The sequence below is a fragment of the Pseudoalteromonas sp. AS84 genome, from assembly GCF_038900255.1.
In the GTDB taxonomy this organism is placed as follows: domain Bacteria; phylum Pseudomonadota; class Gammaproteobacteria; order Enterobacterales; family Alteromonadaceae; genus Pseudoalteromonas.
On the sequence record NZ_JBBMQY010000001.1, the window covers coordinates 1 to 230,686 of the forward strand.

General features: G+C 38.3%; 196 protein-coding genes and 2 pseudogenes (1 of these 198 cut by a window edge). 67 read left to right on the forward strand and 131 right to left on the reverse strand.

Annotated features, from left to right (window positions below; genetic code table 11):
• Positions 1-457: 457 nt before the first annotated feature.
• The 3 genes from WNY79_RS00005 to WNY79_RS00015 form a co-directional block, all read right to left on the reverse strand.
• Positions 458-3,604: a DEAD/DEAH box helicase gene (locus WNY79_RS00005; protein ID WP_342874753.1), complete on the reverse strand. Its 3,147-nt coding sequence runs from the start codon at positions 3,602-3,604 to the stop codon at positions 458-460.
• A gap of 406 nt (positions 3,605-4,010) precedes the next feature.
• The gene (locus WNY79_RS00010; RefSeq protein WP_342874754.1) at positions 4,011-4,973 is read right to left on the reverse strand and encodes a transcriptional regulator; all 963 of its coding nucleotides are present in this window, start codon (positions 4,971-4,973) and stop codon (positions 4,011-4,013) included.
• Positions 4,974-4,988: 15 nt separating this feature from the next.
• On the reverse strand, positions 4,989-6,227 hold the full coding sequence (locus tag WNY79_RS00015; protein ID WP_024597882.1) for an AAA family ATPase: 1,239 nt from the start codon (positions 6,225-6,227) through the stop codon (positions 4,989-4,991).
• Between the two features lie 773 nt (positions 6,228-7,000).
• Between WNY79_RS00015 and WNY79_RS00020 the strand changes: the two genes are divergently transcribed.
• The gene (locus WNY79_RS00020) at positions 7,001-8,215 is read left to right on the forward strand and encodes a hypothetical protein (RefSeq protein WP_024591590.1); all 1,215 of its coding nucleotides are present in this window, start codon (positions 7,001-7,003) and stop codon (positions 8,213-8,215) included.
• Positions 8,216-8,284: 69 nt separating this feature from the next.
• Here WNY79_RS00020 and WNY79_RS00025 read toward each other — a convergent pair whose 3' ends face one another.
• Positions 8,285-9,160, reverse strand: a complete 876-nt coding sequence (locus WNY79_RS00025) for a DNA replication terminus site-binding protein (RefSeq protein ID WP_342874755.1) — start codon at positions 9,158-9,160, stop codon at positions 8,285-8,287.
• Between the two features lie 762 nt (positions 9,161-9,922).
• Between WNY79_RS00025 and WNY79_RS00030 the strand changes: the two genes are divergently transcribed.
• Positions 9,923-11,272 (forward strand): 3-deoxy-7-phosphoheptulonate synthase class II, encoded by a 1,350-nt coding sequence (locus tag WNY79_RS00030; protein WP_024597884.1) that lies wholly within the window; start codon positions 9,923-9,925, stop codon positions 11,270-11,272.
• A 64-nt stretch (positions 11,273-11,336) separates the two neighbouring features.
• Here the strand turns inward: WNY79_RS00030 and WNY79_RS00035 are convergent, their stop codons facing one another.
• Positions 11,337-12,146: a pyruvate, water dikinase regulatory protein gene (locus WNY79_RS00035; RefSeq protein WP_024597885.1), complete on the reverse strand. Its 810-nt coding sequence runs from the start codon at positions 12,144-12,146 to the stop codon at positions 11,337-11,339.
• 157 nt (positions 12,147-12,303) lie between these two features.
• Here WNY79_RS00035 and ppsA point away from each other — a divergent pair, with 157 nt between their 5' ends.
• Positions 12,304-14,679: a phosphoenolpyruvate synthase gene (ppsA, locus tag WNY79_RS00040; protein ID WP_342874756.1), complete on the forward strand. Its 2,376-nt coding sequence runs from the start codon at positions 12,304-12,306 to the stop codon at positions 14,677-14,679.
• A gap of 70 nt (positions 14,680-14,749) precedes the next feature.
• On the opposite strand, the gene WNY79_RS00045 is transcribed toward ppsA, so the two are convergent.
• The gene (locus WNY79_RS00045) at positions 14,750-14,959 is read right to left on the reverse strand and encodes a PGPGW domain-containing protein (RefSeq protein WP_342874757.1); all 210 of its coding nucleotides are present in this window, start codon (positions 14,957-14,959) and stop codon (positions 14,750-14,752) included.
• 145 nt (positions 14,960-15,104) lie between these two features.
• Between WNY79_RS00045 and WNY79_RS00050 the strand changes: the two genes are divergently transcribed.
• Complete coding sequence (locus tag WNY79_RS00050; RefSeq protein ID WP_342874758.1) at positions 15,105-18,152, forward strand: FAD-binding and (Fe-S)-binding domain-containing protein; 3,048 nt, start codon at positions 15,105-15,107, stop codon at positions 18,150-18,152.
• A 152-nt stretch (positions 18,153-18,304) separates the two neighbouring features.
• On the opposite strand, the gene WNY79_RS00055 is transcribed toward WNY79_RS00050, so the two are convergent.
• Together WNY79_RS00055 and WNY79_RS00060 are read right to left on the reverse strand one after the other, a co-directional pair.
• Positions 18,305-19,498 (reverse strand): cation:proton antiporter, encoded by a 1,194-nt coding sequence (locus WNY79_RS00055; protein WP_342874759.1) that lies wholly within the window; start codon positions 19,496-19,498, stop codon positions 18,305-18,307.
• A complete protein-coding gene (locus tag WNY79_RS00060; RefSeq protein WP_170071492.1) occupies positions 19,498-20,709 on the reverse strand; it encodes a tyrosine-type recombinase/integrase in 1,212 nt (403 codons plus the stop codon). The genes WNY79_RS00055 and WNY79_RS00060 overlap by 1 nt, the downstream gene beginning before the upstream one ends.
• Before the next feature lie 148 nt (positions 20,710-20,857).
• On the opposite strand from WNY79_RS00060, the gene WNY79_RS00065 reads away from it, so the two are divergent.
• Positions 20,858-21,421, forward strand: coding sequence for a YSC84-related protein (locus WNY79_RS00065; RefSeq protein ID WP_024597891.1), 564 nt, complete (start codon positions 20,858-20,860; stop codon positions 21,419-21,421).
• Positions 21,422-21,543: 122 nt separating this feature from the next.
• Here WNY79_RS00065 and WNY79_RS00070 read toward each other — a convergent pair whose 3' ends face one another.
• From WNY79_RS00070 to WNY79_RS00090, 5 genes are all read right to left on the reverse strand, one after another.
• Positions 21,544-22,479 carry a DUF2971 domain-containing protein gene (locus WNY79_RS00070; protein ID WP_182768672.1) on the reverse strand — a complete coding sequence of 312 codons (936 nt, stop codon included), beginning with the start codon at positions 22,477-22,479 and terminating at the stop codon, positions 21,544-21,546.
• A gap of 51 nt (positions 22,480-22,530) precedes the next feature.
• The gene (locus WNY79_RS00075; RefSeq protein ID WP_342874760.1) at positions 22,531-23,580 is read right to left on the reverse strand and encodes a patatin-like phospholipase family protein; all 1,050 of its coding nucleotides are present in this window, start codon (positions 23,578-23,580) and stop codon (positions 22,531-22,533) included.
• Between the two features lie 128 nt (positions 23,581-23,708).
• Positions 23,709-25,115 carry an alanine/glycine:cation symporter family protein gene (locus WNY79_RS00080; protein ID WP_342874761.1) on the reverse strand — a complete coding sequence of 469 codons (1,407 nt, stop codon included), beginning with the start codon at positions 25,113-25,115 and terminating at the stop codon, positions 23,709-23,711.
• 126 nt (positions 25,116-25,241) lie between these two features.
• Positions 25,242-26,153, reverse strand: a complete 912-nt coding sequence (locus tag WNY79_RS00085; protein ID WP_342874762.1) for an arginine deiminase-related protein — start codon at positions 26,151-26,153, stop codon at positions 25,242-25,244.
• Positions 26,150-27,223 (reverse strand): ornithine cyclodeaminase, encoded by a 1,074-nt coding sequence (locus WNY79_RS00090; RefSeq protein ID WP_342874763.1) that lies wholly within the window; start codon positions 27,221-27,223, stop codon positions 26,150-26,152. The genes WNY79_RS00085 and WNY79_RS00090 overlap by 4 nt, the downstream gene beginning before the upstream one ends.
• 171 nt (positions 27,224-27,394) lie before the next feature.
• On the opposite strand from WNY79_RS00090, the gene WNY79_RS00095 reads away from it, so the two are divergent.
• The gene (locus WNY79_RS00095; RefSeq protein ID WP_004334897.1) at positions 27,395-27,826 is read left to right on the forward strand and encodes an Lrp/AsnC family transcriptional regulator; all 432 of its coding nucleotides are present in this window, start codon (positions 27,395-27,397) and stop codon (positions 27,824-27,826) included.
• A 282-nt stretch (positions 27,827-28,108) separates the two neighbouring features.
• Here the strand turns inward: WNY79_RS00095 and WNY79_RS00100 are convergent, their stop codons facing one another.
• From WNY79_RS00100 to WNY79_RS00115, 4 genes are all read right to left on the reverse strand, one after another.
• Positions 28,109-29,083: a transposase gene (locus WNY79_RS00100; RefSeq protein ID WP_342875014.1), complete on the reverse strand. Its 975-nt coding sequence runs from the start codon at positions 29,081-29,083 to the stop codon at positions 28,109-28,111.
• Positions 29,084-29,226: 143 nt separating this feature from the next.
• Positions 29,227-30,240, reverse strand: coding sequence for a patatin family protein (locus WNY79_RS00105; protein ID WP_076924663.1), 1,014 nt, complete (start codon positions 30,238-30,240; stop codon positions 29,227-29,229).
• 285 nt (positions 30,241-30,525) lie between these two features.
• Complete coding sequence (locus tag WNY79_RS00110) at positions 30,526-31,515, reverse strand: LLM class flavin-dependent oxidoreductase (protein WP_342874764.1); 990 nt, start codon at positions 31,513-31,515, stop codon at positions 30,526-30,528.
• 142 nt (positions 31,516-31,657) lie between these two features.
• Positions 31,658-32,401: a siderophore-interacting protein gene (locus WNY79_RS00115; RefSeq protein ID WP_342874765.1), complete on the reverse strand. Its 744-nt coding sequence runs from the start codon at positions 32,399-32,401 to the stop codon at positions 31,658-31,660.
• 122 nt (positions 32,402-32,523) lie between these two features.
• On the opposite strand from WNY79_RS00115, the gene WNY79_RS00120 reads away from it, so the two are divergent.
• The 3 genes from WNY79_RS00120 (at position 32,524) to WNY79_RS00130 (ending at position 34,685) form a co-directional block, all read left to right on the forward strand.
• Positions 32,524-32,943, forward strand: a complete 420-nt coding sequence (locus tag WNY79_RS00120; RefSeq protein WP_076924666.1) for a MarR family winged helix-turn-helix transcriptional regulator — start codon at positions 32,524-32,526, stop codon at positions 32,941-32,943.
• Between the two features lie 81 nt (positions 32,944-33,024).
• Positions 33,025-33,438, forward strand: a complete 414-nt coding sequence (locus tag WNY79_RS00125) for a S24 family peptidase (RefSeq protein WP_076924667.1) — start codon at positions 33,025-33,027, stop codon at positions 33,436-33,438.
• Positions 33,426-34,685 carry a Y-family DNA polymerase gene (locus WNY79_RS00130; protein WP_342874766.1) on the forward strand — a complete coding sequence of 420 codons (1,260 nt, stop codon included), beginning with the start codon at positions 33,426-33,428 and terminating at the stop codon, positions 34,683-34,685. The genes WNY79_RS00125 and WNY79_RS00130 overlap by 13 nt, the downstream gene beginning before the upstream one ends.
• A 20-nt stretch (positions 34,686-34,705) precedes the next feature.
• On the opposite strand, the gene WNY79_RS00135 is transcribed toward WNY79_RS00130, so the two are convergent.
• The 6 genes from WNY79_RS00135 to WNY79_RS00160 all read right to left on the reverse strand — a co-directional run bounded on the left by WNY79_RS00135 (position 34,706) and on the right by WNY79_RS00160 (position 43,105).
• On the reverse strand, positions 34,706-35,179 hold the full coding sequence (locus WNY79_RS00135) for a hypothetical protein (protein WP_342874767.1): 474 nt from the start codon (positions 35,177-35,179) through the stop codon (positions 34,706-34,708).
• 146 nt (positions 35,180-35,325) lie between these two features.
• Positions 35,326-41,628, reverse strand: a complete 6,303-nt coding sequence (locus WNY79_RS00140; protein ID WP_342874768.1) for a M4 family metallopeptidase — start codon at positions 41,626-41,628, stop codon at positions 35,326-35,328.
• A 190-nt stretch (positions 41,629-41,818) separates the two neighbouring features.
• Entirely contained in the window at positions 41,819-42,337 is a 519-nt protein-coding gene (locus WNY79_RS00145; RefSeq protein WP_342874769.1) for a DUF4240 domain-containing protein, read from the reverse strand.
• On the reverse strand, positions 42,337-42,528 hold the full coding sequence (locus WNY79_RS00150; RefSeq protein ID WP_007583223.1) for a YwbE family protein: 192 nt from the start codon (positions 42,526-42,528) through the stop codon (positions 42,337-42,339). Before WNY79_RS00150 ends, WNY79_RS00145 begins: the two co-directional genes overlap by 1 nt.
• 68 nt (positions 42,529-42,596) lie before the next feature.
• Positions 42,597-42,878 (reverse strand): hypothetical protein, encoded by a 282-nt coding sequence (locus WNY79_RS00155; RefSeq protein ID WP_294119930.1) that lies wholly within the window; start codon positions 42,876-42,878, stop codon positions 42,597-42,599.
• 14 nt (positions 42,879-42,892) lie between these two features.
• Positions 42,893-43,105 (reverse strand): hypothetical protein, encoded by a 213-nt coding sequence (locus WNY79_RS00160; protein ID WP_342874770.1) that lies wholly within the window; start codon positions 43,103-43,105, stop codon positions 42,893-42,895.
• A gap of 100 nt (positions 43,106-43,205) precedes the next feature.
• Between WNY79_RS00160 and WNY79_RS00165 the strand changes: the two genes are divergently transcribed.
• On the forward strand, positions 43,206-44,015 hold the full coding sequence (locus WNY79_RS00165; RefSeq protein WP_007583228.1) for an ion transporter: 810 nt from the start codon (positions 43,206-43,208) through the stop codon (positions 44,013-44,015).
• A gap of 87 nt (positions 44,016-44,102) precedes the next feature.
• On the opposite strand, the gene WNY79_RS00170 is transcribed toward WNY79_RS00165, so the two are convergent.
• Positions 44,103-45,227, reverse strand: a complete 1,125-nt coding sequence (locus tag WNY79_RS00170) for a DUF748 domain-containing protein (RefSeq protein WP_342874771.1) — start codon at positions 45,225-45,227, stop codon at positions 44,103-44,105.
• Positions 45,228-45,704: 477 nt separating this feature from the next.
• Here WNY79_RS00170 and WNY79_RS00175 point away from each other — a divergent pair, with 477 nt between their 5' ends.
• Positions 45,705-46,865, forward strand: a complete 1,161-nt coding sequence (locus tag WNY79_RS00175) for a GGDEF domain-containing protein (protein WP_076924674.1) — start codon at positions 45,705-45,707, stop codon at positions 46,863-46,865.
• Between the two features lie 154 nt (positions 46,866-47,019).
• Here WNY79_RS00175 and WNY79_RS00180 read toward each other — a convergent pair whose 3' ends face one another.
• From WNY79_RS00180 to WNY79_RS00265, 18 genes are all read right to left on the reverse strand, one after another.
• Positions 47,020-48,909, reverse strand: a complete 1,890-nt coding sequence (locus WNY79_RS00180) for a bifunctional diguanylate cyclase/phosphodiesterase (protein ID WP_342874772.1) — start codon at positions 48,907-48,909, stop codon at positions 47,020-47,022.
• 405 nt (positions 48,910-49,314) lie between these two features.
• Positions 49,315-50,454: an aspartate-semialdehyde dehydrogenase gene (gene asd / locus WNY79_RS00185; RefSeq protein ID WP_342874773.1), complete on the reverse strand. Its 1,140-nt coding sequence runs from the start codon at positions 50,452-50,454 to the stop codon at positions 49,315-49,317.
• Between the two features lie 220 nt (positions 50,455-50,674).
• Positions 50,675-53,377: a TonB-dependent receptor gene (locus WNY79_RS00190; protein WP_342874774.1), complete on the reverse strand. Its 2,703-nt coding sequence runs from the start codon at positions 53,375-53,377 to the stop codon at positions 50,675-50,677.
• A gap of 64 nt (positions 53,378-53,441) precedes the next feature.
• The gene (locus WNY79_RS00195) at positions 53,442-57,530 is read right to left on the reverse strand and encodes a hypothetical protein (RefSeq protein ID WP_342874775.1); all 4,089 of its coding nucleotides are present in this window, start codon (positions 57,528-57,530) and stop codon (positions 53,442-53,444) included.
• 284 nt (positions 57,531-57,814) lie between these two features.
• A complete protein-coding gene (locus tag WNY79_RS00200; protein WP_342874776.1) occupies positions 57,815-59,143 on the reverse strand; it encodes a tetratricopeptide repeat protein in 1,329 nt (442 codons plus the stop codon).
• A 45-nt stretch (positions 59,144-59,188) separates the two neighbouring features.
• Positions 59,189-59,794, reverse strand: a complete 606-nt coding sequence (locus WNY79_RS00205; RefSeq protein WP_024591041.1) for an energy transducer TonB — start codon at positions 59,792-59,794, stop codon at positions 59,189-59,191.
• Between the two features lie 9 nt (positions 59,795-59,803).
• Positions 59,804-60,214 carry a biopolymer transporter ExbD gene (locus tag WNY79_RS00210; RefSeq protein ID WP_024591042.1) on the reverse strand — a complete coding sequence of 137 codons (411 nt, stop codon included), beginning with the start codon at positions 60,212-60,214 and terminating at the stop codon, positions 59,804-59,806.
• A gap of 54 nt (positions 60,215-60,268) precedes the next feature.
• Positions 60,269-60,796 (reverse strand): MotA/TolQ/ExbB proton channel family protein, encoded by a 528-nt coding sequence (locus WNY79_RS00215; RefSeq protein ID WP_024591043.1) that lies wholly within the window; start codon positions 60,794-60,796, stop codon positions 60,269-60,271.
• Between the two features lie 3 nt (positions 60,797-60,799).
• The gene (locus WNY79_RS00220) at positions 60,800-62,179 is read right to left on the reverse strand and encodes a MotA/TolQ/ExbB proton channel family protein (protein WP_121955347.1); all 1,380 of its coding nucleotides are present in this window, start codon (positions 62,177-62,179) and stop codon (positions 60,800-60,802) included.
• Between the two features lie 10 nt (positions 62,180-62,189).
• A complete protein-coding gene (locus WNY79_RS00225; protein ID WP_076924682.1) occupies positions 62,190-62,942 on the reverse strand; it encodes a DUF3450 domain-containing protein in 753 nt (250 codons plus the stop codon).
• Positions 62,943-63,182: 240 nt separating this feature from the next.
• The gene (locus WNY79_RS00230; RefSeq protein WP_342874777.1) at positions 63,183-63,797 is read right to left on the reverse strand and encodes a DsbA family protein; all 615 of its coding nucleotides are present in this window, start codon (positions 63,795-63,797) and stop codon (positions 63,183-63,185) included.
• Positions 63,798-63,810: 13 nt separating this feature from the next.
• Positions 63,811-64,893: a GGDEF domain-containing protein gene (locus WNY79_RS00235; RefSeq protein WP_342874778.1), complete on the reverse strand. Its 1,083-nt coding sequence runs from the start codon at positions 64,891-64,893 to the stop codon at positions 63,811-63,813.
• Positions 64,894-64,898: 5 nt separating this feature from the next.
• Complete coding sequence (locus WNY79_RS00240; protein ID WP_342874779.1) at positions 64,899-66,788, reverse strand: methyl-accepting chemotaxis protein; 1,890 nt, start codon at positions 66,786-66,788, stop codon at positions 64,899-64,901.
• 255 nt (positions 66,789-67,043) lie between these two features.
• The gene (locus WNY79_RS00245; protein ID WP_170071476.1) at positions 67,044-68,300 is read right to left on the reverse strand and encodes a sugar MFS transporter; all 1,257 of its coding nucleotides are present in this window, start codon (positions 68,298-68,300) and stop codon (positions 67,044-67,046) included.
• Between the two features lie 85 nt (positions 68,301-68,385).
• Positions 68,386-69,279 carry a transporter substrate-binding domain-containing protein gene (locus WNY79_RS00250; RefSeq protein ID WP_197185204.1) on the reverse strand — a complete coding sequence of 298 codons (894 nt, stop codon included), beginning with the start codon at positions 69,277-69,279 and terminating at the stop codon, positions 68,386-68,388.
• 70 nt (positions 69,280-69,349) lie between these two features.
• A complete protein-coding gene (locus WNY79_RS00255; protein ID WP_024598161.1) occupies positions 69,350-69,868 on the reverse strand; it encodes an RNA methyltransferase in 519 nt (172 codons plus the stop codon).
• Positions 69,868-70,380 (reverse strand): YcgN family cysteine cluster protein, encoded by a 513-nt coding sequence (locus tag WNY79_RS00260; RefSeq protein WP_024598160.1) that lies wholly within the window; start codon positions 70,378-70,380, stop codon positions 69,868-69,870. Before WNY79_RS00260 ends, WNY79_RS00255 begins: the two co-directional genes overlap by 1 nt.
• A 97-nt stretch (positions 70,381-70,477) precedes the next feature.
• Positions 70,478-72,319 (reverse strand): DUF885 domain-containing protein, encoded by a 1,842-nt coding sequence (locus WNY79_RS00265; RefSeq protein WP_342874780.1) that lies wholly within the window; start codon positions 72,317-72,319, stop codon positions 70,478-70,480.
• A 154-nt stretch (positions 72,320-72,473) separates the two neighbouring features.
• On the opposite strand from WNY79_RS00265, the gene WNY79_RS00270 reads away from it, so the two are divergent.
• Entirely contained in the window at positions 72,474-73,745 is a 1,272-nt protein-coding gene (locus WNY79_RS00270; RefSeq protein WP_197185202.1) for an amidohydrolase family protein, read from the forward strand.
• Between the two features lie 247 nt (positions 73,746-73,992).
• Entirely contained in the window at positions 73,993-76,413 is a 2,421-nt protein-coding gene (locus tag WNY79_RS00275) for a TonB-dependent receptor (RefSeq protein WP_342874781.1), read from the forward strand.
• A 68-nt stretch (positions 76,414-76,481) separates the two neighbouring features.
• Here the strand turns inward: WNY79_RS00275 and adhP are convergent, their stop codons facing one another.
• Entirely contained in the window at positions 76,482-77,492 is a 1,011-nt protein-coding gene (adhP, locus tag WNY79_RS00280) for an alcohol dehydrogenase AdhP (RefSeq protein WP_076924691.1), read from the reverse strand.
• A 202-nt stretch (positions 77,493-77,694) separates the two neighbouring features.
• Here adhP and WNY79_RS00285 point away from each other — a divergent pair, with 202 nt between their 5' ends.
• Positions 77,695-78,240: a MarR family transcriptional regulator gene (locus WNY79_RS00285; protein WP_024598155.1), complete on the forward strand. Its 546-nt coding sequence runs from the start codon at positions 77,695-77,697 to the stop codon at positions 78,238-78,240.
• Between the two features lie 40 nt (positions 78,241-78,280).
• Here WNY79_RS00285 and WNY79_RS00290 read toward each other — a convergent pair whose 3' ends face one another.
• The gene (locus WNY79_RS00290; protein WP_024598154.1) at positions 78,281-79,297 is read right to left on the reverse strand and encodes a lytic murein transglycosylase; all 1,017 of its coding nucleotides are present in this window, start codon (positions 79,295-79,297) and stop codon (positions 78,281-78,283) included.
• On the reverse strand, positions 79,290-79,577 hold the full coding sequence (locus WNY79_RS00295; RefSeq protein WP_024598153.1) for a YcgL domain-containing protein: 288 nt from the start codon (positions 79,575-79,577) through the stop codon (positions 79,290-79,292). Before WNY79_RS00295 ends, WNY79_RS00290 begins: the two co-directional genes overlap by 8 nt.
• A gap of 155 nt (positions 79,578-79,732) precedes the next feature.
• On the opposite strand from WNY79_RS00295, the gene minC reads away from it, so the two are divergent.
• From minC to minE, 3 genes are read left to right on the forward strand one after another with little or no spacing between them, the layout of a single operon-like run.
• Positions 79,733-80,437, forward strand: coding sequence for a septum site-determining protein MinC (gene minC, locus WNY79_RS00300; protein WP_342874782.1), 705 nt, complete (start codon positions 79,733-79,735; stop codon positions 80,435-80,437).
• A 5-nt stretch (positions 80,438-80,442) separates the two neighbouring features.
• Positions 80,443-81,252, forward strand: a complete 810-nt coding sequence (gene minD, locus WNY79_RS00305) for a septum site-determining protein MinD (protein ID WP_007583272.1) — start codon at positions 80,443-80,445, stop codon at positions 81,250-81,252.
• A gap of 1 nt (position 81,253) precedes the next feature.
• Positions 81,254-81,517 (forward strand): cell division topological specificity factor MinE, encoded by a 264-nt coding sequence (minE, locus tag WNY79_RS00310; protein ID WP_004334706.1) that lies wholly within the window; start codon positions 81,254-81,256, stop codon positions 81,515-81,517.
• 316 nt (positions 81,518-81,833) lie between these two features.
• Here minE and rnd read toward each other — a convergent pair whose 3' ends face one another.
• The 3 genes from rnd to WNY79_RS00325 all read right to left on the reverse strand — a co-directional run bounded on the left by rnd (position 81,834) and on the right by WNY79_RS00325 (position 85,635).
• Positions 81,834-82,964, reverse strand: a complete 1,131-nt coding sequence (gene rnd, locus WNY79_RS00315) for a ribonuclease D (RefSeq protein ID WP_076924693.1) — start codon at positions 82,962-82,964, stop codon at positions 81,834-81,836.
• Between the two features lie 51 nt (positions 82,965-83,015).
• On the reverse strand, positions 83,016-84,668 hold the full coding sequence (gene fadD / locus WNY79_RS00320; protein WP_342874783.1) for a long-chain-fatty-acid--CoA ligase FadD: 1,653 nt from the start codon (positions 84,666-84,668) through the stop codon (positions 83,016-83,018).
• Between the two features lie 115 nt (positions 84,669-84,783).
• A complete protein-coding gene (locus WNY79_RS00325; protein ID WP_342874784.1) occupies positions 84,784-85,635 on the reverse strand; it encodes an alpha/beta hydrolase in 852 nt (283 codons plus the stop codon).
• A 414-nt stretch (positions 85,636-86,049) separates the two neighbouring features.
• Here WNY79_RS00325 and WNY79_RS00330 point away from each other — a divergent pair, with 414 nt between their 5' ends.
• On the forward strand, positions 86,050-87,339 hold the full coding sequence (locus WNY79_RS00330; protein ID WP_294118278.1) for an alkaline phosphatase: 1,290 nt from the start codon (positions 86,050-86,052) through the stop codon (positions 87,337-87,339).
• Positions 87,340-87,434: 95 nt separating this feature from the next.
• On the opposite strand, the gene WNY79_RS00335 is transcribed toward WNY79_RS00330, so the two are convergent.
• The 3 genes from WNY79_RS00335 to WNY79_RS00345 all read right to left on the reverse strand — a co-directional run bounded on the left by WNY79_RS00335 (position 87,435) and on the right by WNY79_RS00345 (position 90,460).
• The gene (locus tag WNY79_RS00335) at positions 87,435-87,764 is read right to left on the reverse strand and encodes a hypothetical protein (RefSeq protein WP_342874785.1); all 330 of its coding nucleotides are present in this window, start codon (positions 87,762-87,764) and stop codon (positions 87,435-87,437) included.
• 68 nt (positions 87,765-87,832) lie between these two features.
• Complete coding sequence (tsaB, locus tag WNY79_RS00340; protein ID WP_024598147.1) at positions 87,833-88,534, reverse strand: tRNA (adenosine(37)-N6)-threonylcarbamoyltransferase complex dimerization subunit type 1 TsaB; 702 nt, start codon at positions 88,532-88,534, stop codon at positions 87,833-87,835.
• A gap of 9 nt (positions 88,535-88,543) precedes the next feature.
• Positions 88,544-90,460, reverse strand: coding sequence for an ATP-dependent DNA helicase (locus tag WNY79_RS00345; protein WP_002960248.1), 1,917 nt, complete (start codon positions 90,458-90,460; stop codon positions 88,544-88,546).
• Between the two features lie 343 nt (positions 90,461-90,803).
• On the opposite strand from WNY79_RS00345, the gene WNY79_RS00350 reads away from it, so the two are divergent.
• Together WNY79_RS00350 and WNY79_RS00355 are read left to right on the forward strand one after the other, a co-directional pair.
• Positions 90,804-92,087 (forward strand): sodium:proton antiporter, encoded by a 1,284-nt coding sequence (locus tag WNY79_RS00350; protein WP_342874786.1) that lies wholly within the window; start codon positions 90,804-90,806, stop codon positions 92,085-92,087.
• Between the two features lie 283 nt (positions 92,088-92,370).
• A complete protein-coding gene (locus WNY79_RS00355; protein WP_342875015.1) occupies positions 92,371-94,227 on the forward strand; it encodes a cytochrome c/FTR1 family iron permease in 1,857 nt (618 codons plus the stop codon).
• Positions 94,228-94,339: 112 nt separating this feature from the next.
• On the opposite strand, the gene WNY79_RS00360 is transcribed toward WNY79_RS00355, so the two are convergent.
• Entirely contained in the window at positions 94,340-94,576 is a 237-nt protein-coding gene (locus tag WNY79_RS00360) for a hypothetical protein (RefSeq protein WP_024604831.1), read from the reverse strand.
• Positions 94,577-94,995: 419 nt separating this feature from the next.
• Between WNY79_RS00360 and hisG the strand changes: the two genes are divergently transcribed.
• The 10 genes from hisG (at position 94,996) to WNY79_RS00410 (ending at position 102,934) form a co-directional block, all read left to right on the forward strand.
• Positions 94,996-95,895 (forward strand): ATP phosphoribosyltransferase, encoded by a 900-nt coding sequence (hisG, locus tag WNY79_RS00365; RefSeq protein WP_007580644.1) that lies wholly within the window; start codon positions 94,996-94,998, stop codon positions 95,893-95,895.
• Between the two features lie 5 nt (positions 95,896-95,900).
• Positions 95,901-97,202: a histidinol dehydrogenase gene (gene hisD / locus WNY79_RS00370; protein ID WP_342874787.1), complete on the forward strand. Its 1,302-nt coding sequence runs from the start codon at positions 95,901-95,903 to the stop codon at positions 97,200-97,202.
• Positions 97,192-98,301 carry a histidinol-phosphate transaminase gene (gene hisC / locus WNY79_RS00375; protein WP_342874788.1) on the forward strand — a complete coding sequence of 370 codons (1,110 nt, stop codon included), beginning with the start codon at positions 97,192-97,194 and terminating at the stop codon, positions 98,299-98,301. Before hisD ends, hisC begins: the two co-directional genes overlap by 11 nt.
• Positions 98,298-99,359 (forward strand): bifunctional histidinol-phosphatase/imidazoleglycerol-phosphate dehydratase HisB, encoded by a 1,062-nt coding sequence (gene hisB, locus WNY79_RS00380; protein WP_007580650.1) that lies wholly within the window; start codon positions 98,298-98,300, stop codon positions 99,357-99,359. Before hisC ends, hisB begins: the two co-directional genes overlap by 4 nt.
• Complete coding sequence (gene hisH / locus WNY79_RS00385) at positions 99,356-99,946, forward strand: imidazole glycerol phosphate synthase subunit HisH (RefSeq protein WP_294118306.1); 591 nt, start codon at positions 99,356-99,358, stop codon at positions 99,944-99,946. The genes hisB and hisH overlap by 4 nt, the downstream gene beginning before the upstream one ends.
• A gap of 33 nt (positions 99,947-99,979) precedes the next feature.
• Positions 99,980-100,714, forward strand: coding sequence for a 1-(5-phosphoribosyl)-5-[(5-phosphoribosylamino)methylideneamino] imidazole-4-carboxamide isomerase (locus WNY79_RS00390; protein ID WP_010552951.1), 735 nt, complete (start codon positions 99,980-99,982; stop codon positions 100,712-100,714).
• Positions 100,696-101,475, forward strand: a complete 780-nt coding sequence (gene hisF, locus WNY79_RS00395; RefSeq protein ID WP_169043991.1) for an imidazole glycerol phosphate synthase subunit HisF — start codon at positions 100,696-100,698, stop codon at positions 101,473-101,475. The genes WNY79_RS00390 and hisF overlap by 19 nt, the downstream gene beginning before the upstream one ends.
• Entirely contained in the window at positions 101,466-102,080 is a 615-nt protein-coding gene (gene hisIE / locus WNY79_RS00400; RefSeq protein WP_008138598.1) for a bifunctional phosphoribosyl-AMP cyclohydrolase/phosphoribosyl-ATP diphosphatase HisIE, read from the forward strand. Before hisF ends, hisIE begins: the two co-directional genes overlap by 10 nt.
• Before the next feature lie 108 nt (positions 102,081-102,188).
• Entirely contained in the window at positions 102,189-102,743 is a 555-nt protein-coding gene (locus tag WNY79_RS00405; RefSeq protein WP_342874789.1) for a hypothetical protein, read from the forward strand.
• 2 nt (positions 102,744-102,745) lie between these two features.
• Entirely contained in the window at positions 102,746-102,934 is a 189-nt protein-coding gene (locus WNY79_RS00410) for a DUF1289 domain-containing protein (protein ID WP_002960277.1), read from the forward strand.
• A 39-nt stretch (positions 102,935-102,973) separates the two neighbouring features.
• Here the strand turns inward: WNY79_RS00410 and WNY79_RS00415 are convergent, their stop codons facing one another.
• Entirely contained in the window at positions 102,974-103,522 is a 549-nt protein-coding gene (locus tag WNY79_RS00415; protein WP_024598090.1) for a gluconokinase, read from the reverse strand.
• A gap of 149 nt (positions 103,523-103,671) precedes the next feature.
• On the opposite strand from WNY79_RS00415, the gene gntU reads away from it, so the two are divergent.
• On the forward strand, positions 103,672-105,015 hold the full coding sequence (gene gntU / locus WNY79_RS00420; RefSeq protein ID WP_165723886.1) for a gluconate transporter: 1,344 nt from the start codon (positions 103,672-103,674) through the stop codon (positions 105,013-105,015).
• A 95-nt stretch (positions 105,016-105,110) separates the two neighbouring features.
• Here the strand turns inward: gntU and gntR are convergent, their stop codons facing one another.
• From gntR to WNY79_RS00440, 4 genes are all read right to left on the reverse strand, one after another.
• The gene (gene gntR / locus WNY79_RS00425) at positions 105,111-106,121 is read right to left on the reverse strand and encodes a gluconate operon transcriptional repressor GntR (protein ID WP_342874790.1); all 1,011 of its coding nucleotides are present in this window, start codon (positions 106,119-106,121) and stop codon (positions 105,111-105,113) included.
• A 204-nt stretch (positions 106,122-106,325) separates the two neighbouring features.
• Positions 106,326-107,942: a M56 family metallopeptidase gene (locus WNY79_RS00430; RefSeq protein ID WP_342874791.1), complete on the reverse strand. Its 1,617-nt coding sequence runs from the start codon at positions 107,940-107,942 to the stop codon at positions 106,326-106,328.
• An 11-nt stretch (positions 107,943-107,953) separates the two neighbouring features.
• A complete protein-coding gene (locus WNY79_RS00435; RefSeq protein ID WP_002960288.1) occupies positions 107,954-108,334 on the reverse strand; it encodes a BlaI/MecI/CopY family transcriptional regulator in 381 nt (126 codons plus the stop codon).
• Between the two features lie 258 nt (positions 108,335-108,592).
• A complete protein-coding gene (locus tag WNY79_RS00440; protein ID WP_058550287.1) occupies positions 108,593-109,864 on the reverse strand; it encodes an aminotransferase class I/II-fold pyridoxal phosphate-dependent enzyme in 1,272 nt (423 codons plus the stop codon).
• 243 nt (positions 109,865-110,107) lie between these two features.
• On the opposite strand from WNY79_RS00440, the pseudogene WNY79_RS00445 reads away from it, so the two are divergent.
• A pseudogene (locus WNY79_RS00445) lies at positions 110,108-110,326 on the forward strand (IS30 family transposase); the annotation flags it as partial.
• Between the two features lie 120 nt (positions 110,327-110,446).
• On the opposite strand, the gene WNY79_RS00450 reads toward WNY79_RS00445, so the two are convergent.
• Both WNY79_RS00450 and WNY79_RS00455 read right to left on the reverse strand, forming a co-directional pair.
• Positions 110,447-111,322, reverse strand: a complete 876-nt coding sequence (locus tag WNY79_RS00450) for a hypothetical protein (protein WP_342874792.1) — start codon at positions 111,320-111,322, stop codon at positions 110,447-110,449.
• A 415-nt stretch (positions 111,323-111,737) separates the two neighbouring features.
• Positions 111,738-113,495 (reverse strand): hypothetical protein, encoded by a 1,758-nt coding sequence (locus WNY79_RS00455; RefSeq protein ID WP_342874793.1) that lies wholly within the window; start codon positions 113,493-113,495, stop codon positions 111,738-111,740.
• Between the two features lie 368 nt (positions 113,496-113,863).
• On the opposite strand from WNY79_RS00455, the gene WNY79_RS00460 reads away from it, so the two are divergent.
• Positions 113,864-114,487 carry a tyrosine-type recombinase/integrase gene (locus tag WNY79_RS00460; protein WP_010388419.1) on the forward strand — a complete coding sequence of 208 codons (624 nt, stop codon included), beginning with the start codon at positions 113,864-113,866 and terminating at the stop codon, positions 114,485-114,487.
• An 85-nt stretch (positions 114,488-114,572) separates the two neighbouring features.
• On the opposite strand, the gene WNY79_RS00465 is transcribed toward WNY79_RS00460, so the two are convergent.
• The 5 genes from WNY79_RS00465 to WNY79_RS00485 all read right to left on the reverse strand — a co-directional run bounded on the left by WNY79_RS00465 (position 114,573) and on the right by WNY79_RS00485 (position 122,452).
• On the reverse strand, positions 114,573-115,055 hold the full coding sequence (locus WNY79_RS00465; protein WP_010388418.1) for a hypothetical protein: 483 nt from the start codon (positions 115,053-115,055) through the stop codon (positions 114,573-114,575).
• A complete protein-coding gene (locus WNY79_RS00470; protein WP_342874794.1) occupies positions 115,055-115,777 on the reverse strand; it encodes a hypothetical protein in 723 nt (240 codons plus the stop codon). Before WNY79_RS00470 ends, WNY79_RS00465 begins: the two co-directional genes overlap by 1 nt.
• A gap of 346 nt (positions 115,778-116,123) precedes the next feature.
• Positions 116,124-118,295: a S46 family peptidase gene (locus WNY79_RS00475; RefSeq protein ID WP_342874795.1), complete on the reverse strand. Its 2,172-nt coding sequence runs from the start codon at positions 118,293-118,295 to the stop codon at positions 116,124-116,126.
• A gap of 98 nt (positions 118,296-118,393) precedes the next feature.
• A complete protein-coding gene (locus WNY79_RS00480; RefSeq protein ID WP_342874796.1) occupies positions 118,394-120,484 on the reverse strand; it encodes an EAL domain-containing protein in 2,091 nt (696 codons plus the stop codon).
• Between the two features lie 180 nt (positions 120,485-120,664).
• Positions 120,665-122,452 (reverse strand): PDZ domain-containing protein, encoded by a 1,788-nt coding sequence (locus WNY79_RS00485; protein WP_342874797.1) that lies wholly within the window; start codon positions 122,450-122,452, stop codon positions 120,665-120,667.
• A 204-nt stretch (positions 122,453-122,656) separates the two neighbouring features.
• Here WNY79_RS00485 and WNY79_RS00490 point away from each other — a divergent pair, with 204 nt between their 5' ends.
• From WNY79_RS00490 to WNY79_RS00515, 6 genes are all read left to right on the forward strand, one after another.
• A complete protein-coding gene (locus tag WNY79_RS00490; protein ID WP_342874798.1) occupies positions 122,657-124,192 on the forward strand; it encodes a diguanylate cyclase in 1,536 nt (511 codons plus the stop codon).
• Positions 124,193-124,257: 65 nt separating this feature from the next.
• Complete coding sequence (gene ppnN, locus WNY79_RS00495) at positions 124,258-125,601, forward strand: nucleotide 5'-monophosphate nucleosidase PpnN (RefSeq protein ID WP_024598100.1); 1,344 nt, start codon at positions 124,258-124,260, stop codon at positions 125,599-125,601.
• Between the two features lie 10 nt (positions 125,602-125,611).
• Entirely contained in the window at positions 125,612-126,385 is a 774-nt protein-coding gene (xni, locus tag WNY79_RS00500; RefSeq protein WP_342874799.1) for a flap endonuclease Xni, read from the forward strand.
• A gap of 69 nt (positions 126,386-126,454) precedes the next feature.
• Positions 126,455-126,838 (forward strand): DUF3192 domain-containing protein, encoded by a 384-nt coding sequence (locus tag WNY79_RS00505; protein WP_024598101.1) that lies wholly within the window; start codon positions 126,455-126,457, stop codon positions 126,836-126,838.
• A gap of 11 nt (positions 126,839-126,849) precedes the next feature.
• Positions 126,850-128,538 carry a hypothetical protein gene (locus WNY79_RS00510; protein ID WP_342874800.1) on the forward strand — a complete coding sequence of 563 codons (1,689 nt, stop codon included), beginning with the start codon at positions 126,850-126,852 and terminating at the stop codon, positions 128,536-128,538.
• 206 nt (positions 128,539-128,744) lie between these two features.
• Entirely contained in the window at positions 128,745-129,752 is a 1,008-nt protein-coding gene (locus WNY79_RS00515) for an isocitrate dehydrogenase (protein ID WP_024598103.1), read from the forward strand.
• A gap of 57 nt (positions 129,753-129,809) precedes the next feature.
• Here WNY79_RS00515 and WNY79_RS00520 read toward each other — a convergent pair whose 3' ends face one another.
• Positions 129,810-132,806, reverse strand: coding sequence for an immune inhibitor A domain-containing protein (locus tag WNY79_RS00520; protein WP_342874801.1), 2,997 nt, complete (start codon positions 132,804-132,806; stop codon positions 129,810-129,812).
• A gap of 488 nt (positions 132,807-133,294) precedes the next feature.
• Here WNY79_RS00520 and WNY79_RS00525 point away from each other — a divergent pair, with 488 nt between their 5' ends.
• Together WNY79_RS00525 and ilvN are read left to right on the forward strand one after the other, a co-directional pair.
• A complete protein-coding gene (locus WNY79_RS00525; RefSeq protein ID WP_024598105.1) occupies positions 133,295-135,019 on the forward strand; it encodes an acetolactate synthase 3 large subunit in 1,725 nt (574 codons plus the stop codon).
• Positions 135,019-135,516, forward strand: coding sequence for an acetolactate synthase small subunit (ilvN, locus tag WNY79_RS00530; RefSeq protein WP_007580691.1), 498 nt, complete (start codon positions 135,019-135,021; stop codon positions 135,514-135,516). Before WNY79_RS00525 ends, ilvN begins: the two co-directional genes overlap by 1 nt.
• A 92-nt stretch (positions 135,517-135,608) precedes the next feature.
• Here ilvN and WNY79_RS00535 read toward each other — a convergent pair whose 3' ends face one another.
• The 15 genes from WNY79_RS00535 to WNY79_RS00605 form a co-directional block, all read right to left on the reverse strand.
• Positions 135,609-135,884, reverse strand: coding sequence for an HU family DNA-binding protein (locus WNY79_RS00535; protein ID WP_002962474.1), 276 nt, complete (start codon positions 135,882-135,884; stop codon positions 135,609-135,611).
• Positions 135,885-136,094: 210 nt separating this feature from the next.
• Positions 136,095-136,634: a DUF3833 domain-containing protein gene (locus WNY79_RS00540; protein WP_024598106.1), complete on the reverse strand. Its 540-nt coding sequence runs from the start codon at positions 136,632-136,634 to the stop codon at positions 136,095-136,097.
• 1 nt (position 136,635) lies between these two features.
• Positions 136,636-137,124 (reverse strand): chalcone isomerase family protein, encoded by a 489-nt coding sequence (locus WNY79_RS00545; protein ID WP_170071453.1) that lies wholly within the window; start codon positions 137,122-137,124, stop codon positions 136,636-136,638.
• Positions 137,125-137,179: 55 nt separating this feature from the next.
• A complete protein-coding gene (locus WNY79_RS00550; protein ID WP_342874802.1) occupies positions 137,180-137,680 on the reverse strand; it encodes a DUF2878 domain-containing protein in 501 nt (166 codons plus the stop codon).
• Positions 137,658-138,920 (reverse strand): cyclopropane-fatty-acyl-phospholipid synthase family protein, encoded by a 1,263-nt coding sequence (locus WNY79_RS00555; RefSeq protein ID WP_342874803.1) that lies wholly within the window; start codon positions 138,918-138,920, stop codon positions 137,658-137,660. Before WNY79_RS00555 ends, WNY79_RS00550 begins: the two co-directional genes overlap by 23 nt.
• Positions 138,921-138,957: 37 nt before the next feature.
• Positions 138,958-139,695, reverse strand: coding sequence for a DUF1365 domain-containing protein (locus WNY79_RS00560; protein WP_342874804.1), 738 nt, complete (start codon positions 139,693-139,695; stop codon positions 138,958-138,960).
• Positions 139,688-140,944 (reverse strand): FAD-dependent oxidoreductase, encoded by a 1,257-nt coding sequence (locus WNY79_RS00565; RefSeq protein ID WP_342874805.1) that lies wholly within the window; start codon positions 140,942-140,944, stop codon positions 139,688-139,690. The genes WNY79_RS00560 and WNY79_RS00565 overlap by 8 nt, the downstream gene beginning before the upstream one ends.
• On the reverse strand, positions 140,941-141,651 hold the full coding sequence (locus tag WNY79_RS00570; protein ID WP_024598112.1) for an SDR family NAD(P)-dependent oxidoreductase: 711 nt from the start codon (positions 141,649-141,651) through the stop codon (positions 140,941-140,943). Before WNY79_RS00570 ends, WNY79_RS00565 begins: the two co-directional genes overlap by 4 nt.
• A gap of 2 nt (positions 141,652-141,653) precedes the next feature.
• Positions 141,654-142,082 (reverse strand): nuclear transport factor 2 family protein, encoded by a 429-nt coding sequence (locus tag WNY79_RS00575; protein ID WP_007580706.1) that lies wholly within the window; start codon positions 142,080-142,082, stop codon positions 141,654-141,656.
• Between the two features lies 1 nt (position 142,083).
• Positions 142,084-143,478 carry a deoxyribodipyrimidine photo-lyase gene (gene phrB, locus WNY79_RS00580; RefSeq protein ID WP_342874806.1) on the reverse strand — a complete coding sequence of 465 codons (1,395 nt, stop codon included), beginning with the start codon at positions 143,476-143,478 and terminating at the stop codon, positions 142,084-142,086.
• Positions 143,478-144,431: a DUF523 and DUF1722 domain-containing protein gene (locus WNY79_RS00585; RefSeq protein ID WP_076924725.1), complete on the reverse strand. Its 954-nt coding sequence runs from the start codon at positions 144,429-144,431 to the stop codon at positions 143,478-143,480. The genes phrB and WNY79_RS00585 overlap by 1 nt, the downstream gene beginning before the upstream one ends.
• 8 nt (positions 144,432-144,439) lie before the next feature.
• Entirely contained in the window at positions 144,440-145,120 is a 681-nt protein-coding gene (locus WNY79_RS00590; RefSeq protein WP_197185174.1) for a ChrR family anti-sigma-E factor, read from the reverse strand.
• Positions 145,113-145,736: a sigma-70 family RNA polymerase sigma factor gene (locus WNY79_RS00595; protein ID WP_342874807.1), complete on the reverse strand. Its 624-nt coding sequence runs from the start codon at positions 145,734-145,736 to the stop codon at positions 145,113-145,115. The genes WNY79_RS00590 and WNY79_RS00595 overlap by 8 nt, the downstream gene beginning before the upstream one ends.
• 68 nt (positions 145,737-145,804) lie before the next feature.
• Positions 145,805-146,383, reverse strand: a complete 579-nt coding sequence (locus tag WNY79_RS00600) for an LON peptidase substrate-binding domain-containing protein (RefSeq protein ID WP_024591092.1) — start codon at positions 146,381-146,383, stop codon at positions 145,805-145,807.
• A 235-nt stretch (positions 146,384-146,618) separates the two neighbouring features.
• Entirely contained in the window at positions 146,619-146,891 is a 273-nt protein-coding gene (locus WNY79_RS00605) for a hypothetical protein (protein WP_101216958.1), read from the reverse strand.
• 298 nt (positions 146,892-147,189) lie between these two features.
• Between WNY79_RS00605 and WNY79_RS00610 the strand changes: the two genes are divergently transcribed.
• Entirely contained in the window at positions 147,190-148,881 is a 1,692-nt protein-coding gene (locus WNY79_RS00610) for an alkaline phosphatase D family protein (RefSeq protein WP_342874808.1), read from the forward strand.
• 60 nt (positions 148,882-148,941) lie between these two features.
• Here the strand turns inward: WNY79_RS00610 and WNY79_RS00615 are convergent, their stop codons facing one another.
• On the reverse strand, positions 148,942-150,420 hold the full coding sequence (locus WNY79_RS00615) for a cellulase family glycosylhydrolase (RefSeq protein WP_342874809.1): 1,479 nt from the start codon (positions 150,418-150,420) through the stop codon (positions 148,942-148,944).
• A 399-nt stretch (positions 150,421-150,819) separates the two neighbouring features.
• Positions 150,820-151,170 carry a hypothetical protein gene (locus WNY79_RS00620; RefSeq protein ID WP_342874810.1) on the reverse strand — a complete coding sequence of 117 codons (351 nt, stop codon included), beginning with the start codon at positions 151,168-151,170 and terminating at the stop codon, positions 150,820-150,822.
• 185 nt (positions 151,171-151,355) lie between these two features.
• Between WNY79_RS00620 and WNY79_RS00625 the strand changes: the two genes are divergently transcribed.
• Complete coding sequence (locus WNY79_RS00625; RefSeq protein WP_342874811.1) at positions 151,356-151,985, forward strand: hemolysin III family protein; 630 nt, start codon at positions 151,356-151,358, stop codon at positions 151,983-151,985.
• 219 nt (positions 151,986-152,204) lie between these two features.
• On the opposite strand, the pseudogene WNY79_RS00630 reads toward WNY79_RS00625, so the two are convergent.
• Both WNY79_RS00630 and WNY79_RS00635 read right to left on the reverse strand, forming a co-directional pair.
• Positions 152,205-152,531: pseudogene (locus WNY79_RS00630) on the reverse strand (SDR family NAD(P)-dependent oxidoreductase); the annotation flags it as partial.
• Positions 152,532-152,645: 114 nt separating this feature from the next.
• On the reverse strand, positions 152,646-153,551 hold the full coding sequence (locus tag WNY79_RS00635; protein ID WP_342874812.1) for a haloalkane dehalogenase: 906 nt from the start codon (positions 153,549-153,551) through the stop codon (positions 152,646-152,648).
• 196 nt (positions 153,552-153,747) lie between these two features.
• Between WNY79_RS00635 and WNY79_RS00640 the strand changes: the two genes are divergently transcribed.
• The 3 genes from WNY79_RS00640 to WNY79_RS00650 all read left to right on the forward strand — a co-directional run bounded on the left by WNY79_RS00640 (position 153,748) and on the right by WNY79_RS00650 (position 155,626).
• Positions 153,748-154,350: a TetR/AcrR family transcriptional regulator gene (locus tag WNY79_RS00640; protein ID WP_294121949.1), complete on the forward strand. Its 603-nt coding sequence runs from the start codon at positions 153,748-153,750 to the stop codon at positions 154,348-154,350.
• Between the two features lie 444 nt (positions 154,351-154,794).
• Positions 154,795-155,178 carry a hypothetical protein gene (locus tag WNY79_RS00645; RefSeq protein WP_248518971.1) on the forward strand — a complete coding sequence of 128 codons (384 nt, stop codon included), beginning with the start codon at positions 154,795-154,797 and terminating at the stop codon, positions 155,176-155,178.
• 85 nt (positions 155,179-155,263) lie between these two features.
• Positions 155,264-155,626 (forward strand): MmcQ/YjbR family DNA-binding protein, encoded by a 363-nt coding sequence (locus WNY79_RS00650; RefSeq protein WP_342874813.1) that lies wholly within the window; start codon positions 155,264-155,266, stop codon positions 155,624-155,626.
• 375 nt (positions 155,627-156,001) lie between these two features.
• On the opposite strand, the gene WNY79_RS00655 is transcribed toward WNY79_RS00650, so the two are convergent.
• Both WNY79_RS00655 and WNY79_RS00660 read right to left on the reverse strand, forming a co-directional pair.
• Positions 156,002-156,313, reverse strand: coding sequence for an MGMT family protein (locus WNY79_RS00655; RefSeq protein WP_342874814.1), 312 nt, complete (start codon positions 156,311-156,313; stop codon positions 156,002-156,004).
• Complete coding sequence (locus WNY79_RS00660; RefSeq protein ID WP_342874815.1) at positions 156,303-157,199, reverse strand: LysR family transcriptional regulator; 897 nt, start codon at positions 157,197-157,199, stop codon at positions 156,303-156,305. The genes WNY79_RS00655 and WNY79_RS00660 overlap by 11 nt, the downstream gene beginning before the upstream one ends.
• Before the next feature lie 122 nt (positions 157,200-157,321).
• Here WNY79_RS00660 and WNY79_RS00665 point away from each other — a divergent pair, with 122 nt between their 5' ends.
• Positions 157,322-158,404, forward strand: a complete 1,083-nt coding sequence (locus tag WNY79_RS00665; RefSeq protein WP_342874816.1) for an efflux RND transporter periplasmic adaptor subunit — start codon at positions 157,322-157,324, stop codon at positions 158,402-158,404.
• A gap of 2 nt (positions 158,405-158,406) precedes the next feature.
• Positions 158,407-161,475, forward strand: a complete 3,069-nt coding sequence (locus WNY79_RS00670) for an efflux RND transporter permease subunit (RefSeq protein WP_342874817.1) — start codon at positions 158,407-158,409, stop codon at positions 161,473-161,475.
• Positions 161,476-161,584: 109 nt separating this feature from the next.
• Here WNY79_RS00670 and WNY79_RS00675 read toward each other — a convergent pair whose 3' ends face one another.
• A complete protein-coding gene (locus WNY79_RS00675; RefSeq protein ID WP_010552992.1) occupies positions 161,585-161,917 on the reverse strand; it encodes a PBPRA1643 family SWIM/SEC-C metal-binding motif protein in 333 nt (110 codons plus the stop codon).
• A 242-nt stretch (positions 161,918-162,159) separates the two neighbouring features.
• Here WNY79_RS00675 and WNY79_RS00680 point away from each other — a divergent pair, with 242 nt between their 5' ends.
• Together WNY79_RS00680 and WNY79_RS00685 are read left to right on the forward strand one after the other, a co-directional pair.
• Positions 162,160-162,414 (forward strand): MetJ regulator of methionine regulon, encoded by a 255-nt coding sequence (locus WNY79_RS00680; protein ID WP_165724056.1) that lies wholly within the window; start codon positions 162,160-162,162, stop codon positions 162,412-162,414.
• Positions 162,415-162,463: 49 nt separating this feature from the next.
• Positions 162,464-163,048 carry a hypothetical protein gene (locus WNY79_RS00685; protein WP_294121888.1) on the forward strand — a complete coding sequence of 195 codons (585 nt, stop codon included), beginning with the start codon at positions 162,464-162,466 and terminating at the stop codon, positions 163,046-163,048.
• 190 nt (positions 163,049-163,238) lie between these two features.
• Here WNY79_RS00685 and rluF read toward each other — a convergent pair whose 3' ends face one another.
• From rluF to WNY79_RS00735, 10 genes are all read right to left on the reverse strand, one after another.
• Positions 163,239-164,276 (reverse strand): 23S rRNA pseudouridine(2604) synthase RluF, encoded by a 1,038-nt coding sequence (rluF, locus tag WNY79_RS00690; protein WP_076924787.1) that lies wholly within the window; start codon positions 164,274-164,276, stop codon positions 163,239-163,241.
• Positions 164,277-164,362: 86 nt separating this feature from the next.
• Complete coding sequence (locus WNY79_RS00695; protein WP_342875016.1) at positions 164,363-165,433, reverse strand: DUF418 domain-containing protein; 1,071 nt, start codon at positions 165,431-165,433, stop codon at positions 164,363-164,365.
• 30 nt (positions 165,434-165,463) lie between these two features.
• The gene (locus WNY79_RS00700) at positions 165,464-166,678 is read right to left on the reverse strand and encodes an HDOD domain-containing protein (protein ID WP_290193000.1); all 1,215 of its coding nucleotides are present in this window, start codon (positions 166,676-166,678) and stop codon (positions 165,464-165,466) included.
• Between the two features lie 89 nt (positions 166,679-166,767).
• Positions 166,768-168,303 carry a glycogen/starch synthase gene (locus WNY79_RS00705; protein WP_342874818.1) on the reverse strand — a complete coding sequence of 512 codons (1,536 nt, stop codon included), beginning with the start codon at positions 168,301-168,303 and terminating at the stop codon, positions 166,768-166,770.
• Between the two features lie 82 nt (positions 168,304-168,385).
• A complete protein-coding gene (glgC, locus tag WNY79_RS00710; RefSeq protein WP_024598134.1) occupies positions 168,386-169,687 on the reverse strand; it encodes a glucose-1-phosphate adenylyltransferase in 1,302 nt (433 codons plus the stop codon).
• Positions 169,688-169,701: 14 nt separating this feature from the next.
• A complete protein-coding gene (locus tag WNY79_RS00715) occupies positions 169,702-172,239 on the reverse strand; it encodes a glycogen/starch/alpha-glucan phosphorylase (RefSeq protein WP_342874819.1) in 2,538 nt (845 codons plus the stop codon).
• On the reverse strand, positions 172,232-174,295 hold the full coding sequence (gene glgX / locus WNY79_RS00720) for a glycogen debranching protein GlgX (protein WP_342874820.1): 2,064 nt from the start codon (positions 174,293-174,295) through the stop codon (positions 172,232-172,234). Before glgX ends, WNY79_RS00715 begins: the two co-directional genes overlap by 8 nt.
• Positions 174,288-176,528, reverse strand: a complete 2,241-nt coding sequence (glgB, locus tag WNY79_RS00725) for a 1,4-alpha-glucan branching protein GlgB (RefSeq protein ID WP_342874821.1) — start codon at positions 176,526-176,528, stop codon at positions 174,288-174,290. The genes glgX and glgB overlap by 8 nt, the downstream gene beginning before the upstream one ends.
• Positions 176,529-178,523 (reverse strand): 4-alpha-glucanotransferase, encoded by a 1,995-nt coding sequence (gene malQ / locus WNY79_RS00730; protein ID WP_342874822.1) that lies wholly within the window; start codon positions 178,521-178,523, stop codon positions 176,529-176,531.
• A gap of 9 nt (positions 178,524-178,532) precedes the next feature.
• Positions 178,533-178,835: an isoamylase early set domain-containing protein gene (locus WNY79_RS00735; RefSeq protein WP_007580752.1), complete on the reverse strand. Its 303-nt coding sequence runs from the start codon at positions 178,833-178,835 to the stop codon at positions 178,533-178,535.
• 383 nt (positions 178,836-179,218) lie between these two features.
• Here WNY79_RS00735 and WNY79_RS00740 point away from each other — a divergent pair, with 383 nt between their 5' ends.
• The gene (locus WNY79_RS00740; RefSeq protein ID WP_342874823.1) at positions 179,219-180,163 is read left to right on the forward strand and encodes a hypothetical protein; all 945 of its coding nucleotides are present in this window, start codon (positions 179,219-179,221) and stop codon (positions 180,161-180,163) included.
• Between the two features lie 29 nt (positions 180,164-180,192).
• Here the strand turns inward: WNY79_RS00740 and WNY79_RS00745 are convergent, their stop codons facing one another.
• Positions 180,193-180,621 carry an Lrp/AsnC family transcriptional regulator gene (locus tag WNY79_RS00745; protein WP_024598140.1) on the reverse strand — a complete coding sequence of 143 codons (429 nt, stop codon included), beginning with the start codon at positions 180,619-180,621 and terminating at the stop codon, positions 180,193-180,195.
• 195 nt (positions 180,622-180,816) lie between these two features.
• Here WNY79_RS00745 and WNY79_RS00750 point away from each other — a divergent pair, with 195 nt between their 5' ends.
• The 4 genes from WNY79_RS00750 to WNY79_RS00765 are packed head-to-tail and all read left to right on the forward strand — an operon-like array spanning position 180,817 to position 185,421.
• On the forward strand, positions 180,817-182,022 hold the full coding sequence (locus WNY79_RS00750; RefSeq protein ID WP_342874824.1) for an aspartate aminotransferase family protein: 1,206 nt from the start codon (positions 180,817-180,819) through the stop codon (positions 182,020-182,022).
• A gap of 50 nt (positions 182,023-182,072) precedes the next feature.
• The gene (gene astA, locus WNY79_RS00755; RefSeq protein ID WP_024598142.1) at positions 182,073-183,107 is read left to right on the forward strand and encodes an arginine N-succinyltransferase; all 1,035 of its coding nucleotides are present in this window, start codon (positions 182,073-182,075) and stop codon (positions 183,105-183,107) included.
• Between the two features lie 7 nt (positions 183,108-183,114).
• Positions 183,115-184,581, forward strand: coding sequence for a succinylglutamate-semialdehyde dehydrogenase (gene astD, locus WNY79_RS00760; protein WP_342874825.1), 1,467 nt, complete (start codon positions 183,115-183,117; stop codon positions 184,579-184,581).
• A 36-nt stretch (positions 184,582-184,617) separates the two neighbouring features.
• On the forward strand, positions 184,618-185,421 hold the full coding sequence (locus WNY79_RS00765) for a DUF1338 domain-containing protein (protein ID WP_121954576.1): 804 nt from the start codon (positions 184,618-184,620) through the stop codon (positions 185,419-185,421).
• Positions 185,422-185,492: 71 nt separating this feature from the next.
• Here WNY79_RS00765 and WNY79_RS00770 read toward each other — a convergent pair whose 3' ends face one another.
• Positions 185,493-186,773, reverse strand: coding sequence for a flavohemoglobin expression-modulating QEGLA motif protein (locus tag WNY79_RS00770; protein WP_008169642.1), 1,281 nt, complete (start codon positions 186,771-186,773; stop codon positions 185,493-185,495).
• 146 nt (positions 186,774-186,919) lie between these two features.
• On the opposite strand from WNY79_RS00770, the gene WNY79_RS00775 reads away from it, so the two are divergent.
• The 7 genes from WNY79_RS00775 to WNY79_RS00805 all read left to right on the forward strand — a co-directional run bounded on the left by WNY79_RS00775 (position 186,920) and on the right by WNY79_RS00805 (position 193,701).
• Positions 186,920-187,177 carry a DUF3081 domain-containing protein gene (locus WNY79_RS00775; protein ID WP_008169639.1) on the forward strand — a complete coding sequence of 86 codons (258 nt, stop codon included), beginning with the start codon at positions 186,920-186,922 and terminating at the stop codon, positions 187,175-187,177.
• The gene (locus WNY79_RS00780; protein WP_182712443.1) at positions 187,177-187,482 is read left to right on the forward strand and encodes a hypothetical protein; all 306 of its coding nucleotides are present in this window, start codon (positions 187,177-187,179) and stop codon (positions 187,480-187,482) included. The genes WNY79_RS00775 and WNY79_RS00780 overlap by 1 nt, the downstream gene beginning before the upstream one ends.
• Positions 187,483-187,891: 409 nt before the next feature.
• A complete protein-coding gene (gene betI, locus WNY79_RS00785) occupies positions 187,892-188,467 on the forward strand; it encodes a transcriptional regulator BetI (RefSeq protein WP_024603276.1) in 576 nt (191 codons plus the stop codon).
• Between the two features lies 1 nt (position 188,468).
• Positions 188,469-189,932, forward strand: coding sequence for a betaine-aldehyde dehydrogenase (betB, locus tag WNY79_RS00790; protein ID WP_024604518.1), 1,464 nt, complete (start codon positions 188,469-188,471; stop codon positions 189,930-189,932).
• An 11-nt stretch (positions 189,933-189,943) separates the two neighbouring features.
• On the forward strand, positions 189,944-191,611 hold the full coding sequence (betA, locus tag WNY79_RS00795; RefSeq protein WP_024608401.1) for a choline dehydrogenase: 1,668 nt from the start codon (positions 189,944-189,946) through the stop codon (positions 191,609-191,611).
• A 158-nt stretch (positions 191,612-191,769) separates the two neighbouring features.
• The gene (locus WNY79_RS00800; protein ID WP_342874826.1) at positions 191,770-192,987 is read left to right on the forward strand and encodes a BCCT family transporter; all 1,218 of its coding nucleotides are present in this window, start codon (positions 191,770-191,772) and stop codon (positions 192,985-192,987) included.
• Positions 192,988-192,996: 9 nt separating this feature from the next.
• A complete protein-coding gene (locus tag WNY79_RS00805) occupies positions 192,997-193,701 on the forward strand; it encodes a TorF family putative porin (protein ID WP_024599927.1) in 705 nt (234 codons plus the stop codon).
• Positions 193,702-193,795: 94 nt separating this feature from the next.
• On the opposite strand, the gene WNY79_RS00810 is transcribed toward WNY79_RS00805, so the two are convergent.
• The 3 genes from WNY79_RS00810 to fdxA all read right to left on the reverse strand — a co-directional run bounded on the left by WNY79_RS00810 (position 193,796) and on the right by fdxA (position 198,829).
• The gene (locus WNY79_RS00810; RefSeq protein WP_076924763.1) at positions 193,796-195,706 is read right to left on the reverse strand and encodes a bifunctional diguanylate cyclase/phosphodiesterase; all 1,911 of its coding nucleotides are present in this window, start codon (positions 195,704-195,706) and stop codon (positions 193,796-193,798) included.
• Between the two features lie 420 nt (positions 195,707-196,126).
• Entirely contained in the window at positions 196,127-198,370 is a 2,244-nt protein-coding gene (locus WNY79_RS00815) for a DUF5916 domain-containing protein (protein ID WP_342874827.1), read from the reverse strand.
• Between the two features lie 135 nt (positions 198,371-198,505).
• Positions 198,506-198,829, reverse strand: a complete 324-nt coding sequence (gene fdxA / locus WNY79_RS00820) for a ferredoxin FdxA (RefSeq protein WP_342874828.1) — start codon at positions 198,827-198,829, stop codon at positions 198,506-198,508.
• A 194-nt stretch (positions 198,830-199,023) separates the two neighbouring features.
• Between fdxA and WNY79_RS00825 the strand changes: the two genes are divergently transcribed.
• Both WNY79_RS00825 and WNY79_RS00830 read left to right on the forward strand, forming a co-directional pair.
• Positions 199,024-200,631 carry an NAD(P)/FAD-dependent oxidoreductase gene (locus WNY79_RS00825; protein ID WP_076924765.1) on the forward strand — a complete coding sequence of 536 codons (1,608 nt, stop codon included), beginning with the start codon at positions 199,024-199,026 and terminating at the stop codon, positions 200,629-200,631.
• A 95-nt stretch (positions 200,632-200,726) separates the two neighbouring features.
• On the forward strand, positions 200,727-202,226 hold the full coding sequence (locus WNY79_RS00830; protein ID WP_342874829.1) for an amidase family protein: 1,500 nt from the start codon (positions 200,727-200,729) through the stop codon (positions 202,224-202,226).
• A 30-nt stretch (positions 202,227-202,256) separates the two neighbouring features.
• On the opposite strand, the gene WNY79_RS00835 is transcribed toward WNY79_RS00830, so the two are convergent.
• The 21 genes from WNY79_RS00835 to dapA form a co-directional block, all read right to left on the reverse strand.
• Entirely contained in the window at positions 202,257-203,561 is a 1,305-nt protein-coding gene (locus tag WNY79_RS00835) for a DEAD/DEAH box helicase (RefSeq protein ID WP_002958629.1), read from the reverse strand.
• Between the two features lie 90 nt (positions 203,562-203,651).
• Entirely contained in the window at positions 203,652-204,881 is a 1,230-nt protein-coding gene (locus WNY79_RS00840; RefSeq protein ID WP_342875017.1) for a beta-ketoacyl-ACP synthase, read from the reverse strand.
• Entirely contained in the window at positions 204,881-205,606 is a 726-nt protein-coding gene (fabG, locus tag WNY79_RS00845; protein WP_342874830.1) for a 3-oxoacyl-ACP reductase FabG, read from the reverse strand. The genes WNY79_RS00840 and fabG overlap by 1 nt, the downstream gene beginning before the upstream one ends.
• Entirely contained in the window at positions 205,603-206,058 is a 456-nt protein-coding gene (locus WNY79_RS00850; RefSeq protein WP_024606155.1) for a hotdog family protein, read from the reverse strand. The genes fabG and WNY79_RS00850 overlap by 4 nt, the downstream gene beginning before the upstream one ends.
• The gene (locus WNY79_RS00855) at positions 206,051-207,220 is read right to left on the reverse strand and encodes a beta-ketoacyl-ACP synthase (RefSeq protein WP_342874831.1); all 1,170 of its coding nucleotides are present in this window, start codon (positions 207,218-207,220) and stop codon (positions 206,051-206,053) included. The genes WNY79_RS00850 and WNY79_RS00855 overlap by 8 nt, the downstream gene beginning before the upstream one ends.
• On the reverse strand, positions 207,217-207,777 hold the full coding sequence (locus WNY79_RS00860) for a DUF3261 domain-containing protein (protein ID WP_076924768.1): 561 nt from the start codon (positions 207,775-207,777) through the stop codon (positions 207,217-207,219). The genes WNY79_RS00855 and WNY79_RS00860 overlap by 4 nt, the downstream gene beginning before the upstream one ends.
• Positions 207,765-209,003, reverse strand: coding sequence for an NAD(P)/FAD-dependent oxidoreductase (locus WNY79_RS00865; protein WP_342874832.1), 1,239 nt, complete (start codon positions 209,001-209,003; stop codon positions 207,765-207,767). The genes WNY79_RS00860 and WNY79_RS00865 overlap by 13 nt, the downstream gene beginning before the upstream one ends.
• Before the next feature lies 1 nt (position 209,004).
• Complete coding sequence (locus WNY79_RS00870; protein ID WP_342874833.1) at positions 209,005-211,245, reverse strand: transporter; 2,241 nt, start codon at positions 211,243-211,245, stop codon at positions 209,005-209,007.
• 46 nt (positions 211,246-211,291) lie between these two features.
• The gene (locus WNY79_RS00875; RefSeq protein ID WP_342874834.1) at positions 211,292-211,801 is read right to left on the reverse strand and encodes an outer membrane lipoprotein carrier protein LolA; all 510 of its coding nucleotides are present in this window, start codon (positions 211,799-211,801) and stop codon (positions 211,292-211,294) included.
• A gap of 24 nt (positions 211,802-211,825) precedes the next feature.
• Complete coding sequence (locus tag WNY79_RS00880) at positions 211,826-212,254, reverse strand: acyl-CoA thioesterase (RefSeq protein ID WP_197113076.1); 429 nt, start codon at positions 212,252-212,254, stop codon at positions 211,826-211,828.
• Positions 212,247-213,791: an aromatic amino acid ammonia-lyase gene (locus WNY79_RS00885; RefSeq protein ID WP_008137191.1), complete on the reverse strand. Its 1,545-nt coding sequence runs from the start codon at positions 213,789-213,791 to the stop codon at positions 212,247-212,249. Before WNY79_RS00885 ends, WNY79_RS00880 begins: the two co-directional genes overlap by 8 nt.
• Positions 213,784-214,752: an acyltransferase gene (locus WNY79_RS00890; RefSeq protein ID WP_342874835.1), complete on the reverse strand. Its 969-nt coding sequence runs from the start codon at positions 214,750-214,752 to the stop codon at positions 213,784-213,786. The genes WNY79_RS00885 and WNY79_RS00890 overlap by 8 nt, the downstream gene beginning before the upstream one ends.
• Positions 214,742-215,491, reverse strand: coding sequence for a glycosyltransferase family 2 protein (locus tag WNY79_RS00895; protein ID WP_342874836.1), 750 nt, complete (start codon positions 215,489-215,491; stop codon positions 214,742-214,744). Before WNY79_RS00895 ends, WNY79_RS00890 begins: the two co-directional genes overlap by 11 nt.
• Positions 215,484-215,849 (reverse strand): thioester dehydrase, encoded by a 366-nt coding sequence (locus WNY79_RS00900; protein WP_342874837.1) that lies wholly within the window; start codon positions 215,847-215,849, stop codon positions 215,484-215,486. Before WNY79_RS00900 ends, WNY79_RS00895 begins: the two co-directional genes overlap by 8 nt.
• The gene (locus WNY79_RS00905) at positions 215,833-217,197 is read right to left on the reverse strand and encodes an AMP-binding protein (protein ID WP_342874838.1); all 1,365 of its coding nucleotides are present in this window, start codon (positions 217,195-217,197) and stop codon (positions 215,833-215,835) included. Before WNY79_RS00905 ends, WNY79_RS00900 begins: the two co-directional genes overlap by 17 nt.
• The gene (locus WNY79_RS00910; RefSeq protein WP_342874839.1) at positions 217,190-217,756 is read right to left on the reverse strand and encodes a hypothetical protein; all 567 of its coding nucleotides are present in this window, start codon (positions 217,754-217,756) and stop codon (positions 217,190-217,192) included. Before WNY79_RS00910 ends, WNY79_RS00905 begins: the two co-directional genes overlap by 8 nt.
• A 4-nt stretch (positions 217,757-217,760) precedes the next feature.
• Positions 217,761-218,006 carry an acyl carrier protein gene (locus WNY79_RS00915; protein WP_002958648.1) on the reverse strand — a complete coding sequence of 82 codons (246 nt, stop codon included), beginning with the start codon at positions 218,004-218,006 and terminating at the stop codon, positions 217,761-217,763.
• Positions 218,007-218,027: 21 nt separating this feature from the next.
• Entirely contained in the window at positions 218,028-218,285 is a 258-nt protein-coding gene (locus WNY79_RS00920; protein WP_002958649.1) for a phosphopantetheine-binding protein, read from the reverse strand.
• Positions 218,282-219,064: a lysophospholipid acyltransferase family protein gene (locus WNY79_RS00925; protein ID WP_342875018.1), complete on the reverse strand. Its 783-nt coding sequence runs from the start codon at positions 219,062-219,064 to the stop codon at positions 218,282-218,284. The genes WNY79_RS00920 and WNY79_RS00925 overlap by 4 nt, the downstream gene beginning before the upstream one ends.
• Positions 219,057-219,770 (reverse strand): beta-ketoacyl synthase chain length factor, encoded by a 714-nt coding sequence (locus tag WNY79_RS00930; RefSeq protein WP_171972323.1) that lies wholly within the window; start codon positions 219,768-219,770, stop codon positions 219,057-219,059. The genes WNY79_RS00925 and WNY79_RS00930 overlap by 8 nt, the downstream gene beginning before the upstream one ends.
• A gap of 118 nt (positions 219,771-219,888) precedes the next feature.
• On the reverse strand, positions 219,889-220,806 hold the full coding sequence (gene dapA / locus WNY79_RS00935) for a 4-hydroxy-tetrahydrodipicolinate synthase (protein WP_182196525.1): 918 nt from the start codon (positions 220,804-220,806) through the stop codon (positions 219,889-219,891).
• 171 nt (positions 220,807-220,977) lie between these two features.
• Between dapA and WNY79_RS00940 the strand changes: the two genes are divergently transcribed.
• A complete protein-coding gene (locus tag WNY79_RS00940) occupies positions 220,978-221,631 on the forward strand; it encodes a DUF6058 family natural product biosynthesis protein (protein WP_024606143.1) in 654 nt (217 codons plus the stop codon).
• 8 nt (positions 221,632-221,639) lie between these two features.
• On the opposite strand, the gene WNY79_RS00945 is transcribed toward WNY79_RS00940, so the two are convergent.
• The 6 genes from WNY79_RS00945 to WNY79_RS00970 all read right to left on the reverse strand — a co-directional run bounded on the left by WNY79_RS00945 (position 221,640) and on the right by WNY79_RS00970 (position 227,031).
• Positions 221,640-222,404 (reverse strand): 2-keto-4-pentenoate hydratase, encoded by a 765-nt coding sequence (locus WNY79_RS00945; RefSeq protein WP_342874840.1) that lies wholly within the window; start codon positions 222,402-222,404, stop codon positions 221,640-221,642.
• Positions 222,405-222,542: 138 nt separating this feature from the next.
• On the reverse strand, positions 222,543-222,947 hold the full coding sequence (locus tag WNY79_RS00950) for a hypothetical protein (protein ID WP_076924779.1): 405 nt from the start codon (positions 222,945-222,947) through the stop codon (positions 222,543-222,545).
• 456 nt (positions 222,948-223,403) lie between these two features.
• Complete coding sequence (locus tag WNY79_RS00955; protein WP_342874841.1) at positions 223,404-223,748, reverse strand: hypothetical protein; 345 nt, start codon at positions 223,746-223,748, stop codon at positions 223,404-223,406.
• A 770-nt stretch (positions 223,749-224,518) separates the two neighbouring features.
• On the reverse strand, positions 224,519-224,806 hold the full coding sequence (locus WNY79_RS00960) for a putative quinol monooxygenase (RefSeq protein WP_002958660.1): 288 nt from the start codon (positions 224,804-224,806) through the stop codon (positions 224,519-224,521).
• A gap of 79 nt (positions 224,807-224,885) precedes the next feature.
• The gene (dkgB, locus tag WNY79_RS00965; RefSeq protein WP_342874842.1) at positions 224,886-225,701 is read right to left on the reverse strand and encodes a 2,5-didehydrogluconate reductase DkgB; all 816 of its coding nucleotides are present in this window, start codon (positions 225,699-225,701) and stop codon (positions 224,886-224,888) included.
• A gap of 157 nt (positions 225,702-225,858) precedes the next feature.
• On the reverse strand, positions 225,859-227,031 hold the full coding sequence (locus tag WNY79_RS00970) for an MFS transporter (RefSeq protein ID WP_342875019.1): 1,173 nt from the start codon (positions 227,029-227,031) through the stop codon (positions 225,859-225,861).
• A gap of 116 nt (positions 227,032-227,147) precedes the next feature.
• Here WNY79_RS00970 and WNY79_RS00975 point away from each other — a divergent pair, with 116 nt between their 5' ends.
• Complete coding sequence (locus tag WNY79_RS00975) at positions 227,148-228,035, forward strand: LysR family transcriptional regulator (protein ID WP_342874843.1); 888 nt, start codon at positions 227,148-227,150, stop codon at positions 228,033-228,035.
• A 107-nt stretch (positions 228,036-228,142) separates the two neighbouring features.
• Entirely contained in the window at positions 228,143-229,183 is a 1,041-nt protein-coding gene (locus WNY79_RS00980; RefSeq protein ID WP_342874844.1) for a metal-dependent hydrolase, read from the forward strand.
• Between the two features lie 74 nt (positions 229,184-229,257).
• On the opposite strand, the gene WNY79_RS00985 is transcribed toward WNY79_RS00980, so the two are convergent.
• A complete protein-coding gene (locus WNY79_RS00985) occupies positions 229,258-230,220 on the reverse strand; it encodes a sensor domain-containing diguanylate cyclase (RefSeq protein WP_342874845.1) in 963 nt (320 codons plus the stop codon).
• A 324-nt stretch (positions 230,221-230,544) separates the two neighbouring features.
• Positions 230,545-230,686, reverse strand: partial view of a hypothetical protein gene (locus tag WNY79_RS00990; RefSeq protein WP_007580861.1) — the 3' portion only. It continues 128 nt past the right edge of the window; the window shows 142 of its 270 coding nt (coding positions 129-270); its start codon lies off the right edge, out of view; it ends in the stop codon at positions 230,545-230,547.

Below are 230,686 nucleotides of genomic sequence, written 5' to 3' on the forward strand. Positions count from 1 at the left end.
TTAATCAACAAGCATAATAGTAGACGCCACTTTTTGGATTAAGTTCATAAAAAGATCAAAACTTTTTAAATAAGTGCTGCACGCTAAATTTTGGGCATAAAAAAAGCCAACTCAAAATGGGCTGGCTCAATCATTACTAAAATTAGTAACTAAATGGGGGGAATCAACATGAAAACTTGTATTAACTGCAATTAATCAACAAGCATAATAGTAGACGCCACTTTTTGGATTAAGTTCATAAAAAGATCAAAACTTTTTAAATAAGTGCAGCACACTAAATTTTAGGCATAAAAAAAGCCAACTCAAAATGGGCTGGCTCAATCATTACTAAAATTAGTAATTAAATGGGGGGAATCAACATGAAAACTTGTATTAACTGCAATTAATCAACAAGCATAATAGTAGACGCCACTTTTTAAATTAAGTTCATAAAAAGATCAAAACTTTTTAGAGCAATTTAACTTTTAATTAGCGATAACATTTGTTGTTCATCAAATTTAGTAAAGCTCATTGATTTATCAGTAAATAACGCATCTACAAGAGCTTGTTTGTCTTGTTGCATTTTAAATACTTTTTGCTCTATTGAATTATTCATTATGAGCTTATAAACAAATACCGGGTTAGTTTGGCCAATACGGTAAGCTCTATCAGTCGCTTGCTTTTCTACGGCAGGGTTCCACCATGGATCAAAGTGAATAACGGTATCGGCTTGTGTTAGGTTAAGGCCTGTACCGCCGGCTTTTAAGCTAATTAAAAACACAGATGTTTTACCACTGGTAAACTCGTCGATTACTTTATCTCTGTGGCGCGTTTGGCCTGTAAGCATACTAAAGTTAATATTTGTTTCTTCAAGGCGTTGGGCTATTAAATCGAGTGCCGATGTAAACTGACTAAATATAATAATTTTACGACCGAGACTTAACATAAGCGGTAAGTGTGTTGTTAACCATTCAAGCTTAGCAGAACCAGCCTGAGTATCTGGATCTATTAATTTAGGGTGACAGCAAATTTGCCTAAGTTTTAATAACGCCTCTAAAAATGCAAGCTTACTTTTTTGTGCACCTTGCTCAGCAAATAAGTCTATTAGCTTTTCTTCTAAAGAACGTGTAATGCCCTGATACATTTCTTTTTGCTTAGGCTCAAACTCAAATTCTTTAGTTAGCTCTGTTTTTTCGGGAAGCTCTTGCGCTACTTGTGCTTTAGTGCGGCGCATTATAAAGGGCATAATTAACGCTTTTAACTGCTCAGCTCTCTCCATATCAGCTTCACGCTCAATAGGCGTTTGAAAATGCAGCTTAAAGTGAGCTTGAGAACCAAGTAAAGATGGCATAGCAAAATCGAGTAACGATTTAAGCTCAAGTAAGTTATTCTCGATTGGAGTACCACTTAAACAAAGTTTAAAGTCGGCATTTAAACGTTTCACTAATCGCGACACCTGTGCGGTATCGTTTTTAATGTATTGAGCTTCATCGAGAATTATATTTTCAAAATATAATGGCGAGTAATAAGCTATATCACGTTTTAACAATGGGTATGTAGTGAGTATGCATTGGGCTTGTGCTAAGTGTTGTAAAGGTTCGTTACGGTTTGATCCAAATATAGTGGTAACTTTTAAACTTTTAGCAAACTTAGTAATTTCATTTTCCCAATTACTCACCAAGCTAGTTGGACATACAATTAGTGTAGGACCCGCTTGCGGACGATTAAACGTGCTCGCTAAAAACGCAATAACTTGCAGTGTTTTCCCAAGCCCCATGTCATCAGCTAAAATACCACCTAATTTATGACGCTTTAAAAAACTAAGCCAGTCAACACCTTGCTGTTGGTACTCACGAAGCGTTACCGAGTCATTCAAGCCATGTAAAGAAACCTTTGGCATTGCGGTATCGGTATTGTTTAGCTCTTGTAAGTATCGCTCAAGCGAGTCGTCATGCAACTCTACGTTTATGGCTGTGTGCTTTACAAGCTCTGGCAAGTACGAAAGCGGAATATTAAATTCGTCCCGTGTTTTTACAAACTCAAAACGCTCTTTAAATTCATCTAATAAGTTAATTGCAGACTTATTAATAACTCCAAATTCACGACCAAGCGGATAGTAGTAAAATAACTCACTTTGTCGGTTTAACGACTGATATAGCGGATCTGTATTAGTAAATAAAAGAGCTGCTTTTGCATCACATAGCAGTACTTTACAGTGCATTTGATGCCCTGCAGCACGGTGCACATGTAAGCTAACTTCACACTGCGGATTAGGACTCGTTACTTTACTTACACTTACCTGCCAACCACGTTGTTTAAAACCAGGAAATACTTCGTATATAAGCCAATGCAAATGGATAGGAGATTGCTTTGTAAATACAAGTTCACTTTGTAAACCCCCTTTACAAAATTCAAATCCTAGGTTTATTAGCTCATTCGTTACTGTATTTTCAAAAGCACTATTAATAGTACTTGCAGGTGCAGAACCCGCTAAATAATTTTTATTTTTATACTTAAATAATAACGAAAGTGATAAACCTTGATCGCCCATCGTTACTTTTAAAACAGCATTACTAGAGATTTTAGGTAACGTTGGCTGCAAGTTAGTAGGATGAGGTATTACACCTGCGCCAAAATTATCGGCAAGTTGTTTGTAAATTCGATCAAAATTAGCATCGTGCAAAGCAGGCATAGTTTGTAAATGTGCTATTTCGTCTGCACTTAATGGTGTGCGAAGACGACCCGCTTTTAAATGATCCAAATCGAGGTAAGTAGGTGGTGTTGTTTTTAATAAAGCCCAGTTTTGAGTTTGCTCAAGCTTAATAACTAATTGAGAAAGGTCTTTATCTTGCTCCCAACTAAAACTTAATGCTTGGCCCGATTGTGCTTTTATTGGTACTCGAGAGCGCTGAAAAAACAAGCGTTCTGTAGCTATAAGTTGTTGTAAGGCACTAAAGCCCCATTGACCTTTTAGCTCAATACTTCCCACTGCATTTTGTGAGCGTATCCAACTAAATAATCTAAAGTCACTTTCGAGTAAATCACTCGGCGTTACAAAACTATTTAACTGCTGCTCGGTTAAGTTTCGGCCTAATGTATAATTCTTTTTAGTCTCAACATTCGCTATTTTAGGCGTTAAAAATACTTTGTTATTTTCAATATCTAATACAAACAATAACACTTGCGAAGGTATATTTTGCTCACCACTTTTAAGTGCGCTTAATTCGCTAAACCAGTCATTAATAAAGTAATCTTCACCGTACTCGCCAGAATGCTCAATTTTAAGCTTAAATAAAATAGCGGCCAAGTGTCGACATTTGGTTTTTGCATTACATGTACAGTGCGTATCAACAGAATAACCAGTTGGTACTTTACTGATCTCAATACGTTGGTTAAACGATGATCCGTTATCCACTTGAACAGTAGAGTCAACAACAGAAAAATTAGGCGTGTGTTCTAACCAAGTGATCTGGCCTTTTTTATAATATTCTTTTCCTTTATCTAGGACATTTTGACGGAAAAGTTTTTTAATAAAGCGTTCAGACAGAGGAAACTGGGTAGCCTGCTCATTCTTAATTTCTTCAAAAATAGCCATTAAATCATTTTTTGATAAGTTAGCAGACATGTCACTCTAAGCATTAAATTTTAAAAATAATTCTGCCAGTATATGCCTTATGTGCTCTGAGCTAAAGCACTATTAACAAGTTATAAACTGGTTGGAGCTGATAGCTTAGTAAAAAACCGGTTTATAGGTAAAAATTAGTATAAAATTTAGCTAAATGATAGACCCTGCATACAAGTACAAAGAATAATCTAGGTATTACAGATCACGATTTTACTAACCATAATAATAAATCAAGAAAGTGATGCTAAAAAGAGGGGGGCAGTTAGTAAAAAAGTGATCTTGAAGAGATAATATGGTTGTTTGAAGAGGAATTTCGCTAGTAAAGATCAGATTTTTACTAACAAAACAATCTGTCAGATCACTATTTAACTAAGTAAACAAGTCTGACAGATCATTATTTAACTAACTAATTAAAAGCACTTAATAACTTAGTTAATTGCTCTAAGCGTTTGTCTGTCATCACTTTATTGTCAATTTTGATAGACACATCGCCGCTTTTTAAATTGCGTTGTACTGATATAAATTTATTTTCTAGTACAGCTTCACGTTTAACGGCCACTTGTGGCTCAGCTGTTAAGCATTTAGTGATTGCCATTGCACGCTTGTCGTCGCTTGTAATCGCATTTAGCTCTTCATCGCTAGATAGGGCTAAAACTAGTTGCTTAAACGCCTCTTGGTCGCGCTCCTTTGCGCTCACAAGCTTTTTAGCTACTTCACGACCTACATGATTTGCAGTAGGGTAAAGCGCAATAACATCGGCAGGTATTTGCTCATACGCCTTGATGGCATCTGCAATTGCAGTGTGCGATACACCTTCAATGGCGGCTATTTCTCTGTAAGAGCCTTTTTTACCTTGTTCAATTAACTCATTTTTTGTTTGTTGGTAAGCTTGTCCTAGCTCCCATAAGCTCGGGGCAATGTACTGATCTGAAGATACGGCTAAAATTTTAGCATCTTGATCAGTAAAATCGCTTGAACTAAGTACCAAATAATCTGCGTTACCTAAAATACACGCCATACGACGGCGAGAGCCCGCTAAAACTAAGCTTGTTTCACCTTGATCCCAAAGTAGAGCAGGATGCTGATTACGGCCATCATCACGAATCGCAGGAAGAATATCTGATACTGACTTTTCGTTTAGCAGTGACTGTACACGGCGGTTTTTACCATATACACCTGTAGTAGATTCAATATCAGCGTGTGAGATCACTTTACAAACAAGCGTTATCTGGCGCCCAGGATCGCTCGGTGCCGGCATTCTAATTACATCGCCAGCATTGGCCTGTTCTAATAATGCGTCAAGGCTACTGCTACCTACAGCGGTTGCAAAAGGATCTAAGCGGGTGTCATTTTTACGTTTTTTAGCCATTTTTATTTAACATCCTTACTTAGGGGAATTGAGTGTTGACTGAGTTGACTGCCAATTTGAACGAATAAGCATCTCTAGTTCATCGACCACATCTTTAATATTTTCTTGGGCGCGCATTAATGATTCACGACTTGCTAAGCTGTCTGACGCTTTTTGATCAAAAATAGTATTAAAAGATGATGAACTTGCTGTAATTGCCGAGCTGTGATTAATTGGGTAGCTCATAACTTGGCGACCAAATGCACTACGGACATCTTTAACAATATCGCGCTGTGAGTGATTACCCTTTACATAGTTAGTAACTAAAAACTGCATAAAGTCCCAACCTTCGTGGCCTAGTGCCGCTACGGTATGGTAAATCTCACCTAATCGTTTTAAATATTTATTGTTAGCGTCGAAATCTACAGCTTCTGGGTGAACAGGGATCAACATTGCTGTAGATGCCATTAATGCATTATAAAACATAAAGTTAAGGGTAGGTGCTGTATCGATTAAGATAATATCAAATTCATCTTTAACAGGGTCAATAACTTTTTCTAGTAACTTATGGTAGTGACGAGTTTGCTCATAATTTGAGGTATCTTTGAGCAATGTTGCCGTTTCGTGCTCAAAGTAAAAATCATCCATACCTGAAGGCAAAACACGAATATTTGGGATATGTGTTGGTAAAAATGAATTAGATACAAATTCAGGCCATGTTTCGCCCTCATCTAAATCTATACAATCTCGCATTAAATCACCAACAGTAATAGGGTCATGCTCACTTGAAGGAAAAAAGCTTGAAGAAGAGCCTTGAGGGTCTAAATCTATTATACCAATGCGATAGCGCTTAATATTAGTCGTCGCAAGTGCTGCTGCGATATTAACCATACTAGTTGTTTTACCACAGCCGCCTTTGAGGGAGTTAATAACAATAACTTGAAGTTTGTCATCACCAGTACGATGATCTGGTTTAATATCCATAATATCGGCCATGGCAAAAATGTTTACTAACGTGTAAGCATAATGTCCATTAGCACCGCGTTTAATGTTTAAATCATCAAAGTCGCCATTGTCATGACGCCTTTTTAAAGTACGATTATTACAACCTAATAAATCTGCAGCTGCTTTTTGCGTATAGGTTCTTAATTCTTTTTCTTCTGATTTAAGATGCGCACGATAGTGCTGAATACGACCTTCTAATGATTTTTCAGCTACTTCGGCAGTTGCTTTTAAAAGCCGGTAGGTACTTAACGCGTTATTATTGATAGACATACTTTCTTCCTCAAAGTTAGGGAGTTAGTATAATGTCCATTCAATTTGCTGTAAACAACTATTTAAGACGACATGCATTTTAAAAACAAGACATTTAAAAATACTTTTACACCATTAATATTGCTTAGTATAAATAAAGAAGTTTAAAGGTGGTTAAATATATAAGGTAATAAAGGTTAAGGGCTTTAAATTGACACATAACATAATGATTTATATAAACAATGTCTAAAAAATCAGATCAGCTTTATACTTGGTTAAGATCAGATCTTTATCTACCTGCAGATCAGCTTTTTACTAAGGCCTATTTTTAAAATAGAGTTATGCACAGGTTGCGCATAAAGTTATGAACAAAAAGAGCTTCGTAGATCAGCTTTTTACTAAGTAAATTATAAAGTTATGCACTTGTGCCACCATCAAAATGTACGTTTAATTAGTATAGATCTGATCTGTACTTGGTACAGATCAGATCTATGCTAACTCGATAAGGCTTTATCCACAGGGGTATTTATTTTTACATGAATTTGTCGTGCTAAATTTTAAAATAAAGCGATTGTAATGGACAAAATAACAGCTGAGTTAGTAAAAAAGAGATTTGTAATAGCTCAGTTAGTATAAATATGATCTGAAATAAGAAGTTATGGACTCCACTTAGTAAAATAGTGATCTAAGCCTTTTATTTAAAGTCAGATCACTTTTATACTAACTTAAACATTTAACTTTTGCTGCTTAATGTGTTGTTATGAGCTGTCGCAATAAAAATGGAAATAAGAACAATGAGCCGAAAGGTCAACATCTCGGTAGATAACTTGCCCGATACACTTAGGGGCCAAATCCACGGGGTGGAAAGTGCAATAGATAACGAAAGTTTAGCACTATTTACAGATAACAAAGACGTGCGAATTTCTATTGAAAATGCAGCTCATGGATTACGTGCATATTCAAACACGTTTAATCATTATGATTTGTGGGGACGTTTTGTACGTTCTGGCTATAAAAAATTACCACTTGAAGAAGCACCTAAAAAAACAATTATCACGCGTAAAATATCTGAAAAAGTAGATGGTATTTTATACGATGGCGAAATAAAAATAACTCCCGCTGTTGTAAGTACGCGCAAAGATGGCGAAGACGTAGAATACCTTGTCTGGCCATCAGATAGAGAAGAAAAAGTTGAACGCGCACTTATTCGTTTGGCCTCTAAAGGCAAAATAGTTAAAATTAATTTTAAGTCCGGTATTCAATACGCGGTTGTTTTTTCTATGAACGAATTAGCCCAAGAGCTTAAAGCGGTAGGGCAGTCTATGCCATATCCTGCAATTAAAGAATCTCTTGAAGCATTGCAAGGTTCTAAACTTTCGTTTAAATATTCTGCAACAGATACTAAAAATTCTGATATAGATGATTCGTTTTACGAGTCAAATATGAACTTTTTATCGTCACTTCATTTTAGCGGCAAGAAGGGTCAGGGTGGCAATGTAAAATGTGTCGCCTGTTTAAATGCATTTGTTCATAACATGATTGATAACCTTGAATACAAAGGTTATTACTTTAATAGTGCACAAGAATTAAAACGTGGATTATCGCGTTGGATGATGCTGCGTTTGTACCATCTTTGGCGTTATGCTGCGCCAGGTAAAACTTATCATTTTAGATTGCTGTCTATCATGGAAAAATATGGCTCTATTTATTCAACGGATGATATTACCGAAAATAAATTAAAAGCGCTGCGTCGTGATATGACCACTACTATGAAAGACTTAATTGAAAAAGGCGCAATATCAGAATACAGCATTACTAATGTAAAAGATGATAAAACAGGCAATATTATTGATTACACCTACGAAATGCATCCATCTGATCAGTTTTGTGATGAAATACTTACACTGAATAAACACAACAAACGCATTGAAATTCAAGGTGGTAAACGAATTGTAGAAAATGCAGTGCTGATTGATGAAGATAAAATCGAAGAGATAGTAGAAAAGTAATAAACACTATTTAAATACTTAAACACATTACCAAAAAGGCCACATATTGTGGCCTTTTTAACATAATCACTACCGGTCTACCTGCTCTAAATATAGCCTATCGACTAAAAAATCGTACTCGCGTTTACGCGGGTGAGCTTCTGGTTTTTGATAGTCAGGTAATATACCTAATTTTACGTCTGGCTCTGGATTAATCAAAATAAAGGGCAATGCGGCACTAACATGATAGCGGTTTTGTGCAGTATATCTCACATTAACTTGTGGGCTTACACGAGTGGGGCGACGAATCCTTAGTTTTTCTTTTTCACCTAAGCTGGCAACTCGTAACTGTTCTTGAGCTACAAGTGATTGCCATTTTTGTTGATCAATCATTCTTGGATTTTTATAACCGGCCGATTTATCGAGCATCTCGAGAGCCATTTTTTTTGTTAGCGTTTTTGTTGCGTGTTTGTGCATCCAAGTAAATCTAACTGAAAATGGAGAGTCACTTTCACAATGAATTTTGCGATATGCAGCAAGTGTAATTAAATTCGGCATTGCATTATGAACAGCTTCAAAACGAGCATCGTTATTATCTATTGCAACTATGCATGCTTTAAAGTCTGCTTTAGCTTTATTTACTTGAGCAATTCGGTTATTTAATGCTTCTTTATTAGCATTTTTTATAACTAACAAACCGGGATGGCGCTTTAATACACGACTACTTAAGCCTTCTTTTTTATAAATATCGGTAAACGAATTGAGAATAGCCCTATGAGCTATGTCACCAGATATTTTTTCGGTGATAATTGACTCTGGAACAATATTCTCATCAAGACTACTAATATCTGGAAGTCGATAATATTCAGCTTTCGAATAGTCACATTCTTTAAGCTCTTCAACTAACCTTACCGTCAGTTCATTCATTAAATCGAACTGACTTCTAATTTGAACCTTACTTACCATAACCCACCAAGAACACATCTTACTTAAAAGGATTATCGCATATTTCTTAGCTATTTGATTATTTAATTACTGAGTACTACTCAGTGCTAAGATTTAAATCTTAGCATCAATAAGTATGATGTGTTCTTTTAGCTATGTTTTTAATATAGTTAAGCAGCGCGTATTCGATGGCATCCAGTCAGGAGCATACCTAAAACATAGTAGGGGAATGCAAGAGGCGGCAAACCAACAAAACATGTACAACATCTTAATTAAACTATTACTTAAAAGGTGAAACACTCTGCTGATATATTATTTAAATAGTGGAACAGTATTGAAAACGCCATACGCATAAGCAATCGCATACCTTGAAAATACTCATCTCTTATTATATGTAGCTATGTAACGCCTTATCACACAATTTAACAAGATCCTACTTGATAGATATAATGTTTTATTTAACCTGTAAAGTTAAGATTACAATAGATTGAATTTAAGTATGATGTGTTCTCAATCAAACTGTTCACTAATGTTACTTTGCTACATTCTATCTCCAAGTAGCTAAAATATAACCAATTGTATTTTATCTCATTGTTTTATAATGTTTTAAATTAAATTAAAAACAAACTTATCAAGTGGCAATAATTCAATTTTTGGCTATAAACCTCATAAATACTTACCTCATAACTAAATAATTAGTAAATAGTGAATTTAGTCCTTGAACTTAGGTGCCTGCATACGTTAATTTCTTCTTATCAGGTAATGTAGGAATGAGGAAAGAACATGCAATCGTGGAACCCAAATAGCTGGAGAGAGCTGCCAATACTGCAGCAACCACAGTACCCAGATCAAGAAATACTAAAATCAGTTGAAGGCCAATTAAAGACGGCTCCACCTTTAGTTTTTGCTGAAGAAACTAGAAGTTTATTTAAACAACTTGAAGACGTGTGCGAAGGTCGTGCATTTTTACTTCAAGGCGGTGACTGTGCAGAATCATTTAGTGACTTTAATGCCGCTAATATTCGCGATACGTTCAAAACAATCTTACAAATGGCTGTTGTACTAACTTACGGCGGTAAATGCCCTGTAGTTAAAATTGCGCGTATGGCGGGTCAATATGCTAAACCACGTTCAGCAGACTTAGAAACAATTAATGGTGTGTCTTTACCATCTTATCGTGGCGACATCATTAATAATATTGAGTTTACGGAAGAAGCGCGTATCCCAGATCCACAACGTTTAATGACTGCATATCACCATAGCGCGGCAACATTAAACTTATTACGTGCATTTGCACAAGGTGGCCTTGCCGATCTTCACCAGGTTAACCGTTGGAACATGGGATTTGTAGCTGCAAACCCACTTAAAGAAAAATACCAACAACTTGCAGACAAAATTCAAGACGCACTCGAATTTATGGAAGTGTGCGGAATTAACTCTACAATTGCGCCAAGCTTAAAAGAAACTGATTTATATACCTCTCACGAAGCATTACTACTTGGCTACGAAGAAGCCCTTACTCGTCGCGACCACTTATCAGGTGACTGGTACGATTGTTCTGCTCATTTTGTATGGATTGGTGAGCGTACACGTCAACTTGACCATGCACATATTGAGTTTTTCAAAGGTATTAAAAATCCAATCGGTGTTAAAGTTGGCCCAGGTATGGAACCTGATGACCTAATTCGTTTAATTGATGCATTAAACCCAGATAACATTCCTGGTCGCTTAACGCTAATTACACGCATGGGTGCAGACGTACTACCAGAAAAACTTCCAGCCCTCGTAAGGAAAGTTCAGCAAGAAGGTCGTAAAGTAATTTGGAGCTCTGATCCAATGCACGGCAATACTGAAAAAGCGACGTCAGGATACAAAACGCGTAACTTCGACAATATCATGCGCGAAATCAGCCAATTCTTCGCTGTTCATAAAGCTGAAGGTTCATACGCAGGTGGTGTTCATCTAGAAATGACAGGCCAGCACGTAACAGAGTGTACTGGTGGTGCTTACGGTTTATCAGACGATGACTTAGCACAGCGTTATAAAACGCAGTGTGACCCACGTCTTAATGCCGACCAAGTATTAGAGTTAGGCTTTTTAGTAGCTGACTTACTAAAAGACGCACGTAAATAATATTTGTTAATATTAAAAAAACCGCTTAAATGCGGTTTTTTTTGTTTTTAGTCTCATCAATTAGTTAGTACTTACGTCGCTCTAGGTCTGTCTCTGTCAGTATCTTTGCAGATATCTCTTCTACCGAATGATGCGTAGAATTAAAGTAAGCAATTTTATGGCGCTTATAAAGCATTTCTACTTCACGCACCTCAATACGACACTGTTTAATAGATGCATACTTAGAATTAGCCATACGTCTATGCCTTATAGCCGCAAGTCTTTCAGGGTCAATCGTAAGCCCAAATAACTTATGTTTATAAGGTATTAAGCACTTAGGTAAACCCTCATTATCTAAGTCTTCTTCTGTAATAGGATAGTTAGCCGCTTTAATGCCATATTGTAGCGCTAAGTATAAGCTGGTTGGTGTTTTACCACTTCGGCTAACACCAATTAAAATAATGTCAGCTTCAGAAAAGTTTTTAATATTGCCGCCATCATCATTCATAAGTGCATAGTTAACTGCATCAATTCTAAAATCATAACTTTTTTCATGAATAGAATGCGTGCGGTGCATTTTTGGAACAGGGGCTACATCTAGTTCTTTTTCTATTTTTTCGCTGTATGTAGTTAAAAAGTCATAGGTCACTGCATCAGCCGATTTTATAATTTCACTCAAACTATGATTTACAAAAGTAAAAAACACGAAAGGCTTTTCGCCGGTTTTTGCAGCTGTCGCATTAATTAATGCTTTAATTTCGCGGGCTTTTTCTTCAGTTTCTACAAATGGAATTGTTTTATGATTAAAATCGATAGGGAACAACGACAAAGTAGCATGCCCAAACACTTCTGAAGTAATAGCTGTTCCATCTGATATATAAAAAGCAGTTCTCATAATTAACCTTTTTATTGCGTTTAAATCCCTAAAATGGGTTTCTCACGGTTTACGTGAGGACTATTGCCAGTGTAGAATGATGGTGACCTTTATAAAAGGTTTTCTTTCTTAACTCTCACAGTTAGACCTACAATTAGTTTTTTTTGGAGAAAGATCCGTGCAAGAATACGTTCTCTGGTATCAAGAGCTTGGTATGCAAGATGTTCCTCGAGTTGGCGGTAAAAACGCATCACTTGGCGAAATGATTTCAAACCTAGCAAACGCTGGTGTACAAGTACCGGGTGGTTTCGCAACTACCGCAGATGCTTTTAATGAGTTTTTAGATCAATCAGGACTCACAGCAAAAATTCACGACATTCTAGATACACTTGATGTTGATGATGTAAATACACTCGCTAAAGTCGGTGCAGACATCCGCCAATGGATAATCGACACACCATTCCAACCAAACCTAGATCAAGCCATTCGCGACGCATATAGCCAACTCCACGGCGACACTACAGCAGATGTTTCATTTGCAGTGCGTTCATCAGCTACCGCTGAAGATATGCCAGATGCATCATTCGCAGGCCAGCAAGAAACTTTCCTAAACGTAGTTGGTATCGATTCAGTAATGGTCGCTATTAAACACGTATTTGCTTCATTATTTAACGACCGTGCAATCTCGTATCGTGTTCACCAAGGTTACGATCACCGTGGTGTAGCATTATCAGCGGGTATTCAACGTATGGTACGTTCAGATAAATCAGCATCTGGCGTAATGTTTAGTATTGATACAGAGTCTGGTTTTGAAGACGTTGTATTTATTACATCAAGCTACGGCTTAGGTGAAATGGTTGTACAGGGCGCAGTTAACCCTGATGAGTTTTATGTTCATAAACCAACACTCCTAAAAAACAAACCTTCAGTAGTACGTCGTAACATTGGCTCTAAAGCCATTCAAATGATTTACTCAGAAGACAAAGCACATGGTAAGCAAGTAGACATCGTTGATGTTGCCCCTGAGCTTTCAAATAAATTTTCGATTACAGATGAAGAAGTGCAAGACCTTGCCAAGCAAGCTGTAATCATTGAAAAACATTACGGTCGTCCAATGGACATCGAATGGGCAAAAGACGGTAACGACGGCAAACTATATATAGTTCAAGCTCGTCCAGAAACTGTTCGCTCAAACGAAGACGCTAACGTTATGGAACGTTTTCAATTAAACGGTACTAGCAACGTTGTTGTTGAAGGCCGTGCAATTGGTCATAAAATTGGTAGCGGTGTTGTTCGTGTTCTTGATTCAATCAAAGAAATGGATCAGGTACAAGTAGGCGACATTTTAGTAACCGATATGACCGACCCAGATTGGGAACCAATAATGAAACGTGCAGCAGCGATTGTTACAAATCGTGGTGGACGTACGTGTCATGCGGCAATCATTGCACGCGAACTTGGTATTCCAGCAGTTGTTGGTTGTGGTAACGCAACTGATTTAATTAAAGCGGGTCAAGAAGTAACCGTATCGTGCGCTGAAGGCGATACCGGCTTTATTTACGAAGGTATTTTAGATTTTGAAATACTAACGTCACGCGTTGATAAAATGCCAGAACTACCAATGAAAGTTATGATGAACGTGGGTAACCCCGATCGTGCATTTGACTTTGCACGCTTACCGCATGCAGGTGTTGGCCTTGCGCGAGTTGAATTTATTATCAACCGTATGATTGGCGTTCATCCAAAAGCATTATTAAATTTTGATGCTCAAACAGATGCATTAAAAGCAGAAATCACAGACATGATTGCCGGTTACGAATCACCAGTAGAGTTTTATATAACAAAACTGGTTGAAGGTATTTCTACTCTAGGTTGTGCATTTGCACCAGAGCGTGTAATTGTTCGTATGTCTGATTTTAAATCAAACGAATACGCAAACCTAGTTGGCGGCCAGCAATACGAGCCGGAAGAAGAAAACCCAATGATTGGTTTTCGTGGTGCCGCACGTTATATCTCAGAAGATTTCCGCGATTGTTTTGCACTAGAGTGTGAAGCTATTAAACGCGTTAGAAATACAATGGATATGCAAAACATAGAAATTATGATCCCATTCGTACGTACCCTTGAAGAAGGCAAACGCGTAATTGAACTACTAGAAGAGCATGGCCTTAAACGTGGCGAAAATGGTCTTAAAGTAATCATGATGTGTGAACTTCCTTCAAATGCATTACTTGCTGATGAATTTTTAGAAATGTTTGATGGTTTTTCTATCGGCTCTAACGATTTAACACAGCTAACGCTTGGTCTTGATCGCGACTCTGGTTTAATTGCACATTTATTTGATGAACGTAATCCAGCAATTAAAAAGCTACTTTCTATGGCTATTAAAACAGCTAAAGAAAAAGGAAAGTACGTTGGTATTTGTGGACAAGGTCCTTCAGATCACGAAGACTTTGCAGCATGGTTAGTAGAGCAGGGCATTGACTCTGTTTCATTAAACCCAGATACAGTAATAGAAACATGGTTGTACCTAGCTAAAAAATTAGTAAAGTAACAAGTATGTAAGCTATAAAAAATGCCAGCAATTTATTGCTGGCATTTTTATTTATTCATTTAAAAGTAAATTAGCGGGCTAATTTTTTATCCAAATAGGCACACGACTTAGTTAATGTCTTTTGGCACAGTGATAAGTAATGTCGTGCTTTAGGATAGTAATGCGAAAAACATAATAAACCCGCCATAAAAAATATGAGTGATGGACCAGGTACAATCGCAAAAAATAATCCTAGCAAAATAAATAACACACCAATGATCTGTAATAGTAATTTTTTCATATAACACGCCTCGCTAATGGTTAACTTGAGTATAATTTAAGCTGGATTAAAATCGACTAAAAGAGTGTTACAAACTGTAAAATCTTCAATTTCTATTCGCCATCACCATGATATAATTAGGCAAATGCCCTAAAATATCGCCGTCATGATAGCAACAATTACACAGCAAGATGCCGCGACAGAACTTGTCGCTAATTACCTAAGTACCATTAAAAATAAAGGTTTTACCGGAGATACCGATGCAAGTTATGCAACGCGTATTACTGCTTCAACCGATAACAGTGTGTATCAGCAAATACCGCAAGGTGTTATTTTTCCAAAAAACGAAAAAGATATTCAGCTCGCATTGCAAACAGCATCTCGTGACCCGTATTTATCACTAACGTTTGGCCCTCGTGGCGGTGGAACAGGTACTAACGGTCAATCGCTAACACCTGGTATTGTTGTAGATTTGTCACGCTATATGCGCGAAATTCTTGAAATTAATGTAGAAGAAGGCTGGGTACGGGTTCAAACAGGCGTCATAAAAGATCAGCTTAATGATTTTTTGAAACCTTATGGCTTTTTCTTCTCACCCGATTTATCTACCAGTAACAGGGCAACTATTGGTGGCATGATAAGTACTGACGCATCGGGGCAAGGTTCGTTAGTTTACGGCAAAACAAGCGACCATGTTTTAGGGTTGACAACTTATTTAGTTGACGGCACACCTATGTGCACTTCACCAATCGACATCGATAAAGCAAAAATTATAGCCGACCAAGACTCACTTATTGGCAATTTATATAAAACAGTTTTAGATATTTCGATTAATGAACGCGCTGCTATTTTAGCTAAGTTTCCTCGGTTAAATCGTTTTTTAACCGGGTACGACCTAGAGCATGTACTAAGTGATGACTTACTTACTTTTGACATGAGCCGACTAATCACCGGGTCAGAAGGGTCATTAGGTATAGTAACTGAAGCTAAATTAAACCTGACGCCTATTGCCGAGTTTAAAACGCTTATTAATATTAAGTACGATAGTTTTGACTCAGCGCTGCGCCATTCTCCATTTTTAGTCGATGCACGCGCAACATCTGTAGAAACAGTTGATAGCAAAGTTTTAAACTTAGCGCGCGAAGATATCATTTGGAATTTAGTATCGGACTTAATAACCGACGTACCAAATAAAGATATGCAAGGCCTTAACATGGTCGAGTTTAATGCAGTATCGAACGATGATATAAAAGACAAAGTAGACACGCTTTGTAAGCTTCTAGATGAATGCGTAAAAAATCAAACTAATGGCGTTATTGGTTATCAGTTAACCAGTGACAAAAGCGACATACTAAAAATTTACGCAATGCGTAAAAAGTCAGTGGGTTTATTAGGTAATGTTAAAGGCAGTCAAAAACCGCTCGCTTTTGCAGAAGATACCGCCGTACCACCAGAAAACTTAGCAGATTATATTGTCGAATTTAGAGCACTGCTCGACAGCCACAATTTACAATATGGTATGTTTGGTCATGTTGATGCAGGGGTTTTACACGTACGCCCGGCACTTGATATGTGCGACCCAGAACAAGAAAAACTACTTAGAACTATTTCAGATCAAGTAGTAAAACTCACCGCTAAATACGGCGGTTTAATGTGGGGCGAACACGGTAAAGGTTATCGTAGTGAATATAGTCCTGAATTTTTTGGCGAGCATTTATATACTCAACTTCGTAAAATAAAAACAGCATTCGATCCTGACAACCGAATTAACCCCGGTAAAATATGCACTCCTATTGATAGTGAAGACTCACTAGTCAGTGTGGATGGGCAAAAGAGATCGCACTTCGATAAGCAAATATCAATAGAAGTTAAAACTAGTTTTAACAATGCAATGACCTGTAATGGTAATGGCATATGCTTTAATTACGATGAAAACTCACCTATGTGCCCATCGTATAAAGTGACTGGTGATCGTCGTAATTCACCAAAAGGACGTGCTAGTTTAATGCGCGAATGGCTTCGTCTGCAAGAGTCAAAAAATGTAGATTTGCTCGAAGTAGAAAAACAGCTTAATAAAGGTGAAGTGATTACCTGGTGGGAACGTTTTGTTCATAGCCGAGAAAAACGAAAAGGTATTTACGACTTTTCACACGAAGTAAAAGCGTCAATGGATGAGTGTTTAGCATGTAAAGCATGTACAACTGCCTGCCCAATAAAAGTAGATGTTCCTACTTTTCGTTCACGCTTTTTAAATTATTATCATAGTTATTATGCGCGCCCGTTAAAAGATTACCTTGTTGGCAATATAGAAAATAGCGCGCCATTAATGGCAAAATTTGCAAAAGTTATAAACCCAATTGTTAAAACATCATTAGTTAGTAATGTTATTAAAAAAACCGTTGGTTATGTTGATACACCACAGTTAAGTATTCCAGCACTTTCAAAGCGTGTTACTAAAGTACAACAATTTGATTTTGATTTATTAAATAAATTAAATGCAGAACAACAAAGCGAATACGTATTAATAGTACAAGACCCATTTACGAGTTTTTACGAAGCAGAACTAGTGGAAAGCTTTATTACTTTAATAACCCAGCTTGGTAAAAAACCAATGCTATTACCATTTAAACCAAATGGTAAGCCTCAACACGTAAAAGGTTTTTTGCATGAGTTTAAAGTAACTGCAAAAAATGCCGCCGAGTTTTTAAATAAACTAAATGACATTAATGCACCGTTAGTCGGTTTAGATGCGTCACTTGTTATGTGTTATCGCGATGAATATAATACAATTTTAGAAAATAACCGTGGCGAATTTAACGTGCAGCTTGCACATGAATGGTTAGAGTCGCAATCATTCAAAGGGTTAACTGCCAAACAAAATACAGATACCGAATTTACATTATTAAGTCACTGTACTGAAACAACCGCATTGCCAAAAGCCGCAATTGTATGGCAAACAATTTTTAATGATATTGGTTTAACATTAAAAACAACAAATACGGGTTGTTGTGGAATGGCGGGAACTTATGGCCACGAAGATCAAAATCAAGATAACTCACGTGCACTTTACGAAATGAGCTGGAAACCAATTGTAGATAAAAATAAAGCAGAGCAACTTTTATCTACCGGCTTTTCGTGTCGTAGCCAAGTTAAACGTTTTGAAAAGTTTAAACCAAAACACCCAATTGAATTACTAGCTCAAGCTCTAAAATAACTTTATAAAATAAGAGTACTTAAATAGATTTATTAAATTAGTTCTTAAGTAAAAAAGGCATAACGATTACTTTCATTATTGATGAAGTTAATTGTTACGCCTTTTTTAAATCTATTATTTTAATTATCTAATTTAAATAACTGTTTTAAAAACTACTTTTTAGCAAAGCTATCTGCAATAGGTTTAGTGCTAATGCCGTGTATAAATACACTAAATAAAATAGTCGTCATTGCTATAGTCGCAATTTGATATTTGTTTTCTATTTGCGTATCTATAACCATCAATGTAAAAACAATTGATGCTAAACCTCTTGGTCCAAACCACGCAAATGTAAAACGCTCTTTAATATTCAATGCCGTAAACTGTAGTGACAACATAACTGGAATTATTCTAATTAATGTTGTACTTAACAAAGCGTAAATTATAATTTCAGCATTTAATTTAGGAATGACTAAGTAAGCGCAAACAAACCCGAACAAGCACCAAATCATTAGCGATGTAAAATCTGCTATGTGTTCTGAGTCTTCAATTAATTCTGTTCTTACTTCATCTGTTGAGAATTTATCAAACAATAAGCCTGCAATAAATACCGCAATAAACCCACTGCTGTGAAAATACTGAGTGACAGAAAACACAGCCATAGCAAAACCGAGTAATAAAAACGGACTCGTATTTTGTGCAAAGTAATGGCGCTTCATTGCAAAATTTAAACATGGTATAAAAATAGCGATACTCGTAATTGCTATTAATAAAGCCAAACCAAGCTCTCGGCTAAATACGCTTAGTGTTTGCGTCGCAGTAATAGCTGAATCAGGATTTTTAGCGAGTAATATAAATATTAAAAATACAGGTACACACAAACCATCGTTCAAACCACTTTCTGTATTTATCCCTTCACGAATTTTTTCGGGCACTTGTGTACTTGCTAATAGCCCTTTGCTTAATGCGGCATCGGTAGGTGTTAAAATAATAGCGAGCAATGCTGCTTGAATAAGTGAAAGCTCAGCAAATAAAAATAAAGCAACGGCAATGCCTAGCAATAAAGTTAAGGGCAGGGCAATAAACAATAATAAACTAGGATACTGAAAACTATGCCTTAAAACACTTAACTTTGACTTAGCTGCATCTGAAAATAAAAATATACTCAGCGTGAGTTCTATAAAAGGTAGTAAGAGATCGACACCTTCTTTTATTTTATGCCCTTCATTGGGTAGTAACATAGCTAAACATATTCCGCCGACAACAAAAAACATTGGACCTGTTACTTCTGTTTTTTCTAACTGGCGAAGTGTTAAAGAATAAATTAAAAATAGTCCGCCTATAAATGCTATTACTAAGTACTCCATTAAATTTTCCTTTTAAGTCCTGATTTTGCTCGCTCTTTAATATTTGTTTGAATATAAATTTGATCGGTAGTAGCAATTTTAGAATGGCCTAAATCTTCTGATAAATGTTTAAGCGGTCTAGTTTGCGCATCATGTGTGGCACCAGTATGACGAAGCCAATGTGCAGTTGCAGCACCGAGTTGTTCAGCATCATCTTTAAAACCATCATCAAGTAATGACTGCTGCGCATAATCAAAACTTTGTTGAACTAAACGCCTGATTTGCCTTACGGTCATTCCACCCTGGCCACGAATTTTATGCACCAGTGGATCTGACTCATCAACACGGGGAAGGGCAGACAAACCTCTATATAATCTATAGCGTTTTAAATATTCAACAAAATCATCACTTAAGGTTACATCTCGTAATTTATTACCTTTGCCCATAATGCGTAAAAACCAAAATCCATCATTATCTTGCCAAAAATGAGACATTACCGGCGACCACTGCGGGCGCTCAGATAATTCTGAAATTCGTAAATAAAGACCTTTTAAGCAGGCAAGCGTAAATAAGTTTCGCTCTAAATCAGGGTTATGTTCGCATAAATCACGTGTTACACCAAAAACGTATTCCCATTGTATATCGCTTAATGTGTCTGGAATTTGAATTTGAGATTGAACAACTAAATAAGGACTATTTTTTTTAACAACAGGGACAAAGTTCGCGAATGTTTTTTCTTCTAGTAAAGCAAACTTATAAAATACATTTAAAGCAGTAAACATAGACGATAGAGTTTGTTGGCTAGCAATAGATTCTTTAAGCATAAAAGGGCGCCAATTTTGGTTTAATCGACGAATTCCTTGCTCATCTTTATAACGCCATTGCACTGAAGTGGCAGCCCAGGCTTTGTCGGGTTCGACCATAAAATCAACGTAGGCTTCAATGTCTTCACGCTTTAAATCGAATACTGATTTTTTTGCTATTAACCACGACCATAAATAAAAGCGTTCGAGTTCATTTCGAAAACGACTATAAGTGGCTTCTGATTTTCGGCCATAAACATACAAAAACTGATATAAGAATATCAGATCGGCCTTTGATTCAGTTACAGTCAAGCCAACTTCCTGTATAAAGGATGCAAGTTCTGGGTACTCTGAATTTAGAGTACCGTCATCTAGATGGGCAATTTGATATCTTAATTGTTTTAATGTATCAACCAAAGCAACAAGCATAATGTATAAATATTCAATTAAATAATAGACTTACAGAATAACGTTAAAGTCCGATACTGTCTAGTATTGGACATAGTAAAGCTCTAATTATTTTAATACTGTAATTATTCTATGGTTGTTGGTTGCTATATCTTATTAAGGAAAAGTTATGAAAAAACTAATTATACTAAGCGTACTTGCTTTAACTGTTGCGTTAACTGGTTGTGCGACTACGGGTAGTGCATCACCAAGTGAAAAACGTTCACTTGTACAAAGTATGAAAGCAAACACGTTAGATAAATTATACGCTGAAAAACCTGATGTTAAAAAACAAATTGCTAATTCTGCTGGTTTCGCCGTTTTTGATAACGCTAACGTAAATGTTGTTTTAGCTAGTTTTGGTGGCGGTTACGGCGTAGTTAAAAATAACCTTACGGGTAAATCGACTTACATGAATATGGGCGAAGCCGGTTTAGGGCTTGGCTTAGGTGTAAAAGATTTTAACGTTGTAATGGTTTTTCATAACCAAGCTGCATTAAACAGATTTATTGAACATGGTTGGGCATTTGGCGGAAACGCTGATGCAGCAGCAAAATATGAAGATAAAGGCGGTGCACTGGTTGCTGAAGCAATTGCAGATCAAGTTACTGTATATTCTGTAACCGAAAATGGCCTTGCATTACAAGCCGTATTAAAAGGAACTAAGTTTTGGGTAGATTCAGAGCTTAATTAACCACCAAGTTACTCTCCTAAAAGCGAGCTGGTTTGTATAATCACGCTCGCTTTATTAAAACCCATGCAATTTAACATAACGTAATTTATGGGTTGTGTTCTATATTTCTATGCTGAAGTATTCTACGTAAGTTTTTCATATTTCAATTCAAATAAATTGCTGTCAAGTTTACATTTATAGACATTTCTAAAATTTTCATAGCTATTATAAAACCTTCCTCTATTTCCAGATGCTAACTTAGTCCCCTCTATTATTGCTTCTTTCATTTTCTTTACATCTGAATTTACTCCTAAGTAAATTTTAGATATTTTACTTGGATTAACTTTAATTAAGAACATCACTTGATAAGCTTCATAATTTCTCCAAACTGAATTCCATCTTGAAAGGTCATTTTCACAAAACCCTGCTAGAAAAAACACATTAGATAGATCATTAATTTTTTCTCTTAAATCACCTTTATAACCCAGTGAGCTCAGTTTATTTTTGGTTTCATCTGAATTACCAAGTGTTATGACTTTATTGCAGTTCGTAAATGGTAGTGCAAATCTATATTCTTCCTCGTGCTTCCAAGATTCATGTTTACTAAAGAAATAATGTTTCGAAAAATTATTAACCTCTTCATCTGATAAAGTAGTGATATTTTTGCTATAGCTTCGCTCTCTATTATAAATAACATTGTCACTCAGGTAGGCTTCAATATCATTAGTTTTATCTATATCAAAAATAGAAAATGGATCTTCTTCATCAACTTCAAATTCAACTAATATACCTTTACTGTTAGTTGCATAGTTACCCCACATTGGCATACTTTCTTTATTTTTGCTTAAAGACACATAACCATATAAATCTAAATATGGATTTATATCTCTGTGCGAATTAAATTCTCTCCCACAAATTTTTATAGTCTCTTGGCTGACATCTTTTATTTTATTTATATCTATTCCTGTTGGTAAAACTTCAAAAGGATCATTCTGACTATTGTTCTGACTTAGCCTAAGTGTAGGCTCTGTTAAAAATGCCGTAGCAGCATCAGCAGATAAATATTTGTATAGTTTCATAAAATCTCCTTTTTAATTTCTTATTTATAACAAGTAACTAAATAAATAATCCTATCCCATTATATCTATGGTACTAAATAATTTATTTTCTAAATTTTTATCTAACGCTTCAGCCAACTTTTCTGTTTCACTAAAAACAGTATTCCAATATTTAATGCGTGTATCTGCATCAAGATCGGTAAAGTCGTTTCTGTCTGGAATTTTTCCGTACGGTAAGCTTGCTACAAATTCTTTTGATGGGGTGATCATTACTACTTTGTCGTAATTAAGTGGTGATACTTTACGTTTTAAATTTTTATCGAACCACCCTGCTTTTGGCTCTGAATTAAAATGCGGATATAAAATTAAGCCTGGGTTATTAATTTTTAAATCAAAGTGGTAATCGATAATTCCGCCGTCGCGATATATTCCTTGCGGCGAGCCTGCAATATTTTTTATGCCTTGCATAACAAGTGGTATAGAGCCCGATGCAAGTAACGCGTCTTTTAAATTATTTTGAGTAAACGCTATGTTTTGCGTTTTAAAATTGTAACTGTCGGTAATTGATAAGTCACTTGTTGCTGGGCCAAATATAAAACGCTCATACTGTGAGCCTAATAATTTTCGGTTAACGCGGTTTAGCATATAACTTTTTGATAAACCCAGTAGTTGTATTAATTTATTTTCGCTGGCAATAAAGCCATTCGATTTTGCTACTATAAAGTGCGCTTTAAATATTGGGTTATTTATAATTTCGGTTACGCCGTTATCGCCAAAAACATCTTCAAGTAATGCGCGCGCTTTTATTGTGATTTCACTTGGTGTTGGTTTATTACTTGAGTACCTAGTTTGCGAATACGATTTTGCTAATCGCTCAATGGCAGCAACGGGATCGTTTTGTGCAAAACACGCAGAACGAAAAGCGCCGGCAGATGAGCCAATTAAATTAAGTGGTTGGGTACGATTTTTAAAAAATTCACCAAAAATATATTTATCTAAGCCAAATAATGTAAACCATTTAGGGCCGCCACTTGCACCTAAAAAAGAGGTAAAAAGTTCAGGTTTAAAGCCCTGTTCGTTAATAATTTTAGCCGCTGTTTTCCCTGCGTATATCTCGATCATCTAAAAAATTGTGCCTTTTATTTTGGTTGTTATAGTTTATTTACGATACTGAAAGTGAATGTTTATGCAAAATAAAAAGCGGCTTTATGTTGCCATAAAACCGCTTTTTATAGTTAAGTTTGCTTGAGTTAGTCCCAAATGCCGTCTTCGCATTTGCCCTGTACCTTTACATCTTTTACTTTAAATTCGGGCTCTAAGCCTTTGTCTCTTTGTGCGTGGTAATCGCTCGTAACAGACAAAATAGTCGGCGTTAACAGTATAATAGCGATAACGTTAACCACTGTCATTAACCCTAAGGCAATATCGGCTAAATCCCATACTTCTTTTAAAGTGGCCGACGCGCCCCACAACATCATTGATAAATAAAGCAAAGTGTAAATGCCGCGCCCTACTTTGTTGTCGAGTTTAAATAAGTGCAAGTTGCTCTCTGCATAGGCGTAGTTTGCCACTACCGATGTAAAAGCAAATAAGGTAATAGCGGCTGCTACAAAGTAAACACCACCTTGTGCTAAGTGAGCAGTCATCGCGCTTTGTGTTAAACGAATGCCTTCCATTTCGCCGCTTATGTCTATATCGGCTAATAAAATGATCACCGCGGTACAGCTACACAGTACTATTGTATCGAAAAATACGCCTAGCATTTGTATGTAACCTTGCGTTACAGGGTGATTAGGAATTGGGCTGGCACTTGCTGAAGCATGCGGAACACTACCTGCACCGGCCTCATTAGAATATAAACCACGTTGTATACCGTTTTTAATGGCTGCGCCCATCGCCCCAGCCCCAGCTTCTTGTAAACCAAACGCCGATAAAAATATATCTTTAAGCATGGCAGGTACTTGCGTGAAATTTATAATAGTAATAATTACGGCAGCAAGTACAAACACAATGCCCATTATTGGCACAACACGCTCTGCAAACCGGGCAATTGCTTTAAAGCCACCGAGTATAATTGAGCCGGCTAGTACGGTAATAACCAGGCCTGAATAAAATGTAGGAACTTCAAACGCGTAATTAAGTGCGTCGGTAATTGTGTTAGTTTGCATTGCGCTAAACGTAAAGCCGTAACCTAAAAACAAACACGCGGCAAACACAATTGCAAATGCTCGGCTACCCAAACCTTGTTGAATATAATATGCAGGGCCGCCTCTAAACTCGCCGTCACTATCTCGCACTTTATATACTTGCCCAAGTACGCTTTCAGCAAAGCCTGTAGCCATACCCAATATGGCTATTACCCACATCCAAAATATTGCACCGCTGCCGCCAAGTGAAATTGCCACAGCCACACCGGCTAAATTACCAGTGCCTACTCGTGCGCAAAGCCCTGTACACAATGCTTGGAATGATGAAATGTCATCTTTTTTACATTTGCTACTGCCTTTTAAAAGGCTAAACATATGTTTAAACTTAAGTATTTGAATTGCTTTTAGTCGTACTGAAAACCATATCCCTGTAAACAAGAGTATATAAATAAGTACCTGACCTTCTCCCCACAAGAGGTTGTTTACGCTTTTGACGACGGTATCGAACATTGCTAATTCCTTCTTATATTTTTATATTAGTATCCTGTTGCGGATATAACGGCTTTTGCTTACGACATCGACTTAAATTTTGTACTAATATGGCAGCCATACTTTTTTCTGCCTTAAAACTATACATTATTTGTTTTGCAAATGAACTTCTGCAATCATGCATCTAACTGATCCACCAGCCGACTCAATGGTAGGAATCGGTAACGGTACAAGCTTAGCCGTTTTTTGTATGGCTGCTATTTGTGCTGTTGTGAGCGCATTAAATGCTGTTTGCGATAACGCTAAAATACGGCCATTGTTACCTTGTAACTCTATGGCGTTACCACAAAATTGATTAATTTGATCGAGTGATAAATCAATTACTTCGTGGTGGCTTTGTAAAAAATGAGTAACTAGCGCTTTACGCTCCTTACTTGGCACCATGTTTAAGCCAACCATTACAAACTCAGTTGCAACGCACATTAATACATTAGTGTGATATACCGCTGTGCCTTTTTCATCATATGCATTAAATATAACGGGTTTTAATGCGAGCAAATTACAAACTGTATTAACAACCGATTGAGTTGTTCTTTTAGATTTTGCTGCATAAGCCAGTTTATATTGATGATCGAGAACCAGTGAGCCCGTACCTTCCAGGAATGAATTTTCTTTCGCTAAATGCGCATAATCAGTCACAACCGTCACTTTATAGTGATCCGTTAAAAAATCAATAATATCTTTTCGATATTCTAACCTTCTGTTTTCTACAAACATTGGGTAGATTATTAATTCCCCACTTTGATGAGTAGAAAACCAGTTATTTGGAAACACAGAGTCGGGAGTCTGTGTTTGCTCATCTTCAAAAAGGTGAACTTTTACCCCTTCATTTTTTAATAATTTTACTGCATTTGTGACTTCGTTATATGCTTGTTCACTTTGATTTGGTGCTAAGCATTCACTTTGAAATGCATTGTCGAGCATTGTTTGTGGGTTAGACGTAAAGTGATGCGGACGTACCATAACAACCGCACTCGGAGCTTGATTTACGTGGCTCATGCTACGTGCTCTTGTGCTGATGTTTGCTCTGTATTAAGTACCGCAAACAAGTTGCGCGGATCGGCTTGCTGTGTAATTAAATCGAGCAATGTAAATTCACCGCTTTTAATAAGTTGATCGCGTATAAATACAAGCGCTGTAAAGTCTTCGCTCGCAAAGCCTACACCATCAAAAATAGTTAATTCGTCTTGGCTAGTACGGCCAAGCGATTGCTTATTAACGACTTTATGAAACTCAGTTACAACAAAGCTTTCACTCATTTGTTGTATTTCGCCCTCTATTCGAGTTTGTGGCTCGTACTCTACAAATACATTAGCGCGCTCGAGTAATTTAGCATCTAACTCTGTTTTACCTGGGCAATCGCCACCTATGGCATTAATGTGCACACCTTGTGGGATCATGTCGTTTGTTAAAATTGTAGCATTGGTTTTATCGGCGGTGCAGGTTGTAATAATGTGCGCACCTTGCACAGCTTCCTGTGCGCTATTACAAATAGTTACGTTTAACCCATAAGCACTTAAATTAGTAAATGCTTTTTTAGACGCGTTTGCATCTATATCGTATAAACGAATATGGGTTATGCCCAATACAGCTTTAAATGCCAGTGCCTGAAACTCAGACTGTGCCCCATTACCAATTAATGTAAGTGTTGTTGAGTTTTTTGGTGCTAAATACTTAGCCACCAGCGCCGATGTAGCCGCTGTACGTAGCGCTGTTAGTAGGCACATTTCGCTGATCATTACCGGATAACCACTATCTACATCGGCTAAAATACCAAATGCAGCGACTGTTTGAAGTTCTCGAAAGGTGTTTTTTGGGTGACCGTTTACATATTTACAGCTGAACATTTGGCCATCACTCACAGGCATTAGCTCTATTACACCCTCTGGTGAGTGTGCTGCATAACGAGGTGATTTATCAAACTCTTTCCAACGGGCAAAGTCGGTTTCTAATTTATGTGTTAGCTCTAACAAAACGTTTTCGATACCTAAGCTATTTATAAGCTTAGCCATTGCCTGAACGCTAACAAACGGAACGCCTTGTTTTGGCTGTGCTATAAAATGACTCATGTTGAAACCTCTTAAATAAATGTATTAGTTAATTTAAAACAAGTTTAGCGAGGCCGCATGCTATTTAATATGGCAATTAGTTATACAAATTTTATTAATTTTTATCACTTTGCTATGCAGGTATATACAAATTGTGTATTTTAGTAGGCTATGCTCTAAAAGGTTTAATTTATGACTCCTTATATTTACGATTCCCTTGATAACGCTTTAATTGCTGAATTACGAAAAGACGGTCGCGCCTCTATCTCTGCTTTAGCAAGTTCTTTAAATGTGTCACGCGGGACAGTGCAAAATAGATTAGATCGATTAGTGAGTTCAGGCGCTATTTTAGGGTTTACTATAAGAGTGCATGAACACATAGAAACCGAAGCCGTTCGTGCAATTATGATGGTGGAAGTGATTGGTAAATCAACTTCTCAAGTTATTAAAACTATGCGTGGTATACCCGAACTTACAAAATTGCACACTACCAATGGTGCTTGGGATTTGGTAGCAGAGATACAGGCCGCGAATTTAAGTGAGTTTGATGGAGTACTTAGGCAAGTAAGAGAAATAGACGGTATTTTAAATAGTGAAACGAGCATATTACTCTCATCAACTTAGGTTTATTTTTAGGTTTAAAGTGACACCCATTTATATTATTTAAGTGTTCACAATAATTTTAGCTAATTTAAAAATTTAGAATGACACCCATTTATAGTTTTAAAAAATTGAAGCACTAAATGCTTAAAAATTATTTATCCTGTCTTTTATATGCGGTTAATTACCTTAACTACGACTAATGATTGATTAGAAGCTTCTATTTATCTAAATCGCAGATGAATTGAAACCCTGAGTACACTCAACTCAGTCTAAACTTAGATAACGTGTATTAAATAGTAAACACTAAGCAGTTAAAGCTTGGCTGTTTTTGATATTGGGTCGTCGTTTGAAATGTTGATTATTGCAGTAGATTTCTATATTTTCGGCTTTACCAACAGCACCGTGGAATATTTTAGTAAAGCGGGTTGTTAGTTTAAGCCAGTTTTTGTCAGTTATGTTTAATATTTTTAAAATGGGCGTTGTGTTTTGATTTATGTAACCTGGTTTGTCTGCCCTTATGCACTTTCCTGTTTGTTCTACTAATTCTAGGTAGTTTTTAAAATTAAATGGTAAGCCTTTACTTATCTTTTGTGAAAGCTTCCCTACAAATTTAGCTAAAAACTTTGGCTGATTACCTGCTATTGCATGTTCAATTCGCTTTTTAATACTGGTAAATGATGATGTTTGAATGGTCTGTGAAACTTTTGCCCTTATAGGGTTTAAGTCAACATATGCCATGCATGCTAGTAGTGCGGGCTCATCCAGTAGAGCTTGCGATTTAAAGCGCCCTTCCCAAAAACGGCCTGTGCAATCATCTTCTTTATTGGCTTGCCTTGCTATATTCTCGTTTAACGAACGCATAAACCAGGAAATATCTTTTAAACGATTTCTAAATTTCACTATACTATGCTTTAGTAACATTTTTTCTATGCCTGACAGGGATTCACCTTCTAGGTAACGCTTTGATATATTCGTCCCTTTAAATGCTTTATGCCACCTTATACAAACAGCTTTATCTGTAAGCCTATTTGCTTTTTTATCATCTATATAAAGTACTAAATGTGTATGATTACTCATTACCGCGTAAGCACAAACATCGATACAAAATACCTTTGCCAAAAATAATAAACGCTCCTCCACCCAATCTCTTCGGTGCTCATAACTTTTGCCTGTTTGTGTATCAATTCCGCATAGGTAAGCACGTCTCACACACCGAGAAATACAATGATAGTAACGTGTATTAGAAAGGCTTATTTGTCTTTTTCGTGCAGTAGCCACAGGCATTATGCTCACTTTGAAATTTTATAAAGTATAGACGAGGTTAATAAACATACAATTTTAGGTGGGTGTCATTTAAATGAAGAATAGTACTGCAATTTTAAGTTGCAGTACTATTTGCAATCTAGGTATAAGAATTTGGTTTAATTGTAACTATATTCGCTTTGCGTATAGTTATGCGTGTTGCTGATCTCGAATTGGCTTTGCTGTGCTAAATAAGATCGACCTGCAGCCAAGCCTAATTTATGATCAAAGCGTAAATCGTTATTAGAACTACCTAATAATTTGCTATGCAGTTTTTCGTTTGCAAAAATTTGGATTATTTCTACATCATCTGGTGGATTTGCAATAAACTCAAGCTCATCTAAATAAGCCTTCTCGTGCTGTATTAAGTAGTCTAATGTTTTTGGACAATAACCCGATGCTATAGCAAATGTTCTTAGCTTTTGTACCCATGCAGATTGCGCTTGAAAGTTAGCGTCAACCGTTCTTATTACCACAATTTTACGTGCACCTCGGTTGTAAGCTTCACGTACAGGCAATGGTGCTGCTAAGCCGCCATCGAGATAAAAATCAGCTTGTGTTTTCTCTTCGACCAAGTGAGCTTCGTTCGCTGCTTTTGCATCTAACCAAGGTGTCAATTTTACGCCTTGTTTGTACAAAAATGGCAGTGCGCTTGACGCCTTTAAAAGATCACGCCATTGATTATCTTCACCTGTTGGTGATAAATAATACGGCTTTCTGTCTCGTGCATTTGTTGCTGTAATAAGCAGTTCACGCTCACCTAAACTGGTTTTTGCCGTTTTAAAATCAATGGCTCTTTTTACTTCAGTCGTTTTGTCAAAGTACCAATCTAGGTCAACTATGTGCTTACCCATTAACCCACGACCAAGCTGAAAAAAACGCTTGTTACGCGAAAGCCCTCTAATTAGGCGTTTAGCATAGCCTTTTTGACGAGCTAAGTAGCTAGTTAGGTTTTGCGAACCTGCAGAAGTGCCAATAAATAAATCAAATGGGTCGTAGCTTTGCTCTAACCACGCATCCAGTACACCGGCTGTAAATATCCCTCGCTGTCCGCCACCTTCAGCAATCAGTGCAACTTTTGGCTGCGCTGTTTGATTAACTGAATTAGCTGTTGCGGTGTTTAGAGAGCTCACGGTGTACCTACCTTTAATTTAATGACGTTTGGTTTAATACCTACATTATAAAAAATAAAAGTAATATCTTAAAATGGATTATTTAAATCAGTTCGATTGAAAAAATGGAACGCTATGCAAAGCAAAAAATAGATATTGAAAATAGCAATCAATTTTACTTTGAATATTTAAATAGCAAATACAGACATCACTTAAAGTTAATAAAATGAGTTAAAAGAGTTTAACTTTCGATGATGTCTGTATGTTAACAAGCCCAGAGTGTACGCTTGCTTAACTAACTATATTTTAGTGCTTTATTTCCATTAAAATTTCGAGTGCACGGTGGCGTTTTTCACTATCGTATACATCATTGGTAAATATAAACTCATCAACTTCTAGCTGTTTCGCTATCATCTCTAACTTGTGTTTAATACTTACATGCCCGCCTACTACGCTTAGACTTAAAAAGTTCTCTACATGAGCGCGTTCTTGTTCACTCCACAACCCGTCCATGCTTTCAACAGGTGGTTTTAGCCACAGCTCGTTACCGCGTATGAGTTCGAGCACACGTTGCTTAGAAGTAGTCGACAGGTATTGCGCTTCATCGTCGGTGTCTGCTGCCACTAAAGGTAGTGCAAGCATTACGTAAGGCTTATCAAGTACACTTGATGCTTTAAATTCGCGCTTATACAATGCTATTGCATCGTACACAAACCGCGGTGCAAAGTGCCCTGCAAATACATACGGTAGTCCTTTTTGCGCCGCTAGCTGCGCGCTAAATAAACTCGAGCCTAATAACCAAATAGGAACGTTTGTGTTTTCACCCGGTATAGCACGTATAGGATGCGTACCGTTGTAAGGACCTAACAATGTTTGCAGCTCAGTTACTTCACCCGGGAAATTTTCAGCACGGCTCATATCGTTATTTAGCGCACGACTAGTTACAGGGTCGCTGCCTGGTGCACGCCCTAATCCTAAATCTATTCGTCCAGGATATAAGCTCTCTAATGTACCAAATTGTTCAGCAACAACTAATGGGGAGTGGTTTGGTAACATTATTCCGCCTGAGCCTACACGTATCTTTTTAGTATTACCTGCAATGTGGCCAACCAAAATTGAAGTAGCTGCACAAATAATACCTGGCATATTATGATGCTCAGCAAGCCAAAAGCGATTAAAGCCAAGCTCATCTGCTCGCTGTGCGTATTTAGTACTTTTATGAAGAGTGTTAGCAACACTGTCCCCTTTGATCATGGGGGCAAGTTCTAATAACGAAAAAGGAATGGAATTTAACAAAATAGCAGCTCCTAAAAATGCATGCTAATAATGGGTTTCATCATTAGCATAAAACACTTAAATGGGTCTGCTATTAGGTCAATTCAAGTTACGCAGAGGTATTAGAGCAAAATAGGTATATGTTATTTTGCTCTTAAGGTATTCAGGCAAGCTGTGCATCACGTTGGCGCTGCTTTTTATAGCCTTCTGAGTCTACGCCTTTTTTCCAATAACCAGAGGAAATAATATTACCGCGCGGTATATTGAGTTGCTCTGTTAACAATGCTTTTACTTTGCGAACAAGCCCAGCTTCCAATGCCATAAATATAATGGGCGGCTCTGATGTAATGTGCAAACTTTTAAGTGCGCTTAGCATTGCTGTATCAGCACTATCGGTAATTACCCAGTTTATATCGCGATTTGTTTCTAAATCAATAATATCTTGCTCAGTGGGCGCATGTACAAAAGCATCAATTTTTGAAGTTAAAGGTAATTGCTGCGCATACCCTTTTATTGCATTTACCGATGTTAAATCGCCTAGTAATACATAATGCGAATGCTCATAATTATCTAGCTTTTTAGGGCCAGGGCCTGCAATACCTAGCTCGTCGCCTACTTTTGCAATTTTAGCCCAGTCAGTTGCAGGGCCTTGGTGCATATTTATAACAAAATCAAGCGTTAGCGCGCCTGTTTGTGCATCTACATGCCTTATTGTATATGACCGTATACAGGCTGTTTTTAAGTTAAAATCTACTTCACCACTTTTTGGGATCAGTACTTTTACATAGTTACCAATATACTCTGAGGTTAAGTCTTTAAAATCATCAGAGCCTACAACAATCCGCTGTAGGTGGGGTGTGATTTGCTCTGTACTTAATACGCTGGCTTTACGAACTTGTTTACTCATGTATTACCTCGTTTTACATTAATAATTGGCTGCTATAGAAGCAGGTATTGCACAACGCCCCATTGGTTGATAAAATCAACTATAGCAAACTAATTGACTTTGTCAACCATATTGAGAATCTTATGAATACGCCCTTATCAAATACGTTGTTTGAATTAATGCAAAATTACCGTGTCACAATTCGTGAAGCAATTAACGCAGGCGAACTTGGTATTAATGCTATGCACGTACGCTGCATACATATTATCGCAAACGTAAATAACTGTACGGCTAACGATATTGTTACTAAAACGCAGCGCGACAAAGCGCAAATAGCGAGGCTAATTAAAGATCTTATTGCCTTAAACCTTATTGATAAGCAGGCAAGTGAGCACGATAAGCGCTGTTTTATTTTGTCGCTTACAGAGCAAGGTAAAGTTCTTTTTGATAAGTTATTAGCCTCAGAGCAAAAAATAAATAATCAAATGTGTAAAAACTTAAACCCTCAACAAATCAAAGACTTTTTAGATACCGCGCAACAAATGATCAAAAACATGAATTGATCAGCCATACATTTCTTGGCATAACCTACATAAAACGCATATACTGTACACTTATACAGTATATGCGTTTTAGGTTGTGTTATGTTTGTTATTCCCATTTATATAGAAGCAGGCGTGTGTGGTTTTGAATCCCCCGCAGCGCAGTACACCGAGCTAGGTGTAACCCTTGATGAGCTTTTAATAAAGCATCCAGATGCTACATTTATTGGTATTGCATCGGGTAACTCTATGCAAGAAGTCGGAATTTTTGAAGGTGACTTATTAGTTATCGACCGTGCAGAGCCTGCAGAAAATGGTGACGTTATTGTTGCTAACTTAAATGGTCTTTTTGTATGCAAACTACTTGATAAAACCAATGGACGGCTGCTTTCTGCTTCTTCTTTACATAAGCCTGTACAACTAACCTCTGCAGACGAGTTTCAGCTCGAAGGCGTAGTAACGCTATCAATAAGAATGCACAGGCAAAGCCCAGAGTTACTAAAATGTATGCCTTAGTTGATGCTGTGTCATTTTATGCCAGTGCCGAAAAAGTATTCGACCCTGCTATTCGCTCCAAACCTGTGGTTGTACTTACCAATAACGATGGCTGTGTATGCGCTATTTGCCCTATTGCTCGGCGCTTAAATATTCCTAAATTTGGCCCATACTTTAAAGTTAAGCATTTACTTGAGCAAAACAACGTTGTTATTCGCTCTAGCAATTACGAGCTTTATGCTGATTTAAGCGACAAGATGATGAATACCATTGGCCGCTTTTGCGATACACAACACATATACAGTATTGATGAATCGTTTTTGCACTTTAATGGCTACACATCATTAATTAAAGACTGGCACGAATACGGCCATACAATAAGGCGAACAGTATGGCGCGAAACAAAGCTTCCTGTAGGTGTAGGTTTTGGCCCGACTCCTACTTTAGCAAAAGCCGCTAACCATGCAGCTAAAAAGCTCAGTGGTTTTAATGGTGTAGCTGTAATAAATAACGAGCAAACTCGCCAAGCTATTTTACAAAGAATGAGCTGCGAAGATGTCTGGGGAATAGGTCGGCGGCTAGCTAAAAAGCTTAAAATAATGAATATACACACCGCCTGGGATCTTGCTCAGCAAAACCCTAGAGCAATGCGCCGTGCATTTAGTGTGGTGGTTGAACGTACAGTAAGCGAGCTTAACGGAATAACATGTTTAAACTGGGATGATGTACGACAAGACAAGCGGGAGATTTATTCGACCCGTAGTTTTGGAGAGCGCATATGCGAGCCAACAGCCCTTAAAACGGCGTTAATTAACCATGTAACTACAGTGGCTAATAAACTAAGAGCGCAACGCTCTCTCACTCAGCAGCTTTATATTTTTGCAGCCAGTGGCGCGCACGAAAACAGATATTATAAAAAGTCGTTTGTGTATAAGTTCCCCTCACCCACTAACGACACCTGTGTAATGGCTAATGCTGTATCTGAGGTATTTAATGAGATTTATAAACCGGGGATCCGATTTTATAAGTGTGGTGTGGGTGCTGTAGAGCTAATATCAGAACAGTTTCAGCAAAGTGACTTGTTTAATAAAAGCCCTGATAATCCAAAGCTTATGCAATGCCTAGATACAATAAACAATCGATACGGGAAAGGGATGCTCAGCCTTGCAAGCAGTAAATTAAATGACCGATGGCACATGAACCGTGACTTTTTATCGCCGCAGTACACTACACGTTGGCGCGATATTCCTAAAATATACTGCGAGTGATTTACTACTTAGTAGATGCTTTATTTGCTCTCGTCTGCTTTTTTAAATGTGCACTCTACACTAGGTTCGCTTAACGTGTATTTTAGTGTGTTATCAGCTAAAAATTTGATACTTTGACTGATTGTTTTTTCGTTTGCAGGGTTTTCACAACGGCTCATTCTTAAACCGTTTTCAAGGCCATCACTTTTGTATTTAAGCGTACTGGTTATAAAACAAAAGTTTGGTTTTTTAGTTGTACGTGTGCCGTTATGCAGGCTTTCAAATACAATTTGCGAACCTAATTTAAAACCGGCACCGGGATACACTGGGTTTATTAAACTCAATTGACTATCAACACAAAGCGAAGAGTTTGCTGAAACCACCTTATAATTGCCTAGCTTTGTTTTTAATAAAGGAATAAAACGGCTCTTATTACTTGGCGTAGCAGTTTTAGCAAAAAGTACATTGCTTAGAAATAAACAGCTCAAACATAATAAAACTTTACGATAACTCATTAAAATTCCAACTTATTACTAGTAAAAATAGCATAACACACTCCTAGCTATACTCACTTAAAATACATTTAGTTCATAAAACAAAAAAGCCCCTTGATCAAATCAAGAGGCTTTTGGTTATCTAAAAATATATTTAATCGTTAGCGCTACTTAAAAATAAGTGCTCGTCTGTAAACTACAGCACATGTTAAAAGTAATAACATGAAAGCTAATGAGCCACCACCGCCACTACTATCCTCACTACTTGAAGAAGCTGTACTTGCTGCATTAGTAACGGTAACAGTTAAACTTTGCTCAGTCTCACCTTCACCATCTGATACAACAAGTTTAAAGCCTAACTCTGTAGTTTGAGAAACACTCGGCGCTGTAAACTTAAGGGTGTTAGAGTCAACATCATCAATAGCAACTTCAATTCCCATTGTTTGAACCCACTTAAACGTAAGCTCGGATGACTCTTTATCACTTGCAGAGGCCGTAACAGTAACTTGCTTAGCTTCTTCAACCGAAACAGAAGATGTACTTAGCTCTACACTCGGCAATTGATTTACATGTAAAAAAGTAACTATAAATACTTCAGTAAACTGCTCATACCCATCAGATATTACCAAAGTAACATTTGCATCAACAGTTTGTTCAAACTCACCAACGCTAAGCACGGCTTTACCTTGTGTATCTTCAGCTGCAATAGATAACTGAGGATGATCAACACGCCACTCGTAAGATAACGTATCTCCATCTGGGTCAGTAGAAGCAGACGCGTCAAGCTCAATAGTAGCAAGCTCTTCTATCGTTACTGGCATATCCACATTTAATACAGGCGCCTGATTTAGGCTTTCTTGCGCCAGTTTTGCAACTATTTCAATAACCCCGTTAACCTCTCCGTCAAGGTCAAATGAACTACCGTCTGTAATTGCAAAGCTAAAACAGCGTGAGCACGCTTGCTCATACACATTGCCTGACAATATAGGGGCTGACTGCCAACCTGAGGCGGTTAATAATCTTACTTGCATGTCAGAGCTTAAAATTGAATTCACGTGTTCAGGCAGCGCAATTTCTGCGGTACTTGATGAATTAGAAAGCGTAACATGAAGGTTGATTACATCACTTTTAGCTTGAAAGTGAGGCTCTATAATGGCTAAACCTGAGAAGTAAGTGCTAAGTGCCTGTTCAGAAACAGACATATCAGCAATATAACCCGCTGCTAGTGCTTCTTTGATGCTACCTACAGCTAAGTGATTAAATTCATCAATACTGTGAGCACTATCTCCTGATGCTAAAATAGCTGTACTAATAATAGATGAGCTATCTAGGTAATCAGCAATACCATCTTTATCACTATCACCTACCCCTTCTTCAATATCAGGTATACCGTCGCCATCAGTATCTAACTCAGGATCATCAAATATAACGCTATCAACAACACGTAAACTAGTTTGCTTAGTTGCTAGTAATTCATCACCTTGTTTTACACGTAATGTTAAGTCTATATTATTGGTTTGCTGGGAAAGAATAGCACTAAATGAAACATCCCACTGTGAAGGAGCTGTTTTATAAATGTAAAAATCAACTTCTGAGGGGCCAATAAGCTCAAGTGATACATCACTACTTGTACTAGGTAAATTTACTAACTGAATTGTGGCATTAAAGTCAGTTATAGAACGCTGAATAGTTTTATTGACCGCCTTACCATTTTGATAAAAATCAGTAATAAACTCCGCCTGTGCAACTTCACTTAAGTACACTAGCTGGCTGTTATCATTTTTGCCTATAAAAGCATTGCGATTAGGTACAACACTTATATTTGTAGCATTTACTAAAAACTCGCGCGCTAACTCAACCTTAATAGGTCCATGCTGTTCAGCTCTAATATACTGCGTACTATTATTAGCTTTTAAAGAAAAACCGGTGTAATCATATGGATTAGGGCCACTGATAAATATGTCAACAAGTACATTACCATTTTGGTATACATGCGTAATAGGTTGAAGACTAACTTCAGGATAGATCATCGCTGTTACTTCACCCGATACGCGGTTACCTGCACCATCAACAGCAGAAACAGGAATTGGCACATTACCCGTTCTAAATACAAAGCTATCTTCTATTTCAATAAGCGCTATCCCTGACACGTCGTCAAAAACAACTCTACTATCAATAATTGCATTTTGTATCGCTACTAGCGTATTACCAAAAACTTCAAAACGATACTGCTGTAAAACTGGAGGCGTTGTATCAACTAATGTAACTGTTTGAATAGCCGATGTTTCGTTACCAACATTATCTCGTGCAGTCCATGTGATTTGGTGCTCACCTAGTGGAAAGTAAGACCCTGAACTAGAATATACTTGAGGCTCTAAATGACCATTATCAGTCGCCTGTGGAGTATATAGACGGGTAATATCAGTATTTTGTGAATTCGCTTCAACCGTAATTGGCTCAAGGCTTGATACAAACTCAGGCGGACTATTTTCACCGCGACTTGCATCACCTGGGTGGCTATCTTCACTGTCTTGAACGCCATCGCCATCAGAATCAGTGCTAAGCGGGTTACCCGAAAGTTGATACTCTTGTAGGTTACTTAAACCATCATAGTCGGCATCATAATTAGCATCATAGGCATCTAACGCATTTAAACCATACTCGGCTTCCCAAAAATCAGGGATACCGTCCAAATCATAGTCACTAGTAATGTCAATTTCAGCGCTCCAAGTTATATTATCAACAGATAACGGTTGCTGCTGAAGGTATGCGTCCTCATATTTAACTTTGATGATGTTATAACCATTTTCAATCGGTAATAATAAACGAGACTGGTTACTATGATTTACCTCTACAAGGCTACCATTTAAGCTTATTTGTAACGCTGAAGAGTTATAAACCAAATAGTCTAAATTAATAAAACCGGCTTCAAATAGTCCCGCAATAACAAAACCACCCACATTACTAATAGGCGTTAATTGTGAACTAAGACTTGCATTACCCTCTGTAAACCAATCGGTGTTAGCTTGCCAAACCCAACCGTTAACGGCTAGCTCAGTAAACTTAGTTGGAAGAAGACCATCTTCAAAGCTTTCATTTAATTGCGTGAAAGATTGCACTAATGATGTAGCATCGTTCGCTAGACTTTGAGAGTAAAACTCCTGAATATTTGTATAACCATCCGCATCATAATCTAAATTAGCATCTGTAGCATCTAATGGTAAAAGATCATTACTTACTTCATATCCATCACTGAGTTCATCACCATCTGAATCTGATGAATTTGGGTTTGTTCCTAGGTTAAATTCTTCAAACGCCGTAAGCCCATCAGTATCAGCATCGGAGGCTGCATCACTTGCGTCAAGGCGATTTAATCCATTAACTAATTCCCAGTAATCAGGAAGTTGGTCATTGTCTGTATCTGTTAAATCAGATTGAGAAAATAAAGCAAAGTTATCAAGCCATACAGTATCTGCACCCGATGACACAGAACCGTCTTTATAATATTTAAATTCAATATTATGAAGCCCTTCGCTTATGTTAAGCACAATAGACGCTGCTTCTGAGGTATTTGAATTACGTCGGTCAGCATGGTCAAAAACTGGTTGTCCATCAATAATAATAATTAAGAAGTCACAGCAAAATTCTGATTCAATTTTATAATCGAATGCTAATACACCTTCTTCAAATAAACCTGCTACAGTAAAACCACTAAACTGTGAGTCGTTGATAATGCCTGAACGAATACTTTGCACACCGTCAGTCGAAAAGTCGTCTGTAATAAACCAAGGAGCATTAGAACCTTCTGCTTCAACCATCCAACTAGGTAGTGCAGAGCCTTCAAAAGAGGTCGTAAGATTTAAAGCAACAGGGAAAGAAGTATCTGACTGCGGGTCAGTATTTGCCAAGTACTCTGTCAAGTTTGAAAAGCCATCACTGTCCGCATCTTCCAATGCATCTGAAGAGTTGGTTAAATCTAAACTATTATTATACTCCCAGCCATCAGGGATAGTATCGCCATCGGTGTCTGAGTTGTTTGGTAAGCCGGCATTTAAAAACTCTAAAAGATTAGATAAGCCATCGTTGTCAGCATCAAGTGATGCATCTTCACTGTTAGTCATATCGAGGTTGTGCAGTAATTCCCAAGAATCAGACATACCGTCGTTATCTGTATCAGGAAAATTAGGACCAATATACAAATTATCTATATATATAGCATCTGCAGGCGTTGAGAAAGATGCATCTTTAGTATAGGTAAGCTTAACTGTATTAAGTCCGGCACCAACAGGAAAAGAAGCACTTTTCCACTCGCTAAAACCAGATTCATTTAAAACAACTGAACCATTTATGTAAACAGTAAAATAGTCAAAACCACCTTCTGTGTCTAATGCGTAGTTAAAGTTTACATAATGCTGATCGGCACTTAAAAAGCTAAACTCAACGCTGGTTGATTGATTATCGGTAATATCGTTGTTAGTTAAAACAAAGCCTGAATCATCATTAAATTGAGTTGTAATCCAAGGCGTCTGTGAATTTGACGAAATAAGTAAATCAGGAACCGCTGCATCATCGAAGTTAAAGGTTGTTTCAGGAAAAACACTCGGCTCAGAGCTTGCGTCTGAAGGGTCACTATTACCAAAGAACTCGGTCACATTAGTCCAAGAGTCTGAGTCTAAGTCAAGCTGAGCATCAGCTGCATCAAGTGGGTTTAATGAAAATAAGACTTCCCAGCCATCAGGTATGCGGTCAGAGTCAGAGTCTGCATTATTAGGCTCAGTAAGATATACATTTATTTCATCGTAGTCTGATAAATCATCTGAGTCGGTATCTGCTGAATTCGGTAGAGTATTAGCTGTGTACTCCTCAAGATTAGTTAAACCATCTTGGTCTAAATCAAGTGCAGCATCAGCGGCATCGCTTGGGTCTAATCCGTAAAGTAGTTCCCAGTTATCATCCATTAAATCAGTATCAGCATCTATAAACTGAATGTTATCGCAGGTAACACCTACTTCATTGAATGCTGAGATTACATCGTTTGCACTATATCTTAGGTCAATAGCAGAGTTTATAGCACCACATGCACCATCAATAAAGTCACTAGAGTTAACCCAATAATTTTGATTAGCAAAAAGCATTATTTCAAACGCTTTTTTAGCATCCCATCCAATGGCATTAGAAAGTAAAAAGAAAGCGCGATTAAAAACACCGCTACTAAAATGAACATCCATGCCTGAGTAATAATCGCTCGCTCTGTCAATTGAAAATCCATCTAGTGACGGAGTTTCAAAGTAACGAAGTGCAGGGTCTATTTTAGAAATATCAGCGCCAGATAGCCAATCAGTCTCTCCACGTAAGAAATATTCAGCTGTTTCACCAGCCATATCAGAGAAAGACTCGTTAATACCACCCGATTGTTCTGAATATATTAAATTAGAATTTTGACTGGTAAAACCATGGCTGACTTCATGAGAAACAATATCAAGGGATACCAAAGGATAAAAATTATCGGCACCATCACCAAAAGTCATCGCCTGACCATTCCATGTGGCATTTTCCCAATTGTTACCGCTGTGGACACGCATTAATAATTGGAAAGTAAGTGGCGCCGTGTTGTACCACTGTTGATACATATCAAATACAGCCGTACCAAATGCATGCGCATCATTTAAAGGAGAAAATGCCCCATTTACCTCTTTATGTGTATTGCGATCACAGGCAAAAGAGTACGCTTCACTTGGCTCAAAGCCAGACTCCATCGTAACAGTTTTAACTTTATCGTTTTCTAAAAAACACATCCCATCACGCTGTGTTATATCCAGCGCTTCGGCGTCAGTACTGTATTCGTACTGGCCTATTTTTGTATTACCACCAGGGCCCGTGCCATGCGCACTGTGAATATTATCCCACTGCTTAAATACACGGTAATCAGATTCGCTTACCAAGCCTATTGGTTTTTTTTCAACGCCATTTTCAGTGACATCTAACTCAATTAAGCGAACAAAATGTGCTGCTCCGTTATCAATATAAATATAACGTTGGTTATTGATTACTTTGTAAGAGGTTGAATCAACAAGCTTAGCTTTAATTAAAAGTGCATTAACAGCAGAGTATTCGTCAAACTGGCTATTAGCTGTGTTGTTTAAAGATTTGAGGCTAATATTTTTAGCAAAAAAGCCACTAATATGTTGATTGCTAGACTGGACTGTAATTTGCTGGCCCCAAATAGGCACACCGGCAAAATGCTGCTGCATTTTTTTTGATAAACTAGTTTGCTTAGCAGAAACAGAAGGTTCTACTTCTATAAAGTAAGAACCTGCAGATGCTTTGCTAGCTAATGCTACATTATGATTTAAAAGCGAGTTAATTTCTGATGCGGATGATTTATTAACACGCTGCGAAACCGCCGCATGTGAACTGAGCGAGTTTATAAAGCAAAACGCAATCAATCCTGATGAGAGTGTTTTATACATAACATTCCTATGTCGTATATTGTTATTATTCAGTGCTTATTCATTTAAAAACACGGAAATATAACATATTTATTAACATAGAGTCATTCGAAAAAATGAATAAATGGGTACCATTGTGAACAAATGTGAAGCTAAAAGCCAAGGTGGTATACTCAAAATACAACCACCCTGGCACAAGGAAAGGGCTAAATTACTGCCAATATTTTTGAAATAACTGTGGGTAGCTTTGTTTTAAAAACTTAGGTTTGTCTTTAAAACGTTTACCTTTAGGTTCATCACTGCCAGATGGGATAAACGGTAATTCGTCTTCGCTACGCTCTTCAAATAATAAACCGGCTATTAAATCATACTCATCAATGTACGGATAAGGCTGTTCGTTTAAGTAATAAACAGGTGTACACTGCGCTAACGAATCAGCATTTTCTAAAGCGTTTTCGAATACTGTTTTACCACGAGAAATTAACCAACATCTAAATTCGCTAAAACCGTAATCGTCGTTACATCCCGCCATTACAAAAGCGGCACCAAACAAATCCCAGGTAAAACACTTGCGCATATGTATGCCAAAATGCTTGTCAAAATCAATAAGGTGTTGATCGCTTAAATCATTAAGTTTAGTTTTTAGGTTATCGCTCACACTTTGCGGATCGAGCCCTAAATCAGGCGTTGTTACTAATTCCCAAAAAGCCTGTTCTGTTAACGCTGCCATTATAAAATCTCTTTTACTCGGCCAACTTGACCATCTTCTAAACGTACTTTAATACCGTGTGGGTGATTGGGTGATTTTGTTAAAAGACGCTCAACAACACCCTCAGTTAATGTGCCGCTGCGTTGATCTTCTTTTAATACAATATTTACTGTGGTACCTGGTGAAATTTGCGAACGCGTAGGAACAGCCATAATTTAAACCCTAAAAATAATTTATCTAATTATAACGTCCATGTGCTATCAAACCAACAAAAGCTCTGTTAATTGGCGGAAAATGAAATCTGTGCTGGTTTTGCGTTCAACTTAATACTCGTAAGCTCTTTGAGTATTATATTTGTTAATTCGTTAAGTTGAGGTTTTGCACTTTCAAGGGTTATATCATCATTAAAATAGCATTGTACTTTTAACGTATTGGCCTCATTATTTAAATCAATGGTATGCGTTAGATAATCAAAACCAATTACGCTTTCTTTTATTGCTTCGCATGCATTAGTAAGTGCTAGTCTAATGTGCTTATCGCGCTGCTTTTGAGTTTTAGTCATAATATAAAGGTTACTTATTTAGTTTCTGCTTGTTGCTGTTTTTTAAACTCTTCGTAGTTAGAATCTTGTTTATCTAAGCATTCGTAATATTCTTTGTCAGCTTTATAGTTACACTCATCAAGGCGCGCCGACTGCAATTCATGAAAACGCGCATCAGAGCTGCAACCAGCTAAAACACATAATCCAACAATAAGTAATGCGCTACTTTTTAGTCTATTGATAAACATTAAATTTCCTTACACTTTCTATATCGAAAAAGCGTTAAATTATTACAATATTATTGTATATTAGCGCCATAAAATCTTAATTTTCAAAGGATCTATTTCTATGATGTCGCAGTTACAAAAGTTGTTTCAGCGTATAGACAAAAGCAAGATATTTCAATCATTTGTTATAGCTGTAATTATTGTTTCTGCCCTGACAGTAGGTGCGCACACTTACTCATTACATCCTACCGTAGAGCTTGCTCTAAATTGGATGGACGTTGGCATTACCGCATTCTTTTTAATTGAACTAGTAATCCGCTTTATTGCAAGTAAAGGCATAAAACACTTTTTTTCTAAAGGATGGAACATATTCGACACCATCATAGTATTGGGCAGTTTATATCCTGCTGCTGGCTCTACTATGTTAATTGCTCGATTACTTCGCATATTTAGAGTACTGCGATTGGTATCGATGATCCCAGAGCTGCGCTTATTGGTTAACTCATTGCTTAAAGCAATTCCACAAATGGGTTATATAGCCCTATTGATGTTTGTTATTTTTTATATATACGCTGCAATGGGCAGCATGATGTTTGCTGAAATAAACCCCGTACTTTGGCAGGATGTTTCAATCTCAATGCTTACTCTGTTTAGGGTGGCAACGTTTGAAGATTGGACCGATATAATGTACGAGACAATGGCGGTGTACGAACTAAGCTGGATCTATTACCTTACGTTTATATTTTTAACCGCATTTGTATTTTTAAATATGATGGTAGGTGCCATTTTAGAGGTAATGAGTGAGGAGCACCGCAAAGCGCGAGAAGAGCTCGCAGACGACAGCTCATTACCTGCAACGCAAGGGCAAGTAAACGAACTACAATCCCAAATTGCTGAGCTTAAAGAACTATTGAGTAACCGCAAAAACTAATCTGAGAAGAGTACTAAAGCACCCACTTAAAGTTTAAAAAGTGGGTGCAATTCAAAGATCTAATTGAAATAGAATTACCAAAGAGCTTTAATTTTCCTCGTTATCAGGTTTTTCATCCGTATCTTCAAAAGAAATAACGTTATCCACTTTCATTTTAAACGCATCAAAAAATGCGTTTTCTAATACCGAAATCACAGCTTGAAAAGTCGAAACATCCGTATTATCTAATTGCCCCTCTATAGGAATACGTGCAGCAACAAGTTTAGACTCATCGTTTTCGAGTATAGAGCCCAGTAAATCAACACTGCCTTCAAATATGGCCGTAAATATTCCATCGTCATCTTTTTCTATATCTTCGCGCCACGAGAACACACTCAAGTTTTGAACGCCCGCCTTTACATAACCATTTAAGTTATTATCTTTAGCCACAAGTTCCATAGCACCATCAATGCCACCCGCTTCAATATCAAAAGGCGTGTATACCTTAAATACAGTATCGAGGTTTTTAACAGAGAAACGCTGTACCTCTGCGTTAAAATCAAAATTGGCTTGTTTGCTAAAGGGATCTAATTTGCCATCAAACTTTAATGCGGCCTCCCCCATTAATGCACCTTCTACGTTTAGAGTAGTCACTAGTGTTTTTGATAGGTTTTGCGCGTTGGTTATATTTTCAATTCGAGCGTTGATATTTGATATAAAGGTGGGTTTTTCACCACTATTCGTTGAGTTAACTAAAGTTAACTTGCCTTGCTCAATTGTTAAGGTATCAATAGAAAACAGAACTAAATTATTGGCGAGCCCTACCCAGGTAGTTTCGTCTTTTACTTGTTTATTTTGCTCAGAAGCATTGGGGTCCTTATCGTAAATAACTATTTCAGGACGCGTAAAGGCCATGTTTGTTACTAAATTGCCCTTTAAAAGAGCTGACCACGCGAGTGAAAAATCGAGAGTTTGAATACTCAGTAAAGGCTTAGGAGCTGAAGTTGCATCAACAGCGTAAATTTCAACGTCGTCAATCGCGTAGGCACCCCGATATAAAAACAAATCTACATCACCAACATGCCCCGTAACACCTTGTGTGTGTTTTAGCTGATAATTTACGTAGTGCTGAACTACATAAGGCGCGGCTAATCGCGTTAGTATAAGTAACACAATCAGCGCTATTACACCTTTAAGGTATTTGTCGTGAAATATTTTGGATGAAAAATGCATTGTAATTTCCTTTACTAAAAACGAGGGCCTTTTGACCTTTCAGGGTTAAATTTTTCTATATAAAGGGCTGCGTATGTTTAATATTTATTTTTATAAAGCACTTATGAAGATAGCCACACAACATAAACTCTGCTTTACCTAAAACCTAAACGTACAGCTACAAATTTAACCTAGAAGAATAAATAAGCCCTAGCTGAATTCTTTAATTGAGCAAATAAATAAACGTGTAAAAATTACTAATAATTGTAATTTAAATACCTGTTAGGAATAAAATTATAAACAAAGCAAAGCCATATAAGCTTAAAGCTCTAAACAACAGTTATTACAGCAAGGGATATACCACTATTCAAATACACAACTTAAGAAATGATTGCATACATATCTATTTACAATTTAGCTAACTAATAACCTGCGTTAGGTCGAATAAACCGCTTTCATCTACTAAAGTAAAATTAACGCAAACAAGAATAAAAATACATGAATCCTATTTTTTATATATTAGTTACCCTCTTTTTCACCAGTATTATTTGGTCTGTCATATTTTTAATGTCGTGGTATACGTTAGGTAAAAAGCAATATGCCATGCTTTGGACAATCGCATTTGCATTCTCTGCATGCCAATGGGCAACAATGTTGGCAGAACCATTATTTAACTCACACACATTATATTGGATGTTAGGAAGTAGCTTCTCTGTAGGTTCAGTACTGCTAGGTACGTGGGGGCATTGCATTAGGGTAAACTCGGGTATAAAAATTCGCTATTTAATTATCTCAGCAATAGTTACTCTTGCTGCTGTCTATTATTTTACAGCTATATATGTGCATGTTGGCTTATTTATGTCCTTGTATGTGTATTATGATGTGATTTTACTTGTACTCAATGCAGTTATTATTTTCAGGCATAAACAAAAATCACTTCCTGCCGAAATAGGCGCTAGTATTACTTATACGCTATGTGGATTACTTTTATTTGTTGCAGCAAGCATAGCGTTACTGCAAGGCAGCCAAGTAAATGAAGAATATATAGCGCTGTATACATTAATTAATTTTATTACTGTCCCTACTGCACATGTAGGCATGGCCGTATTCATAATATTTATGATGGCATCAGATTTAGCTGAAAAAATGAACCATCTTGCAATGAGCGACGAACTTACAGGCTGCTTAAATAGGCGTGGATTCTATAATAAAAGCCAAGAGCAACTAAAAGATAAACTTAATAATTATAACTACGTCAGCTTAATTTATTGGGATATAGATAAATTTAAAAAAATAAACGATGAGTTTGGACATGCAGGTGGTGATTTAGTTTTAGTAGAAGCTGCAAAAATAATGCAAAACTGCATAAACCCATGTGATTTATTTGGCCGCATTGGCGGCGAAGAATTTGCTTTATTAATAGCAAGAAACGACGAATCGACAGCTAAAGATCTTCCCGAAAAACTAAGAAGTGCACTGGCCAGTTACCCAATACATTTTAACGATAAAGTAATTAATGTAACGGCAAGTTTTGGCGTAATAAATATTAAATGTAATAAAACGACAATTGAGAGTGCAATAAATGAAGCAGATAAAGCACTCTACCATGCCAAGAATGAAGGGCGTAATCAGGTGGCTCATGTGAATACATTAAGTTAATAAAAGTTCATTATTACTAGGGGTATTGACCTTTAGCGACTGATTTTTCAGTAGCAGGATTATGTACAAAGCATGATGAAAACGCTAAGCCAAAACGCACGGCACTGTTAGAGCATCCCTACATAAACAAACTTTGTGAAAAAAAGTCAGCGCTCTAACAAATAAGTTTAAGCGCGTCGGCAAATCTAACTGGTTTACTGAATATGAAACCTTGATACTTATCAATTTGTAAGCTTTGTAATAACGTTAACTGAGCTGGGCTTTCTACGCCCTCCGCTATTACTTGGCAACCTATCATATGCGACATGTTAGTTACCGCAGATACAATACTTTTATCTTTTGAGCATTCACAAATGTTATCAATATAAGATTTATCTATTTTAATGTAATCAACTGACAGCTCTTTTAAAACTGAAATAGAAGAAAACCCGGTACCAAAATCGTCAATAGAAATACGCACACCGGTATTTTTTATCTCGGTAATCACTTTTGATAAATACGGTAAGTTTTTGATCATTACTGTTTCAGTTATTTCTAAATGAACATTGTTTGGTTGAACAGCGTACGTATTTAGTAAACCGACTAGGAGTTCTAAAAAGTTATGGTTTTCAAGCTGCAATACAGACACATTTATTGATAATCCAATATTACTATTTACTGCATTTAACTTACTTAAACTCGCAATAGCTTGTTCGAGTACAAATTCCCCTAATAAATTAATTTTTCCATATCGCTCTGCAATATCAATAAATTCTGAAGGTGGAATAAATTCGTCGTTAAATTGCCATCGAAGCAGCACTTCAAACGTGGTAATTTCATTTTTGGTTATATCAACAATGGGTTGATAACAAAGATGAAAATCACCTTTTTCTACGCACTCTTTAATTGAGCTACGAAGCACTTCTTCTCGTTTAAGGGATTCATGCATTCGCTCGTCAAATACAGATATTTCATTACGACTTTTTTTACCTTCATACATAGCAACATCAGCGTATTTAATTGCTTGCGATAAATCAAAGTCCTCTCGCGTAAAATACAACCCAACTTTAAAAGAAGGTTTTACTTGGTAATTATCCATAATAACAGGCTGCGTCAGCATATCGACTAACCTGTAAACACATTCAAATAACTCTTTTTGTGTATGATTACGTGAATAAAAGATAAATTCATCTCCGCCCCATCGACACACAATAAAATCATTCTTTTTCTCTGAATTAACTAATCGACGACCGGTTTCTGCAAGTACAAAATCGCCAAACTCATGACCAAATTTATCATTAATGACTTTAAAATCATCCATGTCTAAAAACAAAACGGCTTTTAGATCGTTATTTTTATTGGCTAAATCGAGTTCAACATTAGAAACAAAACTACCACGGTTAAATAACTTAGTGAGGTTATCTTTTTGTTCTAAAAGAATGACTTGCTCTGTACGAAGTTGCACTTCTTTTTCTAGATTTTCAATAAATTCATCTAACTTAAGTTCGTTATTAATTGATGACTTTACGTCTTTTGCGGTACGCGTTGCAGTAACAAAACATAAAATAAACCATAGCACGAGGCCCAAAACGCCTAAAATGTTTTCATCACTAATAGGCTGTAACAACAATAAAATACTAAAAGGGACAAGCAAACACGTTATGTAGGATATGGAAGAGCGAATATCTGATGCTAATACATTAACGCCGCCACCAGCAAGAGAGCTAAATACAACAAGAGATACAAACTTTTCTTGCATCGGCATTTGTTCAAAAAATAAAATAGGAAAAGTAGCCCATGTAATACCAGTGAGCAGTACGCAAAAAAAATAGAGGTGATATTTGATATTGTTGTTATTACTAACATAAACATGGTTTGCTATACGCAGTATCGATATAAACGTTAACGTAAAAAACCAATTAAGCTTCCCCTGAGAAGGGCTGTGGTTTATACCACTAAAAACAACAAAACAAGACACGATAGTATTTATAATAATTGCAGAACTAAAATATGAGCCAACAGAAGCTAAGCGCTTGTTAATAAAGTTATTTGTGTTTATTGTCATTAGTTTTACTTAAATAGCGATTTTAAGGACGATAGTTTACTTAAATTAAATTATTAAAAATAGCTCTGCGAAGATTTAACACTAAATATTCATCTAGTATTACTTCGTATGTATCAATTAACCTATTAAACTGTATGCTTTTAAAGCAAGTTTATTTAAAAATTACAACTTTGAAATAAACCTATAACCATTATAGAAATAAATACCTATAAAGCTAAAAACAAATCAATAAAAGGGCGAGGACGATAATGAAGAAATCCATATATATGATTCTAATAATCGAACTAACTTACTTTATTTAAAAGTTAAATGACCCTTTTGTAAAATAGATAACATAAACAAGTAAAACGAAAAAAGGCTGACAAATTGCCAACCCTTTTTAAAATAATAACTAAATTTGTTTATTTATTTATCATCAACAATTATGCGTAGCATACGACGAAGTGGCTCTGCCGCGCCCCATAAAAGCTGATCGCCTACTGTAAATGCGCTAATGTATTTAGGACCCATCGCTAATTTACGAATACGGCCAACAGGAATACTCAAAGTACCTGTTACTTTAACTGGCGTTAAATCTGTTGCGCTAATTTCGCGCTCGTTCGGAATAACCTTAACCCACTCATTATGAGACGCTAAAATTTCTTCAATTTTTTCTACGCTAATATCTTCACGTAACTTAATGGTCATTGCTTGTGAATGACAACGCATAGCGCCAATACGCACACATAAACCATCAATTGGCACGGGTTGCTTAGAAGAACCTAAAATTTTATTGGCTTCAACCTGTGCTTTCCACTCTTCTTTAGATTGACCGCTTGGCATAGGCACGTCAATCCACGGAATTAAACTACCGGCAAGTGGCACACCAAATTGGTCTTGTGGTAAGCCTTTTGATGCCATTGTTTCACTTACTATTTTATCAATTTCTAAAATAGCAGAGCTTGGGTTATCTAGTTTATCTGCAACACTTGCATGAATAGCGCCCATTTGTGCAATAAGCTCTTTCATATTTCGTGCACCAGCGCCCGACGCCGCTTGGTAAGTCATTGGGCTAACCCATTCAATTAGGTCTTGCTCAAACAAGCCGCCTAAAGCAAGTAGCATTAGTGATACAGTACAGTTACCGCCTACAAAGGTTTTTACGCCTTGCGCTAAACCTTGTTCAATAACGTCTTTGTTTACAGGATCTAGCACTATTATGCTGTCCTCACTCATACGCAGAGCTGAAGCTGCATCAATCCAGTAACCATCCCAACCCGACTCTCGAAGTTTTGGATATACCGCATTGGTGTAATCGCCGCCTTGGCAAGTAACAATAATATCCATTTTAGCAAGTTCGCTAATGTCACTTGCATCTAGTAATGGTTTTGCGTCGCCTGCTATATCTGGGCCTAGTTGACCCGCTTGTGAGGTGGTGAAAAAGGTGGTGTCGATCAGTGCAAAATCACTTTGCTGCTGCATACGTTCTAATAACACAGAGCCAACCATGCCACGCCAACCGACTAATCCTACTTTTTTCATTGTTTGTTCCACTGTTTGATTCATAAAAGATGCCTTAATACATTAAAAATTAAATTCATTGCGTGAGATTTAATTTTCATTAACGCTAAACTAACACTCGTAGACGGCTAAAACTAGCGAATAAAACAGAACTTAAATATTTTTCATACTGAGCATAAACACAAAAAAGCTCTGTATTAAAATACAGAGCTAATAGATAGTGAAGTTTACTATTTCATTCCTTGAGTTTTATTTTAAATAAAGCTTAAAACTCATAGCTATAACTTAAACTAAACTCAGTGCCGGTGTCTTGTCCCCAAAGGGTAAGACCTTCTTGTTCAATTTCTTTTTCTTGGCCAAGCATATTCTTAACCTTAAAATTAACTTTAGAGTTAAAGTTAGGGAAGTAAGAATAAACTAGATCAACTGAGTGAAAGGACTTTTCTTCTGCATCTTCATTACCACGTGTACCAGGTACAATTATACGAGGACCAAACACATTATAAATTAATGAAGTAGAATGAAATCCATCATCCGAGTCATAGCCCATTTGTAAGTTTGCAACCCACTCAGAATGACCAACTAAACGACGCTCATTGTTAGTTACAATATTCGATACCGTATCGGCCTCAAGGGCTTCTTTAAGCTGTGTTTCAAACAGTGAGTCAACACCGTCTGAATCATTAATCCCCAAATTAACACTTGAGTCAGATAGCGTAACGTTGCCTGACAAAAATGCTGAAGACCAATCTTTATTTATAAAGCCAAAGTCAGTTAAAAAATCAACTTCAATACCCGACAATTTACCCGACTGAGCATTTGCTGTTAATAACTGTGGAGATGCACCACCTACGCCCGCAAGCTCAACCATTTCAATTGGGTTTTCAATGTCTTTATAAAACAATGCAACAGAAAGGTTATTACCTGATGGCATATACCATTCAAACCTAAAATCTACATTTTTTAAATTAGAACTTTGTAAACTAGGTGATCCTCTCACCAGAAACTCAGTTAACGGGTCAACAAAGAAAGAAGAGCTTACATCACGTAGATCAGGGCGAATGGTTGTTTCACTTAAATTTAAGCGAAATTGCATTTCTTCATCCATGATGTACGTAACAGCTAAAGAAGGAAAAAAGTTATCTTCATTAATAGCTACATCTTGGATTTCTTGTAGCGTATTTTCAAAGAAATTCGTATGCGTTTCATAACCGACTGATACTTGCGAAAAATCTTCCCATCGAACGCCACCAGTAAAACGCCAAGTGTTTTGATAGAAGTAATCCGCCATAAAATAATAAGCATCTAATTTATGCGCTGCACTGTACTTATCACCATCAGTGGTGCCGTCATCAAAAATACCTGAGCCAGTTACACTTGCATAAAAAGCGTCATTCGCCGTGTTTTCATCAGCAAAAATATCGCTTACGTTAGAACCGAACGAGTACTCATCGCTTATACCACGGTGCGTAATACCAAACTTCACATTACTTGCATCACGTTTTTTCTCTGAAAAATCGCCGCCTATTTTTAACTCAAGCTCATAGCCGTCACCATAAAAAGGCATACCCATATTCCAACCAAATGTTTCAACATCGTCGTGTAATACTTGATACTCACGGGTGATATTTGTTGCAGCTACATCTTGCAGTTGTTCAGATTCAAGCACGCCATCAACTAAGTTTTGCTGATAAACAACATCTAAACCACCAGGTGCATTACGGTTTGCTCGACTTAAACCGCCATACCAATCAAAAAATAAATTATTTAGCTCTGCAAAGTTGTGCGTCCCCTTAAGCTGAGTCGAAAACATTTCGCGCTCTTCGTACGTAATATCTACTCGGCGTAATTCGGTGACACCTTCTTCGGTTTCATTTGCATCAAAGTAATCGCGGTTACGTACGCGGTCACTCATGTCATGAAGTGCAATATTAGTAAGCTCAAACTTATGGTTTGAATTTAACTCATATCCTAAATTTAATGTGCCGCTCCAACGTACATTTTGCTCAGTCGATGTACCATCGTAATACTGGGCAAAACATTTGTCTTCACAGCCTAAGCTACCAAGGCTTGAGCCGCTTTGCTCTTGAACTACTTCCCACTCGTTATCGTAAGATACGGCTGCAAGCACACCAAAAGTACCGACCTCACTTTCAAATCTATCACCTAAGGCAATAGAGAAGTTCATAGCCGGGTCAACATCCTTTTGTGAAATACCTACATCCCAATCAAGCGATTGAATCAGGTTTTTACGCTCAGCTAACGTAGTGTTTATATTGCCCTCAAGACCAGCATCACTGGTAAGCGCAGTAGTAAACACATCCGATAATGCTCGCGAACCATCATCTCGACCCATCCAGTCATCATCACCGCCACTGTAAAAGTAACCGGTATCGCTATTAGAAGTATTGTACGATGTACCCACTTGTACTTTTAATAAAAAGTCAGAAGGAATTGATTTAGTGCGAATATTTACATTACCACCACCAAAATGCGCTGGCATATCCGGTGAAAATGACTTTTGTACACTCAAGCTTTCAATAATTTCAGATGGAAATAAATCCAAAGGAACCACTGAGCGAGTAGGATCAGGACTTGGTACATACATGCTATTTAGCTGAGTACTAGAATAGCGTTCACCTAAACCACGCACATAAATAAATTTGCCATCGACTAACGTTAAACCAGTAACACGACGAAGTGCAGAGGCAGCATCGCCATCACCAGTACGTGATATTTGGTCTGCACCCATAATATCAGCAACAAACGCTTGGTTTTGACGTTCTTGCAGTACAGCACCCGCACTGCCCTTTAATCGTTGCCCTACAGCAACAACTTCTTCTATTTCTTGCTCTTCTACTTGCTGCTCAGCAGCCGTGGCTGTATTTACTGATAAACCAAGTAACGCAGCCATTACAGCGTAGTTTAACTTTGATAAAACAAGTGTAGAGGGTTTAAAAGATTTCATTTTTATACTCCGAAACAAAACAAGACATTAGCCGAGCTTTCGCTCGGCTATAATGTGGTTTGGGTTAAAGGCCTACTTTTACCCAACCTGCTGTCCAGTCTGTTTGTGCATCCATCGCACCAATGTAATCTACAGAATCAAAGTAACTATCTAAGCTTGATGAATCAAAGCCATTACCAAGTAATAACGACTCAGCAGTTGGCATATAGCCATTATCTGCAAGCCCAAGGTCAGCGGCTACTTGAACTGAATTGCCTGTTTGTCCTAAGAACCAAGATTCAACATTACCTGTACCAATTGCTTGCGTACCAAAGTTGTTAGCGGTTTCACACGCAACAATTGAGTGAGTAACAGTTAATGTACCGTCCTCTGCTCGCGGCGCTGAATCAGAGCCTACTCGTAAACAGTTTGAATAGTCTGCACCACCTGTAACCACTACGTTTTTAAGCATACCCGCAGTACCTGCACGTAAGCGGATACCATTTACACCCACATTACCAATAATTGTTACATTAGAGATAGTTGGCATTGTTAGTGGCGTTGCACTTGAATCAAACTCAGAGTTATCAGCTTCAATTGCATTGTCGCCCTCAGAGTCTGATTGTTTAATCAGGACATATTGCGCTTTACCCGTCCAACCGAATGACCAATCAAGTGAATCATCACCTATGCTTGTTAAAACAAGGTGACTAATATTTGCAGTACCACCAAAAAATTCAACACCATCGTCTAGATTTTCATGAACGTGAATGTAATCTAGTTCAGTCTGACGACCAACACCCGCAAGTGTAATACCGTTAAGTTCATCGCCATTACCGAGCGTTTTACCCGCTTGTTTAACTGCAACATACTTTAGCGTACCTGAATTATCCTCAGGGTCATTACCACCGAACTGGCCTGCGTCACCTTCAGCAGACACGCCACAGTTTGCAAGTTCATCTGCGGTAGCTTCGCCTTCTTGGTCGCCACATGAGTTAGCAGGTGCATTACCCAATAATACTAAACCGCCCCATTGACCAATCGTAGTTTCGCCGCCCGTCATATCTTGGATTGACGTCATAGTAATTGGTTGATTTACACTGCCTACCGCTTCAATTTTAGAACCACGGCGAACAACTAAGAAGTCATCACCCGACTCACCAATTAACGTTGTACCAAACTGAACATAAAGTGTTGTGTTGTCAGCGCGGTCATTACCAACGGCTGTACGTCCTTTTAAAATCCAATGCGCATCGTTAGTCAGTGTTACATCAGATGTAAATACAACATCAGAGGTTAATTGATATACAGGTTTATCTGTAATTGTAGGGAAGCTAGCAGAAACATCTGTTGCAAGTCCTTGTGCTAATGCATTAGCAATATCGTCAGGAAAGCTTGGTGTAATAGCAACTGTCCAGCCATCCATCCAATTATTATCGCCATCGAATGCGCCGATGTAATCTGTTTTGGTAAAGAACGAGTCAAGCTCTGATGAATCCCCACCAGCACCTAATAAAGGTGAACCCGATTTTGGTGTAAAGCCGTCTGTCGCTAAATTAAGTGCTGAAGCCGTAAGCGTTAAGTTACCCGTTTGACCTTCAAACCAAGACTGCACATTGCCACTACCAATTGCTTGTGAACCAAAGTTATTGTCTTCACTACATGCAACAGCTGAGTTTTCGATAGACAACTCACCCGATTCTGCATTAGCAGCAGAGTCTGAGCCTACACGTAAACAGTTTGAGTAACCTTCAGGGCCCGTTATAACAACATTTCGTAGCACACCTGCAGTACCAGCACGTAAGCGAACACCGTTAGTACCATCAGCACCAACAATTGTTACGTTAGAAATAAGTGGTTTAGTCAATGGTGTCGCATTTGAATCGAATTCTGAGTTATCAGCTTCTATTGCGTTATCACCCTCAACTGAACTTTGTTGAATATAGATATTTTGTGCACGACCCGACCAACCAAATGACCAATCGAATGCATCGTCGCCAATATCAGTTAGTACAATGTTACGAACATTAACTGTGCCACCAAAAAACTCAACACCATCATCTAGGTTTTGGTGAATTTGAATGTATTCAACTTTCGTTTGTGAACCAACACCTGCAAATGAAATACCGTTAAGTTCATCGCCATTACCCAGCGTTTTACCTGCATGTTTAACAACAATATAACGAAGAACACCTGAGTTATCATCGCTAATATCACCACCAAACTGACCAGCGTCACCTTCAGCTGATACACCACAGTTAGCTAATTCTTCAGCTGTCGTTTCACCGGTTTGATCGCCACACGAGTTAGCGGGTGCATTACCTAATAATACTAAGCCGCCCCATTGACCAATCGTTGTTTCAGCACCTGTTACATCTTGAATAGATGTCATAGTGATTGGCGCAGTTGCATTACCATTGGCATTAATTTGTGAACCACGACGTACAACTAAAAAGTCATCACCTGTTTCACCAATTAGCGTTGTACCCGCTTGAACATATAATATAGTTGCATCTGCACGGTCATTACCAACTGCAGTACGACCATTTAAAATCCAATGTGCATCGTTAGTAAGCGTTACATCTGCTGTGAACGTTGTATCTTCAGTTAAACGGTATACTGGCTTATCTGTAATTGCTGGAAATTCACTAGAAACATCTGATGCTAAACCTTGTGCAAGTGCGTTATCAATATCAGTAGGGAAGCCGCCATTAATACCGACAGTCCAACCTTCTATCCAGTTAGTTGAACCATCAAAAGCACCAATTTGACCATTTGCGATAAGCGGTGAACCAGCAAGTGGCGTGTAACCGTCATCAGCAAGCATAAGCTCTGCCGGCGTAAGTACTTGGTTACCATCTTGTCCTTCAAACCAAGATTGTACATCGCCACCGTTAATTACTTCACTACCAAAATTATTTGCCGTTGTTTGACACGCCACAATAGAGTTTACAATCGTTAGTGTGCCATCTTCAGCGCGAGGAACTGAATCAGACCCTACACGTAAACAGTTTTCGTAAGTAGCAGGACCCGTTACAAATACATTTTTAAGAGCGCCCGCAGTACCAGCGCGTAGACGAATACCATTATTACCTTCTGCACCGACGATTGTTACGTTAGAAATAGTAGGCAGTGTTAATGGCGTGGCGCTTGAATCAAACTCAGAGTTATCCGCTTCAATAGCGTTATCGCCTACGTTAGCGGCTTGTTGAATGTAAACATTAGTAGCCGAACCCGTCCAACCAAAAGACCAATCTAGTGAATCATCACCAATGTTAGTCAGCACTACATTACTTACATTAACCGTACCACCAAAAAACTCGATACCGTCATCCAGGTTTTCATGAACCTGGATATAATCAACTGTAGTTGCAGAGCCAACACCGGCAAATGTAATACCATTTAACTCATCACCATTACCAAGCGTTTTACCTGCTTGCTTTACAAGTACATATTTTAGAGTACCTGAATTATCATCACTGATATTTCCACCGAACTGACCTGCATCACCTTCAGCTGACACACCACAGTTAGCAAGTTCGTCAGCTGTTGCTTCACCTTGTTGGTCTCCACATGAATTTGCAGGTGCATTACCAAGTAATACCAAACCACCCCATTGGCCAATTGCTGTCTCGCTACCCGTAACATCTTGAATTGATGTCATCGTAATTGGCTGGCTTGCAGTGCCTACTGATTCAATTTGTGAACCTCGACGCACAACTAAAAAGTCATCACCTGACTCACCAATAATCGTTGTACCTTGCTGAATATAAAGCGTTGTACTATCTGCGCGGTCATTACCCACAGCAGTACGACCACTCACAATCCAATGTGCATCATTAGTTAATGAAACATCAGCAATCAATGTTGTATCAGCACTTAAGCGATACACTGGTTTATCTGTTATTGCTGGAAATTCACTTGAGACATCCGTTGCTAAGCCTTGAACAAGTGCATTGTCGATATCAGCAGGAAAACCCGTAGTTCCATTTTGAGAATCATCACGCGATGATGTTTCATCTACTGTATCACTGCCACCTTCAACAACATTAGTAACTGTGTCGCCTTCATTTATTGTTGTGTCGCCTTCAGATACTACTAAGTCACCACCACAACCCGCTAAAGATACTGCAGTTGCAATCAAACTAACTTTAAATAAGTCAGATAATTTCATTGTTCACTCCGTTAAAGTATTTAATTATTTTGTTAAGTGCTTTAAATAAACTCAAGTCACCTTAAAACATTAAGTAATGCTTTAAGGTCACTTGAGTTATCAGCAGCGCCTACCTTACGGTAGCTATATGACATTACAGTTACACTTTAATAAACATAAGATGACAAAGTTATTTACATAAAATTCAAGTAGTTAATTTATTAAAAACATAAAAAAACCACACTAAAAATAGTGTGGTTTGGATTTGCGATTATGAAATTATATTTAAAAGTTCTTACTAAAGCTTAAAGCAGTGCCGTTCTTAATGTTTCTGCATGGACTTTCTCGCGCTTTACATATTTAATCCATTGTTGTGCTAAACGCTGTGATTTTTTATGTTTTTCTGCCTGTTCGAACGCTAAAATTGATGCATCAAAATTTTGTAAGTTGTACTGAGCCATACCCAAGGCAACAAATGCATTTGATTCAAAATCAAGTGAGCCTTTATCAAGTGCTTTACGCGCTGCGTCGGCCGCTTCCTCGTATTGCTCAGTGTTAACATACACTTCAGCTAAGCGTTGGTCATACTTACCACTGGATGATAAATCAGCTGCTTTTACAAAGTATTCTATTGATTTTTCGTCTTCTTTTGCTTGGATCATCGCCTCAGCTATAAAGGCATAGTTTTTAGCGTTTTGCTCTGCGACACCTTTTTTAATCGCTTTACTCATTACAACGCCTGCTTTGTAAGCCAAACCGTTATATAAATACACTTGCGCTAATTGGCGTAGATCAGATTTAGACGTTAAAAAACCTTGCTGGTAAGCAGCCTCAATAATTGCTAGCTGCTTTTTTTCTTGTCCGGTTTCGCCATACATACCAGATAACTGTACCCAGTACTCAGGTTTGTTATAAAGCTTTACCATGCGCTCAAGTACTTCAACAACTTTGTCAGTTTGATTAAGCGAGTAGTACATGGCGCGCTGCAGCACTAACCAGTTTTCCTTAGGGATTTTGCCTTCGCTATCACTTAAAGAGATAACTTGAGATATGTACTCAAGCCCTTTTTTATAATCCTTTAACTGATAGTAAGTTTGAGCCCTTAATAAGTAGTAGCCTTCTGTTTTAGGCTTAGTGTTAATACTGTCCCAGTCATCTAAAAATGCGATAACTTTAGTGTAATCACTATTAGCCATAGCTAGTTGCGCCAAACTAAAGGTAGTACTTAAACGAAGCGATTCAGGAATGGCCTCCTCTGCTACGACCTTTTCAAACGAAGCTATCGCTTTTGGTAAATCGTTTTCGTTGTAATAAATAAATCCATAAAAATTATGCATCATTGCAACTTCGTACGAATTCATGCTCGATGCTCGTTCTTTAATGCTATCGAGCGCTTCAAGTCCGCCTTTAACATCGCCATCATCAGCAAGCTTTTGGGCACGAGCCAGTTGACTATAAACCTTTTCACGTAGCGCTGGGACACGTTTTGTTTTTTGCTCTTGCTCTGCATATGCCGTAGCTACATTTAACCCTGGTATTAGGCTTAGGGCACTTGGTGCAACAATACTTGTACTTACTGCAGCAGTACAAAATAGTGTTAATTTTAAAAATTTAGCTGTAGGTAGTAATTTCATAATCGCCTCGCATTTCTGTCCGTTTACTCGTGGTTAATTACTAAATTAACCGCTAATTTGGAAAGATATTTTGTTCTGAACACCCGCAACTTCAACGGCTTCACCATTTACTACGCGCGGTTTATATTTAAATTTAAGGGCTGCATCCATCGCCGCTCTATCAAAGAGAGACTCAGGCTCTGCTTTAATCACTTGTGGGTCTCGCACCGTACCTTGCTTAGTTACTGTAAATTCAACAATAACGTAGCCTTCAATGCCACGTGATAATGCGCGACGAGGATAAACAGGCGCCACTTTAACAATAGGTAAATACTCACCATCACTTGTTTCAAGCGCTAAACCACCGGCTAAATTTACATCTGCATCCACATTGGCGCCAAAGTCGAAGTTATTAGCGTTCGCAGTCGCGTCGCTATTTTGCATTTGCGGCGATTCCATTGGCGGAGGTGGCTCTTTAGGCGTTGGTGGTTTTTGTGGTTTGCGTTCTTTTTTTTGCACGCTTTCTTCTTTTTTAAGCCTTACAAAATCAAGAACATTACCCTTGGCGGGTTCACTCATTACACCTTCGCCACCAGTAATAAGTGCCTGCATGCCTAAAAACAACATAAAGGTCACTACACCGGCTATTACTAATGCTACTAAATAACGCATTGCCTGCCCTTATGCTTCTTGAGCCGCAATCGACACATCAAACACACCTGCTGCGCGTGCTGCATCCATTACTTTTATTAAAGTATCGGTTGTTGATTTTTTGTCAGCTTGAATAACAACACTACCTTGCGGGTTTTCAGCTTTTAAACGCTCAATATTGGCTTGCACTGCACGTATATCAATTTGACGTTTGTTAATCCAAATTTCACCCGTGTCAGAAATCGCCACTAATATGTTTGCACGTTCTTTTTTAACAGCTGTTGCTGCTTCAGGGCGGTTTACGTCAATACCCGATTCTTTTACAAACGACGCTGTAACAATAAAGAAAATAAGCATGATAAATACAACATCTAACATAGGTGTCATGTTTATTTCTTCAGCTTCGTCTTCTTGCATTAAATTACCTAAAGGGGCTCTCATTTTTTATTCTCCTAGGATGAACGGCTTTAAATGGGCCGCTTATCAAAATTTTGCTTAATGGTCTAAAACCATGCTGTCTTGTAGTAGCTCTACTTCTCGCTTGGCTTTGCGTTGTAAATACGTTGATGCAAATACCCCAGATAACGCACCTACCATACCCGCCATTGTTGGAATAGTTGCTTTAGATACACCCGATGCCATTGAGCGCGCACTGCCTGTGCCTGTAATTGCCATCACATCAAATACTTCAATCATTCCTGTTACTGTGCCCAATAAGCCAAGTAACGGGCATAACGCAACCATTACGTTAATAAGCGGTAAATTAGTATTTAGGCGCATACTTGCACGCGAGATCATCGCTTGACGAATTTGCTCTGCATTCCAGCTGTTACGCTCACAGCGAGAACTCCATGTGCTTTTAGCGTCTTTTTTATAACCACGAAAACCATTAAAAAAATAAATAAATCGCTCGAGTATCAATAACCACATCGCGAAGATTAACACCCCAATGACCAAGAGAACTTGGCCACCAGTGTCGAGAAAATCACGGATAGCATTGATTGAGTCAATCAATAGCACCATGGCTTATTCTCCTTTCTCACTTCGCTCTGCAATAATACCGGCGCTTTGCTCTTGTAATATAAGCAGTAAACCTTTTGAGCGAGTATTAAGTAGGGTGTAAATAAATACAGTTGGTATTGCAACAACTAAGCCTAATACGGTTGTTACTAATGCTTGAGAAATACCACCAGCCATTAATTTAGGGTCGCCAGTACCAAATAGTGTAATTGCTTGGAAGGTATTGATCATACCGGTTACCGTACCAAGTAAACCTAATAGCGGTGCAACTACCGATATAATTTTGATAAGTGTTAAGTTACGCGTAATTTTTGGCATTTCGCGTAAAATAGCTTCGCTTAATTTAAGCTCTAATGTGTCGTAGGCAACATTTGGGTAGTCGTCTTTAACTTTCATAACACGACCTAGTGGATTGTCATCTCTCGCTACGCTGTCTTTTAGCTGGCGGCGAATTTTCCCACCAACAAGTAATAGCGATACAAAACGCTCAATTGCAATTAATAATGCAAGTAAACCTACACCTAAGATTACGTAGCCAACAGCACCACCTTGATGTACTTGCTCTGCTGTATCTGGGGCTTGAACGAGTAAACCTAAAATTGAACCACCTGTTGGGTCAAGTGCAAACTGCACAACACCTGTCTTAGCGTCTTGTAAATCGCCCGCTGTCGATGTGTAACGCGATACTGGTTGGCGAGTTAGTTCGCTTAGTGTATTCGTACCTGGGTTGTATTCTAAATATTTACCGCCCGATATAAGGTTAAAAGCACCTACGCGAACAACTTCTTGCTGTGCTTTATTACCACCTTCAACTATAACCGTAGTATTAAAGCGACTTACTTTGCCTTGCTCGGTCATTTCGCGTTGCAGCTCGTACCACACTTTTTCAATATCGTCGATTGAAGCAAGCTTTGATGTTGAACCCATTTTTTGAGCGAGATCGTCCATAAAAGCACTTCGCCCCGGAATTTCTGCCGATACAACCGATGTTGCAAATTTATTGCTTGAATCACCAGCAACTTGCTGAAGAACACCATATAATTCTTTAAGTGATCCCATACGCTTTGATAAAGTATCGGTTAAATTAGCAAGCTTAACTTCGTTTTCTTCAAATTGTGTTTCTAATCGCTCTGATTCACCAAGCATTTGACTGCGTTTTGCTTGTGTATCTTTTAGCATTTGCACTTGTTCGTTTTGACGCGAGGTAAATTCTTGCTCTCGTTGCTTGTTTTGTGCGCTTTGAACCGATTTCCCGTCTTCAATTGATTTAAGTAACGAGTCAAGATTCATTGACTCTGCCGCGATACTATTACCTGTAAAACCTAGGCTTAGTGTAAGGCTTGCAGCAAAAAGAGCCTTTTTTGTCATTTGAGTAAACAATTTCATTTTTAACCTCTTATTCTGCTGCGTGTACTGGCAGAGTTAACATATCTGGGGCAAGTTGCTTACGCGCTATGCGAAGACCTTTGTTAATTTGGCTTATAGTAGAGTCAGGAAGCGCTACAAATGTTTTTGTGTCTGTATCCCAACTACCTGCTTGCTTGCCATCGCGCGTTAAATAAATAAGCTCTAAACGACCAATGCGTAAAAAGTCTACTTCTCGCTCTTTACCACTTACTTCTAATAGAGCGGTATATGCTTCAATGGTACGCCCGTAATCAACTTCCACTTGATAAGCTTCTAAAACACGGCGAAATTTCTCGCTTGAGGTGATATCAGCGCGATCCATCATGGTTTTTAATGAGGCTAAACGTTTTGCACGCTCATCTTGTAAAAATGGCACGTCGAGTGATACAAACTGCTCAAGGCCTGTGATCATACGCATCATTAAAGGTGTAATTTGACGTTCAATAATAGAAACCTGATCCATTGACAGGTTTAAAGATTCCATCTCTTCTATTTGATTATTTAACTGTTTAGTTAGCTGAGCGTTGTAAACAGCTAAACCATCAATTTCTTTATTGAGGGTTTTAAACTGCTGTAAACGCCCTTGCATTGAATCTGCAATCTTGTCTATTTTTGTTTGTGATTGCGCAGCTGATTTATTAATTTCACTGCTTTTATCAATAACCTTATCTAAATCGTTTGCGTGTACTGCTGCACTTGCGGCCACAATACCAGCTAAGATTAATGGTTTAACGCCTTTCATCGCATACACCTTTACTCGTTAGTTAGCGGATTTGCTAGTTTGTTTTTTAAGGTCATAAATTTTGTTATATAAATAATTTATGACTTAATAATTTCAATGAGCAGGAGTTTATAGATGAAACATGACAAGGATGTTGCGCAAAAAAGTCGCTTTTATGACAATGGTAACAATTAAGACTTACGAGGAGGTTTTTAAGATGATAAGAGCATTTGTTAACCAAATGCCCATAAACAAGCTGGGTTATTTTAAAATTGAATTAATTTGATTAAGGGAATAGTGCCAATCGGTATAATTAATTTCTATTGGGTATGCTTTATTGTCTTTTATAAGCACGAGTGAGGGAAACCCTTGAATAGGTAACGTACGAACAAAAGACAACTCTTCTTTAAGTTCATCATTAAGCTCACTTGATGCTAGCTGCGCAGTAAACTCATTTTTATCTAAGCCTATTTGTTCAGCCAAACTAATTAATGTACTTTCATCAGACGGGTTTTGCGCGTTTAAGTAATAAGCATGTTGAATTGCAGCAATCATTTGAGCTTCTTTATCAGTTTTACGCGCTATAAGTGCGGCTCTACATGCGGGATACGTTGAACGTCTTGGCTTGCAATCGCGCCAAAAGTTATAATTAAATTGCGTACCTAACTGCGCTGAAATTTTATGCCAAGTACCCTCAAGCATCTCTTTCATATTTTGTGGCATTGGGTCTTGGCTATCAGGTGCTAATCCACCTACTTTATATTCAATTGCTACTTTACCAGCAAGCTCTGATTTTAGCTTAAGCCAGGTTGGTGAGTAACCCCAACACCAACTACACATAGGGTCATGAATATATATTAATTTACTTTGAGACATATTAATCCTTCAACTAGTTCGAGACGACTCTATTACGACCAACAGCCTTTGCACTATAAAGAGCTTCATCTGCTTGTTTTAATGAATCATCATAATCAGTTACTTTATTTACTTGGGAAATACCAATGCTACAGGTGATTGAAATACGCTGCTTATCATCGGTAAATATAACGTGCCCTGCGACAGCCTCTCGAAATTTGTTTGCAATTACAGTGGCTGTAGGAACAGTAACCTGCGGTAAAATAACAACAAACTCCTCACCGCCATAACGCGCTTTTAACGCAGTTGCCAAAAACTGAGATTCAAGGAGCTTGGTAAATTCAATCAATACCGTATCACCAAAGTCGTGACCATGCGTATCGTTTAAAGATTTGAAGTTATCTAAATCAATTAACAAAATTGAAAAAGGTAAGTACTGATCTGGGCGTGTTTGGGCAAGCTTTAAAAAATGAGAGGTAATAAAACGTCTGTTTGCCATGCCAGTAAGGGGATCTGTGTACGCATGTTGTTTTTGCTCTAGCGTAATATCGGCAATAGCCATGTGGCTTTTATGTCTAAAATACTCACCAATAAATGAGAATAAAAACACCATAGAAAATGACGCTATAAATCGTGTTTTTTCTACATCGCCATAGCTAACTTGGCCAAAGTCAGGGCCGTATAAAATAACAATACAAGAAAACAGTAAAGTAAAACCTAACCAAGCACCTAATCTGACCCCTAAAGATGCAAACGTTACTACTGGATAAAACATTAGCCAATATAGCGCGGTGTTGTCTTTACCACCGGTATAAACAAGTGCAACAAACATCATGCACACAATGCTCATACTTATTAATGCCACTACTTGAAGATTACCCGTTTTTATAAAGTAGATAGAACAGCTTATATTTGTAATGTTAACGATAATTAATGAAGCGGTGAGTATCGGTGAGTAAACCTTATAATTCAAAAACACGAGTACAGCAATCACCACAATTGATATCCCAATCATGGTAAATAAAGAAAACGCTTTGCGTTGCATGTCTGAGCTATAAACACTGTCGATATTTATTAGACTGAGCCAGTTTGCTTTATTCACATTTTTTTTAGTCATTAATTTTATACTTTAAACTTTTGAACCATATTTTCTAAGGCACTAAACTGCTGTTTTAGTTTGGTACATTCGTTAAGTGTGTCATTTAAGTTGGCCTTGCCTTGTATAGAAAGCGCACTAATTGTTTGAATATCAGTATCTAATAACTTAACAACTTGGTTTTGCTCATCTGTTGCACTGGCCACAGAATGATTTGCATCGTTAATTTGCTTAATGGCTTGAATAACATGACTCATTAAATTGCCGACGGCATCTGCTTGTTGTACGCTTTTTTCACTGTCTTGAAGGCTTGTTTTCATAAGCTCTACAGCAAGGTTTGAGCCTTTTTGTAACTGGCTCACCGTGTCTTCAATTTCTTGCGTTGATTGTTGAGTGCGGTGTGCTAATTGGCGTACTTCATCTGCTACAACGGCAAAACCGCGTCCAGCCTCTCCTGCTCTAGCGGCTTCTATTGCTGCATTGAGTGCCAATAGATTAGTTTGCTCGCTTACACCTTTAATAACTTCAAGCACTTGCCCAATACTGGTTGTGTGTGTATTTAAACTGTTTATAGTTTGCTGAGCTTTCTCCATATTAGCTGAAAGCTGGTGGATGGTTGCAACACTGTGGCTTAATGCTTCTTGGTTTTGTGTTGAGTGCTCATCTGCATTTTTAGCAAGCTGCGATGCACTCTCTGCATTACTTGAAATATCCATTGATGTAGCTGAAAACTGATTAATAGCCGCTGCAACGCTATCCGTTCGTTTACTTTGATCATCATACATAGACAGTGATGAATGTGTTTGTGATACCAAGCTCTCAATAGCTGTATCTAATTGCTCAGTGGACTCTTTTACTTGCTCTATTGAATGCTGAATTTTTTCGATAAAAATATTAAATGAATGACTTAAGTCGCCAAACTCGTCATCATTTTCAACGGTTAAACGCCTTGTTAAATCGCCTTCGCCTTGTGCTATATCTTTAATGGCATCATTTAAACGGTTCATAGGCTGCATTAAATAGCGTAATAAAAGCTGCATCATAATAATGATAGCAATGATCCCTATCACCATAAAAACAGCCGCAGTTTGGCCAAAGTTAGAAACGCTGACATACGCTTTATCTTTATCTATAACAACACCTAGGTACCAATCTACATTTTCAATGCCACTAATTTTTGTAAACGAGATAAGTTTAGACTCTCCGTTTATTTCGTATTGGGTAAACTCACTTTGCAAGGGCGTATTAGTACCAAAAATATCTGATGTATTTTTTAAGTTTAACTTAGCATTAGGATGGCTTAACACTTGACCTTTGTTATCGAGTAAAAAACCATAACCAAGACCTAAAAAATCAATATCGTTGATAATTTTAGTTACAGTTTGCATATCAATATCGGCACCTGCAACGCCACTAAACTGCCCATTTTGTAAAATGGGTACTACCGCTGAGATTGTAAGCTCGTTAGTTGTTACATCAATATAGGGAGTTGTAAAAGCGGTATTTGATTTGTTTTCGACTAATTTGTACCAAGGCCGAGAGGTCGCATCAAAATCAGCGGGTAAAACGACAGATTGATCGTTTAATATAAACGTGCCGCTGGATTTACCGATATAGGTATTTTTAAAGCTTCCAGCAAGTTCTGCAGTATTTAATTGTGAAAGGGTGAGTGCTTTAGAATCATTAGCTTTGTGGGTTTTAGCAATTGATATAACAATCGCCAACTTTGCATTTAACCAACTCGCTATATTTTGTGAAACAGATTCTGAGTTTTGTTGTAATACTAGGCTTAACTGCTGCTCTGTTTGCTTGCGCATTGCAATGTAGTTATTAAAAGTAAATAACCCTAGCACCAAAACCAAAATTGAAGAGGCTGCAATAGTCACTTTGGAAGTAAATTTCAACGAGTTAAGCATATACATCCTTTTTATTATTTATCTTTATTATCCATACAGTTTTAGCAAAAATTTAGCAAAATGTCCTAATAAATAAGGCTTGCGACTAGATTATTAGATAAAAATAAGGATAAAGGATTAAAAAAAAAGGCTGTAGGGATTAACTGACTAATATTGAAATAAATTATGACTCGTAATAATTACTTGTGGAACGTTCCTATTAAATATAGCTTTATAAGTGACTGAATACGTATTCAGTCACTTTTGTATAGTCTGTTATTTCCACTTATTTGCTAAGCGAACAACATTTAATCCGTACCATGCTATAAATACATAACACACCAATGGTACAAAAAAGCTTTGTTGTATATTAACTGTGTCAGCTATAAACCCTTGCAGTAATGGCACAAGTGCACCCCCTACAATAGCTAAGCATAACCAACCAGAACCCTTACTAGTCAATGATCCTAGTCGCTCGATAGCAACCGAAAATATAGTCGGGAACATAATTGAGTTAAATAAACCAATTGCCAAAACTGAATATAAAGCGACGTCACCTTGAGTAAAAATTGTGATCAATAATAGCGCAATAATACTAAATGCATTAAATGCGATAGCCTTAGAAGGCGCTATTTTTTGTAATAAAACAGAGCCAATAAAACGCCCTACCATTGCCCCGCCCCAATAATAACTAATAAGTGCGGCCGCGGTATGCTCTTCAAGCCCTGCTATGTGTGCCTCACCAAAGTAATTTACTAAAAAGCTGCCGATGGCAACCTCCCCGCCTACATAACAAAATATAGCAAGTACACCCATAGTTAAGTGCGGTGCTTGAGTTAATGAACGAGATTCTACTGCAGCGTTATTTTCTTCTTTATGGGCTTCAATTTCTGGAAGCTTTATAAAGGCAAATATAATAGCGATAAGCAATAATGCGCCAGCAAGCATTAAGTAAGGAACTTTTACAGACTCAGCAGTTGCAGCAGAAGCGGCTAGACTACCTGCTGTACCAAAAAATAATAAACCACCTACATAAGGCCCAACAGTAGTACCAAGCGCATTAAGTGCTTGTGCCAAATTTAAACGAGAAGAAGCTGTTTTTTCAGGCCCAAGAGCAGCAACATAAGGGTTAGCAGAAACCTGAAGTACCGTTACACCAGCGGCAAGTACGAATAAAGCGCCTAAAAATAGCCAATACTCATGTACTACAACAGCAGGGTAAAACAACATACAGCCAATTGAAGCCACAATTAAACCGGTTAAAATCCCTTTTTTGTAACCAAACTGCTTAACTAAAATACCCGCAGGGATAGAAACAATAAAATAAGCACCAAAAAAGCAAAACTGTACTAGCATCGCTTCAAAAAAGCTTAAATCAAATACACCTTTTAATCGTGGTATTAGTACATCGTTTAAAACAGTAATAAAACCCCATAAAAAAAATAGGGTCGTCATTGCAGTCAGTGGAAACAGGTAATTTTTATTTGGCTGTTCGTTGACCGCGAATGATTGATTTGTATTTATTTCACTCACGTAGTTTTCACTCCATTAACAAGTTGAAAACGATTCTACATGTTTATATATAAATTAGTCAGTGCAACAAAGGAACGTTCCAATTTTATGATTTGCATTGAGTATTGGTCGTATTGATAATACGGTCTATCTCACCACTATTATGGAACTGATAAAGCCCTTCGTTTATGTCATCTAAGACTAAAAGCCATTTAGGTGTAAGCTTACTAATAGCAAAATATAAAGGATTGTATTGCAAAGAAATGCTTTCTTGCTCAATGGAAGAAAGCAAAGATTGCTTTTCAGGTTTAGTTAAAGAAGAGTAAGTCACTGAGAATTTAAGAACTTGAGGGTCGCCTATAATCAAATCAACACGTTTAGCAACCAGAAGCTGAACAAGTTGTAAATCATCAACAGAGGTAATAACTTCAAACTCAGCATTGTCCATCATAGCATCAAACTCAGGCGTATTTTGATACCCTCGAACAACACCAATCTTTTGCCCTTTAAGCGATTTTAAGTTTCCAGTAAAACGGTCTGAATCGCCTTTCCTTTTTAAAAATGCAATTTCGCCACCTTTAAACGAATTTGATAAACCGAGTAATTCTCGACGTGTTTTACCATTAACATAATCGGAGGGGGCTGTATCTTCTATAAAATATTCAGGCATTAATATATCAGCTTTGCCTAGCTCTACATTTCGTACAGCTCTTGCCCAAGGCAAAAATTCTATATATACGCTGTAGCCCTTACTATTTAGTAGAGCTATTGAAAATTGATAAACCCAGCCTTTATTACATAAATTATTACCAATATAAGGAGGCCAATCGAGTGTGGCTAAATGGAGTGTTTGTTTGGGATTTTTCGCTTCATAGAGCACTCCTGATTTGTGGTAATGTCCAGTTAAAACATGTTGAGTACCATTTTGATAATACTCAACTGATGTTTCAGCAAAACAATTACTACTTGTCAGTAATAATATAAAATAAAACCAGCGCATTTTAGAATCTATTTGTGATTAATCATGTTTTTAAGTTTAGTTAGAACTAAACCTTTTGCACTAATAAATCTTAATTAGATGCTTTTTCCCATTTCATTTTATTATTTGTATCGCGCGAGCTTATAATTGTTGTATCGCTGCTCTCAACGCCGCCTAATTTAGCTAATCGATCGTACAAAACAACATTACAGGTAGCCGCTAAGTTCATGCAGCCAATAGTTGGAATATATACCACTTCATCACACCACTTTAAAACGTCTTTTGGTACAGAGCCATCTTCGGGGCCAAATACATAAAATGCATTTTCAGGATGCTTAAACTCAGGAAGTGGCGTTGCCCCTTCAATAAGCTCAATGACAACAACGGTAGCACCCTCTGGTTTTACCGCTTCTAAACTATCAGTTTCGGTTAAAGGGATACGCTCAAGTGCGTTCTTAGTATCGGTATGAAATTTTTTGGCATTTAAGTAACGATTACCGGTAAAAAACACTTGTTTGGCGTCATAACAGCCTGCTGCACGCAATACACCGCCAACATTTGTCGGGCTTTTAGGGTTAATTAAACCAATACTCGCTTTTAACTTATTCATTAATCAGCGTCCTTTGTTGGCCACTCTGCAATGTATAAATCAAAATCATCTAGCTTTACATCACAATCTTTTACTGTTTTGTCTTTTACAGAAATACCTAGCTCATGCATCTTTGTTTTATCGCCACTATTTAATAATGGGTGCCAAGAAGCCAAACCACGACCTTCATGTAAACGACGGTAACTGCAGCTTTGTGGCATAAAAAAGATGTCTTTAAGGTTTTCTTTTGTGAGTTTTACACAAGAAGGAACAAGCGTTTGGCGGTTTTCGTACTCGCTACAACCACAGGTGTTATTATCAAGATACTGGCATACAATATTAGTAAATATTAATTGTTCACCTTCGCGTAACTGATCGGTAGCTGTAAATTCGTCTTCATCTTCGCTATCAATAAACGTATTTAAACAACATTTTCCGCATCCATCACAAATGGCTTCCCATTCGTTTTGACTCATGTCGCTTAAGCTTTTTTTAAGCCAAAATTGTGTATTTGCTAATTGTTGATCAAACATAGTTTACTCGTGCCCCCTAAAGAGCGCGCATTCTACCGTATTGCTGTAAATGGCGCAAAGCCAATACCCTTTCAAAGTACTGGCTTTACGCTACAAATTAACTTTGAGATTTAACCCAACGCTTAATTTTTTCCTCTAAGATTGGCATTGGCAATGCGCCATCAATTAATATTTGCGTATGGAATGCTTTAATATCAAATTTATTACCGAGTTCTTTTTTAGAAAAATCACGTAATTCTTGAATTTTAAATTGCCCTAACTTGTAAGAAAGCGCTTGTCCTGGCCATGCAATATAGCGCTCAACCTCTGCAATTACATCGCTCTTTGCCATAGATGAGTTAGCAAGCATGTAGTCTATACCTTGTTGACGCGTCCACCCTTTTGCATGAAAACCAGTATCAAGCACTAAACGCATTGCGCGTAATTGCTCGTCTGATAAACGCCCGTACCACATATAAGGGTCGGTAAATAAGCCTAGCTCTTTGCCTAAACTTTCTGCGTAAAGCGCCCAACCTTCTGCAAACACAGTGTAACCACCAAATTTACGAAAGTCAGGTAAGCCTTCTATTTCTTGTTGAAGTGCTATTTGAAAGTGATGACCTGGGGCTGCTTCATGAATCGATAAAGTTTCGAGTAAAAATTTAGGCTGCGCTTTTAAGTTATAAGCATTGATATAAAAAATACCAGGGCGAGAACCATCAGGTGCCGGAGATGCGTATGATGCACCTGCTGCCGACTGCGCTCTGTATGCTTCAACTGCTTTTACAACGTAAGGTGCTTTGGGTGCAATGTTAAAAAGTAGAGGCAAACGTGCGTCTATTTTTTTCTTAACGTTTTCATATGCCGCAATTAACTCCTCGGGCGTGTCGTAATAAAATTCATCTGAATCACGTAAATGGTCAAAAAATTCAGAGAGCTCACCTTTAAAGCCTACGGTTTCTTTTACTTTTTTCATTTCGCTTAAAATACGCGACACTTCACTTAATCCAATGTCGTGAATTTCATCTGCAGATAAACTAAGCGTTGTGTTTTTCTTAATTTGGTATTCGTACCAAGCTTTACCGTCTGGTAAGTCACTATAACCAACGCTTTCTCGACTATTAGGAATATACTGATTAGCTAAAAAGTCACTCATGCTTTTATAAGCCGGTACTAAGTGCTGCGTAATCAATTGACGATACTGCGCTGTAATTTTTTGCTTTTGCTGTGCACTAAACGATTCTGGTAATTTTTTAATTGGTCCCCAAAACAGTGAGTCTTCAGCATTTTTAACTACATGAGCCGCAAATTGTGGCTGCAGTTTTTCAGCAAGTGGTTTTGGTAACGTAATACCTAGTTTAATACCTTGTGCCATTGAGCGCTCTACACTGGCAAGCCACTTTACAAAACCTTCGCTGCGCGAGATAAAAGCCGTGTAATCTTCAACTGTATTAAACGGCTGAGCACTTTGACCTGACCCAAAACCTGCAAAGGTGTTATGCGCACCTGCCATTTGGTTAATTGGTAGTAAATAATCAGGAAACAGCATGCCTTCTAATTTAAGTGCAAGGTCGCGCTCTAATATTTCAAAACTTAAAAGCGATTGCCCTGTTAACTGTGCTTTATCTATAAAGTTTAAGCGCTGTTGATATTTTTTATAAAAAGCCGCTTTTTTAGCTCTATTTTCTTTTGAAATCTCAGGCGTAAATTGATCGTTGAACTCGTTACGACCATTATACGTTGCGCTAATGGGGCTATATGTGAGCGATTCATCGTAATACTGTGCAACAAGTACATCGAGTTGTTGCTCTGCCGAAAGCTCTGAAACAATACCTGCCGATGCGTTAACTGTGTTTAGCTGCGCACTGGTATTAGTGTTTGTACTAAGCCCAGTATTCATACAGCCACTTAAAGCAAACATAACGCCACTGGCAACTAATGCTAATTTAATTGATTTCATGATAATCCTTTTTAATATCGTTTTTTGATTATGCGCATTAAACCGTGCTTAATAAAGTAATTACGATAGATTGCGTTCATCGTATTAAATTTGCACTTTTATCTGAGCTTGTTACATTTCTATTAATTCAAATATGACTTAAAAGAAAAATTAAATGAAAAAACAACTACTCAGCACCTCTATTGCCTTACTTTGCTTAACCACTTTTAATACCCATGCCGTAACATACCTATCGGCTAAAGCCATGGTTGATGTTGAAGATGGCAAACTCATTAAATCGCCCTTGATTACTATTGATGATGGCGTGATCACTAATATTGAACAAAATAAAAAACCAACGCTGGTTAAAGGTGATAAACATATTCAACTACCTGATTTAACCCTTATGCCAGGTTTAATGGATATGCATGTGCATTTAACAAGCGACCCTACGGTTCCACGCAGCGAACGTTTAGGCCAGTCAGTACCGCGTATGGCGATTAAAGCCGCTTATTTTGCTAAAAAAACATTAGAAGCCGGATTTACAACAGTACGTAATGTTGGCGCTGAAGGTTACAGCGTTATAGCGGTACGTGACGGTATAAATGCGGGTGACATAGTTGGCCCTCGTATTTGGGCTGCGGGGCCATCACTTGGAATTACTGGTGGGCACTGTGATAACAACCGACTACCTCCTGAGCTTAAATACACTTCAAGCGGTGTTGCCGACGGTCCGTGGGCTGCCCGTATAAAAGTACGCGAAAACATTAAATACGGGGCAAACGCTATTAAGTTTTGTGCCACAGGTGGCGTATTTTCAAAAGGGACTAAAGTAGGTGCACAGCAGTATTCTTTTGAAGAAATGAAAGCCATTGTTGATGAAGCCCATATGCGAGATTTACCAGTTGCAGCTCATGCACACGGTACAAGCGGGATTAAAACAGCAATTAAAGCAGGTGTTGATAGCGTAGAGCACGCCAGCTTTTTAGATGATGAAGCCATTGCTCTTGCCAAAGAGCATGGAACTTGGCTTTCTATGGATATTTACAATACCGAATACACTCTAACTTATGGCGAGCAAAACGGTGTAGATGAAGAAAACCTCGATAAAGAACGCCAAGTATCTAAAAGGCAACGTGATAGCTTTAGCCGTGCTGTAAAAGCAGGTGTTAAAATGGTATTTGGTACGGATGCAGCAATTTACCCGCACGGAGATAATGCAAAACAGTTTAGCCGCATGGTTGAATTTGGCATGACAGAACTGCAAGCCATTCAAGCATCCACAATTAATAGCGCTAAGTTATTAAAAATGGATGCTCAGTTGGGACAAATTAAAACCGGATTTGTAGCTGATATCATTGCTGTAAAAGCAAACCCTCTTAAAAATATTAAAACCTTAGAGTCAGTCCCCTTTGTAATGAAAGCCGGTGTTGTTTATAAAGATTAATTGTAAACGTTAAGGCGTGTTGACCTTTGAAAATTACAATTCTCTTGTTTAGTAAGGCTAGGATTACTTAGTCTTACTAGCCCTTAATTCACATAAAAGGAACAATATAACCTTATAAAACTTCATCGTTGATTATTAATCATCCAAACAGTTCTATTTAATCAAAAAAAGTGAACTTTTTATTCACTTTAAAAACAATAACCATTATCATTCGCGCAAATTCAATAACGCGAATAGTTATCACTCTATGAAACCGTTTAAGTACTCTCTTATTACTCTTGCTTGTTTAAATGCAAATATGGCATTTGCCCAAAATACTACAGCTGACTCTGATATTGAACGCATCAGCGTATACGAAAAACAAAACCGCGTGGTGATGAGCTCTGGTCTTGCTACTAAATCAGACATGTCTTTAATGGAAACACCTGCACCGGTTGTTATTATTGACCGTGAACTTATTGAATCTCAAGGTGTAGATAGCCTGCAAGATTTAGTTAGAAACGTAAGTGGTTTAACACAAGCAGGTAATAACTACGGTATTGGTGATAACTTAGTAATTCGTGGTTTAGATGCAAACTATACCTACGATGGTATGTATGGTGGTGCGGGCCTGGGTAATACATTTAACCCGACTCGTTCACTTACAAATGTTGAATCTGTTGAGGTTTTAAAAGGCCCAGCAACAGGTTTATATGGCATCGGTAGTGCGGGTGGCGTAATTAACCTAATTGAAAAAAAGCCAGAGTTTGAAGAAAAACACAAAGTATCGGCTGAGCTTGGCCAGTGGGATAGCTATTCATTATCGTTTGATAGCACTAACGCTATAACAGATGATTTGGCCTACCGTGTGATGGCTAAAACAGCGTCAAGTGACGGCTTTCGCGATTTAAAAGAAGATCGCGACGAAATTTATACCTCGCTTAAATACGTGCTTAACGACAGACAAAACATAATGCTTTCTGCAGCATATATAAAAGATGAAATAGCGGTTGATTCTATTGGTCACCCTATTCGTATTTACAACGCAGAAACTGCAAACGGTTTAAGCGCGGGTGAAGTAACCGGTGCCGATTTAGTAAACGATCCGACAGGAAGCGGTGTACAGTTAAGTGATGCACAACGCGACCAGCTAGCTAATTCATTATCTGCATCAGATGGCTTAACGCCATATAGCTTTGGCACAAACGGTATAATTTCGCCAATGGCTGATGCTAACGAAGGTGAGGAGCTGCGTTTTAAATTAACGCATAACTATTACATTACTGACGATTTGTTTTTAAACCAGCAACTACAGTACCGTAACTACACATCAAGTTTTGCGCGCCAAACAGGTGCTTATAACTACGTTTACTCTACTCGTGATGGAATTATTAATAACGACCCTCGTGCTCCATTAGTTGAAGACGGTGTACTTTATCCATATGCAGCACGCCGCCAAGAATACCGCCAAGTAGAAGCAGATGAAAAATCGTGGCAGTACTTTTTAGATTTACGTTATGACTTTATGCTAGGCGACGTAGATAACGAATTACTTGTTAACGCCAACTACGAAGATAGAGATATTCGTTTTAAACAATTCTCAATTTGGGATCAAGATTACGTACTCACAAACGATGCTGGTGATGTAACGTACCAAGGATCATTGCCATATATTTACGATATAAGAGAACCAAATTGGCCATCTGGCAACTTTGATGACTTCGATCCACTTAAAACCAGCGACTACAATAAAAAAGTACAAGCATGGGGTTTAGGCATTCAACATGTTGGTTATCTTACTGAAGAGCTTACAACGCGTATTGGTGTAGCATATAACCGCATTGAGCAAACTTACGAGCACTTTGGTGTAGATGAACGCTATAGCTCAAGCCGTGCAGAGCCAACACCTGAAGCGAGTACATCAGATTCTGGCTTAACGTATAACCTAGGTGCAACATACCAGCCATCTGAAGATTTATCTGTATTTGTAAATCATTCAAAAGGTCGTACTGCGTACAGTGTATTAGGCTCTGTTGCGGGTAATGAAGCAGACAGAGAAGATTCTGAATCAATGAGTAACGATTTAGGTTTTAGATTTAAAGCGTTTGATGATCAATTACTGGCTTCTGTTGTTATATTTGAAAGCTCTCGTACTAATTTAGAATACGCAAATCCACTTTATGATGCGTTAACATCTGGCTCAAATGTGCCTGAAAGCTATTATGATGGTAAAGAAGAAACAACAGGTATTGAACTTGATTTAAACGCTTACTTAAATGATAAATGGAAAGTTAACGTAAACGGTATTTATCAAGATGCACGTGACAAAAGTAATCCTAATAGCAGCAGTTATGATACACGCCAAAAAGGTGTGCCTTACGTAACAGCAAGCACATGGGTAACTTACTACGCAGATATGTTTAACTTACCTGAAGCTGTGAATATAAGTGGTGGTATTACCTTTGTAGACAATAGAAGTACTAATTCGAGTTCGTTCTCGATTCCTGATGGCTATGTACCAAGTTACACGACTTACGATACAGCGGTATCGTACACCACTGATAAATGGCATATGCAGTTAAACTTAAATAACTTGTTTAATAAAAAGTATTACTCAAAAGCTATGTTTTTAGGTGGTATGCCAGGCGAAGAGCGTAATGCAAAACTAAGTTTTAATTACACGCTTTAATAGTTTAGATGATTAAAAAGCACGGTTTGTATTTTTACAAGCCGTGCTTTTTTGCTATGGCTATTTAATTAAATAGTAACCACTATGCGACCGTTAATTTCACCTTTGAGCATATCGTCAAAAATTTCGTTAATATCCTCTAAGCGTTTTTCTTCTATGATTGCTTTTACTTTACCTTGAGCGGCAAATTCCAAGCATTCTTGCAAATCTTTACGCGTACCAACGATAGATCCCACTACTGACACGCCATTAAGCACAGTATCAAAAATAGGAAGCGGCATATCCTCTGGAGGTAACCCCACTAATACACATTTACCACCACGGCGTACACTTTTATAAGCTTGTTCAAACCCAGCTTTTGACACCGCAGTACACACAACGCCATGTGCGCCACCTACTTGTTCAAAAATAGCTTCGCTCGGTACAACTTCTTTAAAGTCGAGGGTTATATCTGCGCCAAGCTCTTTAGCAAGCGCTAGCTTTTCTTTACCTGTATCAACAGCTATTACATTAAAGCCCATTGCTTTAGCGTATTGCACGGCTAAATGCCCAAGACCACCCACACCAACAATCGCTACCCATTGCCCAGGTTTAGCACCGGAAACTTTTAATGCTTTATACGTTGTAACACCTGCGCAAAATAACGGAGCAGCTTCTGAAAATCCAAGACCTTCTGGTATTTTTACAACGTAATCGCCATGCGCTAAACAATACTCTGCATAGCTACCATCTATAGAATAGCCAGTATTGTGCTGCGATAAACACAGTGTTTCTTTACCATCTAAGCAAAACTCACAGTGTCCACAAGCGCTGTAAAGCCAAGGCACACCAACTCTGTCGCCAACTTTTAAGTGCTTAATGTTGCTACCAACTTTGTCAATAACACCGACACCTTCATGCCCTGGTACTAATGGCATTTTTGGCTTTACCGGCCAATCACCATGGCATGCATGTAAATCAGTATGACAAACACCACAGGCAGCTATTTTAACTAAAACGTCGTTTATTCCAACCTCGGGAATTGGCAGATCTGTTATTTGTAATTTACCTTTGTATTCATTATTAATTGCAGCTTTCATAGTCATTCCATCGTATTTGAAAAGATAAAAAAAGGATTTATTTACGTATTGTTGTGTACAACATACCCCAATATAGATGTATAAATATTAATCTAAATCATACTTTAGTCGTTAAAAATAATTTATTAACTGGCTAAGAACTTGCTATCCAAAATGAGCGTGCTAGCATTTACTTTCTGAAATTACTGAAAGTTACTAAGCTATGAGTTTATCCGAAAAGAATTTTGCCTTCGTAATGCATTGTGGTGAGATGGGCAGCCGCTGGGGATTCAATCGTACAATTGGGCAAATGTGTGGTTTGCTGATTATTACTAAAAATCCTATGACAGCAAATGAGATTGCAGATGCGCTTAGTATTTCTCGCGGTAATGTAAGCATGGGTATTAAAGAGTTGCAATCGTGGCAATTAATTAAAGTGCAGCATATTCCTGGCGATCGAAAAGAGTACTACGCCCCTGCTGGTGATATTTGGGATATGGCTAATCGCGTATTTGAAGAACGTAAAAAACGTGAGATTGACCCTACCTTAAGCTTGCTGCGTGATAACCTGTTAGATGAAGCTGTGAACGAGGATGAACTTTATGCCCAAAAACAAATGGGTGAAATTCATAACCTACTTGAAACCGTCACTAAATGGTCATCAGAGCTGCAACGTTTAACGCCAGAGCAACTTAATAAACTGATGAAGCTAGGTTCAGGAATTGGTAAAGTTATTGACTTAAAAGATAAGATATTCAAAAAAGAATAAAGCCGCAATTGCGGCTTTATTTATATGCACGTTTTAAAAATTAGATTTTTGGATAACCAATTCTATCCGACAAATAACCTACGCTAGTAGCGAAGTAATACGAGCGATTCCAGTGCATAAACACTTTGTAGTTATCGTACGCTAAGTACATCCGGCCATTTATATCATCAGGCATAACCAGTGCAGCACGTACGTCTACATTAGGTAAATCAGAACCATCAGCTTTACGAACTCCTAGTGCTTGCCAATCAGCTAATGAGCGCTCTGAGTCATTCCAATATTCTAACCACTGCTTACGTGTTTTAGTACCGCGTACTAAAACGTATTTACTGTCAAAGTTTTCAGGTAATTGGACTTGGCGACCCCACGTAAGAGAGTCGTTCCACCCTTCTTGCTTTAGGTAATTAGCAATTGAGGCAAAAGCATCTTCCTTTGTAGTCCAAATATCTTTGCGACCATCATTATTGTAATCAATCGCATAAGCGTTGAACGATGTAGGCATAAATTGTGTTTGCCCCATAGCACCTGCCCACGACCCTTTAAATTTATCTAAGGTAATGTGGCCCGATTTTAAAATATCCAGTGCAGCCCAAAGCTGGCGTTTATAAAGCGCTTCTCGGCGTCCATCAAAAGCAAGTGTAACAAGTGAAGAAATAACATTGTGACCACCTTGAATGGTGCCAAAGTTACTTTCAAGTCCCCAAAGTGCCACTATAAAACGAGCTTGTACACCAAACTCTTTAGCAACTCGTTCAAGCACATCTTTATTTTCTGCATAGAGTTTGCGGGCGCGGTCAATTTTCCATTGTGGTACACGTTTTGGTAAATAAGTTTCAAGCGTTTCTTTTACTTCTGGCTGGTTTTTATCAGCCGACACCACTTTTTCTTTATACGTTGCTGTTGCAAACGCATCATCAATAAGCTTAGCTTCATAACCTTTAGCTATAGCTTCTTGCTTTAAATTAGTTAAATATGTTTGAAACTCGGCTTGTGTTTTAGCCATTACAGAGCCGCTCAAGCAGACTCCACATAATAAAACGGTCAGTTTTTTAATCACTATCAACTCCATTTTCTTTTCGTAATTGGCTTAGCAAGTTTTCCTCTGGCGGTGGAATTTGTAAATAGAAGCCTTTATCAGGATTTGATAATGCTGCTTTTACAGTTTCTAAATCGGCCCCACCTAAACGTTCACGTTTTGCTAAGTTTATGATCATAACGTAATGAGGTTGACCAAACATGGTCATTAAAGGTTCCGGAACTTTACTAAAATCATCTCTTTTTTCAACAAATAAGAAGGTATCCGCTTTTTTCTTACTTTTATATACAGCAGTGAGCATTATGACCCTATAAATTCTTGCTTAACAATGCCGCACACTATAACATGAGAGTAATAATAAGTTAGAAAATTTAGATTAGAAATTTCAATAAAGGCCTTATTCAGCCTACGTTTATCTAACATTGATTTTTAATCAGACAATTCAATTGAGCGTGTATGTCGGACCAAATTTTTGAGTTAAAAGGGAATCTTTTTACGTTATCAGTTTTGCACCTATATAGTACTGATATAGCCCTTTTAGCAGAACAGTTGTATATAAAAATAGCCCAAGCACCTAGATTTTTTGAGGGTGCTCCTATTGTTGTTAACTTACTTGAAGTTAAAAACAGCCCACTCGATTTTGTGCACTTAAAATCGTTGATTGAACGTATGAGCTTTAATGCGGTTGGTGTGTGTAATGGTTCTGATGAACAACATACCCAAGCTAAAGCGGCTGGTTTATCTGTTTTAAACTATTCACAAGACGTTAAGAGCGAACCTGTTAAACAAGAGGCTAATACGTCTATTGTAGAAAAAACAGTGCATTTGCCGGCTCAGATTATTAGCGGCACCGTTCGTTCTGGCCAACAAGTTTATGCAAAAGACCGTGATTTAATAGTACTTGGTGCAGTAAGTCACGGCGCTGAAGTAATTGCCGATGGTAATGTACATATTTATGGCACGTTACGCGGTCGCGCTATTGCAGGCGCAAAAGGTTTTAAAAAAGCACACATTTTTTGCCAAAAACTTGAAGCCGAATTGGTTTCAATAGATGGTAACTACTGGATCAGTGATTCACTACAAGGTGAACATTGGGGAAATGCGGTGCAAATACAACAAAAAGACGAATCATTAGAAATTTCAGCTTTGGTTAAAGGATAAATCTCATGGCAAAAGTAATTGTCGTTACCTCTGGTAAAGGCGGTGTTGGTAAAACAACATCAAGTGCTGCAATTGGCACAGGCTTAGCGTTAAAAGGCTATAAAACAGTTATTATCGACTTTGATATTGGTTTACGTAACTTAGATTTAATTATGGGTTGTGAACGCCGTGTTGTTTATGACTTTGTAAACGTAATAAATGGTGAGGCAAACCTTAACCAAGCGCTTATTAAAGATAAACGTGTAGATAAATTATTTTTACTACCCGCTTCACAAACTCGTGATAAAGACGCATTAACACGTGAAGGTGTTGAACGCGTACTAAACGAATTAAAAGAAGACTTTGATTACATTGTATGTGATTCACCAGCAGGTATAGAAGCTGGCGCTATGATGGCAATGTACTTTGCTGACGAAGCAATTGTGACAACAAATCCAGAAGTGTCGTCAGTTCGAGATTCGGATCGTATTTTAGGTATTTTACACAGCAAATCAAAACGTGCTGAAGAAGGCCTAGAAAACATTAAAGAACACTTACTATTAACACGCTATAATCCTAGTCGTGTTGAAAAAGGTGAAATGCTATCGGTAGAAGATGTGCAAGATATTCTGTCAATCCCACTATTAGGTGTTATTCCTGAATCGCAAGCGGTATTAAGTGCTTCAAACTCAGGCCAACCTGTTATATTGGATACAGAATCTGATGCAGGCCAAGCTTATTCTGATGCAATTAACCGCTTACTAGGTGAAACCGTCGATTTTCGCTTCTTAGACGTTGAGAAAAAAGGCTTATTTAAACGGATTTTTGGAGGTTAACGTGTCTTTACTTGACTACTTCCGCTCAGAAAAGAAAAACAGTGCGTCACTAGCAAAAGAGCGATTGCAGATCATTGTCGCGCACGAGCGTTCTCAACGAGGAACGCCGGATTACTTACCACAATTAAAACAAGACATTTTAGATGTGATCCGTAAATACGTGAACGTAAGTACCGATGCAGTTCAGGTTCAGTTTGATCAGAACGAAGACGATTTAGCCGTACTTGAGCTAAACGTTACACTACCTGATGAAGAAAAGAAGTAATTGAAGAAAGGGCGCTTTATAAGCGCCCTCTTTATTTTCGCAATAACTTTCTAAATACCTACGTTTTAATCCCCTTCGTGCAACTAAAACTTTTTAACTATGTAACACAAAAACTATAGATAATACCAATTCGCTTAATTAAGTGATCTATTTTGAGGTTCGAAAAACGTGTTGATAGCTAGGCAAAAAAATCGCTATTTAGTTGTTCTAAAAGAGATTTTTTTAACACAGGTAACGACACGTTTAACGCCGCAAAATGATTAAGTATTATTGCGGATTGGTATAAGTATTACACAGTTAAAGAAAACATTTAGCCTTAAGTATCCCATTCTTTTAAAGCGTCTTTAACATAGGTATATCGCCAAGAACTAAGTAAATCTGGCTTTATATGACTCTGCTTTTGCTCATTAGTTAGCTTCCAATTCCAACTAATCAATTGATTTACCTGTTTTTTAGAGGCCATAACGTCTTCAGGTATATTGTGCTCTTTAGCTACTTTAGTGATTTTTTGTTTTATATCTTTTGCTACTTTTTTATAAGTAGGAAAATCAATTAAGCGCTTAAGTACATCAGGATGCTGAGCATCAGGAACCGCTTTGGCAACTTCAATACACTTTATTATATCTACACCAGAGCGATTAACTTCAATTGCTTCAACTCCTGGAATTTGACGTAGAGCGTTTAAACTTGAAGGACCACGTTTGGCAATTTCAGTCATGTTATGTTCTTTTAACACAAAATTAAGCGCCAAATTTTTCTTGATAGCTTTATTTCTTCGCCATACAGCAAGCTCTTTTAACACCGCTAATTCGTGCGGTTTAAGTTGCCATGCATTTTTAATATCTTTATATAAAAGCTCGTCAGGTGTTTGAAATGCACGTTTTTTTGCAATCAATTCACTTTCGTTTATTACAATGTCAAAGAAACCAGCCACATTGATACGGTCGATGATCTGCTCAAAACACGGTAATAAGTAAAAAGTATCAGCAGCAGCGTAGTCTAATTGTTTTTTGGTTAACGGACGTTGCAGCCAGTTAGTGCGTGACTCGCTTTTATCTATTTCAATACCTTGCAGTTCTTTTACCATAAGAGCAAAGCCCATACAGTTACCTTCACCGAGTAACTGCAACGCAAATTGTGTATCAAATAATGGAGCTGGAACGAACCCTGCGTACTTTTGAAAAACTTCAATATCTTCAGAAGGAGAATGCAGTACTTTTAAAACAGCAGGATCTTTAAGTATTTCCCAAAAATCAAATAGTGAAAGTTCAGCTAATGGGTCAATAAGCGCTAAATGCTCACCATCAAAAACTTGGATAAGTGCAACTTCTGGATACAAAGTGCGACGACGCATAAACTCAGTATCAATAGCTAAAATAGGCTTATTTTTTATTTGTTCAACAAAAGTATTAAGTTGATTTTGGGTTTCGATCAATTGGTATTGCACTTAATCTCCTACAATAAAAAAGCCGACATATGTCGGCTTTTTTATAGGTTGCTAATCTTTCAAGGCTCTTCGGAGTATCTTACCTACGTTAGTTTTAGGTAACTCATCCCTAAACTCTACCAGTTTGGGGACCTTGTAATTAGTTAAATTATCACGACAGTGACTTATTATATCTTTTTCAGTTAAAGAAGGGTCTTTTTTCACAACAAAAACTTTAACTTGTTCACCACTTACATCGTGAGGAATACCAATAGCTGCTACTTCAAGCACACCTTCGTGCATAGCCACTACTTCTTCAATCTCATTAGGGAAAACATTAAAGCCAGATACAATGATCATGTCTTTTTTACGATCTACAATAAAGAAGAAACCTTCGTCATCATAAGTCGCAATATCACCTGTAGCAAACCAGCCATCTTTTAAACATTCAGCTGTTGCATCTGGTCGTTTGTAATAACCAACCATTACTTGCGGGCCTTTCACACACATTTCACCTGGTTCGCCTTTAGCGGCTTCTTCACCGTTATCAAGTATTAGCTTAATATCAGTATTAGGTGCAGGTAAACCAATAGAACCATTATATGCTTTCAAATCAAAAGGACTAATAGTTACTAAAGGAGAACATTCTGTAAGGCCATAACCTTCCATCAGTTTTGACCCCGTCACTTTTTGCCATTTTTCAGCAACAGGACGTTGAACGGCCATACCGCCACCCAAAGACATTTTTAAATGGCTAAAATCAAGTTCAGCAAAACCTGGTGTGTTTAATAAACCATTAAATAATGTATTAACACCGGTAATAGCTGTGAAATTGTGTTGACCCAGCTCTTTAACAAACCCTGGCATATCTCGTGGGTTTGTAATTAATATGTTTAAACCGCCGTACTTCATAAACGTTAGGCAGTTAGCTGTTAAAGCAAATATATGATAAAGAGGCAGTGCAGTAACAACAACTTCTTCACCACGGTTTAACACTTTGTCTAAACAACCTGAAACTTGCTCAAGGTTACCAACCATATTGCCATGGCTCAGCATTGCCCCTTTAGATACACCTGTTGTACCACCGGTGTACTGTAAAAAAGCAAGATCAGATAAGCTCATTTCAGGACGTGTATATTTAGCTTCATCTGCTGCTAAAACGTCTGAAAATTTAATTGTGTTAGGCAAGTTGAACTTTGGCACCATTTTTTTAATGTGCTTCACAACAAAATTAACTATGTGCTTTTTAAGCCCGCCTACCATGTCGCCTACTTGCGTTACTACAATATGTTTAACATCAGTATGGGCAAGTGACTTTTCAAGTGTGTCAGCAAAGTTTGCTAGGATGAAAATAGCAGTAGTGTCAGAGTCTTTTAGCTGATGCTCTAATTCACGCACAGTGTAGAGAGGGTTAACATTAACAACGACACAACCTGCACGTAAAACACCTAAAATTGTGACTGGTGTTTGTAGTAAGTTAGGCATCATTACGGCAACTTTGTCGCCTTTTTTGAGACCTAAGTCATTTTGAATATAGGAAGCAACTTTTTTTGTTGCTGTATCTATTTCATCGTAAGACATCGTTTTACCCATATTCGTAAATGCAGGTAAATCGGTGTAGTCACTAAAACTTTTTTCGAACACTTCGAGTAACGAGTTGTAATGCTCAGGATCGATTGTTTCAGGCATACCCTTTGGGTAGCGCTTAAGCCAGATTTTTTCCACTCTTAGCCCCTGTTTATAATTATATTTTTATTAACCTTAATCTAAGTAAGGCGCTTTAACAATTGAGCAAATACTCTAATGCAGGAATAATCCCACATTTAACACATATTTACAATTAACATGCACCATTTTGCAGCATAAAGTCTTGAATATGCTCAAAACAGTGTTCACTGCTTTGCATGTGGCAATGATGCCCACCATCTACATTAATGACCTTCAAGCTATTGTAATAACTAATATACTTTGCCAAATTTTGTTTTACAAACGAATAACCTTCGTTACCTAAAATTAATTGACATGGTGCAATTAAATCTTTTATTGCACCAATACATTGCGCTTCATCAAACCTAAAACCTGAGTGATTTTTGAGCTTTGGATCTGTTGTTAGCGCAAAACCATCTGAAACCTGTTTAATATTTCGTTGCATTAAGAGCTTAATAAGCTCGCTATTCAAATCGGTTGTTTGAGCACGAGCTTCATAAATAGGTTCTTTCGACTTATAAATTCTCGACTTTTTATTTTTTAAACTCGCTCTATTTAGTACTGCACTTTGTAACTGTTCACACACACCTTCACTGGGGGTTGTAACACAACCAATTCCCTCAATAAAGGTAACAGACTCTACATAATCGCTAAAGCAGCTAGCAAAAAGTCCTGCAACCATAGCGCCCATGGAATGACCTACTAAATGTACTTTTTTAACACCAAGGGCATTTATAAGTTGGTACACATCATCAATATAATCAACAAAATAATAGTGTGCATCATCACTTCGCCAAGATGATAAACCGTGCCCGACAAAGTCAATACAGTACCACGTATGCTTTGGGTTAACGTTGTTTAACATTGGCATAAAGCTATGGCAGTTGTCTAACCACCCATGCAATGCTATTACTATTTCGTTCCCTGAACCTACTTTTAAACCATGGATATTTAAATTATTGGTTTCAATATTAAATGGCTGCACGGTAAGTCCTTTATTAATTTAGAGCATCATTATTTATAGCATACAAGTTGTCAGACCACTAACTTAGAAAATGGTGCCAAATTCACGATTTAATTATCTTCGTGATGAAAAAAGAAGCAAAGCATAATAATTAAACATAACATTATTAATAACTTAAACTAAAAACAACAAATTAACCGTTTTTAACAAGCTTACTCTGTATGTATTTTGAACAATTTAAAAGTGGCGGCATTGTATATACTTAACTTATAACTAGTATAATTTAAATAAATAGAACTAACAGCGTTAACTATAATTCTATGTATATAAAATCAAAGTATAAATTATAAATATCTCAGATATTCATTTATTTATCATCCTATCTGTATACAATATCAGCGGCTATTAAATAAGGTACACTCATAAGGTACAACCATGAAAAAACAGATCAGCTTATTGGCACTTTTATGCACCGCTTCTGGTGCTTACGCAGAATCAGCACCTAAAAATGTAATTTATATGATTGGTGACGGCATGGGTCCGGCTTACACCACGGCTTATCGCTATTTTAAAGATGACCCTGCAACAAAAGAAGTAGAAGGCACGGTTTTTGACACTATTTTAAAAGGCATGGCTCACACCTACCCTGATGACCATACTTATGTAACAGACAGCGCTGCGGGTGCTACAGCGCTTAGTAGCGGCCATAAAAGTTATAATGGTGCAGTTGCTGTAGATACAGATAAAAAGCCAGTTAAAACCATGCTTGAAATGGCAAAAGAGCGCGGTATGACAACAGCGCTTGTTGTAACGTCACAAATAAACCATGCAACACCTGCTAGCTTTACAGCTCACAATGAATCTCGTTACAACTACGATGATATTGCCAACGATTATATTGATAATAAGATTGCTGGTAAATTACCTGTTGATTTAATGCTAGGTGGCGGTACTAAATATTTTATTCGTGACGACCGTAATTTAGTTGAAGAATTTAAAGCGGCAGGTTACCAATACGGTGACGATATTAATAATCTGGGACAAATTACACAAATACCTGCCATAGGTTTGTATGCAAGCAAAGGCTTACCATTTGCCCTTGATATGAACCCAACTCGCCTTACTCAGTTAACATCTAAAGCGCTTGGTTTACTAGATAACCAGAACGAAGAAGGCTTTTTTGTGATGATTGAGGGCAGCCAAATTGATTGGTGTGGTCACTCTAACGATATAGCGTGTGCGATGGCTGAAATGGACGACTTTGCTAAATCAATCGAAAAAGCAAAAGCGTACGTTGATAAAAATAAAGATACTATACTTGTAGTTACAGCCGATCACTCAACGGGCGGCTTAACTATTGGTTCGCACGGCCAATTTAAATGGGAAACAGACGTAATTAAAGGTGTTAAGGCAACGGCTAGTAAGTTAACAGACAAACTTATGGAGTCTAAAGACTTAAAACCAGTATGGACTGCTAACACCAATATTGAATTTACAACTGAAAACCAAATCAAACTTGAACAAGCTAAAAAAATGGGCGAAAAAGCGCTTAATTTAGCTGTTAAAAGTATTATTAGTGATGCAAGCTTTACTGGCTGGACAACTGGCGGACACACCGCTGTAGACGTTCAAGTATTTGCCTATGGCAAAGGCAGTGAGCAATTTATCGGCTCACAAAATAATACTGATATTGCAGATAAGCTGATTGGCTTTATTGAGCAGTAAGTTTCACCTCGTTTTGAACACAAAAAGCCCGAACACATGTTCGGGCTTTTTATTGAATTTTATCGCTGTATTTATCTAAAACGCTCAATTAGGCTTTAAGCATATATATCAACGCCAATTAAATTTTGTACTTCGGCTCTGCGTTCTAAATTAGCAAATTCAGTATAAGTAGAAATCGCTTTACTTACTTGAGCTGTCGGTTGGTCGTAAATTGTTTGGCTGTATTCATTGCTTTTACCACTACTTTTAAAAAGTTGATTAGCTAGTTCGACGCCCTCGACACTGCTTTTTACATAATCGGTATTCGTTTTTTGAGCAGCCGGCTGGTCTAATAAACTCTGTGGTTTATTAGTAACAACTTTAGTAGGGCTAACCCTACCCGGAATATCTCCGGTAAAAAAACCTGAACCAATAGGCAGCGTCATTACGCGTCTCCAACCTTAATATTGCATAAAATTATGATTTAAAAACAACCAATTTGCAAATAATATGATTACTCACGCCCTGGTAGCTTTTTCCACGTTACCGTATCTCGCACATATTTAGGTTGAGCATCACTCGCTTTTACAACGTCACCCGCTAAAAGCGCGGCTTCAACATGCGCTAACATATAACGCGCATCAGGCAATGTAATATCAGTATTAATTGTCACGTTTTCAAAGTCATTTAGCGCATCAGGATAGGTTTTAAAGCCCGTGCCCACAGCTACAGATGGCTCAGTGGTCGCTATATAGTCATTATTTAGTAAATCAGGTTTTATAACGCACTCTTGGTTAACTAAAAGCATTAGATTATTTTGCACTTGGTAATGTGCAAAGTATATCTCCCCCATGCGGGCATCTATGCTTGGGTAAACACTAAGGCTACCGTTTTGTTCAAACGCTTGTTGCGCCATAATAGCCAAAGTAGACACACCTACAAGCGGCAAATTAGTTGAATACGCTAAACCTTGCGCTATAGCTACACTAATACGTACACCAGTAAAACTGCCCGGGCCTTGCCCAAAACCAATGACATCTAAGTCTTTTAATTTACAGTTTGCTTTAGTTAATAGCTCATCCACAAGTGGAAGTATTTTTTGGCTATGTTGCTGCGGACATTCTTCAAAATGATGAAACGTTTGGCCCTGAAAATGTAAAACAATTGAAAGTGCTTCTGTTGAAGCATCAAGGGCAAGAATATTACTTTTGATCATTTTAGTACTCTAGTTAATTTGTTTTAAAAATGTATTGGCATCTTCTAAGCTTCGCGTGCGGCGCATCGGCGGTAAGCTTTTCAAAAATACTTGGCCATATTGGCGTGTAACTAAGCGATTATCGCATATTACAAGTACGCCTTTGTCTTTACTATCTCGAATTAAACGCCCTACACCTTGTTTTAGCGCAATAACAGCCTGCGGTAATTGTATGTGTGAAAAAGGGTCTTTTCCCTGCATTTGGCAATCTTGCATTTTAGCTTGTAGCAATGGATCGTCAGGAGCTGCAAATGGCAATTTGTCTATAATAACACAGCTTAACGTGCTGCCGCGTACATCAACGCCTTCCCAAAAAGAAGCCGTGCCGAGTAATACCGCATTACCATGGCGGGTAAATTTCTCTAAAATAATACGCTTAGACATTTGCCCCTGCATATAAACTGGGTAGTCTATTTGTGTAGTGAGCCCTTCGGCCACCAAGTGCATCATTCGATAGCTCGTAAATAATACAAAACAACGCCCTTGTGCTGATTTTATAAGCTCAAGCGTGAGTTTTACAATTGCGTGCGGCATATTATCAGCGTGCGATTCGGGTAAGTAACGCGGTAAACACAGCAGCGCCTGATTAGGGTAATCAAACGGACTATCTACCATCATGCTTTGCTTTGGTTTTAAACCAAGGCTTGCATTAAAGTGCTCTAGTTTGTTGTCGACCGAAAGTGTTGCCGATGTAAATACAAAGCCTGCGCCTGTGTCTTGCATCATTTGAGCAAATTTAGCGGATACATTTAATGGTGTTATATTAATAGTTAAATAACGGCGCGTTGTTTCATACCAGTAACTAAAACCAGTTTGAGCCGTATCAAAAACCCGTTCTAACTGCCCTTTAAATGCCAATGCTCGCTCAAACGGGTGCTCTATTTTATCGCTTCTATCCAAACAAAGTTTGAGTACTTGATAGACAAAGTCTAAATCACTAATGACGCGGTGGAGCGCCGCACATATTTGTTTATCGCTTAGCTTTTCTCGCCAATCGCCTCTACTGCCATCAACACCAAACTGCAATCGTAAATCAGCAACGCTCGTCTCAAGCTTATTTAAACTTTTACCAAGTTGTAGCATATCGGGTATTTCGGCTCTATATATAGCACGTAAATCATTGATTAAATCCACCAGCTTTTTAGTGCTTACACTCTCACCAAAATAATCACTGGCAATTTCACTTAACTGATGCGCTTCATCAAATATATAAGCATCTGCTTTTGGCATTAGCTCAGCAAAGCCACTTTCTTTTACAGCCATGTCGGCAAAAAACAAATGATGGTTAATAACAACCACATCGGCATCGGCCGCAGTTAAACGTGCTTTGCGTATATAGCAGCTTTGAAAATCTGGGCATTCTTTGCCTAAGCAGTTATCAGCTGTTGAATTTACATAAGGTAGTACTTTGGCATCATCCTCTATACCAATACAATCGGCCAAATCGCCTGACTGTGTTTCGCTTGCAAACTTAGCTACCATAGCTAGTTGATGCATTACGTCGGAGTCGTCAGTAGGTACATGCGCAACATGCTGATTAAGTCGATAGGTACATAGGTAATTGGCACGCCCTTTTAATAAGGCGGTTTTTTTTGAAGCACTTAAAGCTTTAACTAGTTGAGGTAAATCGCGGTGGTATAACTGTTCTTGTAAGGCTTTTGAGCCTGTCGATATTATCGTTCGGCCTTTTGATTTAAGTGCAGGAGCTAAATAGGCAAACGTTTTACCCGTACCCGTGCCTGCCTCAACGACCAATTGCGAACTGTTTTTTAATGCATCTGCAACAGCTACTGCCATATCAATTTGTGGTTGCCGAGGCGTATATCCATCTAACGATAACGCCAAAGGTCCGGTTGCACTAAACAGCTGTTTGATAATACCAATCACTTTAAAATAAATAATAGCGGGATTTTACGTAAGCAAAGCATTAAGGGCAAGCAATTACAAAACCCACTTTTATTTTGTAGGTTAACACGGCTTTATTTTCCGACTCTAGAGAGTAATTTATTATTCAATTTTACAATATATCCTGTATTTATAACGTACATTTAATTTAATAATGACAATATTTACAAAGCCACATTTCTTATTAACCATTACTGAAAATAATCCTTATTTAAAGCTATATAAAGGCATAAATACTGTGACTCTCAAATATTACAGGAGTACCATACGCGGGTTTATAATCCTCCTTTTTGTGTGTCGTTTAAAAAATAGTTAAGGTTAATCAATGAATGCTTGGTACCTCATTTGTTTTCTCTCTGCAATTGCAATATTTATAGCCTTTGCAAACCAGTACATCCTCAAAATGCAAACTACCATTGCCATTACAACCGGCTCTGTGGTTATTTCTTTATTACTGATCATTGCCGTTAAATTATTAGGCGATCAGAACGCATTAGCAATGACCCAAATTGTTTCCAGTATTAATTTTAACGAGTTGCTACTTAAGGGCATGTTGGGTTTTTTACTCTACGCGGGTGCGCTTGAAATAAACCTACTAGCCCTGCGTAAGCAGCGATGGGAAATTACTGCATTGGTATTATTTTCAACCATCGTGTCCACATTTATAGTGGGTTATTTAAGCTTTTATTTATTCCCCGTTTTTGGTTTTGATGTTCCTTTTATTTATTGTTTATTGTTTGGCGCGCTTATTAGTCCAACCGACCCTATCGCTGTACTTGCTATTATTAAACAAATGCGAGCGCCAGAAGGTATATCGGTTCAAGTAGAAGGTGAGTCGCTATTTAACGACGGTATTGGTTTAGTAATATTTACCACTATATTTTCTGTTGCTTTTTATGGCACAGATGCACAATTTGGTGACATAGCAGAGCTATTCTTTGTTGATGCAATAGGGGGCATTGCGTTTGGTTTAGTCATTGCATTAGTTGGCCACTTTTTAATTATTAATAGCCGCGATGTAAATATTCGCCTATTAATTACCTTAACTATCCCAACTGCAGGTTTTGCTGCAGCAAATATTTGGGAAATATCTGGCGCACTTGCCATGGTAACGAGCGGCATATTAATGGGTAATATTACCCGCACCAAAGCAACCGAGCGCACGGGGCCTGAAGACACTCGTTACGTAAAAGATTTTTGGCATGCAACCGACAGCTTTTTAAATGCCCTACTGTTTTTAATAATTGGTATGTTGATAGTCACTATGCCAATTACCCTTGGCGAAATTGGTTTAGGTTTATTAATGGTGCCGGCTGTATTACTTGCACGCTTTATAAGTGTAGGCGCACCATTTGTAATTTTTAAACACTTTAGAACTTACGATAAACACAGTGTTAAAATTTTGACCTGGGGTGGACTACGTGGTGGCCTTGCTCTGGCAATGGCAGCAGCAATCCCACGCGAGCAAGTTTTTGTAGGCGGCTCTGACCTACATAACCTAATAGTAATTGTTACTTACGTAGTGGTTATATTTTCTATTATCGTACAAGGCTTAACTATTTCGCCGCTTATTCAAAGCAGCATTAAGTCAGCTGAGCAAGCAAAGTAATAAATGCTTTACCTGCAACACATTCAGTAACCAAGTTATTAAAAAAATCACTTGGTTACTGTTACTCACGTGTTACAAAAACACTTTAAAGTTCTACAAATTGTTATCCTTTTTATTTATCTGCTTTGTTTAAATTAATCCGCTTGAAATGCAAATGAAAACAATTATAATTTTGGCTTTTCCTCTACAGGGCTTTTCGATGTCCATAAATAATTCTCACATGTTTCTAAATTTGGTTTCTCTGGGCAAACGACAATTTCAATGTTTTTTTATGCTTTTTATAATGGTCATGGCAAGCTTTAGTGTTTCAGCCTCGCCTAATGAGCAAACAAAAATAAAACAAATTGCACAGCTTGCAGAGTATGTAGGTGTTGATTACGTGGCAGCTGTTGGGAATGGTAAAATACTCGACCCTGACGAATATCAAGAAATGACTGAATTTTCGAACGTCATTATTGACCAAGCTGGACAGCTATCAAGCCAAACAAATGAGTTTGGTACAGTAAAGGCACAAGCTAAAGCCCTGCATTCAGCAATTGCCAATAAAGCAAGTGTTGCCGATGTACGTGCAACAAGCTCAGCGCTTCGTGAGTCGCTACTTACCTTTATGCCGCAACTATCGTTACCTACGTCACTTCTTCCCGTTGAGCAAACCAAAGCGCTTTTTGCTGCTAACTGTTCAATGTGTCACGGCCCAAGTGGTCAAGGCGACGGCCCGCTTGCAAAAGACTTATCGCCAGAGCCTACTAATTTTACCGACGAAGAGCGCGCAACTAACCGCTCATTAATGGGTTTGTTTGACGCTGTTAGTAACGGTATTAACGACACGCCAATGGTTGCTTTTACTCAATTTAATGAACAACAACGTTGGTCTTTAGCTTTTTATGTAGGTAGCTTGGCATTTAAAGATGTTCAAAAACCACAAAATCTAGAGCAAAACATTACCGCTTCGAAGATTGTAAACTTAAACCCTGCACAATTATCGGCAGGTCAAAGTGAAGCACAAGCACATTACGTTAAATGGCTTCGTGGTAATCCAGAGCAACTATTTACCGGTAAAAAGAATCCGATAACGGTTACTCGCACACAGTTGCTTGCAGCGCAAGCCGCGCATGCTAAAGGCAATTACTCACAAGCAAGTGATTTAGCAATTAGCGCTTACCTAGATGGCTTTGAGCTTGTTGAAAACAACTTAAATGCCTACGACGAAACACTGCGTAAAAACATCGAAGTACAACTGATGAACCTGCGCCAAACATTTAAAAACGAGAAAGATACAGCCATCGTTGGCGAAAAAGTAAGTGCAGCGCTAGCTCAACTCGCTAAAGCAGATAGCATGCTAAACGAAACCAAACTAACTGATGGTGCACTCCTCTCAGCGAGTTTAGTTATATTACTACGCGAAGGCCTAGAAGCACTCCTCGTTATTATTGCCCTTATGACCGTACTTATTAAAACGAAACGCCAAGACGCACTTAAATATGTACATGTTGGTTGGGTAACCGCACTTCTTGCAGGTGGCTTAACGTGGGCTGCGGCGCAAACATTAATAGAAATAAGTGGTGCAAGTCGCGAAGTTATGGAAGGTGCTGGTGCATTGTTTGCCGCTGTAATTTTACTGTATGTTGGCGTATGGATGCACAGTAAAACCAGTGCGCAGCAATGGCAAAAATACATCAAAGACAATATAGATAAGCGTCTTGAGTCGGGTACATTATGGGGTTTAGCAGGGCTTTCGTTTATAGCCGTATACCGAGAAGTCTTTGAAACTGTATTGTTCTATCAGTCTTTATTAACGCAAAGCTCGCCTGCCCAATATTCATCTATTGCTTCGGGTTTTGCCGTCGGTGTAGCAATACTGGCTATTATTACGTGGGTATTAATTAAGTACTCAATTAGATTACCGGTTGCTAAGTTTTTTGCCATTACCACTTACCTATTATTTGCACTCTCGTTTGTGCTTATGGGCAAAGCAGTTATTGCACTGCAAGAGGCCGATATAATAGGTATTACTCCGCTACCAATGAGCTTTGATATTGCATGGCTTGGTATAAAGTCAACATGGCAAGGTATTGTGGCTCAAGTATGTGTGTTCGCTATATTTAGCTTTTATATATTTAAAAGCAAAAACCAAGAGTAATGCCTATCTGCTTAAGAGTTTAAGCTAATTGGCATAAGCAAAATACATAGTAAAAAGGCCCGCAAGGGCCTTTTTGAGTTGATTGCTTATGTATTTAGTAAAGTTGGTATTATCAAGCCCAGGTATCTAAATGGGGGTTTTCGTCATCATCTAGGTTAGACTTTTTTTTATTATTTTGATCATCAAGCATATTGAGCTTTTTCTTTTTTTGTAACTCACGCCTTTTTTTATTCTCTAATTCAACTTTTTCAGCGGCAGCCCCACTTTGCACACCCGCAATATGAAAAGCACTTTTTGACTCAACTTCTAGCCTAGTTATTCTTCCTAAATAAGGGATCATAATATCCATAAGTACTTCCTTATTTTTTCATTTTATTCATTAACCACTTGGTTTGAGTGATAAACAACCAATTGTTGGCGAAAATTGCGCTTATTATCTTAATATTATCGACAGTTATAACATATGCTTTAATTAAGCTAAAAAAAACTTGCCATAATATAGCTGTTTATGTTTTTATGAATGCGAAATTTATTTAAACAGATAACAACTTCACGTTAAAAAAATAACGGGCAGTTATATAGGATAAAAAATGCGCTTAAACCTGACAACAGTACATCATCACCACCATTCACCGGAATAACCTGTCAGGTCTTTCGCTGAGAGGTTATTCCTAAAAGGAACCTCTGGCGATTCAAATAACATTGATTCATTTTCGCCCTGAGGTTCCCCTCGGGGTTTTTAGTTTTTAAATTAAAGGAAAATGAATAATGAACAATAGTAATCGTCTACGTATCGCCATCCAAAAAGGCGGCCGCCTATCTAAAGATTGTCAAGATCTGCTTAAACAGTTAGGTGTTAAACTTAACCTTCGTGAACAACGCTTAATTGCACACTCAACTAATATGCCAATTGACGTACTACGTGTGCGCGATGACGACATTCCGGGTTTAGTAATGGACGGTGTATGTGACCTAGGCATAGTTGGCGAAAACGTACTAGTAGAAGTTCAAGCAGAACGTGAACGACAAGGTGTTCCAAGTGAAGTAACCAAACTTTCAAAACTAGACTTTGGTTACTGTCGTCTTGCACTTGCATGGCCACAAGAGCTTGGCGCTCGCGATAAGAGCTGGTTTGAAGGCAAACGTATTGCGACTACCTACCCAGAAATCTTAACTCAGTGGTTAAAGCGCGAAGGCATTAACGCAAGTACTGTAATGCTTACTGGTTCTGTCGAAGTAGCACCGCGTGCGGGTTTATCTGATGCAATTTGTGATTTAGTATCTACTGGCGCAACACTTGAAGCTAACGGCTTGATTCAAGGCGAAACAATTTTAGAATCAAACGCGTGTTTAATTCAAAATAAAGATCTTCAAGATGCTGACAAACTAGCACTAATCAATAAGCTTATGCCGCGCCTACGTGGTGTTAGACAAGCTAAAGAAAGCAAATACATCATGCTACACGCACCAAAAAACAAACTTGATGAAATTTGTGAAATTTTACCTGGTTCTGGTCAACCTACTCTACTTGCCCTTGCTGGTAACGATGAATACGTAGCACTTCACATGGTAAGCAGCGAAACATTATTTTGGGAAACGATGGAGCAGTTAAAAGCCTTAGGCGCTAACTCTATTTTAGTTATGCCAATTGAAAAAATGATGGAGTAAGTGCCATGCTTCGTTGGAATGAGGAATCTTCACAAGTACAAGCAGCGGCGCTAATGCGCCCTGCAGTTTCTGCCAGTGCCAAGGTTGAAGCTATATGCAAAACTATTTTAGCTAACGTAAAAGAGCAAGGCGATGAAGCCTTACTTAGCATGGCTAAAGAGTTTGATAATAGATCTAACCCTCGCTTATGTGTTCCGCTTGATGAAATTAACGCATCAGAGCAAGCACTGAGTGCAGAGCTTAAATACGCAATTGATACCGCTTATGCAAACGTTAAACGTTTTCACGAAGCGCAATTGCCAAAAGATATTAAATTATCGACCCAACCAGGCGTTGTATGTGAACTGAAATATCAAGCCATCGAAGCAGTCGGTATTTATGTACCCGGTGGCAGTGCTCCACTGCCATCGTCGGTTATTATGCAGGGTGTATTAGCGCAGTTAAGCGGCGCAAAAACCGTTGTACTTGCTACACCAGTACAAGGTGATAAAGCGATTAACCCTGCTATTTTATATGCAGCTAAGTTATGTGGCATTACTACTTTAATAGAAAGTGGTGGCGCAGGCGCAATTGCAGCAATGGCTTATGGCACCGAATCGGTTCCTAAAGTGAACAAAATATTTGGCCCAGGTAATAGCTTTGTAACAATGGCTAAACAGCTCGTTGCGCAAACTATTCCAGGTATGGCAATTGATATGCCAGCAGGCCCATCTGAAGTATTAGTTATTGCAGATGAACGTGCAAACCCAGAATTTATAGCCGCCGATTTACTCTCACAAGCAGAGCACGGCGGCGACTCGCAAGTTATTTTATTATGTAACAGCGAGAGTATTATAGAACAAACTCAGCTGGCACTTACACGCCAGTTAGCTAACTTAAGCCGCAAAGAAACAGCCGAGCAAGCGCTCGCTAATTCTTCACTTATTTTGGTTGATTCAGTTGCGCAAGCATTTGATGTATCGGCGCAATACGGCCCAGAGCACTTAATTTTACAACTAGGCGATGCAACACCATACCTAGATAAAGTTAAAAACGCAGGCTCAGTATTTGTAGGTGACTACACGCCAGAATCAGCGGGCGATTACGCATCGGGAACTAACCACGTGTTACCAACATATGGTTACAGTGCAACATACTCGAGCTTAAACTTACTTGATTTTTTTCGTACATACACAGTGCAAACAATTACCAAAAGTGGTTTAACGCAGCTTTCAAAAGCTATTTTACCACTTGCAGATGCAGAAGGCCTTGATGCCCACGCTAATGCGGTTTCAATTCGTTTAGAGGCAATTAAAAATGAGCAATGAGAGCGCACAAGCGTCTAGCTTATTACCTAAAAATATTGCAGCCCTTGCTGCATACAGCTCTGCAAAAAGTGAAAAGCTAACCGGTACTACGTGGCTAAATGCTAACGAAAGCCCGTATGCCAAAAATCTTGAACTAAGTATTGAAGATTTAAATCGCTACCCCGATCCACAACCGCAACTGGTTATTGACAGGTATGCCGCTTATACAGAGCTTGCAAGTGAAAATGTATTAATGACCCGCGGCGCAGATGAAGGCATTGAGCTTTTAGTACGCACATACTGTGAACCAGCTAAAGATAGTATTGCGCTATTTTTACCAACCTACGGTATGTACAAAGTAACCGCCGATACACACAACGTTGGTATTAACGCGCTTACCCAAGAATTATTATTAAGTGGCAGTGCTTGTGAAATAGTCGCAGCTGTTGGCAACTCAAAACTGGTATTTATTTGTAACCCAAATAATCCAACGGGCAGCTTAACGCCACTAGATAAAGTGAAAGCGATTGCAACAGCACTTGCAGGTAAGGCATTAGTTATTGTTGATGAAGCCTATATAGAGTTTTGTCCAGAGCAAAGCGCCACTAAGCTTATTAATGAGTTTAGTAATGTAGTGGTTTTACGTACGCTCTCAAAAGCCTTTGCGCTAGCAGGCCTTAGAACAGGCTTTACGCTTGCACAAGCAAGCGTTCTTGCGCCAATTCGTAAAGTGATTGCGCCGTATCCAGTATCGGGCGTAGTAGCAAGTATTGCAGCGCAAGCAATTGCACCCGATGCAATTACATCGATGCGCCGTCAAGTGACTATTTTAAATAGCTTAAAAGCTAAGTTGGTAGATTGGCTGAACGCCTCCCCTGCCGCATTAAAAATTCTCACTGGTGAAGGTAACTTTGTTACTTTAAAATTAGCCGATAAAAACTACTTTAAAATTGCACTTGAGCAAGGTTTGGTTATGCGCGCTTTTACGCTATACGGTGAAGACGACTGGCTACGAATTTCAATTGGCAGTGAACAAGAACTTGAACAAGTAAAAATTTGGTTAGATGGCTTACAAACGCCGGCTGCCACAGCATCTTTAGCAGGAAACGAAGTATCATGAGTAACCCCTATTTATTTATCGACCGCGACGGCACTATTATTGAAGAGCCAATTACCGACAAACAGGTAGATAGCCTTGAAAAGCTAGCATTTTTACCTGGCGTTATACCTGCGTTATTACAATTACAAGCTGCAGGTTACCGTTTAGTGATGGTATCTAACCAAGATGGTTTGGGCACAGACAGCTTCCCGACTGCTGACTTTGATATAGCACAAGATAAGATGATGGACATAATGCAAAGCCAAGGCATTAGCTTTGACGAAGTATTAATTTGCCCACACTTTAACGAGCAAAACTGTGATTGCCGTAAACCTAAAACTGGTTTACTTACCGAGCTTATGCGCTCAGGCAAAGTAGATTTAGCACGCTCTTTTGTTATTGGCGACCGTGAAACTGATATTGGCCTTGCGCAAAACTTATGTTGTGAAGGTATTTTATACGACGGAGATTGGAGTGCGATAGTGACTAAATTGACCACCGCAAACCGCGAAGGTCGTGTTACACGCAATACTAAAGAAACCCAAATTGATGTGGCAATAAACCTAGATCAAACTAAAAATGGCAGCATAGACACCGGACTTGGCTTTTTTGATCACATGCTTGATCAAATTCGTACGCACGCAAACATTGGCTTAAACATTAAAGCCAAAGGCGATTTACACATAGACGAGCACCACCTTGTTGAAGACATTGGTATTGCTCTTGGTGTCGCACTTAAACAAGCGCTTGGCACTAAATCGCAAATTGCACGCTATGGTTTTGCGCTTCCTATGGATGAGTGTAAAGCTGAAGCACAAATTGATTTATCGGGACGTGCATCATTTGTATTAAACGCTAACTTTAGTCGCGAAAAAGCAGGCGATTTAGACGTACAAATGGTTGAGCACTTTTTCAAAAGCTTAAGTGATAATGCCGCTATTAGCCTTATTTTATCGGTAAGCGACGGTAACTGTCATCACCAAGTTGAAGGCTTATTTAAAGCATTTTCACGTGCTCTTCGTATGGCAGTAGCACAAGACACGACCCAACAAACAGCCAGCTCTAAGGGATGTTTATGATTGCCATAATTAATACCGGTTGTGCCAACATTAATTCAGTACGCTTTGCGTTTGAACGCTTAGGCCAAACGCCAACAGTAATAACATCACCAGAGCAATTAGCCGGATATGAACGCGCTATATTGCCAGGTGTAGGTCATGCGTCGGTTGCTATGAAACGCCTAGTCGATAACGGCTGGCAACAAGCTATAAATGAATACCAGCGCCCGCTTATGGGTATTTGTTTAGGCATGCAGTTACTGTGCGAAAGCACCGAAGAAGGTAACGTACAATGCTTAGGTAAAATACCAGGGCAAGTAAAAGCGCTTGATGTAGGCAATTTAACGTCGCCGCATATGGGTTGGAATAACTTAAGCGTTAATAAAGAGCATGCATTAACTAAAGGGCTAACATTCGATGAGCAAGTCTATTTTGTTCATAGCTTTGCTCACACCGTAAACGACGCCACACTAGTTAGCGGCGAGTACGGTCAAACCTTTTCAGCCATTGTTGCTAAAGACAATTACGCGGGCATGCAATTTCACCCAGAGCGCAGCGCAAAAGTTGGCGCACGTTTATTACAAAATTTTGTTGATTGGCAGTTGTAAGCTGCCCATTAACTAACAAAAAAGAGATTATTTGTGATTATTCCAGCATTAGACGTATTACAAAATCAAATTGTGCGCTTGTACCAAGGTAAATACGACACAGCACAGTTTTACCCTTTCGAACTTGGCGCGCGTTTAAAAGAATACGCCGACAGTGGCGCAGGTAAACTGCACCTTGTTGATTTAGAAGGTGCACGCGATCCAAGTAAAAAACAGTGGAAACATATTCAAGCTGCAACCAAAGCACTTAACGTACCGTATCAAGTGGGCGGCGGTATTCGCTCAGAGCAAGATGTAAGTGATTGGCTGAAAGCCGGTGCAAACCAAGTTGTTATTGGTTCAATGGCAGTAGAAAAACGCGAACAAGTAAAAGCGTGGATTGAACAATTTGGCGCAGAGCACTTTGTAATTGCCCTTGATGTAAATAAAACAGCCACAGGCTGGGCACCTGCAACACACGGTTGGTTAAGTGAATCTGAATTTGGTTTACTCGAACTGGTAGATTTTTATGTTGGCTTAGGTGTTATCGACTTTTTATGCACGGACATCAGTAAAGATGGCACCATGACGGGTCCATCGTTTGAGCTTTACGAAGACCTAACTCGCCACAACAGCACAATTAAAGTGCAAGCCTCAGGGGGCGTAAGCTCACTTGACGACATTAAAAAGCTTAAAGAGCTAGGTGTTGGCGGCGTTATTTTAGGTAAATCATTGCTTGATGGCGCATTTAGCGTTGAGGAGGCACTGGCATGTTATCAAAACGCATAATCCCGTGTTTAGACGTTAAAGACGGCCAAGTAGTTAAAGGCGTTAAATTTAAAGGCCATGAAGTTGTTGGCGATATTTTAACAATGGCTAAAGCCTACAGCGAAGCCGGTGCCGATGAACTGGTTTTTTACGAGATCAGTGCAAGCGTTGAAAAACGCCTACTTGATGTAAATTGGGTAGAGAGCATTGCACGTAATATCGATATTCCATTTTGTGTAGCCGGCGGTATTAAGTCTGTCGCTGATGCAGCGCGAGTACTTGAGCGCGGTGCTGACAAAATAAGTATTAACAGCCCTGCTATTGCGCGCCCTGAACTTATTAAAGAATTACACGATGAGTTTGGTAAGCAATGTGTTGTTGTAGGTATAGATAGCTTTTTTGATGAAACGACCGGTGAGTATTTAGTTTACCAATTAACCGGCGATCCTAATGCATCAAGCCGCACGCGTTATAAAACACAAGAATGGGTTAAACGTGTACAAGACCTAGGCGCAGGCGAAATTGTATTAAACTGTATGAACCAAGATGGCGTTCGTAACGGTTACGACAACGAGCAGTTAAGTAAAATTCGCGAGCTATGTCACATTCCTTTAATCGCCTCTGGCGGTGCAGGTAGCATGCAAGATTTTGTTGATGTATTTAAACAAAGTAAAGTGGATGGTGCATTAGCCGCCAGCGTTTTTCATAAAAATGTGATTAACATTGGCGAACTAAAACAATTTTTAACCGATAACCAAGTGGCAGCAAGATTATGCAAGTAACACAACAAAACCAAGCTCAAGTCGATTTCGCTAAAAGTGACATGATCCCTGCTATTATTCAAGATGCCCGCTCTGGTGTTATTTTAATGCAAGGCTTTATGAACAGCGAAGCACTAAACGTTACGCTTGAGAGCAATAAAGTAACGTTTTACTCGCGTTCAAAATCGCGTTTATGGACTAAAGGTGAGTCATCAGAAAACTACTTAAATGTAGTGTCTGTGCATACCGATTGTGACTACGATTCAATTTTAGTCCTTGCCAACCCAGAAGGCCCAACGTGCCACTTAGGTACACAAAGCTGTTTTGGCGATGAAGCAAAACCAAGTTTAAGCTTTTTAGCACAGTTAGAAGATGTGATTGTTGCGCGTAAAAACGACGACCCTGAAAAAAGCTACACAGCGTCATTATTTGCAAAAGACTTAAGCCGTAGTTGTCAAAAAGTAGGTGAAGAAGGCGTAGAAGTTGCCCTTGCCGCTATGAAACACGATAACGATGAGCTAACAAACGAGTCTGCTGATTTAATTTATCACCTGACTGTATTGCTACAACGCCAAGGCTTAGCCCTTGAAGATGTAGTTAAATGCTTGCAAGGTCGCCATAAATAGCATTAGTTGTGACTAACAAAGAGGCTCATATTTATATGGGCCTTTTTATTTTTACAGTAAATCACGTGTGATATAGTGCGTGGCTAAATTAATCGGTTACTGTGAACTATGAAAAACTATATTATTCCTTCTATTGGCGCATTTACTTTAGTTAGCGCGTTTATTTTAGCGGGCTGTACCAGCAAAACTAATCAGACTACAACTACAGCAACCACTACTACAACGAATCAGTCTGTAAAAACCACAGTAATACCCGATGAATGCAGCACCATTAATAACCTAATAAATGGTTATGAGTCTGGTTTTAATTCAATAAAAACAGATAAAGTAAATAACCAGTTTACTAATCAATGGCGTACTAATACTCATATTATTGGAGCAACCTGTACAGTTACATTAAATAAGTCTGAGCAAGCAAGCTACCAATGCCAAACATCTGTTAAAACACAAACGAAAACAATAAAGTCTCATCAAACACTTGCTAAGCAATTACGCCAATGCTTAACCAAAACAGGTTGGTTTGAAAGCCAAAAAGAAACAGCAAGTTCAATTTACAGTACCTTTGTACTTGATACTAAAAATCCGGTTATTACACTTTCTACAAATCAAGAAGGTAATGGGTTTTCTACTCGCTTTGAAATTGCTCCACCGTTAGGACTTTAATAATGCGCCAATTAAATCAAAACAAAAAACCATCTAAATTTAAAACTGATTGCTTAGGAATATGCGAAAGGCGCAGCGGTTACTGCACCGGGTGTGGGCGTACCAACGAAGAAATTTTTGATTGGATAATATTATCTGAAGATGAAAAAAAAGCGATTTTAGAAACACCACGAGCAGATGCTAACTCATAACAAATAAAATCCTAAATGTTAAAAGTAACAGTTAACTGATTAACTAAAAACTTTTTGCTTGTTGTGGCTATTCATTTTAGTTGCGCTAATACAGCTTTCGACTACTTGCTCAAATGAGTTATTAATATCTATATTTATAACATTGGGCTCATCTTCTTTTGGAACTTCTAGCGCTTCAAATTGGCTTTTGAGTAAATCAACAGGCATAAAATGCCCTTTTCTGTCCTGCATACGGCTTTTAACCAGCTCAAAATCACCAAAAAGATGTAAAAAGGTAATGCCTATATTACCGTCACATATTTGTTCTCGGTATTTCTTTTTTAATGCTGAGCAGACTATTACCGCGACTTCATTTTTCTTTTCAATGCTAAATGCAGCATCACGTATTCTTTCTAGCCAAGGCACACGATCAGCATCATTTAAAGGCTGCCCAGATGACATTTTTAATATATTAGCCTTGGGATGTAAGTCGTCTCCGTCGATAAATTTAGCGCCAATGCGCTTTGCTAATGCATCACCCACACTTGACTTTCCTGTGCTTGAAACCCCCATTACAATATAAACACGACCTACATTTGTGTTACTCATGTATTTATCCTCGCCCTAATTTAATAATTAATTATTTTCAATGTATATATTATATTGAGTTACGGGTAACATGTTACCCGTAACAAATACGAAAGTGAAGTTAAACACACACTAAACATATAATTCACACTGAATATAAGTAGGGAAAAATGTCAGATTTATCATTAATACTAACAGCGGTAGGCTCCATATTTTTATTGCTTTTTTTAGTAATGAAAGTACGACTACATGCTGTAGTCTCTTTGATCCTTGTTTCTATGATTGCAGGATTATTCTCAGGAATGAGCCCTGAAATAATTGCCGCTACAATTCAAAAAGGAATGGCCGGAACACTAGGCTTTGTAGCGGTGGTGGTCGCTTTAGGCGCCATGTTTGGCAAAGTAATGGAAGAAACCGGCGCGCTGGATCGCATTGCCCACACACTTTTACACCGTTTTGGAGAAAAGAACGCTAATTGGGCGCTTACCTTTACGGGCTTTATTTGTGCCCTCCCCCTCTTTTTTGATGTGGCCGTTGTACTTTTAATCGGTATTGTTTTTGCTGTGGTAAGAAAAGGCGGTGGCAGCGTTGTTAAAATTGGTATTGGGCTACTTGCTGGGATAGCGTCTTGTCAGGCGTTTCTTATTCCTGCGCCAGGGCCGATTTTGGTTGCCTCTCAATTAGGCGCTGACTATGGTTATATGATTTTATTTGGCCTTATTGCTGCCATACCAGCGATGATTATAGGAGGTCCAATTTGGGGCTCTATTATTTCTAAATCTATTCATGTAGAACTCCCACAGCACGAACAAATCGACGATAACCAAAGAGTTGGTAAAGGCACACCTAGTTTTGGATTAGCATTAGGTTTGATTGCTTTGCCATTAATTATGATTAGTTTAAATACTATTGGTAGTCGCTTTGTTGAAAAAGACTCTGATTTATATAATTGGTTAGCCTTTATAGGTCATCCATTTACAGCAATTTTAGTTGCCTGCCTAATGGCATTTTATTTACTCGGCGCAAGGCGCGGTGTCCCTAATGCTAGAATCATGGAAATTTGTGGTAGTGCCTTACAACCTGCAGGAATTATTATTCTTGTCACTGGTGCCGGTGGGGTATTTAAACAAGTATTAGTTGATTCAGGAGTAGGTACGGCACTAGGTAATTACTTAGCTGGCTCAGGCTTACCGATTGTAATACTCGCTTTTGTATTATCAGCCGCTGTGCGGGTTATTCAAGGTTCTGCGACAGTAGCTATGCTTACAGCGTGTGGCTTAATTATTCCAATGCTTCAGCCTTTAGGACTTGATGGCGCGCAGCTTGCCGCTGTCACTATCGCTATTGGTGGGGGCTCTATTGTGCTCTCCCATGTAAACGACTCAGGATTTTGGCTAGCGAGTCGCTATCTCGGTTTGAGCGAAATGCAAACTCTTAAAACATGGACGGTAATGGAAACCATTATTGGTACTGTTGGCGCACTTGTCGCTATGATGATTTCTCTGTTTTTATAAAATTACAGGGTATAGAGTTATCATCACACATATAAAAATTACCTGAGCCTTTTGTTGTTTAGGCTCAGGTAATTAGGCTCATATAATTAGAGTATTTAAACACTCTCACCTAGATGAACTATATAACCAGTATCAATTACTTGCTTATAATTCATGCTAGTATCCAAATCGGAATTAATCCGGCTCAACAACTCTCTTCCCGCAACATTACCTATCTGATAACGAGGGGTGATCACACTTGCTAATTGAGGCACCATTGCTTGGCCAATATCATGGCCATGAAAACCCACAATCCCCATTTGGCTAGGCACTAAGATGTTGCTTCGCTGGCACTCAAAAATAGCACCAATTGCTAAATCATCATTAGTACAAAACAAACAGTCAGTATTTGGGTAGTCAGTGCGCGCTTTTTGTAAAAGTTCAGCGCCTAAACTGTAAGATGAAGCTTGATCAGTCATCACACTTTTAGGCGTAAAGCCTTTAGCTAACATAGCATCTGAATAACCTTGAAATTTTAGGCGTGTTCGTACATCGAGCCTTGCACCTATATAAACAATATTTCGATAGCCTTTATTTATAAGTGCTGTCGTCATATCAAAAGCGGCTTTAACGTTATCAAAACCAACCGCTTGCTGCATAGGAGAGTGATGAGTATCCATTATTTCAATCACAGGTACGCCTGACATTTCAATCATTTTTAGCGTTCTGTCTGTGTGTGTGGTTTCTGATAAAATTAAACCATCAACGTGATACGACAATAAATACTCAACCCGTTTTTCTTCAATTTCAGGATTGTAACCATAATGGGCCAACATTGTTTGGTATCCTGCAGGCCCAGTCACATCTTCAATGCCTCTTATAACTTGAGCAAACACGTGATTCGTTAACGATGGAACGAGTACACCAATAGAGTAGCTTTTAGCATTAGAGAGTAAATCAGGGGCTTTATTTGCAATGTAACCTAGCGTATCAATAGCTGCACTAATTTTAGTCCGAGTAGACTCTGATACTTTTTCGGGATTACGTAAATAACGACTCACCGTCATTTTGGTTACACCAACCGCATCGGCAATATCTTGAAGAGAAGAACGTTTGTTTTTTTTCATCACACACAATTAAATAAAATGTTACTTGTAACATACCAACTATTATGAAAAATCACTACTTTTAGCCATTTTTATTTAGGTTATCGCTAAGCGATTACCCAGAGATTTAAATAACCTAGATCTATTTTAATGAATAAATCTGTATTTGTACCAATAACATTAAACAGAGGCTCAGATACTCCGAGCCTCATCGTAATTAAAAACTTATAGCAATCTCAACAATTGCGAACCAGGTACGCCGCTTTGTGGTAATAACGCGGGGGTAACTGCAAATACTTCTGGAATTTTACTTTTAATTTCATCCATTTTTTTACGGTTATTTTGTTTATCATAAACATAATATTTAAGGATATTGCCGTATACATCATCTTTTGCATCAACCTGCTCTAGGGTTTTTAATGCTTTATCGTAATCATCAAGGTAAATGTATGCCAGTGCTAAGTTATCAGCTGAGCCAACATGTAGCTTACCATCAAGCTGTTTTGATAAATCTTCAAGCTCTGCAACAGCAAGCTCATAACGCCCTAGCTGTATATAGGCCGTTGCTAGTGAATTTTTTAAAAAGTAAGGTGGGTTACTGCCCGGCTCGTACCATTTTTCGTAAGCACTCAGTATGTCTTCATATTGCTCAAGTTTAGAGTAAACGTGATTTAGCAGCCTAAAGCTTTGTAGTTTGATTTCAGCTTCTTCAAACCCCGTAAGTTTGTCTCTATTCAAGTGCCAATCTTGAATGCCTTGCGCAGCTTGGTTTAACAGTTCAGGGTTATCACTTTTTGCCCCAGCAGCACTTTTTAGAAGCTGTGCAAGTTGTTGTTTATATTCTTCACTTTTAACAGGAGCCTGAGACGTATTATTACTTTGCTGTTTGTTATCTGAACTACCGTCTACAATTTGCGCTGCAGCTAAAGCACTAAAAGACATTGCCGCCGCAACCATAACCAAATATTTACTTTTCATTGTTTTTTCCTTGTTTAACATTTTGATCCTCTGAATATTAAAACTCTTAGAATGAGCAATATTCAAAAGTGGGGGGGTAAAAAAGTTATGCGAGCTTCTAGCACTTTGCTCTTGTAGCAATAAACTGGCTAAATCCAATTGGTATTTACCTTTTAGCTTTTGCATACACAACTCATCACAGCTAAGTTCGAGTTGCTCTCTTGCTAAACCAGTTAACTTTAAGCAAATAGGATTCCACCAAAAAACGCTTTCTATAAAACAAATAAGCCACGTCCAATAAATATCACCTTGTTGTAAATGAGTTACCTCGTGTTGAATGACTGAATCTAATTCTTTACGGTGTGTCATCGTCGACTCTAACCAAATAACAGGCTTTATTAACCCGGTAGCAAAAGCAAGTTCTGTATGGGTTGTTAGTCTAATTGGATACTGATTGTTAATGTGGTTAAGTTCAGGACTTGGCTTTGAGTTAATGTATAAATTTTTTATAAGCTTTACATATAAGCCCATGCGTAATAAAAACAATCCAAAACCAGCTAAAACTAAAACTATAAAAACAGTACTAAGTGATGGCAATAAGTCCCATATACCCATATCGCTTTGTAATTCGTCCTTAGTTGCTACTTGTTCAGCATTTGGTATTAGTGCTTTAACATCGGGAATCAATTGCGCCACGTTAAATGTGTAACGATTTGCCCCTTCAAATAAGGATAACTGGGAAAAATATTGCCAAGGGACAAACCAACATGCCAAGGCAATCATTAAAATGTAAAAGTTTAATCGTGCTGGGGCATTTTTAAGCCCTTTTACTGTAAGCAAAATACATAAGCTAATAAGTGTGCAAGTTAGTAAATAATCCGTCATTACCCTCTCCTTTAATCTAACTTCTTATTTTTTAAAAGCGTTTGTAAATATTCTATATCTTCATCATTTAGCTTTTCTTCTTTGATAAAGTGGGCAATTAAACTACGAGAATTACCTTTAAAAAATCGTTGCATAAAACTAGGCATAGCTTGCTCCGATAATGTGTCTTGAGTCACGATTGTTCTAAAAACAATAGCTCGCCCTTCATGTCCACAACGCTCAATCGCTCCTTTGTGTTCTAACCTATCTACAATAGTTTTAACTGTTGTATAGGCTACTTTTTTATCTTTTTGCTTATCAGCTAAAAGCACCTTATGTAGTTGACTCGCGGTACAGGGTTCTTCCTGCCAGAGCAGCTGCATAATATCCATTTCAAAATCACTAAGTTTCATTGTCGCTCCTATTACTACACTTGTAGTGGTACTGTTACAAATGTAGTAGTAAGTAATCTTAGTGTCAATACAAAATTGACATGTGAATAAAAAACAAGCGGTAAAAATATAAAAGCCTTAGGAAGGTTTTATAAAAAAGGTAGATAAAATAAAGAGGTATACTTATTAATAGATTTTAGAAAAACATAAAAAACGATAGTTTATTTTCAACTAACGCTTTTTATGCTTTAAAGTTTTTTATGAAAGGTAGTGAGGTAACTATGCTTTATCGAGCGCTTGGCTTACATCGGCAATTATGTCTGCAATGTTCTCAATACCGACTGACAAACGAATTAAATCGCGGCTTACGCCCGCATTAGCAAGCTCTTCATCATTTAATTGGCGGTGTGTGGTTGACGCAGGATGGCACGCAAGCGACTTGGCATCGCCAATATTAACTAAGCGTAAAATCATGTTTAGCGCATCAATAAAACGAGTACCTGCTTCTAGGCCACCAGCAATACCAAAGCTTAAAATACCCGATGCTTTACCACTGGTAATTTTCTGACTCATTTCGTTATACGGGCTTGATTCAAGCCCTGCGTAATTAACCCAAAGCACTTTTGGATGATTTTCTAAATACTCAGCCAAGTGCTGTGCATTTTCGCAGTGGCGATCCATTCTTAAGCCTAAGGTTTCAAGGCCGATTAAAATGTCAGATGCGTTTTTAGGGGCAAGCGCTGCGCCGGTATTTCTAAGTGGCACTACTCTGCAGCGACCGATAAATGCAGCTTCAGCAAAAGCTTCGGTATAAACCACATTGTGGTACGACGGATCGGGCTCGTTCATCATTGCAAAACGTGTAGCATTCGCTTTCCAATCAAATTTTCCTGAGTCGACAATCATGCCGCCAATAGCAGTACCGTGCCCGTTTATATACTTTGTAAGTGAGTGAACCACTATATCGGCGCCTAGCTCAAATGGGCGGCATAAATACGGCGTAGCCACGGTATTATCAACAATAAGCGGCACACCTTTGCTATGTGCAATACGTGCTAAACGTTCAATATCAACAATATTACCTGCAGGATTACCAATAGATTCACAAAAAACAGCGCGGGTGTTGTCGTCAATTGCATTCTCGAACGCGGTAAAGTCATCGGCCTTTATCATGCGTGCTTCAATACCTTGCCTAGGTAAGGTATGTGCAAATAAGTTATACGTGCCACCATATACTTGGCTGGTGCTTACAATATTAGTGCCTACTTCGCACAAGCATTGAATAGCATACGTAATAGCGGCCATCCCAGAGGCAACAGCTAGCCCACCAATACCCCCTTCCATTGCAGCAATACGTTGTTCAAGTACGGCATTAGTTGGGTTCATTATGCGGGTGTAAATATTTCCAGGTACTTTTAAATCGAATAAATCAGCGCCATGCTGCGTATTATCAAATGTATAAGAAGAAGTGTGATAGATAGGCACGGCTGCCGATTTGGTCGTAGGCTCAGATTCGTAACCGTGGTGCAGTGCTAATGACTCTAATTTCATAATTATTTCCTTCAATTAATTTACCACTAACCTAGCACTTCTTGGTTATAAAATGCACATGAAATATATTAAAGGGTGTTGAGGTGGTTTGATTTAAGTTAAAGGCAGCTCAGTGCGAGAAGCAGACAGTCGAGTAAACTCGTTTTTGGACAAAAATGAGTTATGACGAATGCGTGCTTTGTGCCATAAGCAGACATTGAAGATTCTTAATGTGTGAAGTCAAGATTTGACCCCATTCGCTTTCTTTATTTCTGCGATCCACAATCACCTTGGCAACGCGGTTCCAATGAAAATACAAATAGGCTATTAAGACAATACTTTCCAAAAGGAACTAACTTAAATGAGCATTCTCAGATAAGATTAAACCAAGTTGCCAGACAACTTAATGAGAGACCTCGGAAAACACTGGAATACGAAACACCTGCGGAGCGATTTAATCAGTGTGTTGAATCGAGTGGTTGAACTCACAGCCAAAAGGAGACGAACAGTAAAATGAGGTTAATGTCAAAACTCGACCTTTTCGCTTGCTGATAACGAGCATAAAGTTTAGGCTAAAAGCTATCGACTGGAAAAGGGGCTAGGTTAAACTAGTTTGCGCTTTATTAACTCTGATAAAACTTCATCGGAAAGAGAATCACGCCAATAAGTTTCTTTAAGCTGCCTACATGTTAAACCAGCTATTTCTGAGAACACAAGTTCAGAAGCTTCTTTCTCACCCTCATTTGATGTTTTATATAAATAAAAAGCAATTTCTACAAACATTAACCAAGTGAAGACACTTAGCTTGGCAAATAAAGTGATTTCCAAAATACTTCTATAATTAGCACTCTTCACTTCTCTAATAAATAGTGCAATAGTTTTAATTTTATCTATATAAGGGTTGAACGTATCTGTAAAAAAAATATTTTCGTATTGAGATTCTTTGTTTTTATCTTCATAGGCTTTGCCTTTCATATGATAAAAATAATTTTCAATTATTGTTTCCACTTTAGAGGTGTAAACTTTGTCAGAAAGCTCATCGATTAAATATTCTGGCAGTTTAAATTTTGGGCTATCTAGAGTAAATAATTCGTAACTATGTGGCCTGTCAACTACTTTCATTTCAACTTTAAGCTGCTTCTGAACTTGTTCGGCGATTTCAAAAACTGCACTTTTAATAACACTGAAATTTTGTGTATCAGATTGCTCTGTAAGTGCTTTTTTTGTTTCAGCTAACTCTCTCCGATTGTCTTTCCATACAAAATATAATAAAAATGCTGAAATTGCGGCTAAAAAAGGGGTGGTTACACTATTAAAAATTGCTGATGTTTTAACCCAAACATCAAAATCCCTAGAAGGAGAGAGTTCAAAAAAAACACCGAATGTCCCAAAAATTACAAATAGTATAATAAGAAATATACTTCCCATCTTGTGTATCAAGTTACTTTCTTCTTTTTGTAGCTTTTCTTGTTCTGTCATATGGACTTTAAACTTCCTATCGTTTGCTGGGCACTCAATAGAGCAAATACAGTATTAATTTCACTTTACAACTATACTCGATCGATTAACTGCTAATTGATAACGAACAGCGTCGTATTTATTCGCTTGTTTGCCATTTACTAGTTATCTACGCCAGCTAATATCGCTGGATTGGTATAGCTTTCTTCAAAGTGAATATTATGGGTTCTAAATATTTCTTTCTAAATTTCTGCCGAAGGAGTCAAATCTTGATTTCATATATCGCAATTCTTGACCGTCCGCCCCTCGCTCGTTGCCGAAGTACTTTTAAGTGTCATGAGCGGACATTCGTAACGCCGCGCTTTGCGGTAAATTTGGAGCGCAGCAGAAAATTTGTCCGACAGCAGCGCCTTGTTATGCCTTCTTGCGATCCTCATCATTTTTCAGGATCTTCAAACATCATCTTACCAATCCACCAAATTGACTGCCCAACATTGGAAATCAATTGTTGCCCCTGCCTTAGATACGAATTTTCAGTGTCAATTCCGGCAAGCTTTAAGGCTTCTCCGATTTTTGAACTTGTCGGGTGTGCATCACCTAATCGCATATCATAAGCACCTACAATTGGACCAAAGACTTTACGAGCAGCAGCATCTCCAACTTTCTGGGATAGTATGTCTTGCAATAGTTTGTTTGAGCCAAGTTTATCCTTATTCGCATGTATTGATAACGCCCGCAACTCTTTGACATTAAGCCGGTCAGAGAAAACGCGTACAATTTCTTTTGCTAGCCTTAGCAATGACGCCTGACCTTTACTTTCGAACCTGGATATTTTCTGTGAAGCTTCTTTACGGTCAATATCATGTGAGAAAAGAGAAACATTAAACTCTTGCTTAAATCCATTCTCCAGCATGCTCATTACCTCAAAAAGTAACTCCTCTACTGCATGTGTGGATGCGGGTTGAGCCTTAACTTGAGAATCTAACAACTCACTGGAAACCTTACCCTCTGGGACTGTATTATGTGCGGCCCATAAGTGCTGTTCCCATGAAGGGAGACGGGCGATGTCATAAGCATATACAGTAATGAAATCCGCTGAGTTTACTCCAAAGTGAATTCGATAACCGGACGTTGAGTGAATAGAACCTGTTTCGGCTGTATACCATTCAAGTGAGAAGCCTCGAAGCCCCAACAGCTCATTTACAATACTTGAACGAAACCACAGCCACCTTCCAACGTCTTCATTGTTTAGCTCAGATGATGCCATGCGAGTACTATCTGTTTCGACTATGAATTGAGGTAGATTTGTATCAGCGTCCCCTCTAACGCGTTTGCTTATATCTTGGTGCTCAATCCATTCATCCCGCCAAAATTCTCCTTCCACCCTTACACCATCATAACCGGACTTGTTTCCTTCAGACTTTTCATAATCAGTATTTTCGTTTGTTTCTGGCCCCATTACAGGAGCGTCTTCCTCTTCGTCTACATCTGTACGCCAAGTACGAAACATTGCCCAACTACCGCCAAATACATCATTAACATTTCGAATAAGTAGTTCATATCGGCCACCATCCCTTTCTTCTTGGTGGTCTTCCAGGCCTGCATATTCGCTATTTTCAAGTGTCGGTACGTTTTCAATTCTTTGTCGATAGTACGATAGCCTGAGAGATAAATTTCTAGCCGCCAAATAGTCGAGAAGGAACTCTCTTTTTATTTCGACCAGGTGCTGTTCCCCTTTTTCATCGAGAACCTCCCGAGCTACTACTACAAAATTTTCTTCTGGCCTTACCCAATTACTCCCCTCTTTTATAAGACGAAGCGCTACTACTAAGTCAGGATTCAATATCCATAAACTTCCGCCAACTACAGGTTGAGGGTGCTCAAATATAAGATGGATTCCGATTGGTTCTTTATCATTCCATTGGTACTGTTCAATTGTAGAATAATAGCCATCTTCATATGCATAAGGTTGAGGGGTACAACCAATCCCAATGTCACTCCAGCTAGCTTTTTCTGCTATTTCTCTGTGCTCTGGAGGAAATGCTACAGAACCACAACCAAAGTACTCGCCAGCGTGCCCTATATATTTGCAGTTTCCTTTTTCATCGTTAATTGATGCTCTCAAAGGCACCCAAGTAGACTTTGAAAAAGTCCGGCGAGTTTCCTTTTTTTGAAGTATCCAATCTTGATTCATTGATCGTCAGTTCCTTTAGGCATAACGAGCCTGTAGATTAACCCGTTTTTTTATTTATTTTTATTGATAAACAAACCATAGCTGAGTTCCTATTTTGGTTCAATCGATTACTGTATTTTATGCATTTTATGCATTTTATGCAGAATATAAAGTGGAGTTTGATGCTGTTTTAATTGGCGTTTTGGACGGAATTACGGGTACTTGAGAAGACCTAAGGGGTCAAATCTTGACTTCATACATCATAAAGACCTAAGGGGTCAAATCTTGACTTCATACATCATAATTTTTGACAGTCCGCTTATCGCTCATACCCGAATTCTTTTGTAGCGGGCTAAGCTTAAAACTCCATAAACACCGGAGTACAACTAATGCACCAGTTAACAATATATCAGCCTAAAGAGCCTTGGAATAAAAATAAGCTTGTAGGACAAAAGTTACCTCTGAAATTACAGCAAATATGGGCTATCCGAATACGACTAGAACTTTTTCATAAAATAAGAGATCTAGCACTATTTAACCTAGCCATAGATAGCAAACTAAGAGGGTGTGATTTAGTTTCACTAAAAGTTAACGACATCGCACATGGTAAAACAATTCAATCAAGGGCAATAGTCGTTCAAAAAAAGACTGGTATGCCCGTTCAATTTGAAATTACTGGGAATACAAGGAAATCAATTGTGGCGCTCATAGAGCAATTTACTCTCAACTCTTATGATTACTTGTTTAAGTCACGAATTCATTCCTCAGAACACCTTTCAACCCGTCAATATGGACGTATAGTTGATTCTTGGGTCACTTCAATTGGGTTAGATAAGACTCAATATGGCACTCATTCTATGAGACGTACTAAACCATCACTAATTTACAAAAAAACTAAAAATTTAAGAGCCTGTCAGCTTCTACTTGGCCATAGAAAACTAGAGAGCACTGTCAGGTACTTGGGAATAGAAGTTGATGATGCGTTAGAAGTATCAGAACAGATCGATGCTTAAGTTTGAACCAATGCCAGACCTGAAGTAAGCGTCTGGCATTGGTTTCTAAAAAAGTGTTAATCCACGCTACTTTGTTCTAAGAAAATTATAATGAAGCTGTATCAATATTGATTTGATAAGGCTTACTGACAAATTCAGCCATTTTTATACACTCCTTAACTGCAAACCCTCGTCCTTTGTAGTTTGCGAAAGCAATATGAGTATTATCAGTTAACACTGCATATAATCTATAGTCATGTGTGTAGCCTTTTCTAGGTATAGCTTTAAAACCTTTAATATCTGATAATTTATAAACACGTTTAAAAATAGTATATAAACTACTCGACTTTAATTCCAAGGTTTGTTTTGCGAGATCAAAACGACATACATAGCCACCAAACGAACCACTCCACCCTAGCCAGCATATAAACCCAGATACCCATATCGGTAATGATTTTGCTTCATCAGAATTAAACACATTAATTAGCCCGATAAATAAAAAGAAACCACACAACAAAACTAGCAATAATCTAGTTAACCTCGGTTGTCGATAAATAGCTAGCTCACTAGATAGTTCTTTAAAATACATTACAGCACTCCGTATTTAACTAAGCCGGCAATGGCTGTAAAAACAAAAAATGGCAGGGATAGTTTTATTAGCGATTTGCGATCCCATATTTCAATGAAAACAAGATCTTCACTATTAAAATCTTCATCTTCTAGGTGAGAGTTTGAATTAGCTTTTTTAGTATCATGAGTAACTTGAGGTGAGTTATATAATTCACTTTGAGCAAACCTTATCGGTGTTTTATTAGGCCAATCCGATATGGTTTCAACAGCAGTAGTATTATATTTCGTATATAAAAATGAAATGAACATCTTAGCATCTGTATACTGTTTAAATTCATATAACTGATCAACAAACTTAATTTGATAAGGGCCTTGCGCGCCTATACTTCTTAATTCAAATGATAGTGTATCAAACGGTACAACAATTTTACTTCTTTGAAAGTAACCCCATAATGCGGTTTTTAAATTAAGCTGTTTTTCTGTCCCGTTAAACTCTAAGCGGCTCTTTCGACCAAAAAGCAATATTGATATACTTAAAAAGAAGCTTGCAGAAATAGCGAAGAAAATACTTTCCCCTCCTTCGCTCGTTACTGTCATCACAATGCTAGTAATTCCAGGAATAAGCATAATAAACGCAAAAATTTTGCTTGTCATTTCGCGTCTTGAGGGCATTGTTGTATTACCACTTTGATCTGTTTTGAGAACTTTTTTTACAAGCTTGGATAGATTGTTATATTCCATTACTTCAACCTTAAAAATTAATTATTACCTTATTTACATTAACAAAAAGTAGCTAAGTAAACCTTATCTCACGATACTTATATCGCTCCTTATACACGAGCAAAATTACTATTTACAATACAACAGTTAATTCAAGTCAGGAAAATCTTAAATGCATTTGATATAAAAAGATGACCGTCTGCTTATCGCTCTTTTGAGGCATTCGCCTCAACACGTTTTGGGGCAGAAACGAGTTACGCTTGAGTGTCCGCTTCTGGCACTTAGCAGTCATAAATAAGCGAATCAAATACCAACAAAAAAGGCGCTTCCTTTACGGTAAGCGCCCTTCTCTTATCTCACCAATTACTTATTTTACGATTGTCATTTCGTCTAACAAGTTTTGTGCATTATCTACTTTATCCATTACCCACAGCATGTAGCGTGAATCAACGTGGATTGAGCGATTAAGCTCAGGGTTGTAATCCCAGTCACCAATAATACTTTCGTAAACACCGTCGAACAGTAAGCCTACAAGCTCTGCTTTACCGTTAAGTGTTGGCGAACCTGAGTTACCACCGGTAGTGTCTACATTTGATAAAAAGTTAACGGGTACTGTATTCATGCCGCCCGTGTAATCACCATAAAGCTTGGCTTTAATTTGCTCTTGTAACTTTTTAGGTGCATTAAATGGGTCAACATCGGTGTTTTTAGCAAGTAATCCTTCAAGCGATGTAAACGGTGTTGCTACCAAGCCATCTTGAGGTGAATAGCCACCTACAGTGCCATAGGTTACTCGTAATGTGCTGTTAGCATCGGCGTATACAGGTTTGTTTTTAGCTTTGTTAAACGCAATTATTGCGCTCATTAACTCTGGGCGAGCTGCTTGTAATTTACCTGCAAGTGCTTTTGATTTATCTTCCTGTGCTTTCATTACTTTAAATATGGCTTTAGCGTACTGTACAAATGGGTCTTGGCTTTGATTTAGCTGGCTAAACGATTGCTCAAATAATGAATTGCGAACAGTGGCATTATCGAGTCTTGACTGCTCATACATGCTATCAAGTAACGCGCTTTGAGTTGCTTTATCAAACCCATTTTGTACTTTAAATACGTTATCAACGTCGCTAAAACGCTCTTCTTTTGGAAGTGCTGCATATAGCTCTAAAAAGTGCAGTAAAATAGCTTTGTCTACTTTGCTATCATAACGGCGCGTCATGCGCTCAAGCCCTGCTTTAATGCGCGGTAGGTCACGTTCTTGATAACCAGATTCACGTTCGCTATTTGGCTTTTGTTTTTCATAAGCTAAGCGGTATAAGCGTCGTGCTGTGCTGATCATTTGTGAGCGATGTACATAACCTAACATACGGTCGCGTTCGCTGTGCTCTTGTGATTGCGCAATTAGCTCAGAAAGCTCACCTAATACGCTTCCGTATTGCTCTTTACGCTCACTATCGCTATTGATCCATTGTGTTAACTCTTGCTCAAACTGTTTTTTGCGCTCAAGCATAGTGCCTTTTTTGAAGCTTTCGATCATAGAACCAAAGTTTTTAATATAGTTGTTATAACCTGCAATGGTGCTTTCGTAAGCAATACGCGCTTTACTGCCGTCTTCTGAGTTTTCTTCGATAAGCGACACGTATTTTGAATTATGAACACGTGCTTTAGGGTAGCTGTCGTTAAATACGTTATCTACCTCTGTTGCTATACGGTAGCGGTTAGTACGTCCTGGGTAGCCTGTAACCATTACAAAGTCGCCTTCTTGCACGCCTTTGGCACTTACTTTTAGGTAAGAGTCAGGTACATAAGGTACGTTGTCTTCGCTGTACTCTGCAGGTTTTCCATCTTTACCTACATAAGCGCGGTAAAAACCAAAGTCGCCTGTGTGGCGCGGCCACATCCAGTTATCTATATCGCCGCCGTATTTACCTACGCCCATTGCCGGTGCATAAGTTAAGCGTACGTCTTTAATTTCAAGTGACTTAATTAGGTAAAACTCTAAACCACCATGAAACGAATACACGTTACAACGATAGCTTTCGTCGGCTTCACACTGGGCTACTAGCGCTTTTTCATTTTTTTCGAGTGCGTCGTAGCGTGCTTTTGCTGTTAGCTCGTTAGTACCTTTAATTACTTCATCTGTTACGTTGGTAACCGTTTTTGTTACATAGACGCGTGAGCCCGGCGCTGCAGGTAAATCTTCAGTAGGACTTTTAGCTAAAAAGCCATTTTCTAAAATATTGTTTTCAGGCGTTGAGTTGTATTGTACCGAGCCATAAACGCAGTGATGGTTTGACACAACTAAACCCTTAGGCGATACAAACGATGCTGTACAGCCACCTAGGCTAATTACCGCATTCATTGGGAATTCGGTTAATTTAGAAATAGATTCAACATCAATTTCAAGGCCTTTGGCTTTTAAAATTGATTCTAACTCTGGAAGTTGGTGTGGTTGCCACATGCCTTCGTCGGCTATGGCACTACTTGAAAGTGATAAAGAAAATGTGGCTACTAATGTAGCTACAAGAGGTTTTAAACGCATTATAGAATCCTTTTTATTTGTTTCTATAACAGGTTACTCGCGATGGGACAATAAGGTCAATAGCCGTGCAATGAATTGTTACAATCGAGTGTTTAATCTTACTTTTTATCAAAATTCATCGAAAAATCAAGAAACTGCTTTGCTGGTATTGGTTTACTAAAATAGAAGCCTTGCATAAAATCACAACCCAATTCGTTCAATAAAGTATGCTGCTCTTTTGTTTCTACACCTTCGGCTACCACTGTCAGTCCTAAGCTGTGTGACATAGCAATAATTGCCTTTACGAGATTACAATCTTCATTGTTTAGTACAATACCGTCAATAAAACTTCTATCTATTTTGAGTACATTAAAAGGGTATTCTCTCAAATAACTCAATGAAGAATAACCTGTACCAAAGTCATCCATTGATAAGTTAATGCCTAACGCTGTAATTTCGGTCAGTATATCAACAACATTAGTGTGGCAACTCATCAATACTCCCTCAGTTATTTCAAGCTCTAAACTTTCGGGGTTTACGTTTGCTTCACTCAATGAGTTTTGAATAAAACTGAGTAGTCCTACGTCTCTAAATTGGCGAGGAGATAAGTTAACAGCCATGGTGTATTTTTGTTGGCGTTTACAGGTACTTTGCCATGTGTTTAAAAAGTGTAATGCTTGGCTAATTACAAACTTACCAATAGGTACAATTAATCCTGTATTTTCGGCGATAGGTATAAACTCATCGGGTGTTACATTACCTAGCACAGGGTTATGCCAGCGTAATAACGCTTCTGCACCAATGATGTGTTTATTTTTGGCGTCAAATTGGGGCTGGTAGAATAACTCAAATTCATTACGCTCAAGGGCGCCACGCATCTGCTCTTCTATTACTAGTCGGCGCTGAATAATTACGTTCATCTTTTTAGTAAAAAATGAATAAGTATTACGACCATATGATTTTGCTTGATACATTGCAGTGTCAGCATTTCGTAATAAATCAGCAACGGTTGTACCATTTTCTGGGTATATGGCTACACCAATACTCGCTGTTAGTATGTGTTCCCGGCCCTCAATTTTAAAAGGGGCTCTAAAGTTATTGAGCAGTTTTTCAGTAATTTTTAGCGCTGCATGGTGATCAGTTATACCTCGTAGCAATACGATAAACTCATCTCCACCGAGTCGCCCTACCGTGTCGTCTTTTCGCAGTGCCTCTTGCAGCCTTTGCGCTGATTCAATTAAAAGTTTGTCTCCTGTTTCATGGCCTAAAGAGTCATTTATTTTTTTAAAATCATCTAAATCCAAAAACAGTACTGCCGCTTTCTCGTTATTTCTTTGTGCTTCAATAAGTAATTGCGACAAACGATCAAGTGCTAAAAAACGATTTGGGAGTAAAGTTAGACTATCGTAATACGCTTGATGTCTAATTATTTCATCTGATTTATGCTGTTCTGTAATATCTCGAATAATAACCATTAACTGATTATGTTCTGTTATTTTATTTATTCTTGCTTCAAAAAAAACGAGCCCATGGGGCAAAGCTAGCTCGTATTTAAAGCTCATCATCTGCTCTTTTTCTAATACAAGGCTGATATAAGTTTCAAATTTTTTGGCTACTTCCTCAGGTAATACATCTCCCATCTTTTTACCAATAAACTGCTTTGGCTTGGTATAAAGATCGGTTTCATTGCTCGCATGATACTCTAGGATAGTTCCATCATTTTCCATCAAGAAAAATAAATCAGGGATTGCCCCAAAAATGGTTTTTAGCATATCCTCATTAAATGAAGCCTCTGCTTGTGCTTTTTTCACATCCGACAAATCGATATCAATACAGTACATTTGTTTTGTATTATATTGATTTGTAAACATAACATGGCTGGAAAAAACCGATACGTTGTTTCCATCTTTGTCTTGTAAGATAATTTCAGACGCTGGAATTTCTATATCTTTTTTTACCCAATCACTGTGCGCGTCAATAACAAATTCACACATTGGCTCTGGAATTATAAGATCTTCTATTTTTTGCCCTATGGCTTCTTCTTTGGTATAGCCATAAAGTCGCTCACTGCCTTCATTCCAATAAATAACACGACGTTCATTGTCATAACCTTGAACAGAAATAACATTTACCGCATCAAATAACTGATGCAAATAGTCGTTAATTACAAATTGATGGGTTAAATTTGAAGTCGGGTTATCTGATTTCATTTTGAGGCTATATCCATAATAATTTTATTTAATAATAGAGAAATACTAAATAATAATTAAATTTAACTTTAATGTTAAATTTCCATATACATTTTATACGTCATTATGCAAAACAAAAAAAGAGCCGAAGCTCTTTTTTTAATGGTAGTTATTTATATTTAAACACTATAAAAACTGAGTTTAATTTTTTGTCACATCATTTGGATGTTCCACGCCAATCCATGCTTTGAATAGTGCTTTTTGCTCAGGCGTTGCCTCTTTATCAGCAACTACTTTTTTAGGCTTATCAAACTCTTCTGATAATACTAATGTTAAGCTTTCAAGAGCATCGCGACGAAGATAGTCAATGGTTACTTTATCGCCTTTTTTAAACGTTTCTAAGCTGGTTTTTAAATCTTTACCTACGTGATGTTTATTTATAGCGACAATTTTATCATCGGTAGTTAAACCTGCTTTCCACGCACTGCCACCACGGCGAACGTAACTTAACGTAAGTAGCTCACCTGTGTTTTTAGCAGTAGCATCAATACTTGCAAGCGCTTTTGCTTTTTCAGGACGCTCAAATTTCAAGCCTACTTTAGTAAGTAAGTCGTCAAAGTTGATACTTGCAGGTGACTCTACATTGTCTTGCCACCAGCTAGAGTAATCACGCCCGGTTAAATCTTTTAAAATATTAAGCACATCTACGTCTGTAAAGCCTGCTGGTATTTTATGATTGTCATAAAGTGCTGTGTGAACGTCTCGGTAACTTATTTTACCTTGGCTTTTTTCTAGCAAGTCGATATCTAAAGCAAGTGAAATTAACGAACCTTCTGAATAAATATTGGTGCTGTAGTTACGTGCATGATCGCCACCTTGGTTAATCCATTTATCAAAGCTTGTTTCGCTTGCGCTTTGCACTTCACGGCCCGGAGTTTGTAAATGACGATTAATAGTTTTACTCATCACTTTAAAAAATTCATCTGTTGTTTGAATGCCTGAGCGCACTAATAGATGATCTTCAAAGTAACTTGTTGAACCTTCTGCAATCCAAAGCAGTTTTGAGTAGTTCATGTTCGTGTAATCGTAAGGTACCAAACCTTGAGGGCGGTATGCTTTAACATTCCACGTATGAACAAATTCATGTGCAGCGGTACTAATAAACGCTAGGTAATCTTCTCGGCTACCAAATCTATCGCGTGGACGTTGAATAATTGTTGAGTTTAAATGCTCTGTTGCACCACCGGCACCCGATGTAGCATGAACCATAAATACATAACGTTCATATGGGTAGCCATCCCAAATTACATTACCAGTAGCAACCAATTTTTTAAGATCGGTAAGCATTAGTTCTACATCGTAGTTACCATCACCCCATATAACTAAATCGTATTCACGGCCATCTACTTCAAATGTGTGTAGTTGGTTAATACCCGTTTCGATTGGAGAATCAACAAGTACGTCGTAATCTGCTGCTTTAAATGAATTTTTCCCTTTTAAATTATCCATACCCGATACAGAGCGCCACTTTTTAGGCACGTCTAAATTAACGGTTACTGGCTCTTGGCGAAATGATTCACTAAACATAAAAAAGCCTGACGCATCTATAAATGCATGGCTGTCGTCAATGTGACGTGCGCGCTTACCAAGCTCATTTGCATACACTTGATAGTCAACATTAACTTCTGTTGGCTCATTAAGATGTACACGCCACGTACTGTGATCTATTTTTTCCCACTTTAATTCTTTGCCGTCTTCATCTTTAGCTTTGAAATAACGAACACCATTGGCAAGGTTAAGCATTTCATAGCGACCGGTTCGCCATGCAGGAAGTTTTATATCAAGATGTGCTTGCGCTGTTTTTGGAAACTCTACACTTACATCTCCTAAATGGTGTTGAGGTTGTGAGATTTCTAAAGAATAATTTACATCGGCAAATACAGGTGCTGAACACGCAGCTAAAATAGATAGGGCTAATAACTTTTTCATAGAGACTCTTAGTGGAAACTTAATTACCTATAAGACTAACAAGCCCCTATTTAAAAGTGAATTAAATACGACAAATTGCCCTGTATACGAGTTTATACGTAGTAGCTTATTAAAATTTCTAAGTTTTTTACTAGATAACTACACATAATAAAAATTTGTTGTAAACTGAAGATAATAAAATTAATTTGATGGCGGTACGCTTAAGTGTCTGAAAGATCTAATCCAACAGATAAAAAACTCAAACAAGCAATTGATGCTCGTATGGCTGTTGAGAGTGCACGCAAACATCAAGTGGATATTTTGTGCGACTTTGCAGCTAAACTTTCGCTAAGCTGTAAAGGGCTTGATATTGAGTTAGATAATCGCCTTGCTAAATTTAGAAGTGCACTCAATAAAGGTATGAGCTTTGAAGACCTCTCTCCCCTTGTTAGTGAAACTTTGATATTACTTAAAAATCAAGAATCGATTCAGCAAGCTCAGCAACGTGATTTATTCAACAGTGTACAAAATGCAGGTAAACAGTTACAAAAAACCAAAGGTTTACCTGACGATACTCGCAGAGCCCTGAGAAATTTACTCGATCAAGAGATTAATAACGTTCAGTCAACCCATGGTTATATTCCGCTACTTGATCAACTTATTATCTTTTATCATGAAGCATTGCTAACTAAGCAAGACCCTCAAGCCGATAATCAGCGCCCTGTAAAACAAGCTCGTGCAAAAAAACTGCTTGAGCTAGCTAACGAACTTATACTTGAAGAAGAAGCTACACTACAAATTAATAGTATAAAAAATAATATTACAGAAAGTGACACAATCGATGCATTACTCGATGTTGCGATTAACATAATTGAAGTTGTAGTAAAAAACATTAGCAAAGAGCGTAAATCTGCACAAAGCTTTTTAGTTTCATTAAATCAAACCCTCGAAGATCTACATAATTCTATTGTCTCTACTAGCAGGCACTCTGAATCAATGAGTGTTGAATTTGATTCGTTAAATAAAAGCATTGAACTAAAAATAAAAAACCTCAACGAACAAACACAAAAAGCAACGTCAATCTCATCTTTAAAAGAACTTGTAGATAACGAATTAAAATCACTAAGCGAAGACTTTTTAGCAAAAGAAAAGCTAGAACGAAAAGATAGAGAAATGCTTAGCACTAGCTTTAGTGAAATAAACAAACGAATTGTTACTTTAGAAGATAAGTTAACAACGTATAAAAAACGCTTAAACGAACAGCGCTTTAAAAGTTTACTTGATGGGCTTACAAAACTGCCTAACCGAGCTGCATTTGATGAACGTTACAATCACGAAATGCATTTGTTTAATGTGCAGCCCTCTGATGTTACGCTTGCGGTTATTGATGTTGACCACTTTAAATCTATCAATGATAGATTTGGCCATACCGCAGGTGACATTACCTTACAGGTTATATCAAAAGCGTTGCAAAAATCGGTAAGAAAGTCCGATTTTATAGCGCGTTACGGCGGTGAAGAATTTGTATTGTTAATGCCAGGTGTGTCGCTTGAAAACGCAACATTACCTCTGGATAAAGTAAGAAAGGTAATTAAAAATATACCTTTTAAATTTAGAGAAAAACAAATTGAGATCACTATTTCGGTAGGTGCTACTCAGTTTAAAAAAGGCGATACTCTGTTAAAGGCATTTGATAGAGCAGATGATGCTCTTTACGAGGCCAAAAATTCAGGACGAGATAGACTTTGTACCAGTAAATAATGTCATAGCTATTATAAATTTTATGACAAGTAGTTTTTTACGATTTAGCAGTAAGGAGAACGTCTATGTTAATACAGTTAAACCCAACTGGGGTTTTAGATTTACTGTCGCAATTAGAAGTTGATTTATTAGAGCAATCTTCTGCTAGTGAGCGTTATAGGTTATTTAGAAACTGCGTATTAGCAGTACTTAATGTAGGTAGCCATACCGACGAAAGTAGCGATATATACGACAAATACAAAGATTTTGATATTCGTTTAGTAAGCCGCGAACGAGGCATTAAAATTGAGCTTGAAAACCCGCCCGAAACCGCATTTGTTGATGGCGAAATAATTACCGGAATTCACGAGCATATATTTTCTGTTATTCGCGATATTTTGTTTATTTGTCAAAAATACGAAAAAGATTTAAAAGAGCAAAAAGCCATTACTCATATGGTGTTCGATATGCTCAGAAATGCAGGTGCTTTGCGTGTTAATAGCGAGCCAAGTATGGTTGTTTGCTGGGGCGGACACTCAATAAACGAAATTGAATATAAATACACAAAACAAGTAGGTTACGAACTAGGCTTACGTGGATTAAATATTTGTACTGGTTGTGGCCCTGGTGCCATGAAAGGGCCAATGAAAGGTGCCACTATTGGCCATGCAAAACAGCGCAATACCAATAACCGTTACTTAGGCCTAACAGAGCCAAGTATTATTGCTGCAGAGCCACCAAACCCTATTGTTAACGAATTAGTTATTTTACCTGACATTGAAAAGCGCCTTGAAGCTTTTATAAGAACAGCCCACGCTATTATCATTTTTCCTGGTGGCGCAGGGACTGCCGAAGAACTGTTATATTTATTAGGCATATTACTGCATCCAGATAACACCAAACAATGTTTACCTGTTATTTTAACTGGCCCAAAAGAAAGTGAAGCGTACTTTAAAGAGCTGTGTGAATTTATTGAAATGACGCTGGGTAAAGAAGCATTGGATAAGTTTGAAGTTATTATTGATAATCCGCAATTAGTAGGTCAAAAGCTAAGGTCGGCTATGGCCAATGTTCGTGATTACCGTAAAAGTGAAGGCGATGCCTACTACTTTAACTGGACATTAAAAATCGATAACGATTTTCAACAACCTTTTGCACCAACACACGAAAATATGGCAAGTCTTGATTTACATCTTGATCAACCAAAACAGTTATTAGCGGCTAATTTACGCAGAGCTTTTTCAGGTATTGTAGCTGGAAATGTAAAAGACGAAGGCGTAAAAGCCATTAAGCAAAACGGTCCATACATTTTAAGTGGCGAGCCTGCCCTTATGGAAAATATGGATACGTTATTACAAGCATTTGTTGATCAGGGCCGTATGAAACTCCCTGGCAGCAAATACATTCCGTGTTACAAAATAAAAGCATGAGTTTTATAGTTTGAAACCCCATTTACTTCTTATTGATGCGCTTAATTTAATTAGGCGCATTTACGCCGTTGACGCAAATCAAAAACATCACAGCGATGAGCAAATGATACAAACGTGCTGTGCACGTGTAGCTCATGCGTGTAAAAAGCTTTTAGATACAAGTAATGCAACCCATGCGATTGCAGTATTTGATGGTGACAAAAGCTGGCGTTATCATTTTTATAAAGACTACAAACACTCACGTGCGCCAATGCCTCAAGTGCTAAAAGATGCCTTAAAGCACTTTAAAACCGCAATAGAAGAAACTGGTATTGTTGTATTTGAGCCTATTAACGATGAAGCCGATGACATTATTGCAACGCTTGCGTTTAAGGCATCAAATAATCAAATAGCTAATACTGTTGTTTCTACTGATAAAGGCTTTTTACCCTATTTAGGCCCCTACATTACAGTTTATGATTACTTTAAAAAACTCTATTTAGATGAGACAAGTATAAAAGAGCGTTTTGGTGTTGAGCAAAATAAGCTCGTTGATTTTTGGGCTTTAGCTGGTGATAAAACAAATGATATTCCGGGAGTAAAAGGAATTGGTACTAAGTCTGCGCAGCAAATAGTTAATAACTATAATTCAATTGAGCATGCGGCCGAAGATGAGTCTCTAAGCCCAAGTATTAAAGCAAAGTTAGCCGCTAATATGGATATGTACGTAATCTCAAAGCACTTGGTTAGTTTACGCACCGATATAAATTTAGGCTTTAGTTTAAAGCAGTTAAGACTTAATTAGTCGCAAGTTAATAGCCTCTAAACATTACAAAACGTATACTATTATTAGTTACCTGAGTCAGAGTAAACCATATTGAAAAAATTTATCCGATATTTAATCTTAGGTTTAGGGCTATATGCACTGATAGCAACGTTGGTGATCACCTTTTATAAAGACGATCCTCAGGCTATGATCTGGCAAGACCGAGAAGCTTTTAATAAACGTTATATCGAAAAACTATCACTTGAGCAGCCAACAACACTAAATACTGTGCTTGATTATTTAGGCAGCCCTGACCTTACTTATGCCAAACGAGATGGTGAACAGGTATTTCAGATAGTTTTTTATCGTACACAGCATAAAACATCTGACGGTATAACCACTATGGATGAATGTACTGGGTTATTATTTAAAAATGGGCAGCTATTTTTATGGGGTCCTAGTGCATATAATAAATATCAAGAACAAAATTAGGTGAAGGTTTAATGGATGAAGCTGTTTCAACTACTTTAGAGCAGCTGCTTAATAATACGCAGCTCTTTTTAAGCTATTATAACAATAAACAAAAGTGGACAGCCTTATACCCCATGGCAAGTAAGTTAGCTGAGCAATATAGAGTGCTCTATAGCGAACAGCCATTCGCATTACAAGCACGTTTAACACTTTATAATCCTAATTATTCTTATGCTACTAATTTAGTTGTTAGTCAGAGCGTTATAACCGCTGCACTTTGTAAATCTCAACACTACAACAATGCTCTAAGCGAGCTATACATTGCAGCTTCACTTATTGAGCATTTATGTGTTGGAGCACAATTAAACAAGCTCTGTGAGCAGACACCTTTTCAAGACTCTGATAAAAAAACATGGCAAGTGCGTCATCAACTAGCAGCAAAAGTTATGCTATCCGGTGGCGATTCTGCCAAACCCGTTACGCAATTATTAGCTAAATTAAGTAAATATAAACAAGCATTAGTAAGTGCCCCTAAAATTATGCTTTACGATGGGGGCATAACGTTGATTGCTTTAGCAAATATTATTAGCATGAACATCACTAGCAATACGGCTAATAAACATATGAGTTTATTTAAAGCACTTGCTGATTTGTACATTCGCACTCCCAACTTATTTGCACTGCAGCTAATCAAATCACTTATAGCTCATTTAGGGCCACTGTTACCGGGAAGCCGCGTTTTTTATGCCGAGCAAACCATGATTTTTTTAGCGACTGATGCGCAACAAAAACATATTTTAATTAGTACCGCTAATCCAAATAAATTAGCTTGGTTTAGCGTTAAAGCAACGCTTAACGACAACCCAAAACAATGGCATTGCGCTGATAAAACTATTAACTTTAAAGTGTTCAACAGTGAACATGTAAAGTCGAAAAGTGCAGTTGACGTTGATGAAGCACAGTCTTTACTTGAACTAATAAGTAATATTAAGTTGCAGCACGAATATAGCTATAAAGGGTTAAGCCAACTAATGGCGGTTCACCCTCAGGTAGTCGCGAATTTATGTGAGGCAGTAAAACCTTACAATAAGGAGCATCAGGCCGCTAAAGACTTAAAGCATAGCTTATCGATGGTCGGTTATTATAATGCGCCTGCGATAATTCAAAGAGTTGTTTTTGAGCAATTAGTTAATGTTACCCCACACCCTCTGCAAGCATACGTTACTAACAGATTAAATTGTTTAGTGAAAATAATGGCCTTATTAGTCAGTAAAAATAAACACGACCAATTTGAACACATTACATTACCTTTATATGCTTATGCTCATTTTTTATTAACGCAATGCAGTACACAGCTTTCTCGTAAAACGCTGATTGACGACACACCAAATAAAACATTGAGTGCCCCTATTAGCTCATTTTTTGGAGTGGATGCAATTAATAACGAGCAACTAACGCAACAGCTTACTCATTTATTAAGTGACAACCCATGGACAACGGCACTTTTAGAAGCAGAGCAAACACCTAAAAAACATTTAACTGACTCTCATAAACTCTGGATCACGCTTAAAATTGTTGCGCAGAGTGTTTTTAAACCGGAACTTGCGCTTACAGCGTGGCAACTGCAAACATTAAACGAACAACTGAAAATACTAAAGTGGCAAAATCTAACTGATTTCAATCAAAAATTAGAATCGCTTGCGCTATTTAATAGTATTTAATTTATAGAGGACTATTTAACGTTCTTATACCCATTATAACTTTGGTGTATACCCGGTATTTCCTGTATAAACTAGCAAAATGGGCGATAACTTGGTATAAATGCGCCCTTAAATTTTCAAGCACGTTCACATAAATGACCTAACAAGCTATTACTCTCTCAGGGTAATAATTTATGTGCAAATCAAACTCTTTAAAGGAAAAGTCAATGGCCAAACAAACCATCACAGTGATCAAAGGCGACGGCATCGGTCCGAGCATTATCGACTCAGCACTTGAAATATTAAAAGCCGCAGGTTGCGACTTTGATTATGAATTTGTTGATGCTGGCCTAGCTGCACTTGAAAAAACAGGTGAGTTACTTCCACAAGACACGGTTGATACAATAGCTAAAAACAAAATCACTCTTAAAGGCCCATTAACAACGCCTGTAGGTGAAGGTTTTACGTCTATTAACGTAACACTTCGTAAGCAATTTGGTTTATACGCTAACGTACGTCCTGTTAAATCATTTGTTGGTACTAAAGCTCGTTACGACGATATTGATATCATTACTATTCGTGAAAACACGCAAGGTATGTACTCAGGTGCAGGCCAAATAGTAAGTGAAGACGGTAATGAAGCAGAAGCAAAATCAATAATTACGCGTGAAGGCGCAGAAAAAATAGTAACTTTTGCATACGAGCTAGCGGTACGTGAAGGTCGTAAAAAAGTAACAGCTGTTCATAAAGCTAACATTTTAAAATCAACATCTGGTTTGTTTTTAAAAGTTGCGCGTGAAGTAGCTGAACGTTACCCACAAATTGAATCAAACGAAATGATTGTTGATGCAACGTGTATGAAACTGGTAATGACACCTGAAGAGTTTGACGTAATTGTAACGACTAACTTATTTGGTGATATTTTATCTGACCTTTGTGCTGGTTTAGTTGGCGGTTTAGGTATGGCTCCAGGTGCTAACATTGGTGAAGACGCAGCAATTTTTGAAGCTGTACACGGTAGTGCTCCAGATATTGCTGGCAAAAACCTAGCTAACCCAACGTCTGTAATTTTAGCATCTATCCAAATGCTTGAGCATTTAGATATGGGCGACACAGCAGAGCGTATTCGTAGTGCTGTTGCTGATGTAATTAAATCAGGCGACCGTACAACTCGCGATTTAGGCGGCAGCCACGGTACAACTGATTTCACTCAATCAGTAATTGACCGTTTATAATTAATATTTGTTATTAATTTCAAAAGCCCGCTAATTTAGCGGGCTTTTTTGTGTTTGCTAGCTGCGTTTTATCCTAGGTAAGCATAAAAGTAATAACACTAATAAACCTGCCAATGATCCGCCACTTGAACCAGAACTACTTTGCTGCTTTTGCACTGTAAGGGATAGCTCTTTAGTAAAAGTATCATTTGTTTGAGTATCAGTAACACTCAACGTTACATTAAATGCCCCGTCAGCTTGATAAGTATGTATTGGGTTTTGTAAATTTGATAGCGCACTGCCATCACCAAAATCCCAACTGTAAGTATAACTATTAAAGCCACCGGTCACTTGCGCATTAAATTGAGCGCTCAAATCATTTACTGTAACGTTTGCATCTATGCTAAGCGGAACAACTGCAGTTACATCAACCGCTTTAGTTTGCTCCGTGCCTTCGTTATCTGTCACTGTAAGCGTTACTTGGTAATCACCAGAGTATAAATAATTATGGGTGATCGATTGCGTCGTTAAAGTACTTCCATCCCCTAGCTGCCAATTATAAGTATACGGTGCGACTCCACCTGTAAACGAAGCTTGAGCTGTTAATATTCCTTGGTTTATTTCATATTCAATTTCATTTACAGATAATGGTTTAACTAGTGTAACTTCAACTACAGTTACTTGCTGTGAAGTACCATTGCTAGCAGTAAACTTAACATTGTAGGTGCCATAGTTTTGGTATGTATGCGTTGGATTTAACTCTGCGCTTGAGCTGCCATCGTCAAAATTCCACGCAAATTTATTCGCAGGTGTTAGGGCTAAACCTTCTATATTAAAATCAACGATTAAACCTGTTTTGGTAAAATTAATACCCTTAATAACATCGTAATTAAGCTGTACTTCTATGTCTTCACTGTCAGCTGACTGGTTTATAATATTAAACCCAAAACCAACCTGTGGAAGCATAACGCCTGATGGCTGTTGCGCTGAAAAACTATAGTCGGTTTTATCAGTAAACTCTGTGATAGCTGATAAATCATCATCACCTAACCCTGCCCTTTGTTGATATAGGCTAAAAGCAGCATCACGTATTTGAATTGCTGAAGCAGCGGGAGTTTGCGTGCTGCCTTTATTTATTGAATGCTGATCGGCATCTACCACTAATGCAAAACCACTGCCTGGATGCTCTGTCGTGTTGTTATCCGCTTGAGATTTATCGCTATACCACAACAATAATCCTGGTGAGTACTGCTCTGCTTGCAAACTGCTGTCAACACCTGTGTACGAACGCAATTGTAAATAGTAATGTGATGGCGATGCGTACGTATAACTACCAACTTTTGCAAAGCCATTAAATTCAGTGTTAATTTGATCTTGTGCATTATTGTGCCAGATTAAGGTATCACTTTGCTCAATACGCATATCATCAACAACAAAACCATAATAATGTGTGTTCGCATCTGTAATGTATTCAATTTTCAAATCTATTGTTTGCCCAGCATAAGCTGATAAATCAAACTTATGAGTTAAGTATCCATTGGGTTGCTTAGCATCGCTATTTAAAAATGAATCACCTGAAATATACGGACCAATATTGCCATAATATGGGTTAACTGCTTGTGTATAATTACTAGCAATAGGCTCCCCATTTACTTTTACTTGTACTAAATCGTAATCGCGCTCAATACTGTAATAAGCAATAAAGCTTAAAGTAAGTGCCTCAGTTGTGCTTGGTAGCGCTATGGTATTAACTAAGCTGTTGTTAATGTTATCGCCCGTATTTGAATAGTACTGAAAATCACCTTCTACTGGCGTTTTAAATTTTTCGAGCCTTGGAGGCAGTGTCACTTTTATTTGGTTTTGTAGTTGTGAAGTGCTCGCAGTATTAATTAATGTCTGCTGTGAGTTAGCGTCTATCTCATCCATATCAAGCGTTAGCTGATTAACCCAATTTCCTTGGTATCGATTTTGTAAATACTCAAGTGCGTAAGGGCTAAACATAACGGGCTCTGAACCTCTTGGCGAACCTGCCCAACTTCCTGTAGACATAACTGACCAAGACGCGACGGGCTCACCTACCGTGTTAGATTGTAAGTCGTATTCATCCAATAATCCCAAGTCATGCCCAAACTCATGCACTACTACACCAATACCAGCATCAATTGGATTAATTGTGTAACCAAAGAGTTTAATAGTGCTGCCTGCAATCTCGCTCGGGCCGCTATTTTCATCAAATACATAATAACGATGGGACCAAATAGCATCGGTGCTTAGGTAGCCACCACCTGCTTCTTCGCCAATACTTGAATGAAAAATCATTACATGGTCAATAATGCCATTAGGCTCGTTAAGGATTCCATCGCCATCAATATCATCTAAATCAGTTAAATCATAATCAGCTAAATTAATATTAAACTTTGCAACCGTCTTCTCCACAGCCTCTTTGACTAAAGCGGGCGCATTTTTATCTCGTGTTGTACCTTGGCGTTCACCATATACTTTTGCGTTATTATCAGCGCTTACCCAACCATATACTTGCCCGGTAAAGTTTAAACTATTACCAGACGCTGCTTTATAATAATCAGCAGCTGTTGATAAGCTTTGCCCATCAGGACCCGCATAACCTTGAGTATTAAAAAGCATTTGCTGATAGTGCTCAGTTGAATATTCAGCGTAAAACATCTCTGTATCTTGATCTACAAGCTGATTATCGTCATGTTTGAGATCAGGAAAATCAATTAAGATAGCTAACACTTTTACATCATTAATGCTTTGATCTGGCACTAGCGACGTTGAAAAAGCGGCTTGTTGTTTATTTGTGTTTGAAAAATCAGTAGAGGAGGATTTAAATTGCCTAAAGCCATTTTTAATTGAGTGGTTGGCAACCTCAATATTACTCATATACGACTTAAATGAACTATCTAACTCACTTGAAGGTACTTGGTCTCTTTTTTTAAGCCAATATAAAATACGTTCTTCGTTAGTTATACCAACATCGTGTGGGCTTAAATTATTAGCCGCTACGATAGGGCTTAATAGCGTAGATAAAAGCGCAATTAACGTCACTTTTTTCACTGTGTTTTCCTCAAACAGAATTATGTAGTAATCATACCTAATAATAAAAATTTAAACATGCGATAAAAACATATAGTTAACATATGTTCTGATAATTATGGGTTCATAAATACTTTTATATTCTAATTTTATAGTACAGCCAATAAACGCATAATTTCTGCTAGGTAACTCACTTAACGTTAATATTTTTGCAGTTTTAAATTAATAAAAGACGAAAAACGAATTTAAAATGCAAATAAGCACTTTCAAGGTTGACATGAAGGCTCAAAACCCTTAAAAATAAACCCATACAGAATTTTTAATTTAAAAGCAGTGTTTTGCTAATAGGGTAAAAACTATGAACACACATATTAACCTTTTAGTCGTACTCGTACTGGTCTTAGTTATAAGCCCAGCGGGGATGTATTAAAAGGTGATACTGCTTTTTAAAAACCCTCGCACTACGCGGGGGTTTTTTTATGCATAAAAAAGCGCACAGAGGAATGAGGATGAGCAAACAAGAATATAATGGCTCTGAACTAGTAGTTCAGGCATTAAAAGAGTTAAAGGTAAAATACATATTTGGCTACCCCGGTGGTTCGGTTTTAGACCTATATGATGCACTTTTCCAGCAAGATGATATTGAACATATACTAGTTCGTCATGAACAAGCTGCAACGCATATGGCTGATGGTTATGCCCGTGCTACAGGAGACGTTGGTGTTGTACTTGCAACCTCAGGCCCAGGCGCTACAAATTGTATAACGGGTATTGCAACAGCATACATGGATTCAATTCCTATGGTTGTATTATCAGGCCAAGTGCCTACAAATTTAATTGGTGATGATGCATTCCAAGAAACTGATATTGTTGGCTGTTCTCGCCCGGTAGTAAAACACAGCTTTAACTGTCGAAGTGCTAAAGAAATCCCAACAATCTTAGCTAAAGCCTTTTACATAGCCAGCACAGGCCGCCCGGGGCCTGTTGTAGTTGAGCTTCCTAAAGATATGCTTAACCCTGCCATTAAGTTTGAATACGAATTTCCTAAAACAACAGAGCTAAGAACATACAGCCCTAATACTAAAGGGCACTCAAAACAAATTCGTAAAGCGGTAACGACTATTTTAGAGGCCAAAAAACTGGTTATCTATTCTGGCGGTGGTATTGTTATTTCAAATACGTCAGAGCAATTAACGCATTTAGTTGAATCGTTAAATGCACCCATTACAAATACACTAATGGGGCTTGGCGGTATATCAGGTGTACATCCAAACTTTGTAGGTATGCTTGGCATGCACGGCACGCTTGAGGCTAACAAAGCAATGGCCAATGCTGATGTGATATTAGCGCTTGGTGCACGTTTTGATGATCGTGTAACAAATAACGTTAAAAAGTTTTGTCCTAATGCCACAATTGTACATGTAGATGTAGATCCAACTTCAATTTCAAAAACAATCAAAGCGCACATACCGGTTGTAGGTTGCTTAGCAACAGTACTAGAACAACTACAAGCTGGAATTGATAAAAGCCCAATTAAAATAGATCGCAGCGCACAAGAAGATTGGTGGCGTCAAATTATTAGTTGGCGTGAACAAAAATGTTTAAGCTACAACACTGATGGCGACAAAATTAAACCACAAGCCGTAATTGAAGCTGTTTATAAAGCCACTAATGGCGATGCTTATGTAAGTTCTGACGTTGGTCAGCACCAAATGTTTGCAGCGCAATATTACCCATTTAAGCACCCTCGTCAGTGGATAAATTCAGGCGGCCTAGGCACTATGGGCTTTGGCTTACCTGCAGCAATGGGTGTAAAACTAGCCTTTCCAGACAAAGAGTCTGTATGTATTACGGGTGATGGCTCTATTCAAATGAATATTCAAGAGCTATCTACCTGCTTACAGTACAACCTAGCGGTAAAAGTTGTATCACTTAATAACCGCTCTTTAGGTATGGTACGCCAATGGCAAGATATGGTTTACGGCGGACGTCATTCATCATCTTACATGGACTCGCTACCTGATTTTGTTAAGTTAGTTGAAAGCTACGGGCATGTAGGAATACAAGTAAATACACTTGATGAATTGCAACCTGCTATAGATAAAGCAATGTCAATTAACGACCGATTAGTCTTTTTAGATATAAACGTTGATGAGAAAGAACATGTATACCCAATGCAAATCAAGTTAGGTGGCATTGATGAGATGTGGTTACGTAAAGGAGTAAAAGCATAATGCGTCGTATTTTATCTATTCTATTAGAAAACGAACCCGGTGCACTGTCGCGTATTGTTGGGCTTTTTTCACAACGTGCATACAACATTGACAGCCTAACTGTTGGCACAACTGATGATCAATCATTGTCACGTATTACTATTACTACTATGGGTGACGACAGAGTTGTTGAGCAGATCACAAAGCAAGTTAACAAGTTAGTAGATGTGCTTAAAATTATCGATTTAACAGAAATGAGCCACATTGAGCGCGAGCTATTACTTGTTAAAGTATTTGCTCAAGACGAGACGACTCGAGCAGCGGTTACTCGCGTAGTTGATGTATTTCAAGGTGTTATTTTAGATATGGGCCGACAAAGCTATAGCCTGCAACTAGTGAGCAGTACAGACAAAATAGAATCGTTTTTAGACACACTTCGCCATGAAACCGATATTATTGAAGTTGTACGTTCTGGTGCTGTTGGTATTGGGCGAGGCGATAAAGCGCTAAAAGCATAACACTCATCTATTAAAGCCGTTATATAGCGGCTTTTTAAACATAAAAAAAAAGAGCTAAATAGCTCTTTTTTTAATTTAATTCGTTAAACCTATTAAGGGTTTACTTGGTCTTTAAGACCTTTACCTGCTTTAAAGCTTGGGATAGTTGCCGCTGCGATTTGGATCTCAGCACCCGTTTGTGGGTTACGGCCAGTGCGAGCTGCACGTTCTTTTACTGAGAAAGTACCAAAACCAACTAATGCTACTGAATCACCTTCTTTTAAAGAAGAAGTTACAGCACCTGTAAACGCGTCAAGAGCACGAGTAGCAGCGGCTTTAGAGATTTCTGCATCAGTAGCAATTTTTTCAACTAATTGAGCTTTATTCATTGTTAGATTCCTATTCGTTATTATTTTGCCTTCGCAAAACCTATCTTTATGCATTTTTAAAGAGTTAGCAACAGCAAATTGCATTTTTTGCTTAAATTCTTAAAAAATGAGTAAAATTTAAATAATTCTCGGTAAAATACAGCATGTTGGGTTAACAAAGACTTAATTTGAGTACAATTTTGGCGCAAGTTAAGCAACTGGGTAAATAAGCTATATTTTTTCGATAACTAAGGTCACTTCCCCGACCTCGACTCCAAACTTAACAATAGACGTGCGGTTTATCAAGCGCGATTGTGTAACCAAGTACATCCAATCGTCAAAATTCACTTCCAAAGTACTGCCATCGTATGGAAGTTCAACATCATAATTCCAGTGAAATACACTGCCATCACTTTTACCTTTTGCTGTACCTATAACATCAGCTGCCGACCCCGTTAAACTATTGTCTTCATTTAATGTTATTTTCCAGATTCGTTTTTGGGTTTCACCATCATCATAAACAAAGTCCTCTTCAATAACGCCCTGGTTACCGTCCCAGGTCGCATTCATATCTACGACAAGCTTTCGGGTCAGTTCACCTTTAAAGTCTTGTACAACACCATAGGCTTTCAAATTTCCGCTAAAAAACGTTTTAAAGTCGAAATTTGGCGATGTATTTTTATAATGTTCAACATTTGGTGCCGAACAGCTAATTAAAAGTAGAGCCGAGACGGTCATTACAGCTGCTTTCAACGTGTTTAATATGTTCATATTAATTCCCTAATAGTTGCTTTCGTAGTTTTGGCTCAGAGGTTTTTTTATCAAGCCAAATGGCTAAAAAGTCACTCGAAAATTGAGGCTCATTAATTTCACCAATTTTTTCATCATTATGATAAAAAGTGCTCATACCTTGCTCATTTGTGATTAACGTTAGCGAGTCACCCTTTTTTATATCAGGCCAAATAGACAACAATTTACTGTCATATTTGTCAGCTAATTCTGTTTTTCCAAGATGTTCCCACTGCTCATTTGTTGCTTTAACTATTTCTTTAGCTTCAAAGTCGCGTAAATAGGTAAGCTTAAACTTAATAGGATGTGTTCCTGCGCTGTAATTACCTGAAGGGGTAAATAGCACAGCGTCATATACATCCCAAAATAAATACTCCATTCGTGCTTCGCCTACTTTATTGAATTGCGTGTTAGCTAAAACAATTGAAGTTGTAAGCAAATAAAAAGTAACTGCCTTTAGTAAAAATTTCAAAATAAGTTCCCTTTGAATAAGTGAGTAATGTTGCCAAATGAAAATTTGTGGGCGTTCAGCGATTAATAAACAACTTAATTTTTTGGTTTATAAAAAGGATAGCGGTAAACACTGCAGACCATATCGCTCCGTAAACAAGCCAAAATTGCCATAAAGGTAATCCTAGGCTTATTACTTCAAAACGAGCACCTGCCCAATAACTTGCAGGCGAAAAAGCAATACATACCAAAAAGGCCTGCCAAAGTTTTAATCTACTTAAAAAAACCATAGAGGTATTTAAAGAAAGTAATAATGCAGCCCATAAAAAAGCGAGCCATAGTGGGAAGGGATATACTTTAAATTCTAACAAGCCTAGCTTTACCGCTATAAATTCTAATAACAGGGCTAAAGGTAGGGCTTTAATTAATAGTAAGGAGTCTTGTTTTTTCTGCTTTGACAACAAAAACATTAAGATAATAATTAAACCGCTAAAAAGTAGCGAATCAGCTTCAAGCAGTAATGATAAAAACCACACTGCTTGAAACAAAACAAAATTAGTAATTGAGCGCAATATCATCGTTATCGCTAATAAAACGTGGTTTACGCGCCATTAAATGCACTGTACTTGTTGCTCTAGCTCTAAATGCACCTTCACAATAAGCAAAATAGAATAACCATAAACGATAAAAACGTTCATCAAATTTAGAGCGGTCCAAATCAGGCCAGCTTTTTATAAAACGAGTACGCCAATCCGCTAATGTTCGTGCGTAGTGAGCGCCAATATCATTAACAGTGTGAATAACCATATCGGTATTATTCTTGATTTGCTCACTCATTTCGTTAAGTGATGGCAAGCACCCACCTGGGAAAATATACTGTTGGATAAAGTCAGAGTTTTTTAAGTAGTGCTTATAACGCTGATCGCCAATAGTAATTGCTTGTATAAGCATTGCGCCGTCGTCTTTTAAGAGCTCACCACACTGAGTGAAGAAGCTAGGTAAATAGTCATGACCAACCGCTTCTATCATTTCAATAGAAACAAGTTTGTCGTATTTACCTTTTAGTAATCTGTAATCGAGCTTGAGTAATGTTATTTTATTCTCAAGACCAAGTTCAACAATTTTTTTAGCTACAAAATCATGTTGCTCATCAGATATGGTGGTTGTTGTTACATGGCAATCGTAATGTGTGGCTGCGTATATAGCAAAAGCCCCCCACCCTGTACCAATTTCAATTACTGAATCATTTTTTTGAAGCTCAACTTGCTCACAAATGCGTTTAAGCTTGTATTGCTGTGCCTCTTCAAGTGTTGCTTCTTTTGTAGGATATACAGCACTTGAGTAAAGCATTTCTTTACTTAAAAATGATTCGTACAAATCATTACCTAAGTCGTAATGAGCAACAATGTTCTTTTTAGAGCCCGATTCTGAATTTTTATTTTTTATGTGATTAAATCGGTGTGCGATATTACTAAAAAATGCGAATTTTTTTTCAAACTCATCGAGTTGCTTTTCGTTTATAGCAAATATTTCTATAAATGAAGTTAAGTTGTCACAAGACCAGTGACCCAAAATATACGCTTCACCAGCGCCAACGCTCCCAGATAATGCAAACGCTTTATACATAGCTTTATCGTTAACTGTTACTGTTGCTTTTAACGCAGACGATACATCGCCAAAAACTGTACGCTCATTTCCATCAATTAAAACAACTTGACCTGTTTCAATTGACGAAAAGGCTTTAGTCACTAATTTTTTATATATATTAGTTAACCAACTAGTGCTTTGTTCGCAATTTAAGCTCGACACTTTATCCATTAAAATACCTATTAATTGTCCTGACTACCTATGTGCTTTATGGCTTACCTGAGTGACCTAAAAAAGGCACTCGTTTTAAAAACAACTTTAATGCTTGATAATAAATACCTTTGAAAATAGACCATGTCATGGCCGGAAAACGTTTAAACAACTTATTAATCTCTTCGTTAGTGAGTTCTTTACGTTTTAAACGAAGTGTTGCATCAAATAATAACTCTTCATTTCGCTTATTTTCAATGTGTATCAATGTTTTATCAGGCGATTGTTTAACATGCCAATGATAGTTCATATCCAGATTCATAAAAGGTGATACGGAAAAAACCTTCTTAAAGTTCACTTTTTTTTCTAAAGGGACTAAATAATAATGACGTTCGTTCCATGGTGTATTACTCACTTCAGCAATCATATACTTAAAACGAGTATCGTTGTGGCCAAAAAAATAAAAATTAACAGGGCTAAAATACACACCAAAACAACGAAATTGCCCTAGCATGTAAATATGAGAAAAGGTTTCGGTAATACCTAAATTGGCAAGTTGTTCATGCGCACGCTCAATAAGAGGTCGTTTAGCAAGGTGTGAGGTGCCTTTAAGATAATCAGCTTCATTAAATTTTAACGCTTTTAATCCTGACGTACCTATGTGTTTATGCACACCATTTAGTTGTTGAGGATTATTTAAGTCTACCCACATCATATACAATGGATAACTAAAACGATGTTCTTTAACAGCAAAACGGCGATGTTTTACATCGCCTAAATACACTGCACTAGTCAAATTCGACCCCAAGTTGCTTGGCTACATCTACACCACTGTGTACGCCATCTTCATGAAAGCCATTGTACCAATAAGCACCACAAAAATAACTATTGTTTTGTCCATCAATACTGTGTTTAAGTTTTTGAGCAGCAATTGACTCTTGGTTAAATACAGGGTGATGATAAGTAAACTCGCGCAAAATTTTACTTTGGCTTATTCCTTCAAGATGATTAAGCGTTACACAAAACTGTGTATCCGATTGTATACCTTGCAAAATATTCATTTGGTAAGTAACAACAGCTGCTTTATCAGTGTTGTTATTAAGTAGGTAGTTCCAACTTGCCCATGCCGCTTTTCTATCTGGTAAAAGGTTTGTATCGGTGTGCAGCACCACTGAATTCTCAGTGTAAGCTATTGCACCCAATACTGACTCTTCTTGCTCAGTCGCATCACCAAGTAGTGCAAGTGCCTGATCTGAATGACAAGCAAATATTACTTTATCAAACTTACTTTGCTCACCACTGGCAAACTCTATTGTTACTTCATCATTTTGACGCGTAACAGATTTGATGTTTGTATTGAGTTTAATTTTATCGGCAAAGCCTCTTATCAGCGGCTTAATGTATTGACGAGAGCCACCCGGTACTACATACCACTGTGGTCTGTTTGTTACGTCTAACAGGCCATGATTAAAAAAGAACTTAACAAAAAATTCAACGCCTACATTTTCCATTTCTTTAATGCTGGTAGACCAAATAGCCGCGCCCATCGGAAGGATATAATGGTATTTAAAAAAGTCATTAAAGTGATTGTCGCTAAGCAGCTGCCCTAATGATTGATCAGATTGGTAATCATCTTTTTCATGTAGTGCTTTACACAGTTTGTTAAACCTAACAATGTCGTACAATAATCGCCAAAACTTAGGTCTAAAAATATTACGTCGCTGTGCAAACAGGCTCGTAAATGTATGACCATTGTATTCAAAGCCAGTGGCTTCATTATGAACACTAAAGCTCATTTGCGTTGTCTGTTTATCTACACCAATACGCGATAGTAACTTTTCAAAGTATGGGTAAGTTCTGTCGTTAAATACAATAAAGCCAGTATCTATTGCGTATTTTATGCCGCACACATCAACGTCAACCGTTGCAGTGTGGCCACCTATATAATCATTTTTTTCAAATACGGTTACATCGTAATGTTTGTGAAGCAAATGCCCACATGTTAAACCAGATACACCAGTTCCTATTATTGCTATTTTTTTCAACGGGCTAATCCTTTTGCGATTTTAAGCCAAATTGGGAGTGGTAAAATACGTAATGCTTTTAATATAAGTGTAAAACGGTACGGAAAGTGAACATCTTTTCGGCGCTTATGTATTCCCTTAATCATGTAGTCAGCTGCTTTTTCAGCGGTAACAGCCATAGGCATCGGGAAATCATTTTTATTAGTGAGCGGAGTTTTCACAAAGCCTGGATGAACTAAAGTCACATCAACATCATCTAAATCAACAGCTAAGCTTTTTGCTAAATAACTTACACCCGCTTTTGATGCACCATAAGCTTCTGAACGAGGTAGCGCAAGATAAGTAACACTTGAGCTAACTAAAACAAGCTGGCCGCCTGAATTTATTTTAGGAAGTAGCGCTTCAAGGCAATACCCCATAGAGAGTAAATTCACATTAATTACACGCTCAAACAATGCACTATCAAAATTTCGCGCGTCATCTATGTATTCACAGTTACCCGCGTTTAAAATAACACGGTCAAAATGAGGGAAGCCAATAGTAGACTCTTTAATGTCATGTAGATTAGTTGCATCAAATTTACATGCTTGAATATTGTCGTATTTAGCAAGCTCAGCGAGCTTTTCACTATTACGGCCACAAGCTATAACAGTGTCTCCCAACTGCGCATATTTAATTGCTAACTGCTCACCAATACCTGAAGTAGCACCCGTAATTAGTGTGATCATAATTAACCTGCCCTTTTATCAATTAGCTTTATAACACTACCAAGTAAAGGAATGTGTTTGTACAGCAACTCGCCCACATTAAAGTAATCTCTGTGCTTGATAATTTTGCCATTTTCAAAAATCAGCTTACTATGACCTTCTACCGAGATAGTTTTACCTGATGAAAGTTTTGGATGTGCGTAGTGCATAGTCCAATAAATAAAAGCATTGTTTCCGCTATTAAACGAATCACTAATATCAAACTGGCAATGCTTAACATTGCTATATAAGTTAGCAAAGTACCTGCGCAATTCTACAATGCCATTAATTTCATGCATCGGGTCTATAAACTGTATGTTGTCACAGTAAATATCACTCAATAAATCAAGGTTTGTGCTATCAAGCTGTTGGTATATTTCAACAAATTTATCTACTGGTAACTGGTTATCCATATCACACCTTAAATGCAGCAAGTGCACGTTCTCGTGCCGCTTTATGATCAACTATTGCTGGCCAGTAACATTCCTTATCTTTACCTATTGCGGCTAAATAAGTGTGTGGAAAATGAATGTGTTTATCTGGCACGTTTTCAAGCTCTGGCAAATACTTACGGATAAACTTGCCAGTTGGATCAAAGCGCTCGCTTTGTCTGATAGGGTTAAAAACTCTAAAGTAAGGCTGAGCATCACAGCCGGTACTTGCAGCCCACTGCCAACCACCATTATTTGAGGCTAAATCACCATCAATTAGGTGCTGCATAAAAAAACGCTCTCCTTCGCGCCAGTCTATTAATAAATGCTTAGTTAAAAAGCTCGCAACAACCATACGTAAACGATTGTGCATCCAACCGGTTTGCTTTAGTTGTAGCATTGCAGCATCCACTAACGGGTAACCTGTTCGCCCTTCACACCATGCTGTAAATTCATTTTCGCTTTTACGCCACACTACGGCATTATACTTTTCGTTAAAGTTATCACCGCGCGAAAGCTTTGGAAATTCAGCAATTAAATGCCTGTAAAATTCGCGCCAAACAAGCTCGTTAATCCACGTAAACGTTTTACTTTTTGACGTAGTTAAAATATCAGGATAACGCTGCTGAATATTAATAAGCAGCTGTTTTGTGCTTACAATACCCAATGCTAAATACGGGCTTAAACCTGATGTGCCTTTTACGCTGGGTATATCACGCTGATCGTCGTAGCTTGTAAGCTTGTCACATATAAAGTTATCGACCACGGTAGACAGTGTATCGTCGTCAACCGGCCACTTATCTGAGCATCCATCACTTTTTAGTAAGTCGCTTTCATCAAATTTTATTGGATCAGAAGTTAGAGGCCATTGAGGCAAACTAAAATGTGTGTCTTGATACTGCTTTAGCCATGCTCGCTTAAATGGAGTAAACACTTTATACATTTCATTACTTTGATTTTTAACCGTTCCAACAGGTGCAATCAAATCACCTTCGTACAAAGTAAAAGTAATAGAAAGCTCATCGCATTCGTGCAAAATTGCTTTATCGCGGTTTACTTCATTAAGCTCATATTCTGTATTAGCAATTACGTGTTTTACATCGTTTGATTTACAGAAATCAATAAGCTCACGCGTACAATCGACAAAGCTAGGCGCTTCAATAACATGTAAGGTAATGCCATAATCAGCAAGCTGAGATTGAAGATAAGTAACTCGGCGCTTGAGTAAGTCAATCTGAATAGGCGCAGCTTGGTGTTGTTGCCACTGTTTTTCAGACACAAAAAAAATGGCGTGTTTAGCGCCATTATTTAGCGCTTGAATTAACGCTTCGTTATAAAAAAGGCGCAAATCGCGCCTAAACCAAAATAATGTATCCATTAAATACCAAATCGTAGTTTTAAATCGTGAGGGTAAGGGTTAAAAAACACTTGTTTTTCAAGGTACTCATTTGGGTGAACCTTCAAATGATGTTTTAGCAAAGTAAGTGGTACATACAATGGCACTAATCCTTCGCGATATTCATCTATTGCATCACGAAGTTCTTGTTTTTCAACCTTCGATAAAAATGTTTTAAAGTAACCTTGTAAATGCATTAGCGTGTTGCAGTTATTTCTTCGAGAAGCTGGCTTTTTAAGACCCGTCATCAAACCTAAAATATATTCATCAGCAACTGCGCTTATATCGTCACCTACATATGTTCCTAACAGGTTACCCAAATCACGATAAGCTTGATAGTTATGGGCCATCAACAAGTACTTATACTGAGAATGAAATTGAGTAAGCTTATGAACCGTAAGCGGCTCTTGTACTAATTTTTGCCAGTTTTTAAATACGTAAATTCTCATTACAAAGTTTTCACGTAAGTGCATGTCATTTAAACGTCCGTTTTCTTCACATGGCAATAATGGGTTGTGCTTCATTATTTGCTCAGCAAAAAAACCAACACCTTCTGAGGTGTTACCTGTTCCTGCTTCATTGTAAATTTTAATGCGCTCCATGCCGCAACTTGGGCTTTTAGCACAAAATACAAATCCACTTAGTTCTTTAGCTTGTTCAGTTGCAACTTTTTTACCATATTCAGTAAGTTGCTGGCCTACTTCACCGGTGCCATCTGGGCGGCATACTTTAATAGTATCGCCCACTTTAACCTGGCGAATAGTTGGACGGGGTATTGGTAAACCTACCGCTACTTCCGGACAAAACCGCGTGTATTCAACGTGTTTACCTAGCTCATCCATACAAAAATTTGACTTTTTATGTCCTGTGTCAAATCTAACTTTTTCGCCTGCTAAGCAGGCGCTTATACCAATTTTTATTATATCTGTATGCATATATTCTCTTAGTAAATCAAATTACCTATTGGATTTAGTAACTTGCTGAAGCCCTTATTAAAATGTAGCGCACTACTGACAACTGTAAAGCATAAACATCCATCTTTCGTTAAAGGTGTATGTTGATGACTACCATCTTGCCAAATAAAGTCGCCTGGTACGTAATTACCATCTTCATCACTAAACTCACCGTCTAGTAGTAAAGTAACTTCAAATCCGGTATGTGTGTGCTCAGGAATTTCGCCGCCAGCATCAATATGTAGCAAGCTAGAACGCAGCGCACCGTCATCTAATGCAACGCGAGAACGAGCTAACTTACCAACTTGTGTAAACTTACTATGAGAAATACGTGTTAAAGCACGTGGAAGTTGATAGTTATGCTCATTCACTTTAATCGATACAGGCTCTACTTCGTAAACTTCATCAATAGAATCATCAGACATGATCATATCAAGTACATTTAGTTCAAATTCTTCAAGTAAATCAGATTTCTCAGTTTGAGATTTCTCAAATTGAGCAGGCTCTTCACTAAATAATGCATTTGCATTACTTGCTTCAATTTTAGCTACTTTAGCTTGGCACACAGGGCACATATCTACGTGAATAGAAACGGCTAAACTCAATGATGTAGCAAGTGATGCATCGCAATACTGTGTCAGTAAAGTTTCACTCGGGTGATGTTTAATCATGCTGATCTCCCATTTCATTACGTAATTTTTGCAAGGCCAAACGTAACCGTGATTTTACCGTGCCTACTGGAATATTAAGTTGATGTGCAAGTTGCTCTTGCGACATGTCTTGGAAATAAACGCCTCTTACCACTTCGCGTTGAGCAATTGGTAATTTGTTTAAATAGCGCTTAATTTGCTTATCTTCTAAATGATCACTGTATTCGTGATGCGTATCTTGTGAGTCGTTTAGTAACGGCCAAATATCTTCGCTTATATTTTCTTCTTTATTACTTTTCATCTTACGAAGCATATCGAACGACGCGTTACGCATAACGGTATAAACCCACGTAGTCGCTGCACCTTTATCACTGTGATACAAATGTGCTTTACGCCAAACAGAGGTTAGCGTTTCTTGCACAAGCTCCATTGCTTGAGCTTCAACACCAAACTGCTTTATTCCAAAGCGTTTAATTTTTGGCGCAAAGTATTCAAATAAATAAGAAAACGCTTTTTTGTCGCGTGATTGCGCAACATCTATAAGCGCTTGCATGAGCTCTTTACTCGGCGTTTCTGGCATGGCAGTGTACTTACCTGTATTAGGTTCACAACGTGGTGACTGTTGTTGACTTACCATAATAATTTATCCCGTTATTGCTTTTGTATTAAGTAATACGGGCAATAATTAATTTAGGATCATAAAATTTAGGCAAATTCGTTATTAATCACAGTATGGAGGAAATTCAGTAAGTTATCAAAATTCGTTTCAAACGCAAGTTGCTGTTTTTTCTCAATAGAAACAGGTAGGAGTTCAAGCCAACGTGCTGCAATCCAGGGAAGCTTGTCAAAATGAGTTTTCTTGTACAACAAATTAAGTTCCGGATTACCTTGAAACACATTTTTAAGCGCGTCGTGTAATAGGTAATGTTCACCAATTTGGTTGTTAGAATCTTTGTACCAATACGGTGTATTACAAGGCGATACCAAGCCATGACGTAATTCGTCTTCGTCTTGATAAACATCATTAATTTGCACGTTTTGCGATGCAAATACATCAATTAATAATACATCGTTATCGTCTTGGTCAAAATCAATAATATCAACAAGGCAACCTTGCGCGCTTATATTAAAAGGCGTGTCATGCTCAAACGTACAAAGCACAAACCCTGTATTATTTTTTAATGCGGTTTTAACCATATTTAAATAGCGAGGCTCAAATATGCGTAATCGCGTATAACCTTCAGGTAACATAAAAATGGGTAATGGAAAAATCGCACGTTTCATAAAGTCTACTTATTTCAAACACTCTGCCTTTATTTACGTGCGCTTTTGCTAAGTCGATCAGCTTTGTATGAATCGAATTAATTACCAGCTATATAATTGGCTAAAGATTAAACCAACCTCCCATAGCTTTAAACACTTGAACCGAGTAATAAGCGCTAATCATACTGACTACGGGTGCTAACATTAATGCAAATAATCCAAGTTCACTGCTCATCGTTTTAATCCTTTAAGTGGTTTATTTTACGTTTTTAACGCTAGCGTCAGTATTTTTAAGCGCTGTGCTATCTGTTAAAACGGGCTCATCTAATAAACCCTCTAAAACAGATTTAGCATCAAAATAAAGCGTTTCCTTTAGTGATTTTTCAAGCTCGATTGTGGTTTGCTTAACATAGCTTGCTACACTTTGAGTTAATATATCAGTTACATCTAGGTCCACTTCTGTTGCGTGTACTTGCGCAGAACCTAATACTAATAAACTTGCCATAGCGATTTTAATTGAATGTTTCATAATGGTATTCCTTGTTTGTGTATTGTTTAGACGTAGTTATATACTCAAGGGTTGTGCCAACATAAAAATAAATCTTAACCAGTTGTAATTAAAAAACTTTAAACGCATCACTTTAATTTAAAAAATTCATCCCTCGTTAATTTAACCATTTAATTTAATTTTTTGACTACTTTTTAGTTAATAAATAAAAGGGTTTTAATGTATTAATACCGTCACACTAAATACATTTAGCGTTTATAAAAACGTCATATCTAATCGTTAAAGTGCGCACCACTATTAATAATTAAAAAAGTGCAGTATGACTCTTTCATCACGTCGAAATTTTTTAAAAACCTCAGCAGCAAGTATATTTACCGTCGCAGTATCGAGTGCCATTACAGGTTGTGCTCAAACATTAATAAACAAACCTCTATCGGCTATTGAATTTAAACACGGTGTAGCGAGTGGCGACCCGCTTAGTAATGCTTTAATTATTTGGACACGCGCAACCACTGCTCAATCAAATTTTGAAGCTACTGTTGCCTGGGAGTTGGCAAGTGATTCTCAATTTAAAAACATTATTCGCAGCGGGCGAGAACAAACAGATAAAAGCCGCGACTTTACAATAAAAATAGATGTGCAAGACCTTACTCCAAACACAGAGTACTTTTATCGTTTTATGGGGTTGAATACACAAAGCCCAATTGGCCGAGCTAAAACACTACCAATAAACAATGTTGAACAACTAAAAATGGCTGTTGTGTCGTGCTCAAACTACCCTGCTGGGTACTTTAATGCATACACTGATATCGCTAAGCAAGAAGGTTTAGATGTAGTGCTACATTTGGGAGATTATATTTACGAATACCCGATGGGTGGATACGCTACCGAAAATGCTGAAAAGATTGGTCGACAATTAGCAGCCGATAACAGCGGTGAAATTATCACCCTTAACGACTACCGCAAACGTTATGCAATTTACAGAACAGACCAAGGCCTTCAAGCACTTCACGCTGCAGCGCCTTTTATTGCAATATGGGATGATCATGAAATTGCGAATGATACATACAAAGATGGTGCTGAAAATCATACCCCTGATGAAGGTGACTTTTTTAAGCGCCGCGCAGCAGCTATTCAAGCGTATTACGAATGGCTGCCAATTAGACCACCCATGGGCGAGCAAAGCCCGCAAATATACCGTACCTTCGATTTTGGAAATTTAATAAGCTTACACATGCTAGATACTCGCGTAATAGCACGCGATAAACAACTCGCTTACAGCGACTATAAAAACCTAGAGACCAAACAAATGGATGTTGCTCGCTTTGCCAGTGATTTAAATAATCCAAAAAGGCAGTTACTAGGTAACACACAACTTAACTGGCTTACGAGTGCAATAACTAAATCGAATGCAAAGTGGCAAATATTAGGCCAGCAAGTATTGATGACTAAAATGTGGCTACCTACTGAAATATTCTCGCAATCCGATCGCACTAAAATACCCCAGGTATTAAAAGAGCTTGTTGCCATTAAAAAAGCCGTGTTAGCAAATAAAGCGGTAACACCCGCGCAACTTGCACGCGTAAATACTTTAATGCCTTACAATTTAGATGCGTGGGATGGTTACCCAAGCGAGCGCGAAGCATTATACAAAAGCGTTACTGCATTAAATAAAAAGTTAGTAGTGGTTGCAGGTGATACGCACAATGCGTGGCATGGCACATTAAAAAATGCAAAAGGCGAAAGCGTAGGAGTAGAGTTTGCAACACCAGGTGTTACATCCCCGGGTATGGAGCATTATTTAGCGCTTAATACAGCACAAGCAAAGCAAATGGCTGACTCGCTTTCATTGCTAATAAACGACTTAAACTATTGTGACTTATCACACCGTGGATATATGTTACTGACGATTACTAAAGAGCAAATTACAACCGATTGGCGTTATATAGATAACATAAACTCCCCAAGCTATAACATAGTTAACCAGCATCAAAGTGTTTATAAAGGCTAATACTTTTAAAAAGAAGGTAAATGTATTATTTACCTTCTTCGTATATTTTATCAAACGTGCTTAATTACAAGTATAAAGAAGTGTCCACGAAGCATCACTGCCTGGAAGGCTATTTGTATACCAATTTGCGCTGTATGCATTGCCTTGATATTGCATTTTATCGTCGGTGTTATTGTGAGTAAACGGACCACCTGAGTAATCTTTGTTCACCCAATTAGGGTATGTATTAATACCATTACAATCGGTTGAACTTACAACACTGCATCCATTTGTATCAACACTTGTACCAGTGGGTGTATCTGGGCACTGATCAATATCATCATTCACACCATCGTTATCCACATCGCTTTGTGGTTCAACTACTTCAACAACACAACCTACATTATTAACAGTTTCACCTGCAGGTGTATTAGGGCATTGATCAACACTATCGCTAATACCATCACCATCGCTGTCAGTTACTACACAACCAATACTATCAACCGTTGTACCTGCGGGAGTGTTATCGCACTGATCAAGGCTGTCACTTATACCATCGCCATCAGAGTCTAAAGCAACCGTACTACCACTCCAACCTTGAATGATCTCTTTAACTTTAGTGCCTGACGCGGTTAGTGAATTCCAACTACCGCCTGGAGTAAATAACGATGCACCTTCGTTTTTATCGTTTAAAGCCCAGTTAGCGTGGCTAATATTGTTTGTTTTAAAAAATGCCATCCATGCATCGGTTTCATTAATATTAACACCACCATTACCATCAGCATTAACTGTTCCCCACTCTGTGGCGAATAGTGCAATACCGTTATCGAGTGCAGTTTGTGCTTTATTTCGATACGATTGGCCATGCGTGCCAGCATAAAAATGCAGAGTGTAAGCAATATTGGCGCGATCTATCGGGTTTTGTGATGCCACATCCACATCTTGTGACCACGTAGGCGTACCAACCACAATTAAGTTATCAGGGTCGATTGCTCTAATTTTATCAATAACTGTTTCTGCGTAAGGCTTAATATCGTTAACCCACGAAATTTGTAACGGCTCGTTATAAATTTCATAAATAACATTGTCGTACTGCCCATATTTGGTCGCTACGTCTTCAAAAAAGCGAATTGCAGTTGCTTGATCGGTATGTGCTTCATGGCTATGAAAATCAATAATAACGTACATATCTTCGCTAATAGCTGCGTTTACAACAGTATCAAGACGGCTCATATTGCCCTCCCAATCAAAGTTCAAACTACCACCGGTACTCGTACCATGGCCAATAGCTGCACGTATTAATGTTGCATTAAATTCAGTTTTTGCCTTTGCTACTGTTTCTGCGGTGTAAAATTTTTCAGCGCCCCACCCCGTATTACTCCAAAATAGGCTAGGTCCTGCAAAGCTTGTGTTTTCTCCACCCGCAAGAATTTGGTTCCCACTCACCGTTAACTTCTCAACAGCGGCATTGGCCATTGTTGAGCATCCTAATAATAAAGCTAACGATAAGCTCGCCACTTTAAAATCCTTTCTTTTGTGATTATTTGAACTGTTATTCATTGTATTTCCTTAAATTGAAATTATCAGTCGTCATTGCTTGACGTAATAAATTGATACCAAACCAATACTTAATAGCTAAAAAAAGTTAATTTGGCGAGCAGAAAGTACCATTTATTTATTAACATTAAATGAATAAAAAGGTACAAGGAGAAGGATTTTAATTAACTAAATATCAACAAATGAGCAATTTAACGAGGTTTGAGGATTTTACTGGGTATATACAGGCATTTACACGATGTTTACATGATGCAGGCAAAAAATCTCGGTTACAAAAAATATATATAAAAATGAAAAGGCGGTAATAATAATTATTACCGCCATTAATAATAGCTAAATATCAGGAATAAATATTAGGGAGGCAATTAATAAGCCAACCAAACCTAGCTCTAATTAATTGGCTTATTTTTTTGTGGGAAGTACTTTTCTGCCCAAACGGTATGCATCCATCATGCTCAGCACCCAAATTATAATCATTAAAGGTACATACTTATATTCAGCGAGTTTAGCGCAGGCGTCGGAAGGTTGTTGCGCGGCTTTTAAAATGGCCGTAACCGACATGGGGATTTTTCCATGTACAATTTCATTTGCAGTACACTGTGCAATCGCAAATATATCTTGAAAGGTTAAAATTAAAAAAACAGTAAACGCACCCGCAAAAATAGCGCCTATTAGGTGTTTTTTTAAAGAGAAATGCCCCGCTCCAGGATAAACAATGGCGGTAAGTAAAGCAGCTTTTAGATCTTGTTTCATGGTTATTTCAGCTCGTAATATGTATTACACTAGACACCAACATAGTGAATTAATTCTCTTTAAAATCAAGTAAAAGCTAAAGTAGCGTATCAAATAAAGTTATTTAGTATTACTCACAGCTAAGATTGAAAATTTCAGCGTACAGTTGTACACTGAAATTAATTCCAATAGTGGTAGGAACAGTTATGTCGTTAGAAGCACCTTATTCCCGTAAAGAAGAGAAATTAAACGTAATCAGCCATGCACTCGGTATTATATTTGCCGCGTTAGTTATGTGGGATTTATTTAGCCAAGCCACTAGCACTAAAGCGTATGTTAGTACTGCAATTTATGGCAGCAGCCTATTTGTGCTGTTTTTGTCGTCCACTTTGTACCACGCCAGTATTCAACCGCGCTTAAGAGCCTTTTATAAAAAGTGCGATCACTGCGCCATATACTTATTAATTGCTGGCACCTACACTCCCTTTTTATTAATCTCATTATCCGGTGCTTGGTCATGGGCAACACTTACATTTATTTGGGCGGTAGCACTAGCAGGCGTTGCGTACAAAGTATTTGTAAAAAACGGTAATAAAAAAATATCACTCGCCACCTACTTGCTCATGGGTTGGTTTGCACTGGCTATTGTATATCCGCTTTATTCAAGTGTTGATGTAAAAGCACTTTACTGGCTACTTGCCGGCGGTATTTTTTATAGTTTAGGTACATTATTTTACAGCGCTAAAAGCACCCAATTTAGCCACGCTATCTGGCACTTATTTGTTATTGCTGGGTGTGTTTGCCATTATATTTCAATTAGTAATTATGTTTATTAGGCAGGTAAAGCCAATTAGAATGGTCTGGTTTGAGCGAGAAGCAGACGGTCAGATAAACTCATTCTTGGACAGAACTGCGTCAGTACTTCTTCTAAATTAGCAGCCCATGGATTACCTAAGGTATTGCAAACCTCTAATCAGGTGTCCAAAATTACTCATCCATTACAACAGATCATGGTCGACACACGTCATATCGACCGCACATACTGTTAGTGCCAGTTAAAATTCTTGTACTGTAGGGCGCAATACAATCTCGTTAACATCAACATCGTTAGGCTGTTCAATCACATAAGTGACAGCATTAGCGATAGACGTCGCTGAAATGGCATCGTTATACACCTCATTCACAAATTGAGAGCTCGTTGCTTCTGAGGTGCCATGTTTAAGTTCAGAATCAATGAGTCCAGGTGAGATGACAGTTGTGCGAATATTACGACCCACCTCCATACGTAGCCCCTGACTAATTGCACGAACGGCAAATTTAGTATCTGCATACACACTGCTCGCTGGCGAAACTTTATGATCTGCAACAGAGGAAATGCTTATGATCAAGACTTTATTCATTGGGGATAGGATAAATATATAGAGGTTGGTTTTCAGATATCACCTGACAGATGCCGAGTCGAGTTATAGACAACTGTCAGGTTTGAATGAGTACAACTAACTCATAGTAAATGAAGCAAGAGCTTGCTCTGCTATTTCAACTCCATACTCTTGAACAAAGTGACCCGCTTCTTCAATTTTCATTGGTTCAGGGCAACCTTTGATCACCGTTTTTAGTTGCATCATGGCGGCCTCACCTAAGACAGCATCTTTCATTCCTATCGCCATAAAGCTTTCACCGCTCCATTCATTTGACCAGAACTCAATCGCACGAAGTCCATACTTCACCGCATCATCATCTGCATTCGTTGGGATCATTTGTGGGAATCGTTTCACGCCAACTTTGTAGTTTTTGTCAGGGAATGGCGCGTCATACGCAATTGCATCCATCACATTGACAGCTGCGCCAGCATCACATGCGACTAGCCCTGCTACTGGTAATTCTGAAATTGTTTCATTAAAAGCCATCCACTGTACTGCGGCTTCGGCCAGCGGTTCACCATTTGAGATAGTAGTGTTCATCACAATAAGTTTTTTGAAACGATCTTGCATATCCATTGGTATCGTCAAACCAAGGCACCCGCCCCAATCCTGACAAACCAGCACAATATTTTTAAGATCTAAGTGTTCAATTAATTGAATTAGACTGTTTCTGTGGAACTCAAAGTTGTACACAGAGTCTTCAATAGGCTTATCTGAGCGGCCAAAGCCGAATAAATCAGGGGCAACAACACGATGACCTGCATCAGTAAAAACTGGGATCATTTTACGATATAGATAACTCCATGTTGGTTCACCGTGCAAACAAAGAAACGTGTATTCCGAGTCTTTATCACCTTCATCAATATACGCCATTCGCAGCGATTCATATCCGCCGAGATCATCAACATAATTAGGTTGATAAGGAAACGCAGGGAGTACTGAAAAACGTTCTTCTGGTGTTCTTAATGCTTTAATCGTCATTATTTTTTCCTACAGATTGGTTAGTATTCATAAAATCGTCTGCACGGTCATTAATGTTTTGTAGTGATCGATACATATTGTATGGATGCATTCTGTACCGATCGATAAAGCAAGTCAACAACGAAATTGACATTTTTTAGTGAATACTACAAAATAGTTATCGATCAATATACTTTAGGTAGGAGCACCATCGGTAATGGCCGGAAGAAAAAGAGCGTTTGACAGAGAGATCGCACTCGATAAGGCAATGCGCATATTTTGGAACAACGGTTATGCAGCTACATCTGTGGCGCATCTAACCTCAGAGCTTGGGATCAATACGCCTAGCTTGTATGCCGCTTTTGGCAACAAAGAGAAGCTATTCAAAGAAGTGATCGTGCATTACATCACGCAATATAGTGACCCGTGTTATCGCCATATCACAGAGCCTTCAGACGCGCCTTTCATAGAAAGGTTACGAGCGTGTTTCTATGAGTTGATTCAAGAGTTTTCAGATGCTGATACCCCGCTGGGGTGTTTATTAGTAAAAAGCGTCAATGAGTCTGACAGCGTTGCCTTTCCTGAAGAAGCGACGGTGTACATCAATCAATTTGGATTGAAAACCCAAAACTTGATCACTACCTTGATCGAGTCTGAGGGTGTAATAACTGAGTCTGAGACCGCAGAACTGCAGACAAAATACCTGCTATCGGTTCTTTATGGGCTTTCTACTCAGATTCGAGCGGGTGAGTCACAGCAAGTTGCAGAATCGGTCATGGACTACGCACTCAATTCGATACAGACTAGCAGCGGTCAGTAATACTATTGTGGTGACGATGCCATTTCACTTAAACCAGTAATATCCGCCATATCTGTTGCAACCACGCCAGGGTGAACATTCCGTATCGATCACTAAGTAATGTCAACGCTATAACTAAATATTTTTTAGTGAACGATGCAGAATTACTTCGAACAACCCTTTCATTTGATTGGGGAGAGAAAGGGTAAAGGAGTTTGTGCCGCTTATTGTGATGGTGAGTATCGCCGTTTGAGTCTTGTTGTAAGTGGGCAAACTCTTTTTTTGTTGTTCTGGTAAATGACAGAGCATAAGCGAATTCTTCATGCAGTCTGTGTGATTGATTTGCAACGAGGATAAGGGGTGAAACCTATTTTGTAGTAATCGCTAAAAAATATTGACATTACTTACTGATCACTACAAAATAAATCCTAGTCAACCGATACATTCAAATGATTGAGTAGAGATATGTTTAAGAAGTTTGTACAAATTACCGCCATTTTTAATTTTCCTATCGCGATTGGGATAATGATCCCTGAGCTTCTTTCTCCTAAGCCAAGTTCATTCATTGTTACTCTTGTGCTCGCTTCGTTCTTAATATGTATCGGGGCAGCATTACTTTGGGCTGTCTCAGATTTACCTAGACGTGCTCCAATTATTGTCTGGAATGGCCTTGTTCGACTTTTCGGCTTCTTCGTTGTCAGCTATGCCGCTCTGCTTGGTATCGCGCCAATGGCATTTATTCCTATTTCATTAATGGATCTGCTCGCTGCCACAATCTACATAATCGGAAGTTCAAAAATAACGGGGATCCCAGTTATGTCTCTGATTTTAGGAAAGTCCGCTTCTTAAAAGCTTTCGCCTTTTCACTTATAAAGCCAATGTAGCTAAAGTGAGCTAAGTAGCTTAAAAAGCATCAGATAAGGAATACAGGGGTATGAAACACGATGAATTCAATCAATTTTGTGAAGCTTTAAAATCCTCAACCTATGTCATGCAATGGGACAACTCACATGTGTGGAAGGTGGGAGGAAAGGTGTATGCGATTGGCTTTACTTTAAAAGGAGGCACGGCAGCATACACATTCAAAGCATCGAACCTGAATTATGAGTTTTTGTGTAACCATGATGGCTACCGCCCTGCTCCATACTTTGCTAGTCGAGGGATGAAATGGATCCAGCAAACCGATACCGACGGAACGCTTGATGAAGAGCTGAAGTATTACCTGTCTGAATCCTATCGAATAGTTTCCTCAGCGCTAAGCAAGCGAAAGCAAGCAGAGCTTGGTTTACCTCAATGATAAAAATGCACTTGGACGATCTAACCATAATAGCTCGCTAAAGTTGCTTGCGGATTAAGTGTGTACATCAACTGTTAAACTATGCGTGTAACACTTCTGTCATTGGTCGTATTTCAAGAAGAAGCCGAACCATGAAGCTGGATCGGTATATCTACTTTTACCCGCTTATACTTGCAATTTCACGAGAGTCGTATGGTTAAGAGCTTGATGTGAACACATCAATCAGAAAGCTGTTTTACAAGCTCACTCATTAGTAATTGTAGGCGTATTCCTGAATGAAAAACACACTATTCTGTTGCGCAAACTCATAATGGGGCAGAAACGAGTTACATCTTAATGTCCTCAATTGGCAATTACCTGCCCATAATAGTTATATCACTCCCACCGGCACTCGCGCATATTCACTTTGTCGTTTTTAAACAATACGCCTTCTGATAATAGCTTTTCGCGTTGTTCTTGGTATTTTTCGCTACCTGCAGGGAATGATATTTTACCTTGGCTATTCACTACCCTGTGCCAAGGTATAACTGAGTCGTTTGGCATCACTTTTAATAAGCGCCCCACCAAGCGTGAGTTTTGCGGATAGCCCGCAAGCGCAGCAACTTGCCCATAGCTTGCTACTTTGCCTATTGGTATGCCTGCGATAACAGTATAAATAAGTGTTTCTTTATCAATATCAGCGTTCATTTAAATACGCCTCACTAAGTACTTTAAATTGCTCCCAAATAGTACGCGCTACAGGGCCGTGGTGCATTGCATGTTGCCTAAAGGCTCTAATTTGCGCGCTAAACTTATGCTCTCGGTCAGTTATGTGTATTTCTTGAAGTAAGCCTGCTTTTATTTCAGAGTCGCAGTGCTCTAGGCTCATCATTGCCCAACCAGCACCTGAGAGTAAAAACGATTTTAAGGTCGATACATCATCAATTTTCATCATGGCGGAGCCTTTTGAGTACGATAGCCTGTCGCTGTCGATACTCAAGTCACTTTCAAACATGGCTAAACACGGATACGTTTGCAGTTCGCTATAGGTGAGCCTTTGAGGAAGTACGCCTTTAGCGCTTACAATGCCAATAGCAAGCTTGCCAATTGGTACACTTTCTAAGTCGCCTGTTGCATGAAATAAGTCAAACCACGGGCCAATGCCTAATTCGGCTTGCCCACTGTTTACTTGCTCTAATGAAATAAAGCGTTTTCCGCTTGTTAAGCTAAATTCGGTACTAGTAAACAACCTAAAAGTATTACTTATGATCTCATTGTAACTTTGCATATGGCACAGTTGTTCGTAACAAATTCTAAATTGAGGCTCATTGCCTAATGCTAATTCTTCAGCAAGTTGTGCCAGCTCGTCGTTGGCATGCAGGAGCTGCTTCGCTTCGCGGTGAAAAATACGCCCTTTTTCAGTGAGCTGTAATCGGTATTTACTTCTGTCTAGTAACTCAAATCCTATTTTGGCTTCTAAATTTTTAATGGCGAGAGTAAGCGCGGGCTGCGTTTTATGTAGCTTTAGTGCTGCTCCGCTTAAGCTTGCGCTTTGCACTATGGCATCTAAAATTATTAATTGATTCAGCTTCATATACCGCTCTGCAACATTATAAGTAAAACTTATTGAGTTTCTAAAATTTAATGATTTTTATTTTATATGTTTGCAGCGTATGCTGCACTTAATTATTTTGCCATCATTGCAACGGAGAAGACATGAAACTCTTTCGTCTATGTTTATTAACAACGACCTTACTTAGCTTAATAGCCTGTTCTGAGCCAGAACAACAAGTTAAAGAAGAGCCTATTCGCCCTGTTAAATTATTCAACATAGGTCATGATACGCAAATTAACATTCGTAGTTTTCCTGCTGAAGTTGTTGCAAACCAAGGCTCTTACCTTGCATTTAGGGTAAACGGCGAACTTGTTAAGTTTCCTGTGCTTGCTGGTGAACACGTTGAAAAAGGTGATTTATTAGCAAAACTAGACCCAGAAGATTTTCAGTTACAGTTTGACGAACGTAAAGCACGCTTTGAGCTGGCAAAATCACAACTTGGCCGAATTGAGCAATTGTTTGAGAAAAAAATCACCAGCCAATCAGAATTAGATGAAGCCACTGCCAATATGCAAATTGCTGAGTCTGCATTTAAAATTGCACAAACAAACCTTGAGTACAGCGAGCTACGCGCGCCATTTTCAGGCACTGTCGCTAAGGTGTTTGTTAAAAACTTTGAAAATATTCAAGCAAAGCAAAATATATTACGCTTAGAAACACGCGATTTAATGGACGTAGAAATTCAGGTTCCTGAAAAAATAGTCGCTCGCTTTAAAAAAGGCACCGATTACCACCCTACTGTAAAGTTTGATGGCTTTGACGATAAAGAGTACATACTTGATATTAAAGAGTGGGATACCCAAGCAGATCCTGCAACACTTACTTATAAAGTTGTATTTTCGCTACCAGTACCTGAGGACTTTAATTTACTCGCAGGTATGACGGGTAGTGTGCTTATTGATTTAAGCAAAGTAACGCGCTCACAAGTTGCCTACACAATACTACCTATCGAGTCGGTGTTTTCTGAGCCGCAAGAATCAATTGAAGATAACGCCTACGTATGGCTTTTTAATTCAAAAACTAGCCAAGTGCATAAACAAGCTGTAAAGGTTGGCCAGTTGCACCGCGATGGTATTGAAGTGTTAAGTGGTATTAAAGAAGGCCAAATTGTAGTTTCAGCCGGTGTGCATTCACTAAAAGAAGGCATGAAAGTAAGAGCATGGAATAAAGAGCGAGGCTTATAATTATGAGCTTTGCACAACTCTCCATAGAGAAAAAAGTAATCAGTTGGATGTTTACGCTGCTGCTATTAATTGGCGGTAGTGTTTCGTACTTTGATTTAGGGCAACTAGAAGACCCTGAGTTTACGCTTAAAAAAGCCATGGTTATTACCATGTACCCTGGCGCTTCGCCGCAGCAAGTTGAAGAAGAAGTTACTTTTCCTATTGAAAACGCGATTCAGCAACTCCCTTATGTTGATTACGTTACGTCTATTTCATCTAACGGTAAATCACAAATTTCAGTAGAGATGAAAAGCAATTATCGTAAAGAGCAGCTTCGCCAAATTTGGGATGAAATGCGTCGTAAAATTAACGACCTTTCTCCGTCGTTACCCAGTGGTGTTTATCCTAGTACTATTTTGGATGACTTTGCCGATGTTTACGGTGTTATGTATTCGGTAACCGGTGATGGCTACTCGTATGATGAGCTTAAAGATTACGTCGATTTTTTAAAGCGTGAGCTGGTATTGGTTAAAGGCGTTAGTAAAGTAACCGTTGCGGGGCAACAACAAGCGCAAGTAATGGTTGAAGTTTCTACGCGTAAACTTGCTCAATTAGGTATTGCGCCAAGCCATATATTCCAGTTATTACAATCGCAAAACACGGTATCTAACGCGGGTAAAATTCGCGTGGGCGATGAGTCAATTCGCTTGCACCCTACTGGCGAATTTAAAGATGTAAAAGAGCTCGAAACCTTATTAATTTCAAAATCAGGTGCCAATGAGCTTATTTACTTAGGCGATGTAGCAAAGGTTTACAGAGAGTACGCAGAAGTACCAAATAACATTATTCGTTATAACTCTCAGCAAGCTTTACTTATTGGCGTATCGTTTATGTCGGGTGTTAACGTGGTTGATGTGGGTAAAAACATAGATGAGCATTTAGCATCACTTGAATATCAACGCCCTCATGGTATTGACATAAATTCTGTATACAACCAACCACAAGAGGTTCAAAAATCGGTTGATGGTTTTATTATCAGCTTACTTGAAGCCATTGCGATTGTTATTGTTGTACTACTGTTATTTATGGGTCTAAAAAGCGGCATTTTAATTGGTGGTATTTTACTGCTTACCGTACTGGGTACGTTTATATTTATGAAGTTGTTTGCTATCGACTTGCAACGTATATCGCTTGGAGCACTTATTATTGCTCTTGGTATGCTGGTTGATAACGCAATAGTCGTCACCGAAGGCATACTTATAAACCTCAAACGTGGCCAAACAAAACTCAAAGCGGCTGTTAATATTGTTGAGCAAACAAAATGGCCTTTACTAGGTGCAACAGTAATTGCAGTCACTGCCTTTGCGCCAATTGGTTTAAGCTCTGATGCCAGTGGTGAATTTGCCGGTAGCTTGTTTTGGGTGTTGTTTATTTCGCTTTTATTAAGCTGGATAACAGCCATAACATTAACGCCATTTTTTGCCAATTTAATGTTTAAAGAAAACGAATTTAAAAACGAAGAAGGCCAAGAAGATGAAGACCCGTACAAAGGTTTTATTTTTAATGGTTACAAAGCGATTTTAGATTTAGCGCTGCACTTTAGAAAAACCACGCTTATATTAATGGTTGTTTTGCTGTGTACTGCGGTTGTTGGTTTTGGCTCTGTAAAACAGTCGTTTTTTCCTGCCTCTAATACACCTATGTTTTATGTAGATTATTGGCAAGAGCAAGGCTCTGATATTCGCTCAACCCTTGAGGGCGTTAAAAAACTTGAAGAGTTTTTGCAAAAAGAAGACCTTGTTGAAGAAGTGACAAGTACTACAGGCCAAGGTGCACCGCGCTTTATGCTTACCTACGCGCCTGAAAAATCATATCCCGCGTATGGGCAATTAATTATTCGTGTTGCCGACAGAGAAGCCGTAGCAACTGTAATGCAAACAGTGCGTGATTACTCAAGCAATCATGCACTCTCTGCACAGCTTAAAATTAAACCGATGGAAATTGGCCCTTCTACTGATGCAAAAATAGAAGCGCGTTTTTCGGGCCCTGATCCTGTTGTTTTAAGACAACTCGCCGCTAAAGCCGAAGAGCTGATTGGTGAAGACGAAGGCGCATATAATATTCGTGATGACTGGCGCGCACGTACCAAAATGATTCGCCCGCAGTTTAACGAGCAAAAAGCACGTCGATTAGGTATTAGTAAATCAGACTTAGATAATGTGTTGCTAACGAGCTTATCGGGTAAACAAGTGGGCGTATATCGCGATGGTACACAGTTACTACCTATTATTGCTCGCTCTCCTGCTAACGAGCGCTTAAACGTAGAAAGCGTACACGACCTTCAAATATACAGCCCAGTTCTTGGTGTATTTATACCAGTGACCCAAGTTGTAGACGAATTTGATGTGCAGTGGGAAGACAGCTTAATAATGCGACGCGATCGCAAACGAACTATTACAGTAATGGCCGATCACAATGTATTAGGGGATGAAACACCCGCTAAATTATTTGCACGTATTCGCGGCCCAATAGAGAACATGGAACTACCACGTGGTTACCAACTTGAATGGGGCGGCGAATATGAGTCATCAAGCGATGCTCAAAAAGCAATATTTGGCTCATTACCACTGGGTTATTTAGCTATGTTTGCAGTTACCGTATTACTTTTTAACTCGCTCAAACAGCCACTTGTTATTTGGGCAACTGTGCCTTTGGCTATAATTGGTGTAAGTGCAGGCTTATTAGCGATGAATGCGCCGTTTAGCTTTATGGGGCTACTTGGTTTGTTAAGCTTAAGCGGTATGCTAATTAAAAACGGTATTGTATTAGTTGATCAAATAAACCTTGAATTAAGGGAAGGTAAATCGCCCTATGAAGCCGTGTTTGACTCTGGTGTGAGCCGTGTACGACCAGTTGCAATGGCAGCTATAACTACTATTTTGGGTATGATTCCGCTGTTATTTGACGTGTTCTTCCAGTCAATGGCGGTAACAATTATGTTTGGTTTGGGCTTTGCTACAATTTTGACTCTAATTGTAGTGCCGGTACTGTACACCGTGATATTTAGAATTGATTACGAGCCTCGTAAGTAGTTAAACATATAATTGGTTAACATTAAAAAATGCCACAGGTTCAAAATCCTGTGGCATTTTTATTTAATACCGATAAAAAAGAAAGGCTACATATTTAGTTGTTAAGAAACTAACCGCAACACTTTTTATATTTTTTGCCACTACCACATACACAAGGTGCGTTACGCTCTGGTACTTTATCAAATACTTGTGGTGTGGATTTACTAAGCGCAAAGTCTAGTTCGCGAATATCTTCTGGTACGTCTGCTTTAACTTCAATTGAAGCAAACAGCGAATGCTCTTCTAGTATGGCTTCTATTTCTGATTGTCGTTCAGCTGAGTTTACAATTAGCGTTAACGGGTGTAACTCTGTGCCTACCTTTGCGGTACGATTTGGCGCAAATCCATTACTGTTATTTTTACCCATTATGTCGGGCTTACCCATAAAGAAAAATTTTGACATGTTACTTCTATAACCTTTCTACATTATTAAGACGGCGCATCTTAACAGCTTACCCAACATATAACTAAGGTGTACTTGCTAATGCACAATATAAATCAAGCTTTAGCGTATATACGCCTAATATAGCGACATAATGAGGACATTTAATGGATTTAGGCAAAATTTGAATTCGAAATATAGTAAAATTATACTAGCTAGACTCAGTGGCGTTTTAATATCTAACTCAATATTATGGAAAAGCCTTGGAAAACTTTAAAATTGCACTACTAATAGCGGGCAGCCTTTTTATACTTTTTGGTTATTTACGCTTTATAACTGATGAAAATGGTAACGTGAACTTAAACAACTACCGATTTACAGGAGGCTTATTGCTGGTAGTTTCCGGCATGGTTGATGGTACACGCGATATAGCTAAACGCCTGCGCTCTAAAAACGCATTATCGGCGATTGCAATTTATTTAGGTATACTCTTATTTTACATTGGTTTTAGCATTTAAGAGCTAATTGAGGCTTTATACAAAGCAACACTTTATAAGCGGATAACCTGTGACCTTTAAACAACTATTCAATAGCGCTCTGCTATTTTTAGCAACGGCTCCCCCACTTGCTTTACTTGCATGGGATGAACAAGCCGATCCCGCTTTTATCCCCAGTGGTATGTACGACACTTTAACGTTTACGTTATTTCCTATAATGACGATAGTGCTGTCGGTAGTTTTATTTAGGCACTTATATAAAAAGTATAATAGTAACTTTGAATTTAAACATACGGTCAAAGATTATATTGATGTGCATGGGAAGTTCCGCAGCGCATTTATACCACTGTTTTTGCCTATTTTAATTTACTTATGGTTGTGGACGTCGGTATGTATTTCAGCAAAGTTACTTGCCAATAAATACAGCGACAATATATGGCAGCAAGAATATCAATTACTTGAAGTAGGCACTTGCCCAACTGATTATGAATACAGTTGCTCAAAACTGACTGTGCTTGACTTAAAAAGCTACAGGAAACACAGTTTTAGATGGTATTTAGATAAGAGTAAGTTGGTGAGCTTGCAAAATAACAATATAAATTTAGTGGGCGTTAAAAGCCCACTGGGTAATATAGTACAAGAAATACAGTGGTAGTGATGAATACCAATCCGCAATAATACTTGATCAATTTGAGGGCTTAAACCTGACGCTAACTGTGTTAAAAATTTCTGATATAGAACAACTAAATAACGAAATTTTTGCCTTGTTATCGACACGGTTTTCTTACCTCAAAATAGCTCAATTAATTAAGCAGATTGGTATAATACCATCATTTAGCAGCACACTATTTTTTTAGGCTGAGAATACGGCCTGAGCTTGGTTTTGAGTCTGATTTAGCATTAGACGATTTGTTTTCTTTAATGCTTTTTGGCTTACCCACATACGTTGTAGAACGCTTTTGGTAAGGAGTATTAGTTCGCTCATTTTTGCGCTCTCCGTTAGCATTGCTACGCTCAGAGTTACGATTTGTGTTTCGCTCATTACTACGCTCACTATTTCGATCACCATTATTAAAGCGTCGTGGGTTTTCGCCCTGAAAATCACGTTTTTTAGGTGCTAAAGGTGCATTATTTTCTGATTGCTTATTAGCATCAAGCGAGTGCTCTTGGGTTTTACCTGAGTCAGAAATCGAATCGTTTATTTGCGCCATTTCAATATCTGATAGATGACGCCACTGCCCTACTTTTAAACCTTTAAGTGTTACGTTCATTATGCGCGTACGTTTTAAGGTTACAACTTCGTAGCCTAAGTATTCACACATGCGGCGTATTTGACGGTTTAAGCCTTGGGTAAGTACTATTTTAAATTCTTTGGGACCGCTTTGCGTCACTTTACATTCTTTAGTGACGGTATCTAAAATAGGCACGCCATTCGCCATTTTTGTAACAAACTGACGATTAAGCGGTTTATCTACCGTAACAACGTATTCTTTTTCGTGATTATTGCCAGCACGCAAAATTTTATTAACGATGTCGCCTTCGTTAGTTAAAAATATAAGCCCTTCAGACGGTCTATCTAAGCGCCCTATTGGGAATATGCGCGTTGGATAGTTAACTGCTCGTATAATATTACTTTGAATTTTACTTTCGGTAGTACACGTGATGCCAACGGGTTTATTGTAGGCAATGTAAACGCGCTTTGGCGTGGCTTTAAGAGGCTTACCATCAATTAATACAACATCGGTAGCGGCTACTTTTACGCCCATTTCTGGTGAGTAGCCATTAACGCTGACACGACCTTGCTCAATATATTTATCGGCTTCGCGGCGTGAACAAAATCCTGTTTCACTAATAAATTTATTTAAACGTTTTAATTCGGTCATGGCACTTATAGCGTAGTAATTTTTAAGGCGAGTAGTGTAAACCACCCACACTATTTTTTCGCCCCTAATTTACTATTTATAGGTATTTAAGCATTAATTTTTGCTTTCGTTAATTTACGCCATACACATTCAAGCGGGCCTTGATTAAAATAGCGACTGTATAAAAAGGTAAATATGAGCTGCAGCGCAACTAATGCCGATGCAACTAACCAATAGTCAATACGATCAAAACTGAGCACCCAATGCGTAAATAGCACTTTATATAACAATAATTGCACGAGAGTTTGGCTAATATATAAAGTAAATGCTAAGCGCCCTGCTTGTTGAATAAGTGTGCCAACGTGTGCGCTGTTACTGCAAAATTTAACAATTAGATGAATATACAGCGTAGCCATAGTCAGGGCTGCAAACATATTTACAAACTCTTGCACCCCATACCCTAAGCTGCCATCAAGCTGTGATGCATAAAGCCTGATTCCACAAAAAACAAGGGCCATTACACCGCAAACTATTAATTGCTGAGTAGTTAAGCCTTTACTAAAAACGTCTTGTTTATATAAATAAATGCCAATGAGCATAAGACCCACGCACATCCACATTGTCATTATTGGCACCATAACAAGCATCAATGTGTTCATAGCGAGGTTACTAATAAAGTAATCAATATAGTGTGGGTTATATAAATCTATAAACTGTGCGGAATCGCGGTAAATCACTTCATCGGGTACGCTAGATACTATAAGAAAAGTAGCTACCCCCGATAACAAAATAAACTCAAGTCCTCTTTTTAAAAGTACGCTGTTATCACTCTCTAAATATTTAATAACAAACCAGCCAGATACACCGTAAACAAATAAAATATCACCTGCCCAAAGTAAAAAACCATGTGCTAACCCAAAGAGGATTAACCAATAAAGTCTGCTTTTTAACTGCAATTCAGACTTATAACGTTGCCACTGAATGTAAAGCCCGGCACCAAAAAGCAAACTAAACAGCGTTCTAAAACGCCCGTCTACAAACACGCTGCTAAAGGTATGAATAATTGAGTCGCTAACAGGAGGATTAGTTAAGGAGGTATATCCGTATTCAAAAAGGCCGAAGGCGTAAGCATTCATGTAAACTAGGCCAAGCACGGCAACGCCGCGAATAAAGTCCATATTATAATTGCGCATTAAAGCTATTATCCGTTAAATATTGTTCTTATAACTGTCAGCCCAATCGACCGACTGCTGGTAAAGTGGAGGTAGTATAGCACTATCTATATTTAGCAAAAGTACGGCTTGCTCAAGTGCCCACCAGCTTCCTGTTTCGTATGCTTTAACAACATTTAAAATATAATACAGTGTGTTTTTGTCCCCTAATAATGCCGTTTTTATTTCATCAGGAAAAGGTAGCTTTTCAACAAGCAAGCTCATGGGTTGATCAAGGATTGCATCGAGCAACGAAAATAACCCAGTTAAAAATGCTTCGCCTGACTGGCTCTTATTAACCTTTTTTGCCAAAAGCTCACAAAAGCGAGCACGTACAACACACACTTGCATTAGCTCTGCAGGTTTTTTACCTGCGGTATGAGCAGTAACAATAAGGCTGACAAACTTTTTAAGGCGTTCATGCCCTAAATACACAAGCGCTTGCTTCAATGACGATATTTGGCTTTGTATAGGAAAAACGCCACTGTTAATTAAACGCAGCAATTTATATGCTAGTGCAGCATCAAGCTCAAATAGTCCAGATATAGTTTTTATATCTGGACTTGTTTTCATTATTTCGGCGTAAATAGCGACAACTAAACCATAGTTATAGTCAATGTCGTTTTGCTTTATCATGGTGGGTTTTGCAAAAAAATAGCCTTGAAAATAATCAAACCCCATATCAAAGGCTAGCTTATAGTCGTCTTGTGTTTCTATTTTTTCGGCAAGTATTTTTATTTGTTTATGTGTTTGTAACTTATTAATTATGGGTTGTATTTCACTAAGAGGTGTAATTGCAATATCAAATTTAATGAGCTTCACAAGCTTTAAAAAACGATCCCACTGTGGTTTATACACAAAGTCATCGAGTGCGAGCTTATAGTTACTGTGAAATAAGCCTCGGCATAGTTCATAGTTGTCGTCGGTAGGCTCAATGCTTTCGAGCAACTCAATAACAACATCTTGGCATGGTAAAAAAGCACATAAATCGAGTTTTAATGATTCAGGCCCTATATTAATAAGTGCCTTTTTGCCTGATGTAATATGGCGTGTGCCTAAATTTAATTGATTTTCCATAATAAGCCTTGCTGTTGCTTGGCCTTCGGCAATATCTGGAAAATAATTTTTAGGACTATCACGAAAAAGTAGCTCATAGGCTACTACTTTTTTACTTCGATTGAATATTGCTTGCCTTGCAACAAATACAGACACATTACCTACTTCTTAGTTTTTATATAATACTAAGTAATTAAACCCTAAGCAGGCACAATTGTCACTAAACTTTGCAATACAGTAACGATTTACCGGTATAAGGTTGTTATATAATCAGCTGCCACTTGCGGCCACGAAAAACGCATTTGCTCTGCGCTGTGCTTAATTTTATGCCACTTTTTAGGATTCTGCTTTTTAATTAAGAGAGTTTCGTCTAAACAGCTAATTAAATTACTCGTTTGTGTTGCTAACGTGTCGCCATTAAAGCTAAAACCATTTTCATGATGTTTTACCGTGTCTTTTAATCCGCCAACACTGTGTACTAAACAGGGTTGTCCGGCACGCATTGCTAGCATTTGGCTAATGCCACAAGGTTCAAACGAGCTTGGCATTAAAAATAAGTCACCTAGTTGATACATTAAATCGCCAACACTTTGACCATAACCCTTCAAAAATAAAAGATTAGAATTACGCGCCATTGCTTTGGTAAATATGCTTTCGAGTTCTTTGTCACCCGAACCTAAAACAATGAGTCTGCCGTTATATTCATTAATAACTTGGCACACTTTATCAATAGCTAAAGCTCCATTAACTTGCTGGCACAATAACAACACTTTTTGCTCTGTAAGTCGGCCAACGCTTGTGACTAATGGGCCATTATTAATCGTTGCTTTAAATTGCTGTAGTCGTTGGTGGGCAATATAGTAGCCGGTTTGTAACTGCTCGCTATTTGCCATCCAAGTAAATAAAGTGTTCTCGGCTTGGCTATAAAAATCGGCGAGGGTTGCTCCTTCAAGTGCATTGCTTGGATATTCGCAGCCATTTAAAATACCGACAAGCTTACCTTGGCTTGCTGCATTTTGCAGATCTTGCTCAAGCCCTTCGCCACCAAAAAAACCATGCTCGTAATTACTAGGTTCAAGAACCTCTTGGCTGTAGGTTGGTGATACAACATGTATTTTATCGCACAGATTTATTGCACTGCGCATAGGGTTAAAGCAATGCGGATAACGAGGGTCACATAGTTGCTGGCCATTATAGCTAAGTGACGGAAACCACGCCTCTAAGCTTGAGTCGTCGTGTTTAAAAGGTCTTATACCTTGCAGTGCAATATTATGCACTGTGTAGGCAATGGGTAAGGTATTAAGTGAGCTATAACGTGGCTCAAACTTAAGTAAAACTGCAACGCAGGCGCTGTGCCAATCATGTAAATGTAGCGCTGTAGGGCGCTTTAATACACCTTGTAATAATGCTTCGCAGACAGCTGCATTAAATAAAGCAAATTTTGTCGCATCAGTTGCAAAAGGCCTCCCCGGTGCATCATTACAATATACACTGCCTGATTCACTAAATAGCGGGTGGCTAATAACAATTTGGCTTACATTATTTTGGGGTTGTTGTACTTTAAAAACTGTTAATACATGCGGTTGAGCATTAAATGCAACGGTTACTTCACCTATATAAATACGCTCAAGCGGCTCAAACCCGTAGTCAGGAATAACAACGTCAACCGTTATACCTTGCTTTGCGAGCGCCCTTGGGGCATCGCGTACTACATCTGCCACACCGCCTACTTTAGCGCCTGGTAACGCGTCATTTTCTGCTGCAACCATTAATACATGCATTAAATTACTACTTCCTTTAAACCTGTGTGGGCTTGCTCATGAATGAGCAAGCTTTGTTGTCGTGCTTAATTTTTAACGTATTTTACGCTAGCTTTTTATTCTCACGCGCTTGGCGCTCTAACTTTTTTGCAAGCTCAGTGAGCATATCACGAGTAACAAGAACGATGCCTTTCTTAGATACCCTAAAGCCGTTTTCTTCATCTGTTTTAGGGTCAAAGCCTATTTCAAGGCCTGCAGGTATTTCACAGCTTCTGTCTATTATCGCACGCTTAATTTTACAACCTCGGTTTATAACTGCACCTGGTAAAATTACCGACTGCTCAATGGTACAAAATGAGCGAACATGCACATTAGAAAACAAGAGGGATTTTCTAACTGCGGAGCCTGAAATAATACACCCACCCGACACAGTTGAGTCCAAGGCCATACCGCGTCTATCATCGTCATCAAAAATAAACTTAGCAGGTGGTAGCTGCTCTTGATATGTCCATATTGGCCACGTTGGGTCGTATAAGTCGAGTTGTGGCTCTGGCATTACCAGTTCCATATTAGCCTCCCAGAACGAATCTAGTGTACCTACATCACGCCAATAAGGTTGCCCTTCTTGATTTGGATCTCTAAATGGGAACGCAAATACATTATGCTCTTCTATAATCGCGGGGATAATATCGTGACCAAAATCTCGGCCAGAACCTTCATTTTCAGAATCTTTTTTAAGTTGCTCAAACAAAAATTCAGTATTAAAAATGTAGTTTCCCATTGATGCTAAACATGTACCTGGCTTGCCAGGTACAGAACTCGGCATTGCTGGTTTTTCATCAAAACGGCACACTCTATTTTCTTCATCAACGGTCATTACACCAAATGTGTCTGCAGCTTCTTCAACAGGCACTTCAATACAACATACCGTCATATCAGCCCCTTTTTGCACATGTTCAGCCAATAAAGCGCCATAGTCCATGCGGTACACATGATCTCCAGACAAAATCATCACATATTTAGGGAGTTCGTGGCGAATAATATCTATGTTTTGAAAAACAGCATCGGCGGTGCCACAGTACCAATCATCACCTTGGCGCTGAGATGCAGGTAGTATTTCAACCGACTCACCCAGCTCTTTTTTAAAGTGGCCCCAAGCTCGGTTTACATGTCGTATTAATGAATGCGACTTATATTGTGTGGCAATACCAACGCGTCTCACGCCCGAGTTAATGCAGTTTGATAGTGGAAAATCGATAATTCGATGTTTACCACCAAAGTAAACTGCTGGCTTTGCTCGCCAATCGGTTAGCTCATGCAGGCGAGAACCGCGTCCGCCTGCCAGTATTAACGCGTAAGTTTCTCTGGTTAGGCTACTTATGTAGCGATTTGCATAATTGGGCATAATACTCTCTCCATTTAGTCTAGGCTGTTAGTGGCATGGCTTTTAGTTGTCGTTAAGTCTGTTTCACTAATATTGAGGGGTTCTAAATGCCAAATGTCTTCACTGTATTGGCTTATGGTTCTATCACTTGAAAACATTCCACTGGCTGCCGTATTTAAAATACTCATTTGTGTCCAGTAGGTTTGATCTGCGTAAGCTTTATCAACTTCTTTTTGAGCTGCTACATAACTTTCAAAATCGTGCGCAACAAGCCATGGATCGTGCGGGCTCTTAATTGCATTTGTTATATCGTCAAATAAGCATGGTTCAAACAAGTTAAAATGGCCGCTTTCGAGTAAGTGCATCACATTATTTAAATCGCTATTTTGTGCGATTAAGTGCTCAGGATTGTAACGCGATTTAATATCATCAATTTGATGCGCTTGTGCCCCAAACAAAAAGAAGTTGTCTGCACCAACGGCATCTCTAATTTCAATGTTTGCACCATCGAGCGTGCCTATCGTCAATGCACCATTCATCATAAACTTCATGTTGCCTGTACCCGACGCTTCTTTGCCTGCAGTAGATACTTGCTCTGACAAATCGGTTGCAGGGCAAATAACTTCCATAGCGGTTACGTTGTAATTAGGTAAAAAGGCGACGCGTAAATACGGGGCTGCTAACGGATCTTTATTTATAACCTCTGCCACGTTATTAATAAGCTTAATAATTTTTTTAGCCATGTAATAACCTGGTGCTGCTTTACCACCTAATAAAACACAGCGAGGAACAAGCCCTTGGGTATCACCACGGCGAATACGGTCATATAAATGAATCACATGAAGTATGTTTAATAGCTGACGTTTGTATTCATGAATACGCTTTACTTGTACGTCAAACATCATCGATACGTCAAAATCAACATCGCAGCGCGCTTTAACTAAATCAACTAAACGCTGTTTGTTTTCGCGTTTAGCATTTTGCCATTGCCCATGAAATGCTTTGTCATCGTAAAAACGACGTAGGTCGCTAATTGTTGAGAAGTTCTTAACCCAGCCATGACCAATTTTTTCGCTGATTAATTTACTTAAAACAGGATTACAATGTGCAAGCCAACGTCTTGGTGTAACACCATTTGTTTTGTTATTAAACTTATTGGGCCACAGCGCGTAAAACTCTTTAAATAGGCCCGCTTTTAACAGTTCGGTATGCAGTGCTGCTACGCCATTTACAGAGTAACTCCCTACAATGGCTAAGTAAGCCATACGAATTTGCGGCTCATCGCCCTCTTCAATCAACGACAATGCACGCTGTTTATTAACATCACCCGGCCATTGCTGTGCAACTTGTGCTAAAAAGCGTGCATTTATCTCGTAAACTATTTCTAAAATGCGTGGTAATAATTTTGAAAACAACGAAACAGACCACTTTTCAAGCGCTTCAGGAAGTAGCGTATGATTTGTGTAGGCCATCGTTTTGGTGGTGATTTGCCACGCATCACTCCAATCAAGTTCGTAATCATCAATTAAAATACGCATCAGCTCTGCAACAGCAATACTTGGGTGCGTGTCGTTTAACTGAAAAACATGAAAGTCAGCAAAGTCGCTAAAGCTCTCGCCATGTTGGGAAACCCACTGATCAACTACGTCTTGAATACTTGCAGATGATAAAAAGTATTGTTGGCGCAATCTAAGCTCTTTACCATTTTCGCTGCTGTCGTTTGGATACAGCACCATGGTAATTTGTTCAGCTAGGTTTTTTTGTGCGACGGCTTCTGAGTAACTGCCTGCATTAAATTCGGTTAAATTAAATTCATCTGTCGCTTCTGATTTCCATAAGCGTAGCGTATTTACAATATTGTTTTTATAACCTGGGACAGGGACATCGTAAGGTACAGCTAATACATCTTGTGAACTCATCCATTGGCGATGCTCTCGGCCAAATTTATCTGTGTAACTTTGCACATAACCGCCAAATTTCACACGTTTTGCATGCTCTGGCGCGCTTAGCTCCCATGGGTGCCCTTCGCGCAGCCAGTTATCTGGTTGCTCAATTTGGTTGCCATCTTTAATGGATTGGTTAAACATGCCGTATTCGTAACGAAGGCCATAACCAATTACCGGTAACGCAAGACTTGCACAGCTATCTAAAAAACAAGCAGCTAGGCGGCCCAAACCACCATTACCTAGGCCTGCGTCGTGCTCGGCATCTTCAAGCGTTTCTACTGTTGTGCAGTATTCTTGTAATGCAGAAGCAACTTGGTCGTCTAAATCTAGGTTTAGTATTGCATTACCCAGCGCACGTCCCATTAAAAATTCAAGAGAAAGGTAAGCCGTTTTGCGGCGTTTCTCTTGCTTAATTTGTTGATTAGTTTCTCTACAGCGGGCAACAAGCCTGTCGCGAATAGTCAGCGCTAAAGCATGGTATAAATACAGTCTTGATTCGCCGACCTTATCGCGACCTAGGGTATAATAAAAATGCCGTGTTAAGTCATCTTTAAGCGTACTTTCATCTATAACAGGACCTTCTTGCCAGCCCTTTACTACACACACTTGTTCACTTTGTTTAGCCATGACTTACATCCTCTAAATTAGCACTAAAAACCCAACTACTTTGTGCTGAAATTTCAACCATCGCATCTTCATTACTACTCACAGATGCATTATTTACACTTGATAAAACCATTTGCCACGGCGCATTAATAGGCGAAGGCGGCATTTGGCAAAAAACTGTTTTTTTACTGGCATTAAATACCATCAGTAATGCGTGATTGTTTTGCTTATCAAGTAAGCTATACATTAAAAACTGTCTGGTATCTTCATGCCAATGAGCGTCGGTCATGGTTTTACCTTGTTCGGTAAACCACTTAACGGTAAAACGCTCGTCTATATCATCTAAAAATACACTGTGTTTGAACGCACTGTGCGCGCGTCTAATTTTTAAAGCATCATCAATAAATCGTGTTAGCGAATGATTAAGTTGAGAATCTTTCCAGGCAAGCCAGCTAGTGCGATTATTTTGGCAATAAGCATTGTTATTACCCCCTTGAGAGTGCGCCATTTCGCTGCCAGCGGCAATCATGGGTACACCTTTTGAGAGTATCAAAGTAAGTAAAAAGTTCTTTTGTTGCTGCAAACGCAGTGCGTTTATTTTTGAGTCACTAGTAAAGCCTTCTACTCCACAGTTGAACGAATGATTTGCGCTGTGTCCATCTCTGCTTTGCTCACCATTAGCTTCGTTATGCTTTTCCTCATAACTCACTAAATCGGCAAGCGTGAAACCATCATGACTCGTTATAAAGTTAATGCTATTAAGTGGTCCACGTTGGCTGTGCTCAAAAATATCAAACGATCCATGCAAACGTTTTGCAACGTTGGCAATAATGCCCGTTTCACTTTGCCAAAAACGTCTAATTACATCGCGATATTGATCGTTCCATTCTCGCCATGGCGGCGGAAATGCACCCAACTGATAGCCACCAGGACCTATATCCCAAGGCTCACTTATTAACTTAACCTTATTAAGCACAGGGTCTTGAGCTACCACTTGTAAAAAAGTATGTGCAGAGCTAAAGCCTGCTTTTGAGCGCCCTAAAATCGTCGCTAAATCAAACCTAAAACCATCAACCCCCATTACCTCAACCCAATAACGAAGGCTATCAAGAACAAGTTGTAGTGTTTTAGGGTGATCAATATTTATAGTATTTCCACAGCCGGTATCGTTTATATATACATTAGGCTGACCTTCTACTGTGCGGTAATACGCTAAGTTATCAAAGCCTCTTAGCGATAATATTGGGCCATCGGCCCCTGCCTCTGCTGTATGGTTATAAACAACGTCTAAAATAACTTCTATGTCGGCAGCATGAAGCTCGCGCACCATTTGCTTAAACTCGTTTATATCGTCGTTTACCAAATAGTCTTTATGGGGGGTAAAAAAGTTAAGCGTGTTATAACCCCAATAGTTTTGCAGCCCTTTTCCTGTTAAAAATTGCTCACTAATAAAAGAATGAACAGGTAAAAGCTCAACTGCTGTAACGCCAAAGCTTTGTAAGTGCTCAATAAAGCTTGGGTGGCTTAACCCTAAAAACTTCCCTTGTAGAGATTTAGGTATTTTAGGATGACGACACGTTGTTCCCTTAACATGGCACTCATAAATAACCGTGTTTGACCAAAGGTGGTTTGGCTTTTTATGCGCGTACAACGTAGGAGCAGCTACTTTTGATTTAGGTATATCAATCGCATTATTTACGGTGCTTTTAGTACCAATTGGCATTTGCCCATAATGGCGTTCGCTCCATGTGAACTCACCAAACAAGTCCTTTGCATATGGATCTATAAGTAGCTTATTTTCGTTAAACAGTTGGCCATTTTTAGGGTTATATTCACCCTCGACTCTAAAACCATAAAGTGCGCCGGCGTTTAATGGCGAAATATGAATACTCCAAATGCCACCTTCGTTAATATTCATCGCCATTTTTAGAATTTCTGAATGGCCACTTTTATCAAACAAACACACATAAGCTTGGCTTGCACCTGGCGCATAAAGCGCGAAGTTAACTCCATTATTGATAACACAAGAACCTAGCGGTTCTACATTACCGGGGGCTACATCAAATCGGTTACTCATCATCAACCTTTTGTAAGTAAATAGTTGTTAAGCCACCAATGGCAATTGAAATACTGTGTTTAAAGCCATGATTTGATTCATTTGTAGCGTGAACTATCTGCGATGAATCTTTAATTACCTCAACGCCAGAGCCAAAAAACTGAGTATTGTCTGTATTTAAGATAACCTTGTAACGCCCTTTACTCGGTACGCCAATAATATAGTTTTCATATGACGCGGGGGTAAAATTAGCAATAACAACCACAAAGTCTTTTGCGTTTTTAGCATAGCGGACAAAACTTAAAATACTCTGCTGATTATTATTGTTATCTATCCAGGTAAAGCCAGCCGCACTCGAATCTAACTCATACAATGCGGGTTGGTTTTTATAAACGGTATTTAGCGCTTTTACGGTTTGCTTTATACCGTTATGACTTTGGTGCTCAAGTAAATGCCAATCGATAGAATGATCGTGCCCCCACTCTTTTCGCTGTGCAATTTCACCGCCCATAAACAAGAGTTTTTTACCCGGGTGTGCCCACATAAATGCGTAGTAAGCGCGTAAATTTGCAAATTTCTGCCAATCATCGCCTGGCATTTTTTCAATTAACGAGCCTTTACCATGTACTACTTCATCGTGGCTTAATGGCAATATATAGTTTTCGCTAAAAGCGTATACCATCGAAAAAGTCATTTCGTGATGATGGTGCTGACGATATAGAGGGTCGTGCTGCATGTAATGCAAACTATCGTTCATCCAACCCATATTCCACTTATAGCCAAAGCCTAAACCGTTATGCTCAACACTTTGGGTGACACCCGGCCACGCTGTTGACTCCTCTGCCACCATCATAATGCCGGGGTTGTTTTTATAACTGCGCATATTGACTTGCTTTAGACACTCAATTGCACCTAAGTTTTCGCGCCCGCCATAACAATTAGCAACCCACTCGCCTTCTTTTCGGCTGTAATCTAAATACAACATAGAGGCTACGGCATCTACACGCAGACCATCTAATCCAAATTGATGTAACCAATACATAGCATTTGAAATCAAAAAGCTTTTAACTTCAGGGCGGTCGTAGTTATAAATGTAGGTATTCCAATCAGGATGAAAACCTTGGCGCTTATCGGCATGCTCATATAAATGAGTGCCATCAAATCGGTGCAAACCATGCGGATCACTAGGAAAATGCCCTGGTACCCAATCAAGTAAAATACCCAAATTCGCTTTATGGCACTGCTCTACAAAGTATTTAAAGCTGTTGTAGTCGCCAAAACGGCTAGTAGGAGCAAATAAACCAACAGGCTGATACCCCCACGAACCATCAAACGGGTATTCACTTATTGGCATAAGTTGTAAGTGAGTAAAATTCATTTCAAGGGCGTAGCTAACGAGTTTGTCAGCAAGCTCTGTGTAACTTAAATAACGGTTGTTTTCAGCGCGTTGCCATGAGCCTAAATGCACTTCATAAATACTAATTGGCGCATCAATATGATTGCGTTTTTGCCTGTTTTGAAGTGCCTTTTCGCCAAGCTTTATAGGTTCTGGTTTATACTGCAGAACACTTGCAGTACCCGGTGCTTGTTGCATTTTAAAGGCATAGGGGTCGGCTTTTTCGAGTACTTCTCCACTTTGCGCGGTAATTGCAAATTTGTAGCACATGTCGGCTTTAAGACCCGGTACAAATAACTCCCATACACCACTTGCAGGATGAAAACGCATAAAGTGGCGATTAGCTTGCCAAAAATTAAACTCACCAATAATAGAAATACTTGCTGCGTTGGGTGCCCATACACAAAAGCGCACACCCTCTACGTTTTGTTGAGTACTAAAATGTGCACCAAAATGAGAGTAAGCATGTTCAAGGCTGCCTTCGTTAAATAAATACATTGCCTCTTCATCAAGTGTGCTTTCAAAGCTATATTCATCATAAAAGGTAGTGCTGCTATTTGTGTACTTAGCAATGCATTGATAAGGCGCGGTGGGTAGAGCATCAACTTTAGCTATAAATAAGTCACTTTGTTGGTAGCGCTGCGCCTCAATGCTTTTATTATTTAATGTAACACTTACGTTTATTGCACAAGGTAAGTAAAGACGGATTTCAACTTCGGCATCTGTTTTATGTGCCCCTAAAAAGCTAAATGGGTCTTTAAATCGTCCTGTATTTAATGCATGCACTTGTGCATCATAGCTATTTTCATGTACTGAGCTGTCCTGTGCTGACGATTTTTTATTAATTGTACTGCTCATTTAACTTTTCCTTATTGAATCGATAGCAGCTAAAAGTGAGCCATTTTTAGTAAATATTTCTTCACTGGTATGCGTTAATACACGTCGCCAATTAGGATATTCTTTATCTGTCCCGGGGATATTAACCGGGTATTTCTGCTCATCTAAATCGTCTATTTGAATTGCAAATAGACGCGATTGAGAACCTGCCAAACACAATGCTAGTGCGTTATATACTTCGACTGAATTACTATCTAATAAAAGCTCGGTCGTATTGGTATGGCGATTAATAAATCGTAGTATCCTATGCTGCTCTTCTATTCGTTGTTGCTTTAATTGCTCGTATTCACTGCAAGTTATAAGCTTGTATTGTTGCTTAATATTTAAATCAGCATGCTGCCACCAACCTGTAAAAGGCGGTACATCATGATTGGCTATCATTAACAAACACTGTGCTGCTAGCTCATCTGTCGCTAAAAACTCTCCACTGTGTTGTTTTTCAAAATAAAATAAGCTGTTAGAAAATATACCGCTTGAAGCTAGAGCCTGCCTTACCTCTAGCGGCACAACGCCTAAATCTTCTCCAATAACAATACTCTGATTAATATGTGATTCAATTTTTAAAATGGCGAGTAAGTGCTCAAACGGGTAGTAAACATAACAGCCACCTTGTTCGCCATTATTTTCAAAGCACCACCATAAGCGCCTAATAGCCATTACGTGGTCAATTCTAAGTCCACCTACATTTTGCATATTTGCGCGAATGAGCGAGCGATAATATTGGTAGTGATTATTACTAAGACTTCGAGGATTTAGTGCTGGAAGCCCCCAATTTTGGCCAGCTTCGGCCCATGGATCAGGTGGAGCACCTACACTTGCACCTTGGCTAAACAGTGGCTTTTGATTTTTAAATTCAGCCCCATCACCCGCACAGCCAACGGCTAAGTCGTTAATTAAGCCAATTGCCATACCTAGCTCTGCACAACTTTTTTGACACAATGCCAATTGCATATGCGCTTGCCACTGCAAGTAATAATCAAATGTTACGTTATCTGATTCGAGGGTTTTTAACGTAGTTGAATGAGTATCACAAAAATCTGTAAATGCACGGCGACGCTCATCACTTGCCGTTAATTCAAACTGATTATAAAGCGCCTCAAATAACGCATACTTTATACGGCTTACATTTTCATAATCTATAAATTGATCATTACTTTTTATAAGTGTGATTACATCGTCTCGTTGCATGAGGTCATGTAAAACTGCGTTATTTTGTGCGTCTTCGCTTAATACTATAGAAATATAAAGAGGGTTTAATAAAGCCCGGCTATTAGGGCTATAAGGGCTGGCTCGCTCTGGCATATCAGCAAATAACAAATGCAGTGGATTAAGTAATATGTAATCCATATTTTGCGAGCTGCATAATTTTGTAAGCGTTAGTAAATCGTCAAAGTCGCCAATACCTAAATGAGCTTTATTTTTTAATGTGTAAAGCTGAATAGATAACCCAGTGCGCTTTTTGTCTTCAACTTGGTAAACTTGCTCAGGCACATACCAAAGTTGCGTAATTGCATGCTGTTCACCTACTTGAACCTGTGCTTCATGGTAACCTATTGGCATCGTTTCTAAAGGCAGTGCAAGCTCAATATAGCGAACGCCATGTAAATAATATTCACCTGTAATCGCCAAATTATAAAGGTTCTCAAGAACTATATTCATCCCAAGAGAAGGAACATTAATATTAGCGGCTAAATACTGCTGACGTTCATCTATACGAAGCTTTAAAACACATGTTTTTTGCTCAACTAAGCTCACACTGGGTACTAAATCCAGCCAAAGCGATGCATCTAAATCATAAGTTAGTTGAGTTATTTCAGCTTCGTTATTTGTATCAACACCACAACATTGCAAAGCACGTTTACGCGTGTCTTCACTAAAAAACACTTGTTCACCTGTATACTTAGTGAATTCAAAGCCAATACCATGCAGATAAAACAACTGCGAAAGAGCATCCATTGAATCGCCTTAATTAATGCGTTGAGTATTTACTATGCTGTTTTCTGTGCCAAATGTATTGCCAATATAACCATCAGCCTGGTGGTCGTTATCCCAAATGTCTCCATTTATTAAATAACGAAAGTGAAATTGTTGATCGATAGGTAAGCGTTGCTTAAATTTAAACACACCTTGTTTTTTATTAAGCTTCATTGGCACAGGTTGCCAATCATTAAATTCACCTAGTAAGCAAACTTCTTCAGCCTCAGGATGAGAGAATTCAAAGGTTACTTCAGCTTCATCTTTTGTTTTAAAAAAACGTTTATTCAACATAGCAGGCTCCAACTAAACCAAAAAGGGTACTTAATCTTTGCCACAGGCCATACAACTAAACAAAAAGGCGATGTGGATTCCATTCAAAATCATTAAACACGTTTTAAGTTAACCAAAACTTTATTTACGCATTATTACAGTGCAACAATTCATTTTTTCTGCACCTAAAAAGTGCGGTTAGTATATAAACAATCTTTTTTAAAAAGCTCATTAGTACAGAGCAATATTTGAACCAACTAAGCGTACATCACATATTATTTATTTAACTGAATTTAACGTGAAATAACCCAAAAGTATTGCCTAAATTTATAAAACCCTTTTGTTATGTACTTTCATCAGTGATAATACACAGCATCTTAATACTCTGAAATATCATAATTTTCATGTTGAAAAAAAGCATTTTAATAACTATAGCAATCGCCTTTTTAATAATAGCCACACTTGTTGGTTCTTCAATCTATACCCTTTATAGTAAAAAAGAAATCTCAGTTGATCCTAAATTAAAAGAAATCTCAGGTATTGAATTTGATAAACAAAAACGTCTATGGGCGATAAACGACGGAGGCAATGAACCCAAGCTTTACCGCCTTAATCAAGATGGCTCTATCGCCAAAGAAATACTAGTTGAAAACGCTAAAAATATTGACTGGGAAGATATGACCCAAAATAAATTTGGGCACTTTTTTTTAGGGGATTTTGGCAATAACAAAAACGACCGTAGATGGCTCACTATTTATAAAATAGAAAACCCGATAGATATAAAAACAGATACAACCCAAGCCGAAATAATCAAGTTCACCTACCCCGAAATGGATGGCAGTCCAATAAAACCTAATAACCGTAATTTTGATTTAGAGGCATTTGTAGCACTAGGTCGTCACTTATATTTATTTACCAAAAACCGTACTGAGCCTTTCGATGGTATTACTAAAGTGTATAAAGTAGGCGATCATGCGGCTAATTTTAAGGCTGAGTTAATCGACTCTTTTAAAACATGTACCACGCTTGAAAAACTATGCTGGATAACCTCTGCAGCGCTTAGCCCTGATCGTAAAAAATTAGTCTTACTTGATTCAACCAGTCTTTGGTTATTTGAAAACTTTGAAGGTGATAAATTTTTCTCTGGTAATGTTTCAAAAATAGATTTAGGAATTGTTACACAAAAAGAAGCGGTCACCTTTTTTGATGACAACACCATTGTATTTACAGATGAAGAGTTTAAAGGAATTGGCGGTAATGCTTATTTTATAAAATTAGATGAAGCAACCAAAGAAGTGATTAAAAGAGCAAAAACAACACCTGTCACAATCAATGCAGCAACAAAGTAATTTGCTGCTGGGATCATAAATGCTCTGGTTCATCGCTTAAATTTAGTCTCTAAAATAACCGATGACGTTGTGCGCTCTACTCCATCAAGATTTCCTATATCGTCAAGTAAATGACTTAATTGCTCTAAATTTTGAGCCTGTACCACAGCAATTAAGTCAAACTCACCACTTATGGCATAGAGCTGCGAAATTGCATCAATTTGCTTAAGCTCAATATTTGTTTTAGTTGTTAATTTTTGCTTAACTTTAATAGACACATGAGCTGATACCATTTTACTGAGGTAGTCATCTCCATAATCTACGCTATACCCTTTAATTACACCCGTTTCTTCTAATTTAAGCATACGGCTTTGTACCGTTGAACGAGATAAATCAAGCATGCGAGCAAGGTCTGAAATACTGGCTCTTGCGTTTGTTTTTAATACAGATAGTAGCTTTTCATCTTGTGGAGTTATCATAATGCTTATTTATTTCGTCATTTTGACTTTTATTTTAATCATTTTTCACAAAATAGCACTGCAATTTTAACAGCTAACCTTCGATAATGACGCCCTACAAGAAATAATAACGTGTTTGCTGAAGAATAAAGGCTATATTCTTCTTTGATTTAGCAACTAATCTTTTATCTAAGCCCTTCAATTTAGGTGTACAAAATGCAAGTAACAAGAGACTTATTTAACGACGTAATGGTACCAAACTATAATCCTTCTGCTGTTATCCCAGTTCGCGGTGAAGGCTCACGCGTTTGGGATCAAAATAATAATGAGTTTATTGATTTTGCCGGTGGTATTGCCGTTAACTGTTTGGGTCATTGCCATCCTGCATTAGTTAAAGCATTAAAAGAGCAAGGCGAAAAAATTTGGCATTTATCGAATGTTATGACTAATGAGCCAGCACTTCGTTTAGCTCAAAAAATGGTTGAAGCCACATTTGCTGATAAAGTTTACTTTGCAAACTCAGGCGCAGAAGCAAACGAAGCGGCGCTTAAGCTAGCCCGTCGTTTTGCACTTGATGTTTACGGCGCTGAAAAAACGCAAATAATTGCATTTAATAAAGGTTTCCACGGCCGTACTTTTTTCACCGTAACCGTTGGCGGACAAGCCGCTTACTCAGATGGCTTTGGTCCAAAACCTGCTGACATAGTACATTGTGACTTTAATGACATTGCTGCATTTGAAGCGCTGATCAGCGATAAAACATGTGCAGTTATGATGGAACCATTGCAAGGTGAAGGCGGTATTATTTCACCAACAGATGGTTTTGCTAAAAAAGTACGTGAACTTTGCACTAAACATAACGCGCTACTTATTTTTGATGAAGTGCAAACAGGTGTTGGCCGCACAGGCGATTTATACGCTTACGAAGGCTTAGAGGTTGTACCTGACATTTTAACAACTGCAAAAGCATTAGGCGGTGGTTTTCCTATTGGCGCTATGATCACTCGCACACACATTGCTGAGCACTTAAAAATTGGTACGCATGGCTCTACTTACGGTGGTAACCCACTTGCATGTGCTGTTGCAGAAGCTGCATTTGATACAGTAAATACACCAGATGTACTAAACGGTGTTAAAGAGCGCGAGCAATTATTCCGTAACGGATTAAACGCAATTAACGAAAAATACAACGTGTTTAGTGAAGTGCGTGGTAAAGGCTTATTAATTGGCGCAGTATTAAATGACAAATTTGAAGGCCGTGCACGCGACTTTTTAGTAGCAAGTGCTAATAATGGTTTAATGAACCTTGTAGCTGGCATGAATGTAATTCGCTTTACACCGTCTTTAGTTATTCCGTTTGAAGATATTAAAGAAGGCTTAGCGCGCTTTGAAAAAGCGGTTAGCGATGTAGTAAACGGTTAATATAGTTTAAATTAGCACGCCTACTGGCGTGCTATTGGAGCAAGCAATAAATGCAAGTATTACGTCCTATTACTGCCAATGATTTTGAAGCGCTTAAACAAATAGCAATTGAGTCAGGCCATGGGTTTACCTCTTTGCCTGTGGACGATGCACAGCTTAAAGAAAAAATTGAACGTGCTGAAAAAAGCTTTGCCAAAAACATTAACCAGCCACTTGATGAAAGCTATTTATTTGTTTTAGAAGACAGTGAAACAGGTGACGTTATTGGTACAACCGCTATAGAAGCTGCGGTAGGTTTATCGGTGCCTTTATATCATTATCATTTAGGTAAAACAGTACACCACTCACCTACTTTAAATGTATATAACACCGTTGATATTTTAAGCATGTGTAACGACTACACAGGCTGCTCTGAAATATGCACATTATTTTTGCGCGAAAATAGTCGTAAAGGCCTAACGGGTCGATTTTTATCGCGTTCACGCTTTTTGTTTATGGCTCAGCATAGCGAGCGTTTTGCCGATACTGTTATCGCAGAAATGCGCGGTGTTAGCGACGAAGACGGCCATTCTCCTTTTTGGCAATGGCTGCAAGAACACTTTTTTAGTATCGAATTTCCAGAAGCGGATCACTTAGTGGGCTTAGGCGATAAGGTATTTATTAGCGAGTTAATGCCTAAGTACCCTATATATGTGAACTTGCTTAGCAAAAAAGCCCAAGCTGTTATTGGCCATGTGCATGAAAAAACAAAACCTGCGCTAAAATTATTAGAAAAAGAAGGTTTTGAGCACAGAGGCTACGTTGACTTATTTGACGCAGGCCCAACGGTTGAAGCAAAGCTTGGTAATATTCGCAGCATTCGCGACTCTCAAGTTTGCCCTATTACTATTGGTGAGCTTGATCACATATCACAAAATAGCTCAGATACGCTGGCTGTATGTAATCAAGGCGTAAGTGGCTTTAGAGCAACATTTACCAAAGACGCACATTACAATCATGCGAAACATACTCTCGTCATTAGCCAAGATGTGGCTAAGGCGCTTAATTTAAGCCAAGGAGACGCAGCGCGATTTTTCCGCCTGTAAATAATTTATGAATACACACCTAATTAATAACCAGTGGCATACAGGCCTTGGCCCAGTATTTGAGTCAATCAATCCAAGTAATGGCGATGTGGTATGGCAAGGTAATGGCGCAAACGCCCAGCAAGTAGATTCGGCTATAAAAGCAGCCAGAGCTGCGCAATTACAATGGGCAGACAAACCACTTGAAGAGCGTATAGTCATTCTTGAAAGCTTCGCAGCACAATTAAAAGAACACAGCGAAGAATTTGCGACCATAATTGCACACGAAACAGGAAAGCCATTATGGGAAACCCGCACCGAAGTAGGCGCAATGACAGGTAAAGTAGCTATATCTGTAAAAGCCTACCATGAGCGTACCGGTACAACCGAAAACCCAATGCCCGGTGCTAAAGCGTTTATTAGACACAAACCGCATGGCGTTGTGGCTATTTTTGGCCCGTATAACTTTCCTGGGCATTTACCAAACGGACATATTGTTCCTGCAATTCTAGCTGGCAACACAGTGGTATTTAAGCCATCAGAGCTTACTCCGCACGTGGCAGAATTTACCCTCTCACTTTGGCTAAAAGCGGGCTTACCAGCGGGTGTTATTAACCTTGTGCAAGGTGAAATTGAAACAGGTAAAGCACTTGCCTCTCATAAAGATATAGATGGCTTGTTTTTTACCGGTAGCTCAAACACAGGTCACTTATTACATAAACAGTTTGCTGGACACCCCGGTAAGATTTTAGCGCTTGAAATGGGCGGTAATAATCCACTGATTGTAAAAGATGTGAGTGATGTAAGCGCCGCTGTGCACGATATTATTCAATCAGGCTTTATTACCTCAGGTCAGCGCTGTACGTGTGCACGCCGCTTATTTATTGAAAAATCAGCCAACGGCGATGCTATTTTAGAAAAGCTAATAAGCGCAACTAAAAATATAGTTGTAGACGACAGCTTTGCTACAGAGCAGCCTTTTATGGGTGCGATGATAAGCGAAAAAGCAGCACTGGGTATGGTTGCCGCGCAAAGTGAATTAGTCTCAAAAGGCGCGCAAATCCTTGTTGAACTTAAGCAATTAAAATCAGGCACAGGCTTTGTAAGTCCAGGCATTATTGATGTAACAAACATTACCAATATGCCAGATGAAGAACATTTTGGACCACTAATTAAAGTATATCGTTTTGATGATTTTGACAGCGCAATCATTGAAGCCAACAACACAAGCTTTGGTTTATCTGCAGGTTTACTTAGCGACAGTGAAGATGACTACACTTACTTTTTAAAGCGTATTCGTGCAGGTATTGTTAACTGGAACCGCCCTATTACGGGTGCCTCAAGTGCAGCTCCATTTGGCGGTATTGGCGCCAGTGGTAATCACAGAGCCAGTGCCTATTATGCCGCCGATTATTGCGCATACCCTGTAGCATCTGTTGAGTCAGACAAAGTGAGCTTACCGCAAACCCTAGCGCCAGGCTTGGTAATTGAATAAGCAATAAAACCAAAATTTTAGATTTAAGGATTTAACATGCATACTGATGTAAACACATTATTTGAGAGCCTTTGGAAAAACTACTTAAACGTAACACCATCGGCAGACAAAATTCATGACCTTTTAGGGTCAACGCAAAAAGATGACATTATTAACGATCATATTGCGCTGCGTACGTTTAATATTGAAAAAGTGGGTCTTGAAAAGCTCGCTGCTCACTTTTTAGCTATTGGTTACAAAGAATGTGGTGAGTACCACTTTGAAGCTAAAAAACTTTACGCAAAGCACTACGAGCATAGCGATCCGAATCAGCCAAAAGTGTTTATTTCTGAGCTATTAGTTGAAAAATGCTCGCCTGAGTTACAAGCCATCGTAACCAATATGGTAAGCCAAATTGACGAAAGCGCAGTAACAGCTGATAACTTTTTGTATTCAGGCACGCATTGGCAAGTAAGCACCGATACTTATAAGCAGCTGCTAGCTGAAAGCGAATATGCAGCGTGGATGTCGGCGTGGGGTTACCGCGCCAATCACTTTACCGTAAATATTAATACGCTTGCTAAGTTTGATAACATTCATGATGTTAACCAAGCCCTAAAAGACGCCGGCTTTTCGCTTAATACGTCAGGCGGTGAAGTTAAAGGCTCACCAGAGGTGTTACTAGAGCAATCGTCAACACTTGCTGATGAATACTCTGTTACCTTTAGTGACGGTGATATGAGCATCCCTAGCTGTTTTTATGAGTTTGCTATTCGTTACCCTAAAGCCGACGGTGAGCTTTATACTGGTTTCGTTGCAGCCTCAGCTGACAAAATATTTGAAAGCACCAATGCTCGATAGCAAAACCTAAAGTACTTTATTTAAAAAGCCCGTTATGGGCTTTTTTTATGTCGGTAGGTTATGTTGATTAATTATAAAAATAACGGTTTATAATCGTTTTCTAACTTTTCAAACGATAAATCGCCAATAAAGCGGCCAAAGCTCAACCAAGTTGCCAAACCGCGTAAGTCTTTAAAGTGTGGAGGCACAAATTGTGGGCTCTCTATTACACCTAAATCATGAAGCTGCGAAATTAATCTAAAGTCATCTATTGATATTTTACCTACCAGTAATAAAGGTAGTCTATCTATTCGACCAAGCTGTATTGCAACGCGTATTAAGTTATAAACCAATACAAAGCCTTTAATGTAAGCAATATCTTTTGTAAAAGGCAAACCTGTTGGCGTACTGCCTCTAAATACACGCTGCGCGAGTGTGTAACTGTCATCTTTTGATAAACCTTGTGCGACATAGTCACGGTAAATATCTACAAATTCAGCGCCATCTATTACCTTTGTAACCGCTTGAATACGATTTACTAATTTAGATAAACGTCTCGGAGTCGATTTTAAAGTAATAATTTCGGTTAATACCGCTAAGCCTTCTTGGGTAATAGTGGAGCTAGGCGTACCTTTACTTAAACACGTTAAATACGGCTGAGCTAGACCATTTTGAGTGGTACCTACGTGTATCCACCCTTCATGAACTTCCAATATATCAAGTTCACGCTGAGAAAATTTAACATCTTGATTAAGCTTAATATTATTAGCACCGGCGGCTGCATCACTGACAATACCATCGCTAAGCATTACCTCTACGTTTATACCTGCCATACTAGCGTTTACTTGCTCAGACAAAATACGTACAGCATCAACAGCATCAATATTTTTAGGGTCGTCAGGCAGTATGTCGGCTATTAGTAAATTTTGCAGCGGTTTATCTAGCATATTAGCTAGCTCAGAGAGTGAGGGCTCACCGGCATGGAATAAGTCTTTAGGGTGACCAAATAACTCCACCGATAAGTCATGAAATTCTGGCGTACCTCGATACTCAAGCATACTTAATACCGTTTTATACTCAGTGCACATTTTTCCCATATATTGAGCAATCGGATTTAACTGCCCCAGTTGGTTAATAATGTTACGGTGCAAAGTAGAAAACGCTTGGCGTAACTCGCTAGGTACAAAACCAAGGTCGCGCTGTTGATAGTATGCACGATCGATAAGTGGGTTTTTTTGACATTTCTGTCTAAAAAACTCTTCTTTAGTTTGTTTATCCCAATTAATAGCATCAAGTATCCTAATAGGCGTTTGCAATGCAATTAATTGATCCGATAACTCACGAGTTTTTAGTAGTAACGCCTTGTCTATCATGGTGTAAGCTCAACAATAAATGAGTTTTGAGCATAATTTAAAAAAGCTAAATTACAAAGCAATATCACACTTTTTTAGCTATTGTTTTTAAGATGATCGACCCTCATATCTGTATCGTATGAGTTATCAAATAAAAGGTATAAAACATGAAAAACGAACTCGACAATAAACAGATTTTAGCCGTATATGAACGTATAATTCAAAAAGGTGAAATGACTGATGAAGGTAAGCATTATCAAGGCGTTACTGCTTATTCAGACGTAGATGGTTACACAGTATACCTACAAGGTAGCGGCGTAGAGCTGCGCTTTGGTTTTCATAATACTTACCACCTTGACTATGAACATGAAAAGCATAAAGACGACTTTTTGAAAAAATTATATAACATTGCAAACGAGAGCTAATGCACCCACGAAAACTCAGACACCGCCCTACCAGTAAGCTCAATACTACTTTTATAAACCAAGTAGTAGAAGAGCTTAGATCTGATCCAAGCAAAGTCTCTATTATTCAAGACAATTTAGAACAGTACCGTGCTCAAACTCATTTAAAGCGTGGTTTTTTACTGGCTATAGAGCGCTTTGATTGGGTTTTTGAAGCAAGCAAAGATATTGATTTCATTTGCCAGCAAATTTTAGCTGATGACTATATTGGCAATAGACTAAGACGTTACCCTCTCCTTTTTAAAGGTGTTATTAATAATGCCTGACCTTTCCAAACCAAGCGCTTTAAAACGATAAAACCATAAAGTTTACTCTCTATATAAATTTATTAGAGCACTAAGCAATTACAGGTTTAGTGCGCTTTTGCATTAAAATAATACTATTAGTGCTCTAACTATTACTGCACTAACGATTTTTACACATTTTATTCATTTATTGCTGTAAACAAATCATTACTATTATTTAATCTCAAAAAAAACCTTGCAACACCATGTTTTATAAGAAATTAAATAAAATAAAATTTTATCTATTTTATCGCATTAGTTGCACTTTTATTAATGATTAATCTACATTTTGGCATCTAGATATTTACCTCAACCTTGAATTGTTAGAGCTATTACCTTAAGCTTATCTTTATTGAACGTTCAATTAATAAAAATTATGCCTAAAGTTGGAATGGAACCTGTCAGGCGTCAGCAGTTAATTGACGCAACTATAGAATCTGTTGCGACGAATGGATTACAAGGAACGACTATAAACAGCATTAGTAAAAATGCAGGTTTATCGTCGGGTATTATTAGTCATTATTTTGGTGGTAAGCAGGGGCTGATTGAAGCCACTGTTCGATACTTACTAACAAGCTTAAAACAAGACTTGATAGGCAAAGTAAATCATCAAACAAATGCGACTGAACGTTTAATGTTTATTATCGAAGCCAACTTTGCGCTTGTACAACAGCGTAATGATACAACCCGAACGTGGTTAAGTTTTTGGGCGCAATCGATGCATGATGAAGAATTACACCGACTACAAAATGTAAACAGTAAACGCTTGCAAAGTAATTTAGCATTTTCTTTTAAACAATTAATGCCTATTGAGCAAGCAAATCAAGCTGCAGAACTTAGCGCCGCAATGATCGATGGCCTATGGTTAAGAGCAGTACTGAGTAAATCAGACAATAATCAGTTTAAACACTGTGAAAAGTTAGCAAAAAGCTATGTACTTTCACTTATCAAGCAATATGGAGCCTAGCGTGACTACACCTGTCTATCAAAATTTTATTAACGGCCATTTTCTTGCAAACCAGAACGGCAAAACATTTGATGTAACAAACCCAGCAACGGGCGAGGTTATTTACGCAGTAGAAATTGCCGACGAATTTATTCAAAACGCAGCCATTGAGAGTGCAAAGCAAGGTTTTGCTCAGTGGTCAGCAATGACACCCATTGAACGTAGCCGCATTTTATTAAAAGCAGTGGCTATTTTACGCGAGCGTAACGATGAACTAGCACTTGTAGAAGTACTCGACACCGGTAAACCAATGCAAGAAGCAAATTGTGTTGATATTGAAACTGGCGCTGATGTAATTGAATACTTTGCAGGTCTTGCGCCAGCACAGGTAGGCCAACAACAAATGGTTGGTGATGACTTTTACTACACACGCAAAGAGCCATTAGGTATTTGTGCGGGTATTGGTGCATGGAACTACCCACTACAAATTGCATGTTGGAAGTCAGGCCCTGCTCTTGCTGCTGGGAATGCATTTATATTCAAACCATCAGAAGAAACGCCACTGGGCGCGCTTAAACTTGCAGAAGTATTTGTTGAAGCTGGCGTACCTGCAGGTGTGTTTAATGTTGTTCAAGGCGCGGGCGATGTAGGCCAGTGGCTAACGCAGCATAGCGAGATTGACAAAGTATCGTTCACGGGTGAAGTAGGCACAGGTAAAAAAGTAGTCGCAAGTGCTGCCGGTACTTTAAAAGATGTCACGATGGAACTTGGTGGGAAATCTCCACTATTAGTATTCGATGACGCCAACATTGAGCAAGCAGTTAGCGCGGCCATGTTAGGTAATTTTTATACGCAAGGCGAAATTTGTACTAACTGTACACGTATTTACGTTCATAAAAATGTATATCAGCAATTTATTGATGAGCTTAAAGCGCGCACTGAGAAAAACATTATTGCTGGCGACCCACAAGATTTAAATACAAACTTTGGCGCACTTATTTCTAAAAAGCATCAAGAACTAGTAATGAGCTACGTTAATAAAGGCATAGAAGAAGGTGCAACGCTTTTAACTGGTGGTACAACGCTTTCACCAGAATCTGCACCTAATGGCTATTTTGTAGCACCGACTGTGTTTATTGATTGTAATGACGACATGACTATCGTTAAAGAAGAAATATTTGGCCCAGTAATGAGCGTGCTTGTTTTTGACGACGAAGACGATGTGATTGCACGCGCTAATGGTACACACCTAGGCTTAGCTGCTGGCGTATTTACGAGTGATATTAAACGTGCTCACCGCGTAATTCATAAGTTACAAGCCGGTATTTGTTGGATTAATGCATACGGTAACTCACCGGCTGAAATGCCAGTTGGCGGTTATAAGCAATCGGGTATTGGCCGTGAAAATGGTATACAAACGCTTGATCAATACACGCAAACTAAGTCTATTTATGTTGGTATGGCCGACATAGAAAGCCCATTTTAAGGCGCCCTACTATGAGTAATCATTACGACTATATTATTGTTGGCGCGGGTTCGGCGGGTTGTGTTTTAGCCAACCGTTTATCTGAAGATTCAAGTAACCGCGTGTTACTACTTGAAACTGGCGGTAGCGATAAAAGTATCTTTATAAAAATGCCAACCGCGTTATCTATTCCTATGAATAGTGACAAATACGCATGGCAGTTTCATACGCAGCCTGAGCCTCATTTAGATAACCGTGAAATGCATTGCCCACGAGGCAAAGTATTAGGCGGCTCGTCATCTATTAATGGCATGGTGTATGTACGTGGTCACGCAAAAGATTTTGACGAATGGCAGCAACACGGTGCAAACGGCTGGGATTACCAATCGTGTTTACCGTATTTTCAAAAGGCAGAAAGCTTTTACCTTGGTGAAAATACTTACCGTGGTGGCAAAGGCCCGCTTGGCGTTAATAACGGCAACGAAATGAAAAACCCGCTTTACCGCACCTTTATCAAAGCAGGTGTACAAGCCGGTTACGCTTCTACAGATGATTATAATGCGTCGCAGCAAGAGGGTTTTGGCCCAATGCACATGACCGTAAAAGACGGCGTGCGCAGCTCTGCTTCTCGTGAGTATTTAGACCCTGTTAAATCGCGTAGTAATTTAACGATTATTACAGGTGCACTCGCACAGCGCGTGATTTTAGATGGCAAGAAAGCTACAGGCATCGAATACAAAGTAAATGGCGACGTTAAAACTGCACATGCTGCAAAAGACGTTGTATTAAGTGCAGGCCCAATCGGCTCTCCACATATTTTACAACTCTCTGGTATTGGTGACACACAAGCGCTTGAAAAAGCAGGCGTTGAAGTACAACATCATCTACCTGGTGTTGGTCAAAACTTACAAGATCATCTTGAGTTTTACTTTCAATACAAGTGTAAGCAACCTATCACGCTTAACGGCAAGCTAGGCATTGTTTCAAAAGGTTTGATTGGCGCGCGCTGGTTATTAACGCGTTCGGGTTTAGGTGCAACGAATCATTTTGAATCGTGTGCGTTTATTCGCTCAAAACCAGGTGTTGAATGGCCAGATATTCAGTATCACTTTTTACCAGCGGCTATGCGTTACGACGGTCGAAGCGCATTTGCAGGTCATGGTTTTCAAGTACATGTTGGTCATAACAAACCAAAAAGCCGTGGTAGTGTGACTATTGCTTCTGCAAATCCTGAGCAACCACCAACAATTTTATTTAATTACCTTGAGCATCAAGACGATATTGAAGGCTTTAGAGCATGCGTTCGCTTAACACGCGACATAATCGAGCAAAGTGCCTTTGATGAATACCGCGATGAAGAAATTCAACCAGGTAAACATATTCAAACAGATGAAGAAATAGATGCCTTTGTACGCCAAGCCGTAGAAAGTGCCTACCACCCTTCTTGCTCATGCAAAATGGGTGAAGATGATATGGCCGTTGTTAACTCAAATACGCAAGTACATGGTATTGAAGGATTACGTGTTGTTGACTCATCTATATTCCCAACGGTTCCTAACGGAAACTTGAATGCGCCTACTATTATGGTTGCCGAAAAAGCAGCTGACATAATTTTAGGTAAAGACCCATTACAGAAATCGGATGTGAATGTTGCCATAACAAAAAACTGGCAAGAAACACAACGTAGTACGGAGATCTAACTTTAGCCACATGCTCAGGTTTAGTCTCGTCGGGCTAAACCAATGCGTGCCTTGCAGTGGCACACGATGTAAATAGGTTACGTTGTGTTAATGCGAGAATAAAACAATAAAATACGGAGTGCTTATGAATTATTTTTATTCATTACTGGAGGGTAACAATGACTATTTGGCTTAATGCAGGGATCATTTTTACCTTACTTGCCATTATCACTATTTTAATTAAATGGGGTAATGTTCGCGTAGTAGGTGTAACACCAGTTCGAACCTTTACGTTTATAGCAATACTATTTACTTCTGGCCTTGATGTTGGCCTTATCATGTTTCCTTTAACTGAGTTTGCAGGTTATGCAGACATAAAAGCAAGCCCAGAATACGCGTTTGCAAATCCACTGGCTATTGAGTTTGGCTACTGGGGATTTTTGATCTGGGGGTTTTACTTTCTTACGTGCTTTTATTTCTGTGTAATAGAACCTAAAGTGAAATTTTTCGAAATTCCTTGGGTTAAATTTATCAATAACGTTGTAATTATTGGTACATGTGCATTTACCGCTTATTTATTGCTTACAAACCTACCATGGTATTTACCCGAATTAGGTGATGGAACAAGTATAGTTGCTGAGTTTTATTTAATTGTGTTTGCAGCTATCTGTTTTGCTGTGTACTCAAGTACTGATATTAAATATGTACGTATTTTAAGTATTTCTACTACGTGGTTATTTTTAGTATTAATCGCCTTTATGTGGGCTGGCGCATTTGTGATCGGTGATAGTCAAATGTCAGCATTTACAGATAACTTAGGCTCTATTGGTACTTACTTTGCTAATATTAATGAATTTGTTTTACCACTTAATGATTACCATGAATTTTACTTATTTTGGTGGTTCGCATGGAGCATAATGATTGGTCAATTTACATCACGCTTTGTTGGTGGACTTAAAACATACCAAGTATTGGCTGCAATGCTGATTTTCCCTTCTATTCCTATCGCAATTTGGTTTAGTGTACTTTATCACTACCACGAAGCGGGCATTCCAACTCAAGGTATTAAAAACTTTGCTATGGTATTTGTAGGTATTGTATTTGTAATTAACTCACTCGATTCGTTAGTGCGTTTATATACAGATAACCTAAACTTTACCGTAAAGCGTTTTGGAAAAATGAAATACATAGTCGGAAACATTGTTGCTTTATCACTACTTACACTATTGTTTAAATTGGAATTTTTACAAATTCAGTGGGTAGGTGCATTAGTTATTGGCTTGTTCTTTATCTGTGCTGCTTTTATTGGTTACAGTAAATTTAAAACAGTAACGAATATAGATAGCTCACCAAAAGCAAACGAAATTGATTACACAAAAATTGACACAGTACACTAGGGATAAATAATGAATAACAAACTAAAACAACTTGCAGTAGCACTACCATTTGCGCTTTTATCAACAACTGCAGCAGCTGATTGGTCAACAACAATCACTGCAGCGTCTGACTACACTTTTAATGGTGTAACACAAACAGATAGCGACCCAGCGATTCAAGGTAGCTTGGACTATGCCTTTGACAGCGGTGTTTACGCAGGTGTGTGGGCTTCAAATGTAGATTTTGGTGACGACACTGATTTTGAACTTGATGCCTATGTAGGTAAGTATGTGCAACTTGATGAGCAATTTAGCGTTGACTACGGTATTGCTTATTACACGTACCAAGGTAATAACAGCGATGGAAACTACGCTGAAGCTTACACAAAATTTGGTTACGCAAGTGAGTACGGACAAACTGAGCTTAACTTTTGGTACAGCTGGGATTACTTTGGAACAGGCGCCGGTCATGTAATTTCAATGGTTGCTCACACTTATGAACTAGCTCCAAACCACGCACTACGTGCAAGTTTTGATATTTCAAATTCACTTGATGGCGATAAGTTTCAGTGGGATGGCGCTAAGGGTGATAAATCATACCACCACTATCGCTTGGCATACCAAACAAGCTACGAAGGTTTTGGTATTGAAGTGGCTGCTGAAAACACAAGCTTAGATTACGATTATGCTGATGAGCGTATCGTACTTGCTGTTTCTCGCACATTTGATCTTTAATACAATTATTACTGATTAAACAAAAATGCCACTCTATTTAGAGTGGCATTTTTATTTATAAACTAACTAACTAACTAACTAACTAACTAACTAACTAACTAACAATATCCCAAGCACTAGTACCCGATGCTGAAAGGTTACTGGTGTTATTGCGTAATACTTTATTACCTACATTAGCTGATGACTCAGGTCGGCTTACTAAATAACCCTGAACAGAACTCACACCCATTTTTTTAACAAGTTCAAACTGCCCAATTTCTTCAACGCCTTCAGCCACAATTTTAAGACCTAACTTTTTCCCTAGATCACTAATTGTATTTAATATGTCGTTATATTTTTGGCTCTTATTAGCTTGAGATATAAACGAGCGATCAATTTTAATAACATCTATTGGTAAATCAGCTAATGTACTTAACGAGCTAAAACCTGTACCAAAATCATCAATTGCAATGGTAATGCCCTCTTCTCTTAATCTACTTAAGTCTTTAATTATTTTAGGGCTGGCTTTAATAAATGTAGATTCAGTAATTTCAAGCATCAGAGACGTAGCTGGTAAGCCGGTTTTTTTAAGCTTCTTCATTACCCAATCATAAATATCACGATGCTTTAATTGAATGCCCGAAACATTAACTGATATTTTCACTTTGCGCATACCTGCATTGTGCCATGCGGCCATCTGTCTACACGATTCAAGCATAATCCAATCGCCAAGCTCTAATATTAAATTAGATTCCTCTGCTATTGGAATAAATTCTGAAGGGGGGATCATACCCTCAACTGGATGATCCCATCGGGTAAGCGCCTCAAAATAATCAATCATACAATCTTCAACATGTACAATCGGTTGAAAAGATAAGTAAAAATCTTTACACGCGACCGCTAAACGCAGCTCTTCAAGTAAATAATGGTAACGGCGCATTTTGTTACCCATTTCTGGTGAGTAAACTTTAAATATCCCCTTACCATCGCTTTTAGCCCTATACATAGCCACGTCAGCTAATTGCAAAAGAGCCTGCGGCGTTGATGCACTTTCTGGATAAGCCGCAATACCAATGCTGGCACTAATTTTTACTATTTTGTTACCTAGCACAAAGTCTTTTTCAAGCTCACTAAGCACGTGTTTAGCAATTTCAACAACTCTGTCGCTATCATCAAGTAACTCTATAAAAATGGAAAATTCATCTCCTCCCAACCTCGATAAGTTTTGTTCTAATTGGTTAGCACTATTTATATTACTTAATTTATGGTGGCGTAGAACATTGGCAAGGCGAGTAGCAACTTGAACTAATATTTCATCACCAAAACTATGACCAAATGAGTCGTTTACTTGTTTAAAGCCATCAAGGTCGATAAACAGGAGTGCGCATTTGAGATCTTCTTGGTTAGCATGATTAATTTGTCTGTCGATATGTTCAATATAAGCATGGCGGTCAATTAACAGCGTCAGTTTGTCTTGGCATATACTGGTTTGTGTTTGTTTTACATAATTAGCAACATGCGTATTTAAACTATTTATAGATTGACCTAAGCTGCTTACACCCAAAGGGTTCTCAGCTGGTTTTACTTGCAAGTTAAATGCAGTTAATAAGCTATTGGCTTGAAGGTTAAGCTCTGCTATCTGATTTTTATAGTGGCGCTTTCTGCGCTCCCTACGTAAATACAAACCAGAACCGAATACTAAAATACATAAGAGTAAAAAGTTAATAGGTGATGCAAGCGTCATTACAATTAGCTTATTTGAATCAGCTGCTACAAACTGGGTCTCAGTGGTTTTAATAAGTAAATAATCGGCAGTAGGCTGCTCAATAATATAATGGCCATTCAAAATGGGGTTATACCAAGGAGCCATTTCAAGAGTGGTATTAGTTATTTCGAAACTTCGTATATCAATACTGGTATTAAATAAATTTATACGGTTGATCTGATTCGTTAACTCTATGTTTATACAAAAACAAAATAGAATTATAATTAGAAAAATAAAACCGAGCGGTTTAAGTTTACTCATAAAAAAAATCCATCTATTTTGCTTCTCCCATTAAACCCACCACCAAAAAACGAATTATATCGCCTGCATTTAGTACTAAGCAAGCACTGATATAATCCTAAGCCATTAGAATAACAAAAAACTGTAACAATAACGGATTAACTCACTCAATTTAATATAGTATAGGTGGGATTAACAAAAATAAACAAAAAGGTTTCAATTGTTTAAAATTTAATACATACCGTCAATAAGCTCTATAATTTTTCTTCAGCGTCAATCTAGGCCACACCATTACAGCCTTTAGTATCTGTCTTTGATAATCCTTTCTGACATTCCCGATGCTTTAATACAACATTTCCTAAAATTATTCTTCAACATCATGCCTTGTTAAAAAACCTAGGAATGTAACAATTATCGCAGATACAATTATTATTTTAATATTTAAAGCTGCCATGCATAGCTAACTTTTGTAAAAAATGTACGTTGATCTCGCTCAATATTTTTAAGAGAATCGTCTTGGTAGCCTCTATCTGAGTAACCCAAATAAAACAACGTTTGTGCATTAATTTTATATGAGTAAACAAGCTGACTACCGTAGTCTTTATTGATTTGGCTAACTTGGTAAAAATAGGCGTTTTCGTCTCTATCAATGTCTTCAAATTGTAAAATTAATTTAAGAATTGAACGCATACTAAATTTATAATGAAGTCTAAAATCGACTAGGTTAGCAGTAAATACACGATCCCCTTGCGGATTATCTAATTGGCTGTAGTTATGTTTTACATCGAGTTGCCAATGGTCGTTAATGTCCCACACCACTTGGGTTTGAGTGTCAAACGCATCGCCTAGTTGCTCATTTGCATAATCAATGCGGCTAGCGTATTCAATATATAACGAAAGCTTTAAATCTTTAGTGGGTTTAAAACCGGTGTAAATAAAACCAATATTTTGATTATAAAAATTATCGTTATAGTTTTCATAACGGTGCACTAAACCAATTTCAAAAATAGATTGCTTTTGGCCTTTGAAGCTTAAAAAGCCTTCGTGTTCTTCTTCAAGTAAGTCGCCGTTTTGCGCCCACGTTTTATCCCAGTCAGCTTCGTATGACCATGAGGTAAGTAAATCAGACTCATCTCTGTACCATGTTTGTCCACCACCAAAGCCTACTTTTTCATAATCTACTTTAGCTTGATAACCTAAATCAGTGCGATAGTCCTGCCCAATATTTTCATACGATGCAAACAATTTGTAATCACGTTTATCGCGCGTAAGTTCTAGGGCATATGCTTCATCTGACTGAGTTTCAGATAGGTTATAATTTTGAATTAAAAATTCAGAGTTACGTGTATCAGCAGATGATACTTGATACAAAAGAGTGTCCGATTGATTAAACCAGTAGCTACCGTCCACTGATAATACAGTGTTGTGATAGTCATCACTTTCTCTGTGCGTGCTTGAAATGCCAATAGTGCCTTGCTGACCTAAGTCATATTGATAACGCCCAGCGGCCGCATTCGTTTTTTTGTTTAGGCTTGCAAAGCCTGAGCCCTGATTCGTAGGCAGTAAAATATTACTATTGTCGTCGTCAGCGAGCATCAAAGCATAACTATGATCACCCGTTTTACCCGTCAGCTTTGCACCTAAGGTAGGCTCTGCAATTGTACGCGTGTATAAAAGCTCAAATAAGCTGCTTTTAAAGTAAGAAGCACCATCTAAAAAGAAAGGTCGTTTTTCGGCGTAATAAATAGAAAATGTTGTATTTACATCAAGCTCTAAAGAGTCTGTTTCTACTTGCGAAAAATCTGGATTGATCGTCGCATTTAAAACAGCGTCCTTGGTTAAACCCCAACGCAAATCTAAGCCCACTTCGGTATCAATATCGCCATTATCCCAGTTGCCCGGTAATTCAGATTTATTATCGTTACGAAGTGCGGTCAATGTAGGTGTTAATTGAATATTTTTACTCGATTCAATATCGCTAAAACCCACTAACTTATCAAACTGACAAAGGCTACATTTTATATTTCTATCAAACCCCATATTTGATAGCTGATATAAAACATCACGTTGATAGTTTCTCATGACTGAAAAACCCCACGTTAGCTCTTTTTCATTTTCAGGAAAGCGCAGTGCCTTAAAAGGAATACGCATTTCAACAACGTAACCTTTCTCGTTAATTTGCCCTGCGCTATCCCAAATAGCATTCCATGAGATATCTGAGCTCCACCCATCGGTGTCGGTCATTCTTATATCGCCTTGTGCACCAAGGGGATTCACATGAAATTCATAACCACTGCGTTCATCATTAAATGTATCAATAACAAGAATAACTACGTCGTCTTCCCACAGCGTATCGCGGTCACGAAGTGATGCACGAATTTGCTCAGGGTTTGGATCCTCTGCAATAAAGGCAACATATAAGTTTGTGCCATCTTCGTAAATAAAAGCATCAGTTTTTACAGGAGGTGTGCCTTTTTCGTTAGGCTCATCTTGGTAGAGTAGAGGTATACGTGTCGCGTTTTTCCAGTGCGCTTCATCCATAACACCATCAATAGTGATATTTGAATCAATACGAGATAAGGGTACTTGCTGTTTACTAGCCGCTACATCAAGGCTTGAGAGTAATAAAACGAAACTTAAAAATAGGAAGGTAAACTTTTTTATTATAGTTATAAAGTACTGCATAAACATCCATTTAGACTGTAATTACTCATAGGGAGTAACTTAAGCTGGGGATTGTAATTTATCCAGGTACATTTGTTAATACTTTGAAATGAAAAATTAACTATTTAATGATAAAGGAGTAACTAATGTTACCCATCAAGTTTCGAGTAGTTTAAGCTTATTGTCTATACCATTCCATACATCAGCGTCCTCTGGTGCAGGTTTAACCTCTGTAATGCGCGGCCATACCAATGCGAGTTCAGCATTTAATTCTGTGAACTCTTTTTGAGATTCTGGTAGCTCATCTTCTTGGTATATTGCATCAGCTGAACATTCAGGGACACATAAACCGCAATCGATACAATCAATCGGGCTAATAGCTAAAAAATTAGGGCCTTCAGAAAATGCATCTGCTGGGCACACTGACACGCAATCGGTGTACTTGCATTTTATACAATTTTCGGTGACTACAAACGCCATACTATTTTAATACCTAAGATTTTAAACAACAGTTGTGGATCATACCCATCCACCCCAAAAATACAATAAATAAGTGCCATATCACCCTATTTTAACGTAAAATACGCGCCTTATGTTTGCACACCCATTGTGCCCTGCATTCCCTTATTGTGAGCGGTAATAATACCCCGCTATGACACCTAAAAGAGATATAAATGATACGTTTAACCGAAATAAAGCTGCCACTTGATCATGACGAAGATGCAATTGGTCAAGCAATTGTAAATAAACTAAAAATCCAACCAGAACAATTGCACAGTTTTAATGTGTTCAAACGTGGTTATGACGCACGTAAAAAATCAGCTATTTTACTTATTTATACACTCGATATAGAAGTTGATAACGAAGCCAAGCTACTCTCAGCATTTGAAAAAGACCAACATGTAAAAGTAGCGCCAGACACAAACTATAAATTTGTAGCCCAAGCCAGCGAAAATATAACAGAGCGCCCTGTCGTTATTGGTTTTGGCCCTTGTGGTTTATTTGCAGGCTTATTACTTGCTCAAATGGGTTTTAATCCCATTATATTAGAGCGCGGTAAAGAAGTACGTGAACGTACAAAAGACACGTTTGGATTTTGGCGTAAACGTACACTTAATACAGAATCAAACGTACAGTTTGGTGAAGGTGGCGCAGGTACTTTCTCAGATGGTAAATTATACAGCCAAGTAAAAGATCCAAAACATTATGGTCGTAAAGTAATAACTGAGTTTGTAGAAGCTGGCGCACCAGATGAAATTTTATACGTAAGTAAGCCACACATTGGTACGTTTAAACTTGTTACCATGATTGAAAAAATGCGTGCTCGTATAATAGAACTTGGCGGCGAAATTCGCTTTAGCACACGTGTTGACGATATTCATTTAGATGATGGGCAAGTAACTGGCTTAACGCTTTCAAATGGCGAGCAGTTAAATACTCGCCATGTTGTATTAGCTGTAGGTCATAGTGCTCGTGACACGTTTGACATGATCCACAAAAAAGGCATTTATGTTGAAGCAAAACCTTTCTCAGTCGGTTTTAGGATCGAGCATAAACAATCAATGATTGATGAATGCCGTTTTGGTACGAATGCTGGTAACCCTATTTTAGGCTCTGCCGATTATAAACTTGTTCACCATTGTGATAATGGTCGCACAGTTTACAGCTTTTGTATGTGCCCAGGTGGCACAGTAGTCGCTGCAACCTCTGAAGAGGGCCGCGTTGTTACCAACGGTATGAGCCAATATTCACGAAGTGAGCGCAACGCTAACAGTGCTATTGTTGTAGGTATTTCTCCAGAGCAGGATTTCCCGGGTAATCCTCTTGCAGGTATAGACTTACAGCGCAAACTTGAAGAACAAGCGTATGAGCTTGGTGGTAGCAACTACGATGCACCAGCACAGTTAATTGGCGACTTTTTAAAAGGTAAATCATCAGAAAACTTAGGTGAAGTACAACCTTCTTACACACCCGGTATTAAGTTAACTGATTTAAGTAAGGTACTACCGCAATTTGCTATTGATGCTCTTCGCGAAGCGATACCTGCGTTTAATAAACAAATTCGTGGCTTTTCCACTAACGACGGTTTACTAACCGGCGTTGAAACACGTACTTCGTCGCCAATCAGTATTAAACGCGATAAAACGTTCCAAAGCATTAATACTAAAGGGCTTTACCCTGCAGGTGAAGGTGCAGGTTACGCTGGCGGTATTTTATCAGCGGGTATTGATGGCATTAAAGCGGCTGAAGCGGTCGCACTGTCTATGTTAGAAAACGCTTAAACCTCTTTTTTAAGCTGTTTATCGAAAAGCCTCACTTTGTGAGGCTTTTTTGTGCTAAATGTATAGAAAACAATAACAACTTAAGCGCCTCAACAATGATCAAAACATTTACCTTTTCGCTGCTTAGTGTATTAGCAATTTTTAACGCTAAAGCACAAGAACTAAAAACCATCGATGAAATTCACAGTGCATATAAAAATAATTCTATTAATGCACAGCAACTCACCCAAAATTATATAGACCGAATTAATAAACTTAATCCACAATATAATGCAGTTATTAGTCTAGAGCCTACAGCACTTGCTCAAGCTAAAACGCTAGATGAACTTGCCACTAAAGGAACTTGGGCTGGACCTTTACATGGAATACCTGTACTTCTTAAAGATAATATTGAGACTAAAGGCACACTTCCCACAACGGCTGGCTCTTTAGCACTTAAAAATAACGTTACTGATAATGATGCTTTTGTTGTTAAACAACTACGTAATGCAGGCGCTATAATTTTAGGCAAAGCTAATTTAAGTGAATGGGCAAATTTTCGTTCATCCTATTCATCTTCAGGCTGGAGTGCCGTAGGCGGACAAACACATAATGCGCACGATGTAACACGTAACCCATGTGGTTCTAGCGCAGGTTCTGCTGTTGCAGTAGCACTTAACTTTGCGCCCATAGCATTAGGGACTGAAACAGACGGTTCAATTACGTGCCCTGCCTCAGTAAATGGAGTTTATGCAATAAAACCGAGTATGGGCCAAGTATCACGCTCAGGTGTTGTGCCTCTTTCAAGTAGCCAAGATTCAGTAGGGCCGATGGCGCATTCACTTAAAGATTCGCTACTGGTTTTATCTGTTTTGCAAGGTGAGGACTCTCTTGATACGACAACTACAGGGTTTGAATTAAAAACAGGTAATCTAAAATCAAAATCATCACTTATTATTGGTGCGCTACCTAGCGATAAATTTACAATTGAAACGCAGCGCCTTTATGCCAAGCAGTTACAAGCATTAAAACAGGCTGGGCACACTATTATTAATGTAGATATTACTGACAACTTAGATACGCTATTTGTTGATGAATACTATATTTTACTTTACGACTTCAAAGCCGAAATTAATCACTACCTCGCAAGCACTCCAACACAAGTAGCTGTTAAAAGCCTAAAAGCACTTATTAATTTTAATATTCAAAATAAAAATACAGAAATGCCCCACTTTGAGCAAGATATCCTTGTTCAATCGCAGGCTATTGATTTAACGAACAAACAAAAATACCAAGAGACTAAAGAACGCTATCGTACTTTAGCAACGACAGCCATCGTTAATGTATATAAAAACAACAAGCTTGATATTGTTATAGCGCCTACAGTATCGCCCGCCTGGAAAACAGACTTAGTTAATGGTGATAATTTTAATGGCAGTAGTAGTTCGTTATCTGCTATTGCAGGCACAACGCACATAACACTACCGGTCGGAAAAGTAAGTGGTTTACCGGTTGGTTTATCCATAATAGCAAATAAACAGGACGAGCAAGCGGCTTATTTATACGCAAATATTATTGATGAGGTGTTATCACCAGGCACAAAAAAACCTGAGTAAACTCAGGTTTTTTTAACTAAACGGCGTTAACTATGACTTTTTAAGTGACAGTTTTTCGCCTTTTAAGCTTTTGCGAACGCTTGAAATACGTGAGCGATTTACTGCTCTCGCTTCACCAGTTGCTTGTCCTGATAACTTGTTAGAGCGTGTACGGCGTAAATGCGCTGGTTTTTTACCAATTTTATCAATGAGTACTTCACGGTTACTTACTTCGTAACCTTCTAGATATACACGTTTGATTTTTTGACCGATTAACGTTTCAATTTCAAACAAGGTGTTTTCTTCTTCGCGGCTAACAAATGAGATTGCTTGACCTTGGCGACCAGCACGACCTGTACGGCCAATACGGTGAACGTAATCTTCTGCAAGCCATGGTAAATCAATATTAATTACACGAGGTAAACCATCAATATCAATACCACGAGCTGCCACTTCTGTAGCCACTAATACGCGCACTTTGCCTTCTTTAAATTCACGTAAAGCACGACGACGGTTACCTTGAGATTTATCACCGTGGCAAACGCCTGCCGGAATACCATCAAGATTAAGCTCTTTAACAAGCTCATCAGCGGTTTCTTTCATGTTTACGAAGACAAGCACTTGTTGCCAGTTTTTCTTACCAATCAATTCAGAAAGTAGCTCTTGCTTACGACGTTCTTCAACTGGGTAAACAACATGTTCAACGGTACTTGCTGTACTGTTAGTTTGATCAACACGTACTATTTCAGCTTGTTTCAATACTTTAGATGCAAATTGTTTAATTGCTGCAGGGAATGTAGCTGAGAAAAGTAAAATCTGGCGCTCTTCTGCACAGCTTTTAATAACGTTTTGCATATCTTCAATAAAGCCCATATCAAGCATACGGTCAGCTTCATCAAGAACAAGGTGCTTAACACTTGCAAGGCTTAAGTTACCTAGGCGAATATGGTCAAATAAACGACCCGGTGTTGCAACAACAATATCTACACCTTCTTTTAAAGCGTTTGCTTGGCCAGCAGTGCTCACACCACCAAATAAACTAACGACTTTAAGTGATGTATGCTTTGCAAAATCTCTAAAGTTATTAGCTATTTGTTCTGCAAGTTCACGCGTTGGTGCAAGTACTAATGCATGAGGTGCATTAGTTGTGCTGAGTTCAGACTCAACCAATTTTTGGATGATAGGTAAAGCAAACGCGGCAGTTTTGCCGGTACCAGTTTGTGCACTGGCTAAAACGTCTTTACCTTTACGAACAGCAGGAATTGCTGCGCGCTGAATGGGCGTAAGGGTGTGATAGTTAAGTTCGTCCAACGCCTGGATGATTTCAGGAGCGAAACTAAAAGATTTAAAATTCATGCTGTATAACCTACGGCCACATTATCAAGGGTCGCAAATTATACAGTAAAAACGAGCTAACAGTTAGTCATAACTTATCTTTTAACGTGTTTAATCTACTTTATAGCGTTTAAATATTAAAGAGGTGTTAATACCACCAAACGCAAAGTTATTACTCATCACGTAATCGGTATTAATCTCACGCCCTTGATGCCTTATGTAATCAAGCTGAGCACATTCGTCATCAACGTTATCTAAATTAATTGTTGGTGCAAACCAGTTATCAGCCATCATATTAATACTTGCCCATGCTTCTATTGCACCACAAGCACCTAATGTATGCCCCAAATAACTTTTTAACGAGCTAATAGGTTTGCTGCCCAATGCTTTAAACGTTGCGTGAGACTCGGCAATATCACCTTTATCTGTTGATGTACCATGCGCATTAACGTAACCAATTTTTTCTGATTCTAGATTGGCATCTTGCAGTGCCATTTCTATCGCTAGTTGCATTGTTTTTGATGTTGGTTGAGTAACGTGCTGCCCATCAGAATTACAACCAAAACCAACCACCTCAGCTAATATTGTTGCTCCGCGCGCTTTTGCATGTTCGTATTCTTCTAAAATAAGTGTACCCGCGCCTTCGCCTATCACTAAGCCATCGCGATTTTTATCAAAAGGTCTTGGTGTTTTTTTTGGTGTTTGATTTTGTGTAGATGTTGCATAAAGCGTATCAAATACGGCGGCTTCAGTAATACATAACTCTTCAGCTCCACCAGCCACCATTATTTTTTGTCGGCCAAACTTAATCGCTTCATAGGCGTAGCCTATTCCTTGAGATCCCGATGTACAAGCAGAGCTTGTTGTTATAACACGCCCTTTTAAACCAAAAAACACACCCACATTTACAGGGGCAGTATGCGCCATCATTTTAATGTAACTCGTTGCTGTTACACCTGACATCGACCCCGTTTCCATCATATTTGCAAAGGCGAGTAATGGCGCAGTAGAGCCCGTAGATGAGCCATATGCTATGCCCGTAGAGCCATCTGTTAGACTTTCGTGCTCGAGTAGTTTGGCTTGTTCAAGTGCGCACTCAGTAGCACGAGTTGACATAAGTGACACTCGCCCCATTGAACGGATTTGTTTACGTTTATAATGACTTGGTCGCTCAAAGTGTTTAACTGGCGCGGCTAAACGAGTATTGAGATCGTCGGCTATATCCCACTCTGGCATAGTAACAACAGCATTTTCGCCTTTAATTAAGGCTTGTTTGAATTCAGACCAATCATCGCCCAATGCAGTGACCACAGACATGCCTGTTACAACAACGCGTTTAATCAAACCATGCCACCATTAACCGAAATCACTTGGCGTGTTATGTAAGCTGCATCATCAGACATTAAAAAAGCGACTGTGCCTGCGACTTCTTTAACGCTCCCCATGCGCTTTAGGGGTATCATTTTCATCATTTCATCAATAGGTAATTCATCAGTCATCGGGGTTTCTATTAAACCAGGTGCCACACAATTAACTGTAATTTTGCGTTTTGCCAATTCTAATGCAAGTGCTTTAGTGGCCCCAATAATACCGGCTTTTGCTGCACTATAATTTACTTGCCCTCGGTTACCTGCAATACCCGATACAGACGACATTGTAATTATGCGCCCACCTTTACGGCTTTGTACCATAGGCATTACAGTTGGGTGTACTACATTATAAAACCCATCAAGGCCTGTACGTATTACACAATCCCAATCTTCCCCTTGCATAGCAGGAAATGCCATATCGTTAGTAATACCTGCATTACACACCACGCCGTAATAAGCGCCATGCTGAGCTATATCTTCTATTATTTGTGTTTTGGCCTGCTCTCTGTCACATACATCAAATTGTAATAAACTGGTGGCCCTACCTAATGCATTAATTTCATCGCATGTTGCTTGAGCTTGCTCAACACCTGCTCTGCAATGTACTGCAATATCAAACCCTTGCTCAGCAAGTTTTAACGCAATAGCTTTACCAATGCCACGGCTTGAACCCGTAACTAAAATTCTTTTTGTCATTGATTTTCTCTTATAAATTCCAACGGGTTTTCAGGCTGAAATACATTAATTTTTGCTTGGCAAAGTAGAGTTTCACACGCGAGTATTTGGCATTCAAATACACTTAAACCTGACTCTTCTTGATATAGTTTTTTCACTTCAATAGTCAACTTACTGCCGTTTTTAAAACCCGGTTGATAAGTTTGATATTTTCGCGTGCCAATTAAAAAACCAATTTTTACAGGTTTATTTTCATCATTCGCCAACGCACCAGCATAAGCGGCAATAGACTGCGCCATGTACTCAACACCAATATAGCTAGGTACGCCATTAATCGCAGGACTAAAAAAAGGGCTTTGCTCAGTTATAGTAACTCCGCACTGAGCTTCATCTTCGCTGTATGTCAAAAGGCTATCTATTAAAATCATTGGCGCATCATGCGGGACTACTTGCTCTATAAGGTAATTAGTCAACGTTAACTCCCAATATTAAGCTGGCATTATTACCGCCAAACGCAAATGAATTAGATAAACAGTATTTAAGAGCGGGCTTAAACGCTTGTTTTATTATTTTTATATCAGCCAAATCACTGCCTTCTTTAATCACGTTATATGGCAGCATATGTTGGCCGCTGTCTTTTAATAATAACCAACATATACCGGCTTCAATAGCGCCTGCAGCACCAAGGGTATGCCCTGTTAAATGCTTACTAGAGCTAAGCGGGGTATTGTTGCCAAACACGCGATTAATTGCAAGTGCTTCCATTTCGTCATTTTTTACAGTAGCCGTACCGTGAGCGTTAATATAATCAATATCACCACAGGATAACTTTGCACTTTTTAGTGCTTTTTCCATTGAGGCTTGGGCGCCCACCCCATTAGGATCGGGGGCTGACATATGATGCGCATCTGAACTTTCGCCACTGCCTAGTAACATAACGCCGTTATTTGTTATTGGCATATTTTTAGTCATTACAAATAAAGCGGCCCCTTCACCAATATTAATGCCGTCTCTGGTGCTAGAAAAAGGCTGGCATAAACCCAAGCTTAATGAAGCGAGCGAATCAAAGCCATTAATTGTTAATTGGCACAAACTATCCGCACCACCACAAATTACCACATCGGCTAAATCAGCATTTAGCAAAGCTCGGGCGCTAATTAACGCTTTGCTACTCGACGTGCACGCAGTAGAAATACTGTAACAAGGCCCTAGAGCCCCTATTTTATGTGCAATGTAATGAGCGGGTGTAGCTAACTCTTGATCACTGTAACTAAAGTCATCAGGCCAGAGTTTTGTACTTTCATAGCTTTTACGCGCTCTTTCACCATCATGAATACCTGATGTACTAGTACCCATTACAATTGCGATACGCGACTTATCAATATGCAAAAGTTTATCTAAGGTTGGCTTAATCTGCTCTAAAGCTAGATCAATAAATGTATTTATACGTTTATTATTTGATAAAGCAATAGACTGAACTTGCCCAACATAAAGCGGAGTTTGCTCAGCACTTAAACTTTTATTTAAAGTTAATAAAGGAGTTGCAGGGTTATATTTATTTAAGCTTGTTGTGGTTGCATCTTGGCCTATGCCCATCGCGCTCACAATGCCTAAATCATTCAGCCAATATGTCACTGTTCTACCTTTTTAAATGTTATTTGATACTGATGTAAAATATTGTTCAACGTTGTCGACTCACCACTATAGTCAATGGTGATAAATGTACCCTCATCGTTAAATACTTCCCGATTAGAGCCAACCTGCTCTATTAAAGCACCCTCTAACTGCTTTTGTAAAAATGCTACTGGCCAATGTACTAATGCAATATCCGCCAAGATATAATGAGGGTCTATCCCTTCTACCGCCAGCATATTCCGTGTTTTTACCGGACCATTTAAAGGTTTTTCAAGCTCCATAATTGGAAAGCCTTGTACTGTCATTAACAATAACTTAATTGCACCTTTGTCATTTATAGCTAATTGGGCAAATACAGTATGTGTTTTTTGCTGATTTGTAATATACAAAACATGCTGCCAAGACTTATCAAACATTTGTGCTGGCACGCTATTAATATTTAATTGAATATTAGGTGATAGATACACTCTATTTTTAGATGCTGTAAAACTCGTACAGGCGCTCAATACAGCAAATATGAATACACTACACACCGCATACTTAATTAATTTTGACATAACTGAGCCAAGACATTTAAACGGCGTTCACTTTGTGCAACAAATGGGTTATTTGTATCCCATGCGTAGCCCGCTAAAATAGCACTAATCATTTCTCGTACCTGAGTATTTTGCTCAGAGTAAAATATTACATCCTGAAAACGCGTATCGTACCATCCTGTTACAAATGTTCTAAAACAATCAACTCCAGCTTGTAATTGCTGTGCGTAGTGAGTGTCAAAATCGACGACTTCGTTTTTTAAATAGCAATCAACAAGTGGAGCAACTAAATTTGCAGATTTAAGTGCAATTGTTACACCTGATGAAAATACCGGATCTAAAAATTCCCCCGCATTACCTAATAAAGCAAAGTGCTTACCATATAACTTACTCACATTTGCCGAGTAGCCTTTAATATTTTTTGCTGGAGTTAATAACTCTCGTTGTGCTAACAGTGTTTTTAAATAAGGATCTTGCTCTATAAATTGATTTAGTAAATCGCTAGATTCGTCGTTATTAAAACGCTCTGACTGCGCCACCACCCCAATACTCGCAGTACCATCACTAAAGGGAATAAGCCAATACCACACATCAGAATATTGAGGGTGCACGGTAATCAAAATTTTATTACGATCGAAGCTTGAATCACTAATATTGTCTTTAAAATGACTAAAATAAGCGCTGCGAACAGGAAAGCTAGAGGGAAGTTCTAAATCTAACAATTTTGGTAATACACGCCCAAAGCCACTTGCGTCCAATACAAATCGGGCATTAACGCGGTAAGCTTGTTGCTGCTCATTGTGTACCACTAATGATGCACCATTTGGCTCATCACAGTAGTCAACCACGGTGTGCTTATATCTGATCTCTACGCCTTGTCCTTGTGCTTTGTCTGCTAATAATTTGTCAAAGTCAGCTCTTTTCACTTGATACGTAGTGCCTGGGCCTTTAGTAAATTTTTCGGTAAAGTTTATAGTCGTATTTTGCCCTGCCCGATGAAAAGCAGCGCCATCTTTAAACTGAAAACCTAAAGTCGCTGCATTGTCATGCAGTATATCGATTAAGCCCGCCTCTTCTAAGAACGCCATACATTGCGGCAGTAAGCTTTCACCAATTGAAAAACGTGGAAACGCCTGCTGTTCAAGTACCAGCACCCGCCATCCCTTTTGTACTAAAAGGCTACTAGCCAATGCACCCGAAGGCCCAGCGCCAATAACAACAACATCGTACTGCTCAAGGTTATTCAAATTATTGTTCCTTTTGAGGCTTTACAACACTCAGTGGTGATAAAAAGTAAATAGCTAAAATCCCTACCATTACACTCAGCCCAAAGCTAAAAATAGCGGGTGTATCAGATGCACTCAGCATGCCAAATACCCACATTGATGACGCTGCAGATAAACTAATCGCCAGTACATTTTTGGGCTCTAACTTATTTATTTGATAAAAAACGAGGTAATCAATTGCTAAAGCAATAACAAGTAACGCACCGAGTAAATTAAATAACGACAAACTACCTTGAATCGCATTACATATCCAAAGCATGCCCAACACCACAACAGATAAAATGGTTACTTGCAGAAGCGCTATCCTAATCGTAAATCGCCAACTAAAAAGCAGCCAACTAATAAAACCCGCAAGCACTAGGCTTAATAGTAGATACTCTCGGTAGTCACTTAATAAAGCACTAATTTGTTTAGGTTTATTATAAAGGTAAATTCCATTGTTTTTTTCAACCTCATTAATTAGTTGATCAGCTGAAATACCCGAAATAGACACCCACGTTATCGATTGTTCTTTCTCAACAACCATTTGAGAAAGCAGTAATGGTTTAAATGTACTCGTGGCGAGTGTTTTATAAGTTAATAACGGTGCTTTTGTACTTGCTAACGCTTGCCCCGTAACGCGCTCTGCAATATCCAAAGTCCCTTCGTTTTTAGCCTGTTCAAACAAGACTTGGTTGTGCCTCTGTTTTTGTAAACTAGGCAACCAATGGCTAATGCTATTATGTTTAAAATTAGGGTTTAGTTGCGTTAAGCGGTTTAAAAATTGTTCTTGTTTTTGTAAAAGCGCTTCGTCGCTATCTGCAAACATAAAAACAATTTGGCTATCCCATTGCCCAAGTAATAACAAATGCTTTTTTTCGTTTAGCATTAGATGCTCGGGGCTCGCGTTTAATAGCTTTACATCATCATTAAAGCTAATGGGTTTTATTAAAAATAACGCACTTATAAGGGCTAATAACGTAATTAGTATTGGCTTTTTTAAACTATTGCAGTGTAAAAAAACCTGAATGAGCTTTTGACTCATCAATAAACTCGGAGGCGATAACGTGAGTGTAGATTGCCACAATGGCAAAACTAAAACTGTAAATAGCCAAGCACTCACCAAACCCGCAATAACAAACACACCGACTTGAGATAATAACGTTAGTGGCGCACCTAGTAAGCAGAGATAACCCAGCGTAGTAGTAATAAGAGATAGTAAAAGCGCAGATTGTGTCCCTCTGCTGTAGCCTTTTTCATGCTCTTTTTTGGCTAAGTCTGTCATACCATGAAATGCATAATCAATGGCAATACCAATCAAGGTAACTGCAAAAACAAGCGTTAATAAATGAATAGTATTAAACAGCAACACCATAGCGATAGCGCCGCCAATAAGTGCACTTAGTACGGTAAAGCTTGCCAATAAAATACTGTTTAAACGCCTAAATACCCAAAATACCATAACAATAAGGGCTAATAAGCTAATGCCACCAAACAGGCTCATCTCGTATTTAGCTTGTTTAGCATTTTCAGCCGTATGAAATAGCACACCAGAGTAAGTAATGCTTAAATCAGAGTAGGTTTTATTAAGGATATTGATCTGTTTAATTATTGTATCCGCTAAATCAATTGATTTATTAACCCCTAAATTTTCAGGCGCTAAATTTGCCAAAATAACACGGTATTCAACGCCTTTTAAACGTCGAGTTAAACGACCTTGTTCGAGCGTAAACAATTGGCTTTGTCTTAAGTTATCTTCTATAAATGCCGCTAAGCTCAAACTTGTATCTTTGCTTAAGGTAGCACTTACAAATGGGTTGCCTAACTGATTTAATTGCTCAAGGTAATAATGTTCAAACGTTGTTTTTTCGCTTAATATTTGCTTGTAAGTATCACTTAATAACGCATGTTTGAAAGGTGAGAATGTTTGCGCTAAATCGTTAACGGACGGAAAGTTAAATGTGCTTTTAATTGCATTAACGTCAAGCCATTTTTGGAAATTATCAAATGCTTTATTTTTATTATTTCCTGCAAATGAGAACATGATACGGTTAGCATTTTGCTGAAAAAAGACATCTTCCGCATGTGCAATTTGGGAATGCGACTTTGGCAATAAGCTAAACATATCGGCGCTAAACGTTGGTTTAGACAACCAAAAAGCAGCAGCAAAAAGTAAAATTAAACTGCTAAACCACCCAACAATAACGGTAATTCGTTTTGTCATTGCACTATTCCCTTAATTAACCACTGCATTATTTAAAAACATAATTTTATTTGGGATAAGTAAACTCAATTTTTGTTTTATTTCCTGAGTGCTCATTTAGTACAATACTGCTCACTTGCTTAGCAGCTTCACATAAAATAAAATCACTAAATAATTGCTGTAACATCGCTTCTTTTGGTGTTAACTGTGTGCAGCTACCTTGCATTTTAGCAATATCAAAACGAGTTTCCAGCGCACTCATATCTACGCTGAGTAAGTCACTCAGTAATCCTACAAATTGCTCGCTACCGGGTTGTGGTATTAACTCACCATTAGCATTTTGTGCAAGCACTTTGCCGTTTTCTATTATGAGCATGCTCTCAACAGGCATTTTCACTTGCCAAATGAGCTTTTCATCAATCAACGAAAAAACACCCGACGAAATAAAAGGTTTAGCAAATCCATTAAATTGCTTATATTGCTTAAACTCACCTTTAATTGGTGCTGCATTTACTACAGAGCAAAACAGTAAAAAGCTAATGGCTACACTCAATGTAAAACATTTTAATAAATTCATCTAAATCGCCTATAAAATCAAAATTTAATTCAAAACCGCTTTTAATTTATTAAATAAAATAGCGGGCGATTCAAATTGCATTTCTTTAGAGCTAACCTCAATTGCAACTTGTGTGGTTGAGGCTTTAGTAAGGCGCTTGTTAGTTAGCGAGTCAGTGATTACGTAATCAATCCGTAGTCTATTCTCGTATTCTTTTAAGTAAGCCGCTACTTTGATTTTTTGAGTAAATACCGCTGAGGCGACATACTTTATTTGCATATCAACTATAGGCCACGCGTAGCCCGATTCATGCATTTGTGGGTAATCATAATCAAATAAACGCAGTAACTCGCAGCGCGCTACTTCTAAGTAACGTGGGTAGTTACCATGCCATACAACATTCATTGGGTCACAGTCATGAAATGGAATTTCGATTTCTACCACATGCGTTAATAATGCACCTTTACTATTCATACAACGCCCAACGTTTAGTTTGAATATACCCTATTGTTTGCCTTAGCACGGCTTCCATTGGTCTATCTTCAGTGAGGTTTTCAAAGTAATCAGTTATATCGGTATACATGTTTTGCATATCTTGCGTTAAAGTTGAAAACTCAAGATCGCCTTGCTTAATACGTAATCTAACACCTTGAATACTGGCTAATAACGTACTTGCTAACACTTGTTCTGTTAGTTGTAAAATTCGTAAACAATCGCGAGACGCAATAGTCCCCATACTCACTTTATCTTGATTATGGCACTCTGTAGAGCGAGAAAAAACACTGGCCGGCATGGTTAGCTTTAATGCTTCAGCAGTGTAAGCACTACAGCCAATTTGAACAGCCTTAAAGCCATGATTAATATAACGGCGCTCTGGTGCACTATCAGACAAGTTTGAAGGTAGCCCATTGTTGTACTTAGTATCAACCAAAGACGCGATTTGTCTGTCGGCTAAATCAGCAAGATTTGCAACGGCTGTTTTCATGCTATCCATTGCCATTGCAATGTGGCCTCCGTAAAAATGCCCGCCGTGCAATACATGCTCACCTTGGCCGTCAATTATTGGGTTATCGTTTGCTGAGTTAAGCTCGTTTTCTATCATGTGCCTAAAAAACGGCAGACTATCTTGCAGCACACCAATAACATGGGGTGCACAACGGATTGAATACCTATCTTGAAGTCTGTCTGCATTACGAGGGTGATCGTGATGGTTTAAATCTTCTCTTATCCAACGAGCAATTTGTTGCTGCCCAGGATGTGGCTTAACTGAAAATAATATCTCATCAAAATGATGGCTATTTCCTTTAAGCGCTAAGCTTGATAATGCAGTAATACGGCTTGCCAGTTTAGCTAAGTAATTAGCCCTATCAAACGCTAAACACGCTAATGCAGTCATTACCGCTGTGCCATTCATAACCGCAAGACCTTCTTTTGGCCTTAGTGTTAGTGGCTCTAAGCCAACTTCTTTCATAACTTCAGCACTGTTACGTACTTGGTCTTTGTAAAACACGTCACGCTCGCCTACCATCGCACCTGCAACGTAAGATAACGGTGTTAAATCGCCACTGGCACCTACTGACCCTTCTTGTGGGATCACAGGCACTATATCGTTATTTAAGTAATCTTTAAGTAGGTGCAGCATTTCCCAGCTAATACCAGAGTAGCCCTGTGAAAGTGATGTTAAACGGGTCGCTAAAATTGCACGCCCTTGCACTTTATTAAATACATCCCCGAGTCCACAGCCATGAAAACGAGTTAAATGCAGAGGTAGTTCATCAACTAAATCAAGAGGTACAGCCACCGTTACAGAATCACCGTAACCAGTTGTAACGCCGTAAATTACGCCATCTTCTTTTAAAAGTGTGTCTAAAAAACGCAAAGCGCTATTAATTTTAACGCTAAAGGTTTCACAGCTATTTAATTGCACTTGTGTTTCATTAAAGGCAACTCGAACAATATCTTCAATTGATAATCGCTGATTGCCAAAAAGCTGTATATTTTGTTCAGTCACACTTGTTCTCCATTGATTGATCGCGCACTACCTGCTGATCACTTTTCCAAAAATCGTAAAAATTAAACCACTGATAAGGATATAAAGCTGCGTAATAACTCAAACGCTGTGCATAGTCAGTAATAATAAGTGTTAGCGCCTGCTGTCGCTCTCGTCGAGGCATTTTTAATGATTGGCTGTAATGTTCAAATATCACTTGATACTTTTTGCTTTTTTTATCTTTTAAACAAAACAAAAAGTAAACAGGGCAATCAAGCAGCGCGGCTAATATAAAAGGCCCCTGTGAAAATGGGGCATTTTTGCCTAAAAATGGTACCTGTACCGACCGAGAAGCCGTTGTTGTGCTTGTTCTGTCACCAACAATAACGATTATTTCTCCCTGCTCTACTTTTTCTTTTAGTAAAATAGCTAAGTCAGGCCCCATATCAGTCACTTGTATTAAATTAACCGACACATCTGAGTTAATCTTTTTAAGCATTTTATTAAATTCAACAGCGTGATGGGTAAACACCAGTACATTTATTTTTTTACTGCTGCGGTGCTGGCTAAGTGCCCTGCACACCTCTAAATTACCCAAGTGAGAACCTATAAAAATAGCCCCTTGATTTTGCTCATCTAGCTCAGCAAATAAATGCTCATTAGTGTATTTAATATCACGTTGGGTTATTCGCCCAAGCCAAGCATCAATTTTATCTAATGCGCTATCTGCAAAACTGCAAAAGTGCGTTAATTGCATTTTAAACGTAACAGGTTGTTTGCAGCCTTGGTAAACATTAACTTGCTCTAAAAACACTTTAGATGCTACACGCGCTACTTTTCCTGTTAAAAAAAGATAAAAAACGACAGGAAACAAAACAATCCACAGCCCTTTTCTACCCAGTAATTTATGAGCAAATAACAGTATTTGAATACCTAAAAAATTACCGCGTTCTTGCATTTTAGACCAGTGCTTAGCTGCCATAACGCCTCTTTAATTTATGCCAAATTAACACCGGAGAGCGAATCAACATTCCAAAAAATAAGCGAGTGTGCAACCACGAAATACGCACGTTATCGTGTAATGGTTGAAAATGAGAAAGCCCATTTTCGGGGTAAATTACTTGGCTAGGTAAAAATACAAAAGGCACGTTGCGCCAATATAAACGCACTAAAATTTCGGGGTCAAAATCCATACGTTTGCCAAGCGATACCTCATCAATTAGCTTTGTACTTTGCTCAAGCGGATACACTCTAAAGCCACACATCGAATCTACAATTGTAAAACTTAACGTCTCAATCCATACCCATACATGAGTTAAGTAACGTGCTAAATAACGGTGCTTAGGCACTGAATCGTCATATATTGGGCAGCAGCTAATCAGCGCTTTAGGCTGAGTGTTTGAAAGTGCTATTAGTTTTTTAATGTCAGATAAGTCATGTTGCCCATCTGCATCAACCTGTATCGCATGTGAAAATCCTAGCTTATGTGCATGCCTTAAACCTGTTTGTACTGCGCCGCCTTTGCCTTGGTTATCGTCGTGGGTAACTACACTCAACTGCGCGTATTTTGCATTGAGGTTACTAAACACATTTTTAGCTTCGGCGTTGCTTGCGTCATCAACCATAATAATAGGAAGATTAAATGGCGATAATTGGCTCAGTACATCATCAATAACCGTAATATGATTATAATTAGGGATAACAATACAAAAGTTATTCATTTATCGGGCTATCAAAAACAACACGGCCAGATGCATGCTGCCCTTTATTTGAATTATATGAAAAGGTGTATTTATTCTCTGCTTTTTGCTCAAGCAATAATTCGATTGTTATACCTGGGGTAATCACTACCTGGAACTTTAACACTTCAACATTTTTAACAGATTGCTGAACATTATAATATTTACAAATTGCAGCCACAGCCCAGTCTAATTGCACAACACCTGCGAGTATTGGGCCATCTGTAAAGTGTCCTTTGAAATAATCTAAATCATGAGGAACTAGTAAGCTTAATTTATACTTTTGCTTTGCTTTTTCACAAGACAGTAAATCAGGCTGTGTTTTAATCAACTTTTGCAAAAAGACTCTCCAATGCTTTTAAATTTAACTTTGCCTGTGAGTTGTATGGTAATTGATCTACAAAACGCCACTTTTTAGGGATACAAATTCGCTCAAAGCGCGCTAATGCATGCGCCTTTAATAAGTTATTTGTGGCTAACTTACCGTCACTATTAAAAAACACCTGCCCTTTAGGTGTAAGTACAACAATGGCGCCTACAATTAATCGCTCACCAGGCAAGGCGATTACTTTAGCTTCACTTACCCACTCACTAGTACACAAATGTTGTTCTAGCTCATCTAAACTTAATCGTTTTTCTTCTAACTTTATAATTCGATCGAATCGGCCTAGTAATCTAAATTGACCATTTTTAAGCACTTCGCCTCTATCATCTAAAGGGTAATTTTTATCGCGAACAAGCGGCGAGTTTAAAATTAAACGCTGATCGTCTAAAGCCCGTACTTTAATACCCGAGAATGGCTGCCAAAGGCTAACCTTTTCAAGTGAAGTAACTTGTCGATATGCAATACCACCAGTTTCGGTACTACCAAAAACTTGTGTGACTGGTTTATTTAATTGCGTAAACAACGATACAGCATCTTCGTTTAATAACGGACCACCTGATGAAAAAATCCATTGTAAATGAGACTTATCATCCACTAAAACATTATCAATACATAACCGCTTTAACTGTGCAGGGCTTGAAACAAAGACTACTTTTTTAAATAACTTGAGCTTTTTAGCTACATGTTCTGGGTAGTGCAGTAGTTCTGTATTAACAACCTTTCCTGCGCGCAATGGCCACAATAATCTAAACAATAAGCCGTATATGTGCTGATGCGAAACACTCGCTATAAAAATAGGATTATCAATCAGTGCATAGCTATTAATTAATGTACTTAATTCTTTATTTATTACCTGCCAGGTTTTTACAATTGGCTTGGCTTTACCCGACGAGCCCGACGTGTAAAAAACAATTGTGCCTTCTTGAGGCCATTTAATTGTTTCAATAGATACAAAGTGAGGTTGATTGACTAGGGTGCCAATATCTAAAAAATCAGCCTCTAAATCGGCTACTAATTCAGACTCACCAATAAAAAAAGGTGTTTGTTTAAGCAAGGAGTTTAACGTTGCAGGTTGCCCATTAGGCGGCAGAATCACTGTGTTTCCGTGTAGTGCCAAAGCAAATAAGTACACGGCAAATTTGTAAGTGTCTGTGGTGTATAAAACAACTGATGATTTAGCGTTTAACGTTGATAGTTTAGCTAAAACTTCGTTTATATCACTAACAAACTGACGCTCCGAAATATCATTATCAGTATGATTAAAGCACGTTCTTATCGCATTACTTTGAAAAGCATTAAACACCGGCGTTCCTTTTTACTTTTTGTCTGACTAGCCATTCTATGGCAAACAATGTGCCCATAGCTAAGTAAGCAATAAAACCATTATAAAAAGCCCAGGCTTCTAGGCTACTAAAAATACTGGTGTATAGGGCAATACCACCGTTAAATACAAAAAAAATACACCACACTAGCGTTACTTTTTTTGTATAAATTACACCGTTTTCATCAAGTGAGGGCTCAGTGATACGCGCAAAGGTTTCAATAATAGAAGGCCCTTTATACAAAGAATACGCAAACACAATTAACATAACTAAATTAATGATTACGGGGTACAAGCGCAGCCCTAAGTCGCTATCCATTACCTTGGAAATCACAATAGTAATGGCTGCTAAAAATGTAGCTGGCTTTAACCACGGCATTTTATCAAACAAGGCTCTGCTTAACCAAAGTCTAACCCCGAGTATAAATAGCAGTAATACTGTAATAAACTGACTATTAAAACGCGTAAGGCCTACGTACACAATAAGAGGGTAGCAAGCCAAACAAATCATAATTAACGTTGTTAAAACTGCTTTTAACATAGTATTAGTTAACTAACTTTTCTATTTCGGTAACTATGTCTTGCACTGTGCGCACGAGCTTAAAGGCATCTGGCTCAATTTTTTTACCTGTGATTTCTCTTAATTTCACAACTAAGTCAACTGCATCAATGCTGTCTAAGTCAAGATCTTGGTACAGGTTAGCCTCTAAGCTAATATCTTCTGGGTCTATTTCAAATTCGTTCTCTAAAATGCCGTGTAATACATCATAAATTTCAGCAGCGGTTTTCATCTTTCTTCCTACTTTTATATATTAAGAACGTGCTTGTTCAATAAATTTTGCTAAAGAATTAACTGAGGCAAAGTGCGCTTTAGTTTGCTCAGAGTTTGCATCTATTTTCACATCAAATTGTTTTTTTATCGCAAGGCCGAGCTCTAATGCATCTATGCTGTCTAGCCCTAGGCCATCTACAAATAAAGCGTCATCATCTTGAATGTCAGCAGTGGTCATGTCTTCAAGATCAAGGCTTGAGATAATCAGTTGTTTTATTTGTTCTTTTAATTCGCTCATATATTTTTTAGCTCTTGTGTAAAGTAATGTTGTAAATCTTTAGTCAATTGGCGTGATTGCATCGCTGGCATATCGTGGTCGTAAGTTGCACAATTAAACTGCTGGCTTGCGAGCCTCATTGTAAAATGCGCCTGATATGGCGCGACCTTATACCAAGGTGTACCTTTGGTTAAAGTGTTTGGTTTCATTTTAATTAAAAAAGTAGTAATGGGCGCATGACATCTAATTGCAATATTTGCAGCGCCCCGCTTAAACTTTAATGTTTTGTGAGGCTCTGTCCGTGTACCTTCAGGAAATACAATTAAGTTATTACCCTTTTGCAAACTGCGCTCACACTCTCGTAATAGCTCCTGTGGATCGTCATTACTTATGTAGCCGGTGCTTTTAATAACGCCGCGCATAAAAGGATTTTTAAATAAATGCGCCTTTACTACGCAATCAGCATTTTTTACTACCGAAATTAAAACAACAACATCAATCAAAGAAGGATGGTTTGCCAATAGTAGCTGCCCTTTTAAGCCTTCAATTTTTGCTTTATCTTCAACATGAAATCGAATAACGCCCGTTAAATGCATTAAACCAACAAATAACTTAAAGCTGTAATGTACTGTTTTTCGAGCCTTGATTTTTTGCTTAACTGAGTCACTTTGAAATACGCGCTGAGCAGGAAAAATAATAAAGGCTAATACTAAACCACCCATTCCAAAAACTGAAAAGCAAAATGCAGTAGCAATAATCCGCCAAATCAACCCACATAACCTTTGTGCATTTTTAAGCATGGTATGTAAGCTGCCAATCGTGCTCAAGCGTGTTATGAACAAGTAATGTATTGCTGCGCTCATGCAAAGCTTTAGCGCATTGAATACTCATTGGTAAGTCGCTTTCGCCCACGCCCGAGTTAAATACTTTGTTTAAACTAAAATGCGGTTCGCCTTTTTGCGGCGCTCTTATTATTAAACCAATAGAGTGTGCTATTTGCTGTTCATCGGCATACTGAGCGTAAATATCGGGGAGAGTCTCATCCGTATGAACTATTAACATGTGTTGCTGATCGTTATCAGCAAGTCTTACAAAGCCATCTACTAGTGCATAAATAAAGCTTTCGGCTCCTGCAGCAATAGCATTTGTTGCACTTGTATTACCCTGTATTATCCCAAAAAGTCCCGATGCGGCATTATGCACACTTAACCCAAAACCAGTGGGCGACAGTGGCTGATCATTAACTACATCAACAAGTAAGTTGGACGTTTTGTGAAAATCGCCGTGGCGAGAAGAGAAAACACTCGGTAAATTAACGTAGTTACCTTGAGTACTTACTTGATGAGCACTAAAGAGTGCCATTTTGATAAAGGAAGTCATTCGGCGTCGCTGCATAGCAGGCACCCAACTAAGATTTAATACAGAGGAATCAAACCAATTACTCTCTTTTATTTGTCGCTGTTCGGGCTTTATCCATATAGCGAGTTCTTCAACAACAAATTTCACAGCTCTGCATATTTTATAAGATATAAGGGAGGGAATTTTACCGATTTTAGCAATAGAAGTAAATAATCATTAACAAAAAGCACTGAACTAACGAGTTGTTCAGTGCCTGCTCATATTACTATGAAAGTAGAGCTATATCATTCTGCTTTAAACACTTAGCTGTACCGCCAACAACATCGTTATTATTTAACTCATTAATTAACACTTCGCCTTGAGCTTGCTGCTCATCACTAAGTGGTAAGTACGGCAATCTAAATACTGGGTTTACTGCACCTGTCATCATCATCGCTGTATTAATAGCAATCGGGTTAGGCTCACAGAATAACCAGTTCATTAGTGGTTGTAATGAGGTATTTAACTCATCATTTTTAGTATCCATCAACTGACGGAACAAACCAGGAATAAGGTTAGATGTAACCGAAATAACACCGTGCGCTTTATGTGTGTGGCGCGCATCATGGCTTTCGTCATCGTTACCCGACCAACATGCAATACCTTGCTGCTCATAATGGGCTATGCGTTCATTGCCGCCACACTCTTTAACACCAATAAAATGCTCGTGCTGTGCCAGTGGCTCAATAATATCAGGTGTTAGGTCTTGACCTGTGCGCCCTGCTACGTTGTAAATAAAGGCAGGTCCAATATCTAACACACGCTTAAAGTGCTCTTTAACACCCGCAATTGACGTACGTCCGTAGTACGGGTTAATTTGCAGTGCTGCATCCATACCGCTGGCAAAGCCATACTTAGTTGCTTTAATAGCTTCACGGGTGTTGTTACTACCGGTATTACCAACAATAACCAGTTTGTCGCCATACTTGTTTGCACTGTGCGCTATAAGCATTAAATGCTCTTCCCAGTTCATTAACTGGCCTTCGCCTGTTGTGCCACCGACCACAATGCCATCAACGCCCGCTGTAATTTGTATTTCTACGAGTTCATCGTACTTTGCGAGATCTATTTCACCGTTTGCTAAGTATGGCGTTTTAATAGCTGTAATAAGGCTTGCTTGTTTAATTTTCTCTAGGGTGCGCATAAAAAATCATTATTTATAAAACTTGCGCTATTTGTAACATAATTGCGGGTACTTTTGGAGGTGTAAGCCTACATTTAATTATAAAATCTCTTGTATTATTAAGTTTGGTAATACAAAATGAATAACTGTATATATAAACAGTATTTTATTTTTAACGATACCAGAGGCTTTATGCGTTTATCTGACTACTTAGCAACTCATTTTTATAACACCGATGAACTGTGCCAAGCATTAAATATAGATGCAGATACACTTTTAGCTTGGCAAGAGCGAAGTGTTTTCCCAAAACCAAGTTACTGTATTAAAAGCCAACTTAGCTGCAGCTCATATTCAGGCTTGTATGAATGCGAAGAGTATGACGACTATTACCCGCGCGGCTGTGTTAATTGGGGGCTGGGTCTTTTAAAACAAAAAATAGAATCATCAAGCCACGCTTTTAATTATTTTGCACAGCAATATACTGCAAGCCTAACTAAGCTCGCTCAGCAAGGATTTGCGTTTAGCGAAGAGCTATTTGGCTGTGAAATAGACGAGCACTTACAGCAAATTTGGCAACAGTTTTTATGCAGTAAGTACGGTGTACTTACTCAGAATGGTTTAATAGACGAAATAGTCTCGGTAGATATTGGCAGACTATTAGTTGACGACATTACAGAACTGCGCAGTAAAGCGAGTTTAAACCAAGAAGAAAGAGCACAACTACACCCCGCCATGAAGCTTTTAAACAAAGCGTTAGGGCATGGCGCCGATCATGAAAAACAACACACTTTGCGCACCCGTTACATAGATGCGCTTATTTTAAAATATGATTTATCTATTAAGTAACGCTAAATTTACTTTGATAAAAACGTAGTGCTAACAGACCCTAAGTCTTCGTAACTAACCGTGGTTAACTGATCTGTATTAAGCTCAACAACACCACAATAAGAGCCTGTTATAAACACTTGCCCAGTTTTTAAATTAATTCCCTTTGCTGATAAGTAATTAACCGCCCAATAAAGTGGAAGCTGCGCAAGTTCTGCAGGATGCACACCCGCCAGGTTTAGCTCCAGCTCAGTTTGCTTAACGTTAATATTTACAGTAGTTGCGTTATACGCTTTGGCCTTATCTATTTGTGGGCCTAAATACACACCTTGGTTAGATAGACCATCGGCCAGCTTTTCAATGTGAGTACTTGGAGTGACTTCATCAAACCTTTTTTGAATAAGCTCAAGTGCTAAATGGGCGCTAGCAAATGCAGTATCTACATCTTCATTTGTATAAGTATTATTACTTGGTAAATCGCTTTGTAAAATAAATGCAATTTCTGGTTCTATCAGCGCTTTGTTATTTGTTGTATACAGTGGGCAATTTTCAGCTTGTTTTATAGGTGCATGTAAAAGAGGCGCTAATATAATTGAGCCATCATCTAAAGGCAGCATACACTTCCAGCCATATACAGTTTGATCATTTAAATAAATCATCAGTTTTTGGACTTCTATCGCATCATCAGTCGAGTCTAGTACTAACTCTTTAGGAAAGTTTGAACGCGCTGGGTTTTCTTCTCTTTGTGCTAATAAGTGAGTAGCAATTAGTTTTAGCTGTATTGAGTTGTTCACATAAATCTCTTTAAAATACGTTACTGGTTAAGCAGTAAATAGGAAGGATTACATTATTAATGTATTAGCTTAAGCATTAGAACATCATGTTAAATGCCTATAATTAAAATTATATTTAAAACAAAGCGTGGTAATTATTTAAGTATCAATAGATTTGAGCGATCGTAAAAACAGCCCTAAGCCGCCAAACGCTAAAATTATAATAACAATCAAATCAAACGACGTCATAGTTCGCATACTAAATCGAACACTCGATATAACGCCAAATATGAGTGCGGTTAACGAGCCAAGAGATAGCACCCAGCCTAAAATATTTTTAGAATTATAAAAAATCAGACCCACACCAAAAATAAATGGGATCATAACCATGCCGCCTGTAACGCCAAAGCCACCTAAAGCATTAACACTATAAATGCTTGAACTTAGTCCAAAATTAGAGGTTACCGAAATTGCGTTTAGCAGCATATAAAAGCCACCGCACATCATAATTAAACCAATAAAAAAATGCCCAATACCACCAGAGCTTCCACCAGCGCCTTTCATTATTAATTATTCCTTTTATATTTTTAGCTTAATTGTTTTAAATGGTAATTGCTCGACTATTAACATTGACCGCAGCCTACATAATCAATCTGTGCACCCGCGAAAACACTTATCGCGTAATTACATGCCAAATAACATAAAACCAAGATAAAAAACCGTGCAAAATAGCCCATAACACAGACTCATTAGCACTCCATGAAATAGCAATTGCTAGGGCCGTACCGAAGGATACTCCATATTTTACTATCTCATTTCTTGAGTTTCTCATTAATTACATTCCTAATTTTTAACTTATACCAATCTGCTTATATGTGGGGTCTATTTAACGTTAAGAAAATTACGCTAGAACTAGGCAAAAATTTTTATATCTAGTTGTTCTAAATAAAAAATTTTTAACGACATTATAGTGCAATTTAATTCGTTAAATTGATCAAAGATTTATGCAGGTTGGTATTATTAGCTACTTGATTTGCTCACTAAAACTGACATCTCTTTACCATCAATGTTGATACTTGCTTCTTTGCCTAGTTCAACAACTAAAGAGGGAGCCATGTGCTTTCCACCTAGCTTCAGATCAGTTGCTAAACTAACAGTAGAATCATCAATTGGCGTTACTATAAGAGCAAAACTATACGAATTATTAACTGAAACTGATGCCTCTTCATTTGAGTTTACAACTAAAGTAGGTGAGCCAATTAGGTTTTTATTATCATAAAATTTGGCGTTCACTACAAAACTATCATTTGCTTGTGCAAATGAAACAAAGCCTAACAACACTATAATTGCGATTAATTTTTTCATTATTATTTCCATATAAATTGATACAGCTTAAAGCTATTAAGGCTTTATTGGCTGTGATTTTTCAGCTAGCAATTCACCAGCTAATGATTAAAAAACTTAAGTTTTAGCTCTGATGACATAACCTACGCCCAGTGAACTAATATAGAACAACACTCCAAATACACTAATATCAATGAGTAGCTTTATAACGTCAAAAGTATCTGTAAACACAAGATACTCAAAAGCAAATAAGTGAAATATAACTTTTGATCCGAAATACGCAGTTAATAAAGGAATTACAAAAATAAGAATAGATTGATTAGATTTATTAATTTCCATACCCATGTCTCTATTATTGGTTTAATTAACTCAGCTCTAAAAATATAACACACAAAAAATATATAAATAGTTAGCTATTTTAAGCCTCTTATTCAGTACCACTCAAACTATTTACGGCTGACTAAAATGCCACATTATATTTCTATAATTTACACCAGAGAATTTTAATGTAAACAACAAATTAAATAGGCTATTTATTAGAGTGGGTTGTGATATCAAAACGACTTTTAATAATGTTAAAGATCTCTTTAGATTTCGACGCACTACACGTTAACAAGAAAGAGCCTTATTAGGTTTCATTAATATATTGGGGAAGTTTAGCATTTAGGTAAGTTGGAGTGTAAGAATAAAAGGTGATGTAAGTTAACAGCACCTGTTTGGGTATTTACTTTACAATATGTAATTTAGCTAAGTATTTTAATACATACAATAATAGGCACTATAAAAAGAATTTAACCTATTGATTTATATACATCAATACTACTATTGGTCAAAAGCCCAGTAACTTGCGTACCAAACGCTTTAAAGTGTGGCTCGTTTTTATGCGCTTCAAAGTGCTCATCAGACGCCCATTGTTCGCTAACTACATAGTCTGTATGTTCATCATCACTTTTTACCGATAATTCATAACGTAAGCACCCTACTTCTTGGCGCGATGACTTTTGTAAGTTTTCAAGTGCTGTAAGCATGACATCTGCATCAATATTCTTGCACGAAAGTGCAGCTATAACCGTTAACATGTGTATTCCTTTTTAAAAGTTAAGGTGTAGATAATCTACACCTTAGAATATTTAGTTTAACTTTGCGTTTGAGGTAAGTTTACTGATCCCAATGCGGCGCAAATTCTGGTGTTGCTTGGCGGTCGCCGCAATCAAGACCATCAATACGGGCTATGTCTTCATCATCTAATTTAACGTGATCGTTAAAGTTATCTTCTAAGTTTTTACGCTTAGTTGATGATGGAATTGTCGTCATGCCATTAGCGTTTACCCACGCTAGAACAACTTGTGCTGGACTTGCATCGTGCTTTTTAGCAATGTCGATAATGGTTTGATCTTTAAGTACTTTACCTACTACAAATGGCATATACGCCGTTACGTGTATATCGTGCTGAGCACAGAATGCACGCAATTTAGTATTAGTTAAGTACGGGTGAACCTCAACCTGATTGGTAAATATTTCACGCGAATCGAGCGTTTGCTGAGCCAAATTTAAATTTGCAATGGTGAAGTTTGATACACCAATGTGTTTAGTTAAACCAAGCTGCTTAGCTTTTAGTAATTCAGTAAGGTATTCACTCATTGGCTCCTCGTTAGCAGGCGATGGCCAATGAATTAGCAGTAAGTCGACCGAATCAACTTGTAGCTTTTCAAGTGACTTTTTAACGCTTGGGATAAAGTCACTTTTATTTAATTTGTTATTCCACACTTTGGTAGTTAAGAATATTTCACTGCGCGGAATATTACTATCTTTTATGGCTTGGCCTACTTGCTCTTCGTTGCCATAAATTTGTGCGGTATCAATATGGCGAAACCCAACTTCGAGCGCCATTTTTACTGAGTTATAGGCAGTGTCGCCCTCTAAACGGAATGTTCCCATACCTAAATCTGGCATTTCAATTACACGTTGTGTCATGGCTCTATCCTTATAAAATAATCGGTTAAAAACAAGCTCTTCTAAAGCTTTACGAAATACACCTTTTACTTCTTATTGCAATTGTCACTTAAAAATTAATGACCTCATAACAGGTATGAGGTCATTAATTTTAGTTTCAACCTTAACAGAAGATAGTTTACGCTTGCTGAATTTCACGTTTATCAAGCATACCGCTGTAGCGTGTAATACCGAGTGCTAAAACAGAAATAACGGCGCCTATCCATGCGGTATCTTGTAGGGTCATGTTCTCTACTACGCTACCACCAATAATGGAGCCAAGTGCAATACCAATATTAAATGCGGCTATGTTTAAGCCTGATGCCACATCTACCGCATTGGGCGTGTGCTTTTGTGCTTGTTTGACTATATAAAGTTGCAAGCCTGGTACATTACCAAAAGCAAATGCGCCCCAGACTAAAATAGTAAGTACAGCGGCAATTTTTGATTCCATCGTAAAGGTAAATATCAGTAAAATAACACTCAAAGCGCTGAATATAATACTCAGTGCGCTAATTGGGCCGCGTTTGTCGGCCAACTTTCCACCCCAAATATTACCTATTGCTACCGATACACCGTAAACAAGCATTATCAAGGCAATAGCCGAAGGCGCAAAACCTGTTTGTTGCTCTAAAATAGGTGCTAAATAAGTAAACGCTGTAAACGTGCCGCCATAGCCCAATATCGTCATTAAATATACGAGTAATAAACGCGGTTTTACGATTACTTGTAGTTGCTCTTTAAACGTCGCAGGTATTGATTGTTTTAAGTTTTTTGGCACTAAAATAGAGCTGCCGATTAATGCAATTAAACCTAATACCGACACAACTAAAAACGTTGCACGCCAACCAAAGTGTTGGCCAATCCATGTACCTAATGGCACACCAGTTACTAGTGCTACAGTAAGCCCGGTAAACATAATGGCAATTGCACTGGCTTCTTTGTCTTTGCTTACTAAGCTTGTGGCAATCATCGATCCGATTGAGAAAAACACACCATGGGCAAGCCCCGTTAAAATGCGCGCAAGTATTAATGTTTCGTAGCTTGGCGCTTGCCAAGCAAGTAAGTTACCCAAAACAAACAAGCCCATTAAGCTTATTAATACCACTTTACGATTCCAACGACCCGTTAAAGCTGTTAGCACCGGTGCACCAATAGCAACGCCAACCGCATATAAACTTACAAGCAAACCCGCTGAAGGTAGGCTTACGCCTAAGTCGTTTGCAATGGTGGGTACTAATCCCACTATTACAAACTCAGTTGTTCCTATTGCAAATGCGCTTAAGGTAAGCGCCCACAAAGCCAATGGCATAGTTATATCCTCATTAATATTTGAAGAATGTAGTTTGGCTAAAATATCGTTTGCAAAAAATAGCATTAGTGACAAAATACTTTTGTTAATAATGCAAAGATGGTGTTGGTATACTTATGGCTGTTCATTCAAAAACTGAAGATTTAGAAACGTTTATAACGGTAGTAGATTGCGGAAGCTTTTCGGGAGCGGCTAATTTGCTCGATCAACAGGTGGCTAAAGTGTCGCGAGCGGTATCACGCCTAGAAAATACATTGCAATGCACTTTGCTAAACAGAACAACACGCCGATTAGAGCTTACCGAAGAAGGCCATACTTTTATAAAATATGCGCGCGAAGGGTTAAATACGCTTTATACCGGTGAAGAAGCCATAAAGCTTTTAAAACAAGCGCCAAGTGGCAAGCTGAGAATAGATGCGGCAAGCCCTTTTGTATTGCACCAACTTACGCCTTTAATTGGTGAATTTGCTAAGCAATACCCACACATAACGCTTGATATAACCTCGCACGACAGCATTATTGATTTACTTGAACATAAAACCGATTTAGCCATACGCATTGGTGATTTAAAAGACTCAAACTTACATGCTCGTAGACTTGGCAGCAGCCAGTTGCGTATTGTAGCCAGCCCAGAATATATAAATAATAACAAAGCAATTGCGCAAATTGATGACTTACAAAATCATAAGTTAATTGGTTTTAGTGGCTCCCCTAAATTAAACACCTGGCCGCTAGTAAAACCCGCTTTATTTACGTTTTCGCTTAGCGCAAGCAGCGGTGAAACAGTGCGCCAGCTGTGCATTGCAAACCAAGGCATTGCGCTACTTTCTCACTTTATGATTGGCAATGACCTAAAAACAGGTAAATTAGTTGAAGTGTTACCCACTGCAATTAGCTCACCTAATAACCGAGAAATTATACAAGCCGTGTATTATAAAAACAGTGCGATATCGTCTCGCATTACGGCGTTTTTAGATTTTATAAAGCCTAGGCTTAGTTTATAAATTCTGGGTATTAATATGCTTATTAAATATTTCAAATGATTTTTTGACGCTTTTTAATAATAAAAAAGTATAAATAACAAAAGCAGTAATTAAAGGTATTAATTAAAATGGATTCTTTAACGCAGGTAGCATTAGGCAGTGCTGTAGGTTATGCGGTATTAGGCAATAAAGTAGGTCGAAAAGCTGTTTTATGGGGTGCCATTTTAGGCACTCTCCCTGATTTAGATGTATTTTTGCCTTATGGCGGCTCTGTAGAAGCATTTACTTACCACCGTGGCTTTAGCCATTCGTTATTAATACATTTATTAATTAGCCCGCTCATTGTATGGCTAATATTAAAAGTACACGCGGGAATGCAAACTTATAAAGTGCGCTGGTTTTGGCTAGTATTTTTAAGCTTATCTACACATGCCCTATTAGACAGCCTAACTGTATACGGTACACAACTACTCTGGCCTTTTACTGAGTACCCCTTTGCGGTTTCTAGTGTGTTTATTATTGACCCCGCTTACACGCTTCCTTTATTAATTGGCGTAATATGTACACTAATACCCAAAATAAAAGCAACAACGGCTTATCGTATAAATGCAGCCGCCTTAGTTTTAAGTAGCCTGTATTTATTCTGCGCTTTAATTTTAAAAGTAAATATTGATGACAAAGTAAATACTGCACTCAACAACAGGCAAATATCAGTAAATGCCTATGTTAGTACGCCCGCGCCGCTAACCACTTTGCTATGGCGTATTGTTGTAATGTCTGACGGACAATACTACGAAGGTTATGCATCAGTATTTGACGCGCCCAGCGATGTTACATTAACGGCTTATCAAACAACGCCTTCACTGTTAAATAATATTAGCGATGAATGGGCTATAAAACGCTTGCAGTGGTTTACTAAAGGGTTTTATTCGGTGCGCCAACAGCAAAGCAATATTGTTCTTTCTGATTTACGTATGGGTATGGAGTGCAACTATGTGTTTAATTTTGTAGTGGGTCAAAAAAATGATTCAGAAGTGAGCATTGGTAACTTTGAAAAAATAAGTCAAAGACCAAACTTAAACAATCTTCATAAAATATGGAACAGAATTTGGCAACCAAATGTGTCTTTAGCATTACCTGCTGCAAAAAATGGCTGCAATAGTAAATAACGGCATATTATAAGATTCGTACCAGCATGAGGAAGTTAAATGAAGTTCAAGCAGCAATTAAACTAAATAGCTTACTAAAGTGATTGCTGCTTTTTTTGCTGATACATTGCAACATCAGCATCTTGAATCATATCCTCAACCGATTTACCTGTATCGTATTTAAAGTGTGTTACTCCTACACTGTAATCAATTTTGTATGGCTTATTTAAGGTATTATTAGCATGCTCTATTGCATCCGCAAACCTTTGTAAAACAAACTCTGCTTTTGTTTCGTCTGAGTCGCTTAACATCGCTACAAATTCATCTCCGCCAAGTCGACCTATTACTTCACAATCACGAAATGAACTAAGCATGATTTGTGCAAATTTATTTAATACAAAATCACCTTCGTGGTGTCCATAAATATCATTAATTTGTTTAAACTTATTGAGATCAAACAATATAAACGACATTGATACTTTGTTTCGCCTACATACATTTAGCGTATGTTCGGCAAGGTTTAAAAAGCCACGTCGATTAGAGATTCTTGTTAACTCATCAATTGTGGCTAGTTGAATTGATTGAATTTCTCGCTCGACTAACGTGCCTAAATCTCTTAGCAATTGTTTTTCTTCATCATTTAGTTGTCTAGGTTTACTATCAGCAAGGCACAAAGTGCCTATAATGACTCCTTCCCTTAATTTTAAAGGAAAACCTGCATAAAAGCGTACTTTAGGATCGCCTGTAACAAAGGGGTTATCAAAAAACCTTTCGTCTTGAGCTGTATCTGGGATTATTAATAACTCGTCTTGATTTATGGTGTGGCCACAAAATGAGGTTTCGCGAGGAAGTTCAGGCGCATCAAGCCCCTGCCTTGATTTAAACCACTGGCGGTCTTCGTCAATCAAAGTAACCAATGAAATAGAAACATTAAACATACGCTTGGCAATACGAGTAACACGATCAAATCGCTCTTCATGCGACGTATCTAGAATTTTTAATGCTCTAAGCGCGTGTAATCGCTCAGCTTCGTTATTTGGAATCTCAGGTTTAATCATTAAAGCTCTATTAATTTTAAATGTTTTATAAATTACGAAACTGGAGCGAATATTTTCGACTATATAATCCAATAAACTTATCTAAACTATAAACAGTCTGTCTATTCAAATTAGAACATTACCTAAAAATAGCAATAAATATTTATAAATATCAGTAAGTCGTGCCTAAATAAAGATAAGATTCAATCCGCAAAAAATTATGATTTAAACAGGTGGGATTAGTAGTTGATACAACATAGCTACTCTTTAATGAAAAAGTAGTAGTGGCTATTTAGTTTTATTTAAATAACCACTGGATTTGGCATACATACAAAAATAAACACTTTAATTTTGGTGCTCATATTGTCCACGGTAAACTTCAAATACTTTTAAAACAGTATGTTGCTCTTTAGTTAGGTTATCAAACCAATCATCAAACAGCTCATCATCTTCTTGCTCGCTTAGTGCCATATACCTTGCTAGTAAC

Bases quoted from the DNA above. Each gene is read 5' to 3' on its own strand.
- WNY79_RS00005 (WP_342874753.1), bottom strand. From the start codon at position 3,604: ATGTCTGCTAACTTATCAAAAAATGATTTAATGGCTATTTTTGAAGAA.
- WNY79_RS00010 (WP_342874754.1), bottom strand. From the start codon at position 4,973: ATGGCTAAAAAACGTAAAAATGACACCCGCTTAGATCCTTTTGCAACC.
- WNY79_RS00015 (WP_024597882.1), bottom strand. From the start codon at position 6,227: ATGTCTATCAATAATAACGCGTTAAGTACCTACCGGCTTTTAAAAGCA.
- WNY79_RS00020 (WP_024591590.1), top strand. From the start codon at position 7,001: ATGAGCCGAAAGGTCAACATCTCGGTAGATAACTTGCCCGATACACTT.
- WNY79_RS00025 (WP_342874755.1), bottom strand. From the start codon at position 9,160: ATGGTAAGTAAGGTTCAAATTAGAAGTCAGTTCGATTTAATGAATGAA.
- WNY79_RS00030 (WP_024597884.1), top strand. From the start codon at position 9,923: ATGCAATCGTGGAACCCAAATAGCTGGAGAGAGCTGCCAATACTGCAG.
- WNY79_RS00035 (WP_024597885.1), bottom strand. From the start codon at position 12,146: ATGAGAACTGCTTTTTATATATCAGATGGAACAGCTATTACTTCAGAA.
- WNY79_RS00045 (WP_342874757.1), bottom strand. From the start codon at position 14,959: ATGAAAAAATTACTATTACAGATCATTGGTGTGTTATTTATTTTGCTA.
- WNY79_RS00050 (WP_342874758.1), top strand. From the start codon at position 15,105: ATGATAGCAACAATTACACAGCAAGATGCCGCGACAGAACTTGTCGCT.
- WNY79_RS00055 (WP_342874759.1), bottom strand. From the start codon at position 19,498: ATGGAGTACTTAGTAATAGCATTTATAGGCGGACTATTTTTAATTTAT.
- WNY79_RS00060 (WP_170071492.1), bottom strand. From the start codon at position 20,709: ATGCTTGTTGCTTTGGTTGATACATTAAAACAATTAAGATATCAAATT.
- WNY79_RS00065 (WP_024597891.1), top strand. From the start codon at position 20,858: ATGAAAAAACTAATTATACTAAGCGTACTTGCTTTAACTGTTGCGTTA.
- WNY79_RS00070 (WP_182768672.1), bottom strand. From the start codon at position 22,479: ATGAAACTATACAAATATTTATCTGCTGATGCTGCTACGGCATTTTTA.
- WNY79_RS00075 (WP_342874760.1), bottom strand. From the start codon at position 23,580: ATGATCGAGATATACGCAGGGAAAACAGCGGCTAAAATTATTAACGAA.
- WNY79_RS00080 (WP_342874761.1), bottom strand. From the start codon at position 25,115: ATGTTCGATACCGTCGTCAAAAGCGTAAACAACCTCTTGTGGGGAGAA.
- WNY79_RS00085 (WP_342874762.1), bottom strand. From the start codon at position 26,153: ATGAGCCACGTAAATCAAGCTCCGAGTGCGGTTGTTATGGTACGTCCG.
- WNY79_RS00090 (WP_342874763.1), bottom strand. From the start codon at position 27,223: ATGAGTCATTTTATAGCACAGCCAAAACAAGGCGTTCCGTTTGTTAGC.
- WNY79_RS00095 (WP_004334897.1), top strand. From the start codon at position 27,395: ATGACTCCTTATATTTACGATTCCCTTGATAACGCTTTAATTGCTGAA.
- WNY79_RS00115 (WP_342874765.1), bottom strand. From the start codon at position 32,401: ATGAGTAAACAAGTTCGTAAAGCCAGCGTATTAAGTACAGAGCAAATC.
- WNY79_RS00120 (WP_076924666.1), top strand. From the start codon at position 32,524: ATGAATACGCCCTTATCAAATACGTTGTTTGAATTAATGCAAAATTAC.
- WNY79_RS00125 (WP_076924667.1), top strand. From the start codon at position 33,025: ATGTTTGTTATTCCCATTTATATAGAAGCAGGCGTGTGTGGTTTTGAA.
- WNY79_RS00130 (WP_342874766.1), top strand. From the start codon at position 33,426: ATGTATGCCTTAGTTGATGCTGTGTCATTTTATGCCAGTGCCGAAAAA.
- WNY79_RS00135 (WP_342874767.1), bottom strand. From the start codon at position 35,179: ATGAGTTATCGTAAAGTTTTATTATGTTTGAGCTGTTTATTTCTAAGC.
- WNY79_RS00140 (WP_342874768.1), bottom strand. From the start codon at position 41,628: ATGTATAAAACACTCTCATCAGGATTGATTGCGTTTTGCTTTATAAAC.
- WNY79_RS00145 (WP_342874769.1), bottom strand. From the start codon at position 42,337: ATGGCAGCGTTAACAGAACAGGCTTTTTGGGAATTAGTAACAACGCCT.
- WNY79_RS00150 (WP_007583223.1), bottom strand. From the start codon at position 42,528: ATGGCTGTTCCTACGCGTTCGCAAATTTCACCAGGTACCACAGTAAAT.
- WNY79_RS00155 (WP_294119930.1), bottom strand. From the start codon at position 42,878: ATGACTAAAACTCAAAAGCAGCGCGATAAGCACATTAGACTAGCACTT.
- WNY79_RS00160 (WP_342874770.1), bottom strand. From the start codon at position 43,105: ATGTTTATCAATAGACTAAAAAGTAGCGCATTACTTATTGTTGGATTA.
- WNY79_RS00165 (WP_007583228.1), top strand. From the start codon at position 43,206: ATGATGTCGCAGTTACAAAAGTTGTTTCAGCGTATAGACAAAAGCAAG.
- WNY79_RS00170 (WP_342874771.1), bottom strand. From the start codon at position 45,227: ATGCATTTTTCATCCAAAATATTTCACGACAAATACCTTAAAGGTGTA.
- WNY79_RS00175 (WP_076924674.1), top strand. From the start codon at position 45,705: ATGAATCCTATTTTTTATATATTAGTTACCCTCTTTTTCACCAGTATT.
- WNY79_RS00180 (WP_342874772.1), bottom strand. From the start codon at position 48,909: ATGACAATAAACACAAATAACTTTATTAACAAGCGCTTAGCTTCTGTT.
- asd (WP_342874773.1), bottom strand. From the start codon at position 50,454: ATGAATCAAACAGTGGAACAAACAATGAAAAAAGTAGGATTAGTCGGT.
- WNY79_RS00190 (WP_342874774.1), bottom strand. From the start codon at position 53,377: ATGAAATCTTTTAAACCCTCTACACTTGTTTTATCAAAGTTAAACTAC.
- WNY79_RS00195 (WP_342874775.1), bottom strand. From the start codon at position 57,530: ATGAAATTATCTGACTTATTTAAAGTTAGTTTGATTGCAACTGCAGTA.
- WNY79_RS00200 (WP_342874776.1), bottom strand. From the start codon at position 59,143: ATGAAATTACTACCTACAGCTAAATTTTTAAAATTAACACTATTTTGT.
- WNY79_RS00205 (WP_024591041.1), bottom strand. From the start codon at position 59,794: ATGCGTTATTTAGTAGCATTAGTAATAGCCGGTGTAGTGACCTTTATG.
- WNY79_RS00210 (WP_024591042.1), bottom strand. From the start codon at position 60,214: ATGAGAGCCCCTTTAGGTAATTTAATGCAAGAAGACGAAGCTGAAGAA.
- WNY79_RS00215 (WP_024591043.1), bottom strand. From the start codon at position 60,796: ATGGTGCTATTGATTGACTCAATCAATGCTATCCGTGATTTTCTCGAC.
- WNY79_RS00220 (WP_121955347.1), bottom strand. From the start codon at position 62,179: ATGAAATTGTTTACTCAAATGACAAAAAAGGCTCTTTTTGCTGCAAGC.
- WNY79_RS00225 (WP_076924682.1), bottom strand. From the start codon at position 62,942: ATGAAAGGCGTTAAACCATTAATCTTAGCTGGTATTGTGGCCGCAAGT.
- WNY79_RS00230 (WP_342874777.1), bottom strand. From the start codon at position 63,797: ATGTCTCAAAGTAAATTAATATATATTCATGACCCTATGTGTAGTTGG.
- WNY79_RS00235 (WP_342874778.1), bottom strand. From the start codon at position 64,893: ATGACTAAAAAAAATGTGAATAAAGCAAACTGGCTCAGTCTAATAAAT.
- WNY79_RS00240 (WP_342874779.1), bottom strand. From the start codon at position 66,788: ATGCTTAACTCGTTGAAATTTACTTCCAAAGTGACTATTGCAGCCTCT.
- WNY79_RS00250 (WP_197185204.1), bottom strand. From the start codon at position 69,279: ATGCGCTGGTTTTATTTTATATTATTACTGACAAGTAGTAATTGTTTT.
- WNY79_RS00255 (WP_024598161.1), bottom strand. From the start codon at position 69,868: ATGAATAAGTTAAAAGCGAGTATTGGTTTAATTAACCCTAAAAGCCCG.
- WNY79_RS00260 (WP_024598160.1), bottom strand. From the start codon at position 70,380: ATGTTTGATCAACAATTAGCAAATACACAATTTTGGCTTAAAAAAAGC.
- WNY79_RS00265 (WP_342874780.1), bottom strand. From the start codon at position 72,319: ATGAAATCAATTAAATTAGCATTAGTTGCCAGTGGCGTTATGTTTGCT.
- WNY79_RS00270 (WP_197185202.1), top strand. From the start codon at position 72,474: ATGAAAAAACAACTACTCAGCACCTCTATTGCCTTACTTTGCTTAACC.
- WNY79_RS00275 (WP_342874781.1), top strand. From the start codon at position 73,993: ATGAAACCGTTTAAGTACTCTCTTATTACTCTTGCTTGTTTAAATGCA.
- adhP (WP_076924691.1), bottom strand. From the start codon at position 77,492: ATGAAAGCTGCAATTAATAATGAATACAAAGGTAAATTACAAATAACA.
- WNY79_RS00285 (WP_024598155.1), top strand. From the start codon at position 77,695: ATGAGTTTATCCGAAAAGAATTTTGCCTTCGTAATGCATTGTGGTGAG.
- WNY79_RS00295 (WP_024598153.1), bottom strand. From the start codon at position 79,577: ATGCTCACTGCTGTATATAAAAGTAAGAAAAAAGCGGATACCTTCTTA.
- minC (WP_342874782.1), top strand. From the start codon at position 79,733: ATGTCGGACCAAATTTTTGAGTTAAAAGGGAATCTTTTTACGTTATCA.
- minD (WP_007583272.1), top strand. From the start codon at position 80,443: ATGGCAAAAGTAATTGTCGTTACCTCTGGTAAAGGCGGTGTTGGTAAA.
- WNY79_RS00330 (WP_294118278.1), top strand. From the start codon at position 86,050: ATGAAAAAACAGATCAGCTTATTGGCACTTTTATGCACCGCTTCTGGT.
- WNY79_RS00335 (WP_342874785.1), bottom strand. From the start codon at position 87,764: ATGACGCTGCCTATTGGTTCAGGTTTTTTTACCGGAGATATTCCGGGT.
- tsaB (WP_024598147.1), bottom strand. From the start codon at position 88,534: ATGATCAAAAGTAATATTCTTGCCCTTGATGCTTCAACAGAAGCACTT.
- WNY79_RS00350 (WP_342874786.1), top strand. From the start codon at position 90,804: ATGAATGCTTGGTACCTCATTTGTTTTCTCTCTGCAATTGCAATATTT.
- WNY79_RS00355 (WP_342875015.1), top strand. From the start codon at position 92,371: ATGGTCATGGCAAGCTTTAGTGTTTCAGCCTCGCCTAATGAGCAAACA.
- WNY79_RS00360 (WP_024604831.1), bottom strand. From the start codon at position 94,576: ATGGATATTATGATCCCTTATTTAGGAAGAATAACTAGGCTAGAAGTT.
- hisG (WP_007580644.1), top strand. From the start codon at position 94,996: ATGAACAATAGTAATCGTCTACGTATCGCCATCCAAAAAGGCGGCCGC.
- hisD (WP_342874787.1), top strand. From the start codon at position 95,901: ATGCTTCGTTGGAATGAGGAATCTTCACAAGTACAAGCAGCGGCGCTA.
- hisC (WP_342874788.1), top strand. From the start codon at position 97,192: ATGAGCAATGAGAGCGCACAAGCGTCTAGCTTATTACCTAAAAATATT.
- hisB (WP_007580650.1), top strand. From the start codon at position 98,298: ATGAGTAACCCCTATTTATTTATCGACCGCGACGGCACTATTATTGAA.
- hisH (WP_294118306.1), top strand. From the start codon at position 99,356: ATGATTGCCATAATTAATACCGGTTGTGCCAACATTAATTCAGTACGC.
- hisF (WP_169043991.1), top strand. From the start codon at position 100,696: ATGTTATCAAAACGCATAATCCCGTGTTTAGACGTTAAAGACGGCCAA.
- hisIE (WP_008138598.1), top strand. From the start codon at position 101,466: ATGCAAGTAACACAACAAAACCAAGCTCAAGTCGATTTCGCTAAAAGT.
- WNY79_RS00405 (WP_342874789.1), top strand. From the start codon at position 102,189: ATGAAAAACTATATTATTCCTTCTATTGGCGCATTTACTTTAGTTAGC.
- WNY79_RS00410 (WP_002960277.1), top strand. From the start codon at position 102,746: ATGCGCCAATTAAATCAAAACAAAAAACCATCTAAATTTAAAACTGAT.
- WNY79_RS00415 (WP_024598090.1), bottom strand. From the start codon at position 103,522: ATGAGTAACACAAATGTAGGTCGTGTTTATATTGTAATGGGGGTTTCA.
- gntU (WP_165723886.1), top strand. From the start codon at position 103,672: ATGTCAGATTTATCATTAATACTAACAGCGGTAGGCTCCATATTTTTA.
- gntR (WP_342874790.1), bottom strand. From the start codon at position 106,121: ATGAAAAAAAACAAACGTTCTTCTCTTCAAGATATTGCCGATGCGGTT.
- WNY79_RS00430 (WP_342874791.1), bottom strand. From the start codon at position 107,942: ATGACGGATTATTTACTAACTTGCACACTTATTAGCTTATGTATTTTG.
- WNY79_RS00435 (WP_002960288.1), bottom strand. From the start codon at position 108,334: ATGAAACTTAGTGATTTTGAAATGGATATTATGCAGCTGCTCTGGCAG.
- WNY79_RS00440 (WP_058550287.1), bottom strand. From the start codon at position 109,864: ATGAAATTAGAGTCATTAGCACTGCACCACGGTTACGAATCTGAGCCT.
- WNY79_RS00450 (WP_342874792.1), bottom strand. From the start codon at position 111,322: ATGACAGAACAAGAAAAGCTACAAAAAGAAGAAAGTAACTTGATACAC.
- WNY79_RS00455 (WP_342874793.1), bottom strand. From the start codon at position 113,495: ATGAATCAAGATTGGATACTTCAAAAAAAGGAAACTCGCCGGACTTTT.
- WNY79_RS00460 (WP_010388419.1), top strand. From the start codon at position 113,864: ATGCACCAGTTAACAATATATCAGCCTAAAGAGCCTTGGAATAAAAAT.
- WNY79_RS00465 (WP_010388418.1), bottom strand. From the start codon at position 115,055: ATGTATTTTAAAGAACTATCTAGTGAGCTAGCTATTTATCGACAACCG.
- WNY79_RS00470 (WP_342874794.1), bottom strand. From the start codon at position 115,777: ATGGAATATAACAATCTATCCAAGCTTGTAAAAAAAGTTCTCAAAACA.
- WNY79_RS00475 (WP_342874795.1), bottom strand. From the start codon at position 118,295: ATGCGTTTAAAACCTCTTGTAGCTACATTAGTAGCCACATTTTCTTTA.
- WNY79_RS00480 (WP_342874796.1), bottom strand. From the start codon at position 120,484: ATGAAATCAGATAACCCGACTTCAAATTTAACCCATCAATTTGTAATT.
- WNY79_RS00485 (WP_342874797.1), bottom strand. From the start codon at position 122,452: ATGAAAAAGTTATTAGCCCTATCTATTTTAGCTGCGTGTTCAGCACCT.
- ppnN (WP_024598100.1), top strand. From the start codon at position 124,258: ATGTTAATACAGTTAAACCCAACTGGGGTTTTAGATTTACTGTCGCAA.
- WNY79_RS00510 (WP_342874800.1), top strand. From the start codon at position 126,850: ATGGATGAAGCTGTTTCAACTACTTTAGAGCAGCTGCTTAATAATACG.
- WNY79_RS00515 (WP_024598103.1), top strand. From the start codon at position 128,745: ATGGCCAAACAAACCATCACAGTGATCAAAGGCGACGGCATCGGTCCG.
- WNY79_RS00525 (WP_024598105.1), top strand. From the start codon at position 133,295: ATGAGCAAACAAGAATATAATGGCTCTGAACTAGTAGTTCAGGCATTA.
- ilvN (WP_007580691.1), top strand. From the start codon at position 135,019: ATGCGTCGTATTTTATCTATTCTATTAGAAAACGAACCCGGTGCACTG.
- WNY79_RS00535 (WP_002962474.1), bottom strand. From the start codon at position 135,884: ATGAATAAAGCTCAATTAGTTGAAAAAATTGCTACTGATGCAGAAATC.
- WNY79_RS00540 (WP_024598106.1), bottom strand. From the start codon at position 136,634: ATGAACATATTAAACACGTTGAAAGCAGCTGTAATGACCGTCTCGGCT.
- WNY79_RS00550 (WP_342874802.1), bottom strand. From the start codon at position 137,680: ATGATATTGCGCTCAATTACTAATTTTGTTTTGTTTCAAGCAGTGTGG.
- WNY79_RS00555 (WP_342874803.1), bottom strand. From the start codon at position 138,920: ATGGATAAAGTGTCGAGCTTAAATTGCGAACAAAGCACTAGTTGGTTA.
- WNY79_RS00570 (WP_024598112.1), bottom strand. From the start codon at position 141,651: ATGATCACACTAATTACGGGTGCTACTTCAGGTATTGGTGAGCAGTTA.
- WNY79_RS00575 (WP_007580706.1), bottom strand. From the start codon at position 142,082: ATGGATAACCAGTTACCAGTAGATAAATTTGTTGAAATATACCAACAG.
- phrB (WP_342874806.1), bottom strand. From the start codon at position 143,478: ATGGATACATTATTTTGGTTTAGGCGCGATTTGCGCCTTTTTTATAAC.
- WNY79_RS00585 (WP_076924725.1), bottom strand. From the start codon at position 144,431: ATGCATACAGATATAATAAAAATTGGTATAAGCGCCTGCTTAGCAGGC.
- WNY79_RS00590 (WP_197185174.1), bottom strand. From the start codon at position 145,120: ATGATTAAACATCACCCGAGTGAAACTTTACTGACACAGTATTGCGAT.
- WNY79_RS00595 (WP_342874807.1), bottom strand. From the start codon at position 145,736: ATGGTAAGTCAACAACAGTCACCACGTTGTGAACCTAATACAGGTAAG.
- WNY79_RS00600 (WP_024591092.1), bottom strand. From the start codon at position 146,383: ATGAAACGTGCGATTTTTCCATTACCCATTTTTATGTTACCTGAAGGT.
- WNY79_RS00605 (WP_101216958.1), bottom strand. From the start codon at position 146,891: ATGAAACATTCAATTAAAATCGCTATGGCAAGTTTATTAGTATTAGGT.
- WNY79_RS00610 (WP_342874808.1), top strand. From the start codon at position 147,190: ATGACTCTTTCATCACGTCGAAATTTTTTAAAAACCTCAGCAGCAAGT.
- WNY79_RS00615 (WP_342874809.1), bottom strand. From the start codon at position 150,420: ATGAATAACAGTTCAAATAATCACAAAAGAAAGGATTTTAAAGTGGCG.
- WNY79_RS00620 (WP_342874810.1), bottom strand. From the start codon at position 151,170: ATGAAACAAGATCTAAAAGCTGCTTTACTTACCGCCATTGTTTATCCT.
- WNY79_RS00625 (WP_342874811.1), top strand. From the start codon at position 151,356: ATGTCGTTAGAAGCACCTTATTCCCGTAAAGAAGAGAAATTAAACGTA.
- WNY79_RS00635 (WP_342874812.1), bottom strand. From the start codon at position 153,551: ATGACGATTAAAGCATTAAGAACACCAGAAGAACGTTTTTCAGTACTC.
- WNY79_RS00640 (WP_294121949.1), top strand. From the start codon at position 153,748: ATGGCCGGAAGAAAAAGAGCGTTTGACAGAGAGATCGCACTCGATAAG.
- WNY79_RS00645 (WP_248518971.1), top strand. From the start codon at position 154,795: ATGTTTAAGAAGTTTGTACAAATTACCGCCATTTTTAATTTTCCTATC.
- WNY79_RS00650 (WP_342874813.1), top strand. From the start codon at position 155,264: ATGAAACACGATGAATTCAATCAATTTTGTGAAGCTTTAAAATCCTCA.
- WNY79_RS00655 (WP_342874814.1), bottom strand. From the start codon at position 156,313: ATGAACGCTGATATTGATAAAGAAACACTTATTTATACTGTTATCGCA.
- WNY79_RS00660 (WP_342874815.1), bottom strand. From the start codon at position 157,199: ATGAAGCTGAATCAATTAATAATTTTAGATGCCATAGTGCAAAGCGCA.
- WNY79_RS00665 (WP_342874816.1), top strand. From the start codon at position 157,322: ATGAAACTCTTTCGTCTATGTTTATTAACAACGACCTTACTTAGCTTA.
- WNY79_RS00670 (WP_342874817.1), top strand. From the start codon at position 158,407: ATGAGCTTTGCACAACTCTCCATAGAGAAAAAAGTAATCAGTTGGATG.
- WNY79_RS00675 (WP_010552992.1), bottom strand. From the start codon at position 161,917: ATGTCAAAATTTTTCTTTATGGGTAAGCCCGACATAATGGGTAAAAAT.
- rluF (WP_076924787.1), bottom strand. From the start codon at position 164,276: ATGACCGAATTAAAACGTTTAAATAAATTTATTAGTGAAACAGGATTT.
- WNY79_RS00695 (WP_342875016.1), bottom strand. From the start codon at position 165,433: ATGGACTTTATTCGCGGCGTTGCCGTGCTTGGCCTAGTTTACATGAAT.
- WNY79_RS00705 (WP_342874818.1), bottom strand. From the start codon at position 168,303: ATGCATGTATTAATGGTTGCAGCAGAAAATGACGCGTTACCAGGCGCT.
- glgC (WP_024598134.1), bottom strand. From the start codon at position 169,687: ATGCCCAATTATGCAAATCGCTACATAAGTAGCCTAACCAGAGAAACT.
- WNY79_RS00715 (WP_342874819.1), bottom strand. From the start codon at position 172,239: ATGGCTAAACAAAGTGAACAAGTGTGTGTAGTAAAGGGCTGGCAAGAA.
- glgX (WP_342874820.1), bottom strand. From the start codon at position 174,295: ATGAGTAACCGATTTGATGTAGCCCCCGGTAATGTAGAACCGCTAGGT.
- glgB (WP_342874821.1), bottom strand. From the start codon at position 176,528: ATGAGCAGTACAATTAATAAAAAATCGTCAGCACAGGACAGCTCAGTA.
- malQ (WP_342874822.1), bottom strand. From the start codon at position 178,523: ATGGATGCTCTTTCGCAGTTGTTTTATCTGCATGGTATTGGCTTTGAA.
- WNY79_RS00735 (WP_007580752.1), bottom strand. From the start codon at position 178,835: ATGTTGAATAAACGTTTTTTTAAAACAAAAGATGAAGCTGAAGTAACC.
- WNY79_RS00740 (WP_342874823.1), top strand. From the start codon at position 179,219: ATGTTGAAAAAAAGCATTTTAATAACTATAGCAATCGCCTTTTTAATA.
- WNY79_RS00745 (WP_024598140.1), bottom strand. From the start codon at position 180,621: ATGATAACTCCACAAGATGAAAAGCTACTATCTGTATTAAAAACAAAC.
- WNY79_RS00750 (WP_342874824.1), top strand. From the start codon at position 180,817: ATGCAAGTAACAAGAGACTTATTTAACGACGTAATGGTACCAAACTAT.
- astA (WP_024598142.1), top strand. From the start codon at position 182,073: ATGCAAGTATTACGTCCTATTACTGCCAATGATTTTGAAGCGCTTAAA.
- astD (WP_342874825.1), top strand. From the start codon at position 183,115: ATGAATACACACCTAATTAATAACCAGTGGCATACAGGCCTTGGCCCA.
- WNY79_RS00765 (WP_121954576.1), top strand. From the start codon at position 184,618: ATGCATACTGATGTAAACACATTATTTGAGAGCCTTTGGAAAAACTAC.
- WNY79_RS00770 (WP_008169642.1), bottom strand. From the start codon at position 186,773: ATGATAGACAAGGCGTTACTACTAAAAACTCGTGAGTTATCGGATCAA.
- WNY79_RS00775 (WP_008169639.1), top strand. From the start codon at position 186,920: ATGAAAAACGAACTCGACAATAAACAGATTTTAGCCGTATATGAACGT.
- WNY79_RS00780 (WP_182712443.1), top strand. From the start codon at position 187,177: ATGCACCCACGAAAACTCAGACACCGCCCTACCAGTAAGCTCAATACT.
- betI (WP_024603276.1), top strand. From the start codon at position 187,892: ATGGAACCTGTCAGGCGTCAGCAGTTAATTGACGCAACTATAGAATCT.
- betA (WP_024608401.1), top strand. From the start codon at position 189,944: ATGAGTAATCATTACGACTATATTATTGTTGGCGCGGGTTCGGCGGGT.
- WNY79_RS00800 (WP_342874826.1), top strand. From the start codon at position 191,770: ATGACTATTTGGCTTAATGCAGGGATCATTTTTACCTTACTTGCCATT.
- WNY79_RS00805 (WP_024599927.1), top strand. From the start codon at position 192,997: ATGAATAACAAACTAAAACAACTTGCAGTAGCACTACCATTTGCGCTT.
- WNY79_RS00810 (WP_076924763.1), bottom strand. From the start codon at position 195,706: ATGAGTAAACTTAAACCGCTCGGTTTTATTTTTCTAATTATAATTCTA.
- WNY79_RS00815 (WP_342874827.1), bottom strand. From the start codon at position 198,370: ATGCAGTACTTTATAACTATAATAAAAAAGTTTACCTTCCTATTTTTA.
- fdxA (WP_342874828.1), bottom strand. From the start codon at position 198,829: ATGGCGTTTGTAGTCACCGAAAATTGTATAAAATGCAAGTACACCGAT.
- WNY79_RS00825 (WP_076924765.1), top strand. From the start codon at position 199,024: ATGATACGTTTAACCGAAATAAAGCTGCCACTTGATCATGACGAAGAT.
- WNY79_RS00830 (WP_342874829.1), top strand. From the start codon at position 200,727: ATGATCAAAACATTTACCTTTTCGCTGCTTAGTGTATTAGCAATTTTT.
- WNY79_RS00835 (WP_002958629.1), bottom strand. From the start codon at position 203,561: ATGAATTTTAAATCTTTTAGTTTCGCTCCTGAAATCATCCAGGCGTTG.
- fabG (WP_342874830.1), bottom strand. From the start codon at position 205,606: ATGACAAAAAGAATTTTAGTTACGGGTTCAAGCCGTGGCATTGGTAAA.
- WNY79_RS00860 (WP_076924768.1), bottom strand. From the start codon at position 207,777: ATGTCAAAATTAATTAAGTATGCGGTGTGTAGTGTATTCATATTTGCT.
- WNY79_RS00870 (WP_342874833.1), bottom strand. From the start codon at position 211,245: ATGACAAAACGAATTACCGTTATTGTTGGGTGGTTTAGCAGTTTAATT.
- WNY79_RS00875 (WP_342874834.1), bottom strand. From the start codon at position 211,801: ATGAATTTATTAAAATGTTTTACATTGAGTGTAGCCATTAGCTTTTTA.
- WNY79_RS00880 (WP_197113076.1), bottom strand. From the start codon at position 212,254: ATGAATAGTAAAGGTGCATTATTAACGCATGTGGTAGAAATCGAAATT.
- WNY79_RS00890 (WP_342874835.1), bottom strand. From the start codon at position 214,752: ATGGCAGCTAAGCACTGGTCTAAAATGCAAGAACGCGGTAATTTTTTA.
- WNY79_RS00895 (WP_342874836.1), bottom strand. From the start codon at position 215,491: ATGAATAACTTTTGTATTGTTATCCCTAATTATAATCATATTACGGTT.
- WNY79_RS00910 (WP_342874839.1), bottom strand. From the start codon at position 217,756: ATGTTAAAAGCAGTTTTAACAACGTTAATTATGATTTGTTTGGCTTGC.
- WNY79_RS00915 (WP_002958648.1), bottom strand. From the start codon at position 218,006: ATGAAAACCGCTGCTGAAATTTATGATGTATTACACGGCATTTTAGAG.
- WNY79_RS00920 (WP_002958649.1), bottom strand. From the start codon at position 218,285: ATGAGCGAATTAAAAGAACAAATAAAACAACTGATTATCTCAAGCCTT.
- WNY79_RS00925 (WP_342875018.1), bottom strand. From the start codon at position 219,064: ATGCTTAAAAATGCACAAAGGTTATGTGGGTTGATTTGGCGGATTATT.
- dapA (WP_182196525.1), bottom strand. From the start codon at position 220,806: ATGCGCACCCTAGAGAAAATTAAACAAGCAAGCCTTATTACAGCTATT.
- WNY79_RS00940 (WP_024606143.1), top strand. From the start codon at position 220,978: ATGCGTTTATCTGACTACTTAGCAACTCATTTTTATAACACCGATGAA.
- WNY79_RS00950 (WP_076924779.1), bottom strand. From the start codon at position 222,947: ATGAAAGGCGCTGGTGGAAGCTCTGGTGGTATTGGGCATTTTTTTATT.
- WNY79_RS00955 (WP_342874841.1), bottom strand. From the start codon at position 223,748: ATGAAAAAATTAATCGCAATTATAGTGTTGTTAGGCTTTGTTTCATTT.
- WNY79_RS00960 (WP_002958660.1), bottom strand. From the start codon at position 224,806: ATGTTAACGGTTATAGCTGCACTTTCGTGCAAGAATATTGATGCAGAT.
- dkgB (WP_342874842.1), bottom strand. From the start codon at position 225,701: ATGACACAACGTGTAATTGAAATGCCAGATTTAGGTATGGGAACATTC.
- WNY79_RS00970 (WP_342875019.1), bottom strand. From the start codon at position 227,031: ATGCCATTGGCTTTGTGGGCGCTTACCTTAAGCGCATTTGCAATAGGA.
- WNY79_RS00975 (WP_342874843.1), top strand. From the start codon at position 227,148: ATGGCTGTTCATTCAAAAACTGAAGATTTAGAAACGTTTATAACGGTA.
- WNY79_RS00980 (WP_342874844.1), top strand. From the start codon at position 228,143: ATGGATTCTTTAACGCAGGTAGCATTAGGCAGTGCTGTAGGTTATGCG.
- WNY79_RS00985 (WP_342874845.1), bottom strand. From the start codon at position 230,220: ATGATTAAACCTGAGATTCCAAATAACGAAGCTGAGCGATTACACGCG.